At 64.4% G+C, this 230686-nt stretch carries 206 protein-coding genes, 1 tRNA gene and 1 pseudogene (1 of these 208 only partly in view); 106 read left to right on the top strand and 102 right to left on the bottom strand.

Annotated features, from left to right (window positions below; translation table 11 throughout):
* From trpA to RAM80_RS17225, 3 genes are all read left to right on the top strand, one after another.
* A protein-coding gene (gene trpA, locus RAM80_RS17235; protein ID WP_416421691.1) for a tryptophan synthase subunit alpha crosses the window boundary here: on the top strand, positions 1-38 show its 3' end. 775 nt of this gene lie to the left of the window's left edge; only the last 38 of its 813 coding nucleotides appear in the window; its start codon lies beyond the left edge, outside the window; it ends in the stop codon at positions 36-38.
* A 125-nt stretch (positions 39-163) separates the two neighbouring features.
* Positions 164-604 carry a hypothetical protein gene (locus tag RAM80_RS17230; RefSeq protein WP_416421690.1) on the top strand — a complete coding sequence of 147 codons (441 nt, stop codon included), beginning with the start codon at positions 164-166 and terminating at the stop codon, positions 602-604.
* Positions 605-637: 33 nt separating this feature from the next.
* The gene (locus RAM80_RS17225) at positions 638-1090 is read left to right on the top strand and encodes an anti-virulence regulator CigR family protein (RefSeq protein WP_416421689.1); all 453 of its coding nucleotides are present in this window, start codon (positions 638-640) and stop codon (positions 1088-1090) included.
* Between the two features lie 115 nt (positions 1091-1205).
* Here the strand turns inward: RAM80_RS17225 and RAM80_RS17220 are convergent, their stop codons facing one another.
* Together RAM80_RS17220 and RAM80_RS17215 are read right to left on the bottom strand one after the other, a co-directional pair.
* The gene (locus tag RAM80_RS17220; RefSeq protein WP_416421688.1) at positions 1206-1538 is read right to left on the bottom strand and encodes a DOPA 4,5-dioxygenase family protein; all 333 of its coding nucleotides are present in this window, start codon (positions 1536-1538) and stop codon (positions 1206-1208) included.
* Positions 1539-1572: 34 nt separating this feature from the next.
* Entirely contained in the window at positions 1573-2487 is a 915-nt protein-coding gene (locus tag RAM80_RS17215; RefSeq protein WP_416421687.1) for a choline sulfate utilization transcriptional regulator, read from the bottom strand.
* 115 nt (positions 2488-2602) lie between these two features.
* Between RAM80_RS17215 and betC the strand changes: the two genes are divergently transcribed.
* The 3 genes from betC (at position 2603) to RAM80_RS17200 (ending at position 6726) form a co-directional block, all read left to right on the top strand.
* Positions 2603-4123, top strand: a complete 1521-nt coding sequence (betC, locus tag RAM80_RS17210; RefSeq protein ID WP_416421686.1) for a choline-sulfatase — start codon at positions 2603-2605, stop codon at positions 4121-4123.
* Between the two features lie 17 nt (positions 4124-4140).
* A complete protein-coding gene (choX, locus tag RAM80_RS17205) occupies positions 4141-5061 on the top strand; it encodes a choline ABC transporter substrate-binding protein (RefSeq protein WP_416421685.1) in 921 nt (306 codons plus the stop codon).
* Between the two features lie 96 nt (positions 5062-5157).
* On the top strand, positions 5158-6726 hold the full coding sequence (locus RAM80_RS17200) for a SulP family inorganic anion transporter (protein WP_416421684.1): 1569 nt from the start codon (positions 5158-5160) through the stop codon (positions 6724-6726).
* Here RAM80_RS17200 and aroE read toward each other — a convergent pair.
* Together aroE and hemF are read right to left on the bottom strand one after the other, a co-directional pair.
* Positions 6723-7547 (bottom strand): shikimate dehydrogenase, encoded by an 825-nt coding sequence (gene aroE, locus RAM80_RS17195; protein WP_416421683.1) that lies wholly within the window; start codon positions 7545-7547, stop codon positions 6723-6725. The genes RAM80_RS17200 and aroE overlap by 4 nt on opposite strands.
* 54 nt (positions 7548-7601) lie before the next feature.
* On the bottom strand, positions 7602-8516 hold the full coding sequence (hemF, locus tag RAM80_RS17190; protein WP_416421682.1) for an oxygen-dependent coproporphyrinogen oxidase: 915 nt from the start codon (positions 8514-8516) through the stop codon (positions 7602-7604).
* Positions 8517-8682: 166 nt separating this feature from the next.
* Between hemF and RAM80_RS17185 the strand changes: the two genes are divergently transcribed.
* Positions 8683-9657, top strand: a complete 975-nt coding sequence (locus RAM80_RS17185; RefSeq protein ID WP_416421681.1) for an NADPH:quinone reductase — start codon at positions 8683-8685, stop codon at positions 9655-9657.
* A gap of 104 nt (positions 9658-9761) precedes the next feature.
* Here the strand turns inward: RAM80_RS17185 and RAM80_RS17180 are convergent, their stop codons facing one another.
* The 3 genes from RAM80_RS17180 to RAM80_RS17170 form a co-directional block, all read right to left on the bottom strand.
* Complete coding sequence (locus RAM80_RS17180; RefSeq protein ID WP_416421680.1) at positions 9762-10316, bottom strand: L-threonylcarbamoyladenylate synthase; 555 nt, start codon at positions 10314-10316, stop codon at positions 9762-9764.
* 36 nt (positions 10317-10352) lie between these two features.
* Positions 10353-11447: a DNA-processing protein DprA gene (gene dprA, locus RAM80_RS17175; protein WP_416421679.1), complete on the bottom strand. Its 1095-nt coding sequence runs from the start codon at positions 11445-11447 to the stop codon at positions 10353-10355.
* 90 nt (positions 11448-11537) lie between these two features.
* Positions 11538-12563 (bottom strand): LysM peptidoglycan-binding domain-containing protein, encoded by a 1026-nt coding sequence (locus tag RAM80_RS17170; RefSeq protein WP_416421678.1) that lies wholly within the window; start codon positions 12561-12563, stop codon positions 11538-11540.
* A gap of 150 nt (positions 12564-12713) precedes the next feature.
* Between RAM80_RS17170 and def the strand changes: the two genes are divergently transcribed.
* The 5 genes from def to RAM80_RS17145 are packed head-to-tail and all read left to right on the top strand — an operon-like array spanning position 12714 to position 17240.
* Positions 12714-13220: a peptide deformylase gene (gene def, locus RAM80_RS17165; protein WP_416421677.1), complete on the top strand. Its 507-nt coding sequence runs from the start codon at positions 12714-12716 to the stop codon at positions 13218-13220.
* 58 nt (positions 13221-13278) lie between these two features.
* Positions 13279-14217, top strand: a complete 939-nt coding sequence (fmt, locus tag RAM80_RS17160; protein WP_416421676.1) for a methionyl-tRNA formyltransferase — start codon at positions 13279-13281, stop codon at positions 14215-14217.
* Positions 14214-15527, top strand: a complete 1314-nt coding sequence (gene rsmB, locus RAM80_RS17155; protein ID WP_416421675.1) for a 16S rRNA (cytosine(967)-C(5))-methyltransferase RsmB — start codon at positions 14214-14216, stop codon at positions 15525-15527. Before fmt ends, rsmB begins: the two co-directional genes overlap by 4 nt.
* A gap of 12 nt (positions 15528-15539) precedes the next feature.
* Positions 15540-16913, top strand: a complete 1374-nt coding sequence (gene trkA, locus RAM80_RS17150) for a Trk system potassium transporter TrkA (RefSeq protein ID WP_416421674.1) — start codon at positions 15540-15542, stop codon at positions 16911-16913.
* Between the two features lie 33 nt (positions 16914-16946).
* Entirely contained in the window at positions 16947-17240 is a 294-nt protein-coding gene (locus RAM80_RS17145; protein ID WP_416427508.1) for a tetratricopeptide repeat protein, read from the top strand.
* A gap of 153 nt (positions 17241-17393) precedes the next feature.
* On the opposite strand, the gene RAM80_RS17140 is transcribed toward RAM80_RS17145, so the two are convergent.
* Positions 17394-18281 (bottom strand): lysophospholipid acyltransferase, encoded by an 888-nt coding sequence (locus RAM80_RS17140; protein WP_416421673.1) that lies wholly within the window; start codon positions 18279-18281, stop codon positions 17394-17396.
* A gap of 38 nt (positions 18282-18319) precedes the next feature.
* Positions 18320-18871 (bottom strand): DNA-3-methyladenine glycosylase I, encoded by a 552-nt coding sequence (locus RAM80_RS17135; protein ID WP_416421672.1) that lies wholly within the window; start codon positions 18869-18871, stop codon positions 18320-18322.
* A gap of 82 nt (positions 18872-18953) precedes the next feature.
* Between RAM80_RS17135 and glyQ the strand changes: the two genes are divergently transcribed.
* The 4 genes from glyQ to RAM80_RS17115 all read left to right on the top strand — a co-directional run bounded on the left by glyQ (position 18954) and on the right by RAM80_RS17115 (position 23375).
* Positions 18954-19901, top strand: a complete 948-nt coding sequence (glyQ, locus tag RAM80_RS17130) for a glycine--tRNA ligase subunit alpha (protein ID WP_008367129.1) — start codon at positions 18954-18956, stop codon at positions 19899-19901.
* Positions 19898-21952 carry a glycine--tRNA ligase subunit beta gene (gene glyS, locus RAM80_RS17125; protein WP_416421671.1) on the top strand — a complete coding sequence of 685 codons (2055 nt, stop codon included), beginning with the start codon at positions 19898-19900 and terminating at the stop codon, positions 21950-21952. Before glyQ ends, glyS begins: the two co-directional genes overlap by 4 nt.
* 3 nt (positions 21953-21955) lie before the next feature.
* A complete protein-coding gene (gmhB, locus tag RAM80_RS17120; protein ID WP_416421670.1) occupies positions 21956-22489 on the top strand; it encodes a D-glycero-beta-D-manno-heptose 1,7-bisphosphate 7-phosphatase in 534 nt (177 codons plus the stop codon).
* Positions 22490-22601: 112 nt separating this feature from the next.
* Positions 22602-23375: a lysophospholipid acyltransferase family protein gene (locus tag RAM80_RS17115; protein WP_416421669.1), complete on the top strand. Its 774-nt coding sequence runs from the start codon at positions 22602-22604 to the stop codon at positions 23373-23375.
* Positions 23376-23541: 166 nt separating this feature from the next.
* Here the strand turns inward: RAM80_RS17115 and RAM80_RS17110 are convergent, their stop codons facing one another.
* Both RAM80_RS17110 and RAM80_RS17105 read right to left on the bottom strand, forming a co-directional pair.
* Entirely contained in the window at positions 23542-25164 is a 1623-nt protein-coding gene (locus tag RAM80_RS17110) for an MFS transporter (protein WP_416421668.1), read from the bottom strand.
* A gap of 96 nt (positions 25165-25260) precedes the next feature.
* A complete protein-coding gene (locus tag RAM80_RS17105; RefSeq protein ID WP_416421667.1) occupies positions 25261-26910 on the bottom strand; it encodes a GMC family oxidoreductase in 1650 nt (549 codons plus the stop codon).
* A 117-nt stretch (positions 26911-27027) separates the two neighbouring features.
* Here RAM80_RS17105 and RAM80_RS17100 point away from each other — a divergent pair, with 117 nt between their 5' ends.
* On the top strand, positions 27028-27918 hold the full coding sequence (locus tag RAM80_RS17100) for a LysR family transcriptional regulator (RefSeq protein WP_416421666.1): 891 nt from the start codon (positions 27028-27030) through the stop codon (positions 27916-27918).
* Between the two features lie 4 nt (positions 27919-27922).
* Here RAM80_RS17100 and RAM80_RS17095 read toward each other — a convergent pair whose 3' ends face one another.
* Positions 27923-28522 (bottom strand): LysE family translocator, encoded by a 600-nt coding sequence (locus tag RAM80_RS17095; protein WP_416421665.1) that lies wholly within the window; start codon positions 28520-28522, stop codon positions 27923-27925.
* Between the two features lie 2 nt (positions 28523-28524).
* Positions 28525-29415 carry a TauD/TfdA family dioxygenase gene (locus tag RAM80_RS17090; protein WP_416421664.1) on the bottom strand — a complete coding sequence of 297 codons (891 nt, stop codon included), beginning with the start codon at positions 29413-29415 and terminating at the stop codon, positions 28525-28527.
* Between the two features lie 163 nt (positions 29416-29578).
* Here RAM80_RS17090 and RAM80_RS17085 point away from each other — a divergent pair, with 163 nt between their 5' ends.
* Positions 29579-30499: a LysR substrate-binding domain-containing protein gene (locus RAM80_RS17085; protein WP_416421663.1), complete on the top strand. Its 921-nt coding sequence runs from the start codon at positions 29579-29581 to the stop codon at positions 30497-30499.
* A gap of 148 nt (positions 30500-30647) precedes the next feature.
* On the opposite strand, the gene gyrB is transcribed toward RAM80_RS17085, so the two are convergent.
* Genes gyrB through dnaA form a run of 4 tightly spaced genes read right to left on the bottom strand, consistent with a single transcriptional unit; the run spans position 30648 to position 36850 of the window.
* Positions 30648-33065: a DNA topoisomerase (ATP-hydrolyzing) subunit B gene (gyrB, locus tag RAM80_RS17080; protein WP_416421662.1), complete on the bottom strand. Its 2418-nt coding sequence runs from the start codon at positions 33063-33065 to the stop codon at positions 30648-30650.
* Between the two features lie 4 nt (positions 33066-33069).
* Entirely contained in the window at positions 33070-34173 is a 1104-nt protein-coding gene (recF, locus tag RAM80_RS17075; RefSeq protein WP_416421661.1) for a DNA replication/repair protein RecF, read from the bottom strand.
* Positions 34174-34191: 18 nt separating this feature from the next.
* A complete protein-coding gene (gene dnaN, locus RAM80_RS17070) occupies positions 34192-35295 on the bottom strand; it encodes a DNA polymerase III subunit beta (RefSeq protein ID WP_416421660.1) in 1104 nt (367 codons plus the stop codon).
* Between the two features lie 40 nt (positions 35296-35335).
* Complete coding sequence (gene dnaA, locus RAM80_RS17065; protein ID WP_416421659.1) at positions 35336-36850, bottom strand: chromosomal replication initiator protein DnaA; 1515 nt, start codon at positions 36848-36850, stop codon at positions 35336-35338.
* Positions 36851-37413: 563 nt separating this feature from the next.
* Between dnaA and rpmH the strand changes: the two genes are divergently transcribed.
* From rpmH to mnmE, 5 genes are all read left to right on the top strand, one after another.
* Complete coding sequence (rpmH, locus tag RAM80_RS17060; RefSeq protein WP_003213577.1) at positions 37414-37548, top strand: 50S ribosomal protein L34; 135 nt, start codon at positions 37414-37416, stop codon at positions 37546-37548.
* 16 nt (positions 37549-37564) lie between these two features.
* Positions 37565-37966: a ribonuclease P protein component gene (gene rnpA, locus RAM80_RS17055; RefSeq protein WP_416421658.1), complete on the top strand. Its 402-nt coding sequence runs from the start codon at positions 37565-37567 to the stop codon at positions 37964-37966.
* On the top strand, positions 37959-38204 hold the full coding sequence (gene yidD / locus RAM80_RS17050) for a membrane protein insertion efficiency factor YidD (protein WP_416421657.1): 246 nt from the start codon (positions 37959-37961) through the stop codon (positions 38202-38204). Before rnpA ends, yidD begins: the two co-directional genes overlap by 8 nt.
* Positions 38205-38206: 2 nt before the next feature.
* Positions 38207-39892 (top strand): membrane protein insertase YidC, encoded by a 1686-nt coding sequence (gene yidC, locus RAM80_RS17045; protein ID WP_416421656.1) that lies wholly within the window; start codon positions 38207-38209, stop codon positions 39890-39892.
* 81 nt (positions 39893-39973) lie between these two features.
* Positions 39974-41344 (top strand): tRNA uridine-5-carboxymethylaminomethyl(34) synthesis GTPase MnmE, encoded by a 1371-nt coding sequence (mnmE, locus tag RAM80_RS17040; RefSeq protein WP_416421655.1) that lies wholly within the window; start codon positions 39974-39976, stop codon positions 41342-41344.
* A 3-nt stretch (positions 41345-41347) separates the two neighbouring features.
* Here the strand turns inward: mnmE and RAM80_RS17035 are convergent, their stop codons facing one another.
* Positions 41348-42808 (bottom strand): ATP-binding protein, encoded by a 1461-nt coding sequence (locus RAM80_RS17035; protein WP_416421654.1) that lies wholly within the window; start codon positions 42806-42808, stop codon positions 41348-41350.
* Positions 42805-43533, bottom strand: coding sequence for a response regulator transcription factor (locus RAM80_RS17030; RefSeq protein ID WP_416421653.1), 729 nt, complete (start codon positions 43531-43533; stop codon positions 42805-42807). The genes RAM80_RS17035 and RAM80_RS17030 overlap by 4 nt, the downstream gene beginning before the upstream one ends.
* A gap of 146 nt (positions 43534-43679) precedes the next feature.
* Here RAM80_RS17030 and RAM80_RS17025 point away from each other — a divergent pair, with 146 nt between their 5' ends.
* The 18 genes from RAM80_RS17025 (at position 43680) to glmU (ending at position 59603) form a co-directional block, all read left to right on the top strand.
* Positions 43680-44303 carry a cytochrome b/b6 domain-containing protein gene (locus RAM80_RS17025; RefSeq protein ID WP_416421652.1) on the top strand — a complete coding sequence of 208 codons (624 nt, stop codon included), beginning with the start codon at positions 43680-43682 and terminating at the stop codon, positions 44301-44303.
* Entirely contained in the window at positions 44300-45061 is a 762-nt protein-coding gene (locus RAM80_RS17020) for a molybdopterin-dependent oxidoreductase (protein ID WP_416421651.1), read from the top strand. The genes RAM80_RS17025 and RAM80_RS17020 overlap by 4 nt, the downstream gene beginning before the upstream one ends.
* A gap of 63 nt (positions 45062-45124) precedes the next feature.
* Positions 45125-45400 (top strand): pentapeptide MXKDX repeat protein, encoded by a 276-nt coding sequence (locus RAM80_RS17015; RefSeq protein ID WP_416421650.1) that lies wholly within the window; start codon positions 45125-45127, stop codon positions 45398-45400.
* Positions 45401-45462: 62 nt separating this feature from the next.
* Positions 45463-46143, top strand: a complete 681-nt coding sequence (gene msrA, locus RAM80_RS17010; RefSeq protein ID WP_416421649.1) for a peptide-methionine (S)-S-oxide reductase MsrA — start codon at positions 45463-45465, stop codon at positions 46141-46143.
* A gap of 484 nt (positions 46144-46627) precedes the next feature.
* Positions 46628-48520 carry a tRNA uridine-5-carboxymethylaminomethyl(34) synthesis enzyme MnmG gene (gene mnmG / locus RAM80_RS17005; protein WP_416421648.1) on the top strand — a complete coding sequence of 631 codons (1893 nt, stop codon included), beginning with the start codon at positions 46628-46630 and terminating at the stop codon, positions 48518-48520.
* A 5-nt stretch (positions 48521-48525) separates the two neighbouring features.
* Positions 48526-49164, top strand: coding sequence for a 16S rRNA (guanine(527)-N(7))-methyltransferase RsmG (gene rsmG, locus RAM80_RS17000; protein ID WP_416427507.1), 639 nt, complete (start codon positions 48526-48528; stop codon positions 49162-49164).
* A gap of 18 nt (positions 49165-49182) precedes the next feature.
* Entirely contained in the window at positions 49183-49971 is a 789-nt protein-coding gene (locus tag RAM80_RS16995; RefSeq protein ID WP_416421647.1) for a ParA family protein, read from the top strand.
* 9 nt (positions 49972-49980) lie between these two features.
* Positions 49981-50853 (top strand): ParB/RepB/Spo0J family partition protein, encoded by an 873-nt coding sequence (locus RAM80_RS16990; RefSeq protein ID WP_416421646.1) that lies wholly within the window; start codon positions 49981-49983, stop codon positions 50851-50853.
* Positions 50854-51000: 147 nt separating this feature from the next.
* A complete protein-coding gene (locus RAM80_RS16985) occupies positions 51001-51408 on the top strand; it encodes a F0F1 ATP synthase subunit I (protein WP_027980923.1) in 408 nt (135 codons plus the stop codon).
* Positions 51409-51424: 16 nt separating this feature from the next.
* The gene (gene atpB / locus RAM80_RS16980) at positions 51425-52294 is read left to right on the top strand and encodes a F0F1 ATP synthase subunit A (RefSeq protein ID WP_027980922.1); all 870 of its coding nucleotides are present in this window, start codon (positions 51425-51427) and stop codon (positions 52292-52294) included.
* 146 nt (positions 52295-52440) lie between these two features.
* Positions 52441-52698, top strand: a complete 258-nt coding sequence (atpE, locus tag RAM80_RS16975) for a F0F1 ATP synthase subunit C (RefSeq protein WP_002555987.1) — start codon at positions 52441-52443, stop codon at positions 52696-52698.
* 54 nt (positions 52699-52752) lie between these two features.
* The gene (locus tag RAM80_RS16970) at positions 52753-53223 is read left to right on the top strand and encodes a F0F1 ATP synthase subunit B (RefSeq protein ID WP_008367083.1); all 471 of its coding nucleotides are present in this window, start codon (positions 52753-52755) and stop codon (positions 53221-53223) included.
* 12 nt (positions 53224-53235) lie between these two features.
* Entirely contained in the window at positions 53236-53772 is a 537-nt protein-coding gene (locus RAM80_RS16965) for a F0F1 ATP synthase subunit delta (protein ID WP_416421645.1), read from the top strand.
* A 21-nt stretch (positions 53773-53793) separates the two neighbouring features.
* Positions 53794-55338 (top strand): F0F1 ATP synthase subunit alpha, encoded by a 1545-nt coding sequence (atpA, locus tag RAM80_RS16960; RefSeq protein WP_416421644.1) that lies wholly within the window; start codon positions 53794-53796, stop codon positions 55336-55338.
* A 50-nt stretch (positions 55339-55388) separates the two neighbouring features.
* Positions 55389-56249: a F0F1 ATP synthase subunit gamma gene (atpG, locus tag RAM80_RS16955; protein ID WP_416421643.1), complete on the top strand. Its 861-nt coding sequence runs from the start codon at positions 55389-55391 to the stop codon at positions 56247-56249.
* 27 nt (positions 56250-56276) lie between these two features.
* Positions 56277-57653: a F0F1 ATP synthase subunit beta gene (gene atpD, locus RAM80_RS16950; RefSeq protein ID WP_027980916.1), complete on the top strand. Its 1377-nt coding sequence runs from the start codon at positions 56277-56279 to the stop codon at positions 57651-57653.
* Positions 57654-57697: 44 nt separating this feature from the next.
* Positions 57698-58123 carry a F0F1 ATP synthase subunit epsilon gene (locus tag RAM80_RS16945; RefSeq protein ID WP_416421642.1) on the top strand — a complete coding sequence of 142 codons (426 nt, stop codon included), beginning with the start codon at positions 57698-57700 and terminating at the stop codon, positions 58121-58123.
* Between the two features lie 112 nt (positions 58124-58235).
* A complete protein-coding gene (glmU, locus tag RAM80_RS16940; protein ID WP_416421641.1) occupies positions 58236-59603 on the top strand; it encodes a bifunctional UDP-N-acetylglucosamine diphosphorylase/glucosamine-1-phosphate N-acetyltransferase GlmU in 1368 nt (455 codons plus the stop codon).
* A 134-nt stretch (positions 59604-59737) separates the two neighbouring features.
* Here glmU and RAM80_RS16935 read toward each other — a convergent pair whose 3' ends face one another.
* From RAM80_RS16935 to RAM80_RS16925, 3 genes are read right to left on the bottom strand one after another with little or no spacing between them, the layout of a single operon-like run.
* Entirely contained in the window at positions 59738-60124 is a 387-nt protein-coding gene (locus RAM80_RS16935) for a hypothetical protein (RefSeq protein WP_416427506.1), read from the bottom strand.
* Between the two features lie 2 nt (positions 60125-60126).
* The gene (locus RAM80_RS16930) at positions 60127-61533 is read right to left on the bottom strand and encodes a PAAR domain-containing protein (protein ID WP_416421640.1); all 1407 of its coding nucleotides are present in this window, start codon (positions 61531-61533) and stop codon (positions 60127-60129) included.
* 37 nt (positions 61534-61570) lie between these two features.
* Positions 61571-62035 (bottom strand): hypothetical protein, encoded by a 465-nt coding sequence (locus RAM80_RS16925; protein WP_416421639.1) that lies wholly within the window; start codon positions 62033-62035, stop codon positions 61571-61573.
* A 304-nt stretch (positions 62036-62339) separates the two neighbouring features.
* On the opposite strand from RAM80_RS16925, the gene RAM80_RS16920 reads away from it, so the two are divergent.
* The 3 genes from RAM80_RS16920 (at position 62340) to cfaB (ending at position 66371) form a co-directional block, all read left to right on the top strand.
* Entirely contained in the window at positions 62340-63107 is a 768-nt protein-coding gene (locus RAM80_RS16920) for a DeoR/GlpR family DNA-binding transcription regulator (protein WP_416421638.1), read from the top strand.
* Positions 63108-63118: 11 nt separating this feature from the next.
* A complete protein-coding gene (gene glmS, locus RAM80_RS16915) occupies positions 63119-64954 on the top strand; it encodes a glutamine--fructose-6-phosphate transaminase (isomerizing) (RefSeq protein ID WP_416421637.1) in 1836 nt (611 codons plus the stop codon).
* 232 nt (positions 64955-65186) lie between these two features.
* Positions 65187-66371, top strand: coding sequence for a C17 cyclopropane fatty acid synthase CfaB (cfaB, locus tag RAM80_RS16910; protein ID WP_416421636.1), 1185 nt, complete (start codon positions 65187-65189; stop codon positions 66369-66371).
* Between the two features lie 16 nt (positions 66372-66387).
* Here cfaB and cls read toward each other — a convergent pair whose 3' ends face one another.
* Entirely contained in the window at positions 66388-67827 is a 1440-nt protein-coding gene (gene cls, locus RAM80_RS16905; protein ID WP_416421635.1) for a cardiolipin synthase, read from the bottom strand.
* A 146-nt stretch (positions 67828-67973) separates the two neighbouring features.
* On the opposite strand from cls, the gene RAM80_RS16900 reads away from it, so the two are divergent.
* The 3 genes from RAM80_RS16900 (at position 67974) to zigA (ending at position 71308) form a co-directional block, all read left to right on the top strand.
* Complete coding sequence (locus RAM80_RS16900; protein ID WP_416421634.1) at positions 67974-68501, top strand: DUF3617 domain-containing protein; 528 nt, start codon at positions 67974-67976, stop codon at positions 68499-68501.
* 255 nt (positions 68502-68756) lie between these two features.
* Positions 68757-70001 (top strand): N-acetylmuramoyl-L-alanine amidase, encoded by a 1245-nt coding sequence (locus RAM80_RS16895; protein ID WP_416421633.1) that lies wholly within the window; start codon positions 68757-68759, stop codon positions 69999-70001.
* A 101-nt stretch (positions 70002-70102) separates the two neighbouring features.
* Entirely contained in the window at positions 70103-71308 is a 1206-nt protein-coding gene (gene zigA, locus RAM80_RS16890; RefSeq protein WP_416421632.1) for a zinc metallochaperone GTPase ZigA, read from the top strand.
* Here zigA and RAM80_RS16885 read toward each other — a convergent pair whose 3' ends face one another.
* Positions 71309-71662 carry an NADH:ubiquinone oxidoreductase gene (locus RAM80_RS16885; protein ID WP_416421631.1) on the bottom strand — a complete coding sequence of 118 codons (354 nt, stop codon included), beginning with the start codon at positions 71660-71662 and terminating at the stop codon, positions 71309-71311.
* A 28-nt stretch (positions 71663-71690) separates the two neighbouring features.
* Here RAM80_RS16885 and RAM80_RS16880 point away from each other — a divergent pair, with 28 nt between their 5' ends.
* The gene (locus RAM80_RS16880; protein WP_416427505.1) at positions 71691-72641 is read left to right on the top strand and encodes a CobW family GTP-binding protein; all 951 of its coding nucleotides are present in this window, start codon (positions 71691-71693) and stop codon (positions 72639-72641) included.
* Between the two features lie 36 nt (positions 72642-72677).
* Here the strand turns inward: RAM80_RS16880 and RAM80_RS16875 are convergent, their stop codons facing one another.
* Positions 72678-73067 (bottom strand): DUF3301 domain-containing protein, encoded by a 390-nt coding sequence (locus RAM80_RS16875; protein ID WP_416421630.1) that lies wholly within the window; start codon positions 73065-73067, stop codon positions 72678-72680.
* 117 nt (positions 73068-73184) lie between these two features.
* Here RAM80_RS16875 and pdxY point away from each other — a divergent pair, with 117 nt between their 5' ends.
* Complete coding sequence (gene pdxY / locus RAM80_RS16870) at positions 73185-74057, top strand: pyridoxal kinase PdxY (protein ID WP_416421629.1); 873 nt, start codon at positions 73185-73187, stop codon at positions 74055-74057.
* On the opposite strand, the gene RAM80_RS16865 is transcribed toward pdxY, so the two are convergent.
* Complete coding sequence (locus tag RAM80_RS16865) at positions 74054-74539, bottom strand: acyl-CoA thioesterase (protein WP_416421628.1); 486 nt, start codon at positions 74537-74539, stop codon at positions 74054-74056. The genes pdxY and RAM80_RS16865 overlap by 4 nt on opposite strands.
* Before the next feature lie 239 nt (positions 74540-74778).
* On the opposite strand from RAM80_RS16865, the gene RAM80_RS16860 reads away from it, so the two are divergent.
* Positions 74779-76536 (top strand): cation:proton antiporter, encoded by a 1758-nt coding sequence (locus RAM80_RS16860; RefSeq protein ID WP_416421627.1) that lies wholly within the window; start codon positions 74779-74781, stop codon positions 76534-76536.
* Positions 76537-76638: 102 nt separating this feature from the next.
* On the opposite strand, the gene RAM80_RS16855 is transcribed toward RAM80_RS16860, so the two are convergent.
* The 3 genes from RAM80_RS16855 to uvrD all read right to left on the bottom strand — a co-directional run bounded on the left by RAM80_RS16855 (position 76639) and on the right by uvrD (position 80371).
* Positions 76639-77046, bottom strand: coding sequence for an SMI1/KNR4 family protein (locus tag RAM80_RS16855; protein WP_416421626.1), 408 nt, complete (start codon positions 77044-77046; stop codon positions 76639-76641).
* A 119-nt stretch (positions 77047-77165) separates the two neighbouring features.
* Positions 77166-78014, bottom strand: coding sequence for a Tim44 domain-containing protein (locus RAM80_RS16850; protein WP_416421625.1), 849 nt, complete (start codon positions 78012-78014; stop codon positions 77166-77168).
* Positions 78015-78187: 173 nt separating this feature from the next.
* The gene (gene uvrD, locus RAM80_RS16845; protein ID WP_416421624.1) at positions 78188-80371 is read right to left on the bottom strand and encodes a DNA helicase II; all 2184 of its coding nucleotides are present in this window, start codon (positions 80369-80371) and stop codon (positions 78188-78190) included.
* Positions 80372-80532: 161 nt separating this feature from the next.
* On the opposite strand from uvrD, the gene RAM80_RS16840 reads away from it, so the two are divergent.
* The 3 genes from RAM80_RS16840 to RAM80_RS16830 all read left to right on the top strand — a co-directional run bounded on the left by RAM80_RS16840 (position 80533) and on the right by RAM80_RS16830 (position 84844).
* Positions 80533-83430: an EAL domain-containing protein gene (locus tag RAM80_RS16840; protein ID WP_416421623.1), complete on the top strand. Its 2898-nt coding sequence runs from the start codon at positions 80533-80535 to the stop codon at positions 83428-83430.
* A gap of 88 nt (positions 83431-83518) precedes the next feature.
* Entirely contained in the window at positions 83519-84385 is an 867-nt protein-coding gene (gene hexR / locus RAM80_RS16835) for a transcriptional regulator HexR (protein ID WP_416421622.1), read from the top strand.
* A gap of 240 nt (positions 84386-84625) precedes the next feature.
* The gene (locus RAM80_RS16830) at positions 84626-84844 is read left to right on the top strand and encodes a PA3496 family putative envelope integrity protein (RefSeq protein WP_416421621.1); all 219 of its coding nucleotides are present in this window, start codon (positions 84626-84628) and stop codon (positions 84842-84844) included.
* Here RAM80_RS16830 and RAM80_RS16825 read toward each other — a convergent pair.
* Complete coding sequence (locus RAM80_RS16825) at positions 84786-85748, bottom strand: LysR family transcriptional regulator (RefSeq protein ID WP_027980886.1); 963 nt, start codon at positions 85746-85748, stop codon at positions 84786-84788. The genes RAM80_RS16830 and RAM80_RS16825 overlap by 59 nt on opposite strands.
* 186 nt (positions 85749-85934) lie before the next feature.
* On the opposite strand from RAM80_RS16825, the gene RAM80_RS16820 reads away from it, so the two are divergent.
* Both RAM80_RS16820 and oadA read left to right on the top strand, forming a co-directional pair.
* On the top strand, positions 85935-87350 hold the full coding sequence (locus RAM80_RS16820; protein ID WP_416421620.1) for an acetyl-CoA carboxylase biotin carboxylase subunit: 1416 nt from the start codon (positions 85935-85937) through the stop codon (positions 87348-87350).
* Between the two features lie 11 nt (positions 87351-87361).
* Positions 87362-89170 (top strand): sodium-extruding oxaloacetate decarboxylase subunit alpha, encoded by a 1809-nt coding sequence (gene oadA / locus RAM80_RS16815; RefSeq protein WP_416421619.1) that lies wholly within the window; start codon positions 87362-87364, stop codon positions 89168-89170.
* Between the two features lie 155 nt (positions 89171-89325).
* Here oadA and RAM80_RS16810 read toward each other — a convergent pair whose 3' ends face one another.
* The 4 genes from RAM80_RS16810 to RAM80_RS16795 all read right to left on the bottom strand — a co-directional run bounded on the left by RAM80_RS16810 (position 89326) and on the right by RAM80_RS16795 (position 94133).
* Positions 89326-92280, bottom strand: coding sequence for an autotransporter outer membrane beta-barrel domain-containing protein (locus RAM80_RS16810; protein ID WP_416421618.1), 2955 nt, complete (start codon positions 92278-92280; stop codon positions 89326-89328).
* An 86-nt stretch (positions 92281-92366) separates the two neighbouring features.
* Complete coding sequence (locus tag RAM80_RS16805) at positions 92367-93041, bottom strand: GNAT family N-acetyltransferase (RefSeq protein ID WP_416421617.1); 675 nt, start codon at positions 93039-93041, stop codon at positions 92367-92369.
* A gap of 9 nt (positions 93042-93050) precedes the next feature.
* Positions 93051-93497 carry a GNAT family N-acetyltransferase gene (locus tag RAM80_RS16800; protein ID WP_416421616.1) on the bottom strand — a complete coding sequence of 149 codons (447 nt, stop codon included), beginning with the start codon at positions 93495-93497 and terminating at the stop codon, positions 93051-93053.
* A gap of 9 nt (positions 93498-93506) precedes the next feature.
* A complete protein-coding gene (locus RAM80_RS16795; protein WP_416421615.1) occupies positions 93507-94133 on the bottom strand; it encodes an FMN-binding negative transcriptional regulator in 627 nt (208 codons plus the stop codon).
* A 98-nt stretch (positions 94134-94231) separates the two neighbouring features.
* On the opposite strand from RAM80_RS16795, the gene RAM80_RS16790 reads away from it, so the two are divergent.
* On the top strand, positions 94232-95767 hold the full coding sequence (locus RAM80_RS16790) for a PLP-dependent aminotransferase family protein (protein WP_416427504.1): 1536 nt from the start codon (positions 94232-94234) through the stop codon (positions 95765-95767).
* Between the two features lie 97 nt (positions 95768-95864).
* Here RAM80_RS16790 and RAM80_RS16785 read toward each other — a convergent pair whose 3' ends face one another.
* The 6 genes from RAM80_RS16785 to RAM80_RS16760 all read right to left on the bottom strand — a co-directional run bounded on the left by RAM80_RS16785 (position 95865) and on the right by RAM80_RS16760 (position 102393).
* Positions 95865-96956: a polyamine ABC transporter substrate-binding protein gene (locus RAM80_RS16785; protein WP_416421614.1), complete on the bottom strand. Its 1092-nt coding sequence runs from the start codon at positions 96954-96956 to the stop codon at positions 95865-95867.
* Positions 96949-97998: a histone deacetylase family protein gene (locus tag RAM80_RS16780; protein WP_416421613.1), complete on the bottom strand. Its 1050-nt coding sequence runs from the start codon at positions 97996-97998 to the stop codon at positions 96949-96951. Before RAM80_RS16780 ends, RAM80_RS16785 begins: the two co-directional genes overlap by 8 nt.
* 144 nt (positions 97999-98142) lie before the next feature.
* Positions 98143-99135 (bottom strand): AraC family transcriptional regulator, encoded by a 993-nt coding sequence (locus tag RAM80_RS16775; RefSeq protein ID WP_416421612.1) that lies wholly within the window; start codon positions 99133-99135, stop codon positions 98143-98145.
* A 60-nt stretch (positions 99136-99195) separates the two neighbouring features.
* A complete protein-coding gene (locus RAM80_RS16770; protein WP_416421611.1) occupies positions 99196-100200 on the bottom strand; it encodes an asparaginase in 1005 nt (334 codons plus the stop codon).
* A gap of 12 nt (positions 100201-100212) precedes the next feature.
* Positions 100213-100935 carry an aspartate/glutamate racemase family protein gene (locus RAM80_RS16765; RefSeq protein WP_416421610.1) on the bottom strand — a complete coding sequence of 241 codons (723 nt, stop codon included), beginning with the start codon at positions 100933-100935 and terminating at the stop codon, positions 100213-100215.
* Positions 100936-100950: 15 nt separating this feature from the next.
* Positions 100951-102393 (bottom strand): alanine/glycine:cation symporter family protein, encoded by a 1443-nt coding sequence (locus tag RAM80_RS16760; protein WP_416421609.1) that lies wholly within the window; start codon positions 102391-102393, stop codon positions 100951-100953.
* Positions 102394-102580: 187 nt separating this feature from the next.
* On the opposite strand from RAM80_RS16760, the gene RAM80_RS16755 reads away from it, so the two are divergent.
* A complete protein-coding gene (locus RAM80_RS16755; protein ID WP_416421608.1) occupies positions 102581-103393 on the top strand; it encodes a helix-turn-helix domain-containing protein in 813 nt (270 codons plus the stop codon).
* Between the two features lie 884 nt (positions 103394-104277).
* Here the strand turns inward: RAM80_RS16755 and RAM80_RS16750 are convergent.
* The 18 genes from RAM80_RS16750 to RAM80_RS16665 form a co-directional block, all read right to left on the bottom strand.
* A complete protein-coding gene (locus RAM80_RS16750; protein WP_416421607.1) occupies positions 104278-105507 on the bottom strand; it encodes a hypothetical protein in 1230 nt (409 codons plus the stop codon).
* A gap of 369 nt (positions 105508-105876) precedes the next feature.
* Positions 105877-106836 carry a PDR/VanB family oxidoreductase gene (locus RAM80_RS16745; RefSeq protein WP_416421606.1) on the bottom strand — a complete coding sequence of 320 codons (960 nt, stop codon included), beginning with the start codon at positions 106834-106836 and terminating at the stop codon, positions 105877-105879.
* A gap of 3 nt (positions 106837-106839) precedes the next feature.
* A complete protein-coding gene (locus RAM80_RS16740) occupies positions 106840-107277 on the bottom strand; it encodes a RidA family protein (protein ID WP_416421605.1) in 438 nt (145 codons plus the stop codon).
* On the bottom strand, positions 107274-108308 hold the full coding sequence (locus tag RAM80_RS16735; RefSeq protein ID WP_416421604.1) for a Rieske 2Fe-2S domain-containing protein: 1035 nt from the start codon (positions 108306-108308) through the stop codon (positions 107274-107276). The genes RAM80_RS16740 and RAM80_RS16735 overlap by 4 nt, the downstream gene beginning before the upstream one ends.
* Before the next feature lie 20 nt (positions 108309-108328).
* Complete coding sequence (locus tag RAM80_RS16730; protein ID WP_416421603.1) at positions 108329-108556, bottom strand: recombinase-like helix-turn-helix domain-containing protein; 228 nt, start codon at positions 108554-108556, stop codon at positions 108329-108331.
* Position 108557: 1 nt separating this feature from the next.
* A complete protein-coding gene (locus RAM80_RS16725; protein WP_416421602.1) occupies positions 108558-108875 on the bottom strand; it encodes a hypothetical protein in 318 nt (105 codons plus the stop codon).
* The gene (locus tag RAM80_RS16720; RefSeq protein ID WP_416421601.1) at positions 108872-109849 is read right to left on the bottom strand and encodes a VOC family protein; all 978 of its coding nucleotides are present in this window, start codon (positions 109847-109849) and stop codon (positions 108872-108874) included. The genes RAM80_RS16725 and RAM80_RS16720 overlap by 4 nt, the downstream gene beginning before the upstream one ends.
* A gap of 11 nt (positions 109850-109860) precedes the next feature.
* The gene (locus RAM80_RS16715) at positions 109861-111342 is read right to left on the bottom strand and encodes an aldehyde dehydrogenase (RefSeq protein ID WP_416421600.1); all 1482 of its coding nucleotides are present in this window, start codon (positions 111340-111342) and stop codon (positions 109861-109863) included.
* Positions 111343-111351: 9 nt separating this feature from the next.
* The gene (locus tag RAM80_RS16710; protein WP_416421599.1) at positions 111352-112155 is read right to left on the bottom strand and encodes an aspartate dehydrogenase; all 804 of its coding nucleotides are present in this window, start codon (positions 112153-112155) and stop codon (positions 111352-111354) included.
* 10 nt (positions 112156-112165) lie between these two features.
* A complete protein-coding gene (locus RAM80_RS16705) occupies positions 112166-113848 on the bottom strand; it encodes a thiamine pyrophosphate-binding protein (protein ID WP_416421598.1) in 1683 nt (560 codons plus the stop codon).
* Complete coding sequence (locus RAM80_RS16700) at positions 113841-114638, bottom strand: SDR family oxidoreductase (RefSeq protein ID WP_416421597.1); 798 nt, start codon at positions 114636-114638, stop codon at positions 113841-113843. Before RAM80_RS16700 ends, RAM80_RS16705 begins: the two co-directional genes overlap by 8 nt.
* 1 nt (position 114639) lies before the next feature.
* Complete coding sequence (locus RAM80_RS16695) at positions 114640-115464, bottom strand: IclR family transcriptional regulator (protein ID WP_416421596.1); 825 nt, start codon at positions 115462-115464, stop codon at positions 114640-114642.
* The gene (locus RAM80_RS16690) at positions 115461-116336 is read right to left on the bottom strand and encodes an alpha/beta fold hydrolase (RefSeq protein ID WP_416421595.1); all 876 of its coding nucleotides are present in this window, start codon (positions 116334-116336) and stop codon (positions 115461-115463) included. The genes RAM80_RS16695 and RAM80_RS16690 overlap by 4 nt, the downstream gene beginning before the upstream one ends.
* Before the next feature lie 4 nt (positions 116337-116340).
* Positions 116341-116880, bottom strand: a complete 540-nt coding sequence (locus RAM80_RS16685) for a cupin domain-containing protein (protein WP_416421594.1) — start codon at positions 116878-116880, stop codon at positions 116341-116343.
* Between the two features lie 13 nt (positions 116881-116893).
* Complete coding sequence (locus RAM80_RS16680) at positions 116894-117658, bottom strand: SDR family oxidoreductase (RefSeq protein ID WP_416421593.1); 765 nt, start codon at positions 117656-117658, stop codon at positions 116894-116896.
* Positions 117658-118434 (bottom strand): ABC transporter permease, encoded by a 777-nt coding sequence (locus RAM80_RS16675; RefSeq protein ID WP_416421592.1) that lies wholly within the window; start codon positions 118432-118434, stop codon positions 117658-117660. The genes RAM80_RS16680 and RAM80_RS16675 overlap by 1 nt, the downstream gene beginning before the upstream one ends.
* Before the next feature lie 27 nt (positions 118435-118461).
* On the bottom strand, positions 118462-119448 hold the full coding sequence (locus RAM80_RS16670; RefSeq protein WP_416421591.1) for an ABC transporter substrate-binding protein: 987 nt from the start codon (positions 119446-119448) through the stop codon (positions 118462-118464).
* A 38-nt stretch (positions 119449-119486) separates the two neighbouring features.
* Positions 119487-120323 carry an ABC transporter ATP-binding protein gene (locus RAM80_RS16665; RefSeq protein WP_416427503.1) on the bottom strand — a complete coding sequence of 279 codons (837 nt, stop codon included), beginning with the start codon at positions 120321-120323 and terminating at the stop codon, positions 119487-119489.
* Between the two features lie 437 nt (positions 120324-120760).
* Between RAM80_RS16665 and RAM80_RS16660 the strand changes: the two genes are divergently transcribed.
* Entirely contained in the window at positions 120761-121315 is a 555-nt protein-coding gene (locus RAM80_RS16660; RefSeq protein WP_416421590.1) for a hypothetical protein, read from the top strand.
* A gap of 344 nt (positions 121316-121659) precedes the next feature.
* Here RAM80_RS16660 and tagQ read toward each other — a convergent pair whose 3' ends face one another.
* The 12 genes from tagQ to tagH all read right to left on the bottom strand — a co-directional run bounded on the left by tagQ (position 121660) and on the right by tagH (position 138534).
* Complete coding sequence (gene tagQ / locus RAM80_RS16655) at positions 121660-122586, bottom strand: type VI secretion system-associated lipoprotein TagQ (protein WP_416421589.1); 927 nt, start codon at positions 122584-122586, stop codon at positions 121660-121662.
* A gap of 87 nt (positions 122587-122673) precedes the next feature.
* Positions 122674-124347, bottom strand: coding sequence for a formylglycine-generating enzyme family protein (locus RAM80_RS16650; RefSeq protein WP_416427502.1), 1674 nt, complete (start codon positions 124345-124347; stop codon positions 122674-122676).
* 22 nt (positions 124348-124369) lie between these two features.
* On the bottom strand, positions 124370-125551 hold the full coding sequence (locus tag RAM80_RS16645; RefSeq protein WP_416421588.1) for an FtsX-like permease family protein: 1182 nt from the start codon (positions 125549-125551) through the stop codon (positions 124370-124372).
* The gene (locus RAM80_RS16640; RefSeq protein ID WP_416427501.1) at positions 125551-126252 is read right to left on the bottom strand and encodes an ABC transporter ATP-binding protein; all 702 of its coding nucleotides are present in this window, start codon (positions 126250-126252) and stop codon (positions 125551-125553) included. The genes RAM80_RS16645 and RAM80_RS16640 overlap by 1 nt, the downstream gene beginning before the upstream one ends.
* 2 nt (positions 126253-126254) lie before the next feature.
* Positions 126255-129188: a serine/threonine-protein kinase gene (locus RAM80_RS16635; protein ID WP_416421587.1), complete on the bottom strand. Its 2934-nt coding sequence runs from the start codon at positions 129186-129188 to the stop codon at positions 126255-126257.
* A gap of 13 nt (positions 129189-129201) precedes the next feature.
* On the bottom strand, positions 129202-129930 hold the full coding sequence (locus RAM80_RS16630; protein ID WP_416421586.1) for a PP2C family protein-serine/threonine phosphatase: 729 nt from the start codon (positions 129928-129930) through the stop codon (positions 129202-129204).
* On the bottom strand, positions 129931-130584 hold the full coding sequence (gene tagF, locus RAM80_RS16625; protein ID WP_416421585.1) for a type VI secretion system-associated protein TagF: 654 nt from the start codon (positions 130582-130584) through the stop codon (positions 129931-129933).
* Positions 130581-134084: a type VI secretion system membrane subunit TssM gene (gene tssM / locus RAM80_RS16620; protein ID WP_416421584.1), complete on the bottom strand. Its 3504-nt coding sequence runs from the start codon at positions 134082-134084 to the stop codon at positions 130581-130583. Before tssM ends, tagF begins: the two co-directional genes overlap by 4 nt.
* On the bottom strand, positions 134081-135361 hold the full coding sequence (locus RAM80_RS16615) for a DotU family type VI secretion system protein (RefSeq protein ID WP_416421583.1): 1281 nt from the start codon (positions 135359-135361) through the stop codon (positions 134081-134083). Before RAM80_RS16615 ends, tssM begins: the two co-directional genes overlap by 4 nt.
* 6 nt (positions 135362-135367) lie before the next feature.
* Complete coding sequence (gene tssK / locus RAM80_RS16610) at positions 135368-136702, bottom strand: type VI secretion system baseplate subunit TssK (RefSeq protein WP_416421582.1); 1335 nt, start codon at positions 136700-136702, stop codon at positions 135368-135370.
* Positions 136703-136717: 15 nt separating this feature from the next.
* Positions 136718-137203 carry a type VI secretion system lipoprotein TssJ gene (tssJ, locus tag RAM80_RS16605; protein WP_416421581.1) on the bottom strand — a complete coding sequence of 162 codons (486 nt, stop codon included), beginning with the start codon at positions 137201-137203 and terminating at the stop codon, positions 136718-136720.
* A 47-nt stretch (positions 137204-137250) separates the two neighbouring features.
* Positions 137251-138534 carry a type VI secretion system-associated FHA domain protein TagH gene (gene tagH / locus RAM80_RS16600; protein ID WP_416427500.1) on the bottom strand — a complete coding sequence of 428 codons (1284 nt, stop codon included), beginning with the start codon at positions 138532-138534 and terminating at the stop codon, positions 137251-137253.
* Positions 138535-138867: 333 nt separating this feature from the next.
* Here tagH and tssA point away from each other — a divergent pair, with 333 nt between their 5' ends.
* From tssA to RAM80_RS16525, 15 genes and pseudogenes are all read left to right on the top strand, one after another.
* A complete protein-coding gene (gene tssA / locus RAM80_RS16595) occupies positions 138868-139875 on the top strand; it encodes a type VI secretion system protein TssA (protein ID WP_416421580.1) in 1008 nt (335 codons plus the stop codon).
* 88 nt (positions 139876-139963) lie between these two features.
* Entirely contained in the window at positions 139964-140479 is a 516-nt protein-coding gene (gene tssB / locus RAM80_RS16590) for a type VI secretion system contractile sheath small subunit (protein ID WP_416421579.1), read from the top strand.
* Between the two features lie 14 nt (positions 140480-140493).
* Positions 140494-141987, top strand: a complete 1494-nt coding sequence (gene tssC, locus RAM80_RS16585) for a type VI secretion system contractile sheath large subunit (RefSeq protein ID WP_416421578.1) — start codon at positions 140494-140496, stop codon at positions 141985-141987.
* Between the two features lie 68 nt (positions 141988-142055).
* The gene (locus RAM80_RS16580) at positions 142056-142544 is read left to right on the top strand and encodes an Hcp family type VI secretion system effector (protein ID WP_416421577.1); all 489 of its coding nucleotides are present in this window, start codon (positions 142056-142058) and stop codon (positions 142542-142544) included.
* Between the two features lie 68 nt (positions 142545-142612).
* Complete coding sequence (tssE, locus tag RAM80_RS16575) at positions 142613-143134, top strand: type VI secretion system baseplate subunit TssE (protein ID WP_416421576.1); 522 nt, start codon at positions 142613-142615, stop codon at positions 143132-143134.
* Entirely contained in the window at positions 143131-144990 is a 1860-nt protein-coding gene (gene tssF / locus RAM80_RS16570) for a type VI secretion system baseplate subunit TssF (RefSeq protein WP_416421575.1), read from the top strand. The genes tssE and tssF overlap by 4 nt, the downstream gene beginning before the upstream one ends.
* A complete protein-coding gene (gene tssG, locus RAM80_RS16565; protein WP_416421574.1) occupies positions 144954-145994 on the top strand; it encodes a type VI secretion system baseplate subunit TssG in 1041 nt (346 codons plus the stop codon). The genes tssF and tssG overlap by 37 nt, the downstream gene beginning before the upstream one ends.
* A complete protein-coding gene (tssH, locus tag RAM80_RS16560; protein WP_416421573.1) occupies positions 145987-148665 on the top strand; it encodes a type VI secretion system ATPase TssH in 2679 nt (892 codons plus the stop codon). Before tssG ends, tssH begins: the two co-directional genes overlap by 8 nt.
* A gap of 2 nt (positions 148666-148667) precedes the next feature.
* Positions 148668-150614 (top strand): type VI secretion system Vgr family protein, encoded by a 1947-nt coding sequence (locus RAM80_RS16555; protein WP_416421572.1) that lies wholly within the window; start codon positions 148668-148670, stop codon positions 150612-150614.
* Complete coding sequence (locus RAM80_RS16550) at positions 150611-151045, top strand: DcrB-related protein (protein WP_416421571.1); 435 nt, start codon at positions 150611-150613, stop codon at positions 151043-151045. The genes RAM80_RS16555 and RAM80_RS16550 overlap by 4 nt, the downstream gene beginning before the upstream one ends.
* Before the next feature lie 12 nt (positions 151046-151057).
* Complete coding sequence (locus RAM80_RS16545) at positions 151058-155443, top strand: RHS repeat-associated core domain-containing protein (protein ID WP_416421570.1); 4386 nt, start codon at positions 151058-151060, stop codon at positions 155441-155443.
* A 2-nt stretch (positions 155444-155445) separates the two neighbouring features.
* Positions 155446-156045 carry a hypothetical protein gene (locus RAM80_RS16540; RefSeq protein WP_416421569.1) on the top strand — a complete coding sequence of 200 codons (600 nt, stop codon included), beginning with the start codon at positions 155446-155448 and terminating at the stop codon, positions 156043-156045.
* A 113-nt stretch (positions 156046-156158) separates the two neighbouring features.
* Positions 156159-156519 (top strand): annotated as a pseudogene (locus tag RAM80_RS16535) (RHS repeat-associated core domain-containing protein); the annotation flags it as partial.
* Between the two features lie 97 nt (positions 156520-156616).
* Positions 156617-156817: a hypothetical protein gene (locus RAM80_RS16530; protein ID WP_416421568.1), complete on the top strand. Its 201-nt coding sequence runs from the start codon at positions 156617-156619 to the stop codon at positions 156815-156817.
* Positions 156814-157434 (top strand): hypothetical protein, encoded by a 621-nt coding sequence (locus tag RAM80_RS16525; protein WP_416421567.1) that lies wholly within the window; start codon positions 156814-156816, stop codon positions 157432-157434. Before RAM80_RS16530 ends, RAM80_RS16525 begins: the two co-directional genes overlap by 4 nt.
* Positions 157435-157599: 165 nt before the next feature.
* On the opposite strand, the gene RAM80_RS16520 is transcribed toward RAM80_RS16525, so the two are convergent.
* Positions 157600-157676, bottom strand: a tRNA-Arg gene (locus RAM80_RS16520).
* Positions 157677-158027: 351 nt separating this feature from the next.
* On the opposite strand from RAM80_RS16520, the gene gabD reads away from it, so the two are divergent.
* The 3 genes from gabD to RAM80_RS16505 all read left to right on the top strand — a co-directional run bounded on the left by gabD (position 158028) and on the right by RAM80_RS16505 (position 162257).
* Positions 158028-159470: an NADP-dependent succinate-semialdehyde dehydrogenase gene (gene gabD, locus RAM80_RS16515; protein ID WP_416421566.1), complete on the top strand. Its 1443-nt coding sequence runs from the start codon at positions 158028-158030 to the stop codon at positions 159468-159470.
* A gap of 182 nt (positions 159471-159652) precedes the next feature.
* Positions 159653-160933 (top strand): 4-aminobutyrate--2-oxoglutarate transaminase, encoded by a 1281-nt coding sequence (gene gabT, locus RAM80_RS16510; protein ID WP_416421565.1) that lies wholly within the window; start codon positions 159653-159655, stop codon positions 160931-160933.
* Positions 160934-161048: 115 nt separating this feature from the next.
* The gene (locus tag RAM80_RS16505; RefSeq protein ID WP_416421564.1) at positions 161049-162257 is read left to right on the top strand and encodes an HDOD domain-containing protein; all 1209 of its coding nucleotides are present in this window, start codon (positions 161049-161051) and stop codon (positions 162255-162257) included.
* Positions 162258-162350: 93 nt separating this feature from the next.
* Here the strand turns inward: RAM80_RS16505 and RAM80_RS16500 are convergent, their stop codons facing one another.
* Positions 162351-163340 carry a GGDEF domain-containing protein gene (locus RAM80_RS16500; protein ID WP_416427499.1) on the bottom strand — a complete coding sequence of 330 codons (990 nt, stop codon included), beginning with the start codon at positions 163338-163340 and terminating at the stop codon, positions 162351-162353.
* Positions 163341-163488: 148 nt separating this feature from the next.
* On the bottom strand, positions 163489-164673 hold the full coding sequence (gene desA / locus RAM80_RS16495; RefSeq protein WP_416421563.1) for a delta-9 fatty acid desaturase DesA: 1185 nt from the start codon (positions 164671-164673) through the stop codon (positions 163489-163491).
* Positions 164674-164822: 149 nt separating this feature from the next.
* Here desA and dibA point away from each other — a divergent pair, with 149 nt between their 5' ends.
* From dibA to RAM80_RS16465, 6 genes are all read left to right on the top strand, one after another.
* On the top strand, positions 164823-166715 hold the full coding sequence (dibA, locus tag RAM80_RS16490; RefSeq protein WP_416421562.1) for a phosphodiesterase DibA: 1893 nt from the start codon (positions 164823-164825) through the stop codon (positions 166713-166715).
* A 203-nt stretch (positions 166716-166918) separates the two neighbouring features.
* The gene (gene oscA, locus RAM80_RS16485) at positions 166919-167101 is read left to right on the top strand and encodes a sulfur starvation response protein OscA (protein WP_007941032.1); all 183 of its coding nucleotides are present in this window, start codon (positions 166919-166921) and stop codon (positions 167099-167101) included.
* A gap of 57 nt (positions 167102-167158) precedes the next feature.
* Positions 167159-168172, top strand: coding sequence for a sulfate ABC transporter substrate-binding protein (locus tag RAM80_RS16480; RefSeq protein ID WP_416421561.1), 1014 nt, complete (start codon positions 167159-167161; stop codon positions 168170-168172).
* Between the two features lie 160 nt (positions 168173-168332).
* Complete coding sequence (gene cysT, locus RAM80_RS16475; protein ID WP_416421560.1) at positions 168333-169151, top strand: sulfate ABC transporter permease subunit CysT; 819 nt, start codon at positions 168333-168335, stop codon at positions 169149-169151.
* Positions 169152-169165: 14 nt separating this feature from the next.
* Positions 169166-170035 (top strand): sulfate ABC transporter permease subunit CysW, encoded by an 870-nt coding sequence (cysW, locus tag RAM80_RS16470; protein WP_416421559.1) that lies wholly within the window; start codon positions 169166-169168, stop codon positions 170033-170035.
* Between the two features lie 3 nt (positions 170036-170038).
* Positions 170039-171028, top strand: a complete 990-nt coding sequence (locus RAM80_RS16465) for a sulfate/molybdate ABC transporter ATP-binding protein (RefSeq protein ID WP_416421558.1) — start codon at positions 170039-170041, stop codon at positions 171026-171028.
* A 60-nt stretch (positions 171029-171088) separates the two neighbouring features.
* Here RAM80_RS16465 and RAM80_RS16460 read toward each other — a convergent pair whose 3' ends face one another.
* Positions 171089-171613: a DUF962 domain-containing protein gene (locus RAM80_RS16460; protein WP_416421557.1), complete on the bottom strand. Its 525-nt coding sequence runs from the start codon at positions 171611-171613 to the stop codon at positions 171089-171091.
* Positions 171614-171704: 91 nt separating this feature from the next.
* Here RAM80_RS16460 and RAM80_RS16455 point away from each other — a divergent pair, with 91 nt between their 5' ends.
* Positions 171705-172394: a Crp/Fnr family transcriptional regulator gene (locus RAM80_RS16455; protein ID WP_416421556.1), complete on the top strand. Its 690-nt coding sequence runs from the start codon at positions 171705-171707 to the stop codon at positions 172392-172394.
* Between the two features lie 88 nt (positions 172395-172482).
* Here RAM80_RS16455 and uraH read toward each other — a convergent pair whose 3' ends face one another.
* The gene (uraH, locus tag RAM80_RS16450; protein WP_081719224.1) at positions 172483-172878 is read right to left on the bottom strand and encodes a hydroxyisourate hydrolase; all 396 of its coding nucleotides are present in this window, start codon (positions 172876-172878) and stop codon (positions 172483-172485) included.
* Between the two features lie 11 nt (positions 172879-172889).
* Complete coding sequence (locus RAM80_RS16445) at positions 172890-173357, bottom strand: GlcG/HbpS family heme-binding protein (RefSeq protein ID WP_416421555.1); 468 nt, start codon at positions 173355-173357, stop codon at positions 172890-172892.
* A gap of 135 nt (positions 173358-173492) precedes the next feature.
* Between RAM80_RS16445 and RAM80_RS16440 the strand changes: the two genes are divergently transcribed.
* Positions 173493-174167, top strand: coding sequence for a heavy metal response regulator transcription factor (locus RAM80_RS16440; RefSeq protein ID WP_416421554.1), 675 nt, complete (start codon positions 173493-173495; stop codon positions 174165-174167).
* Positions 174160-175584, top strand: a complete 1425-nt coding sequence (locus RAM80_RS16435; protein WP_416421553.1) for a heavy metal sensor histidine kinase — start codon at positions 174160-174162, stop codon at positions 175582-175584. The genes RAM80_RS16440 and RAM80_RS16435 overlap by 8 nt, the downstream gene beginning before the upstream one ends.
* Here RAM80_RS16435 and RAM80_RS16430 read toward each other — a convergent pair.
* A complete protein-coding gene (locus RAM80_RS16430) occupies positions 175532-176536 on the bottom strand; it encodes an AraC family transcriptional regulator (protein WP_416421552.1) in 1005 nt (334 codons plus the stop codon). The genes RAM80_RS16435 and RAM80_RS16430 overlap by 53 nt on opposite strands.
* Before the next feature lie 100 nt (positions 176537-176636).
* On the opposite strand from RAM80_RS16430, the gene RAM80_RS16425 reads away from it, so the two are divergent.
* The gene (locus RAM80_RS16425) at positions 176637-177710 is read left to right on the top strand and encodes a fatty acid desaturase (RefSeq protein WP_416421551.1); all 1074 of its coding nucleotides are present in this window, start codon (positions 176637-176639) and stop codon (positions 177708-177710) included.
* A 90-nt stretch (positions 177711-177800) separates the two neighbouring features.
* On the opposite strand, the gene RAM80_RS16420 is transcribed toward RAM80_RS16425, so the two are convergent.
* The 4 genes from RAM80_RS16420 to RAM80_RS16405 all read right to left on the bottom strand — a co-directional run bounded on the left by RAM80_RS16420 (position 177801) and on the right by RAM80_RS16405 (position 182948).
* Entirely contained in the window at positions 177801-179411 is a 1611-nt protein-coding gene (locus RAM80_RS16420; RefSeq protein ID WP_416421550.1) for an arylsulfatase, read from the bottom strand.
* Positions 179412-179427: 16 nt separating this feature from the next.
* Positions 179428-180243, bottom strand: a complete 816-nt coding sequence (locus RAM80_RS16415) for an ABC transporter ATP-binding protein (protein WP_416427498.1) — start codon at positions 180241-180243, stop codon at positions 179428-179430.
* Between the two features lie 5 nt (positions 180244-180248).
* Positions 180249-181847, bottom strand: coding sequence for an ABC transporter permease (locus RAM80_RS16410; protein WP_416421549.1), 1599 nt, complete (start codon positions 181845-181847; stop codon positions 180249-180251).
* A gap of 180 nt (positions 181848-182027) precedes the next feature.
* Entirely contained in the window at positions 182028-182948 is a 921-nt protein-coding gene (locus tag RAM80_RS16405; RefSeq protein WP_416421548.1) for a LysR family transcriptional regulator, read from the bottom strand.
* A 149-nt stretch (positions 182949-183097) separates the two neighbouring features.
* Between RAM80_RS16405 and RAM80_RS16400 the strand changes: the two genes are divergently transcribed.
* Positions 183098-184003 (top strand): TauD/TfdA dioxygenase family protein, encoded by a 906-nt coding sequence (locus RAM80_RS16400; protein ID WP_416421547.1) that lies wholly within the window; start codon positions 183098-183100, stop codon positions 184001-184003.
* A gap of 77 nt (positions 184004-184080) precedes the next feature.
* On the opposite strand, the gene RAM80_RS16395 is transcribed toward RAM80_RS16400, so the two are convergent.
* From RAM80_RS16395 to RAM80_RS16385, 3 genes are all read right to left on the bottom strand, one after another.
* On the bottom strand, positions 184081-185685 hold the full coding sequence (locus RAM80_RS16395; RefSeq protein ID WP_416421546.1) for an alkaline phosphatase family protein: 1605 nt from the start codon (positions 185683-185685) through the stop codon (positions 184081-184083).
* A gap of 16 nt (positions 185686-185701) precedes the next feature.
* On the bottom strand, positions 185702-186751 hold the full coding sequence (locus RAM80_RS16390; RefSeq protein ID WP_416421545.1) for an ABC transporter substrate-binding protein: 1050 nt from the start codon (positions 186749-186751) through the stop codon (positions 185702-185704).
* A 194-nt stretch (positions 186752-186945) separates the two neighbouring features.
* On the bottom strand, positions 186946-187896 hold the full coding sequence (locus tag RAM80_RS16385) for a LysR family transcriptional regulator (RefSeq protein WP_416421544.1): 951 nt from the start codon (positions 187894-187896) through the stop codon (positions 186946-186948).
* 178 nt (positions 187897-188074) lie between these two features.
* Between RAM80_RS16385 and RAM80_RS16380 the strand changes: the two genes are divergently transcribed.
* The 11 genes from RAM80_RS16380 to RAM80_RS16330 all read left to right on the top strand — a co-directional run bounded on the left by RAM80_RS16380 (position 188075) and on the right by RAM80_RS16330 (position 202306).
* Entirely contained in the window at positions 188075-190426 is a 2352-nt protein-coding gene (locus tag RAM80_RS16380) for a TonB-dependent receptor (RefSeq protein ID WP_416421543.1), read from the top strand.
* A gap of 17 nt (positions 190427-190443) precedes the next feature.
* Positions 190444-191778 carry an aryl-sulfate sulfotransferase gene (locus tag RAM80_RS16375; protein WP_416421542.1) on the top strand — a complete coding sequence of 445 codons (1335 nt, stop codon included), beginning with the start codon at positions 190444-190446 and terminating at the stop codon, positions 191776-191778.
* Positions 191779-192005: 227 nt separating this feature from the next.
* The gene (locus RAM80_RS16370) at positions 192006-192821 is read left to right on the top strand and encodes an energy transducer TonB (RefSeq protein WP_416421541.1); all 816 of its coding nucleotides are present in this window, start codon (positions 192006-192008) and stop codon (positions 192819-192821) included.
* Positions 192822-192848: 27 nt separating this feature from the next.
* Positions 192849-193574, top strand: a complete 726-nt coding sequence (locus tag RAM80_RS16365; protein WP_416421540.1) for a MotA/TolQ/ExbB proton channel family protein — start codon at positions 192849-192851, stop codon at positions 193572-193574.
* 1 nt (position 193575) lies between these two features.
* On the top strand, positions 193576-193977 hold the full coding sequence (locus RAM80_RS16360; RefSeq protein ID WP_416421539.1) for an ExbD/TolR family protein: 402 nt from the start codon (positions 193576-193578) through the stop codon (positions 193975-193977).
* A gap of 206 nt (positions 193978-194183) precedes the next feature.
* Complete coding sequence (locus RAM80_RS16355) at positions 194184-194765, top strand: alpha/beta hydrolase (protein WP_416421538.1); 582 nt, start codon at positions 194184-194186, stop codon at positions 194763-194765.
* A gap of 54 nt (positions 194766-194819) precedes the next feature.
* Complete coding sequence (locus RAM80_RS16350) at positions 194820-195770, top strand: sigma 54-interacting transcriptional regulator (protein ID WP_416421537.1); 951 nt, start codon at positions 194820-194822, stop codon at positions 195768-195770.
* 158 nt (positions 195771-195928) lie between these two features.
* The gene (locus RAM80_RS16345) at positions 195929-196711 is read left to right on the top strand and encodes a MetQ/NlpA family ABC transporter substrate-binding protein (RefSeq protein ID WP_416421536.1); all 783 of its coding nucleotides are present in this window, start codon (positions 195929-195931) and stop codon (positions 196709-196711) included.
* A 389-nt stretch (positions 196712-197100) separates the two neighbouring features.
* Positions 197101-198192 carry an efflux RND transporter periplasmic adaptor subunit gene (locus RAM80_RS16340; RefSeq protein WP_416421535.1) on the top strand — a complete coding sequence of 364 codons (1092 nt, stop codon included), beginning with the start codon at positions 197101-197103 and terminating at the stop codon, positions 198190-198192.
* Positions 198189-199259 (top strand): efflux RND transporter periplasmic adaptor subunit, encoded by a 1071-nt coding sequence (locus RAM80_RS16335; RefSeq protein WP_416421534.1) that lies wholly within the window; start codon positions 198189-198191, stop codon positions 199257-199259. Before RAM80_RS16340 ends, RAM80_RS16335 begins: the two co-directional genes overlap by 4 nt.
* Entirely contained in the window at positions 199256-202306 is a 3051-nt protein-coding gene (locus RAM80_RS16330) for an efflux RND transporter permease subunit (protein WP_416421533.1), read from the top strand. The genes RAM80_RS16335 and RAM80_RS16330 overlap by 4 nt, the downstream gene beginning before the upstream one ends.
* Positions 202307-202695: 389 nt before the next feature.
* Here RAM80_RS16330 and RAM80_RS16325 read toward each other — a convergent pair whose 3' ends face one another.
* The 10 genes from RAM80_RS16325 to RAM80_RS16280 all read right to left on the bottom strand — a co-directional run bounded on the left by RAM80_RS16325 (position 202696) and on the right by RAM80_RS16280 (position 211738).
* Positions 202696-203328 carry a class I SAM-dependent methyltransferase gene (locus RAM80_RS16325; RefSeq protein WP_416421532.1) on the bottom strand — a complete coding sequence of 211 codons (633 nt, stop codon included), beginning with the start codon at positions 203326-203328 and terminating at the stop codon, positions 202696-202698.
* A 39-nt stretch (positions 203329-203367) separates the two neighbouring features.
* Positions 203368-204012 carry a methionine ABC transporter permease gene (locus tag RAM80_RS16320; protein WP_416421531.1) on the bottom strand — a complete coding sequence of 215 codons (645 nt, stop codon included), beginning with the start codon at positions 204010-204012 and terminating at the stop codon, positions 203368-203370.
* Positions 204002-205120, bottom strand: a complete 1119-nt coding sequence (locus RAM80_RS16315) for a methionine ABC transporter ATP-binding protein (RefSeq protein WP_416421530.1) — start codon at positions 205118-205120, stop codon at positions 204002-204004. The genes RAM80_RS16320 and RAM80_RS16315 overlap by 11 nt, the downstream gene beginning before the upstream one ends.
* 2 nt (positions 205121-205122) lie before the next feature.
* On the bottom strand, positions 205123-205914 hold the full coding sequence (locus RAM80_RS16310; protein WP_416421529.1) for a MetQ/NlpA family ABC transporter substrate-binding protein: 792 nt from the start codon (positions 205912-205914) through the stop codon (positions 205123-205125).
* 105 nt (positions 205915-206019) lie between these two features.
* The gene (locus RAM80_RS16305) at positions 206020-207381 is read right to left on the bottom strand and encodes an LLM class flavin-dependent oxidoreductase (RefSeq protein WP_416421528.1); all 1362 of its coding nucleotides are present in this window, start codon (positions 207379-207381) and stop codon (positions 206020-206022) included.
* Between the two features lie 102 nt (positions 207382-207483).
* A complete protein-coding gene (locus RAM80_RS16300; protein ID WP_416421527.1) occupies positions 207484-208191 on the bottom strand; it encodes a hypothetical protein in 708 nt (235 codons plus the stop codon).
* 216 nt (positions 208192-208407) lie between these two features.
* On the bottom strand, positions 208408-209151 hold the full coding sequence (gene tcyN, locus RAM80_RS16295) for an L-cystine ABC transporter ATP-binding protein TcyN (protein WP_416427497.1): 744 nt from the start codon (positions 209149-209151) through the stop codon (positions 208408-208410).
* 4 nt (positions 209152-209155) lie between these two features.
* Entirely contained in the window at positions 209156-209824 is a 669-nt protein-coding gene (tcyL, locus tag RAM80_RS16290; protein WP_416421526.1) for a cystine ABC transporter permease, read from the bottom strand.
* Complete coding sequence (gene tcyJ, locus RAM80_RS16285; protein ID WP_416421525.1) at positions 209821-210618, bottom strand: cystine ABC transporter substrate-binding protein; 798 nt, start codon at positions 210616-210618, stop codon at positions 209821-209823. Before tcyJ ends, tcyL begins: the two co-directional genes overlap by 4 nt.
* 121 nt (positions 210619-210739) lie before the next feature.
* A complete protein-coding gene (locus tag RAM80_RS16280) occupies positions 210740-211738 on the bottom strand; it encodes a D-cysteine desulfhydrase (RefSeq protein ID WP_416421524.1) in 999 nt (332 codons plus the stop codon).
* Positions 211739-211983: 245 nt separating this feature from the next.
* Between RAM80_RS16280 and epsC the strand changes: the two genes are divergently transcribed.
* Both epsC and betT read left to right on the top strand, forming a co-directional pair.
* The gene (gene epsC, locus RAM80_RS16275) at positions 211984-212919 is read left to right on the top strand and encodes a serine O-acetyltransferase EpsC (RefSeq protein ID WP_416421523.1); all 936 of its coding nucleotides are present in this window, start codon (positions 211984-211986) and stop codon (positions 212917-212919) included.
* Positions 212920-213175: 256 nt separating this feature from the next.
* Complete coding sequence (gene betT, locus RAM80_RS16270; RefSeq protein WP_416427495.1) at positions 213176-215140, top strand: choline transporter BetT; 1965 nt, start codon at positions 213176-213178, stop codon at positions 215138-215140.
* 85 nt (positions 215141-215225) lie between these two features.
* Here betT and RAM80_RS16265 read toward each other — a convergent pair whose 3' ends face one another.
* Positions 215226-215954 (bottom strand): SDR family oxidoreductase, encoded by a 729-nt coding sequence (locus RAM80_RS16265; RefSeq protein ID WP_416421522.1) that lies wholly within the window; start codon positions 215952-215954, stop codon positions 215226-215228.
* A gap of 115 nt (positions 215955-216069) precedes the next feature.
* Here RAM80_RS16265 and RAM80_RS16260 point away from each other — a divergent pair, with 115 nt between their 5' ends.
* Entirely contained in the window at positions 216070-216963 is an 894-nt protein-coding gene (locus tag RAM80_RS16260; protein WP_416421521.1) for a LysR family transcriptional regulator, read from the top strand.
* Positions 216964-217038: 75 nt separating this feature from the next.
* Here the strand turns inward: RAM80_RS16260 and RAM80_RS16255 are convergent, their stop codons facing one another.
* Positions 217039-218064 (bottom strand): LacI family DNA-binding transcriptional regulator, encoded by a 1026-nt coding sequence (locus RAM80_RS16255; protein ID WP_416421520.1) that lies wholly within the window; start codon positions 218062-218064, stop codon positions 217039-217041.
* Between the two features lie 216 nt (positions 218065-218280).
* Here RAM80_RS16255 and RAM80_RS16250 point away from each other — a divergent pair, with 216 nt between their 5' ends.
* The 4 genes from RAM80_RS16250 (at position 218281) to RAM80_RS16235 (ending at position 224007) form a co-directional block, all read left to right on the top strand.
* Positions 218281-220527, top strand: coding sequence for a TonB-dependent receptor (locus RAM80_RS16250; protein ID WP_416421519.1), 2247 nt, complete (start codon positions 218281-218283; stop codon positions 220525-220527).
* A 2-nt stretch (positions 220528-220529) separates the two neighbouring features.
* Positions 220530-221858, top strand: coding sequence for an LLM class flavin-dependent oxidoreductase (locus RAM80_RS16245; protein ID WP_416421518.1), 1329 nt, complete (start codon positions 220530-220532; stop codon positions 221856-221858).
* A gap of 133 nt (positions 221859-221991) precedes the next feature.
* Positions 221992-223029 carry an L-glyceraldehyde 3-phosphate reductase gene (gene mgrA, locus RAM80_RS16240; protein ID WP_416421517.1) on the top strand — a complete coding sequence of 346 codons (1038 nt, stop codon included), beginning with the start codon at positions 221992-221994 and terminating at the stop codon, positions 223027-223029.
* Between the two features lie 51 nt (positions 223030-223080).
* Complete coding sequence (locus RAM80_RS16235; protein ID WP_416421516.1) at positions 223081-224007, top strand: sulfonate ABC transporter substrate-binding protein; 927 nt, start codon at positions 223081-223083, stop codon at positions 224005-224007.
* Positions 224008-224013: 6 nt separating this feature from the next.
* Here RAM80_RS16235 and RAM80_RS16230 read toward each other — a convergent pair whose 3' ends face one another.
* Both RAM80_RS16230 and RAM80_RS16225 read right to left on the bottom strand, forming a co-directional pair.
* A complete protein-coding gene (locus RAM80_RS16230) occupies positions 224014-225216 on the bottom strand; it encodes a helix-turn-helix domain-containing protein (RefSeq protein WP_416421515.1) in 1203 nt (400 codons plus the stop codon).
* A 2-nt stretch (positions 225217-225218) separates the two neighbouring features.
* Positions 225219-225815 (bottom strand): hypothetical protein, encoded by a 597-nt coding sequence (locus RAM80_RS16225; RefSeq protein ID WP_416421514.1) that lies wholly within the window; start codon positions 225813-225815, stop codon positions 225219-225221.
* A gap of 641 nt (positions 225816-226456) precedes the next feature.
* Between RAM80_RS16225 and RAM80_RS16220 the strand changes: the two genes are divergently transcribed.
* Positions 226457-226699: a hypothetical protein gene (locus RAM80_RS16220; protein WP_416421513.1), complete on the top strand. Its 243-nt coding sequence runs from the start codon at positions 226457-226459 to the stop codon at positions 226697-226699.
* Positions 226700-226983: 284 nt separating this feature from the next.
* Here the strand turns inward: RAM80_RS16220 and tauD are convergent, their stop codons facing one another.
* The 4 genes from tauD to tauA form a co-directional block, all read right to left on the bottom strand.
* Positions 226984-227817 carry a taurine dioxygenase gene (gene tauD / locus RAM80_RS16215; protein ID WP_416421512.1) on the bottom strand — a complete coding sequence of 278 codons (834 nt, stop codon included), beginning with the start codon at positions 227815-227817 and terminating at the stop codon, positions 226984-226986.
* Positions 227818-227851: 34 nt separating this feature from the next.
* Positions 227852-228685, bottom strand: a complete 834-nt coding sequence (gene tauC, locus RAM80_RS16210; RefSeq protein WP_416421511.1) for a taurine ABC transporter permease TauC — start codon at positions 228683-228685, stop codon at positions 227852-227854.
* Positions 228682-229473: a taurine ABC transporter ATP-binding subunit gene (tauB, locus tag RAM80_RS16205; RefSeq protein ID WP_416421510.1), complete on the bottom strand. Its 792-nt coding sequence runs from the start codon at positions 229471-229473 to the stop codon at positions 228682-228684. The genes tauC and tauB overlap by 4 nt, the downstream gene beginning before the upstream one ends.
* 124 nt (positions 229474-229597) lie before the next feature.
* Positions 229598-230572 carry a taurine ABC transporter substrate-binding protein gene (gene tauA, locus RAM80_RS16200; protein WP_416421509.1) on the bottom strand — a complete coding sequence of 325 codons (975 nt, stop codon included), beginning with the start codon at positions 230570-230572 and terminating at the stop codon, positions 229598-229600.
* Positions 230573-230686 lie beyond the last annotated feature (114 nt).

Here is a 230686-nt window from a genome sequence, read left to right as displayed (position 1 = left end):
AATTGGCCCAGGGCGTGCGTAAGGCCCGTGTCAGCTGAAGGTAAATAATTTGTTACAAAGGAATTAGTTGCTGATTTTCCGGACTAATTTCACAGACCAGAGGGAACCTGATCCGTAAGATCTGGTTCCCTTTTTTGTTGTTTGAGCAGTGAGGATTCGCTCGATGAAACTCTCCAAACCATTGATTGCCAGCCTGGGGCTCGTGCTTGTCGGCATGACATCCCTGGCCCATGCCGACCAATGGGGCCCGGGTGGCCCGGATGACCGTGGCCACTACGATCATCGCGATGACCACCGCGACGACCATCGTGACGACCACCGCTTCGACCATGGCGGCCCGCCCCGTGATTTCGGCCCCATCCGCCAGCACGCCTTCGAACACCGTGGCTACTTCGGCCGTGCCGAGCGCCTGCCGCCAGGCGTGTTCGTCGTCCAGGGCCGCCCGTTGGCGCCCGGCTACGGTCGCCCGCTGGGCCCGCGTGAACTGGAACAACTGCCGTACTACCCAGGCTACCAATGGATCGCCTACGGCCCGGATATCGTGCTGATCCAGGATGGCACCGGTGTGGTTTACCAGGTGCTGCAAGGCGTCCTGGCCTACTAATTCATTTTTGACACACCACCGCGAGGAACGCGTATGAAACTGCCAAAATCCCTGATCGCAGGCATGGGCGTGCTGCTGGTTGGCGTCACCCCATTGCTGCAAGCTGCCCCAGGCCCGGACGACCAGCGCCAGGGCGGTGAACAGCACCAGCAACAAGGTGGCCCGCGCGGCGACGAGCATGGCGCGCCGCAACAGCAGCAACACGCTGGCGGCGGCAACCGCCCACCACAGGACTTCGGCCCTGTGCGCCAGACCATCCAGCAGCACCGCGACAGCTTCGGCCACGGTAGCCCACTGCCACCGAACGTCCACGTGGTCAAAGGCCGCCCGCTGCCCCACGGCTACGGCAAGCGCCTGGACAGCCGCGCGCTGTCGCAGCTGCCACGCTACCCCGGCTACGAATGGCGCCGCCTGGGCAACGACGTGGTGCTGATCTCGGTAGGTACCGGCGTGGTCTACGAGATCCTCGATGGTGTGTTGAACTGAAATAACACCCCCCCGTAGCAGCTGCCGAAGGCTGCGTCCTGAACACCCCGGTACACCAGACATACCGAGGCGCCAGGGACGCGGCCTGATGGCCGCTGCTACGGGATTGGGTGCATCACCCGCCGAAAATCGACAACTTCAACGGCCGCACCGCCCCCATCCAGATCGCATGATCACGGTGGTCAGCCAACTCATCCCCGCTCAGCGGGTGCATGAACACCACCAGCCCCTTGCGGTTCATCGCCAGCCACGGCAACACCTGCGCCACCACCTGCGGCCCGAACGCCAACTGGCAGCTCCAGTCCGGGTGCGGCCCCACCGGCTTCTCATGCACACGCCCCATCACCACGGGAAACAACCGCGCGGCTTCTTCGCACAGGGCGCGCGCCTGGTCGAGGGTGGAGGCGTCGAAATAGATGTGGGCGTGGTAGCCCTGGATTGGTTGCACAGTCTTTCTCCCGCTTGTGGATAACCGAAGATTATCAGTTAGTGCCTTGAGCCTGCTCAGCCATCAACCACTCCACAAACCGCCCCACCATCTCCCCCCGCCGTTTCCGTTGCGGCACCACCACGTAATACCCCAGCGCCGAACTGGCCGTTGCAGCGATGGGCCGGCACAGCAGGCCCTGCTCGATCAACGCGTCCACCAGGTGGCGCCAGCCGATGGCCACGCCCTGGCCGGCGATGGCGGCCTGGATCAGCAGGGTGTAGTTGTCGAAGCGCAGTTGGCCCGGGGCTGGGGCGCTGGGGATGTGCAGGTGGCGGAACAGGGTGGTCCAGTTGAACCAGTGGGTGGTGCTTTCGCCGCGCAGGTGCAGCAGCGGCAGGTCGAGCAGGGCTTGGGCGGGCAGGGGGGTGGTTTGCTTTTCAAGCAGGCGCGGGCTGCACACGGGGAAGACTTCTTCGGCGAACAGCCAGTGGCTGTCGCCCTGTTTGAAGCGGCCGTCGCCGAACAGCACGGCGACGTCGATGTCGCTGCGCAGCATGGCGTGGCTGCGTTCGCTGGTCACCAGGCTGACATCGACATGGGGGTGGGCCTGGTGGAAGCGGTGCAGGCGTGGCATCAGCCAGTAGGCAGCGAAGGCGAAGTCGGTGGCCACCTGCAGCACCTCGTGCTGGGGCTGGGCGGTGAGGGCGGCCAGGGCTTTGTCGATCTGGCCGAAGCCGGCCTGCACCGCATCGAATAGGCTGCGGCCAGCGTCGGTGAGTTCGATGCCGCGGTAGATGCGGTCGAACAGGCGCGTGGCCAGTTGTTCTTCCAGGCGCTTGATCTGCTGGCTGACGGCGGGCTGGGTGGTGCCCAGTTCGGCCGCGGCGGCGGTGAAGCTGCGCTGGCGGGCGGCGCATTCGAAGGCGCGCAGCAGGTCGAGGGACAGGTCGGCGAGGCTATCAAACATTAGCTGGGCTTATCCTAGGCATTGCCTGACGTGGGCTTTACCGCATGGCAGCACGGTCGCATGCTCGGTTGGAAGCACTTTCGCATAATTCAACACTATGGAATGCCGCCTACCCATGAAGCGCAAGAACATTCTCTTCATCATGGCCGATCAGATGGCCGCGCCGCTGTTGCCCTTCTATGCCCAGAACTCGCCGATCAAGCTGCCCCACCTGAGCCGCCTGGCCGCCAGCGGCGTGGTGTTCGACGCCGCCTACTGCAACAGCCCGCTGTGCGCGCCGTCGCGCTTCACCCTGGTGAGCGGCCAGTTGCCCAGCAAGATCGGCGCCTACGACAACGCCGCCGATTTCCCCGCCGACGTGCCCACCTATGCCCACTACCTGCGGCGCCTGGGCTACCGCACCGCGTTATCGGGGAAGATGCATTTCTGCGGTCCGGACCAGCTGCATGGCTATGAAGAGCGCCTGACCAGCGACATCTACCCCGCCGACTACGGCTGGGCAGTGAACTGGGATGAACCCGACGTGCGCCCCAGCTGGTACCACAACATGTCCTCGGTGCTGCAGGCCGGGCCATGCGTGCGCACCAACCAGCTGGATTTCGATGAAGAGGTGGTGTTCAAGGCCCAGCAATATCTGTTCGACCACGTGCGCGAGGACGGCAGCCAGCCGTTCTGCCTGACCGTGTCCATGACCCACCCCCACGACCCCTACACCATTCCCAAGCGCTTCTGGGACCTGTACCGCGACGAGGACATCCCGCTGCCGGCCAATGTGCCTGGGCAGCATGAGTTGGACCCGCACTCCCAGCGCCTGCTCAAGGTGTACGACCTGTGGGACAAGCCGCTGCCTGTGGACAAGATTCGCGACGCCCGCCGCGCCTATTTCGGCGCCTGCAGCTACATCGACAGCAACGTCGGCAAGCTGCTGCAGACGCTGGAGGAAACCGGCCTGGCGGAGGACACCATCATCGTCTTCTCCGGCGACCACGGCGACATGCTCGGCGAGCGCGGGCTCTGGTACAAGATGCACTGGTTCGAGATGTCGGCGCGGGTGCCGCTGCTGGTCTGTGCACCGGGGCAGTTCCAGGCCGGGCGGGTGAGCGCGGCAGTCTCCACCGCCGACTTGCTGCCGACCCTGGTGGAACTGGCCGGCGGTGAAGTCGACCCGCGCTTGCCGCTGGACGGCCGCTCGCTGGTGGGCCACCTGCAAGGGCAGGGCGGCCACGACGAGGTGTTCGGCGAGTACATGGCCGAAGGCACGGTGGGCCCGCTGATGATGATTCGCCGCGGCGAGCACAAATTTATCTACAGCGAGGACGACCCTTGCCTACTCTTCGACGTGCGCCATGATCCGCACGAACGCGAGGACCTGAGCCAATCGCCGCAACACGCGACGCTGTTCGCCGCGCTGCTGGCCGAGGCGCGCGCCAAATGGGACGTGGCGGCCATACGCCAACAGGTGCTGGCCAGCCAGCGCCGGCGCCGCCTGGTGGCCCAGGCCCTGAGCCTGGGCACGCTGAAGAGCTGGGATCACCAGCCGTGGGTGGACGCCAGCCAGCAGTACATGCGCAACCACATCGACCTCGATGACCTGGAGCGCAAGGCGCGTTATCCACAACCCTGCCAAGATCAATAATCGATGAGGGGAAGCCGATGAAGTTATCCACAGTGGTGGTATCCGCGTTGCTGGCCGTGGCCAGCCTGCAGGCACTGGCCGATGAGCAAAGCTGCAGCACGGTGCAGATGGCCGACCCCGGCTGGAGCGACATCGCCTCCACCAACGCCATCACCGGCCTGCTGCTGGACGGCATGGGCTACAAGGCCAAGGTCGACAGCCTGGCGGTACCCATTGCCTACGGCGGCCTGAAAGACGGCAAGGTGGATGTCTTCCTCGGCAACTGGATGCCGGCGCAACAGGGTTTCTACGACAAGTTCGTGGCCACCGGCGACGTCACCCAGTACGCCAAGAACCTGGAAGGCACCGAGTTCACCCTGGCGGTGCCGGACTACGTGTGGGACGCCGGCGTGCACAGCTTCGCCGACCTGAACAAATACGCCGACAAGTTCGGCGGCAAGATCTACGGCATAGGCTCCGGCGCGCCGGCGAACCTGTCGATCCAGCAGATCATCAAGAAAAACGAATTCGACCTGGGCCAATGGAAACTGGTGGAATCCAGCGAGCAGGCGATGTTGTCGGAAGTGCGCCGGGCTGTGGATAAACAGCGCTTCATTGTGTTTCTGGGCTGGACCCCGCACCCGATGAACGTCGAGATCAAGATGCACTACCTGAGCGGCGGCGAGGCGTACTTCGGCGCCAGCGGCAGCGTCTACACCCTGACCCGCAAGAGTTATGCACAGGCGTGCCCGAACGTCGCCAAGTTGCTGGGCAATCTGACCTTTACCCAGGACATGGAGAACAGCATCATGGCCGACGTAGTGAAGACCAAGGCCAGCTACCCGGACGCGGCGAAGAAGTGGATCAAGGCCAACCCCACGGTGCTGGACAAGTGGCTGGACGGCGTGAAGACCGTGGACGGGCAGGACGCGCTGCCCGCCGTGAAAGCCAAGCTTTAACCCTGTGGGAGCTGGCTTGCCAGCGAGTTTCTTGCCCCCTGAAAAGCTCGCTGGCAAGCCAGCTCCCACGGGAAAGACCAGCAAACAGAGAGCCTCATGCGCGGTACCCGACTGGAAAAAATCCTGCCCTTCCTGGCCTGGCTCCCACGCCAGACCCGCGCCAGCGTCAGCCGTGACCTGGTGGTGGGCCTGAGCGGCGCGATCCTGGCGTTGCCGCAGTCCATCGCCTACGCGCTGATCGCCGGCCTGCCGCCGGAATACGGCCTGTACGCAGCCATCATCCCGGTGCTGATCGCCTGCCTGTGGGGCTCGTCGTGGCACCTGATCTGCGGGCCCACGGCGGCCATTTCCATCGTGCTGTACGCCAGCGTCAGCCCACTGGCGGTGCCGGCCACCCAGGACTACGTGACGCTGATCCTGCTGCTGACCTTCCTCGCCGGCATTTTCCAGTGGCTGCTGGGCATGCTGCGCTTCGGCGCGCTGGTGAATTTTGTCTCCCATTCGGTGGTGCTGGGCTTCACCCTCGGCGCCGCCATTGTCATTGCCATCGGCCAGCTGCCAAGCCTGCTGGGCATGGAGCTGAGCAGCCAGGCCACGGCGCTGGCCAGCCTCGGCAACCTGTTTCAGCACTTGGCCGAAGTGGACCAGCCGTCGCTGCTGCTGGGGTTGTTCACCCTGGTGCTGGGCCTGGTGCTGAAGGCGCTGGTGCCGCGCTGGCCGACGCTGCTGATTGCCTTGGTCAGCGGCAGCCTGCTGGCCTGGCTGTGGCCAGGCATGTTCGGCCACGTGCGCCGGGTCAGCGAATTCGTCGGCCAGTTGCCGCCGTTCAGCCCGCTGCCCACGGACCCGGCGCTGGTGCTGCGGCTGCTGCCCAGCGCCGTGGCCGTGGGCATGCTGGGGCTGGTGACCAGCCTGTCGATTGCCCGCTCGATCGCCACACGTTCGCAACAGTTGCTCGACGCCAACCAGGAGGTTCGCGCCCAGGGCCTGTCGAATGTCATCGGTGCATTCTTCTCCGGATCGCTGTCGGCGGGCTCGTTCACCCGCTCCGGGCTCAGCTATGAGGCCGGCGCCTGCTCGCCGTTGGCGGGGGTGTTCTCGGCCCTGTGGGTGGCGCTGTTCGCGGTCACCGGCGCACAGCTGATCGCGCAGATTCCCATTGCCGCCATGGCCGGCAGCATCCTGCTGATCAGCTGGGGGCTGGTGGACCACCGCGGCATTCGCGCGCTGTTCCGGGTCAGCCGCTCGGAGTTCGTGGTGATGGCGCTGACGTGCCTGGCGACCCTGCTGCTGGAGCTGCAGACGGCCATCTACGCCGGGGTGCTGGCGTCGCTGTTCTTCTACCTAAAACGCACCTCACAACCGCGGGTACAGCAGTGGCGTGACGGCGACGAGGAGGTGCTGCGCGTAGGCGGTTCGATCTTCTTCGGCGCCAGCCATTACCTGCAGGTGCGGCTGCAGCGCGCGCAGGGCCAGCGCGTGGTGATCGACGCGCAGCAGATCAACTTCATCGATTATTCGGGGGTGGAGATGCTGCACCAGGAAGCACGGCGGCTGCGCGCCCAGGCCCGCAGCCTGACCCTGCGCCACGCGCGGGCGCAGGTGATCGAGGAGCTGCACAAGCTGGAAGGGGCGGCCAACTGCCCCATCCAGTTCGAAGGTTAACCGGCGGCCATTTCCTGGCGCAGGGTGGCCATCACCGTCTTCGAATCGGGGGTCACGCCCCGCCAGTAGGTGAAGGCCTCGGCGGCCTGTTCCACCAGCATGCCGAAGCCATCCAGGGCCTGGGCGGCGCCGTGCTCGGCCGCCCAGCGGCAGAACGGCGTGGGCTCCTTGCCGTACATCATGTCGTAGCACACGGTGACACCCGGCTGGATCAGGCTGCTCTTGATCGGCGGCAGGTCACCGGCAAGGCTCGCCGAGGTGGCGTTGATGATCACGTCCACCGGCTCTTCCAGCCAGTCGAAACCGCTGGCGGCCACCGGGCCCAGGCCGGCGAAGATCTGCGCCAGCAGCTCGGCCTTGTCCACGGTGCGGTTGGCGATGACCAGCGACACCGGCTGCTGTTCCAGCAGCGATTCCACCACGCCGCGCACCGCGCCACCGGCGCCCAGCAGCAAAATGCGCTTGCCCTTGAGGGTGACGCCGGCGTTGTTCAGCAGGTCGCGCACCAGGCCCACGCCGTCGGTGTTGTCGCCGCGCAGAGTGCCGTCGGGCAGGCGCGTGAGCATGTTCACCGCGCCGGCGCGCTGGGCGCGGGGGGTGAGCACGCTGCACAGGCGGAAGGCGTCTTCCTTGAACGGCAGCGTCACGTTGGCGCCCAGGCCGTCCTGGAAAAACTCCAGGGCGTTGCCGGCAAAGTCATCCAGCGGCGCCAGCCGCGCGCCGTATTCCATGGCCTGGCCGGTCTGCTCGGCAAACAGGCGGTGGATGGCGGGCGACTTGCTGTGGCCAATCGGGTTACCGAAGACGACGTAACGGTCCATGCAGGCAGTTCCTAATTCAAGGGCAGGCAAATAATAGGTTATCCACAGCGGCCGTCAGGCCTGGCCGAGCCAGTCGCGGTCGGTGAGGAAGTAGTCGGTCAGGCGCGCTTCTTCGCTGCCCGGCGCCGCCTTCCAATCGTAGCCCCAGCGCACTTGCGGCGGCAGCGACATCAGGATCGACTCGGTGCGGCCGCCCGACTGCAGGCCGAACAGGGTGCCACGGTCGTACACCAGGTTGAATTCCACGTAGCGGCCGCGGCGGAATTCCTGGAATTCACGCTGCTGCTGGGTGTAGGCCATGGCCTTGCGGCGCTGCACGATGGGCAGGTACGCCTCCAGGTAGGCATCGCCGATGGCGCGCATGAAGGCGAAGCTGGTGTCGAAGTCCCATTCGTTCAAGTCGTCGAAGAACAGGCCGCCCACGCCGCGCGGTTCGTTACGGTGCTTGATGTGGAAATAGCGGTCGCACCAAGCCTTGTAGCGCGGGTACACATCCTCGCCGAACGGCGCGCAGGCGCGCTCGGCCACGCGGTGCCAGTGAATGCAGTCGTCTTCGTTGGCGTAGTAGGGCGTCAGGTCGAAGCCGCCACCGAACCACCACACCGCTTCCTCGCCTTCCTTCTCGGCAATGAAGAAGCGCACGTTGGCGTGGGACGTAGGCACGTGGGGGTTGTGCGGGTGGATCACCAGCGACACACCCAGGGCTTCGAAGCCACGGCCTGCCAGTTCCGGGCGGTGGGCGCTGGCCGACGGCGGCAGGCCGCTGCCGAAGACGTGGGAGAAGTTGACCCCGCCTTTCTCGATCACCGTGCCGTTCTCGATCACCCGGGTGCGGCCGCCGCCACCGGCGGCGCGGTTCCACGCGTCCTCGACAAAACGGGCGCCACCGTCTTCAGTTTCAAGGGCGCTGCAGATCCGCTCTTGCAGGTCGAGCAGGTAGGCTTTTACGGCTTCGGTGCGGGTAGTCATGGCATCACCTTGTAACGGGCAAAGGCCGGGCAGCGCTGGGGATTACCGCCGCCCGAGAGCAAATTCGGCGCGTAGCATAGCACCCGCGGCCCACTTTGAGCGGTTGACGGCGCGGTTACAAAGGCGTCCGATAGGGGCTTTCCATGCCTGTTTCAGGAGATTGCAGATGGCCAAACGTATTCAGTTCAGCACTAACGGTGGTCCGGAAGTCCTCGAATTCGTCGACTTCCAGCCAGCCGAGCCGGGCCCGCAGGAAGTTCGGGTACGCAACAAGGCCATCGGCCTGAACTACATCGACACCTACTACCGCAGCGGCCTGTACCCGGCGCCGTCCTTGCCGTCGGGGCAAGGCACCGAAGGCGCGGGCGTGGTAGAGGCGGTGGGCAGCGAAGTGACCTCGGTGAAGGTCGGCGACCGCGTGGCCTACGCCGGCGGCCCGCTGGGCGCTTATAGCGAAGTGCACACCCTGCCGGCCGCCGTGCTGGTGAAGCTGCCGGAGGCCATCAGCTTCGAACAGGCCGCCGCGGTGATGCTCAAGGGCCTGACCGTGCAGTACCTGTTCCGCCAGACCTACGAACTGAAACGCGACGAAACCATTCTGTTCCACGCCGCCGCCGGCGGTGTCGGCTCCCTGGCCTGCCAGTGGGCCAAAGCCATCGGCGCCCGGCTGATCGGCACCGTCAGCTCGCCGGAAAAAGCCGCGCGGGCCAAGGCCCTGGGCGCCTGGGAAACCATCGACTACAGCCGCGAAGACGTGACCAAGCGCGTGCTTGAGCTGACCGATGGCAAGAAATGCCAGGTGGTGTATGACGGCGTCGGCAAGGACACCTGGGAAACCTCGCTGGACTGCGTGGAACCGCGCGGCTTGGTGGTCAGCTTCGGCAACGCCTCGGGCGCGGTCAGCGGCGTCAACCTGGGTGTCCTGGCGTCCAAGGGCTCGCTGTACGTGACCCGTCCCACCCTGGGCACCTACGCCACCGCCAGCACCCTGCAGGCCATGGCCGACGAGCTGTTCGGGATGATCACCAGCGGCAAGCTGGACGTGGAGATCAGCCAGCGTTACCCACTGGCCGAAGCGGCGAAGGCGCAGACCGAACTGTCGGCGCGGCGCACAATGGGTTCGACCATTCTGCTGCCGTAACCCCACACGCACCGTAGCAGCGGCCGCAGGCCGCGTCCCAGGCACCGCGTTGGTGCCTGACGCGGCCTGCGGCCGCTGCTACGACGGGGTGTTTACGGCCAGCGTTACGGGCGAATCACGTCGCCAGTCACCAGGTCGCGGATCACGCTGGGGTTCTTGCGCCCGCCCAGTTCACCGTTCAGCACCAGGTCCACCTGGCCACGGAAATACTGCTCAATGCGCAGGCGGTTCATGGCTGGCGGCCGCCCGGTCGGGTTGGCGGAGGTCGACACGATCGGCCCCACCAGCGAACACAGCTCACGCACCAGCGGGTGGTCGCTGACACGAATCGCCACGCTGTTGTGCTTGCCGGTGATCCACTCGGGCAGCAGGCCCTGGTGCGGCACCAGCCAGGTGTTGGGGCCCGGCCAGGTGCTGGCCATGCGGTCCAGCCAGATCTCGGGGAAATCCTCGAAGAGGAAATCGAACTGACGGATGTTGTCCGCCACCAGAATCAGGCCCTTATCCACAGGCCGTGACTTGATCGCCAGCAACCGATAGACCGCTTCCGCGTCCCACGGGTTACAGCCCAGACCCCAAACCGCTTCGGTTGGATAGGCAATCACCGCGCCTGCCTTCACTTCACGCGCGGCTTGTTGCACACGCCAACTGCTCACCATCACTGTTACTCCGCTTGAATGCTGTGAGCAGTGTACTTAGCTGGAGCGCGCAAACCAACGCCCGGCCTCGTTGACCACGCGCCCCTCAAGCTCCAGCTCGGTGAGTGCCTCCAGCAGCTTGGGCAGCGGCCAGTCGCTGGAACGCATAAGCGCCTCGCTGCTTTGCGGCGCTGCGTGCAGCAGCGCCAGCAGCGGGTGGTCCACCATTGGCGCCGGCAGTGTCACCCGCTGCCAGCCGCGCAGCGGCTCGAGAATGTGTTCCACGGTCTCCACCAGTTGCGCGCCATCGCGAATCAACTGGTGGCAGCCCTTGGCGCCCGGGTGGTGGATGGAGCCGGGGATGGCGTACACCTCGCGGCCCTGTTCGTTGGCCAGGCGCGCGGTAATCAGCGAGCCACTGGCCAGGCTGGCCTCCACCACCAGCACGCCCAGGGACAGGCCGCTGATGATGCGGTTGCGCCGCGGGAAGTTGGCGGGGATGGGCTCGGCGTCCAGTGGGAACTCGGAAACCACCGCGCTGCCCTCGGCAGCCATCCGCGCCGCGAGTGCCTTGTGCCGCTGTGGATAAAGTTTTTCGATACCTGTGCCCAACACGCCGATTGTCTGGCCGCCGACGTCCAGGGCGGCCAGGTGAGCGGCACCGTCCACGCCGGCGGCGAGGCCACTGGTGATGACGAAACCGGCCTTGGCCAGGCTGCGCGAGAAGGCCGCGGCGGTGTCCAGGCCAGGGCGCGATGCACGCCGGCTACCGACGATGGCCAGCTGCGGTTTTTCCAGGATGGTGGGGTCGCCGGCAACGAACAGCAGCGGCGGTGCGCCGCTGGTTTCGGCCAGCAGGGCAGGGTAGCCAGGGTCGTCAAACATCAGCAAATGCTGGCCCGGACGCTCTAGCCAGGCCATTGCGGCCTTGCCGCCGGCTTTTACCGCAGGGCTGTCGCGGGCCTCGCAGGCGGCCGCGGTCATGCCCATCGCGCGCCAGGCCGATAGCGGCGCCCGCAGCGCCTCGGCTGCCGAACCGAAGGCTTCGAACAACTGGTGGAAGCGTTTTGGCCCGGTGTCGGTCAAGCGATGGAGGCGCAACCGCGCCTCCAGCTCATCCATGGGAAGTGCATCGTTGGCAAAGAGCGGCATCTGATCATCCTTGATTCAGGCCCCTGTACAGCGGCAGGCAAAAGCTGTGGATAACTCTGTTGGTAACTGTTTGACAACTTTCCCGACGGGCTAGGGATTTTTCACCTTGTCCATCACTGCCAGGGAGCGATTGGCGTTGAGCACTAAACCATAGCTGAGCTTTTCATAAGTGCGGAACACCATCAGCAGGCCGGCCCGCTCGTCGGGTATTTTCACCTGCTCGCCGGTCACCCGGTCGCGTACGGTTTCACCGGTCTTGTAGATGGCCAGGACGTTGCCCTCCTTGAGCCCGTCGCGGTTGCCACGGTCCAGGGTGACCACGTCGTACTTGCCGATCTGTGTAACACCCCGTGGCACATCCACGATGGTGCCGCTGATCTGCCGGCTCGGCGCGCTGGGCAGGAAGGTGGAGTTCACCGGCCGCTCCTCGCTGACGAACAGGCGGTCGCCCAGGCGCACTTCCTCGCTGGAGCGCTGCAGGTTGATGGTGGCGATGTCGCCCTCGGTAGCTACTACTTCGCCGCCGCCCATGTTGTCGGCGTTCACGCCCAGCTGCTCGTGGGTGACCGGGTCGGTGTAGACCTTGCCCTTGCGAAAAATACCGTAGGAGGCATGGGCCGGGTCGAAGCTGCCGCGCGCATAGATACGGTCGCCCATGCCGCTGACCACCCGCTCGCCCTGGCCAGCGACGATGTAGGGCGCGCTGTCGAACGCCTCGCTGCTGTCGAGGATGCGGTTGCTGAGCAGGAAGGCGTTGATCGACTGCAGCGGGATGCTCGGGATGGCCTCGGCCACCGGCGTGCTGCGGATGTGCGGCGACAGCTTGATGGTGCCGCGCGACGCACCGCGCTCCAGCATCAGCTGCGGCTGGCCGTTGACGTAGCTCAGCACCAGCGAGTCGCCGGGGTAGATCAGGTCAGGGTTGGCGATTTGCGGGTTGGCGTGCCAGATCTGCGGCCACTGCCACGGCTGGCGCAGGAATTTGGCGGAAATGTCCCAAAGTGTGTCGCCCTGAACCACAGTGTAGCGCTGTGGATAACCGTCCTTGAGCTGCACATCGGCGTTGGCCAGGCCGGCGCACGCCATGAGCAGCAGGGCGAGTAGTGATTTCCTCATGCCGTGAATCCCTTTATTATGTACGTTCACGTGAAACGCAGCCCACGCGGCCCTTCTCTCCCTGGGAGAACGTTTGACAGGCAGACCGCCCCCAAGCACCTTGCGCGGCTGCTACCTTTGACTTTACCTCACAGTGCAGCAAATACGCATATGGCTATTTTAAACATCCTCGAATTTCCAGACTCGCGTCTGCGTACCATCGCCAAGCCCGTGGCCGTGGTGGATGACGAAGTTCGCCAGTTGGTCGATGACATGTTTGAAACCATGTACGAAGCGCCTGGCATCGGGCTGGCGGCCACCCAGGTCAACGTGCACAAGCGCGTGGTGGTCATGGACCTGAGCGAAGATCGCAGCGCCCCCATGGTGTTCATCAACCCCGAGTTCGAGTCCCTGACCGACGAAATGGGCCAATACCAGGAAGGCTGCCTGTCGGTGCCCGGCTTCTACGAAAACGTAGACCGCCCGCAGCGCGTCAAGATCAAGGCCCTGGACCGTGACGGCAAGGCCTACGAGCTGATCGCCGAAGGCCTGCTGGCCGTGTGCATCCAGCACGAGTGCGACCACCTCAACGGCAAGCTCTTCGTCGATTACCTGTCTACGCTCAAGCGTGACCGGATCAAGAAGAAGCTGGAAAAAGCCCACCGCCAGCAAGCTTGACCCCTCACATTCCAAAGGCTTGCCACGGCAAGCCTTTTTCTTTTCCAGCGAGTAATCCATGAGCATGCGCATCGTTTTCGCGGGCACGCCCGAATTTGCCGCCGAACACCTCAAGGCCCTGCTGGCCAGCCCTTATGAAGTGGTCGCCGTGTACACCCAACCGGACCGCCCGGCCGGCCGCGGCCAGAAACTGATGCCCAGCCCGGTGAAACAGCTGGCGCTGGAGCACGGTATCCTCGTGCTGCAACCGCCCACCCTGCGCAACGAAGACGCCCAGGCCGAACTGGCCGCGCTCAAGCCCGACCTGATGGTGGTGGTGGCCTACGGCCTGATCCTGCCCCAGGTAGTCCTGGATATCCCACGCCTGGGCTGCATCAACAGCCACGCCTCGCTGCTGCCACGCTGGCGCGGTGCCGCGCCGATCCAGCGTGCGGTGCAGGCCGGCGACGCCGCAAGTGGCGTGACCGTGATGCGCATGGAAGCGGGCCTGGATACCGGGCCGATGCTGCTCAAGGTCAGCACCCCGATCAGCGCCGACGACACTGGCGGCAGCCTGCACGACCGCCTGGCGCAGATGGGCCCACCGGCCGTGATCGAAGCCATCGCCGGCCTGGCCGCCGGCACGCTGCAAGGCGAGGTGCAGGACGACGCCCTGGCCACCTACGCCCACAAACTGAACAAGGACGAGGCCCGCATCGACTGGAGCCAACCGGCCGAAGTGCTGGAGCGCCTGGTGCGCGCCTTCTTCCCGTGGCCCATCTGCCACAGCACCCTGAACGGCGAAGCCGTGAAAGTGCTGGCCGCCACTACCTGCGAAGGACAGGGCGCGCCCGGCACTATCCTGGGGGCCAGCAAGGACGGCCTGGTGGTGGCCTGCGGCGACCAGGCCCTGTGCCTGACCCGCCTGCAGTTCCCCGGCGGCAAGCCGCTGAACTTCAGTGACCTGTTCAACAGCCGCCGCGAGAAATTCGCCGTCGGCGCGGTGCTGGGCCAATGAACCCGCGTCTCGCCGCCGCCCGCGCCCTGGCCGCTGTCCTCAGCGGCAAGGCCTCGCTGAACAGCTCGCTGCCGCTACAACTGGACAAGGTGGAAGCCCGCGACCGCGGCTTCACCCAGGACCTGGCGTTCGGCACCGCACGCTGGCAGCCGCGGCTGTCGGCCCTGGCCGAGAAACTCCTGCAAAAGCCGTTCAAGGCCGCCGACGCTGACGTCGAGGCGCTGATGCTGGTGGGCCTGTACCAGCTGTTCTACAGCCGCGTGCCGGCCCACGCCGCCATCGGCGAAACCGTGGGCTGCGCCGACAAGCTCAAGAAGCCGTGGGCCAAGGCCCTGCTCAACGCCGTGCTGCGCCGCGCCCAGCGCGAGGGCAACGACCTGCTGGCCGAGATGGAACGTGACCCGGTGGTACGCACCGCGCACCCACGCTGGCTGCAGAAGTCGCTGAAGGCCTTCTGGCCCGAGCAATGGGAAGCCATCTGCGCCGCCAACAACGCTCACCCGCCGATGATTCTGCGGGTGAACCGCCGCCACCACAGCCGCGACGCCTACTTGAAGCTGCTCGAGCAGGCCGAAGTCAGCGCCAGCGCCTGCCAGTTCAGCCGCGACGGCATCGTGCTGGAGCAGGCCTGCGACGTGCGCGACCTGCCCGGCTTCGCCGACGGCTGGATCAGCGTGCAGGACGAGGCCGCGCAACTGGCCGCCGACCTGCTCGACCTGGCCCCCGGCCAGCGCGTGCTCGACGCCTGCTGCGCACCCGGTGGCAAGACCTGCCACCTGCTGGAAGCCGAACCTGCGCTCAAGGGCGTGGTGGCCATCGACCTGGAAGCCAAGCGCCTGGTGCGTGTGCGCGAAAACCTCGACCGCCTGGGCCTCGACGCCCAGCTGATCGCCTGCGATGCCCGCGATACGGCCCAGTGGTGGGACAAGCAGAGCTTCAACCGCATCCTGCTCGACGCCCCGTGCTCGGCCACCGGCGTGATCCGCCGCCACCCGGACATCAAGCTCACCCGCCAGCCCGACGACATCCAGGCCCTGGCCACGCTGCAAGGCGAGCTGTTGGACGCGCTGTGGCCAACGCTGGAAGTGGGCGGCGTGCTGCTGTACGCCACCTGCTCGACGCTGCCCACGGAAAACACCGAGGTCATCGAGGCCTTCCTGGCCCGTACCCCTGGCGCCCGCGAGCTGGACCTGGCCACCACGGCCGGCATCAAGCAGCCCCACGGCCGCCAGCTGCTGGCCCAGGAAGGCGGCCACGACGGTTTCTACTATGCCAAGCTGATCAAGATCGCCGCCCAGCGCGCGAGCTGACAGGAGTAGCGGATGAAAATCATCATCCTGGGTGCCGGCCAGGTCGGCGGCACCCTGGCCGAGCACCTGGCGGGCGAGGCCAACGACATCACCGTGGTAGACACCGACGGCGAGCGCCTGCGCAGCCTGGGCGACCGCCTGGACATCCGTACCGTGCAGGGCCACGCCTCGTTCCCCACGGTGCTGCTGAAAGCCGGCGCCGAAGACGCCGACATGCTGGTGGCGGTAACCAACAGCGACGAGACCAACATGGTCGCCTGCCAGGTCGCCCACACGCTGTATCACACCCCCACCAAGATCGCCCGGGTGCGCGCAGCGGCCTACCTGACCCGCGACGCGCTGTTCGCCAACGAAGCCATCCCGGTGGACGTGCTGATCAGCCCGGAACAGGTAGTCACCCACTACATCAAGCGCCTGATCGAGATTCCCGGCGCCCTGCAGGTCATCGACTTCGCCGACGGCAAGGCGCAACTGGTGGCGGTGAAAGCCTTCCACGGCGGCCCGCTGGTGGGCCAGCAGCTGCGGCAGATTCGCCAGCACATGCCCAACGTCGAGACCCGCGTGGCGGCGATCTTCCGCCGTGACCGGGCGATCCTGCCGCGCGGCGACACCGTGGTGGAGGCCGACGACGAGGTGTTCTTCATCGCCGCCCGCGAGGACATTCGCGCGGTGATGGGCGAGCTGCGCGGCGTGGACGAGAGCAACAAGCGCGTGGTGATCGCCGGCGGCGGGCAGATCGGCGAGCGGCTGGCCGAGGCCATCGAAAGCCGCTACCAGGTAAAGATCATCGAAATGAACCCGGCGCGCTGCCGGCACCTGTCCGACACCCTCAACAGCACGGTCATCCTGCAGGGCAGTGCCTCGGACCGCGACCTGATGGTGGAGGAAAACATCGCCCAGGCCGACATTTTCCTGGCCCTGACCAACGACGACGAGGCCAACATCATGTCGTCGCTGCTGGCCAAGCGCCTGGGCGCGCGCAAGGTGATGACCCTGATCAACAACCCGGCCTACGTGGACCTGGTGCAAGGCGGCGAAATCGACATCGCCATCAGCCCGCAACTGGCCACCATCGGCACGCTGCTGGCCCACGTGCGCCGCGGCGACATTGTCAGCGTGCACTCCCTGCGCCGCGGCGCCGCCGAGGCCATCGAAGCGGTGGCCCATGGCGACGCCAAGTCGAGCAAGGTGGTGGGCCGGGCCATCGAGAACATCGCGCTGCCGTCCGGCACCACCATCGGCGCCATCATCCGCGACGAGCAGGTGATCATCGCCCGCGGCACCACGGTGATCGAGGCGGGTGACCATGTGATCCTGTTCGTTGTGGATAAAAAGTACATTCGTGACGTGGAGAAGCTGTTCCACGTGGGCTTGAGTTTCTTCTAGAAGGATTGTCGCGTGCTCGAATCACTGGAGAAGATGCTGGCCAAGGGTGTGGATAACTCCCTGCTGCGCTTTGGCCTGGGCAAGGGTTACCTGGACCTGGGCGAACATGCCAAGGCGGCGGAGCACCTGGCCCGCTGCGTGGCGCAGGACCCCAAGTATTCGGCGGCGTGGAAGCTGCTGGGCAAGGCGCTGCAGGGGCAGGGCGACGTGGCCGGCGCGCGGGCGGCGTGGCAGCAGGGGATTACGGCGGCGCAGGCCCATGGCGACAAGCAGGCCGAGAAGGAAATGACGGTGTTCCTGAAAAAGCTCGATCGCATGGCGCCTTAGCAACAACCTGCCTGCTCCAGCTGAAGCCACGGTCTCTGTAGCCGCTGCCGCCAGGCTGCGCTGGCGCCCGAGTACGCTGAAGATCTTCAGTGTGGTTCAGGGCCAGCGCAGCCTTCGGCAGCGGCTACAGGGAATCCGCGTCGCCACTGATCGTCAGTACCAGCGCGCCTCGCCGGCAGGGCGCTTCTTGAAGCGCTTCATGCTCCACATGTACTGGCTCGGATACGCCCGCACATAACGCGCAATCACCTGGCTCATGGCCGCCACCGAAGTCTCGGTGTCAGTGCTGTACATGGCCTCCGGCGCTGCTTCCAGGATCACCTTGAAGCCCGAGCCATCGGGCAGGCGCAGCGCGTGCAGGAACACCCCCACGGCCTTGCCGCCGGCGAGCATGTTGGGCACGAACTTGCTGGTCAGCGCCTGGGTGCCCAGGAACGGCACGAACACACCCGCCGATTCCGCCGGCTCCGGGTCGGCCGGAATACCCACCTGGCCACCCTTGCGCACTTCCTTGATGACGCTGAGGATGCCTTCCTTGGTGGACGCCGCCACTCGGTTGCCCAACTGCACGCGCTGCTTCTGCAGCAGTTCGTCCACTGCCTTGAGCTTGGGCGGCCGGTAGAAGATGATCGGCTTGCACTGCATGCAGTAGAAGTGGTTCAGCACTTCCCAATTGCCCAGGTGGCTGGTGATGCCGACCACGCCCTTGCCCGAGGCCAGGGCCTGCTCGAGGATTTCCAGCCCCTGCACTTCACGCACCAGCTTCAGCGACTTCTCGGCCGGCCAGATCCAGGCGCAGGCGCTCTCGGTCAGGCTCTTGCCGATGTCCATCATGCTCTGGCCCACCAGGCGCTCGCGCGCGGCGGAGTCCAGCTCGGGGAAACACTTGGCCAAGTTGATGCGCACGATTTCCCGCGACCGGTTCGGCAGCTTCCAGGTCAGCCAGCCAATGGCCGAGCCCACGGCCTCGACCGCGCGCCACGGCAACATCGCAAACAACCGCAGGGCCCCGACCATCAGGGCGCCTTTGAACTTATCCACAGCCCACTCCTTTCTTCAGCAAGGCGCCATTGTAACCGTCAGCGGCACAAAGCGGCGTAGCGATCACAATCCTGGGTGTGGTCCATGACCATGCCCGAGGCCTGCATGAAGGCGTAGCAGATGGTCGGCCCGACGAAGGTGAAACCGGCTTTCTTCAGCGCCTTGCTCATGGCTTCGGCTTCCGGCGTCTGCGTGGGAATGTGGCTGCGGTCGGGGAAATGGTTGATGCGCGGCTTGCCGCCGACGAACGACCACAGCAGCGCCACCGGGTCTTCAAGTTTCAGCCAGGCCTGGGCGTTCTGCCGCGCGGCCTTGATTTTCAGGCGGTTGCGGATGATGCCGGGGTCGAGCATGCGTGCCTCGACTTCCTCGTCGGTCATGCGTGCCAGCCGCTGCGGGTCGAAGCCGAACATCACCTGGCGGTAGTGCTCGCGCTTCTTCAGCACGGTGATCCACGACAGGCCGGCCTGGCAGCCTTCCAGCAGCAGCAATTCGAACAGACGACCGGGGTCACGCAGCTCAACCCCCCATTCTTCGTCGTGATAAGCCTGGTAGATCGGCTCATCCGAGCACCAAAAGCAGCGTGGCATAAGGCTCCATGGGTAGAGGTCAGGGCGAATCGGGGTATACTCCCGCTCTTTATATTCGCAGCCCTAGAAACAGGTGAATTTCGTGAGCCAGCCTACGCCAGCCGTGCGTACCTTCCAAGACTTGATCCTCGCGCTCCAGCAATACTGGGCCGAGCAAGGTTGTGTGGTGCTTCAGCCCTACGATATGGAAGTAGGCGCCGGCACTTTCCATACCGCCACGTTCCTGCGCGCCGTCGGCCCGGAAACCTGGAACGCTGCCTACGTGCAGCCAAGCCGTCGTCCTGGTGACGGCCGCTACGGTGAAAACCCCAACCGCCTGCAGCACTACTACCAGTTCCAGGTGGTCCTGAAGCCTAACCCGGAGAACTTCCAGGAGCTGTACCTGGGCTCGCTGAAGCACATCGGCCTGGACCCGCTGGTCCACGATATCCGCTTCGTCGAAGACAACTGGGAATCGCCGACCCTGGGCGCCTGGGGCCTGGGCTGGGAAATCTGGCTGAACGGCATGGAAGTCACCCAGTTCACCTACTTCCAGCAGGTAGGCGGCATCGAGTGCTACCCGGTCACCGGCGAAATCACCTACGGCCTGGAACGCCTGGCCATGTACCTGCAGGGCGTGGACTCGGTCTATGACCTGGTGTGGACCGACGGCCCGTTCGGCAAGGTCACCTATGGCGACGTGTTCCACCAGAACGAAGTGGAGCAGTCGACCTACAACTTCGAGCACGCCAACGTCGAGAAGCTGTTCGAACTGTTCGACTTCTACGAAAGCGAGGCCAACCGCCTGATCGAGCTGGAGCTGCCGCTGCCGACCTACGAAATGGTCCTGAAAGCGTCGCACACCTTCAACCTGCTCGATGCCCGCCGCGCGATCTCGGTCACCGCCCGCCAGCAGTACATCCTGCGCGTGCGCACCCTGGCCCGCGCCGTGGCGCAAAGCTACCTGCAAGCCCGCGCCAAGCTGGGCTTCCCCATGGCGTCCCCTGATCTGCGTGATGAAGTGTTGGCTAAGCTGGAGGCTGCACAATGAGTGCTCAAGATTTCCTGGTTGAACTGGGCACCGAAGAGCTGCCGCCAAAAGCCCTGAACACCCTGGGCGATGCGTTCCTGGGCGGTATCGAGAAAGGCCTGCAGGCCGCCGGCCTGAACTTCACCGCCAAGAAGGTCTACGCCGCGCCGCGTCGCCTGGCCGTGCTGATCAGCGGCCTGGACACCCAGCAGCCCGACCGCAGCATCAACCTCGACGGCCCGCCACGCCAGGCCGCCTTCGACGCCGAAGGCAACCCTACCCAGGCGGCCCTGGGCTTCGCCAAGAAGTGCGGCGTAGACCTGGCCGAAATCGACCAGAGCGGCCCGAAGCTGCGTTTCAGCCAGCGCATCGTCGGCAAGCCGACTGCCTCGCTGCTGCCGACCATCGTCGAAGACTCGCTCAACGACCTGCCGATTCCCAAGCGCATGCGCTGGGGTGCCCGCAAGGTCGAGTTCGTGCGCCCGACCCAGTGGCTGGTGATGCTGCTGGGCGACCAGGTGGTGGATTGCACCATCCTGGCCCAGAAAGCCGGCCGTGAATCGCGTGGCCACCGCTTCCACCACCCGGAAAACGTGCGCATCAGCGCCCCGGCCAACTACGCCGAAGACCTGCGCAAGGCCTACGTGCTGGCCGACGCCGGCGAGCGTCGTGAACTGATCAGCAAGCGCACCGCCGAGCTGGCCATGCAGCAGGAAGGCACCGCCATCGTGCCTCCGGCCCTGCTGGACGAAGTGACCGCCCTGGTCGAATGGCCAGTGCCGCTGGTGTGCTCGTTCGAGGAGCGTTTCCTGGAAGTGCCCCAGGAAGCCCTGATCACCACCATGCAGGACAACCAGAAGTACTTCTGCCTGCTGGACGTGGACGGCAAGCTGCTGCCGCGCTTCATCACCGTGGCCAACGTCGAGAGCAAGGACCCGAGCCAGATCGTGCTGGGCAACGAGAAAGTCGTGCGCCCACGCCTGACCGACGCCGAGTTCTTCTTCAAGCAGGACAAGAAGCAGCCGCTGGAAAGCTTCAACGAGCGCCTGCAGAACGTGGTGTTCCAGGCCCAGCTGGGCAGCGTCTACGACAAGGCTGTGCGCGTTTCCAAGCTCGCCGCCTTCATCGCCCCGCTGATCGGCGGCGACGCCCAGCGCGCCGCCCGTGCCGGCCTGCTGTCCAAGTGCGACCTGGCCACCGAGATGGTCGGCGAGTTCCCCGAAATGCAAGGCGTGGCCGGTTACTACTACGCCCTGAACGACGGTGAGCCCGACGACGTCGCCCTGGCCCTGAACGAGCAGTACATGCCGCGTGGCGCTGGCGCCGAGCTGCCAAGCACCCTCACCGGTGCCGCCGTGGCCATCGCCGACAAGCTGGACACCCTGGTCGGCATCTTCGGCATCGGCATGCTGCCTACCGGCAGCAAGGACCCGTACGCCCTGCGCCGTGCCGCCCTGGGCGTGCTGCGTATCCTGATCGAGAAGCAGCTGGACCTGGACCTGGACAAGGCCGTGGCCTTCGCCGTGTCTGCGTTCGGTGCCAACGTCAAGGCCGCCGGCCTGGCTGGCCAGGTGCTGGAATTCATCTTCGACCGCCTGCGTGCGCGTTACGAGGACGAAGGCACCGACGTCGCCACCTACCTGTCGGTACGTGCCCTGAACCCGGGTTCGGCACTGGACTTCGACCAGCGCGTGCAGGCCGTGCAGGCCTTCCGCAAGCTGCCGGAAGCCGCTGCCCTGGCCGCGGTGAACAAGCGCGTGTCGAACCTGCTGGGCAAGGCCGAAGGCTCGATCGCCACTACCGTGGAGCCCAAATACTTCGACAACGCCCACGAGTTCTCGCTGTACTCGGCCATCCAGCAGGCCGACCAGGCCGTGCAACCGATGGCAGCTGCCCGCCAGTACAACGAAGCGCTCACCCGCCTGGCCGCCCTGCGCGAACCGGTGGATGCGTTCTTCGAAGCCGTGATGGTCAACGCCGAAGACGCCAAGGTACGCGCCAACCGCTACGCCTTGCTGTCGCGCCTGCGTGGGCTGTTCCTGGGCGTTGCCGACATTTCGCTGCTGGGGTAAGCCTTGAAGCTGGTGATACTGGACCGCGACGGAGTCATCAATGAAGACTCCGACGCCTACATCAAGTCGGTGCAGGAATGGATGCCCATCCCCGGGTCCATCGACGCCATCGCGCAGTTGAGCAAGGCCGGCTGGACGGTTGCCGTGGCAACCAACCAGTCGGGCATTGCCCGCGGTTACTACGACCTGGCCACCCTCGACGCCATGCATGCGCGCCTGCGCACGCTGGTGGCGGAGCAGGGTGGCGAAGTCGGGCTGATCGTCTATTGTCCCCATGGTCCGGACGAGGGTTGCGCCTGCCGCAAACCGCGCCCGGGCATGCTGCAGGCCATTGCCGCGCACTACCAGGCCGACCTGGCCGGTGTGTGGTTCGTGGGTGACAGCAAGGGTGACCTGGAGGCTGCGTTGGCCGTCGACTCTCAACCTGTTCTGGTGAAAACCGGAAAAGGCTGCAAGACCCTGGACAAGGGCTTGCCCGAGGGGACGCTGATTTTCGATGATCTGGCTGCTGTAGCCAGAGCACTTATCCACACCTAGGGCGCCGTTGAATCCCTGAACACTGCCGCACCACCGGATGGCGCGGCAGGCTTGGGTCGATTCGAAGGCGCGCTTCTAACAGGCGGGTTCGCCCGCAACGGTACAAGCCGCTATGTCGATACTGCAGGCGATCCGCATTTTCGTCTTCTACTTGCTGTTGGGCACCAGCTCGCTGCTGTGGTGCACCCTGAGCTTCTTCGTTGCTCCCTTTCTCAAGTTTCCGGCCCGCTACCGTTTCATCAACGTGTACTGGTGCCGCTGCGCGCTGTTCCTGACCCGCACTATCCTCAACATCCAGGTGAAGGTCACCGGTGCCGAGCACGTGCCGGCGCAACGCTGCGTGATCGTCTCCAACCACCAGAGCACATGGGAAACCTTTTTCCTCTCTGCCTATTTCCAGCCCTTGAGCCAGGTGCTCAAGCGCGAACTGCTGTACGTGCCGTTCTTCGGCTGGGCGATGGCCATGCTGCGGCCTATCGCCATTGACCGCGACAACCCCAAGGCGGCCCTCAAGGTCGTTGCCAGCAAGGGCGACGAGCTGCTGAAGGACAACGTCTGGGTGCTGATTTTCCCCGAGGGCACCCGCGTGCCGTTCGGCCAGATCGGCAAGTTCTCGCGCAGCGGCTCGGCCCTGGCGGTGAACGCCGAGCTGCCGGTACTGCCCATTGCCCACAACGCCGGCAAGTTCTGGCCCAAGGAAGGCTGGGGCAAGCGCGCCGGCACCATCGAGGTGGTGATTGGCGAGCCGATGTACGCCAACGGCACCGGACCGCGGGCCATTGCCGAGCTGAACGATCGTGTGGCGGCGTGGAACGAAGCCACCCAGCGGGCGCTGGGTTCGCTGCCGGAAAACCCGGAAGTCAAAGACACGCCGGCCGTCGGCTGATCTGTGGATAACTTGTGTACAGTATTTTGATATTCTTCCAAAATCGTTCGTAAGTGATTAATTTAAAAGCTTATTTCGACACGCGATGGCGCAATGCAAAACGTGCATAAGTTTTTCGAGGCATAAAAAAACCGGCGTTGATCGCCGGTTTTTTCATGCCTGTGGTTTACACCTTGTCCAGGTCCACGCCGCGGGTTTCCTTGAGGCAGAAAATCCCCACTATCAGGCTCACTCCCGTCACCAGCACCGGGTACCAGAGCCCGTAGAAGATATCCCCGGTGTACACCACCAGCGCGAACGACACCGTGGGCAGGAACCCGCCGAACCAGCCGTTGCCGATGTGGTAGGGCAGCGACAGCGACGTGTAGCGGATGCGCGTGGGGAACAGTTCGACCATCACCGCCGCCAGCGGCCCGTAGGTCATGGTGGCGATCAGGATCATGGCCACGATCAACAGCACCACCATGGGCTGGTTCACCAGGCTGGGGTCGGCCTTCGCCGGGTAGCCGGCGGCCGTCACGGCGGCGCGCATGGCGGCTTCGTCGTAGCCGTCGATGCGCTTGTCACCGATGGTCACCACCACCGGGCTCGCCGCATCGGCCGGCGCGGACGAGTAGGGCAGGCCCTGCTTCACCAGGAACGTCTTGACCTTGTCGCAGGGGCTGTCGAAGCGTGCCTTGCCCACCGGGTCGAACTGGAAGGTGCAGCCCTTGGGGTCGGCCATCACGGTGATCGGCGCCTGGCGGCTGGCCTGGTCGATCTGCGGGTTGGCGTAGTGGCTCAGGGCCTTGAACAGCGGGAAGTACAGCACGGTGGCCAGCAACAGGCCGGTCATCAGGATCGGCTTGCGGCCGATGCGGTCGGACAGCCAGCCGCAGATCACGAAGAACGGCGCGCCAATGATCACGCTGATGATCAGCAGGGTGTTGGCCTGGTTGGGGTCCATCTTCAGCATCTGGGTCATGAAGAACAGCACGTAGAACTGCGCGCAGTAGAAGGTCACCGCCTGCCCGGCATTGATGCTGAACAGGGCCGTGAAGACGATCTTGAGGTTCTGCCAGGAGCCGAACGACTCCTTGATGGGCGATGTGCTGGCCTTGCCTTCGGCCTTCATGCGGGCGAAGGTTGGCGACTCATGCAGGCTCATGCGGATCCAGGTGGAGACGCCCAGCAGGATGATCGACAGCAGGAACGGCAGGCGCCAGCCCCAGGTCTCGAAAGCGTCGCCAGTCAGGTAGCGGCAACCCAGCACCACCAGCAGGGACAGCAACAGCCCCAGGGTGGCCGTGGACTGAATCCAGCCGGTGTGCAGGCCGCGTTTGTCTTTTGGGGCATGTTCAGCCACGTAGGTGGCAGCGCCACCGTATTCACCCCCCAGTGCCAGCCCCTGGAGCATGCGCAGGCACACGAGGATGACGGGCGCGGCGATGCCGATGCTGGCGTAGGTGGGCAACAGCCCGACGGCGAAGGTGGACAGCCCCATCAGCACGATGGTCATGAGGAAGGTGTACTTGCGCCCGATCATGTCCCCCAGCCGGCCAAACACCAGCGCACCGAACGGGCGCACCAGGAAACCTGCGGCGAAGGCCATCAAGGCGAAGATGAAGGCGGTGGTCTCATTGACCCCGGCGAAGAACTGCTTGCTGATGACCGCCGCCAGGGCGCCGTAGAGAAAAAAGTCGTACCACTCGAACACCGTCCCCAGGGACGACGCAAAGATGATCTTGCGATCTTCGCTGGCTGTAGTCGGCACGACCCCCGCGCCCTGACCCTGTATGTAGTCCGCCATAGTCTTGGTCCTTCCCGCCCTGAGGGCACAGTGATTATTGTTGTTGTCCACTGTCGATGGCCGCGGACTGCGGCAGCCATCGCCGTTCCCGGCCTGTCAGGCGACAGGCTGGGCAATTTGCCTGGTTCTATCCTCCGCACGCGGGGTGCCTTGCAGAATCATCTGCGCGGCCTTTTCCGCGATCATCAAGGTGGGAGTGCAGGTGTTGCCTGACACTATCTCGGGCATGATCGAGGCATCCACCACGCGCAGGCCTTCGATACCGTGCACGCGCAGGGTGGCATCCACCACGTCCTGGGGGCCGTTGCCCATGCGGCAGGTGCCCACCGGATGAAATATAGTCGTACCGATGGCACTTGCCGCCTGTTGCAGCTGTTCTTCGCTTTCCAGTTGCGGCCCCGGCAGGTATTCGGCGGGGCTGAAGATGCGCAGGGCAGGGGCGTCGACGATGCGCCGGGTAAGCCGGATGGCCTGGGCGGCGACGCGCAGGTCTTCCGGGTGGCTGAGGTAGTTGGGGTCGATGATGGGCGCATCGTCCGGGCTGGCCGAGCTGATATCCACGCGCCCGCGGCTCTTGGGCCGCAGGTTGCACACCGAGGCGGTAAACGCCGGGAAGCTGTGCAAGGGCTCGCCGAAGCGGTCCAGGGACAGCGGCTGCACGTGGTATTCGAGGTTGGCGCTGGGCTGCTGCGGGTCGGACTTGATGAACGCGCCCAGCTGGCTGGGCGCCATGGCCAGCGGCCCGCTGCGGTCATACAGGTAGCGCACGCCCATGCCGAACTTGCCCCACAGGCTGTTGGCCACCTGGTTGAGAGTACGGGTGTTGCTGACCTTGTAGATCAGCCGCAGCTGCAGATGGTCCTGCAGGTTGCCGCCCACGCCGGGCAGCTCGTGCTGCACCGTTATCCCCAGGCGCTCGAGCAGCGGGCGGGGGCCGATGCCGGAACGCTGGAGGATGCCCGGCGAGCCAATCGCCCCTGCACACAGCAGTATCTCCTTGCGGGCTGTGTATAACTGCGCCAAGCCTGCATGGCGGGCATGCACTGCGGTGGCCCGGCCGTTATCCACAGCAAGGCGGTCCACCTGCACGCCGGTGAGCACCGTCAGGTTGGCGCGCTTGAGCGCGGGCCGCAGGAAGGCCTTGGCAGAGTTCCAGCGAATGCCCGAGCGCTGGTTGACCTGAAAATATCCACAGCCCTGGTTATCCCCGGTGTTGAAGTCATCCACGCTCTCCACGCCGCACTGGGCAGCCGCGCTGCGGAAGGCGTCGAGAATCGGCCAGCGGTAGCGCTGCAGCTCGACGCGCCATTCGCCCTTGCCGCCATGGGCAGCGGAATCGCCGGCATAGTGCTGTTCGCTCTGGCGGAACAGCGGCAGCACGTCCTGCCAGCCCCAGCCGGCGTTGCCCTGGGCCGCCCAGCCGTCGTAGTCGCTGGCCTGGCCACGCATGTAGATCATGCCGTTGATGGACGAGCAGCCGCCCAGCACCTTGCCCCGTGGATAACTCAGGGCGCGGCCATCGAGGCCGGGCTGCGGCTGGGTCTTGAAGCACCAGTCGGTGCGCGGGTTGCCGATGCAGAACAGGTAGCCGACGGGGATGTGAATCCAGGGGTAATTGTCGCGCCCGCCGGCTTCCAGCAGCAGGACGGACACAGCGGGGTCGGCAGAAAGCCGATTGGCCAGCAGGCAACCTGCGGGGCCGGCGCCGACTATCACGTAGTCGTAGGCGCTTGGGGCTGATGGCATGGGGAACCTCGCACCGATTTTTATTCTTGTCTTCCCCCATGGTATTGATTAGCTTCGAGATGAAAACGCGAAATTTCACCCACCGGCTGTGCGTTTTTGAGCAACGGATGAATGCCCATGTTCGATTGGAACGACCTGCGGTTTTTTCTCGAATTGCACCGCAGCGGCCGCCTGCTGACCGCCGCCAAGCGCCTGAACACTACCCACAGCACGGTGGCACGGCACATCGAGGCCATCGAGCAGAGCCTGGGCAACGCGCTGTTCGTGCAGCACGCCCAGGGCTATGAGCTGACCCCCGCCGGCCAGGCGCTGCTCAAGCACGCCGAGGCCATGGAAAACGTCGCGCTGCTGGCCCAGGAAGAGATGACCCAGCCGATGATGCCGCTGGGCAAGATCCGCTTGGGGGTGACCGAAGGCATCGGCATCATGTTCCTTACCCCGCGCCTGGGCGGCCTGTTCGAGCGCTACCCGGGGCTGGAAGTGGAACTGGTGGCGGTGCCGCGCTTCGTCAGCATCCTCAACCGCGAAGCGGAGATCAGCATTCACCTGGACCGGCCCTCGGCCGACCTGTTGATAACCCGCAAGCTCACCGATTACCGCCTGGCGTTGTACGCCAGCCCCGCCTACCTGCAGCGGGCCCCCGTGCTGGTGAACCGCGAAGACCTCGCCGGCCATGACTGGATCGGCTATGTGGACGACCTGCTGTTCAGCCAGGAACTGCTGTTCCTCAACAGCTTCTGCCGCGCGCCCCACGTGGTGTTCCGCAGCACCAGTGTGATTGCCCAACAGCAGGCGGCGAGGGCGGGCCTGGGCGTGGCGGTGCTGCCCATGTACATGGCCGAGGAGGACCCGGCGCTGGTGCGGGTGGTACCAACGGAGACCATCCAGCGCAGCTACTGGATGAGCACCCGCCGCGAGCTGCACAAGTCAGTGCGGCTGCGGGTGGTGTGGGACTACCTGCTGCAGCTGTGCGCGGCCGAGCAGGCACAGCTGCTCAACCGCGGGTGAACGCTTACTGGAAAACCCGGTAGACGCCCAGCGAGAACGACAGCAGGCCCAACCCCAACAGGACGATGCCCGGCGCGCAATCGAGCAGGCGGCGCACCCGGCGGTAGCGGTCCAGGCGCCGTGACAGCAGGCTGTAGGCAATCAGGATCGAGACGTCGATGGCCGCCCAGATCAGGATCAGCGCTGCCGCCTGCACGGTGAAGGGCTCGTGGGGCGAAATGAAACCCGGCAGGAAGGCCAGGAAGAACAGGATGTCCTTGGGGTTGGACAGGCCCACGCCCATGGTCTTCCAGAAGCCGTAGCCCTTGCTGGAGCATTGCACCGACTCCGACGAGCTGCTGACCAGCGCATTGCCACCCAACCACGCCAGGTACACGCCGCCCAGGATCTGCCCCCAGTTCAGCACCGCGGCGTTGATGTGCAGGGTGGTGTAGATCGCCACCAGCGCGCACACCAGCAGCACCTGCGCCGACACCACGCCGCCGGCGATGGTCCACGCCGGCCAGGCGCGTCGCGCATCGGCGATGACCATGGCGACAATGGGGCCGGGCGAGGCAATCAACAGCAGCACGGCCAGGGCAAAGGAGAGGTAGGTGGTGCTCATAGTCAGATTACCAGGTCGAAGACACGCTGGTTGGTGCCCAGCATCTCGGTGTAGTGATGTTGCCCGGTGATAGCGAAGGTGCGCTGTATCCAGCGGTCGCTGCCGTCGAGCAGGGCGGTGAAGGGGCTGCGCGCGTGGGCGGTCTTGCGGTTGTCGATAATCAGCAGGTCGCCGGTGGCCAGCTTGACCGGCTGCTTCACTTCCCAGGCAATGTTGTGCAGGTGCTGCAGCTGGGCCTGGGCCTGCTCGCTGCGCGCCACCATGAACTGCGGGTCGAAGCGGAAGTAGGGGGCGTTGGGGTCACCGTAGAAAATCGTCTGGTGCTTGCCGATGTCGATGCGGCAGTTCTTCTCGGTGGCGCTGTAGTCGGACAGGAAGTTGTAGGGCTCGTCCAGAAAGAAGGCGGTCTCTGCATGGCTGAGGTGCGCCAGCATGTTGTCGATGGACGTGACATAGGTAATCGCCTCGCCCAGCGGGTCCTGGCGCAGGCACAACAGCAGCAGGTAATCGGGCTGCACCGGATGGAAGGCGTTCTCGGTGTGCAGGTCCAGCTCGGTGTCGTAGCTGTCGGAGCTGGCAGCCTTGGAATGCGCCTGGTGAGGAAAGAAGTTGTTGATGATGGCGCCCTTGGATTCCTGCGGGTAACCAATCGCCTGGCCCAGCAGTGATGTGGCTTGCAGCAGGCACTGTTCGCTGGCATCGTCGGGCTTGGCCAACGCATCGCGGCTGGTTGGGGTGGCCGGAATCTGGCCGATGGGCAGGTCTTGCAGGTGCAGGTAACCGGCCTGGTTGCCGAAAACCCTGAAGTTGAGGATTTGCGCGATCTGTTCCTGACTCAATCCCCCACTGGTTATGCTCGCGGCCAGCAGCTCATCAATGTTGGTATTTGGCATGACTTCGTTCTCTTGATCCATTGGCAGTCCAGGTCACCTCCTTTCTCCTGAAGTGGGTGGGGCATCCCTTGGAGCCGATCAGAGTAGGGGGGCGGCCATGGCCTTGAAAAACGGATAAAGTGTCCGGGTTGCATGAGCAAAAATCATGGTTAAGGAAAGTGTCATGACTTCGCGGCTACCCCCGCTGTATGCCCTGCGAGCCTTTGAAGTCGCGGCGCGCTATGGATCGTTCACCGTTGCGGCACAAAACCTGTGCATTACCCAGAGTGCGGTGAGCCGCCACGTGAAAACCCTCGAGGACCACCTGGGCGCCCCGCTGTTCGAACGCAAGGGCCCCAAGCTGGCGCTGACCGACACCGGCCGGCTGCTGGCCCACGAACTGGAGCGCAGCTTCAACGCCATCGAGAACGCCTGCGCCACCGCCCGCCGCCCCAAGGGCACCTTGCGGGTGAAGGCCCCCTCCACCCTCACCATGCGCTGGCTGATGAGCACGCTGGAAAGCTTCCAGGCCGACAACGTGGCCGACCGGGTGCAGCTCACCAGCGCCTGGATGGACCTGGACACCGTGGACTTCCGCAACGAGCCGTTCGACTGCGCCGTGCTGCTGAGCAACGGCGACTTCCCCAAGGACTGGAACTTCATCAAGCTGTTCGATGAGTGGCTGGTGCCGGTGTGTGCGCCGTCGGTGTACCGCAAGGGCCCCTGGAACATCGAGCACCTGGGCATGGCCGAACTCATCCACCCCTCGCGCGACTGCCGCGACTGGCGCCGCTGGCTGGAACGGCAGGGGCAGGGCGATGCCGTGGACTGGAACGAAGGCAAGCGCTTCGACACCCTGGAACTGGGCATGACCGCGGCGGCGGGCGGGCACGGCGTATCGATCGGCGACCTGGCGCTGGTGGGGCCACAGTTGAAAGATGGTTCGCTGGTGCTGCCCATCCCCACTGCGGTGAAGACGGGGGACAGCTATTACCTGATCTGGTCGCAGCGTAATCCGGAGCATTACCTGCTGGAGCGGGTGCGGGATTATTTGTTGGCGAACGTGCCGGCGATCAACACTTCGAACATCCTCATGCTCGACTGATCCCACTCTGTAGCCGCTGCCGCAGGCTGCGCTGGCCATAGTGCACGCTGGAGATCTTCAGTGAGGCAGAGGGCCAGCGCAGCCTGCGGCAGCGGCTACAGGCAATAAAAAACCCGGCACGATGGCCGGGTTTTTTATTGCACCAGAATCAGAAGTCCAGGTTCGAGACCGCCAAGGCGTTGTTCTCGATGAACTCGCGACGCGGCTCAACCGCATCGCCCATCAGGGTGTTGAAGATCTGATCGGCAGCGATCGCGTCTTCGATGGTCACCTTGAGCATGCGGCGCACGGTTGGGTCCATGGTGGTTTCCCACAGCTGGTCCGGGTTCATCTCACCCAGCCCTTTGTAGCGCTGGATGGTGTGGCGCTTGGTGCTCTCGGTCATCAACCACTCGAGGGCTTCCTTGAACTCCACCACCGGCTTCTTGCGTTCGCCACGCTGCACGTAGGCACCTTCGTCAAGCAGGGTCGCCAGTTGCGCGCCCAGTGCGGTGACGGTGCGGTAGTCGTTGCTGCCGAAGAAGTCGCGGTTGAAGGTGATGTAGCTCGCCAGGCCGTGGGAGGTGATTTCCACTTCCGGCAGCCACACGTTGCGTTCACGGTCTTCGCGCAGGCTGGCCTTGTAGACCAGGCCCGACTTCTCGCTGGTGCGCAGGCGCGCGTCGAACTTGGCCAGCCAGGCTTGCATGCCGGCGTGGTCCGACAGGTCTTCCAGCGACACCGCCGGCAGGTACACGAAGTGCTCGGTGAGCTCTTGCGGGTACAGGCGCGACAGGCGCTTGAGGGTCTTCATCACCATGCGGAAATCGTTGACCAGGCGCTCCAGTGCCGCGCCCGAGATACCCGGTGCCGAGTCGTTCAGGTGCAGGCTGGCGTCTTCCAGGGCCGACTGGGTCATGTACTCTTCCATGGCCTCGTCGTCCTTGATGTACTGCTCCTGCTTGCCCTTCTTGACCTTGTACAGCGGCGGCTGGGCGATGTAGATGTAGCCACGCTCGATCAGCTCGGGCAGCTGGCGGAAGAAGAACGTCAACAGCAGCGTACGGATGTGCGAACCATCGACGTCAGCATCGGTCATGATGATGATGTTGTGATAACGCAGCTTGTCGATGTTGTACTCTTCGCGGCCGATGCCACAGCCCAGCGCGGTGATCAGGGTGCCCACTTCCTGGGACGAGATCATCTTGTCGAAGCGAGCTTTCTCGACGTTGAGGATCTTGCCCTTCAGCGGCAGGATCGCCTGGGTACGACGGTTGCGACCTTGCTTGGCCGAGCCACCTGCGGAGTCACCCTCCACCAGGTACAGTTCGGAGAGGGCAGGGTCCTTCTCCTGGCAGTCAGCCAGCTTGCCTGGCAGGCCGGCGATGTCCAGCGCGCCTTTGCGGCGGGTCATCTCGCGGGCCTTGCGCGCAGCTTCACGGGCACGGGCAGCGTCGATCATCTTGCCGACGACGGCCTTGGCCTCGTTGGGGTTTTCCAGCAGGAAGTCGGAGAAGTACTTGCCCATCTCCTGCTCGACCGCGGTCTTCACTTCGGAAGAAACCAGCTTGTCCTTGGTCTGCGAGCTGAACTTCGGATCAGGCACCTTCACCGAGATGATCGCGGTCAAACCTTCACGGGCGTCGTCGCCGGTGGTGGCTACCTTGTTCTTCTTGGCCAGGCCTTCCTGTTCGATGTAGTTGTTCAGGTTACGCGTCAGCGCCGAACGGAAGCCCACCAGGTGGGTGCCGCCGTCGCGCTGGGGAATGTTGTTGGTGAAGCACAACAGGTTCTCGTTGAAGCTGTCGTTCCACTGCAGGGCGATTTCCACGCCCACGCCGTCTTCGCGCTGTACGTTGAAGTGGAACACCTGGTTGACCGGGGTCTTGTTGGTGTTCAGGTATTCAACGAACGCACGCAGGCCGCCTTCGTACTTGAAGGTCTCGTCCTTGCCCGAACGTTCGTCCTTCAGGTAGATGCCCACGCCCGAGTTCAGGAACGACAGTTCGCGAATACGCTTGGCCAGGATGTCCCAGCTGAAGTGGATGTTCTTGAAGGTTTCAGCCGAAGGCTTGAAGTGGATCTGGGTACCGGTGGTTTCGCTGTCGCCCACGATCTTCATCGGTGCCTGTGGCACGCCATGCACGTAAGTCTGTTCCCAGATCTTGCCGCTACGGCGCACGGTCAGCACCAGCGTCTCGGACAGGGCGTTCACCACGGACACACCTACACCGTGCAGGCCGCCGGAAACCTTGTACGAGTTGTCGTCGAACTTACCGCCGGCGTGCAGCACGGTCATGATGACCTCGGCTGCCGATACGCCTTCTTCTTTGTGCACATCAACCGGGATGCCGCGACCGTTGTCACGGACGGTGATGGATTCGTCAGGATGGATAATGACGGTGATGTCGTCGCAGTGGCCGGCCAAGGCTTCGTCGATGGAGTTGTCGACGACCTCGAACACCATGTGGTGCAGACCGCTACCATCATCGGTGTCGCCAATGTACATACCGGGACGTTTGCGTACGGCATCCAGCCCTTTCAGCACTTTAATGCTGGAGGAATCGTACGTTTGATTTTCGCTCATGCCTTCACTCCCGATGGTCGTGGGTCTGGGTGATACGGCCCTGTTCCACGTGGAACAAAGCGACTGGCGTTTCCGTCTGCCAGCCTTCCCTCAATAATTCGTGGTCTACACAGGTGATGAACACCTGGCAGCGTAATTCTTCAAGCAAGCGGCAAAGCGCGCGGCGGTGTTGCTCGTCGAGTTCTGACGGCAAGTCGTCCACAAGATAAATACATTGACCGCGGCGTGCCTGGCTGACGAGATGCCCCTGGGCAATACGCAACGCGCACACCACCAGCTTCTGCTGGCCACGGGAAAGGATATCCGCAGCGTTGTGGGCGCCCAGTCGCAAGCGCAAATCAGCGCGTTGCGGTCCAGCCTGGGTGTGGCCCATCTGTTGGTCACGAAGCAGGGAAGTACCGAGCACCTCGGAGAGGTCCCGCTCCTTGTCCCAGCCGCGGTAGTAACTGAGGGTCAAACCTTCCAGCTCGACGAGCTCACTGAGGGTCTGCTCAAACACCGGCTTCAACGCCTTGATATAGGCCCGGCGGTATTCATCAATTTCAGCACTGGCCAGGCATAACTCCCGGTCCCATGCAGCTTGCGAAGCAGCGTCCAGTGTACCATGCCGCAGCCATGAGTTTCTTTGCTTCAGGGCCTTCTGAAGTCTTTGCCAGGTGGCCATGAAGCGCGGTTCCACGTGGAACACACCCCAGTCCAGGAACTGTCGGCGTATTTTTGGAGCCCCTTCCAACAGGCGAAAACTGTCCGGGTTGATCAGCTGCAACGGCAGTATTTCCGCCAACTGCGCCGCACTACGGGCGTTCTGCCCGTCGATCCGGATAGTGAAATCGCCTGCCCGCTCCCGCGAGACACCCAGCGCGGCGTGGCCGCCTTCGTTCAATTCGACCTGGCCGAACACCGTGCAAGCGCCTTGCTCGTACTGGATGACGGGCAACAGCCGGGTGCTGCGGAACGAACGCGCCAGCCCCAACAGGTGGATGGCCTCCAGCACGCTGGTCTTGCCACTACCATTGGTGCCGTACAGGATGTTGATGCGGGGGGAGGGGGAGAAGGTCACCGGGTGCAGGTTGCGCACCGCGGTGACAGAGACACGACTGAGGGACATTAGAGTCTGCTGGGCAAGTTACAGGCGCATCGGCATGACGACGTACGCGGAGTCATCGTTGTCCGATTCCTGTACCAGCGCACTGCTGTTGGAGTCGGACAGGATCAGACGCACTTGCTCAGTGGTCATCACGCCCAGCACGTCCAGCAGGTAGCTGACGTTGAAGCCGATTTCCAGCGAACCACCGTTGTAGTCCACGCCCACTTCTTCTTCCGCTTCTTCCTGCTCAGGGTTGTTGGCCTGGATCTTCAGCTGGCCGGCGGCCAGTTGCAGACGGATGCCACGGTACTTCTCGTTGGACAGGATCGCGGTACGGCTGAACGCTTCACGCAGGGCCTGACGGTCGCCCAGCACCAGCTTGTCACCGCCTTTTGGCAGCACGCGCTCGTAGTCGGGGAACTTGCCATCGACCAGCTTGGAGGTGAAGGTGAACTCGCCGGTGGTAGCACGGATGTGGTGCTGGCCCAGGACGATGCTGACGGTGCCATCCGGCTCGGTCAGCAGGCGCGCCAGCTCAAGGATACCCTTGCGCGGCACGATGACCTGGTGGCGGCCGTCATGGGCGATGTCGGCTTTCATCGAGCACATGGCCAGGCGGTGGCCGTCGGTGGCCACGGCGCGCATCAGGCCATTGGACACTTCCAGCAGCATGCCGTTGAGGTAGTAGCGCACGTCCTGCTGGGCCATGGCGAAGCTGGTGCGCTCGATCAGGCGGCGCAGGCGGCTTTGTTCCAGGCTGCAGGTCAGCGAGCCCGGACCTTCTTCAACAGTCGGGAAGTCGTTGGCCGGCAGGGTCGACAGGGTGAAACGGCTGCGACCGGCCTTGACCACCAGCTTCTGCTCGTCGACCTTGATGTCGATGAGCGCGTCGTTGGGCAAGCTCTTGCAGATGTCCATCAGCTTGCGCGCAGGCACGGTGATTTCGCCCTGCTCGGCAGGCTCTTCCAGTTGCACGCGGCCAACCAGTTCGACTTCAAGGTCGGTACCGGTGAGCGACAGCTGCTGGCCTTCGACCACCAGCAGTACGTTGGACAATACCGGCAAGGTCTGGCGGCGCTCGACGACGCCCGCGACCAGTTGCAGGGGTTTCAACAGGGCTTCGCGTTGAATGGTGAAATGCATGGTCTAGTCCCTTGCCTTTAATAAGCTGCGCTGACGTTCATCAAGTAGTCAGCGTCCGCAGCAGGTTCTTGTAGTCCTCGCGGATATCCGCGTCGGATTCCTTGAGTTCGTTGATCTTGCGGCAGGCGTGCAACACGGTGGTGTGGTCGCGGCCGCCAAACACATCGCCGATTTCCGGCAGGCTGTGGTTGGTCAGTTCCTTGGACAGGGCCATGGCTACCTGACGCGGGCGGGCCACCGAACGCGAGCGGCGCTTGGACAGCAGATCGGAAATCTTGATCTTGTAGTACTCGGCCACGGTGCGCTGGATGTTATCCACACTCACCAACTTGTCCTGCAGCGCCAGCAAGTCCTTGAGCGATTCGCGAATCAGCTCGATGGTGATGTCACGCCCCATGAAGTGCGAGTGGGCGATGACGCGCTTGAGCGCACCTTCCAGCTCACGCACGTTGGAACGGATGCGCTGGGCAATGAAGAACGCCGCGTCGTGCGGCAGCTCGACTTTGGCCTGGTCTGCCTTCTTCATCAGAATGGCGACACGCGTTTCCAGTTCCGGCGGCTCGACGGCCACCGTCAGGCCCCAGCCGAAGCGGGACTTGAGACGCTCTTCCAGGCCTTCGATTTCCTTCGGGTAGCGGTCGCTGGTGAGGATCACCTGCTGGCCGCCTTCAAGAAGGGCGTTGAAGGTGTGGAAGAACTCTTCCTGGGAACGCTCCTTGCGGGCAAAGAACTGAATGTCATCGATGAGCAGCGCGTCCACCGACCGGTAGAAGCGCTTGAACTCGTTGATCGCGTTCAGCTGCAGGGCCTTGACCATGTCGGCGACGAAACGCTCGGAGTGCAGGTACACAACCTTGGCATTGGGGTTCTTCTTGAGCAGGTGGTTACCCACGGCGTGCATCAAGTGAGTCTTACCCAAACCTACGCCCCCATAAAGGAAGAGCGGGTTGTAGCCATGCTTGGGGTTGTCGGCAACCTGCCAGGCGGCCGCACGGGCCAGCTGGTTGGATTTACCTTCGACGAAGTTCTCGAACGTGAACGTGCGGTTCAGGTAGCTGGTGTGCTTGAGCGCACCTTCTACCTGGACGTTGCGCTGTTCCGCGCGCACGGGTGCCTGCTGCGAAGCGGCGCCGGCCATGGAGTCGAAGCTGTCACGCGAAGGCTCTTCGCTGACGCTGGCCACGGCGGCGGGCGCAACTGCAGGTTCCTGAACCGGAGCGGCGACGGGCGCGGGTTGCTGCTGCGCCGCCTGCGAGGCGGCCACGGCGGCGGCCAACGGTGCGTTGGGGGCGGCACGAGGCGCCGAGCTGCGACGGCTGCCTATTAATAAGGAGAGCGCCGGCGCGATTCCGCTGCCGTGCTCGCCCAGGAGTTCAAGCAGGCGTCCCAGGTACTTTTCATTGACCCAGTCCAGCACAAAGCGATTGGGCGCATACACACGCAACTCGTCGCCTTCGGCTTCGACCTGTAGCGGACGGATCCAGGTGTTGAATTGCTGGGCAGGCAGTTCATCGCGCAGAAGCTCCACGCACTGCTGCCAAAGTTCCACTGACACGGATATCCCCTGAGTTGAAAGCCGGAGAGGCAAAAAACGATCCCCATTGTACCGGCGCCGAGCACACTTATCCACATGTAGGTGGGGTGTACATAGAGGCAAATCAGCACGTGCACGAAGAAAAATAGTTTTGCCGGGCTGTGAATAAACTCTGTGGATAACCACCACTGAGCTTTCTGCACAAGTGGGGGTCGAAAACTGTGCATAACTCGCCTGTGTATAAGTACGCCTTTCATGCACAGCTTTTCCGAGGTCACAGCACAGCCGCAGCACCGCTTCTCGACAGGGTTACCATTCCCTGTATGCTACGTAAACAAAGGCGTGCAGGGTGTTATCCACAGAAAGGTGCGTGCCTAAGTTCTATAAGCTCTTCAAAAAAGCTTTAAATACGCTCCTTCTTATTTTTATGTTTACCGCGGGTTTTGCCAGTCAGACCGACGGTCATGCCTATGTAAAGGAAAAGCTGGTTGGAAATTGACCTGAGGCCTTGCTTTCACTAGAATCGCCGGTCTCTTAAAACGGGGACCATTCCGGCCCGTTGTGGACGAACCAGGTAACACGCCATGAAACGTACTTTCCAACCCAGCACCATCAAACGCGCCCGCACCCACGGCTTCCGTGCTCGCATGGCCACCAAAAACGGCCGTGCCGTTCTGTCGCGTCGCCGTGCCAAAGGCCGTGCGCGTCTGGCAGTTTGATCACTCGGCACTGGGGGTGAGTCAGGACTACAGTCGGGAAAAGCGTCTTCTGACAGCCCGACACTTCAAAGCGGTCTTTGACTCCCCAACCGGCAAGGTTCCAGGGAAAAACCTGCTGCTCCTTGCGCGCGAAAACGAGCTCGATCACCCTCGTCTGGGGTTAGTGATCGGGAAAAAGAGCGTCAAGCTCTCCGTTCAGCGCAACCGACTCAAACGCTTGATGCGCGACTCGTTCCGCCTGCACCAGGACCTCCTGGTTGGCTGGGATATCGTCATCGTCGCGCGGAAAGGTTTGGGTGACGTCGAAAACCCGGAACTGCACCAGCATTTTGGCAAGCTCTGGAAGCGACTAGCCCGCAGTCGGCCCGCCCCAGCAGTGAAGACCGAAACTGAAGGGGTAGACAGTCAAGATGCGTAAACTGGCCATCGTTCCGATCCAGTTTTACCGCTATGCCATCAGCCCTTTGATGGGCAATCACTGTCGTTTCTACCCCAGTTGTTCCTGCTACGCGCTGGAAGCCATCGAAATCCATGGACTCCTACGCGGCAGCTGGCTGACCCTACGTCGTCTGGGTCGTTGCCACCCCTGGCACGCCGGTGGTCTTGACCCGGTTCCGCCAGCCCCATCTCCCCGTAATTCTTCGATAGCCGAGTAATCATGGATATTAAACGCACGATCCTGATCGCCGCCCTGGCAGTCGTGTCCTACTCCATGGTCCTGAAATGGAACCAGGACTATGGTCAGGCTGCCTTGCCGACTCAGAATGTTGCTACCAGCACTGGCGCATCGGATTTGCCCGAAGCCCCGTTGGCTAACAATGCTCAAGCGAGTGCCGACGTACCCAGCGCCCCTTCTGCCAACGCGCCCGCGCCAACCCTGGCCCCGGATGCTGGCAGCAAGAACCTGATCCGCATCAAGACCGATGTCCTGGATCTGGCTATCGATCCAAACGGGGGCGACATCGCCCAGTTGACCTTGCCGGAATACCCGCGCCGCCAGGACCATCCTGACGTGCCGTTCCAGCTGTTCGACAACGGCGGCGAGCGCACCTACCTGGCCCAGAGCGGCCTGGTCGGCACCGACGGCCCGGACTCGCGTTCCACCGGTCGCCCGCTGTACAGCACCGAACAGAAGAGCTACCAACTGGCTGACGGCCAGAACGAGCTGGTCGTGGACCTGAAGTTCTCGTCCAATGGCGTCAACTACATCAAGCGCTTCACCCTGGACCGCGGCGAGTACGACCTTAAGGTCAGCTACCTGATCGACAACCAGGGCACCACGCCGTGGTCGGGCAACCTGTTCGCACAGCTCAAGCGTGACAACAGCGCCGACCCATCGTCGAGCACCGCCACCGGCACCGCGACCTACCTGGGCGCCGCCCTGGGTACTCCGGCCGAGCCCTACAAGAAGATATCGATGAAAGATATCGACAAGGGCAACCTGAAGGAAACCGTTCAGGGTGGTTGGGTAGCCTGGCTGCAGCACTACTTCGTCACGGCGTGGATTCCGAACCATTCGGACAACAACGCCATGTCGACCCGCAAGGACAGCGCTGGCAACTACATCATCGGCTTCACTGGCCCGACCCTGACCGCCGCACCTGGCGCCAAGGTGGAAACCAGCGCCGTGCTGTATGCCGGTCCGAAGATCCAGGACAAGCTGAAAGAGCTGGCGCCTGGCCTGGAACTGACCGTCGACTACGGCATCCTGTGGTTCATTGCCCAGCCGATCTTCTGGCTGCTGAAACATATCCACATGCTGCTGGGTAACTGGGGCTTCTCGATCATCGTCCTGACCCTGATGATCAAGCTGCTGTTCTTCCCGCTGTCGGCTGCCAGCTACAAGTCGATGGCGCGCATGCGTGCCGTGGCCCCGCGCCTGGCCCAGCTGAAGGAACAGTTCGGCGATGACCGTCAGAAACTGTCCCAGGCCATGATGGAGCTGTACAAGAAAGAGAAGATCAACCCGCTGGGTGGCTGCCTGCCGATCGTGGTGCAGATGCCGGTCTTCCTGTCGCTGTACTGGGTACTGCTGGAAAGCGTCGAGATGCGCCAGGCGCCATGGCTGCTGTGGATCACCGACCTGTCGATCAAGGACCCGTTCTTCATCCTGCCGATCATCATGGGCGCGACCATGTTCATCCAGCAGCGCCTGAACCCGACGCCGCCGGATCCGATGCAGGCCAAGGTGATGAAGCTGATGCCGATCGTCTTCACCTTCTTCTTCCTGTGGTTCCCTGCAGGTCTGGTGATGTACTGGGTGACCAACAACACCCTGTCGATCCTGCAACAGTGGTACATCACTCGTGGTATCGAGGCGAAAAGCAAGAAAGCTGCCGCCTGAACAGGTTGATCATCTAACCTGTGGATAAACGCCCCATTCGTGGGGCGTTTTGCTATCTGTCGATTTATTGAGGCCTGCCCCATGAACACTCCCCGTGAAACCATTGCCGCCATCGCCACCGCCCAGGGCCGCGGCGGCGTGGGTATCGTGCGCATTTCCGGGCCACTGGCCAGCGCCGCGGCGCAAGCCATCGCCGGCCGCCAGCTGACCCCGCGCCACGCCCACTACGGGCCCATGCGCACCGCCGACGGCGAGGTCATCGATGAAGGCCTGGCGCTGTACTTCCCGGGCCCGAACTCGTTTACCGGCGAAGACGTGCTGGAATTGCAGGGCCACGGCGGCCCGGTGGTGCTGGACATGCTGCTGCAGCGCTGCCTGGAGCTGGGGTGCCGCCTGGCGCGGCCGGGGGAGTTCAGTGAGCGCGCGTTCCTCAACGACAAGCTCGACCTGGCCCAGGCCGAAGCAATCGCCGACCTGATCGAGGCCAGCTCTGCCCAGGCCGCGCGCAACGCCGTGCGGTCCCTGCAGGGTGCGTTCTCCCGCCGTGTGGACAATCTCACCGAGAAACTCATCGCCCTGCGTATCTACGTGGAGGCGGCCATCGACTTCCCGGAGGAGGAAATCGACTTCCTCGCTGATGGCCATGTGCTGAGCATGCTCGACGACGTACGCGACAACTTGTCCACAGTGATGCGCGAAGCCGGGCAGGGCGCGTTGCTGCGGGACGGCATGACGGTGGTCATCGCTGGCCGCCCGAACGCTGGCAAGTCCAGCCTGCTGAACCTGCTGGCAGGCCGCGAAGCCGCCATCGTCACCGACATCGCCGGCACCACCCGGGATATCCTGCGCGAACATATCCACATCGACGGCATGCCGTTGCACGTGGTCGACACCGCGGGCCTGCGTGACACCGATGACCAGGTGGAAAAGATTGGCGTGGAACGGGCGCTCAAGGCCATCGGCGAGGCAGACCGGGTGCTGCTGGTGGTGGACGCTAGTGCGCCAGAGGCCAATGACCCGTTCGCCCTCTGGCCGGAATTTCTCGAAACCCGCCCGGACATGGCCAAGGTCACGCTGATCCGCAACAAGGCTGACCTCACCGGTGAGGCTGTGGATATGCAGCAAAGCGCCGATGGCCACGTGACCATCAGCCTCAGCGCCAAGGACGAAGGCCAGGGCCTGGACCTGCTGCGCGAGCACCTGAAGGCGTGCATGGGGTATGAACAGACCGCCGAAAGCAGCTTCAGCGCCCGCCGCCGGCACCTGGACGCCCTGCGCCATGCCAGTCAGGCCCTGGAGCACGGCCGTAGCCAGCTGACCCTGGCGGGCGCCGGTGAACTGCTGGCCGAGGATTTGCGCCAGGCCCAGCATTCCCTGGGTGAGATCACCGGTGCCTTCAGCTCAGACGACCTGCTGGGCCGGATCTTCTCGAGTTTTTGTATCGGGAAGTAACCGTCACTGCGCTGTGGATAACTGAAAGCTCATCACCGTGCCACTGGGCGTGCCCGCGCCCAGTTGGATATCACTGCCATGCAGCTGCAGCATGCGCTTGACGATAATCAGCCCCAGCCCGCCGCTTTCCGGCGAGCTGCGCGACATGGCCGAGGCGCGGGTGAACAACCCCGCACGCAATTCAGGGGCGATGCCCTTGCCCGTGTCGATGATCGCCACCTGGACTTCCGTCGCCTCGCCCAACAGGCGCACGATGATCCGTGTGCCCGGCGGGTTGTGACGGATGGCATTGTCCAGCAGGTTGGTCAGCACTCGTTCGATCATCCCCAGGTCGGCATTCACTGCCGGCAACGCCTGGGGCATGTCGACCTCCAGGTGTTGCTGGCGCGCCTCGGCCGCCAGTTCGAACTTTTGCAACACATCCTGTACCAGGTCGGGCAGGGCAAAGGTCTCCGCCTGTGGATGAACCAGCCCTGACTCCAGCCGCGCCAGCTCGAACAACTCTTGCGCCAGCCGTCCCACCTTGCGGCTTTGCCCCAGTGCCACGTCCAGGTAATGACGGCGCTCCTCGGCGCTGAGGCTCTCATCTTTGATTCGCAATGTTTCCAGATACCCATGCAGCGAGGTCAGGGGCGTGCGCAGATCATGAGAAATGTTGGCCACCAGGTCGCGGCGCTGCTGGTCCTGGCGGGTCAATTCCTGCCATTGCTCGGCGATGCGCTGGCCCATCTGGGCAAACGCTGCACTGAGCACGCCAATCTCATCACCTTTATCCACAGGCTGGGCGGTGAGAGCCGCGGCCTTGTGGCCGTTGGCGTCGAACTCACGCACAGTCTGCGTCAGCGCTTTCAACGGCCGCGTGATGAGCCGGAACGCCACCAGGCCCATGATCAGGCTCAGCACTACCATGAAACACATTGTCCACAGGGCCACGCGCAACGTTGAGTCCCGGGCAAGGGCTGCAGCCAGGGCATCGTGCGCTTCGCCCTGCAGCACCACGTACACATACCCACCGTCGCGGCCACCCACCTGCACCGGCGCGGCGCTGAATACTTTATCCACAGCCAGGTTGCGCGGGTCCTGGCCCAGCACGGGCAGCGCCGCCCCCTCCAGAAACTTATGCACAGGGCCAAGATCCACGGTCTTGCGCTTGAGGTTATCGTCCGGGGCGCCGTTGCCGACGATCCTGCCGTCCCTGGACAGCAGGTACAGCTCGACCGAGGGGTTCACCGCCATCAGCTTGTCGAACAGCTCATGCACTGCCTCCGGGCGCCAGCCGCTGGCATCCATGAGCTGCGCGGTGCCGGCGATGTGCGCCGCCAAGCCGCTGGACAGGCGCTGCACCACTTCCTGTTCGTGGCGGGTGCTGGCGCTGATCTGCAGCCAGATGGCCACGCCGCTGCACGCCAGCAGCAGTGCAGCGAATACCAGCGACAGGCGCTGGCTGAGGGACAGGAACTTCACGAAGTGGCCTCCGCAGCCGCCGGCGTAGCGGCGAACTTGTAGCCGCGCCCCCACACCGTGAGGATGCGCCGCGGGGCTGCCGGGTCTTCCTCGATCTTGGTGCGAAGGCGGTTGATGTGGGTATTCACGGTGTGTTCATAGCCATCATGTTGATAACCCCACACCTCGTTGAGCAGGTCCATGCGCGAAAACACCTGGTCGGGGTGGCGAGCGAAGAAATACAGCAGGTCGAACTCCCGTGGCGTCAGGCCCAGGGCCTTGCCGTCGAGGCTGATCTCCCGGGCTACCGGGTCGATGCTCAAGCCATGAGTTATCAACAGGCCTGATTCCAGCCGTGCATTGCGCGCCATGGCATCGGTGCGGCGCAGCAGGGCACGCACCCGCGCCACCAGTTCGAGCATCGAGAACGGCTTGGCCAGGTAGTCGTCGGCGCCCAACTCAAGGCCAAGGATGCGGTGCATCTCGCTGGACCGCGCGCTGGTGATGATGATCGGCGTGTAGCGCGCCATGGCCCGGGCGCGCTTGCAGATCTCCAGGCCGTCGATGCCCGGCAGCATCAGGTCGAGCACCAGGGCATCCCACTGGCCCTCCTCGAGCATGCGCACCCCCAGGTTGCCGTCGGCGGCGTGTTCCACCACGTAGCCTTCGTCGCGCAGGTGCAGGCGCAGCAAATCGGCGATGTGGGCGTCGTCCTCGACGATGAGCACGCGTTTTGGCCGTTCCATATGCAGTTATCCCCAGGCAGCTGATAGCTCATTGTGGCGAAAAAACCGCGCCGCAGTTATCACATTTAATTTAACTCTATGTGAGGACTTGGCGACCGGGCGCCACCAACAATGGCCCCCATCACCCATGCTACCTGGAGCCCACCATGGCCCGCACAGCAACCCTGCAGCGTTATTCCAGCCACCCCGGCTGGCTGCGCTTGACCCATTGGTTGAACGCGCTGGCGGTGCTGGTCATGGTCACCAGTGGCTGGCGCATCTTCAACGCCTCGCCGTTCTTCGACTTCAGTTTCCCGGCTGCCCTGACCCTGGGTGGTTGGCTGGGCGGGGCACTGCAATGGCATTTCGCGGGCATGTGGCTGCTGTTTCTCAATGGCGTGTTGTACCTGATGCTCAACATCGCCACCGGTCGTTTGTTCACGCGTTTTTTTCCGCTGTCGCCCCGTGGCGTACTCCAGGATTTATCCACAGCGCTGCGCGGCAAGCTCGCCCACGATGACCTCAGCCATTACAACCAGGTGCAACGGCTGGCCTATCTGTTCGCGATTGTCGATGTCGCCCTGTTGATAATGTCCGGACTCGTTCTGTGGAAGTCCGTGCAGTTCGGCCTGCTACGCGAGTTGCTGGGTGGCTACGAAGCCGCGCGCCGCGTGCATTTCATCGCCATGGCCCTGCTGATGGCCTTCGTGGCGGTGCACCTGGTGATGGTAGCCGTGGTGCCGCGCACCCTGCTGCTGATGATTACCGGCAAAGGGGGCAAGGCATCATGACTGTGGATAAATCCATCCTCGATGAAGCCCGCAAGCTGCTGGCGCCGCGTATCCATGACCTCAGCCGGCGCAAATTCCTGGTGCGCAGCCTGACCCTGGGCGGGGTGGCCATGCTCAGCGGCTGCAATATCAGCGACGACAAGCACGTGGAAAGTGCATTGGCGGGTATGTCGCGCTTCAACGACCGGGTCCAGGGCTGGCTGTTCGACCCCAAGGCGCTGGCGCCGGTGTACGACGAGACAATGATCACCCGGCCATTCCCGTTCAACGCGTTCTACGGCGAGGACGAAGCCCCCAGCGTGGAAGCGGCGAGCTACCGCCTGGAGGTCACCGGCCTTGTGGCGGACAAGCGCAGCTGGCGCCTTGAAGAGCTGCGCGCCATGGCCCAGGTCGACCAGATCACCCGGCATATCTGCGTGGAAGGCTGGAGCGCCATCGGCCGCTGGGGCGGCGTGCGCTTCAGCGACTTCCTGCAACGGGTAGGCGCCGACACCAGCGCCCGCTTCGTCGGCTTCAAATGCGCCGACGACTATTACACCAGCATCGACATGGCCACCGCCCTGCACCCGCAGACGCTGCTGGCGCTGACCTACGACGGCCAGACCCTGCCGCGCCAGTACGGCTTCCCGATGAAGCTGCGCATGCCCACCAAGCTTGGCTACAAGAACCCCAAGCATATCCAGGCGATCTTCGTCACCAACACCTACCCCGGCGGCTACTGGGAGGACCAGGGCTACAACTGGTTCGGCGGCAGCTGACGGCTCGTTATCCACAGCACGGCATCCGCGGTGCTTTCAACCCACGCGACAAGGAGCACTACCATGAAAAAAATATCCACAGTCGTACTGACCATGTGCCTGGCACTGGGCACTGCTGGCGCCTACGCGGCAGACACCATGAGCAGCGGTTCCATGAGCAACGACAGCATGTCCAGCGGCTCGATGTCCAAGGACGCCATGAGCAAGGACAGCATGAAGAAAGACACCACCATGAAGAAGGATGCCATGACCAAGGACAGCATGAAAAAGGATGCAATGAAGAAAGACAGCATGTCCAAGGACGGGATGAGCAAGGATTCCATGAGCAAGGATCAGTGAGCTGACGGGGCGCCGGTGCGGTTATCCACACCCCGGCTGGCGCCCCTTCATTGGAGACTGCGATGAAAGCGATTTTCCGTAGCGTGCTGGCCGCCGCCATCTTGTCCACAGCCGCCTGTGCCCAGGCGGCGGAGTCGGCCGTGGTGATCGACCCACCCAAGATCGATGAGAGCACAAAAACTGTCCACAGCGAGACCGCGGTATTCGCCGGCGGCTGCTTCTGGGGCGTGCAGGGCGTATTCGAACATGTGAAAGGGGTGAGCCAGGCGGTGTCCGGCTATGCCGGGGGGCTGGCGCGTACCGCCCACTATGAAGAGGTGGGCTCGGGCGAGACTGGCCACGCCGAGTCGGTAAAGGTGACCTATGACCCCACGCAGATCACCTACGGGCAACTGCTGCAGATCTACTTCTCGGTAGCCCACGACCCAACCCAGCTCAACCGCCAGGGCCCGGACAGCGGCACTCAGTACCGTTCCACCATCTTTGTCGCCGATGCCGAGCAACGTCAGGTGGCCCAGGCCTACATCGCCCAGCTGGATGCGGCCCACGCCTTTGGCAAACCGCTGGCCACCACGGTGGAAAACCTCAATGGCTTCTTTCCGGCCGAGGCCTACCACCAGGACTACCTGGTGCAGAACCCCGGCAGCTTCTACATCATGGTCAACGACCAGCCAAAGATTGCCAACCTGGCCAAGCTGTTCGCCAATCGCTACCGCGAGGACCCGGTGCTGGTCAGCCGCTAGCCCGGTTATCCACCTGTGGATGAAATACCAGCCGCCTTCGGGCGGCTTTTTTGTGCCTGGCGGTCACACAAATCTATCAACAACCCCGAAATAAGCCCTGTGGAAAACCCCGCTTCAGCTCTGGTGATAAGCAGGCCTCAAAGCTGGTGACAACGCCCCCTGTGGGTAAGTGGTGTTTTCATCCACAGGTTTAAGGCGCTTATCCAAGGGCCTCATGGCCACATGACCACAGGGTTCAATTTCTCTGTACAGTACGCCGTTAAAGGGCTGTAGAACTTTATCCACAGATAGGGCGGTGCATAAGAATAAACATAAAAACAAAGCTTTAATAAATTTCTTTCTCTTTTTTTATTTTTAGATCCCGATCCTGCCGCTCATCCCCAGCTGGTTAAATTTTGTGCAAAAGGTTCCTATAGAGGGGGGTAAGTCCCTATACTGGTGAGCTATCCCAATTACCCATCAATGAACAGGCACGAGGTGCGTGGTGGATTTCCCTTCCCGTTTTGAAGTGATCGTCATCGGCGGCGGCCATGCCGGAACCGAGGCTGCGCTTGCGTCAGCACGCATGGGCGCAAAAACCCTGCTGTTGACACATAACGTGGAAACCCTCGGGCAAATGAGCTGCAACCCCGCGATTGGCGGCATCGGCAAGAGCCATCTGGTCAAAGAGATCGATGCGCTCGGCGGCGCCATGGCGCTGGCCACCGATAAGGGCGGCATTCAGTTCCGCGTGTTGAACAACCGCAAGGGCCCGGCCGTGCGTGCCACCCGGGCGCAGGCCGACCGCATCCTGTACAAGGCAGCGGTACGCGAAATCCTGGAAAACCAGCCCAACCTGTGGATATTCCAGCAGTCGTGCGACGACCTGATCGTCGAGCAGGACCAGGTGCGTGGCGTGGTCACCCAGATGGGCCTGCGTTTCTTTGCCGACTCCGTGGTGTTGACCGCCGGTACCTTCCTGGCCGGCCTTATCCACATCGGCCTGGAAAATTACTCGGGCGGCCGCGCAGGGGATCCACCCTCCACCGCGCTGGCGCGTCGGCTGCGTGAATTCCCGCTGCGCGTGGGCCGCCTGAAAACCGGTACGCCGCCGCGCATCGATGGCCGTTCGGTAGATTTCTCGGTAATGACCGAGCAACCTGGCGACACGCCGATTCCGGTCATGTCGTTCATGGGCTGCAAGGAACTGCACCCACGCCAGGTCAGCTGCTGGATCACCCACACCAACGCCCGTACCCACGAGATCATCGCCGCCAACCTCGACCGCTCGCCCATGTATTCGGGCGTGATCGAAGGCGTCGGCCCGCGTTACTGCCCGTCCATCGAAGACAAGATCCATCGGTTTGCCGACAAGGAAAGCCATCAGGTGTTCATCGAGCCGGAAGGCCTGACCACCCATGAGCTGTATCCGAACGGCATCTCGACCTCGCTGCCTTTCGACGTGCAACTGCAGATCGTGCGTTCGATCCGCGGCATGGAAAATGCCCACATCGTTCGCCCTGGCTACGCCATCGAATACGATTACTTCGACCCGCGCGACCTGAAGTACAGCCTGGAGACCAAGGTCATCGCCGGCCTGTTCTTCGCTGGCCAGATCAACGGCACCACCGGTTACGAAGAAGCCGGTGCGCAAGGCCTGCTGGCCGGTACCAACGCCGCGCTGCGTGCCCAGGGCCGTGAAGCCTGGTGCCCGCGCCGTGATGAGGCGTACATCGGCGTGCTGGTCGACGACCTGATTACCCTGGGTACCCAGGAGCCGTACCGCATGTTCACCTCGCGCGCCGAATACCGGCTGATCCTGCGCGAAGACAACGCCGACCTGCGCCTGACCGAGAAAGGTCGCGAACTGGGCCTGGTCGACGACGCCCGCTGGGCGGCCTTCTGCGCCAAGCGCGAAGCCATCGAGCTGGAAGAACAGCGGCTGAAAAGCACCTGGGTACGCCCAGGCACCGAGCGCGGTGATGCCATTGCCGAGAAGTTCGGCACGCCACTGGGCCACGAATACAACCTGATGAGCCTGCTGACTCGCCCGGAAATCGACTACAACGGCCTGATCGAGGTGACCGGCGAAGGTGCCGTTGACCCGACCGTGGCCGAACAGGTCGAGATCAAGGCCAAGTACGCCGGCTACATCGACCGTCAGCAGGACGAGATCGCCCGCCTGCGCGCCAGCGAAAACACCAAGCTGCCTGTGGATATCGACTACGCTGCGATTTCCGGCCTGTCCAAGGAGATCCAGGGCAAGCTGGGGATAACTCGGCCCGAGACCCTGGGCCAGGCTTCGCGCATCCCGGGCGTGACCCCGGCGGCGATTTCCCTGTTGATGATTCATTTGAAAAAACGCGGCGCTGGCCGTGAGTTGGAGCAAAGCGCTTGAGTTCTATGGTCACCCCACACCACTCGCAGGAATTGGCCCAAGGGGCACGGGAACTGGGCGTCGAACTGAGCCAGGCCCAGCACGATCAGCTGCTGGCCTACCTGGCCCTGTTGATCAAGTGGAACAAGGCCTACAACCTGACCGCCGTGCGCAACCCCGACGAGATGGTGTCGCGCCACCTGCTGGACAGCCTCAGCGTGATCGCCCACATCGGTGAAGGCGAGCGCTGGCTGGACGTGGGCAGCGGCGGCGGCATGCCTGGCGTGCCGCTGGCCATCCTGTTCCCGGAGAAGAAAATCACCTGCCTGGACAGCAACGGCAAGAAGACCCGCTTCATCACCCAGGTCAAGCTGGAGCTGAAGCTGGACAACCTGCAGGTTATCCACAGCCGGGTCGAAGCGTTCCAGCCCGAGCTGCCGTTCAACGGAATTATTTCGCGGGCTTTCAGCAGCCTGGAAGACTTCAGCAACTGGACACGCCACCTGGGCGACACGAATACGCGCTGGTTGGCAATGAAAGGGCTGCATCCTGCCGATGAGCTGGTAGCATTACCGGCAGATTTTCACCTCGAAAGCGCACAGGCCTTGACCGTACCGGGTTGCCAAGGCCAACGTCATCTGCTGATACTGCGCCGCACGGCATGATTGGGAACACACGCAAGAATGGCTAAGGTATTCGCGATAGCGAACCAGAAAGGTGGTGTGGGCAAGACCACCACCTGCATCAACCTCGCAGCATCGCTGGTCGCGACCAAGCGCCGCGTGCTGCTGATCGACCTCGATCCACAGGGCAACGCCACCATGGGTAGCGGTGTGGATAAGCACGGCCTGGAAAACTCGGTCTACGACCTGTTGATCGGCGAGTGCGACCTGAACCAGGCCATGCACTTCTCCGAACACGGCGGCTACCAGTTGCTGCCGGCCAACCGCGACCTGACCGCGGCCGAAGTGGTGCTGCTGGAAATGCAGATGAAGGAGAGCCGCCTGCGTACTGCGCTGGCGCCTATCCGCGAAAGCTACGACTACATCCTGATCGACTGCCCGCCGTCGCTGTCCATGCTCACCCTCAACGCCCTGGTGGCGTCCGATGGCGTGATCATCCCCATGCAGTGCGAGTACTTCGCCCTGGAAGGCTTGAGCGACCTTGTGGATAACATCAAGCGCATCGCCGAGCTGCTGAACCCGGAACTGAAGATCGAAGGCCTGCTGCGGACCATGTACGACCCGCGCCTGAGCCTGATCAACGATGTGTCCGCGCAGCTCAAGGAGCACTTCGGCGACCAGCTGTACGACACGGTGATCCCGCGCAATGTACGCCTGGCAGAGGCGCCGAGCTTCGGCATGCCGGCACTGGCCTACGACAAGCAATCGCGTGGCGCGCTGGCCTACCTGGCCCTGGCGGGCGAGATGGTTCGTCGCCAGCGCCGCCAAACTCGCGCTGAAAAAGCCTAAGGAATCCACATGGCCGTGAAGAAACGTGGTCTCGGACGTGGACTGGATGCCCTGCTTAGCGGGCCTACCGTCAGCGCGCTGGAAGAACAGGCCGTCAAGGTCGACCAGAGAGAATTGCAGCACCTGCCCCTGGACGTGATCCAGCGCGGCAAATACCAGCCACGCCGCGACATGGACCCGCAGGCGCTGGAAGAACTTGCCCACTCGATCAAGAGCCAGGGCGTGATGCAGCCGATCGTGGTGCGTCCGATCGGCAACAACCGTTTCGAGATCATCGCCGGTGAACGCCGCTGGCGTGCGAGCCAGCAAGCCGGCATGGACACCATCCCGGCCATGGTCCGCGACGTGCCTGATGAAGCGGCCATCGCCATGGCGCTGATCGAGAATATCCAGCGCGAAGACCTCAACCCGGTGGAAGAAGCCATCGCGTTGCAGCGCCTGCAGCAGGAATTCCAGCTGACCCAGCAACAGGTCGCCGATGCGGTGGGCAAGTCGCGGGTCACCGTGGCCAACCTGCTGCGCCTGATCACGCTGCCGGAAGTCATCAAGACCATGCTCGCCCATGGCGACCTGGAGATGGGCCACGCTCGTGCTCTGCTCGGTCTGCCGGACGAACAGCAGGTCGAGGGGGCGCGACATGTTGTCGCACGTGGCCTCACCGTGCGCCAAACCGAGGCACTGGTTCGCCAATGGCTCAGCGGCAAGCCTGAGCCGGTCGAATCGAGCAAACCTGATCCGGACATAACCCGCCTTGAGCAGCGCCTGGCAGAGCGTCTGGGCTCTGATGTGCAGATACGCCACGGGCAGAAGGGCAAGGGCCAGCTGGTCATCCGTTACAACTCCCTGGATGAGCTTCAGGGCGTGCTCGCCCACATTCGCTGAAACAATCCTTCTGTAGCGCGCAGTCGGAAATCACTACCGAGCAGTTGAATAGGGGCTGAACCGCCCCTATACTCTGCGCGCATTTTGTCGGCACAAATTATGCCAAGTCACTGATTTTGGCGAGCCGACTCACGAGGAGCAATTGTGATGGAAACCCGCACGCCAAACCGCCTGCCCTTCCATCGCTTGGCGGTATTTCCGGTATTGCTGGCTCAATGTGTCGTGTTTCTGTTGGCAGCCTTGGCGTTGTGGCAGTGGCGCGGGGCAGTCACTGGATATTCAGGCCTCCTCGGGGGACTGATTGCCTGGTTGCCGAATTTGTATTTTGCTCACAAGGCGTTCCGGTTTACCGGAGCCCGAGCCGCGCAAGCCATCGTCCGGTCGTTCTACGCTGGCGAGGCAGGCAAATTGATTTTGACGGCAGTGCTGTTCGCGCTGACGTTTGCAGGAGTGAAGCCATTGGCGCCGTTGGCAGTATTCGGTGTCTTCGTGCTGACCCAACTGGTCAGCTGGTTCGCACCCCTGCTGATGAAAACAAGACTTTCGAGACCTTAGGGCGTTTGAGGCAACCATGGCAGCAGAAACCGCTTCGGGCTATATCCAGCACCACTTGCAGAACTTGACCTTCGGTCAACTACCAGACGGCGGCTGGGGCTTTGCCCACTCCGCAGCACAAGCCAAGGAAATGGGCTTTTGGGCATTCCACGTCGACACCCTCGGCTGGTCTGTGGCCCTGGGCCTGATTTTCGTCCTGATTTTCCGCATGGCGGCGAAAAAGGCGACTTCCGGCCAGCCTGGCGCGCTGCAGAACTTCGTCGAAGTGCTGGTAGAGTTCGTCGACGGCAGCGTCAAGGACAGCTTCCACGGCCGTAGCGCCGTGATCGCTCCCCTGGCACTGACCATTTTCGCCTGGGTGTTCCTGATGAACGCCATCGACCTGATCCCGGTCGACTGGATTCCTCATCTGGCCGCCGCTATCTCTGGCGATCACGAGATTCCGTTCCGCGCAGTGTCCACCACTGACCCGAACGCCACCCTGGGCATGGCCCTGTCGGTGTTCGCGCTGATCATTTTCTACAGCATCAAGATCAAGGGCATCGGTGGCTTCCTGGGCGAACTGACCCTGCACCCGTTCAGCAGCAAGAACATGCTGGTTCAAATCATCCTGATCCCGGTCAACTTCCTGCTTGAATTCGTGACCCTGATCGCCAAGCCAATCTCTCTGGCCCTGCGACTGTTCGGCAACATGTATGCCGGCGAGCTGGTGTTCATCCTGATCGCAGTGATGTTCGGCAGCGGTCTGCTGTGGCTGAGCGGTCTGGGCGTTGTACTGCAGTGGGCGTGGGCTGTGTTCCACATCCTGATCATCACCCTGCAGGCCTTTATCTTCATGATGCTGACCATCGTCTACCTGTCGATGGCGCACGAAGAGAACCATTAAGACCCGCCTGGCGTGTCTGATGACCCTTCCACCCCGGTGGAAGGGTGCCCTTGGGGGGAGTCTGCCGGGGCTGCTGCAAAAACGATTTGTTTTACCGCTTTAATCTAAAAAACCTAACCAATACGACGTAAAAGTCGGGAGGAAAGATGGAAACTGTAGTTGGTCTAACCGCTATCGCTGTTGCTCTGCTGATCGGCCTGGGCGCTCTGGGTACTGCTATCGGCTTCGGCCTGCTGGGCGGCAAATTCCTGGAAGGCGCAGCTCGCCAGCCAGAAATGGTTCCAATGCTGCAAGTTAAAATGTTCATCGTTGCCGGTCTGCTCGACGCCGTAACCATGATCGGTGTTGGTATCGCTCTGTTCTTCACCTTCGCGAACCCCTTCGTTGGTCAACTCGCTGGCTAATCTCTCGAACCTTCGAGCTGATTGGTGTGAACAAAGAACGAGCGAGGTGTTGGCGTGAACATTAATGCAACCCTGATTGGCCAGTCCGTTGCGTTCTTCATTTTTGTACTGTTTTGCATGAAGTTCGTGTGGCCTCCGGTCATCGCGGCTTTGCAAGAACGTCAGAAGAAGATCGCGGATGGACTGGACGCTGCACAACGAGCAGCTCGCGACCTGGAGCTGGCCCAAGACAAAGCGGGTCAGCAACTGCGCGATGCTAAAGCTCAGGCAGCCGAAATCATTGAGCAAGCCAAGAAACGCGGCGCTCAGATCGTCGACGAGGCCCGTGAACAGGCCCGTGTCGAAGCTGATCGCGTGAAGGCTCAGGCTCAGGCCGAGATCGAGCAGGAACTGAACGGTGTCAAAGACGCGCTGCGTGCCCAAGTGGGTGCTCTGGCCGTAGGCGGTGCCGAGAAGATCCTGGGCGCCACAATCGATCAAAACGCGCACGCGGAGCTGGTTAACAAACTGGCTGCAGAAATCTAAGCGAGGGCGATCATGGCAGAACTGACCACGTTGGCCCGACCTTACGCTAAGGCAGCCTTCGAGCATGCCCAGGCCCACCAGCAACTGGCCAATTGGTCAGCCATGCTCGGCCTGGCTGCTGCGGTGTCGGAAGACGACACCATGCAGCGCCTGCTCAAGGCCCCGCGACTGACGAGCGCACAAAAGGCCGCCACTTTCATTGAAGTGTGCGGTGAAAAGTTTGATAGCCAGGCACAGAATTTCATTCATGTTGTCGCGGAAAACGACCGTCTCCTGCTGTTGCCGGAGATCGCCGCTCAGTTCGACCTGTACAAGGCCGAGCTCGAGAAATCCGTGGACGTGGAAGTAACCAGTGCTTTTGCATTGAACGACGAACAGCAAGACAAACTCGCCAAGGTTCTCAGTGCACGGCTCGGCCGAGAAGTGCGACTGCACGCCGCGCAAGATGCCTCCCTCATCGGGGGTGTTGTCATTCGCGCTGGCGACCTGGTAATCGATGGTTCAGTGCGTGGCAAACTCGCGCAGCTGGCCGAAGCATTGAAATCTTGAGTTTGAAGGGGCAGCAGAGCAATGCAGCAACTCAATCCTTCCGAAATAAGTGAAATTATCAAGGGCCGCATCGAAAAGCTCGATGTGACCTCCCAAGCCCGTAACGAAGGCACTGTCGTCAGCGTATCTGACGGTATCGTGCGGATTCACGGTCTGGCCGACGTCATGTACGGCGAGATGATCGAGTTTCCGGGCGGCGTCTTCGGCATGGCCCTCAACCTGGAGCAGGACTCCGTAGGTGCCGTTATCCTCGGTGCTTACCAGTCCCTGGCCGAAGGCATGAGCGCCAAGTGCACTGGCCGCGTCCTGCAGGTTCCGGTTGGTAAGGAACTGCTGGGTCGCGTCGTCGACGCACTGGGTAACCCTGTTGACGGCAAAGGTCCACTGGGCAACACCGAGACCGACGCGGTCGAGAAAGTTGCACCGGGCGTGATCTGGCGTAAGTCGGTAGACCAGCCTGTACAGACTGGCTACAAGTCGGTTGACGCCATGATCCCTGTCGGCCGTGGCCAGCGTGAGCTGATCATCGGTGACCGCCAGATCGGCAAGACCGCCATGGCGATCGACGCGATCATCAACCAGAAAAACAGCGGCATCTTCTGCGTGTACGTGGCAATCGGTCAGAAACAATCGACCATCGCCAACATCGTGCGCAAGCTGGAAGAGAACGGCGCCCTGGCCAACACCATCGTTGTTGCCGCCAGCGCTTCGGAATCCGCCGCACTGCAATACCTGGCGCCGTACTCCGGCTGCACCATGGGTGAATTCTTCCGCGACCGCGGTGAAGACGCGCTGATCGTCTATGACGATCTGTCGAAGCAAGCAGTGGCCTACCGCCAGATTTCCCTGCTGCTGCGCCGTCCACCAGGCCGTGAAGCCTACCCAGGTGACGTGTTCTATCTCCACTCCCGTCTGCTGGAGCGTGCATCGCGCGTTTCGGAAGAGTACGTAGAGAAGTTCACCAACGGTGCAGTGACTGGCAAGACCGGTTCCCTGACCGCACTGCCGATCATCGAAACCCAGGCTGGCGACGTTTCCGCGTTCGTTCCGACCAACGTGATTTCCATCACCGACGGTCAGATCTTCCTGGAATCGGCCATGTTCAACTCGGGCATCCGCCCTGCAGTGAACGCCGGTGTTTCGGTATCCCGTGTGGGTGGTGCCGCTCAGACCAAGATCATCAAGAAGCTGTCCGGTGGCATCCGTACCGCTCTGGCTCAGTACCGTGAACTGGCTGCATTCGCCCAGTTCGCTTCTGACCTGGACGAAGCCACCCGCAAGCAACTGGAGCACGGTCAGCGCGTTACCGAGCTGATGAAGCAGAAGCAATACGCTCCTATGTCCATCGCGGACATGGCGCTGTCGCTGTACGCCGCTGAGCGTGGTTTCCTGACTGACGTCGAAATCGCCAAGATCGGTAGCTTCGAGCAGGCCCTGATTGCTTACTTCAACCGCGATCACGCCGATTTGATGGCGAAGATCAACGTGAAGGGTGACTTCAATGACGAAATCGACGCTGGCATCAAAGCCGGTATCGAGAAGTTCAAGGCCACCCAAACCTGGTAAGCCGCAGCGGGAGCCGCGAGGCTCCCGCTTGCTAACCTGATAGGTGTTACATGGCAGGCGCAAAAGAGATTCGCAGTAAGATTGCGAGCATCAAAAGCACGCAAAAAATTACCAGCGCCATGGAAAAAGTGGCGGTCAGCAAAATGCGCAAGGCTCAAATGCGCATGGCAGCCAGCCGTCCTTACGCGGAGCATATCCGCCAGGTGATTGGTCATCTGGCCAACGCCAACCCGGAATACCGCCACCCCTTCATGATCGAACGCGAAGTAAAGCGCGTAGGTTATGTGGTAGTGAGCAGTGACCGTGGTCTGTGCGGCGGCTTGAATACCAACCTGTTCAAGGCCCTGGTCAAGGACATGGCGGTAAACCGCGAGCGCGGCGTCGAGATCGATCTGTGCGTGGTTGGCAGCAAGGGTGCGGCATTCTTCCGCAGCTTTGGCGGTAACGTCGTTGCAGCGATCAGCCACCTGGGCGAAGAGCCATCGATCAATGATCTGATCGGCAGCGTCAAGGTGATGCTGGATGCCTACCTGGATGGCCGTATTGATCGCCTGTCCGTGGTGTCCAACAAGTTCGTGAATACCATGACGCAAAAGCCAACGGTCGAGCAATTGATTCCGTTGGTCGCAACCCCGGATCAAGAGCTCAAGCACCACTGGGACTACCTCTACGAACCCGACGCCAAGGAGCTGCTGGACGGCTTGATGGTTCGCTACGTGGAGTCGCAGGTCTACCAGGCGGTGGTTGAGAACAACGCGGCTGAACAAGCTGCGCGGATGATCGCGATGAAGAACGCCACCGACAACGCCGGCGACCTGATCAGCGAATTGCAGCTGGTCTACAACAAGGCGCGTCAGGCTGCGATCACCCAAGAGATCTCGGAAATCGTCGGCGGCGCTGCCGCGGTTTAACGGTTCAAATATTCAGAGGATCCTGCTATGAGTAGCGGACGTATCGTTCAAATCATCGGCGCCGTCATCGACGTGGAATTTCCACGTGACAGCGTACCGAGCATCTACAGCGCGCTGAATGTTCAAGGCGCGCCAACCACTCTGGAAGTTCAGCAGCAGCTGGGCGACGGCGTGGTTCGTACTATTGCAATGGGTTCGACCGAAGGCCTGAAACGCGGCCTGGACGTTGTCGACACCAAGGCGCCTATCTCGGTACCCGTCGGTAAAGCGACCCTGGGCCGTATCATGGACGTCCTGGGCAACCCAATCGACGAAGCCGGCCCGATCGGTGAAGAAGAGCGCCGTGGTATCCACCAGCCGGCTCCTTCCTTCGCTGAACAAGCAGGCGGCAACGACCTGCTGGAAACCGGCATCAAGGTTATCGACCTGGTCTGCCCGTTCGCCAAAGGCGGTAAAGTTGGTCTGTTCGGTGGTGCCGGTGTAGGCAAGACCGTAAACATGATGGAACTGATCCGTAACATCGCGATGGAACACAGCGGTTACTCCGTGTTCGCCGGTGTGGGTGAGCGTACTCGTGAAGGTAACGACTTCTATCACGAGATGAAGGACTCCAACGTTCTGGACAAGGTTGCCCTGGTCTACGGTCAAATGAACGAGCCACCAGGCAACCGTCTGCGCGTAGCGCTGACCGGCCTGACCATGGCCGAGAAATTCCGTGACGAAGGTAACGACGTTCTGCTGTTCGTCGACAACATCTACCGTTACACCCTGGCCGGTACCGAAGTTTCGGCACTGCTGGGTCGTATGCCATCGGCCGTAGGTTACCAGCCGACCCTGGCTGAAGAGATGGGCACTCTGCAAGAGCGCATCACTTCGACCAAGTCCGGTTCGATCACCTCGGTACAAGCCGTATACGTACCTGCGGACGACCTGACTGACCCGTCGCCAGCCACCACGTTCGCCCACTTGGACGCCACCGTCGTACTGTCCCGTGACATCGCCTCCCTGGGTATCTACCCAGCGGTCGATCCACTGGACTCGACTTCGCGCCAGCTGGACCCACTGGTCATCGGCCAGGAACACTACGACACCGCTCGTGGCGTTCAGTACGTGCTGCAGCGCTACAAAGAGCTGAAAGACATCATCGCGATCCTGGGTATGGACGAGCTGTCGGAATCCGACAAGCAACTCGTTACCCGCGCTCGTAAGATTCAGCGCTTCCTGTCGCAGCCGTTCTTCGTGGCTGAAGTCTTCACTGGTGCATCGGGCAAATACGTTTCCCTGAAAGACACCATTGCTGGCTTCAAAGGCATCCTCAACGGTGACTACGACCACCTGCCAGAACAAGCGTTCTACATGGTCGGCGGCATCGAAGAAGCGATCGAGAAAGCCAAGAAACTGTAATCCTGGCGCCCGGCAACGGGCGCTAATCAGGTTGAGGCAAGCAGATGGCTATGACAGTCCATTGCGATATCGTCAGCGCGGAAGGGGAAATCTTCTCCGGTCTGGTCGAGATGGTGATTGCACACGGTGAACTGGGTGACCTGGGCGTTGCCCTGGGCCACGCACCGTTGCTCACCAATCTGAAGCCAGGTCCGATCCGCTTGATCAAGCAGGGTGGAGACGAGGAGGTGTATTACATCTCCGGTGGTTTCCTCGAGGTTCAGCCGAACATGGTGAAGGTCCTGGCCGACACCGTGCAGCGCGCTGCCGACCTGGATGAAGCCTCTGCTCAGGAAGCCGTCAAGGCTGCCCAGAAGGCCCTGAACGAGCAAGGCGCGGACTTCGACTACGGCGCTGCTGCTGCACGCCTGGCCGAGGCCACTGCGCAGCTGCGTACCGTTCAGCAGATCCGCAAGAAGTTCGGCAAATAAGCCGCAACTTTTGAGCGATTGAGAAAAAGGGTAGCCTCGGCTACCCTTTTTCTTTTTCCGCTTTTCATCTCCCGGTCGCGTTCGCCGACCAGCCCGGATTGGTAGCCACTCAATGTCTCTCGATATCGTCATTCTCGCCGCAGGCCAGGGCACCCGCATGCGTTCGGCCATCCCCAAGGTCTTGCATCCGGTGGCGGGCAACTCCATGCTCGGCCATGTTATCCACAGCGCCCGGCAGCTTGCGCCCCAGGGTATCCATGTGGTCATTGGCCATGGCGCGGAGCTGGTGCGCGAACGCCTGGCGGCCCCGGACCTGAATTTCGTGCTGCAGTCACAGCAACTGGGCACCGGCCACGCCGTGGCCCAGGCCGTGCCGGCCATCACCGCTGAAACCGTCTTGATCCTCTACGGCGATGTGCCGCTGATAGAAGTCGAGACCCTGCAACGCCTGCTGGCGCTGGTCACCCCGGACCAGCTGGGCCTCCTGACCGTGAACCTGGACGACCCCACCGGCTACGGCCGCATCGTGCGTGACGGCGCCGGCAAGGTCAGCGCCATCGTCGAACACAAGGACGCCAGCGAAGCACAGCGTGCTATCAAGGAAGGCAACACCGGCATCCTCGCGGTGCCGGGCAAGCGCCTGGCCGAGTGGCTGGGGCGGCTGTCCAACAACAACGCCCAGGGCGAGTACTACCTCACCGACGTGATTGCCATGGCCGTGGGCGATGGCCTTGTGGTGGCCACCGAGCAACCGCTGGATGCCATGGAAGTGCAGGGCGCCAATGACCGTCGCCAGCTGTCGGAGCTCGAGCGCCACTACCAGCTGCGCGAAGGCCGCCGCCTGATGGCCCAGGGCGTGACCCTGCGCGACCCAGCGCGTTTCGACGTGCGCGGTGAAGTCACCGTGGGCCGCGACGTGCTGATCGACGTCAACGTCATTCTCGAAGGCAAGGTGGTCATCGAGGACGACGTGGTCATCGGCCCGAACTGCTACATCAAGGACAGCACCTTGCGCAAAGGCGTGACCCTCAAGGCCAACACCCACCTGGACGGTGCCGTGATGGGCGAGGGCAGCGACGCCGGCCCGTTCGCGCGCCTGCGCCCGGGTACCGTGATGGACCAGGGCGCCCATGTGGGTAACTTCGTCGAACTGAAGAACGCCCACATGGGCGAGGGCGCCAAGGCCGGCCACCTGGCCTACTTGGGCGATGCCGACATTGGCGCACGCAGCAACATCGGTGCGGGCGTGATCACCTGCAACTACGACGGTGCCAACAAGTGGCGCACGGTCATTGGCGAGGATGCGTTCATCGGCACCAACAACTCGTTGGTGGCGCCTGTGGATATCAAGGCGGGTGCTACCACTGCGGCGGGCTCGACCATTACCCAGGATGTGGAGGAAGCTCAACTCGCGGTAGGGCGTGCGCGCCAGCGCAATATTGATGGCTGGAAGCGGCCGGTGAAGATCAAGAAGTCTTGAGTTATCCACAGCCGGGCTGATGGTAGAGGGGGTGAGGCTTGGAAGGCAGGTACCGTGATTCGGGATTTATACGGTGCGTGCAATCCAAGCTTCGACCAGTTTTTAAGCTGTAGCCTGCGGTCATGAGTCCAAATTCACTTGGTGAACTGCATTAGTACAAATACAAATACCATCCAAAGGCTGGCACTAATTATTATTCCGGCTTTTATTTTCAGCAAGTGCTTTAAATGTTCAGGGAAAGCTTCAAGGTCAGCCGGGTTCACCTCTCCTAACTGGAGAGATACTTTCGGCCAAATTATCATCTGCGTGATTTTCGCAATGACCAACACGGCACCGTACCAGCCTTGATTCAAGAGTACCGCGCCCCAAGTTTTAATATAACGACTGTTTTTCAACGCTTCCAGCATATGGTTGAGATGATACCTCCTCAGATATAGGCTGTAGACGATACTCAAAAGCGCAAGAAGGAGTGGGCTGATGAGCAGGCAGGCCGCCAGCCAAGATGTCCAAAACTCTTCCATGGTCACCGGGAAATGCGTTCATATATAACCTCCCCAGTTCCTTCTCCTAGCATACCGCCACTGGTTGCTCCCGCCCATGCGCCAACGCCTATTATTGTAGCGGCACACATTACTCCCCCTATCCCGGTAGATATACCAAGTGCTATGCAGATCCGAGCGCTTGCAAGCTTGGCCACCTCTCCTGCGAAGAGACCTCCTACAGCTGATCCACCAAACTTCCCTCCTTCAGTAAATTTAATTTTCCTACAACCCGCTCCTGAGTCGCCATTGCACACCTGCTGTATCGCTAGCAGGGAAGATATTCCGCCAATACCTATGGCTACAAAGCCTCCTGTATTCATATATTTAGCCGCACGGCTAACCTTATCCACATGACTCGCATACCCCGGTATCTGCCCCGGCGCCCCAGCCTTGTTCCAGTGATGCACCAGGCTGCGGCTGGAAATACCCAGCGCCGTCTTCAATTTTGGGTGATCCCCCAAACTTGTCTGGCCCCGCAAGCGGGTGGAATTCAGCAGGTGCGAATCCAGCTTGGCAAGCAGCTGCTGGCGCTCTGACAGGAACTGCGGTGATTTAAGGTTGCCGTGCCGCCGGTAACTTTCCTGGTGCAAGCGCTCGATGGCCTGGAGCGTGCCCCGCAGGTTACCCAAGTGCTTTTCCATGATCACCGCGCTCACGCCCAGCCAGGTGGATGTCTCGCCAATGAAGCTGGCGATTTCCGCGCCGTGCTTGAACAGGAAGTTGGCCTCTTCGGATGTGAGGGGCTCCAGGGCTGAGTTGACCTGGTTCGCAGCCTGCATCAACTGCGCTTCCTGATAGCTGCAGGTGGTGTTGTTGGGGTCGCTGAGCACCATCATCGAGCCGGCTTTTACCTCGGCAACGTAGGGGTTGAGTGCGCGGAATTTGCTCATCACTGCCGCGTTGCGGATGGGGAAGAGGTCGGCCTCCAGGGCTTCGCGGGTTGTGCTCTGCGGCACAACATAAAAACCCGGCTCTTGAGGTTCCAGCTGGCTGACGGCATTCAGGGGCCGGTAAGCTGGGGACGGGATGGAGGAGGGTGTGCCTGTGCGTTCGGCAATGCTGGAGGAAGCAGCTTGAGCCGGTTCATTGGACGCCATGGCACGCGTGCTCTCGTTTCGATAGCTTGCCGTGAACACCGAGGGAATCACCTTCGCCCTGCAGGGGCAATCACTGAAACTGTCCAGCGTGCCCGCCACCAGCTTGCCATGGCTATCGATGAAGGACACGCCACCGACAATCCGGTAGATACCGCCGTTCGCGCCGCAAGACACCCGGTCACCTTCACGGGCATGCAGCAGGCCAAACATGTTCACCCGGTCGTCGCCGTCCAGCACCTCACCACCGCAGCTGGTCTTGTCACCGCGACCAATGAAATATCCGTCACTCATTGTGGTACCCCCTGTTCCTTTGCCGTTGCCTCATGAATCAGCGTTTGACTGCTTGCAGGAAACCCTCAGGCAGAGGCACCCCCTCACGGACGATGATCAGGAATGCGGCTTGGGGGGTGTTGATAATTTCGTCGCCGTTGTCGAGCTGGCTGCCCACCAGCGCAAAATGGCTGTTGCCCTCGCCCGAGGCCGTGATGATCTGCGCGGTACTGCCGTCGCTGTACACGACGCAATCACCTTGCTGCGCAACGGCTACCTGTACGCCTTTTTCCAGCGCGATTTTCATGGCACCGGTGGCTCGTTGAATCACCCCACCCTCACGGCTCTGGCTGCCTTCGGTCGCGACGCGGTAAATGGCAGCGGGCGGATGGGCCAGGGCGTAGGCCCGCTGTTCATCGACAACCGCCATGGCCTCTTCATTGAAACCCGCTAATTGCTCTTCGGTAAAAGGGCTTCTATCGAGGGTGCGAAGGTATTCTGGCGAAGCTTCGTTGGTGTACATAGTCGGCGACGCTGCAGGCATTGGGTGATCCTTTTCGACGATGGTTGGGAAGCCGTGGTTGGTAGGCTGCCTACGGTAAGCCCGTGGTCATCGCCCGTAAGTAGGACGTTTCCCAAGTTCGCCCCACGGCGAGGAAATCTTTGCGTCGATCTGTGTCATGGCGCCAACAGCCTTCGGTGCGCAAGTGTGGATAACTCAAGATGAACCACCTACCGTCAGCCTGAACCACTGTTCACTTGACGAAAACCGGCCGATAGGTTTTGATTGCTTCCGTTATCTTTCGAATCGAAACTTAAAAGCCACCATGTCGAAACGCAACACGCCCCAGCGCCGCCACAACATTCTTGCCTTGCTCAATGAACAGGGCGAGGTGAGCGTCGACGCCTTGGCCCGTCGCTTCGAAACTTCCGAAGTCACCATTCGCAAGGACCTGGCCGCCCTGGAAACCAATGGGCTGCTGCTGCGCCGCTATGGCGGGGCGGTGCCGGTGCCGCAGGAAATGATGACCGAGAGCGCCCAAAGCGTTTCTATCCACAAGCAGGCCATCGCCCGTGCGGCTGTGGACAAGATTCGCGAGCATGCGCGCATCATCATCGACAGCGGCAGCACCACCGCCGCCATGATCCCCGAGCTTGGCCACCAGCCCGGCCTGGTGGTGATGACCAACTCATTGCACGTGGCCAACGCCCTCAGCGAACTGGAGCACGAGCCGGTGCTGTTGATGACCGGCGGCACCTGGGACCCGCACTCGGAATCCTTCCAGGGCCAGGTCGCCGAGCAGGTGCTGCGTTCCTACGATTTCGACCAGCTGTTCATCGGCGCCGACGGCATTGACCTGGAACGTGGCACCACCACCTTCAATGAACTGCTCGGCTTGAGCCGGGTGATGGCGGACGTGGCGCGTGAAGTGATCGTGATGGTGGAGTCCGATAAGGTCGGCCGCAAGATCCCCAACCTGGAGCTGCCGTGGAGCAGCGTCCATACCCTTATTACCGATGATCGCCTGCCCGTTGCGGCACGCGAACAGATTCAGGCCCGCGGTATCAACCTCATCTGCGCCGCCGCAAGCTAGGAGAACAACCCATGTGTGGAATCGTTGGCGCCATCGCCGAGCGTAATATCACCGCCATCCTGCTCGAAGGCCTGAAGCGCCTGGAGTACCGTGGCTACGACAGTGCCGGCGTGGCGCTGTACACCAACACCGGTTCGCTGCAGCGCCGCCGCCGCGTGGGCAAGGTCGCCGAGCTTGAAGCCGCGCTGGCCGCCGACCCGCTGGCCGGCCAGTTGGGCATTGCCCACACCCGTTGGGCCACCCACGGCGCGCCCAGTGAGCGCAACGCCCACCCGCATTTCTCCAGCGACGACGTGGCGGTGGTGCACAACGGCATCATCGAAAACCACGAGGCGCTGCGCGACCGCCTCAAAGGCATGGGCTATGTGTTCAGCTCGGACACCGACACCGAGGTGATCGCGCACCTGCTGCACCACTACCTCAAGACCCTGCCGGACCTGACCGATGCCCTCAAGGCCACGGTGAAGGAACTGCACGGTGCCTATGGCCTGGCCGCCATCAGCCTGAAACAGCCTGACCGCCTGGTAGCTGCGCGCAGCGGCAGCCCGCTGGTCATCGGCCTGGGCCTGGGGGAAAACTTCCTGGCGTCCGACCAACTGGCCCTGCGCCAGGTCACCGACCGCTTCATGTACCTGGAAGAGGGCGATATCGCCGAGATCACTCGCGAAGCCGTGCGCATCTGGAACGCCGATGGCCAGCCAGTGCAGCGCGACACCGTGCAGTACCACGAAGGCGCCGAAGCCGCCGACAAGGGCGAGTTCCGTCACTTCATGCTCAAGGAAATTCACGAGCAGCCTAAAGTGGTGCAACGCACCCTGGAAGGCCGCCTGGGCCAGGAGCAGGTGTTGGTGCAAGCGTTCGGCCCGCAAGCTGCCGAGTTGTTTGCCAAGGTGCGCAACGTGCAGATCGTCGCCTGTGGCACCAGCTACCACGCCGGCATGGTTGCACGTTACTGGATCGAAGGCCTGGCCGGCATTCCCTGCCAGGTGGAAGTGGCCAGCGAGTTCCGCTACCGCCGCGTGGTGGTGCAGCCTGACACCCTGTTCGTGTCCATCTCCCAGTCCGGTGAAACGGCTGACACCCTGGCCGCGCTGCGCAACGCCAAGGAGCTGGGTTTCCTCGGCAGCCTGGCCATTTGCAACGTCGGCATCAGCTCGCTGGTGCGCGAGTCGGACCTGACCCTGCTGACCCAGGCCGGCCCGGAAATCGGTGTGGCTTCCACCAAGGCGTTCACCACCCAGCTGGTGGCGCTGATGCTGCTGACCCTGTCCCTGGGCCAGGTGCGTGGCACCCTGGAAGCCGGCGTCGAAGCCGAGCTGGTAGAAGAATTGCGCCGCCTGCCAACCCGCCTGGGTGAAGCCCTGGCCATGGACAGCACGGTGGAGAAGGTTGCCCAGCTGTTCGCCGAGAAACACCATACGCTGTTCCTGGGGCGTGGCGCACAGTTCCCGGTAGCGATGGAAGGCGCGCTCAAGCTCAAGGAAATCTCCTACATCCACGCCGAAGCCTACCCGGCAGGCGAGCTGAAGCACGGCCCGCTGGCGCTGGTGGACAAGGACATGCCGATCGTCACAGTGGCGCCGAACAACGAACTGCTGGAGAAGCTCAAGTCCAACCTGCAGGAAGTGCGCGCCCGCGGCGGTGAGCTGATCGTCTTCGCCGACGCCCAGGCCGAGTTCCGCGACGGGCCTGGCAATCACGTGATCGCCATGCCGCACATCCTCGATGCGCTGGCGCCGATTCTCTACACCATTCCGCTGCAGCTGCTGTCGTACTACGTAGCCGTGCTGAAAGGCACCGACGTCGACCAGCCACGCAACCTGGCGAAATCGGTCACCGTGGAATAACTGCATTCCCCGTAGCAGCGGCCGCCAGGCCGCGTCCCCAGGCCACGCGAATTGTGGTGCCAGGGACGCGGTCTGGGGGCCGTTGCTACAGGTGGCGCGAAACAAAGTGTAACGTAAGAAAACCTACCAAAATCCGCAGCATGGTCTAAGACCATAGTAGTGAACCCCATGACAGCGCCAAATTCTGGACTACCCTAATTTCAGAGAAGTCTGACTTAGGGGGGTTAAACACATGCTCGCGCAATTACCACCGGCCTTACAGAATCTTCAGCTCCCGCTGCGCCTGAGACTCTGGGATGGTCATGAGTTCAACCTGGGCCCCGCGCCCAGTGTCACTATCGTGGTGAAAGACCCACAGCTGGTGACTCAGTTCACTCACCCGAGCCTTGATCTCCTGGGGACTGCCTTCGTCGAGGGCAAGCTGGAAATGGAAGGTTCGATCGGTGAGGTAATCCGGGTATGTGACGAGCTTAGCCAAGCCCTGGTGGATGACGATGACGGCGACCAGCCGATTCGCACCGTCCACGACAAGGACACCGACGCCGCTGCCATCTCCTACCACTACGACCTGTCCAACGAGTTCTACCAGCTGTGGCTGGACGAGGACATGGCCTATTCCTGTGCTTATTTCCAGACCGGTACCGAGACCCTGGAGCAGGCCCAGCACGCCAAGTTCGAGCACCTGTGCCGCAAGCTGCGCCTGCAGGCCGGCGACTATCTGCTGGACGTGGGCTGCGGCTGGGGCGGCCTGGCACGCTATGCCGCACGCGAGTACGGCGCCAAGGTATTCGGCATTACCCTGAGCAAGGAACAGCTGAAGCTGGCGCGCGAGCGGGTCAAGGCCGAGGGCCTCGACCACCTGGTGGAGCTGCAGCTGCTGGACTATCGCGACCTGCCGCAGGACGGCCGCTTCGACAAGGTGGTCAGCGTGGGCATGTTCGAGCACGTCGGCCATGCCAACCTGCAGGTCTACTGCGAGCGTCTGTTCGGTGCCGTGCGCGAAGGCGGCCTGGTGATGAACCACGGCATCACTGCCAAGCACACCGATGGCCGGCCGGTCGGGCGTGGGGCAGGGGAGTTCATCGAGCGCTACGTGTTCCCCCATGGCGAGCTGCCGCACATGGCCATGATGTCGGCGCGCATCAGCGAGGCTGGCTTCGAGGTGGTGGACGTGGAGAGCCTGCGCTTGCACTACGCCAAGACGCTGGACTTCTGGAGCAAGCGCCTGGAGGCCAATCTCGACAAGGCGGCCGCCATGGTGCCAGAACAGGCACTGCGCATCTGGCGCCTGTACCTGGCCGGCTGCTCTTATGCGTTTGCCCGTGGCTGGATCAACATTCACCAGATCCTCTCGGTGAAAGCCTATTCCGATGGTACCCATGGCCTGCCATGGACCCGTGAGGATCTGTACCGCTGACCCCTGGGCGTGCGCATCACAGGATGGGTGAAATCAACCTGGCGATGCGCATGCCCAGCTTCTGCAGTTGGTGCGTATGGCGGCTGTCTTCCACGGTGATCTCTCGTGACAGGGCAAAGTCCGCCTCAAGCATCTCCGCCACCTGGCCTGCGAACGCGCTGTCCACCGTCAGCAGCATGATTTCGAAATTCAGCCGGAACGAGCGGTTGTCCATGTTGGCACTGCCGATGGCGCTGATCTCGTTGTCCACCAGCACCACCTTCTGGTGCAGGAAGCCTGGCCCGTAGCGGAACATGCGCACACCGGCGCGCACTGCCTCGAAGGCGAACAGGCTGGAGGCGGCGTACACCACCTTATGGTCCGGGCGCGACGGCAGCAGGATGCGCACGTCCACCCCGCGCAGCACCGCCAGGCGCAGGGCGGCGAACACCGCCTCGTCGGGAATGTAGTAGGGGCTGGTGATCCACACCCGCTCGGTCGCGGCATGGATGGCTTCGACGAAGAACAGCGAGCAGGTTTCCTGTGGGTCCGCGGGGCCGCTGGCCAGCACCTGGCACAGCACGCCGCCGTCTTCATAGGTGTCGGGCAGGATCAAAGGTGGCAGTTTGCGCGAGGCCCAGAACCAGTCTTCGGCGAAGGACTCCTGCAGGCAAGCCACCACCGGGCCGGTGATACGGATGTGGGTATCGCGCCACGGCGACAGCTTGGGGTTGCCGCCCAGGTACTCGTCCCCGACGTTATGGCCACCGATGAACCCCACCACGCCATCCACCACGACAATCTTGCGGTGGTTGCGGAAGTTCACCTGGAAGCGATTGAGCCAGCCACTGCGGGTGGCGAACGCACGGATCTTCACGCCGCCCTTGCGCAGGACGTCGCTGTATTCGTGGGGCAGGGCGTGGCTGCCGACGCTGTCGTACAGCACATACACTTTCACACCCTGAGCGGCTTTCTCCAGCAACAGCGCCTGTAGCTCGCGGCCGATCTGGTCGTCGTGGATGATGAAGAATTGCACCAGCACCACTTCACGCGCCTCGCGAATGGCGGCGAAGATGGCCTCGAAGGTGGCCTTGCCGTTGACCAGCAGGCTGACCTGGTTGTTGGCCAGGCACGGCATGCGTCCGAGCTTGGGCATGGCCCGCAGCGATGCGTAGGAACTGGAGTTGCGCGCGGTCAGTGCTTCCTCCACCCAGGGCCGCCAGTCCAAGTCGGCAATGGCCTTGTGCATTTCCCGGTTGGCCTGGCGGCGCGCTTCAATATAGGCGTCGAAGGTGCTGCGGCCAAACACCAGGTAGGGGATCAGGGTCAGATAGGGCACGAAGACCAGTGACAGTGCCCACGCGATCGAGCCCTGCGCGGTGCGGACGGTGAACACCGCATGAATGGCGGCGATGACGCCGAGCAGGTGGACCAGGCCAAACAGGTAGCCAAAAAACCAGGGGCTGTGATAATCCATGCGCAGCGATGCTCCCGAATGCGTTGTGCTTAACAGACCACGTTCAGCCCGGGTTGTCTCGAAATAATTCAGCATGCAACGCAATCGGCAAACCCGCATCCAAGTATCATCAGCCAGCCAAGAGTGGCCCACCCCAGGAGTTATCCATGAAGATTCGTTTGCCGGCCGTGGCTTTGGCCCTGTGTCTGTCGGCGCCCCTCGTGCAGGCGCAAATGCTTCAACCAGGCTTGTGGGAGCTGACCACCAGCAACATGCAGGTGGACGGCAGCGCCTTGCCTGACCTCAACGTGATGCTGGGGCAGATGCAGATGCTGGCGCCGGAACAGAAAGCCATGGTCGAGCAGGCCATGGCCAAGCAGGGCATCAGCGTGGGCGGCAAGGGCATTCGCAGCTGCCTGACCCAAGCACAGGTGCAGTCCGACAACATCCCGCTGCAGGACCCGCAGTCGGGCTGCACCCAGCAGATCACCGCCCGCCATGGCAACGTCTGGGACTTCCGCTTCAACTGCCCCAAGGCCCAGGGCAGTGGCCAGGCCACCTTCCTCAGCCAGCGTGAGTTCCTGACCAAGGTCAGCGGCACGTTCAACGCCACCGGCACCCAGCAGAAAGGCAGCATGGAAACCCGCGCCGTATGGCTGGGCAACGACTGCGGCACCGTCCACCCCCGCCCCTGACCCGTAGCAGCTGCCGAAGGCTGCGTCCGCGCCAGGGCTGCCAACCGAGGCGCCTGGGACGCGGCCTGGCGGCCGCTGCTACAGCGTTCCACGTGGAACACTCAGATGTAGAAAATTTCATAATCTGCAATGCAAGCCCGGTTTAGAGTCGCCACCATGCGGACCCTGTGCCTGCGCTATTTCATCTTGGGCGACATTCCGCGTGTTATATTATAACGATGCGAAAATTGTAACTTCCTTTGATGAAGATCCGCCATGCATAGACGCCAACTGCTCACCTTCATCCTGGCCAGCACGACGCTGGCACTGCCACTTGGCGCCTCCGCGGCGCTGGTGCGCGACGCACGCTTGTGGCGCAGCAACGACAAGCTGCGCGTAGTGTTCGACTTGAGCGGTCCGGTGCAATTCAAGACCTTTACCTTGCAGGCCCCCGACCGCCTCATCGTCGACGTGGCCGGCGCCCAGCTCAGCGGCGATCTGGGCCACTTGAACCTGGCTGGCACCAGCGTGCGGGCCATTCGTTCCGGGCCGTTCGGCCACGGCGACACCCGCATCGTCTTTGACCTCAACGCGCCCATGCAGGCTAACGCGTTCCTGTTGGGCCCGCAGGCGGGCCAGGGCCACCGGCTGGTGCTGGACCTGATTCAGGGCAACCATGTTGCCGCGCCGGCGGTGCTGGCCAGCGCACCGGCACCCGAGCCTGAGCCGGTCGAGGCGCCGAAGGCAGTGGCCAGCCGTGGCCCGCACCCCAAGCGTGACATCGTGGTGGTGGTCGACCCTGGCCACGGTGGCAAGGACCCAGGTGCCATTGGCGGCAAGGGCGAGCGCGAGAAAGACGTGGTGCTGTCCATCGCCCAGTTGCTGGCGCGCCGCCTCAAGCGCGAGAACGGCTACACCGTGCACCTGGTGCGCAACGACGACTTCTATGTGCCGCTGCGCAAACGCGTCGACTTCGCGCGCCAGCGCAACGCCGACATGTTCATCTCGGTGCACGCCGATGCGGCGCCGCGCCTGACCGCGTCGGGTGCCTCGGTATTCGCCCTGTCCGAAAACGGTGCCACCTCGGCCACCGCACGCATGATGGCCGACCGCGAGAACGGCGCGGACCTGATCGGCGCCGCCAGCCTGCTCAACCTCAAGGACAAGGACCCGATGCTGGCCAACGTGATCATCGACATGTCGATGAACGCCACCATCGCCGCCAGCCTGCAACTGGGCCACACGGTGCTGGGCAGCCTGGCCGACATCACCACCCTGCACCAAAACCGCGTGGAGCAGGCCGGCTTCGCGGTGCTGAAGTCACCGGACGTGCCGTCCATCCTGGTGGAGACCGGCTTCATCTCCAACGCCAGCGACGCCCAGCGCCTGGTGACCGCGCGCCACCAGCAGGCTGTAGCCGACCGGCTGTTCGCCGGCATCAACACCTACTTCCAGAAAAACCCACCCAGCGACTCCTTCATTGCCTGGAAACAGGAGCAGAACGCCCAGCGCGTCGTCTGAAGAGACAATCGGTATTGGCTATCCTGCAATGTTATACTATAACATTGCAGGATAGCCTGGCAGTTCATTCCACAAGACCAGGCGCCTTGAGGAATCTAACCATGCCCCATCGTCTTCCCGTCACCGTGCTGTCAGGCTTCCTGGGCGCGGGCAAGAGCACCCTGCTCAACCACGTGCTGCGCAACCGCGACAACCTGCGCGTGGCCGTCATCGTCAACGACATGAGCGAGATCAACATCGACGGCACCGAGGTGCAGCGTGATGTGAGCCTCAACCGCGCCGAAGAAAAGCTGGTGGAAATGAGCAACGGCTGCATCTGCTGCACCCTGCGCGAAGACCTGCTGGAAGAAGTGGCGCGCCTGGCCGACGAGGGCCGTTTCGATTACCTGCTGATTGAGTCCACCGGCATCTCCGAACCAATGCCGGTGGCCGAGACCTTTACCTTTCGGGATGAACAGGGCCGCAGCCTGGCCGACCTGGCGCGCCTGGACACCATGGTCACGGTCGTGGACGGGGTGAATTTCCTGCGCGACTACGAGGCCGCCGAAAGCCTGGCCAGCCGCGGCGAGACCCTGGGCGAGGAAGACGAGCGGGCCATCACCGACCTGTTGATCGAGCAGGTGGAGTTCGCCGACGTCATCCTCATCAGCAAGATCGACCTGATCAGCAGCGCCGACCGTGATGAGTTGACGGCCATCCTCAAGCGTCTCAATGCCCAGGCGCAGATCCTGCCCATGGTGATGGGCCAGGTGCCGCTGGAGCGGATCCTCGACACCGGGCTGTTCGACTTCGAGCGCGCCAGCCAGGCGCCGGGCTGGCTGAAAGAGCTGCGCGGCGAGCACGTGCCGGAGAGTGATGAATATGGCATCAGCTCGGGGGCCTACCGCGCGCGCCGGCCGTTCCACCCGCAGCGCTTCCACGACTGGCTCAACAGCCCGTGGCAGAACGGCAAGCTGCTGCGCTCCAAGGGCTTCTTCTGGCTGGCCAGCAAACCCCAGGAGGCTGGCAGCTGGTCCCAGGCCGGCGGCCTGGTGCGCCATGGCTTCGCCGGGCGCTGGTGGCGTTTCGTGCCCAAGGCCCACTGGCCCCAGGACGTCGAGAGCACCGCATCGATCATGGCCCATTGGCAGGCTGACAGCGGCGACTGCCGCCAGGAGTTGGTGTTCATTGGCCAGGGCGTGGACTTCGCCCGCCTGAACGCCGAGCTGGACCAGTGCCTGCTCAGCGAAGCGGAAATGGCCCTGGGCGCTGGCGCCTGGGAACAGCTGCCCGACCCCTTCGGCCCCTGGCACGAAGACGCGGCCTGATCAGGGCTTGAGCCAGGTGCCCTGGCTCTTCTGCTCGCAGAACGGTTCCAGGTAGGCGGCGTCGCTGGCCACGCCGTAATAGTGGATATCCTGGCGATAGGGCATATTGTCCACATGGGCGTCGCTGCACACGCCAAACGCACCTGCCGGGCACTGGTCGACGAACTGCACCTCGACCTTTTGCCCTGGCAGGTTCGGCTCGCAGAAACCATCGTGAAACATCTTTTCCGGTATGTTGCGGTTCTGCTGGCATACCTTCACGTCGAGCCGTTCGGCATGGCTGTGCACCACGCAGGCCTGGGCCCAGACCTGACTGCTGGCAAGGCTTAGCGCCAGCACACCCCAAAGACGCATCCACTACCTCCATTCAAGAAAACCAATGATGCTTGAGAACATACCTACTCACGTCATCGCCGGGCCCCTGGGTGCCGGCAAGACCAGCCTGATACGCCAGCTGATGGCACAGCGCCCTGCAGGGGAGCGCTGGGCGGTGTTGATCAACGAGTTCGGCGAGGTCGGCCTGGACGCCGCGTTGTTGAGCACCGCGGACGATGGTATCGCACTGGGCGAGGTGGCGGGAGGCTGCCTGTGCTGCGTCAATGGCGCGCCGTTCCAGGTGGGCCTTGCCCGGCTGCTGCGCAAGGCCAAGCCTCACCGGCTGTTCATCGAACCCTCGGGCCTGGGCCATCCGCTGCAACTGCTGGCGCAGCTGCGCGAGGCGCCATGGCGCGGGGTGCTGGCCGTGCAACCACCGATCATGGTGTTGGACGGCCAGGCGCTGGCCTGTGGACAACTTCTTCCGGAGGCCCAGCAGCAGGCGCTGGGCAGCATGGGGCTGGTGGTTGTGAATAAGTCAGCTGCGCTGGCTGTGGAAAAAATAATGTGGATAAAATCGCAACTTATTGATATTCCAATATATTTTACAGAGGCTGGATACCTGCCCATTAGCGAATTGAGAACAGTCGAGGCGCTTCCAGGGGCTGTGGATAAACTGCCGAAAGCGGCTGTGGAGCCGGTTTTTCTGTGGATAGACCCGCAGGTTCCCATCAGGGCTGTGCATAACGGCGAAGGGGGCTGGAGCATGGGCTGGCGCTGGCATCCGGACCGGGTGTTCGATGCGCGGAAGCTGGATATGTGGTTATCCACAATGGCCTGGCGGCGGGCGAAAGGAGTTGTGCACAGCGACCGTGGGTGGCTGTCATTCAACGCTGTGGATAAAAATGTGCCGGAATGGCGCGCCAGCGAGTGGCGCAAGGATTCGCGCGTGGAGTTGATCTTCGATCATGCGCAGGATGAACAGGCCTTGGAGCAAGGCCTGAAGGAATGCCTGTAGCAGCGGTCGCAAGGCCGCGTCACAGCTACCGGCAGCTCAAGGCCGCCAGCGCTTGTGCTCCTGCCGCCACTGGTCCATCTCGATGACCTCGGCGGTGGGCTGGGTCTTGATCTCGAACGGGTAGGGCGCCAGTTCGATCTGCACCGCGTGCCCGCCGAATTGGGTGATGGTGCCGGGGTGACGCTGCTCGCCGGTCACGGTGAATTCAAAGTTATACACACGGGCAAAACGGCGACGGCCGTTGGCATCGCGCACGAAGCCGAAGCGCTTGAAGGCCACGTTCTCGTCGAGCAATTCCAGGTCCAGCTTGGCGCAATGCTGTTTGACCCGTTCCAGTGCCCGCTCGCGCAGGCCATGGTTATGCCACAGCCAGGCCGCGCCTGCGCCCAGCACCATCAGCACAAACAGATTTCCGAGGGTAAACATCGAGGAATGCTCCAACTAGGTGTGCCCAGCTTAACTGCGACGTCGGTCTGTCGTACAGACGGTATTTGGCGCCATACTGCGCCCCTCGAAAATCAGATACCGCTGCGGGATATTTGCATGAAACGTACTCCACACCTGCTCGCCATCCAGTCGCACGTGGTGTTTGGCCATGCCGGTAACGGCGCCGCGGTGTTCCCCATGCAACGCGTGGGGGTCAACGTATGGCCACTGAACACCGTGCAGTTCTCCAATCACACTCAGTATGGCCAGTGGGCCGGAGAAGTGTTGGCGCCAGCGCAAATTCCGGCACTGGTGGAAGGGATTGCGACGATTGGTGAGCTGGGCAACTGTGATGCCGTGCTCAGCGGCTACCTGGGCAGCGCTGCCCAGGGCCGGGCGATCCTGGAAGTGGTGCGCAAGGTCAAGGCAGCCAACCCCAACGCCTTGTACCTGTGTGACCCGGTCATGGGCCACCCGGAGAAGGGCTGCATCGTGCCTGCCGAGGTCAGCGAGTTCCTGCTCGACGAAGCGGTGGCCGTGGCTGACCTGGTGTGCCCTAACCAGCTTGAGCTGAATACCTTCTGTGGCCGCCTGGCGCAGTCGCTGGAAGATTGCGTGAGCATGGCCCGCTCGCTGTTGGAACGCGGCCCCAAGGCCGTGGTGGTCAAGCACTTGGCCTACCCCGGCAAGGCCGCCGAAGAGTTCGAGATGCTGCTGGTCACTGCCGAAGGCAGCTGGCACCTGCGCCGGCCACTGCTGGCCTTCCCGCGCCAGCCGGTAGGGGTGGGTGACCTGACGTCGGGGTTGTTCCTGGCGCGCCTGCTGCTGGGCGACAGCAAGGTGGCGGCGTTCGAGTTCGCCGCTGCGGCCGTGCATGAGGTGTTGCTGGAAACCCAGGCCTGCGCCAGCTACGAACTCGAGCTGGTGCGGGCCCAGGACCGCATCGTGCACCCACGGCTGCGCTTCGAGGCGCAGCGTTTGGCGTATTAAAGCCCGTCGTCCTTGATGTCCTGGTAGCGCTTTTCCAGTTCCTGGCGGATCTGGCGGCGCTGCTGGGCCTGCACGAAGCGACGTTTCTCTTCGCTGGTCTGCGGCTCCAGGCGCGGCACCTGGGCAGGCTTGCGCTGGTCGTCGACGGCCACCATGGTGAAGAAGCAGCTGTTGGTGTGCCGAACGGAACGTTCACGGATGTTCTCGGTGACCACCTTGATGCCCACCTCCATGGAGGTGTTGCCGGTGTAGTTCACCGACGCCAGGAACGTCACCAGCTCGCCGACGTGAATCGGCTCGCGGAAGATCACCTGGTCCACCGACAGGGTCACCACGTAGCGGCCGGCATAGCGGCTGGCGCAGGCGTAGGCGACTTCGTCGAGGTACTTGAGCAAGGTGCCGCCGTGCACATTGCCTGAAAAGTTGGCCATGTCCGGGGTCATCAGAACAGTCATCGACAACTGGGCGTTTCCGGGTTCCATAGTGCGCTCACGGTAATGTTGCTGTAGTTAAGGGGCGCCACCTATGTTGGTGCTTACCCGCTGGGGCAAAAAATCCCACTCTTCCGGGACGTTGGTCGCCGGCTGGACGTCACAGCCCGCGTGGCCTGGAGGCTGCCAGGCGAACGGATCTGTTTCCACTTGTTGCACCGGCATTTCCGCAGGTTTCGCGATGTTAACCTCAGACTTGAGATGTTACACCGTGAAAAGGAGCCGGGCGCATGCATGCCATCAGTTTCATCCAGGATCTGGCCGTGATCATGCTGATTGCCGGCGTGGTCACGGTAATTTTCCACCGGCTGCGCCAACCGGTAGTGCTGGGCTACATCGTCGCCGGCTTCGTCATCGGCCCCCACACCCCGCCGTTCGGGTTAATCCACGACGAAGACACCATCAAGACCCTGGCCGAGTTGGGGGTCATCTTCCTGATGTTTTGCCTGGGCCTGGAGTTCAGCCTGCGCAAGTTGTTCAAGGTCGGAGCCACCGCGTTCATCGCCGCCTTTTTGGAAATCGTGCTGATGATCTGGATCGGCTACGAGATTGGCCGCTGGTTTGGTTGGAGCGCCATGGACTCGCTGTTCCTGGGTGCCATCCTGGCGATTTCGTCCACCACCATCATCGTCAAGGCGCTCAACGACCTGAAGATGAAGAACCAGCGCTTCGCGCAGCTGATCTTCGGCGTGCTCATCGTCGAGGATATCCTGGGCATCGGCATCATCGCGCTGCTGTCGGGCATAGCGGTCAGCGGTTCGGTCAGCTCCGGCGAAGTGTTCTCCACGGTCGGCAAGCTGTCGCTGTTCATGATCGTGGCGCTGGTGGTGGGCATCCTGCTGGTGCCCCGGCTGCTGGCCTACGTGGCGAAGTTCGAGAGCAACGAGATGCTGCTGGTGACGGTCCTGGGGCTGTGCTTCGGCTTCTGCCTGCTGGTGGTGAAGCTGGAATACAGCATGGTGCTGGGCGCCTTCCTGATCGGTGCGATCATGGCCGAGTCCCGGCAGCTGGTGAAGATCGAGCGTCTGATAGAGCCGATCCGCGACATGTTCAGCGCTATCTTCTTCGTCGCCATCGGCCTGATGATCGACCCCGCCATCCTGGTGCAGTACGCCTGGCCGATCGCTGTCATCACCATCGCCGTGGTGCTGGGCAAGATGATTTCCTGCGGCCTGGGCGCCTTCATCGCCGGCAACGACGGCCGCACCTCGTTGCGGGTAGGCATGGGGCTGTCGCAGATTGGTGAGTTCTCTTTCATCATCGCCGCCCTGGGCATGACCCTGCAGGTGACCAGCGATTTCCTCTACCCGGTGGCGGTGGCCGTCTCGGCGCTGACCACGTTATCCACGCCTTACCTGATCCGTGCCGCCGACCCGCTGTCGGAGAAACTCGCCGGCTGGGTGCCAGTGCGCATGGCGCGGGTGTTCGGCCTCTATGGCGAATGGCTGCGCAGCATCCAGCCCCAGGGGCAGGGCGCGCTGCTGGCGACGTTGATACGGCGCATCCTGCTGCAAGTGGGGGTGAACCTGGCGCTGGTGATGGGTATTTTCTTCAGCGCGGCCTATTTCGCCGAGCCTATCTCCGTGCACCTGCAGGCGTGGGTAAGCGAGGCGCGCTGGCACAACGCGTTGATCTGGGGCGCGGCGCTGCTGCTGTCCCTGGCGTTCCTGATTGCGGCGTACCGCAAGCTCAAGGCGCTGTCGATGTTGCTGGCGGAGATGGGAGTGAAGCCGGAGATGGCGGGCAGGCACACCGAGCGGGTGCGGCGGGTGATCGCCGAGGTGATCCCGCTGGTATCGCTGCTGGTGATTTTCCTGCTGCTGGCGGCGTTGTCGGCCAGCATCCTGCCCACCAGCGAGCTGCTGGTGGTGGTGGGCCTGGTGGCTGCGGCGGTGGCGGCGGTGCTATGGCGCTGGTTCATACGCGTGCACACGCGCATGCAGGTGGCGTTGCTGGATACCCTGGGCAACAACGCCGACGGCCACTAGCGCTGTAGCTGCTGCCGCCAGGCTGCGCTGGGCTCCGAGTACACTGGATATCTACAGTGGGGCACCGGGCCAGCGCAGCCTTCGGCAGCGGCTACAAGGGGATCAGCTTTCCAGCCAGACGTCCCGCGCCCAGTGCCATACCGACTCCCAGCTTTCCTCGGTGACCAGCTCTTCTTCGCCGGACCACAGCACCACGGTGCCGTCTTCCTCGACGCAGTAGTAGTCATCACCGTCCTGGCAGATAGGGATCAGGTCGCGCGGCACGCCGGCGTCCCAGGCGTTGGCCGCCACTTCCGGCAGGTAAGTGTGGGACTGCGGGTCGGTGACGGTCACGGGCTCGAGGCTGCCGTAGACGACGTCGCTGACGGTCAACAGGAATTCCTTGAAGACGAACGGGATGTTGATGAACAGCTGCTCTTCAACCTCGACCAGTTGGTCCTCATCGGGCAACTCGAGTGGAACGGGTACCGGTTCATTGGCTTCCCGGAGTTGTTCGATCACTTCTTCCACGATGTATTTCCTCTCAACGAATTGCGCGGTGCGGTTTATACATTAGCTGGATATTTTCGCAATGTTAAAAATGAAAAACCCCGGCCTGGGCCGGGGTTCGGGCGTGCAATACCGGTGGATCAGCCGTTCTGGCGAATCCCGGCAATCAGCCAAGGCTGGTTGTCGCCCTGCGGACGTTCCATGTTCCAGCTTTCGCTGAACACTTCGCCCTGGTCAAAGCGCGAGGTCTTGGACACGCCGCTGAAGGTCAGGGTGGCGATGGTCTTGTCGGCGCGGTCGTCCACGCCATCGAGCTGCACCTGCAGGTTGTCGATGATGGTGGACTGGAAGCCGTCGCCCAGGCTGGCGCGTTCCTGACGCAGGAACTGCAGCATCTGCGGGGTGACGAACTCGGCGATCTTGTCCATCTCGTTGGCGTCCCAGTGCTGCTGCAGCGCTTCGAAGTGGCTGCGGGCGGCGTTCAGGAAGCTCTGCTCGTTGAACCAGGCCGGGGCGTGGATGACCGGGCGAACCGGCTGGCCACCCGAGCTGCCGAAGATCGGCTGGGCAGGCTGCTCGAAGGCTTCACGCTGGAACGGTGCGCCAGCCGGAGCCAGGTGCTCCTGCTGCTTGCGCCGACGGGCGGCGATGAAGCGGAAGATCACGAAGGCGATAACCGCCATGATCAGGATGTCGAAGATCTGCATGCCCTGGAAGCCGCCACCCATGAACATGGAGGCCAGCAGGCCACCGGCGGCGATGCCGGCCAGTGGGCCCAGCCATTTCGAAGCGCCACCGGCGGCAGGGGCTGCACGCCCGGCCATGCCGGCGGCGCCAGCACCGGCAGCGCCGGAGGAAGAAGGGGTGACCGACTGGTGCGTCGGCGCATTGCCGAACGACTTGCCGCCGCCAAAGCGCTTGGCGTGAGCGTCGATACTCATCGTCAGGCCGATGCACAGCGCCAGGGCGATGCTCAGAAAACGTTGCATAAGGGAATTCCCGTTGTGGATTGCACTGAGGCCATGTTGCACAGATGGGCAGGCCATGGCCAGTGACATAGTGTTTCGAGCTTTTACAGGGGGAAATGGAAGCCTGTGGGAGCTGGCTTGCCAGCGAGCTGTTTGGCCTCAACAACTCGCTGGCAAGCCAGCTCCCACAAAAATCACAGCGCTTCGAGCTTGGCGTAGCCGAGCATCAGCCACTTGCTGCCTTCGGCAAAGTTGACCTGCACCCGGGCCTGGGCGCCGGAGCCCTCGAAGTTGAGGATCACCCCTTCGCCGAACACCGAGTGTGCCACGCGCTGGCCCAGCGTGAATTCGGTCTGCGGAATGCTGGCGCCGCCGAACAGGCTGCTGGAGTTCTGCTTCTGGCCCGAGCCGAACGGGCGGCTGACGCTGTTGGACAGCCGCACTTCCTGGATCAGCCCGCCGGGAATTTCGCGCACGAAACGCGAGACCTTATTGTAGGTCTCGCTGCCGTACAGGCGGCGGGTCTCGGCGTAGGTCATCACCAGCTGCTGCATGGCGCGGGTGATGCCCACGTAGGCCAGGCGGCGTTCCTCTTCAAGGCGGCCGGGCTCTTCCAGGCTCATCTTGTGCGGGAACAGGCCTTCTTCCATGCCCACCAGGAACACGTGGGGGAACTCCAGGCCCTTGGCGCTGTGCAGGGTCATCAACTGCACGCTGTCTTCATGCTCGTCGGCCTGGGTGTCGCCGGCTTCCAGCGACGCGTGGCCAAGGAACGCCGCCAGGGGCGTCAGTTCTTCGTCCTCCGGGGCGGTCTCGAAGTTGCGCGCGGCGCTGACCAGTTCCTCAAGGTTTTCTACCCGTGCCTGGCCCTTTTCACCTTTTTCTTCCTGGTGATAGATGATCAGCCCCGACTGCTCGATGACGGTCTGGGTCATCAAGTGCAGGGGCATCTCCATGACCTTGGCGGCCAGATTCTCGATCAGCTCCATGAACGCGCCCAGGGCATTGCCGGCGCGGCCGGTCAGGCCCTTGTTGGCCACCAGCTGGCGCATGGATTCCCACATGGAAATCTCGGCATGACGGGCGTGGTCGCGGATCGCCTCGACGGTCTTCTCGCCGATGCCGCGCGGCGGCACGTTGATGATGCGTTCCAGCGCGGCGTCGTTGCCGCGGCCTTCCAGCACGCGCAGGTAGGCCATGGCGTTCTTGATCTCGGCACGCTCGAAGAAGCGCTGGCCGCCATAGATGCGGTACGGGATGCGTTCGCGCAGCAGGGCCTCTTCCAGCACCCGCGACTGGGCGTTGGAGCGGTACAGGATGGCGATGTCGCTGCGCGACATGCCGGTCTTGATCGCTGCTTCGATGGTTTCCACCACGTAGCGCGCTTCGTCGTGTTCGTTGAAGGCTGCGTACAGGCTCAGCGGTTCGCCGTCGCCGCCGTCGGTCCACAGCTCCTTGCCCAGGCGCCCGGTGTTGTTGGCGATCAGGGCGTTGGCAGCCTTGAGGATGCCGGCGGTGGAGCGGTAGTTCTGCTCCAGGCGGATGGTTTCCACATCGGGGAAGTCCGCGGAGTACTGGTGAATGTTCTCGATTTTCGCGCCACGCCAGCCATAGATGGACTGGTCGTCATCGCCCACCACCATCAGGCTGTCGCCGCCCTGCGCCAGCAGGCGCAGCCAGGCGTACTGCACGGCGTTGGTGTCCTGGAACTCGTCCACCAGCAGGTGGCGGAAGCGGCGCTGGTAATGCTGCAGCAGGCCGGGGTGGTCGCGCCACAGGTCCAGGGCGCGCAGCAGCAGCTCGGAGAAGTCGATCACGCCGGCACGGGCGCAGGCCGCTTCGTAAGCCTCGTAGATCGACTTCATGGTGCCCAGGAACAGGTCGCCGCTGGCCTGGATGTGTTGCGGGCGCAGTCCCTCGTCCTTCTGGCCGTTGATGAACCATTGCGCCTGGCGGGCAGGCCAACGCTGTTCGTCCAGGCCCAGCTCGCGGATCACCCGCTTGACCAGCCGCTGCTGGTCGTCGCTGTCGAGGATCTGGAAGTTCTGGTTCAGGTTCGCTTCCTGCCAGTGGGCCCGCAGCAGGCGGTGGGCCAGGCCGTGGAAGGTGCCTACCCACATGCCGGCCGGGTTGATGCCCATCAGCTGCTCGATGCGCTGGCGCATCTCGGCTGCGGCCTTGTTGGTGAAGGTCACCGACAGGATGGAGTGCGGGGACGCCTGTTCGACCTGGATCAACCAGGCGATACGGTGCACCAGCACTCGGGTTTTACCGGAACCAGCACCGGCCAGGACCAACTGACGGCCAACCGGGGCCGCTACGGCCTGCCGTTGGGCATCGTTGAGGGAATTCAGCAGAAGGGAGAGGTCATCGCGCATCCGGCCATTTTAGGGTGCTGGACAAGATTGGAGCAAACCCGGCGTTCGAGCGGTCGATAAATAACCTCTTTCATCTGTTTGCGCGGGGGCTGTGGCGGGGCGGCGGGCTTGTGTATGCTCGCTGCACGTTCAGGCTCCGCACATTAATAAGAATATTGCCTATGACACTCGCTTCAGGTCCTGCTTCCACGGAGGGGCAACGGGATATACGCCGCAAATACGCCGCGCAACTGGCGGTCGAGCGCACGCGCCTGCTGTACCAGGGCTCCTTGCTGCCCACCTTGCTGATGCTCGCCAACGGCCTGGTCTGCGCCTGGCTGCTGTGGGAGCCCCAGCACTATGTGCTGGTGAGCGTGTGGCTGGTGTGGCTGACCGCGCTGGTGGCCATGCGGGTCATCCAGGTGGCCGCCTTCGATTCGGCCATTCCCGACCGGCAGTCGCAGCCAGTGTGGCTGCGCATGTTCCTGTTCGGCTCGTTCGTCAGTGGCCTGACCCTGGCTGGCGCCGCCATCCTGCTGGTGCCCACCGACAGCTTCGTCCAGCAAGCCTGGGTGTTCGGGCTGCTGGGGGCGGCCACGCTGTCGGCCAGTGTGGCGTATGCCGTCAGCCTGCCGGCCTTCCTCAGCTTCGCCTTGCCCTGCCTGTTGCCGCCCATCGGCTGCCTGTTCCTGATTGGCAGCGGCGCGCAGCACGGTTGGGGCTGGCTGGGCCTGATCCTGCTGGGGGCGCTGGTGGTGGTGGCCTGGCAGGTCAACCGCCTGATCGAGCGCGGGCTGATTCGCCGCTTCCAGAACCAGGACCTGATCGAAAACCTGCAGCACGCCCAGGCCGCCAGCGCGCGGCTGAACCAGGAACTGGCCCGCGAGGTGGACCAGCGCCGGCGTGCCGAAGGCGAGCTGCGCGAAGCCCAGGCCGGGCTGGAAACCCGGGTGGCCCAGCGCAGCCACGAGCTGGACCTGGCCAACCAGGCGCTGAGCAAGAGCGAGGCGCGCCTGGCGCTGGCGCTGGAAGCCAGCGAGCTGGGCCTGTGGGACTGGGACCTGCAGTCCGACGAAGTGCACCATACCCACGTGCAGCAGCTGTTCGGCCTGGACCCGGAGTACGTCACCGCCATGCTCCGCCACCTCAAGCCGCGCCTGCACCCGGAGGATGTGCCAAACCTCAAGCGCACCCTGGTGGAACACATGAAGGGCCGCACCGAGGATTACCGCATTGAATACCGCGTGCGTCACAGCGACGGCCGCTGGCGTTGGATCGAAGACCGCGGGCGTGCGGTGGAGCGCGGGGAAACCGGCAAGGTCCTGCGCATGCTCGGCACCCGCCGTGACATCAGCGCCAGCAAGGCCCATGAAGACCAGCAGCGGTTGTCGGCGATGGTGTTCGAGGCGGCCAGCGAAGGCATCATCATTCTCGACAGCGACTATGCCGTGCTGTCGGTGAACGAGGCCTTTATCAAGGTCACCGGTTACTCGCGCGAAGAAGTGCTGGGGCGCAATGTGGTCGAGCTGCCGTGCAGCCGTGACGCGCGCCGGCATCATCGGCAGATCGACGAAGCCCTGCACCAGGCCGGCCAGTGGCAAGGCGAGCTGGTGGAAGCGCGCAAGAACGGCGAGCTGTACCCGCAGTGGCTGCAACTGAGCGTGGTGCGCGACCATCGCGGTAATATCAGCAATGTCATCGCCTTCTGCGCCGACCTGTCCGCCCGGCGCGAGTCCGAGGAGCGCATGCGCTTCCTCACCCATTACGACGAGCTGACCGGCCTTGCCAACCGCGCGCTGTTCCGCGAGCGCCTGCAGGAAGCCAACCAGCGCGTGCGCCAGGGCGGCCGCAGCCTGGCGCTGCTGCACATCAACCTGGACCGCTTCAAGCTGCTCAACGAGACCATGGGCCATGAGGCCGCTGACCAGTTGCTCAAGCAGATGGCGCGGCGCATCAGCAGTGCCCTGCCCGAGGCCGACACCATCGCGCGGCTGTCTGGCGACGAGTTCGCTGTGTTGTTCGACGCCTACGCCAACCTGTCCAGCCTGGCCCGGGTGACCAGCCGGCTGCTGGCCAAGTTGCGCGTGCCGCAGATGATCGAGAACCAGGAATTGGTCGTCAGCGCTTCCATCGGCATCAGCCTGCTGCCCGACAACGCGCGCGACGTCTCGGCGCTGGTGGGCCAGGCGATCATGGCCATGCAACACGCCAAGCACCTGGGCGGCAACAACTTCCAGTTCTACACCGAGAGCCTGCAGGCCAGCACCCTGGAGCGCCTGCAGCTGGAACAGCAACTGCGCAAGGCCATCGACGAGCAGCAGCTGGAGGTCTACTACCAGCCCAAGCTGTGCCTGGCCACCGGCCGCCTCAATGGCGCCGAAGCCTTGGTGCGCTGGCGCCACCCGGCCATGGGCATGATCCCGCCCGGGGACTTCATCGGCCTGGCCGAGGAGACCGGCCTGATCGTGCCCATCGGCGAATGGGTGCTGCGCCAGGCCTGCTGGCAGGCCTGCGAATGGCAGCGCCAGGGCCTGGCGCCCATTCGCGTGTCAGTGAACCTCTCCGTGCACCAGTTGCGCCAGGGCAAGCTGGTCAGCCTGGTGCGCCAGGTGCTCAGCGACACCGGGCTGGCACCGCAATTCCTCGAGTTGGAGCTGACCGAAAGCCAATTGCTGGACAGCGTCGAGCACATCATTGCCACCTTCCACCAGCTGCAGGCCCTGGGGATAAAACTAGCCATCGACGACTTCGGAACCGGCTACTCTTCCCTTAGCTACCTCAAGCGCTTCCCGGTGGATTACGTGAAGATCGACCAGGCGTTCATTCGCGGGTTGGCCGAAGGTAGTGAAGATGCGGCCATCACCCGCGCCATCATTGCCATGGCCCACAGCCTGCAACTGAAAGTGGTGGCTGAAGGTGTTGAAACGCACGAGCAACTTTCGTTTTTGAACGCTCATGGATGTGACGAAATCCAGGGTTACCTGATCAGCAAACCGGTGGAAGCCCAGGCTTTTGGCGGGTTGCTGGAGCAAGACCCGGATTATCGCGGGCAGCTTGGCCAGGTTCATTCGCGAACTTGACTATCGTTTAGCTGGGCGTGTCGCAGGTCATGTAGTATAACTACAAGAAAGCTACATCGGTCTTCCGATCCTGAACGAGTCTCCTCCATTGAACCTGTTGCAACACATCGCCCAGTCTCGCCACCTGTTACGCAAGTCGGAGCTCAAAGTCGCCGACCACGTGCTGCTCGACCCCGCGGCCGTGATGCACAGCTCCATGGCGGACCTTGCCCACAACGTTGGCATCAGCGAGCCGACCATCGTGCGCTTCTGCCGCGCGATCGGCTGCTCGGGCTTCCAGGACCTCAAGCTCAAGCTGGCGCAGAGCCTGGCCGCCGGCGCCAGTTTCGGCCAGTTCGCCATTCATGAAGACGACTCGGTAGCCGACTACAGCCTGAAGATCTTCGACACCACCCTGCACACCCTGATGGAGGTGCGCGAGCACCTCGACCCGCAGGCGCTGCAGCGCGCGGTGACCGCCATGGCCCAGGCCCAGCGCGTCGAGTTCTACGGCTTTGGCGCGTCCGGCGCAGTGGCGGCCGATGCCCAGCACAAGTTTTTCCGCCTGCTGCTGACCGCGGCGGCCTATTCCGACCCGCACATGCAGGCCATGTCGGCCGTGACCCTGAAGCCCGGTGACGTGGCCATCTGCATCTCGCAGTCGGGGCGCTCCAAGGACCTGCTGATTACTGCCAACCTGGTGCGCGAAAGCGGCGCCACGCTGATCACCCTGTGCCCCAGCCAGACGCCGTTGGCCGAGTTGTCCACGGTGAACCTGGCCATCGACGTGCACGAAGACACTGAGATCTACACCCCGCTGACCTCGCGCATCGCCCACCTGGTGGTGATCGACGTGCTGGCCATGGGCGTGGCCATGGCGCGCGGCCCGAGCCTGGTCAACCACCTCAAGAGCGTGAAGCGCAGCTTGCGCAGCCTGCGGCTGTCGCCCAAGTCGGTCAAAGCCCTCGACGACTGAAATATCCCGTATCCGCAGCTGTCTTGTGGGAGCTGGCTTGCCAGCGAGCTTTTATGGCCCCAACAGCTCGCTGGCAAGCCAGCTCCCACAGGATGTAGACCGGCTATTGCGCGGCGCCTTTGACGCGGCCTGGGGCCGCTGCTACGGGTGCGATTTAACCGAACCGTCATCCCCGCGCCCACAAATCGTAACCGCCCAAGCCCAGTCTGAAGTCCCCGCACTCGAACTGGGAGAGACGCAATGGCTCGTTACTTCGATGGCTCGCAGGACCAAGGCACCAACAAGACCAAGCGCCAGCAGGAAGACCAGCGCCGCATGGAATTCCGCCGCGCAATCGAAAGCTACTCCGAGCAGCGCCGCCTGCTGCAGGAAATCTCTGATTTTCCCGATCTTGAATCTATCAATTACTGGCAGGCAACGTCGGCAAACGTCCAGAAAAACGTTCAGCCAGGGCGGTGATCTGCGCCCGTTCCATGCGGATGAACGCCTGAAAGGCCAGTGCCACCGGCGATAGCCGCTTGGCCTTGGCCTGCACGATGCACCAACTGCGATAAAGCGGCAGTTCTTCGACCGGTAGTTCCTTGAGCACCCCCGTGGCCAACTCCATGTTCAACGCATGGCGGGTCAACAGGGCCAGGCCAAGCCCGGCGATGACGCTTTCGCGCTGGGCGTCGGCGTTGGCCACCTCGATGGTCTGGGTGAAGTGCACGCGCTTCTCCTTGAAATACTCCTCGCAGGCCTTGCGCGTGCCCGAGCCCTGCTCGCGCATCAGCAGCGTGTGCGGCTCCAGGTCCTGCAGGCGCAGGCGTTCCAGCTTGCACAGCGGGTGATCCGGCGGCGCCACGGCGACGATGGGGTTGTTGAGGAACGGCATGAATTCCAGCCCCATGTCCTGGGGCACCATCGACATGATGATCAGGTCGTCGCGGTTATCCGACAGGCGACGGATGGCCTGTGCACGGTTGCACACGGTCAGGCTAAGGTTGACCTCAGGGTGTTGGCGCTTGAACGCGGCGAACAGGTGCGGCACGAAGTACTTGGCGCTGGATTCCACCGCCAGTTTCAGCTGGCCTTGCAGCGAGCCCTGCATGTCCGACAGCTGCATGTCGAAGCTTTCCAGGCGCCCGAAGATGTCGCGGCTGGCGCGCTGCAGCGCTTCGGCTGCCTCGGTCAAATAGAGTTTTTTGCCCACATATTCGAACAATGGCTGGCCAACCAGCTCTTCCAGCTGACGAATTTGCAGGCTGACCGCGGGCTGGGTCAGCGACATTTCCTCTGCAGCGCGGCTGTAAGACCGTAGGTCGCAGACTTCGTTGAAGATCTGAAGTTGCCGTAATGTCATACGCATCAATGACTTACGCATGATGTAGTCCTCGTTGCCGCGCCATGGTCGCCTGACTATAAGGCTTCCTTTATGGCTGACCTAACAAATATTGATTTTTGTTAATTGTTACACGGCGCTACTGTGAAGGTGCGACTGGCCGAGCGGGCCGGGTCATGCGCCGACCGGTTTTGCCGGTCTGTTAGTCAACGGTCGAGGAACATCCAAGTGATAAAAAAGATCCTGATCGCCAACCGTGGTGAAATTGCCGTACGAATCGTGCGTGCCTGCGCCGAGATGGGCATTCGCTCCGTCGCGATCTATTCCGACGCCGATCGCCACGCCCTGCACGTGAAACGTGCCGACGAGGCCCACAGCATTGGCGCCGAGCCGCTGGCCGGTTACCTGAACCCGCGCAAGCTGGTGAACCTGGCGGTGGAAACCGGCTGCGATGCCCTGCACCCCGGTTACGGTTTCCTCTCGGAAAACGCCGAGCTGGCCGACATCTGCGCCGAACGCGGCGTCAAATTCATCGGCCCTTCGGCCGAAGTCATCCGCCGCATGGGTGACAAGACCGAAGCCCGCCGCAGCATGATCAAGGCCGGCGTGCCGGTCACCCCGGGCACCGAGGGCAACGTCGCCGACATCGAGGAAGCCCTGGCCGAAGGCGACCGCATCGGTTACCCGGTGATGCTCAAGGCCACTTCCGGTGGCGGCGGCCGTGGTATCCGCCGCTGCAACAGCCGCGAAGAGCTGGAGCAGAACTTCCCCCGCGTGATTTCCGAAGCCACCAAGGCCTTCGGCTCGGCGGAAGTGTTCCTGGAAAAATGCATCGTCAATCCCAAGCACATCGAGGCGCAGATCCTGGGTGACAGCTTCGGCAACGTGGTGCACCTGTTCGAGCGCGACTGCTCGATCCAGCGCCGCAACCAGAAGCTTATCGAGATCGCCCCCAGCCCGCAGCTCACCCCCGAGCAGCGCGCCTACATCGGCGACCTGGCCGTGCGCGCCGCCAAGGCCGTGGGCTACGAGAACGCCGGCACCGTGGAGTTCCTGCTCGCCGAGGGCGAGGTGTACTTCATGGAAATGAACACCCGGGTGCAGGTGGAACACACCATCACCGAGGAAATCACCGGCATCGACATCGTCCGCGAGCAGATTCGCGTGGCCTCCGGCCTGCCGTTGTCGGTGAAACAGGAAGACATTCACCACCGTGGCTTCGCGTTGCAGTTCCGCATCAACGCCGAGGACCCGAAGAACAACTTCCTGCCCAGCTTCGGCAAGATCACCCGCTACTACGCCCCCGGCGGCCCGGGCGTGCGCACCGACACGGCGATCTACACCGGCTACACCATCCCGCCGTTCTACGACTCGATGTGCCTGAAACTGGTGGTGTGGGCCCTGACCTGGGAAGAAGCCATGGACCGCGGCCTGCGGGCACTGGACGACATGCGTGTGCAGGGGGTGAAGACCACCGCCGCGTACTACCAGGAAATCCTTCGCAACCCCGAATTCCGTAGCGGCCAGTTCAACACCAGCTTCGTCGAAGCCCACCCTGAACTGACCAACTACTCGATCAAGCGCAAACCCGAAGAGCTGGCCCTGGCCATCGCCGCCGCCATCGCCGCCCACGCAGGCCTGTGAGGAACCCCATAATGTCCAAGAAAATCTTCGTTACCGACACAATCCTGCGCGACGCCCACCAGTCCCTGCTGGCGACCCGCATGCGCACTGAAGACATGCTGCCCATCTGCGACAAGCTCGACAAGGTCGGCTACTGGTCGCTGGAAGTCTGGGGCGGCGCCACCTTCGATGCCTGCGTGCGCTTCCTCAAGGAAGACCCGTGGGAGCGCCTGCGCAAGCTGCGCGCCGCCTTGCCCAACACCCGCCTGCAAATGCTCCTGCGCGGCCAGAACCTGCTGGGCTACCGCCACTACAGCGACGACGTGGTGCGGGCGTTCGTGGCCAAGGCCGCGGTCAACGGCATCGACGTGTTCCGCATCTTCGACGCCATGAACGACGTGCGTAACCTGCGCGTGGCCATCGAGGCCGTGAAGGCTGCGGGCAAGCACGCCCAGGGCACTATCGCCTACACCACCAGCCCGGTGCACACCATCGACGCGTTCGTGGCCCAGGCCAAGAAGATGGAAGCCATGGGCTGCGACTCCATCGCCATCAAGGACATGGCCGGCCTGCTGACCCCATACGCCACCGGCGAACTGGTGCGCGCGCTGAAGGCCGAGCAGTCGCTGCCGGTGTTCATCCACTCCCACGACACCGCCGGCCTGGCTGCCATGTGCCAGCTGAAAGCAGTGGAAAACGGCGCCGACCATATCGACACCGCCATCTCCAGCTTCGCCTGGGGCACCAGCCACCCTGGCACCGAGTCCATGGTTGCGGCGCTGAAAGGCAGCGAGTTCGACACCGGCCTGAGCCTGGAACTGCTGCAGGAAATCGGCCTGTACTTCTACGCCGTGCGTAAGAAATATCACCAGTTTGAAAGCGAATTCACCGCCGTCGATACCCGGGTGCAGGTCAACCAGGTGCCGGGCGGGATGATTTCCAACCTGGCCAACCAGCTCAAGGAGCAGGGCGCCCTCAACCGCATGAACGAAGTGCTGGCCGAGATCCCGCGCGTTCGCGAAGACCTGGGCTTCCCGCCGCTGGTGACCCCGACCTCGCAAATCGTTGGCACCCAGGCGTTCTTCAACGTGCTGGCCGGCGAGCGCTACAAGACCATCACCAACGAGGTGAAGCTGTACCTGCAGGGCGGCTACGGCCAGGCCCCTGGCCAGGTCAACGAGCAGCTGCGCCGCCAGGCCATCGGCAGCGAAGAAGTGATCGACGTGCGCCCGGCCGACCTGCTCAAGCCCGAGATGGTGCGCCTGCGCGGCGAAATCGGCACCCTGGCGACCTCTGAAGAAGACGTGCTCACTTACGCCATGTTCCCGGACATTGGCCGCAAGTTCCTCGAGGAACGCGCTGCCGGCAAGCTCACTCCTGAAGTGTTGCTGCCGATTCCAGAGCCGGGCAAGGCGCCTTCGGCGAGTGGCGAAGGCGTGCCTACCGAGTTCGTCATCGACGTGCACGGCGAAACCTACCGGGTGGACATCACCGGCGTGGGCGTGAAGGCCGAAGGCAAGCGCCACTTCTACCTGTCCATCGACGGCATGCCGGAAGAAGTGGTGTTCGAACCGCTCAACGAATTCGTCGGCGGCGGCATTGGCAAGCGCAAGCAGGCCAGCGAGCCGGGCCACGTCAGCACCACCATGCCGGGCAACATCGTCGATGTGCTGGTCAAGGAAGGCGACACCGTCAAGGCCGGCCAGGCGTTGCTGATCACTGAAGCGATGAAGATGGAGACCGAAGTGCAGGCGCCTATCGCCGGCAAGGTGACCGCCATCCACATCGCCAAGGGCGACCGGGTGAACCCGGGCGAGATTCTGATCGAGATCGTGGGTTGATCAACGTTTAACCTCTGGGAGGCCTCGGCCTCCCTTTTTTATTCTGCTGCACGCAACCCTGTAGCCGCTGCCGCAGGCTGCGCTGGCCCTATGCCTCGCTGGAGATACGCAGCGTACGCCAGGACCAGCGCAGCCTGACGGCAGCGCCTACAGGTTCAGAATTTCAGTTGCCATTGGCCTATGACGGCGTGATTGCGGCTGTTGCTGCCATATTCCCCGCTGTATGCCACGCCCAACGTCTGCCGCGCGGTAATGCCCACGTCCAGCCCGGCCTCGGCCAGCAGGCTGTCGCGGTCCAGCGCCGTGCCCTGCACGCTGAAGCCGGTGCCGCCGGACAGGAAGGCCTGGCGCGTCTCGCTGTCCACATCCCCATAGGTATGGCGCCAGCCCAGGCTGGCCCGCGGGGTAATGCTCATGCCGTTGGCCAGGGTACCCAGGTGCGCCACGCGTACGCCGAAGGTGCTGCTGACGTTGTCCTGGGTCTGGGCGCTGACATCCAGCGCCGCGGCGCCGCCTTTCTCCTGATAGGCGTCGCGGTGGTAGCGCTGGTAGCCCAGGGTGGCGAAGGGTTCGGCACTCAGGCGGCCGCTGCCCAGGCTGTAGCCCAATTCGGCGAAGGCCTGCTGGCTGTCGGCGTTGTAGTCGCCCTTGGGGCTGTCGGTAAAGCCATCGAACGCCACGCTGCGGCGGCTGCGGCCATCGTGGTGGCTGTAGGCGGCGCCCAGGCGCAGCGCCAGCGGCCCGTCCTGGCGCAGGGCGTAGGCACCCAGGTGCCAGCTGTCCACCGAACCCTCGACGCCGCTGGTGTCCAGGTCAGTCTTCGAGTAGCCGCCCAGCACACCCAGGCGCCAGGCCGGGGTGGCAGCCCAGTCGGCGCCGATCACGCTGCCCTTGGTGCGCTGGGTGAGGGCGCTGGCGCCGTCCTTGCCGTCCAGCTTGCCGTAGCTGCCCAACCCTTGCAGCCACAGGCGGCCCTGGGCGTTGGGGTCGTTGAGGTTGCGGGCGCTGTCCGGTACGCCGTTGGCGGCCAGGGCCGGCGTGTCCTGGTCGTTCTGGCCCACCAGCAGGCCGGCGGTGCCGCCCATCTGCTGCATGGCCGCGAGCATGGTGCTGCCCACCTGGGCGCTGCCGCTCAGGGTGGCTGCGGCCAGGCTGGCGTTGCTGCCGCCCGCCAGTTGCTCGATGGCGGCGGAGGCCGTACGGGTAGAGGTGTTGAGCAGTGCGTTGTACAGCGTGCTGTTCTGGTCCAGCCCACCCAGGCTGCGTGCGGCGCTGGCGCCGTTGCCCGTGGTGGCGTAATCGCTGAAGGCGATGTCATTGCGGTTGTAGTCCAGCCCGACCTGGGTGGCGGTATAGCTCAGGGTTGGGGTCAGGAACGCGTAGTCACTGGTGACCTTGGCGAAGGTGCCTTCGATGGTGCCGGCCTCAAGCACCGTGTAGTGGCTTTTCCAGGGGTAGTCGCCAGTGCTGGGCACCACTTCAAGCGTGGCGCCGGTGAGCGTGGCGGTGCCGCCCACCTGTACGGGGGCGCTGCTGCCGTCGGCGTTCACACCATAGGCCAGGGTAGCGCCGCTGCCGAAGGCCAGGTTGCCGGTGACATTGGCGGTGCCCAAGGCGGTGCTGGTCAGCAGGGTGCCGTTCACCAGCAGGTTGCCGACGCTGCCGCCGCCGGCATAGGTGCCGCCGTTGTCCACGGTCAGGGTGCCGGCGATGCTGCCCTGGTTGATCAGCGTGGCGCCTGTGGATATCTCGCCGCCGTCGCTGAAATCGCCGGTGCCGGTCAGGGTCCAGGTGCCCTGGTTCACCTGCAGCCATTCGAAATTGCGGCTGGCGCCGAAGCTGCCGCCGCTGGCATCGTCCATCACCAGCCGGTCGTAGCCGCTGCCACCGTCCACCAGGCCCTCGAAGCGGCTGCCGCTGAGCAGGGTGAGGGTGTCATTGCCGCCGCCAAGGTCCAGGGCCAGGCCGTTGCTGCCGCTGATCAGGCCGGCGTTGGTGACCTTGTCGTCGAATTCGCCCACCAACTGGATGCCGAAGCCGTCCAGGCCCTGGATGGTGCCCTGGTTGATCAGGGTCAGGGCCCCCACGCCGGATCCACCGCTGCCGTCATCCACCAGAATGCCGTTATTGGCGCCGCTGATCAGCGCGCCGCTGGCGTTGTAGATATAGCCGCCACCCATGGCAATGCCCTCGCTGCCGTTAGCGAAGCCATTCTTATCCACACCCCCGGCCCCCGTGCCCTGGATGGTGCCGTGGTTTTCCACATGGCCAATGCCATCGATATCCACACCGTCGCCATCGCCGTTGGCTTTCAGGCCCGCGTACGCACCGGTGATGGTGCCAAAGTTATACACAGTGCCGTCGCCGTCCGAGCCGAAGCCTGAACCATTACGGCCCGTGAGTTCGCCGTGGTTGTAGAGCGTGGCCCCCAGGTCAGTGGTAATGCCATGTCGGCCACCGCTGATAGTGCCGTAGTTATACACAGTCACGCCGGTGGCCGAATCGACGTCCACACCATCGTATTTCTGCGCATCAGTGAGCGAATCGCCTGTGGATATCTCTCCGTAGTTGATGATCGTCGCATTGCCGCCGGTCTTCATGCCGTCGCTGGCGTCACCGCGAATCAGGCCGCCTTCGCGGTTGATGATGGTCGTGGTGGTACCGGCGCTGCGCAGGCTGTCCAGGTCTATCCCCTGGCCGGTGCTGGAGCGGATAGTGCCGCTGTTATCGATCAATACGCTGCCTGTGGGAAAGTTGCTGTTGATGCGCAGTGCGTCGTCGTAGCCCTGGATCAAGCCGCCGGCGCGGTTGATGAAGCTGTAGATGCGCCCCGCAGTCTCGCTGCCGCTGCTGTCGATGGCGCGGCCACCTGTGGATATGATACTGCCGGCGTTATCCACAACCACGCCAGCGCCCGTGGTGGGATCCTTGAGGCTCAGCGCCTTGCCGCTGGTGGTGATGCTGCCGGTACTGGTCACGGTCAGGGTCTTTTCCCCGGTCAGCGTCTGCGAATCAGTGGTGGGCGTGCTGATGACCGTGGCGTTGGCTTGAGTTATCCCCAGGCTGAGGATGGACAGGGCGCAGGCTAGGCGGGACGGGGACGGAAGCATGACGGACGGCCTTTTTGTAATTGGGAGGCCGTCCTATATAGCGATGTGTGTTTACAGCTATATTTAACCGTACAAATTGAAATAATTTAACGGCGGGCCGTTCGCAGTTCGCTCAAGCTTTTGAGCTGGCCATTGGCACCCTGGTTGGCATCCGCCAGCCAGGCATCGAACGCCGCATGCACCGCCGGCCACTGGCCGTCGGTAATCGAATACCAGGCGGTGTCGCGGTTGCAGCCCTTGACGATCATGTGCTGCCAGAACACCCCTTCGAAGGTGAAGCCCAGGCGCTCGGCGGCCTGCTTGGAGCGGGCATTGGCATTGTTGCACTTCCACTCCAGGCGGCGGTTGCCGAGGGCGAACGCCAGCTTTGCCAGCAGGTACACGGCCTCGGTGCTTTTCGGTGTGCGCTGCATGGGGGCGCCGAAGGCCACGTGGCCGATCTCGATACGGCCATGCTCCGGCACGATGGACATCAGGCTGAGGATGCCCTCGGCCTTGCCGGTGGTGCTGTCGATAACCGTGTAGAACAACGGATCGCTGCTGGCCGCCTGGCCCTTGAGCCAGGCATCGAACAGCCCGCGCTCGGTGAAGGGGCCGTAGGGCAGGTAGTCCCAGAGTTTCGGGTCGGGGCCCTGCAGCGCAGCCCACAGCTGGTCGCCGTGGTGGCCGACGTCGAGTTTTTCCAGGCGCACGAAGCGACCTTGCAAGGTGGAGCCACTGGGTTCGACGGCGGGTTGCCAGTCGACAACGGGGTTGGACATGGTCAATTCCTACAGTGCTTTGCGAAATTGTATGAAGCCGGGGCGTTCGGCGATGCGTTCGTACAGCTGGATGGCGGTGGCGTTGGTCTCGTGGGTCAGCCAGTGGACCTTGACGCAGCCTGCGGCGGCCGCGGTGCCGTACACATGCTCGATCAGCTTGCGCCCAACGCCCAGCCCGCGCGCGTGTTCACTGACGAACAGGTCCTGCAGATAGCAGGAGTTCTCGATCGACCAGTTGGAACGATGGTAGATGAAGTTGACCATGCCGATGGCGCGCCCGTCCTTCCACGCCAGCGCGGCGTTGGTGGTTTCGGTGGGGTCCAGCAGACGTTGCCAGGTGCTGTCGGTGACCTGCTGCGCCAGCTCGGTTGCATAGAAACGCAGGTAGCCTTGCCACAGGGGCAACCAGTGTTCCTTGTCAGCTACGGTGACCGGGCGAATTTCAACGGATGACATGGTGGCTCCTTATTCACTCATGAGCTGGGCAACGGCGTTGTCCAGGGGATCGATGCTGGCCGCGAGGCCCTGGCGCACGCCGGCGATGTCCTCGGCGCTGCGGTTCTGGCTGAGCTTGCGCTTGCCTTCCAGGCGGCTGATGGGCAGCTCGAAGCCGACGATGGCCTTGAGCATGCTTTGCAAGTAGTCGGCGGGGGCGTCATTCACGGCCCAGGGCTTGGCCTGGCCCGCCTCGTGGCGGTCAGTGAGCTGGCTGACCAGCGCCCTTAGGCGCTCGGCGTCGCTGAACACCTCGGCCGTGCCAGTGGCATGCACCGCCAGGAAATTCCAGGTCGGTACCGCTTTGCCGTGCTCGGCCTTGCTGGGGTAGAAGTTCGGGCTGACATAGGCGTCGGCACCGCTGAATATCACCAGCGCTTCGCTGCCATTGGCCAGGTCCTGCCATTGCGGGTTGGCCCGGGCCAGGTGGCCGCGCAGGGTGCCGAAAGGGCCGGCGGCACGGTCCAGCAGCAACGGCACGTGGCTGGCCTGCAGGCCGCTGTCGCCGTGGGTGACAACAATCGCCAGGCGGCAGTCTTGCATCTGCTGCTGCAGACGTTCGATGTCCTGGTCGTGGAAAGCGGCGGGTAGATACATGGCTCGAAAATCCTCGGCGTGTGTGCCTATCCTAGGCAGTGGATTGGACCTTTGTAAGATCCATTACCTGTCATTTTCATAGGACCATTAGCGTGCCAATCACCTCGCCAGCGTTGCCCTTCGACCCGGCCGGCATCCATCTGGACGCGGCCCGTGGCCTCAGCCGCGGGCTGTACCAGGCCCTGCGCGAACGGGTGCTGGATGGCCGCCTGGCCAGCGGCACGCGCATGCCTGCTACCCGCGACCTGGCCAACGCCCTGGGGGTGTCGCGCAACACCGTGGTGCGTGCCTACGACCAGTTGTACGCCGAAGGCTACCTGGAGGGCAGGGTAGGGGACGGCACCTACGTGGCGGTGTTGGAGCATCCGCCAGAAAAACTATCCACAAAACTGTCCACAGGGTTATACCGGGGTATATCCACAGGGTTATCCACAAATTCGCCTGAAAATACTGGCTTTTCATCCAGTAAAGTTATCCACAGTGAGGCCTTAAAGCTGTTGGATGAACACCACTTGTCGCCCCTGCGCAGCGGGCCGCCACGGGCGTTTCGGGTAGGCGTACCAGCGTTCGACCTGTTCCCGTTTGCCACGTGGGCCAAGCTTTACGCGGCTTTCTGGCGTGCACCCGACCCCGAGTTGCTGGGCTACGGTGATCCGGCCGGTGACCTCACGCTGCGCGGGCTGATAGCCGCCTACCTGCGCAGTTCTCGCGGCCTGAACTGCGGCGCTGAACAAATTCTGATCACCACCGGTGCGCAGGAGGCCATAGCACTTTGTGCACAGTTGCTGGTGGACGCTGGCGACACCGTTGCCATCGAAAATCCAGGCTACCGGGCCGCCGGGCATGCCTTCGCCAATGCCGGTGCCAGGCTGGCCGGCGTGGCGGTGGATCAGGAGGGCCTGGTGTGCTCGGCACTGGATGGCATCGAGGGTTGCCGCATGGCCTATGTCACCCCCGCGCACCAATATCCCACGGGAGTAACCCTCAGCCTGGCGCGGCGCCTGGCCCTGCTGGAGTGGGCCGAACGCACCCAGGGCTGGATCGTCGAGGACGACTACGACGGCGAGTACCGCTACAGCGGCGCCCCCCTGGCGCCCTTGGCAGCGCTGGACCGCAGTGGCCGCGTGCTCTACGTGGGCACCTTTGGCAAAGTCGCCTTCCCGGCGCTGCGCTTGGGTTACCTGGTGGTGCCGCCAGCGCTGGTGAATGCGTTCTCGCGCAAGCGCGGGGTAACGCTGCGGCACTCGGAAATCGGCACCCAGCGGGTCATGGCCCGCTTCATCGCCGACGGCCACTTCCAGCGCCACATCCGCCGCATGCGCCGTGCCGCGCTGGCGCGCAGGGACGCATTGCTGAACAACTGGCCTGTGGATATCCCCGGAATCGGCCCGCTGCCGAGCGTCTCCGCTGGCCTGCACCTGACCATTCCGGTGGATACGCTGGCGCGGGAGCAGGAGTTGGTGGCGCAAGCGGAAGCGGTGGGGGTGGAGGTGAACGCCCTGAGCCATTACTGGCTGGAAGATTCGAACGGGCCGGTGGATAACCGGGCGGGGCTGGTGCTGGGGTTTGCGGCGGTGGATGAGGCGGCCACCGTGACCGCCCTATCCCGTTTACGCCAAGCCTGGGCCCCGTAGCAGCGGCCCTGGGCCGCGTCCCAGGCGCCGCGGTATTGGCAGTTATTGCGCGTCAAGGCCGGACGCCGCCTGCGGCAGCTGCTACGGGGGGGTGGGGTCAGGTACCCGACTTGATCTTGGTCCATGCCCGTGTGCGCGCCCGTTCCGCGTCGTGGGGCAATGGCTTCAGCGTATACAGCTTGGCCATCATCTCGTCAGTGGGGTACAGGTTCGGGTTGGTGCGGATCGCTTCCGAGACCTTGGCAGTAGCGTCCTTGTTGGGGTTGGGGTAGCCGACGAAGTCGCTGATCGGCGCGATCACCTGGGGTTGCAGCAGGTAGTTGATGAATTTATGCGCATCCTCGGGGTTGGCCGCGCCCTTGGGGATGGCCAGCATGTCGAACCAGATCGGCGCGCCTTCCTTGGGCAGGCGCATGTCCACCACCACACCATTCTTGGCATCGCGGGCGCGGTTGGCGGCCTGGGAGAAGCTGCCCGAGTAGCCCACGGCCACGCAGATGTCGCCGTTGGCGATGTCAGCCATGTACTTGGATGAATGGAAATAGGTGATGTACGGGCGGATCTTCATCATCAGCGCCTCGGCCTTCTTGTAGTCGGCCGGGTTGCTGGAGTTGGGGTCCAGGCCCAAGTGCTGCAAGGCCAGCGGCAGAATCTCCGAGGGCGAGTCGAGCATGGCTACGCCGCACTGCTTGAGCTTCTTGATGTTGTCCTCGTTGAACAGCAGGTCCCAGCTGTCCACCGGGGCGTTGTCGCCCAGCACCTGCTTGACCTTGGCAGGGTTGAAGCCGATCAGGATGGTGCCGTACATATACGGCACGGCGTACTTGTTGCCCGGGTCATTGAGCTCCAGCAGCTTCATCAGCTTGGGGTCCAGGTGCTCGAAGTTGGTCAGCTTGCTGCGGTCCAGCGGCTGGAACACCCCGGCCTCGATCTGCTTGGCGAGGAACACGTTGGACGGCACCACCACGTCGTAGCCGGAATTGCCGGTCAGCAGCTTGGCTTCCAGGGCCTCGTTGGTGTCGAAGATGTCGTACACCAGCTTGACGTTGTCGTCCTTCTGGAAGTCCACCAGCGTCTGCGGGGTGATGTAGTCGAACCAGTTGTACACCTTCAGGGTGCGTGGCTCGTCGGCGTGGGCTGCACCACAGGCCAGGGCCAGGGCGCACAGGGCTTGCTTGAACTTATGCATGTTGGCGTTCCTTGAGGGCGCGTTCGAAACCTTCCAGCACGTTCACGGCGTTGATGCCGATCTCTTCCACGGCATAGCCGCCTTCCATCACGAACAGCGTCGGCTTGCCCAGGGCGGCGATGCGCTTGCCCATGTTCAGGTAGTCGGGGCTGTCCAGTTTGAACTGCGAAATAGGGTCATCCTTGAAGGTGTCCACGCCCAGGGACACGATGATCACGTCCGGCGCGTAGTCGTCGATGCGCTGGCAGGAGGCATCCAGGGCCGCGCCCCATACGTCCCAGGCGCTGCCAGCGGGCAACGGGTAGTTGACGTTGAACCCTTCGCCGGCGCCTTCGCCCACTTCATCGGCATAACCCAGGAAGAACGGGAATTCGAACTCCGGGTGGCCGTGGATCGAGGCGAAGAACACGTCGCTGCGCGGGTAGAAAATGGCCTGGGTGCCGTTGCCGTGGTGGTAGTCGACGTCGAGGATCGCCACGCGCTGGTGGCCCTGGTCGAGGAAGGCCTGGGCGGCGATGGCGGCGTTGTTCAGGTAGCAGTAGCCGCCCATCACGTCGCTGGCAGCGTGGTGCCCCGGTGGCCGGCACAGGGCGAAGGCGCTGTAGGCGCCGGCCTGCATGGCGGCCTGGGCGGTCAGGGCGACCTGGGCGGCGCTGTAGGCGGCTTGCCAGGTGCCGGCGGTGATCGGCGCGCCGCCGTCGAAGGAGTAGTAGCCCAGCTCGCCCAGCAGGGTGGTGGGCTTGATGGCGCGCAGGGTACGGGCCGGCCAGGTGAACGGCATGATGTCGTCCTCGCGGCCCATCTCGGTCCAGCGCTGCCAGGCACCCTGGAAGAAGTCCAGGTAGCCCTTGTCGTGAATGCGCTCGATGGGTGCGCGGCCAAAGTCCTTGGGTGCCTGCACCGGGCCCAGCTCACGGTCCTTGACCCGCTGCAGCACATGGTCGGCGCGCGAGGGCATCTCGAAGCAGGGCATCAGTTGCCCGTCGATCAGCTCGCAGCGGCCGTGGTGCAGGTGGTGGTCGTCCGAATAAATCGTCAGCATTTTCTTGTTCTCCGGTGGCTGAATCAGGGCTCCATTCTTGATGTGCCAACGGTGAATCGGGAACGTCGGGAACGGCCAAAAGGGGATCGATATGGCCAAGCGTGCTGACCGGATTTCGCCCCCGTTTGACGCCCGGCGCACCAATCAGGCGCGGAAATGGCTCGGCGCCACGCCGCTCCAGCGTACGAATGCATGGCGGAAACTGGCGGTTTCGCTGAAGCCCAGGGTCTCGGCAATGCGGTAGATGGGGACCTGCTTGTCGGCCAGCAGGTGCTTGGCGCGCTCGAAGCGCAGTTGGTCGAGTAGGTCCTGGTAGCTGCTGCCCACGTCGCTGAGGTGGCGGCGCAGGGTGCGCGCCGAGCAGTTCATCTGCCGCGCCAGGCCGTCCAGGCCAGGTGCATCGGCCAGCTGCGCTTCAAGCAGTTGGCGAATGCGCCCCAGCCAGGCCTGGCGCCCGGTGAACTCCAGGTTCTGCACGCGGCAGCGCTCGGCCATGGCGCGGTGGGTGACCGGGTCGGCCAGGGGCAGTGGCTGGTCCAGCCAGGCCTTGTCGAAGGCAAAGGCATGGTCGCAGGCCTCGAAATGCATCGGGCAATCGAAGGTCTCGGCATAGCCGTGGTGGTAGCGGGGGGCGGGATGGGCAAAGCGCGCGGCCAGCAAGGGCAGGGGGTGGCCCAGCAGGTCGTCGCAGATCACCTTCAAGGACGTCATGCACAGCTCGGCGTTGAATACCGCCAGGGCGGGGCTGTCGGTGTAATGGCTGGCGCTGAACCAGATGCGCTCGCCATCGCCCTTGAGTTGCAGGTGGAAAAGTGTTCCCAGCAGTGCCGGATATTGCAGCGCCAGACGCAGGGCGTCACCGAAAGTGGCACTGGACAGCAGGGCGTAGCCGAGCATGCCGTAGGCGGAAACGTGCATGCGCCGGCCCAGTTCCAGGCCGATTTCCTCGCGCAGGGCCACGGCATTGGCGCACACCTGCATTTCCTGGCTGGTGGTGATGCGTGGGTCGGCGCGGCTCAGGTCGGCGGGGCTGATGCCGCTGCCTGCCAGCAGCGCTTCGCTGCTCAGGCCTTCGGATTTGAAGGTGTTGAGCACCAGCGAGACGGCGTTGAGGGTGGTGAGGTGGGAATGGAGCATGCTCGATATCCGACGGGAACCTGGCGGATACCGAGCAAGGAGCGTGCCTCTCGTTACCGGCTAGGCTAACTCACCACACAAATCCAGCTCCACCAGGCGGCGCACCTCGGCCACCGGCAGGCCAGCGCCGAGCAACGCATGCAGCTTGCCGAACGCCGCTTCGCGGGTCATGCCGCCACCGGCCAGCACGCCGGCGGTACGCAGGCCGCTGCCGGCCTCGTAGACGTCGAACTCCACGCCGCCTTCGTGGCACTGGGTCACGGCCACGATGACCACGCCGTTGGCCTGGGCGGCCTGCAGCGCGGCAATGAAGCCGGGGTTATCGCACGGGCCGGTGCCGCTGCCGTAGCACTCCAGCACCACGCCCTGCACGCCGCTGGCCAGCACCGCGTTCAGCGGCTCAGCGCCGAAGCCGGGGAACAGCGGCAGCACCGCTACCTTGGCCAGGGCTTTGGGCTGGTGGTAGCCCAGGGCTGCTGGCAGTTGCCCGGCCGCGGCCACGCCACCACGGCGCTTGAGGGCGGCGAAGGGGTTGCGGCCGAAGCTGCGGATTTTCGCGCAGCGGGTCGGCGCCAGCAGCTCGCCGTGGAAATACAGCTGCACGCCGGCTGGCAGGCCCTGCCCCAGGGCCAGCAGGGCGCCGTTGATGTTTTCCCAGGCGTCGCTGTCCGGCACACCGGCGGGCAGCATGGAACCGGTGAACAGCACGGGCGCCGGCAGGCCCAGCAGCTGGAAGCTCATGGCCGCCGCGCTGTAGGCCAGGGTGTCGGTGCCATGCAGCACCAGCACCGCGTCGCAGCCATCCGCTTCCACGGCCTGGACCACGGCTTCACGCAGGCGCTGCCAGTAGTCGGGGGTCATGTTGGCGCTGTCGATCAGCGGCAGCAGCTCGCGGAAGCGCCAGGCCGGGATGGCCAGCTCGGGGTGGCCGGCCAGTTGCTCGCGCAGGCGCTGTTCGAAGCCCGAGGCAGGCGCCAGGCCGTTGGCCGTGGCCTGCATGCCGATGGTGCCACCGGTGTAGAGCACCATCACTTGACGGGCGGGTACTGCATGGGGCGAATTCATGTGCCCGTTCTCCTAGCGAATGAGGCTGTGGTCGAGCATGGCTTCGGCCACCAGCTGGGTGACATCGACCAGTTGCTTGTCGGTGTCGATATCGGCGATCAGGGGCAGCTCGGTGCACGCCAGCAACACCGTGTCCGACTCAATGCTGTCCAGCAGCCGGACGAAACGCGGTCGCAGCTCGGGGTGCTTGGGCCCCAGCGCCTTGATGTCGTAGATCAGTTGATGCAAGGCCTGGGCCTGCACCGGTTCGAACGCCACGTGCTGGCGCAGCGAGCGGTACGGCGACCACTCGCCCAACTCGGTCACCGGGCGCGCGCCCAGCAGGCACACGCGGGTCAGGCCGCGGCTGCGCAGGTAGTGTTCGAGCACGTCGCAGAACGAGACGAACACACTACGCAGGTTCAGCTCGCGAATGCGCTCGGCAAATAGGTTCAAGGTGTTACAGGCAATGGCGAAGGCAGCGACGGTGCCGTCCAGGGCCAGGACGTCCTGGCGCAGGGCGTTCCACACTTGCTGTTCGGTCTTCTGCAATTCCATGGACAACCCCAGTTCGGGGTCGGAGATGATCGACACCGCGGGGGCATCGAGGTCGCCGCGAAACGCCTGGCCCAGGCGGCGACGGTTTTCTTCCAGCAGCTTGGCCCACATGTCCATCCCGGCTTCTGGCCCAGAGCCGGTGATGATCCCGAGCCTGGGCCGGGCGACATAGTCGCCCGGGGCCAGGTGGGTGGGCATGAATGCCCCGGCCATTTAGCGTTGTGCCTGGGCCAGGTTCACAGCCTTGTCGGCTTCGGTGCCGGCAGTCACGGCTGGCCACGACTTGGCGTCGATGTCCAGGTCCGGGAACTGGCTGGCGTCGAACACCGGGGTGTTGATGCCGGCCTTGCGCTGGGCATCGTAGTCTGCCAGCAGGCGCAAGCCGATGTTGAACAGCATGGCCAGGGCGATCAGGTTGACGAACGCCAGCATGGTCATGGTGATGTCGGCGAAGGCGAACACGGTGCTCAGGTCTTCGACCGCGCCCCACACGATCAGCGCCAGTACCAGGGCACGGTAGCCGATCAGCGCCTTGCGGTTTTCACCGACCAGGAAGCGCAGGCTGTTCTCGCCCAGGTAGTAGTTGTAGAGGATCGAGGTGAACACGAACAGCGCCAGTGCCACGCTGATGAACATGCGGCCCCAGTCACCGACCACGGCGGCCAGCGAGTTCTGGGTCAGGGCAATGCCGTCACCTTCGAAGCCCGGGGTGTAGAAGCCCGACAGCAGGATCAGCAAGGCGGTGCAGGTGCAGATCACGAAGGTGTCCAGGAACACGCTGAACGCCTGGACCACGCCCTGGGCAACCGGGTGCTCGACCTGGGCCACGGCGGCCACGTTCGGGGCGCTGCCCAGGCCGGCTTCGTTGGCGAACACGCCGCGCTTCACACCCATCACAATGGCGCTACCCACCAGGCCACCGAAGGCCTGGTCAAGGCCGAAGGCGCTCTTGACGATGGTTTCCAGCATGGCTGGCACGTGCTCGAACTGCAGGCCGATCACGTACAGGGTCACGCCGATGTACACCAGGGTCTTCACCGGTACCAGCAGGTCAGCCACCTTGGCGATACGCTTGATGCCGCCCACGAACACCAGGCCCAGCAGCACGGCCAGGGCGATGCCGGTCTTGTGCACGTCGAGGCCGAAGGCGTTGTTCAGCGAGTGGGTCACGGCGTGCGATTGCAGGCCGTTGAAGGCGAAGCCGAAGGTCACCAGCAGCAGGATAGCCATCAGCATGCCCAGCTTGCGCTTGCCCAGGCCGTGCTGGATGTAATACGAAGGACCGCCGCGGAACTGGCCCTCGGAGTCGCAACGTTTGTACAGCTGACCCAGGGTGCACTCGAAGAAGCTGCTGGACATGCCCACCAGCGCGGTGACCCACATCCAGAACACGGCGCCAGGGCCACCCAGGGTCACGGCAATGCCGACGCCGGCGATGTTGCCCGCGCCCACGCGGCCAGCCAGGCTGAGCATCAGCGCCTGGAACGAACTCAGCTGGTCCGAGCTGCTCTTGAGGCTGTCACGGAACACCGCGAACATGTGGAAGAAGTGTCGAAGCTGGACGAAACGCGAGCGGATCGTGAAATAGCTGCCGAGGCCGACAATAAGCACGATCAGTACTTTGCCCGAGAGGAAGTCGTTGATGACTTCAAGCATGGAGTAATCCTCGCTGTTTTTTTTTTGATGGCGAATTTGACTGGTCCGGGTGCAACACGCCGCACCCAGTTACCGGGGCGCAAATGGTTGGCGATTGACCCGTGCGGAGCAATTTCGCGGGTTGATGGAAAATGACGCTACTTGATGCTACCTTCGCGCTCCTTGGCGCCATATCGACGAGCTGCACATGCGTGAATATCTCCCGGCGAACCTGCAGTTGCTGTGTCGGCACTATCCGTCCATTGCCGAGGTGTGCCGGCGGCTGGACATCAACCGTGCGCAGTTCAACAAGTACCTGAGTGGCCAGAGCCTGCCGACGCCCTACAACCTCAAGCGCATCTGCGACTTTTTCGGGGTCGAGGAATACGAGATCGGCCTGCCGGCCGAGCAATTCACGCGTCTGATCGGCGTGCGTCACCGCCACACCGTGGAACAGCCGGAAATGACCGGGCCGCAACGGGCCCTGGAGCATCTGCGCCAGCGTTCATCCCCGGACCTGGCGGCCCACCTGGGCTATTACTACGAGTACTACCACTCGATGTCGGTTCCGGGGCACATCCTGTGCTCGCTGGTACACGTGCACGAAGAGGGCGGGCACTATACCTATGAGCGCAGCGAACGTCTGCAAACGCCGGGTATCAAGGGTGAAGAATACGAGCGCTACCGCTACCTGGGGGTGGCCTATAGCCTGCAAAACCGGCTGTTCTTCGTCGATTACGAATCGCTGACCTCGAATGAAATCTGCCAGACGGTGCTCATCCCCAGCTACAAGGCGCGCATCAAGCGCCTCAATGGCCTGAAGATCGGCGTGTCTTCCGCCGACCACCGCGCCCCGGCCTGCACCCGGGTGGTGTGGGAATTCCTGGGCAAGGACATCAACCGCGTCGACGCCTACCGCCGCGTGCGCTTGTACAAGCCCGACGACCCCGAAATCGACACCGACCTGCGCGAACGCCTGGCGCAGACGCAGGTGGTGGATGGGTTGTTCCAGATCGGGTGAGCATGCCCCCGTAGCAGCTGCCGAAGGCTGCGTCCGGCGGCAGTCCTGTGTTGCCCCGGGACGCGGCCTGGGGCCGCTGCTACAGCGGGGTTGTGCGCAGGGTTTCACGTAGCCGCTGCCGCCAGGCTGCGCTGGCCCCTGAGTGCACTGGAGATCTCCAGCGAGGGTGAAGGCCTGCGCAGCCTGCGGCAGCGGCTACAGAGACACGTAGCAGCTGCCGAAGGCTGCGTCCGGCGGCAGTCCTGTGTTGCCCCGGGACGCGGCCTGGGGCCGCTGCTACAGCGGGGTTGTGCGCAGGGTTTCGCGTAGCCGCTGCCGCCAGGCTGCGCTGGCCCCTGAGTGCAGTGGAGATCTCCAGCGAGGGTGAAGGCCTGCGCAGCCTGCGGCAGCGGCTACAGAGACACGTAGCAGCTGCCGAAGGCTGCGTCCGGCGGCAGTCCTGTGTTGCCCCGGGACGCGGCCTGGGGCCGCTGCTACAGCGGGGTTGTGCGCAGGGTTTCACGTAGCCGCTGCCGCCAGGCTGCGCTGGCCCCTGAGTGCACTGGAGATCTCCAGCGAGGGTGAAGGCCTGCGCAGCCTGCGGCAGCGGCTACAGAGACACGTAGCAGCTGCCGAAGGCTGCGTCCGGCGGCAGTCCTGTGTTGCCCCGGGACGCGGCCTGGGGCCGCTGCTACAGCGGGCTTCCGCGCAGGGTTTCGCGTAGCCGCTGCCGCCAGGCTGCGCTGGCCTCTGAGTGCACTGGAGATCTTCAGCGAGGTGAAGGCCTGCGCAGCCTGCGGCAGCGGCTACAGAGACACGTAGCAGCTGCCGAAGGCTGCGTCCGGCGTGCCCCGGGACGCGGCCTGGGGCCGCTGCTACAGAGGGCTTCCGCGGGCTGCTCTACATTAAAAGTAATACCCAATGTTCACGTTGGTCCGGTAATACCACTGGTTACTCCCGCTCGATGACGTGCTGGTCCACCCCGTGCCGTTTTCTGCCCCTCCGAACGGGTTGGCGTTCTTCGCCCAGGTGAAGTCCACCCACGCCATGATCGGCATGGCGATGAACTGCGCGCCCACGGTGAACATCTGCGAGTCGTCCCAGCCGCTCTTGTCTTTCATCATGCGGCTGTAGTCGTTGTACAGCTTGATCTTCTTCAACTGCCCCAGGCTTGGCGTATAGATGTCATAACCAACGTTGAGCGAGGCGAGGGTGGCCTTGGCCGCGATCAGGTAAGCGGGCGTCAGGCCGTTGCCGCCCATCAGCACCGAGTCGTTGCTGACGCCTGTTGGGTTCTTCGGATCGTATTCGTAGCGGATGCCCTGGCCTGTCACGGTCCACGGCCCGGTGTTGAAGATGGCGTGTACACCGGCGGCCCAGTAGCTGCCGTTGTCATCGGTGGTGGCGTTGTACAGCTGCGAGGCGGCCAACGAGGCGCCGATCTCGCTGCTCCAGTCGCTGCCACTGAACGTACGCGCCACCCGCGCGTTGACCTGGTTGCGCTTCTCGTTGTCCTGGCGCGACTGGGTGATGGCCACGGCGTTGTCCTTGAGGTCGGCATAGCGGCCGATCTCCGGCGAATAACGGATATCGGACGGCAACATGCGCGGGAAGTAACCCAGTTGCAGGTCCCAGTCCTTGTCCTTGTAGCTGTACTTCAGGCCGGTGCCGGCGCTTACCCCGTAACCCATGAAAAAGGGAATGTGGTAGCTCCAGCCGAACTGTGGATAAGGTTCCAGGCCGAACGGCTTGAACGGCGCGCCCAGTTGCAGGCTGGAGTTGCTGGTGAATTTGTAGCCAACGAAACCGTGGTCCACCGAGTGCTTGCCATCGTCCTGGAACCAATAGCCCACATCGCCATACGCCTGTTTATAAGTGGCTTTCACGTCGAGGCGGAAGGTGTCGAACAGGAAGCGCCCGTTGTTCTCGGTAGTCTTCCAGTGCTCGTCGCGGTAGTTGGTGCGCAGCGCGCCGCCGATGTCCAGGCTGCTGTCGCCATCGTCACTGCGCCAGGCGATATGCGGGAACGGTTTTTTAACGTCACTGGGTACGTCGGGTGCAGCCGGGCCGGGTTCGGCGGCCAATGCGGCACAACTGCTGATAATCAAACCCAGGCCAATCACAGACTTTTTCATTGCTATCCCCAACCCTGCAAAGTTGCTGCGGTTAAAAACAATGGGCAACAGTTTTCCGTGGCTCGAATAGGCGAGCGCGGTGTTGAATCATTGAGTGGCAGGGTCCACTGTTTTAAGGGTGGAACGTTGTATTATGTGTGAACCCACGATGGATTTAGCAGGAAATGTGCCAGTGGTTTAATTACTGTTGGGGCTAAATAAAACCAAATAATTCAATGCTTTATATATAAAACAAGTTGTTTTGTGCCGCCCTTGAAACACTGCGGTATCCCGGTAACAGCGGTGTGCTTCCTTAGTGCACGGCCACCTCAATATGGGGCGCTGAGCAACGTTCATAAAAAAGCCGGCGTATTTGCCGGCTTCAGGAAGTTATATGTCCAATACCAATCGTCGGCTCTTGCAGCCCGACACGCATACCATCATCGACTTGTTGGCTGCGCGTTCCGACTTGGTCAATACACCATCTCGGTGATCAACATCACCTTCCACAACTTTGGTTTCACAGGAACCACACACGCCCTCGCGGCAGCTGTAATCAATGTCACAGCCCGCTTCCAGCAATACATCCAACAAGTTCAACCCAGGCTCCACATTCAATGTCTTGCCCGACTTGCTCAGTTCCACGCTGTAGCTGCTTTGCGCTTCCTCGCTGGCTGCGACTTCTACCGCCGCGAAGCGTTCGATGTGCGCATGTGGATAACCCAGGCTTTCGCAGGTGCGTTCAAACGCATCCAGCATCGGCGTCGGCCCGCAGCAGTAGAAGTGCGTGTCCGCCGGCTGGCCCGCCAGGTAGTGGGCCAGGTCCGGTGGCACGCCTTTCTCGTCGTTGAAGTGGTAGACCACCTTGGCGTCCAGGCCGCCCAGCGACTCGACCAGCGCCGCCTCCTGGCGTGAGCGTGCGCAGTAGATCAGCTGCGCCGACTTACCCAAAGCCAGCAGCTGGCGGAACATGCAGTAGATCGGCGTGATGCCGATGCCGCCGGCCACCAGCACGCTGTGTTTCGCGTTCAGGTCCAGGGCGAAGTTGTTGCGCGGCTGCGAGATCTTCAGCTGCATGCCCACGCGCAATTGCGCGTGCACGTATTCCGAGCCGCCGCGGCTTTTGCGGTCGCGAAGGATACCAACCACGTAGCGGCCCTGGTCGCTGGGCGAGTTGAGCAGGGAATAGCTGCGGACCAAGCCGTTGGGCAGGTGCAGATCAATGTGCGAACCGGCATCGAATGGCGCGAAAACCGTGTCGCCCCACGGGCGCAGTTCGACGCTGATGATGCCTTCGGCTTCGTAGCGCAGGGTGTGCACCAGCGCCGTGATGGTGTTGGAATTGGACATGCTTCAGCTCTCCTGCGCCGTGCGTAGGTCAACATCGAGCCGGGCACCGGCTTCGATTTCCACCACCAGTTCGGGGGACACCAGGGCGCTGGTCTCGACCAGGGTGGAGGTAGGAAAATGGGCGAAGCCTTTGAAGAAATCCCGACGCGCGCGGCCGACTTCATCCTTGTCGGCAATGGCGGTGACATACACCGTCAGCCGGTAGATGTTGCCGATGTGGCCGCCGGCGGCTTCCACCAGCGCCAGCACCTTGTTCAGCACCAGCAGGGTCTGGTCGTAGACGCCCAGGGGTTCGCCAGCCTGGGCCGCCGTGCGGGTGGCGGGGTGCCCGGTCATGCCGGACATCACCACCTCGTTGCCGATCAGCAGGGCGTTGGACCAGGTGGCGCTGGCCAGTTCGGTCAGGCTCGCCGCGCGGATACGCTGAACGGCGGCGTTCATGGCAGTTGCTTCGCTTCGATCAGTTCAAGCTGGGCCTTGGCCTGGCTCTTCAGGTAACGGCGCAGGCGCACCACGCCCAGGTCATGCTGGTAGAGGTTTTCGCGCTGGTTGGCGTCCGGCTCCATGAATTCCAGCAGCACGCGGTCCTGTTCCAGCACGGCCCAGTGGCGCGCTTCCAGGCGGTTCTTGTACAGGAAACGCCAGGTGTCACGCTGCCAGCCGGTCAGCGGACGGGCGCGCCAGTGGAACACCGCAGCCAGCGAGCGGCTGCTGGGGGTGTAGCTGCCAACGATGGTGAAGTTACCGCCCGGGCCGCCGGTTTTCGGGTACGGAATCTCCAGCCGCAGCCAATGGCAGCCATTGTCGAGGAACTCGGTCCAGTCGAAATTGACGCCGCGCTGGCCTTCCTTTTCGAAGAAGAAACCCTGGTCAGTGTCGCGGGTGACGAATTTGGCGGTGGCTTCGCCCTCGCTCATGGAGTGGGACATCTTGTGCAGGTAGGTGCCGTGCATTGGGTCCATGACGTTGTCTAGCACGTAGCGGTAGTCGCCTTTCCACTCGGTGTAGCACAGGAAGCTGCTCCACTCGGGCGAGGTCAGCTGCTCGGGCAGCACCAGTTCGGGCGGGGTGTCCAGGTGCGGGTCAGTGGCGTTGAACAGGAAGATCGCGCCCGCGGCCTCGCGGGTGTGAAACATGCGGGTAGGGCGGGCGCCTTCCAGTTTGCAGCCGGGGCTGCCGGGCACTTTGGTGACGGTGCCGTCGCAGCGCACTTCCACGCCGTGGTACGGGCACTGCAGCCGGTCACCCAGCACTGGCCCCTGGGACAGCGGCGCGCCACGGTGCGGGCAGTGGTCTTCCAGGGCGTGGACTTTGCCGTCGTTATCGCGCCACAGGGCAATCTTGTAGCCCAGGCGGCGCACCGACAGCGGCCTTTCGCCCAGCAGTTCGGAGGGCAATACCGGGAACCACAGGTCTTTCAGGCCGTTGGCCAGCAGGTTCTCAACAGGGTCAGCGGTCACGTGCATATTCATGTTCTTCTACCTCGGGCGTCTTACGCGCCCAGCCGGGCCATCAGGGTCTTGTACGCATCTTCGGTCCACTCGCCGGTGGTCAGCGGGCAGGGCGGGCCGGCGTGGTTCAAGTGCGTCAGCAGCGCAGGCAGGTCGGCGATGCCGCTGCCGTAGGCACGCTCGATGGAGTCGCCCAGCAGGTCTTCGAACTGGGTGTTGGGGCGTTTGCGCGCCTGATGGGGCTGCACGTAGGGTTCGGTGCTGCTCATGTCATTGGCCTCCGTTGCGTACCCGTTCGCGGATCATTTCGCGCACGGGTACAAAGTCGTAAGTGGCGTAGCATTCAGTGCGGAACACGCCCCAGGCGGCGCGCTCCAGCTCGACGTTGACCTTGCCCAGCAGGCTGGGCGGCAGGCGCAGGGTGACGATCTGGCCCAGGCCCATGGCCACGGTCCAGGAAACCACCTCGACACCTTCAGGCGGGAAGCTTTCCCACCAGTCCATTTTTTTCATGTGCGCCTGGATGTTTTCCAGGTTCTTCGATTGATCGTGCTTGAGCAGCACGGTCAGCAGCAGGCTCTCGCTCATCGCTGGCCACCTTCCTTGGGCTTGTCGGTGAGGAACTTGCCCTGCGGCGCCTCGACGTGTTGCTGGCGCCGGGTGTTGCCGTCGATGCCGCCGGCAATCGCCCATTCGGCGAACACCGTTGGGCCCGGTTCGAACTCCCGTGGCTGCCATTCGCCGGTCAGTTGGTCTTCGTCGGCGTAGTACTCGATCAGCGCGCCGGCCGGGTTCTTGAAGTACCAGAAGAACGCCGACGACACCGGGTGGCGGCCCGGGCCGATCTCGGTGGCCCAGCCGCTGCGCGAGATGTGCATGCCGCCGCCGAACACTTCGTGCACGTCGCGCACGGTGAAGGCCACGTGGTTCAAGCCGGCGCGCGGGGCGGGCAGCTGCAGCATGAACAGGTCGTGGTGGCCGCCTTCTTCGGCGGTGCGCAGGAAGGCGCCGCGGTTGGGGTAGCGGTCCGAGGCCTGGAAGCCGAAGCGCTCGTGGTAGAAGGTTTCGCAGGCGTTCACGTCAGTGACGAAGAACACCACGTGACCCACTTCGATCGGCGTGGCGCGCTCGTAGATCGGCGCCGGTTTGTTGATACGGCCCTTGGTCTGCCAGGTGTTGTGGCCGCTGCATTCGATGTCCAGCTCACGCTTGCGGGTGACCTGCAGGCGAATCGCCAGGCCGTTGGGGTCGGTGCAGCCAATGCGGCCGTTGCCTTCCACGAAGCCTGGGTCATTGGCGATACGCTCGCTGTACAGCGCCAGGTCGGCTTCGTTCGCCACGCCCCACACCACTTCGCGCACGGTGGAACCGGCTTCGATGGCTGGCGGCAGGCCGGGCTTGTCGATGGCAGCCAGTACCACGCGGCAGCCGTTGAGGGTTTCGAAGATCACCTCGTCAGTTTGCTCGCTGACCTTGTTCAGGCCCCAGTCGCTGAAAAAGCGCGCGCAGGTGGCCAGGTCCTCGACGCCGTAGGTGACTTCATCAATACCTAAAACGCTCATCACGCTACCTCTCAGTGGCCGTTGGCCCAGGCCAATGGTTGTTCGTTCATGCCCCAGTAGAGGCTCTTCTGTTCCATGTACTGCAAAATCCCCAGGCGGCCTTTTTCACGGCCCAGGCCGCTGTCGCGCCAGCCGCCGAAGGGCGTGGAAATGGAGAACTGCTTGTAGGTGTTGATCCACACCGTGCCCGCCTGGATCTTGCGGCCCAGGGCCCAGGCGCGTTTGTAGTCGCGGGTCCAGATACCGGCCGCCAGGGCGTACAGGCTGTCGTTGGCCTGCTCGACCAGTTCGGCTTCGTCGTCGAAGGGCATGGCCACCAGCACCGGCCCGAAGATTTCTTCCTGGCAGGTCTGCTGGCTGTTGGTCAGGCCCTCAAGGATGGTGGGCGGGAAGAAGTAGCCGTTGTCATAGATACCGCCGGTGGGGCGCTGGCCGCCCATGCGCAGGCTGCCGCCTTCGGCGAGGCCCAGGGCCACGTAGCGTTCCACCGACTCGCGGTGGCTGGCGCTGATCAGCGGGCCCATCTGCGTGCTTTCGTCCGCCGGGTCGCCCAGGCGCAGCTTGGCTGCGCCAGCCACCAGGCGTTCCATGAACGGCTCGTACAGCGAGCGCGCCACGAACAGCCGCGAACCGGCGATGCAGGCTTCGCCCGACGAACTGAAAATGCCGTACAGCACCCCGGCCACGGCGTGGTCCAGGTCGGCGTCGTCCAGCACGACGGTCGGCGACTTGCCGCCCAGTTCCAGTGACACCGGCATCATCTTGTCGGCGGCAATGTGGGCGATGTGCTTGCCGGTTCTGGTGCCGCCGGTGAACGACACGCGCTTGATCAGCGGGTGCTGGGTGAGGGCGTCACCCAGCAGCGAACCCTTGCCGGGCAGCACGCTGACCAGCCCTTTGGGCAGGCCGGCGTCTTCGCAGATCCGCGCCAGTTGCAGGGCCAGCAGCGGGGTGATTTCCGCTGGCTTGATGACTACCGCATTACCCGCTGCCAAGGCTGGCGCGACTTTCTGCGCCTCGCTGGCGATGGGCGAGTTCCACGGTGTGATGGCGGCAACGACGCCCATGGGCTCATAGACGCTCATGGTGACGAAGTCGCCGCGCGACGGCGTGATGGTTTCTTCCAGGGTTTCGCAGGCCGCTGCGAAGAACTGGAACGTGCCGGCGGCGCTGGCCACCAGCGCGCGGGTTTCACCGATGGGCTTGCCGTTGTCCTGGCGTTGCAGCTGCGCCAGTTCTTCGCTGCGCTCGCGAATAAGCGCGGCGATGCGGTACAGCACGCTGGCGCGCTCATGGGGTTTGCGCTGCGCCCAGCCGCTGTGCAGGAACGCTTCATGGGCGCCGCGCACGGCGTCTTCAACATCGTCCAGGCTGGCGGCGTTGAGCCAGGCCACCGGCTCGCCGGTGGCGGGGTAGCGGGTGGCGTAGCGTTCGCCACGGCCCAGGCGCCACTGGCCGGCGATGCAGATGGGTAAGGTCTGTTCCAAGGTCATGTTCATCCCCTAGATGGAAATCGCGTGGGCGTGGTTGCCGAGGGCGCGGACCACGCTGTACACGGTAAGGGCCGAGGTCTTCGGGTTGGCCTGCAGCGGCTTGCCGCGCAGGCTCAACTCGAAACCACCGAAGGCGCCGCGGGCTTCGAACTGGTGCACGTTCTCGTCGCTGTGCGGGTCGGCGATCAGCGTCACGTGGGTGCGGTCCAGGCCGATGCCCGCCAGCGACAGGGTGGCGGCGACGTTGGCATTCTTCGGATAAAGCTGCGCGGCTTCGCGGGCGCTACCCTGGAAAATCACCGTGGCTTCGGTGATAGCGTCCAGGTCGCAGGCCAGTTCGCCGGGCGTGTTCTTCCAGGCGCGCGCCGGCTTGCGGCCGGTGTAGTTCACCGCGTCCAGGCCGCCGACCTTGGCGGCCGACAGCGCATCGATGCCGCCGATGGCGCCGGGCAGCAGCTCGATGCGCGTCTGCCCACGCTCGGCGGCCGCTTCCAGGCGTTCCACCAGGCCCATTTCCGACAGCGCGCCCACCGACACAATCAGGCAGGCGATGCCACGCTCAAGCGCCGGCAGCACGTGTTCCTCGATGGCCCGGTGGCCGGCACACTCCACCAGCAGGTCCGGGCGCGCGTTGGCGGGCAGGGCGGTGAGCACTTGCGGCGGCTGGCTGAAACTGGCCAGGCGCTGGCGCACCAGGTCTTCGGAACCCGCCGAGGCGATGACGTGGTCAACGCACAGGGTCGGGTCCTTCTCCAGCAACTCCAGCACGCCGACGCCAATGGCGCCGCAGCCGATCATGGTGATATGCAGCATGGCGCGGTCCTCAGGCAGTGGCCTTCTGAGCCTTGGTTTCGCTGTTGGGCGGGCCGGCGAACTGGGTGGCAAAACCACCGACGGCAAGCATGTCCACTTCCAGCAGGAAGGGCCCCGGCTCCGCCAGCGCACCTTCGATCACACCGCCGAAGTTTTTCAGGTCGCTGACCAGCGCGTGGCGCAGGCCCATGGATTCGGCCAACTGCGCGTAGTCCGGTGTGTGCAGTTCCACGTAGGCGTGGCGGGCGCCGTAGATGGCGTCCTGGATGTTGCGGATCACGCCGTAGCGCTGGTCGTTCATCAGCAGGATCACCACATTGGCTTTTTCCTGCACCAGGGTCGCCAGCTCACCCAGGTTGAGAATGAAGCCGCCGTCGCCGGCCAGGGCGAACACCTTGCGCTCCGGTGCGGTTTCGGCAGCCGCCACCGCTGCGCCAATGCCCATGGCCAGGGCCTGGCCGATACCGCCGCCCAAAGCGTGCACGCCGGCGCGCGGGTGGAACAGGTTGATCAGGCGGTTGCCCCAGATGCTGTTGGACAGGGTCACGTCGCGCACCCAGGAGAAGTTGCGGCCGGTGACGGCTTGCAACTGCTCCACGAGGGCGGTGTAGGGGCCCAGGTCGCTGTTGAGCTGGGCGCGGGAGTTGCTGCGCACCGCAGATAGTTCCACGTGGAACATTGGGTCTAAATTCAGGCGACCTTCCAGTCGGTTGGCCAAACCGTCCAATGCCAGCGCCGTATCACCGCACACGAACTGGTCGCTGCTGTAGCTGCGGCCTTCGATGGCCGGGTTAGCGTCGATACGCAGGGTGGTCTGCGGCAGCTTCAGTGCGTACTTGAATGTCTCGTTGGAGCGCAGGCGCGAACCGGCCACCAGCAACACGTCGCACGATTGCATGAACTGTTCCACGGCGCGGTTTTGCGAGAACGCACCCAGGCAACGCTCGTCGTCCTCGTTCACTACGCCGCGGCCTTGGGTAGAGGTGATGACACCCACGCCCATGGCCATCAGACGCTTCACCTGCTTGCCCGCATGGCGCGCGCCACCACCGAGCCACAGCATCGGGCGCTTGGCCCCGGCCATGCGTTCGGCCAGTGCGTCTAGCGCTTCAGGTGCCGGCACCGCGACCGGGATTGGCAGCGGCGCCAGGTCAGTCGGCATGGTGATGAAGGTGGACTGGATGTCGATCGGGATCTCGACGCTGACCGGGCCGGTGGGCGCGGTGAGGGCGGTCTGCACCGCCAGCTTCAGGGTGCTGAGCGCGGTCTCCACGCTGCGCACGCGGAAGGCGGCTTTGGACACGGCCTTGAGCATGGTCAGCTGGTCGCGGGCCTCGTGGATGTAGGCGAATTCCTGGTCCAGGTACTGGGTCTCGATCTGCCCGGTGATGTGCAGCAGCGGCGTGCCGGCGGTCTGCGCTTCCACCATGGCGCCGGCGGCGTTACCCGCCGCGGTGCCGGTGGAGGTCAGGCACACGCCCAGGCCGCCGGTGGTGCGGGCGTAGGCGTCGGCCATGTTGGTGGCGCCGGCTTCGCCGCGGGCCATGACGAAGCGGATGTTGCCGCGCACGGCGAAGGCATCGAGGATCGGCATGTTGTGGATCGAGATGACCCCGAACGCGGCCTTCACGTCGCACTGTTCGAGGAACGCAGTAATGGCAGCACCTACGGTGACTTGGTTGTCGTTACGCATGGCGGGACAGGCCTCCAGAAACGTCGATATGGCTGCCTGTGGTGTAAGCCGACAAGGGCGAAGCCAGGAACAGGATCGCGCGGGCTGCCTCTACGGGCAGGCCCAGGCGGCCCAGGGGAATGTGTTTGCGTTGCGCCAGTTGCGCGGTCCATTGCGACCAGTCCAGGTGGCGCTCTTCACGGGCTTCGAAGCGGCGGCGCCACTGGCCCGACTCCACCAGGCCGATGAGGATGCCGTTGACCCGGATGCTCTTCTCGGCGAACTCGGCGGCCATGGAACGCACCAGGTTTTTCAGCCCGGCGCGGGCGGCGGAGGTGGCGACCATGTGCGGCTCGGGCTGGCTGGCCAGCAGCGAATTCACGCAGACGATGGCCGCACCTGGGCAGCGTTCAAGCTGGGGCATGAAGGCGCGCACCGGGTTGATCACCGAGAAGAACTTAAGGTTCAGCTCTTCGGTCCAGGCCGCGTCGGTGGTGTCGGCGAAGGTCGACACCCGCCCTTGGCCGGCGTTGTTGATCAGCATCTGCGCCGGGCCGAAGGCGGCTTCACTGGCGGCGGCAAACGCCTGCACGCTGGCGGCGTCGAGCACGTCGCACACCTGGGCCAGCAACTGAGCATGAGGAAAGCGTGCGCGCAGGTCGGCTTCGGCGCTGCGCAGGCGATCTTCGTTGCGGCCACAGAAAGCCACCTTGGCGCCGGCTTCCAGCAGCAGTTCGACGCAGGCCAGGCCGATGCCGGAAGAGCCACCGGTGACGATCGCGGTGCTGCCTTGAATCTGATAAAGGCTCATCTCAATCCCTCATCAGCGCAGTGACGCGGCTGCCATGGCCGGGGGTGTAGTTGAGCAGGCGCGACAGTTCGTCGGCGCTGCGGCGCACCTGGGCCAGGGTTTCCTCGAAGTTGACGTGGCCGATCTGCGTGGTCGGAATGGTCACGCCCAGCGCTGCCACCACGCAGCCACTGTGGTCACGCACGGGCGCGGCAACGGTGGAGATCGCCGATTCGAAGAAGCCCTCACCGCTGACGTAGCCACGCTGGCGGTCGGCCTGCACCAGGTTGAACAGGTCCAGCACGGTCTTGGGCGTGCACAGCGAATGCTGCTCCAGGTGTTCTTCGGGGTATAGCTCGCGCAGCTCGGCCAGGCTCAGGTCTTCCAGCAGGATGCGCCCCAGCACGGTGGCGTGGGCGGGCAGGCGGGTGCCGACATTGACCGCGCTGGAGAACACCGACGGCGGCGAGACCTTGGCCACGTAGACGATGGAGCGGCCGTCGCGCACCACCAGGTTGCTGGGGTAGTTGAGCTTGTCGCACAGGCGCGCCAGCAGCGGCTGGCCCAGCTCGGTCAGTTCCAGCGACGCCAGGTATTCAAAGCCCAGGCGCAGCACCGACATGCCCAGGCGGTATTCGTTGCCGCTGCGGTTGACGAAGCCCATGGTTTCCAACGTGGTGAGCAGGCGGAAAATGGTCGAGCGCGGCAGCTCCAGGCGGCGCGCCAATTCCGGCGCCGTGAGGGTGCGGTTCTGCCGGCTGAATTCGCACAGCAGCAACAGGCCGCGCTCCAGGCCCGGGACAATGTATTTGTCCTGGGCGTCCTTGTTCAGATCTGAGTCGTTCATTGGGCACTACCTGTCAAAGATTCCTTGAGGGCGAAGGCCAGGCGGCCTGCCACCACGGCGGGTTGTTCTATGGGGCTGGCGTGGCCGGCGTCGGCGATCAGGTTGAAGCTGGCGCCCAGGGCCTTGGCCAGGGTCAGGCAGCCTTCGGGGGCAGTGATCGCGTCGGCCTCGCCGCAGTGCACTTCGCAGGGCACTGGCAGCGGGGCGTGGCGCAGCAGGTCGTCGCCGCACAGCAGCTCGATGGCCTGGCGATAACCGTGTTGGTTCAGGCGTGACATGTTCCAGCACACCCAGGCCAGCGCCTTGGCGGTGGGGCGTGGCGAGAGCATGGCGCTGCTGCGTTGGGCAGCCATCTGCGCGATGCCCAGGGTTTCCAGGGTGCTGATGCGTTTGCTGCGGATCTGCTGGCGCTGGATTTCGCGGGCAGGGTCGCCGTAGCCGCGCGCCGGGCTCAGCAGCACCAGGCGGCTGACGCGCGTGGGGTGCAGGCGGGCAAACGCGGCGGCGGTGATGGCCCCCAGCGAATGGCCCACCAGCACGCAGCGTTCGATGTTCAGTGCAGCCAGGGTGTGCAGCAGGCGCTCGGCATAGGCTTCGGCGCGCGGCGCGGCAGGCGTCAGCGGCGTGGACTCGCCATAACCAGGGGCGTCCCAGGCGATAACCCGGGCGCCCTGGCCCAGTTGCAGCGCCACTTCCAGCCAGGAGCCAGCGCCCGAGCCGATGCCGTGCAGCAGCACCACGGCCGGGCCGTTGCCGGTTTCGCGCACAGCCTGTTGGCCGCCGGGTACGTTCAGCAGTCGCTGGGGGAAACGGCTGGCCAGCAGGCCTTGCAGCTCAGCGCTGGGGTCGAGGTTTTCAGTGGCGTGCAACATGGCGTCAACCGCGCTTGATCGAGGCCAGAGGGTGCTCTGGCGGATAGGTCGGGGTGATGGGCTTCTTGGCGCCGAGCATCACGCACATCAGTGCGTCCTCATCGCCGATGTTGATCTCTTCGCGGTACACGCCCGGCGGCACCGAGATCACGTCGCGGTCGGTAAGGATCGTTTCGTAGCGCTCGCCGTCCTTCTCGATCACCACCTTGAGCTTGCCGCGCAGCACGAAGAACACCTCTTCAACGTCGGTGTGCAGGTGCGACGGGCCTTCGTGGCCGGCAGGAATCACCATGGTGGAGAAGGTGAAGTTCTCCGAGGGAATGGTGTTCATGTCGGTGCTCACCCCGGTGCCGCCGGTGCCGATGTAGCGCATTTGCGCGCGGCGGTACTTGGGGTCGTAGTCGGCCTGGAATTTCAGCGCGTTCCAGTCGTACTTTCGCGTCTCGTAACGGGCAATGCGGGTTTGCATCCAGGCTTCCAGGCTGGCGCCTTCAGGACGTTCCCAGCTTTTCGGGGCTTGTTGTTGTGCGGCTAGATCAGTCACGGCTGTCTCCTTCTCAGGGCATGACGAACCCGCCGTTGACCGGCAGGGTTTGTCCAGTAATGAAACGGGCAAGGTCGGAAAGGGCGAAGATCACCGCGCCGCTGACGTCCTCGGGCAACTGCGCGCGCTGGATGGCGCGCTGCTCGGTGTACAGGCGGTGGCGTGCCTCGGGCACGTAGGCGGTGGCTTCCACCAACACCAGCCCGGGGGCGATGGCGTTGACGGTGATGTTGTCCTTGCCCAGCTCGCGGGCCAGGCTGCGGGTCATGGCAATGACGGCGCCCTTGCTGGCAACGTAGGCCAGCAGGTTGGTGGCGCCCCACAGCGGGGTGTCGGAGGCCAGGTTGATCACCGCGCCGTGGCCGCTCTGGCGCAAGGCCGGCAGGCAGGCCCGGGTCATCAGCCAGGTGCCGCGCACGTTGACCTTCATCACCGTGTCCCAGGTGTCGATGTCCAGCTCTTCGCAGGTCTTGCCGCCGGAGTTGGTCACCGACGCGTTGTTCACCAGGCCGTCCAGGCCACCCAGTTGTTGGGTGGCGGCGGCCACGCAGGTGTTGATGGACGCCGGGTCTGCCAGGTCCACCACCAGGCCGGTGACGTCCAGGTCCATGGCCTGCAGCTCGGCGGCCGCCTGCTGCACGCGGTCGGCAAGAATGTCGGCGATCACCACCCGCGCACCGGCGCGGGCAATGGCTTCGGCAAAGGCCAGGCCCAGGCCGCGGGCGCCACCGGTGACCAGCACGCGGCGGCCTTCAAGCAGTCGAATGGAAGGTTTCATTATTTGGTACTCAGCATGGCTTTGGGCAGGTAATGCAGCACGCGCTTCTCGGCCCATACCACCGCGCCGTAGGCCAGCACGCCGATCAGGGTGAGCATGACAATGGCGACGAACACGCCACTGGTGTTGCCCTGGCCTTCAGCGTCCACCAGCAGGAAGCCCAGGCCCTGGTTGCCGCCCACCAACTCGCCGACGGTGACGCCGATGACGGCCAACGTGGAGGCAATGCGCAGGCCGGAGAACAGCGCGGCCATGGCCGAGGGGAACTCCACCAGGCGGAAGATCTGCCAGCGGCTGGCGTTCATGGTGCGCACCAGGTTGATCATGTCCGGGTCCACGGTGCGGATCGCCGACAGCACGTTGATCATCACCGGGAAGAACACGATCAGGATGGCGATCAGGATCTTGGGGTAGATGGTGTAGCCCAGCCACATCACGAACAGCGGCGCGAAGGCCACCTTCGGCGCAATCTGCAACGCCAGGATGTACGGCGACAGCATCGCCTCGGCCGACGGCGACAGGCCCAGGGACACGCCGATCATCACGCCCAGCAGCGCGCCCAGGCCGAAGCCGACGATGATCTCGAACGCGGTGATCAGGGTGTGCTTGAGCAGGCTGCTGCTGCCCCACATGGCCAGGCTTTCCTGGGCCACGCGGCTCAGCCGGGGCAGCACGAACTCGGGCATGCCCAGCAGCCCGGGGCCGAACTGCCAGGCCAGCAAAAACACAATCAGCAGGGCGAAGCTGCCCAGCACGGAGGAATTCAGACTTCTCATCAAAGGCTACCTGTGTTTATCCCGCGGCTACTTGGCGGCCGTCGTGGTATCGATGAACTGGTTGGTGTAGAGGTCTTCGAGCTTGGGCTCCTTGGCGACGATGCCTTCGCTCACGTAGAACTGGCGCACCTTGTCCAGGCGGGCCGGGTCGACCTGGCCGAGCACGGCCTGGTGGGCGTAGACGTTGTCGACGTACAGCTTGAAGGTGCGCTCCAGCGCCGCTTCCTTGCCGGCGTAGGCGGGCACCGCCTTGGCGAAGGTGACGGCGGCCGCGTGCGGGTCCTGAATGATGTCGCGCATGCCCTCGAGGGTGGCCTGCACCACGCCGCGCACCACGTCGGGGTGGTTCTTGATGGCGTCGTCAGAGGCGAGGATGGCCTGGGCCATGCTCTCGAACACCTGGTCCTGGGGGATCATCTTCACCTTCACCCCGGCGTCCTCGGCGTCCACCACCCAGTCGGCGACACCGGCCATGGCGTCGGCCTTCTTCGCCGAGAACAGCTGCCACACGCCCGCTGGGCCGGCCGCCTGCACGTCGACGTCGTCCTTGCCCAGCCCGGCCTTGCGCAGCGAGGCGAGCAGGGCGTAGTAGGTGGTGTCGGAGTAGGACATCACCGTCAGCGTCTTGCCCTTGAGGTCGGTGATCGAGTTGACGTTGGCGTCGGCGTTGGTGGCGATCATGGTCACGCCGCCCGCGCCCAGCACCGCCACCGCACGCACCGGAATGCCGTTGGCGCGCACCACGATCGGCGTATCGCCAATGGCGCCGCCCACCAGCGCGTTGCCTGCGCCGATCTGCTTGGCCACGTCGACCCCGCCCTTGGCGGCGATGAAGGTGACGTTCAGATCCTTGCTGCTGTAGTAGCCCTTTTCCTTGGCAATCACCCAGGGGGCGAAGGCTGGCAAGGTCGGTGGCGCCGGCAGCAGGTAGGTAACGTCCGTCTGCGCCTGGGCCAGGGCCGCAAGGCCCAGGCCGGCGGCGAGGATCGTGGTGGTGAACAGGGACTTGAACATGCGTGCTCCTGAATCGGGTGATGGCCGTGAGGCGTTGATCAATGCAGTTCGGTGTCTTCGCCGACCTTCAGCAGCTCCATCAGCCGCCCGGCCAGCGGGCCGATCTCCGGCAGCTTGCGGCGCTCCAGCGGGTTGTTGCGGAAGGGCAGGTCCACCACGATTTCCTCGACGATGGTGCCGGGGCGGGCGCTCATCACCAGCAGGCGGTCGGACATGGCGATGGCCTCCACCAGGTCGTGGGTGATGAACAGCGCGGTCTTCTTCTCCTGGTAGAGCATCTGCGCCAGGTCCTGCTGCAGGATCATCTTGGTCTGCGCATCCAGGGCCGAGAACGGCTCATCGAGGAACAGCACCTGCGGGTCGATGGCCAGGGTGCGGGCCAGCGCCGCGCGCTGGCGCATCCCACCCGACAGCTGGAAGGGGTAGTGGTCGGCGAAGCCTTGCAGGTGGCAGCGGTTGAGCAGATCTTCGGCGATGACCTTGCGCTGCTCCTTGGCCATGCCCTGGATCTCCAGGCCCAGCTCCACGTTGCGGCGGATGCTGCGCCAAGGCATCAGCAGGTCCTTCTGCAGCATGAACGCCACCTTGCGCACTGGCCCGGTCACGGCTTCGCCACCCACGAAGACTTCGCCTTCGCTGGGGCGGTACAGGCCCGAGCCCATATTGAGGATGGTGCTCTTGCCGCAGCCGGAAGGCCCGATGATCGACACCACCTCGCCACGGCGAATCTTGAAATTCACCTGGCGGATAGCGAACGGCGCTTCAGCCTTCCCCTTGGCCGGGAAGCACTTGCCGACCTGGCGAAACTCGATCTCGGTCGGCTCCAGGTCTTCCTTGGGAGCTTGCTGATTCCATTGCGGGGTAACGGCATACATCTCTTTCACAGCCATTGGGGAAGCTCTCTGGTCTGTTTTATAGGTGATACGACGTTTAGTGCATGAACAATGCCAGCAAAATTTCCCCGCTAGTTTTTTGAAAAACCCGTTATTTATTAGATGGTTAAATGCGTGTGGTTAATTTGTGAGCGTTCCACAGGTAAAACACGGTTTTCTATATGGCACGGATCTGCACACTGGCTGTGCGCGCGGTGTGTAACTGCGAGAAAAGAGTGCTTTTTCCGGTAACGTCGGCGATAGCGGCGTTTTGATGGCTTGTTTCACTAATGAAATGCTGTGGCTATGGCCGGCTCGGATCGACAATTTTTGACTTGAAAATCTTCGATCAAGCTTACGTACTGGCCCTTAGAATCTTGTCGGGGCAGGCCGCAGTGGCCTGCTCATGACCGCCAAGGACGGCTTGATAAGGACAGGTAGTGCACGCATTCCAAGACCATCCCGCGCCTTTTACCCATGGAGGCGCGACCTATGATTTTGCTCATCTGGCCTCAACGGTCCTGAAATTGAATCTGGCCGACTGCCAACACATCGTTGCGGAGTGTCGTTTCAAGAGCCACTGCTACACGCGGAAACCTGGGCATGCTGAGTCGCTGGCTGGTCTCGTACCTATCCATGATGAAAGAGGCGAGTTAAGGGTCCTATGCCCCGTCCGGTACCATCTGAGTTTTTTGCTGGTGGGATGGATTTCCAAGTGGCGGGCGCAACCATGCGTTTTCGGTAAAAATTTCCGCCATGGGGTGGAGAACTGGATCGTTGTGGAGTGGCGTGAGCACCAAAGGATCAAGGTCGCTTTCAGCGTCGATAAACATGAATTGCTCGTGCCCGGAATCATGATGTGGATCAAGACCGTGCATCCCTATGACCGAAGTCGTCCCCCTGTAGCAGGAAGGGTCAACAGCATCCCTTTTCAGGTGCTGGTCAAGACGGTGGCCTACACAGGGCAGTTGCCGCGCGTGAAAACCAGAAAATGAGGCATACAAAAAAGCCACTCCGAGGAGTGGCTTTTCGCAGAAGAAAGTTTCGGGTGCTCTTTAAACCAGTGGTGTCTGGAGCCCCCCGTAGGGGTCGGCCAATAGAATTCCTTGCATGACTGAGCAGCAAGTCCCCGGGCACATCTATCTGCACGCAATCCTACGGGTGGACGAAAAATAGTCAAGCCGAATCGCAATAGCGCCTCGCCGAAGGAGTAACTGACAGTTTCAACGGTCAAGCGCACGTTCCACGTGGAACACTCCGGTCTAAATCCCAAATCCCAGGCAAAGAAAAGCCCCCAGCCGCTGAAGCAGCTGGGGGCCTAGGTCTAGCCTGCGTCAGCTCAAGCCTTGCAGCTGTCCGGTGCCCAGTCGCCCATGTCCGGGCTGCTGCACACCTTGGCCATCAGGCTCTGGCCGTTGGCGGCCACTTGCTTGCCTTCAGCCTGTTTGGCCTGGGCGTTCTGCAGGCTCTTCTCGGTGCTCACGGCCTGGGTAGGCACGTTGCTTGGAGCGGGCTTCTTCACTTTGACCTTGGTCTTGGCCTTGGTCGGCACTACCGAGGTGCTGTCGGCGGTGGCCACGGTGACCACGTCCTGGCGCTGCACGCCTACCTGTTGCAGGTCTTTCTCATAGGCCTGGGAGTAGGAGTCGACGTCCTGGGTGGCCTTGCCGTTGGCGGCCACGATCAACTGGTTGCTTTCACGCAGGCCCGAGACGATCTCGGCCAGGCGACGACGGCCTTCGGTGTCGCTGATGGTCTTGGCCTTGCGAGCCGAAATCAGGCGATCGAACTCGGCCTGGTAGCAGGTCTGCGAAGCCTTGGCGTAGGCGATGTTGCGGTCCAGGGACTGGGTGCTGCTGTCGACGTCGGTGGCGTAGGAGCCGATGCGCTGCTTGTCGTCGGTGATCTGCTGTTGCTTCTGGGTGTAGTAACCCACTGCGCCGCCGGCCAGTGCACCGCCGGCCACGCCGATGGCGGCGTTGCGGCCCATCTTCTCCTTGTCGCCAGCCAGGGCGCCGGTCACGCCGCCCAGCAGGCCGCCCACCACCGCGCCGGTTGCTACCGACTTGGTCATGTCCGAGTTGGTGCTGCGCAGGTGTTCTACCGGCTCGTAGCAGGTGGGGTAGTACTCGACCTTGGTGGTCTGCGCCACCTTGGAGGTTGGCGCGCTGGCGCAGCCGCCCAGTACCAGGGTGAAGCTGGTGGCGATCAGCAGTGCACTGCGGCGGGCGCTGGCGGCAGTAAAGGTGTTGAGGGTCGAACGCATGATAAGTGTCTCTTCCTTTGGTTTAGCTGTTGCGGCGGGCTGCCACCATGGCTGCCCACCCTTTGTTCGCTCGCTCGTGGGCCCGGCTTACTTCTTGCCAGCCTGGGCGAGCAGTTCCTTCAAAATCACCTCGGGGTCAGCCCGCTGTTGCTTGCGGTACTGGCCCACGTGGGTGACGAACAATGTGGCGCGTGCTACCAGGCTCTTGCCCAGTACCGGCTTGCGCCCCAGTTCTTCCTTGACTCGTTGAAACTGCGCCTGGATCACCGCGTCGGTGTAACGGGTGCCCGTGGCCAGGTTGTCGATGTAGATCGCCACGGCGCCATCCAGCGCGCTGCGGCCGTTGTCGATGGCCGAGCCGAGCAGGTCGGCGCTGGCCTGGTCCTTCATGGCCAACGCCTTTTCACGCGTGGTGCGCAGGTTGGTCAGGCGGATGTTGTAGTTATTGATGGTCTCGGCCACCAGGGCCGAGGACTGGATCAGGTTGCCGGCGGCTTCCTCGCGCTGCTTGGCGATCAGCGAGACGTTGCGCTTGAGCTCTTCGTTGACCAGCCCCAGCTCAGCCTGCAGGCGAGGGTCGACGCTGGCGGCGATGATGCTGTCCAGACGCTTGGTCGGGTCCTGGGCGTCGTCGATGGCGTCGGTCAGCGAAGCCAGCCGGCCTTCTTTTTGCCACTGGGCAAACAGCTCGCTGTAGCGCGAACGCGGCGCGGCGAGGGCGCCCAAGGCCACGCGGAAACCGGTGGTCTCGTTGCGCTGCTCGGTGCCGTCGGCGGCGAACAGCGGGTACTCGCGGCGCATGCCGGTGAACAAGGTCATCTCGCCTTCGAGGTAGTTGCCACCCTTGACCACGAAGCCGCCGTAGGTGCCCTGGCGGCGTCCGGCGCTGACCAGCTGGAAGGACTCCTGGACCATTTCGGCGGCGTTGCCGATCACATCGAACAGGCCGATGGGGTTGGGCAACTTGGTGCCAATCGGCATCAGCCGCGCGCCTTGCCCGGTGCCGCCAGCGACCTGGCTGAACACGGCATAGTCAGAAAGCGGGCCATCTTCATCGCTGCCTTCGGCGTGGCGGGGGAACAGCCGCCCCTCCAGTTCCTGGCGGCTGACCGCCTGGCCGCCACGGGCGGCATACTCCCATTCCACCTCGGTAGGCAGGCGCACGAAGCCCAGGCCGCCGTCTTCGGCGCTGGTACCGCGACCGCTCACAGGCAGCAACTCGCGGTGGTATTTCATCAGCCAGGCGCTGTACACCGCGGCAAAACGTTCCGCTTCGAAGTGCGACAGGCTGACCTTGGGCAGGCGCCCGGTCATGGCAGCATCGGCCTCGCAGGCTGGGGGCGCCTCGCCGCTGGCCAGTGATTGCGCCTGTGCCATTACCTGGGCGTACTGGCGGGCAGTGACCTCGTACTTGCCGATGAAATACAGCATCGGCTTCAGCGGGTTGCCGGGGCCTTTCCTGGGCAGTAGCGGGGTGAGGGTCTTGCGCCAGTCCGCCGCCAGGTCATTGAGGGTGAACTGGCCGTTGATGTAGTCGCGGCGGTAGCCGGAAATGAACGACTGTTTGTAGCCGGCCTCGCCCTCGCTGAACGGGTAGCCGAGGTTGATCTCGCGGTCGTCCAGCGGCCCGTTGGCCAGCACGTAGACATAACGGAACACCATTTCGCCGTCGCAGGGCAGCGGCAGGCTGACGTCATCGGGCAGCGGCTTGGGGTTGTCGAACTTGTTGTCGTCGGCCATGGCTAGCGAACTGGCCGCCATCAGCGCCGCGAAGGCCCAGTGTCTAAACATCGCGAATTCCTTGTGCGGCCTGCAGGCGGGTCACGCGCCAGCCGCCGGCGGTGGCCGCGAGCAGGCTGACCAGCACAATCGCCAGCAGGGCGACGGCCAGGTGGGCTGGCAGCAAGTGGCTGGCCAGTTGATCGAAAAGGTGGTTGAGCAGGCTGGCGCCCAGGCCGTAGAGCAGCGCGGCGAGCAGGGCGGCCAGCAAGGCGCTGTACAGCGCCTGCGCCAAGACGAAACCGAGCAACGCGCCGGTGCGCAGCCCCAGCAAACGAAGGACCGACAATGCCCGGCGCTTGCGCTCCACCGCTGCCAGGGTGCCGGCGGCGATGGCGGCAAAAGCGCCGGCGCAGGCGAGCCCGGCAATCAGCCAGAACACCGTGGAGAGCCGCTGGCTCAGTGCCTGGACCTGCTCGATGGCGCTGGCTTGTGTTGCCACGACCAACCCTTGGCGGGCGAAGAACTGGCGTAGCGGTTCGACGGCAGCCAGGTCCCGGGCGTACAGGCGGAACGCCGGGTAAACCCTGGCGTTGCCCGCCGCACTGCCGGGCCAGCCGAGGGCGGGCGCGGCGCGGCCATCGCGGTAATCCTCGGCGGCTTCCAGCAAGGCCAGGGGAGCAAAAATGGCGTCACGCTGGAAAGCGCTGATGGGCAGCACAGCTTTCACCAGCAGGGTCAGGCGGCGGACCTGCACCTGGCCTGCGTCCTGGCGGGTGATCAAGGCATCGACCGCTTGCCCGGCATGGACGCCGAGTTTTTGCGCGGTGGTCTGGCTCAGCAGGACATCGGTCAGGCCTGCGGGCGCCGCGATGCTGCCCAGCAACGGATCGCCCGCGCCGGTAGGGATCATCTCCACCGGCAGTGTCTTGCCCTGGGGATCAAGCAGGTCGGCGGTGGCGGCGATCTGCCGGGTGCGCGGCAAAGCGAACGCCACGTCGGGGCGCGCAGCCAGCGCAGCGATGTCCGCCGCGCTGAAGCGGCCACCGGCCAGCGGGATAATTTCGCGCGTGGCCGGGTCTTGTTGCAGGCGCTCGGTGAGCCTGCCGATCAGGCCGAACTTGAGGCCGAACAACAACAGCAAGGGGGCGATCACGGCCACCAGCGCCAGCACCGCGCACAGCGACAGCCGCCACTCGTCGCGGAAGTCCTGCCAGGCCAGCGTCATGATCAGGGCGGCGCGCATCAGCCGTGCTCCAGGCGTGCGGTCACGCCGCCGTCGCTGTCGCGCACCAGCGCCAGGCGCAACATGGGCAGGCCGCAGCGTTCGGCCAATTGTTCGTCGTGGGTGGCAATCAGGCGCGTGGCGCCTTGTGCACTGGCCTGGGCCAACAGCAGTTGCATCACCCGCTCGGCATTGAGCGGGTCGAGTGCCGCCGTCGGCTCATCGGCCAGCAGCAAGCGAGGGCCATGGGCCAGGGCGCGGGCGCAGCTGACCCGCTGGCGCTGGCCCACGGACAATTGCGCCGGCTTCTTGCCCAACTGCTCGGCAATGCCCAGCTGCTCGGCCAGGCGCTCGACGCTGCCGTCCTCGGGCAGCCCCAGCAGTGCCCGCGGCAGGCTGATGTTGCCGCGCACGCTGGTGAAGCCCAGCAGGCCGCCGGTCTGCAGCACATAGCCCAGGTGGCGGCTGCGCAGGTCTGCCAGGCGGTCCTGCTGGTTGGCGCGCCAGAGGCCGCGCACGTCCTGCCCGCAGAATTGGAAGCGCGCAGCGTGCTCCGGGGCCGCCACCAGGGCCAGCAGGTCGAGCAGGGTGCTCTTGCCGCACCCGCTGGGGCCCACCAGGGCGAACTGCTCACCCGCAGCCAGCTGCAGCCGCTCGATTTCCAGGCTGTAGCGCTGGGCGCCCTGGCCGCGCGTGGTACGCACCTCGTGCAGGTCGAGCATCATCATGGCAGCGTCGACAGTGGCACGCGGTACAGCGCGTCACCCGGCTCGGCGTCGCCGAAGCGCACCCAGTTGGCCAGGTCGTTGTGGAAGGTTTCGTAGAGCTGGATCTTCGATTCCAGCTCGTCGATGAAGTCCTGCTGCTCGGCCACCGACAGCGACAACCACAGGTCCTGGGTCATGGTCAGGGCTTTGCTGCGGTAGGGCAGGCCTTGCAGGTATTCGCCCAGCACGCCGCCGTCGGCCAGGTTGGCGCCGCTGCGCAGTGCCGAGGGGTCGCGGCTCATGTAGGCGCTGGCGCTGGCGATCTCCTGGAAGAAGTCCTTGGGTGAAGTCTGGGTCTTGCGCGCAGCGTCGACGATCAGCTTCAACGACTGTTGCAGGTCGTTGAGCTGCAGCTTGGTCAGCAGCACGCACACCTGGAACGCCGGCAGCGCCGGGTTGGTCAGGTCGCGGTCGGCGGTCCAGGCGCTGACCAGCTGGGGGGCGCGGTTGGCGGCGCGGTGGCCAAGGAAATCCATGTGCATGGCGTAGCCGATGGCGGCGGATTTATCGCTCAGGCTCGGTGACTTGGCCAGCAGCGGCACTGCCGGCGATTCGCTGCGCACCTGATGCACCAGTTGCGCGAACACCGAGCCGATCTCGCTGACGCGCTCGCCGAAGCGCTGCACGTCGCCACCGGGAATGGGCACGTAGAGATCGCCGATCTGCGGGTTGGCGTCGGCGGTCAGCACCCGGTACTGCTGCTCGGCGGAGGCGTGGTTGTTCTTGCCGGCATCGGTGCGCAGGTGCAGGGCAAAAATCTTGATCTGCTTGTTCAGCGCCGCCTGGCGGACTTCGGCCTCGTTCATGTGCGTGCTGCTCAGCGGGTCGGCCTTGCGCAGCGCGCCGGCGTCGCTTACCAGCAGTATCAGCCGGCCGCCGTACGGCGACCAATCCATGCCCTGCACGGCCTGCATCACCCCGGCGAAGGCGTCTTCGTTGAACGACTGGCTGGACACCGTGGTGGCTTTCACCTGCCGGGCCAGGTCCAGGAAGCGTTGCGGGTCACGGCCCTGGTCCAGGGGGATCAGGGTCTTGGCCAGATACTCCAGGCCCGGGGTCTTGCTGAGGTTGTTGCGAAAGCCCACCAGGCCGAAGCTGACGTTATCCAGCTCGCCGCGCTGGGCAATCTGGCTCTGCAGCTCGTGAACCACGGCGGTGACCTGGTCGATGTAGGGCTGCATCGACACCGAGGTGTCCACCACCAGCACCACGGCCGTGCGGAAGGCGTCGGTCTTGGCCGTGGCCGCTGGCCCGTCGTTGGTGCCCGGGTCGATGGAGGCGACGTTGAGCAGTTGTACCGGCTGGCCGTTGTCATCGAAGCTTTCCTTCGAGTCGAAGATGGGCAGCAGGTAGAACTTGTCCTGGGGGATAGCACTGGCGCCTGGCTCCAGGGCCAGCAGCAACTTGCCATCGCCCTGGCCCGCCTGGGCCTGCGTGAGGGCGCGGCGGGCGGCAGCAGGGTCGGCCAGCAGGCGTTCAACGCTGCTGGCAGCGTTGAGGAACATCACTGGCGCGCGGCCCGAACGCTCGGTGAACTTGAGCACCAGGCTCTGCTTCCAGTCGCTGACCTGGCCGGCGGCCAGCCAGCCTTCGCTGTGGCCTTCGGTGCCTGCGCCCACCCGCAGCCATTCAACGCCATCGACAGCCTTGCGCTGGTACACATAGAGCACCGAGAACGCTGGCAGCGCCTTGCCGCCCTTGGCGCCGGGCTCGGCTGCCAGGCTGGCGCCAGGCTTGCTGAGAATGCGTTGGAACAGGGTTTTCTTGCCCGCCATCAGCAGCGGTCGGTTGCCACCGTCCTGTTCGGCGGCAACGGCCGGTGGCGGGGGCGCCACCTGCGCGGCGGGCTCGGCGGCCGCCTTGGTCTTGCCGCCACCCAGCAGGGCGTAGCCACCGCCGCCGATGGCCAGCAGCACGGCCACGGCGATGGCACTCAGGGCCAGCACCGGGCGCTTGCTTTTCCCTGGCAACACGGCAGGTGGTTCGGCGGGGGCAGGGGCAGGAGCAGCCTGGGGAATGTCGATGCTCACCGGCTCCAGGCCGGCCAGCGAAGGTGCGCTGATCACCGGGCGGATGCGCGTGGCGTCGTTATCCGGCTGCCGGTCCAGTTCGTCCAGGGCGGCCAGCAGCGCATGGGCATCGGCGAAGCGCTCGGCGGGGTCCTTCGCCAGCAGGCGGCTGAGGATCGGCTGGTAACGGCCTTGGGCGATGGGCAATTCCGGCAGCGGTTGGGTCAGGTGCGCGAGCGCCGTGGACAGGGCATCGGTACCCACGTACGGCAGCTTGCCCGCCAGCATTTCATAGAGCACCACGCCCAACGCGTAGAGGTCGGCGCGGCCGTCGATCTCCTGGCCGCGCGCCTGCTCCGGGCTCATGTAGCTGGGCGTGCCCACGGCGAAACCGGCCTGGGTGAACTGGGTGCGGTCGTCCAGGGACTTGGCGATGCCGAAGTCCGAGAGCACTGCCGTGCCGTCCGCGCGGAACAGGATGTTGGCCGGTTTCACGTCGCGGTGCACCAGGCCCTGGGCGTGGGCATAGCCCAGCGCCGAGGCGATCTGGCGCAGGTACGGCAAGCCCTGCTCGGGCCCCAGGCCTTGGGCCAGGCGGTCCTTGAGAGTGCCGTTGGGCAAGTATTCCATGGCCATGTAGTACAGCTCGCCGACATTGCCGATGTCGTGGATGGTCACGGTGTTGGGGTGGGTGAGGCGTGCCAGGGTGCGGCCTTCGCGCAGGAAGCGCTCGCAGAAGGTGGCGTCGGCGGCCAGTGCCGCGGCCATGACCTTGAGCGCCACTTTGCGCTCCAGCGAACGCTGGGTCGCCAGGTACACGCTGGCCATCGCGCCTTCGCCGATTTCGCCGTGGATGTCGTAGCCAGGAATAGTGATCTGCATGGTTCAGGGTTCTTCAGCTGGCCTTGATGACGACGGCGGTGATGTTGTCGGGGGCGCCGCGGGTCAGGCCCAGGTGCACCAGGCTGCGGACCACGGCGTAGGCGTCGCTGTGGCACAGCACGTCGCGGATCTCGTGGTCTTCGGCGGTCTTGGTCAGGCCGTCGCTGCACAGCAGGTAAGTGTCGCCGGGCAGGACGTGCAGGAAGGCACTGTCCAGCTCCAGCTCATTGGCCACGCCCAGGGCGCGGGTAACGATGTTGCCGCGTGGATGCAGGCGCGCTTCGGCTTCGCTGAGCAGGCCGCTGTCCACCAGCGCCTGCACGTAGCTGTGGTCGCGGGAAATACTGCTCAACTGGCCACCGCGCAGGCGGTACAGGCGGCTGTCGCCAGCCCACAGGCACATGCCCTGGCTACCACGCATGGCCAGGGTGACGACGGTGCTGCCCATCATGCCCACGCCACGCAGCTGCGCCTGGTCGCGCACCAAGGTGTTGACCTCGGCCAGTGCCTGGCGCAGCGCGTTGCAGTACACCGGCAGCGATGGCGAGCCGGGAATGCGCCGCAGGGCGTCGATGATCAGGCTGCTGACATAGTCGCCCGCGGCGTGGCCGCCCATGCCGTCGGCCACCGCCCACAGGCCGCTGTCGGGCAGGTCCAGGCAGGCATCTTCGTTGACCTGGCGCACCATGCCCACATGGCTGTAGCTGGCGCTTTGAATGTGCTGGACGGGAAGGGCGGCCATCTACAGCGCGCCTCCCTGGCTGTGCAGGAAGCGGGTGAACACCTCGCTGGCCGGCATGCCCTGGCAGCGCAGCAGGCCTGGGGCCACGCGCTGCGAGCCGGTGCCCCACCACAGGCTGGCGCCCAGGCAGGCCCATTGCCCGAGCGTGGCCTGGCGCGCCTGCGGCGTGTCAGCGTGGCTGCGGCGCAGGCCGGCGAAGTCGTTGTCAGGCAGCGACGGGGTCAGTGCCAGGGGCGGCAGTGCGGCCAGCGCGGCTTCGAAATGCTGCGGTTCCGCGTGCGGTTCCAGGGTGTCGAGCAGGGCGTTTTCCACCTGTTCATGCCAGCCCTGCTCGCCGCCGACCACGGCGGCCAGGTCGGTATCGCCGGGCAGCGCCATGGCCACCGTCAGCGGGAAATAGCGGCCTACGCGGTCGACGCTGGGCATCAGCACACCGGTCATTGCCTGTTCGCCACACACGCCGGGCGCCAGCAGGAAGCGCCACAGCGGGCTGACCAGGTACGCGTCCAGCCAGCCTTCGCCCAGCTCGGCCTGGCTGGCGCGCAGGCCAGCGGCCAGCCACGCGTCCCAGGCGCTGATGAAAGCGGGCGGCAGGGCGCGGCTAATGAAGTCACCGCGGCTGGCCAGCTTGCCGTAGAAGCCCACTGGGTTCATAGCCGCTCCGGCAGGTTGAAGCCTGCGACCAGGCGGTTGTTGAACGGGTTGAAGGCGCTGTTGGCGCGCAGTTCATAGGAGATGCTGGCGCCGTCCACGCGCAGGCGCAGGGTGAAGCGGTCGGGCGAACCGGCGCTGCTCAGGTCCGATTGCTCCAGCAGGCGGAACCACGCCCATGGCCCGTCCAGGGTCATGCCCGAACGGCCGCTGGCGGCAGGCGGCTCGATGGCCAGGCGCACCACGCCAACGCTGTTGGGGTTCGGCCATTGCAGCGCGGTGGGGCGGCTGGGGCCGTGGTCATAGCTGAGCTGCTGGCCATCCAGGTCGAGGTTGAACTGGGTGATGCTGCTGTCCATGGCCACCGGCTTGAGCTCGAAGCGCACCACCGGCTGGGTGCCGCCGGCGCGGAAGTAGGCATCACGAATCGACGCCGCGCGCTGGAAGGTCTGCAACACGCCCGGCGTGATGCCCAGGCGCTGCGCCGCGCCCGGCTGCCAGCGCCAGGTGGCTGCGGAGGTGTCGACGTAGGGTTGCAGGTACTTGCGGAAGTAGCTGTCCATGACCCCGCCGACGCCGAAGAACTGGCCGAAGTCGTCGAGCGTGGCGTCGCGGCTGCTGGCGGTCACCAGCGGGTAGCGCCCGGCCAGGGACTGGCGGTACACGTTCACCACCTCACTGGCCCAGGCGGCGTTGAGTTGGTTGCGCACGCCACCCATCATGCTGTTGGTGGTGGCGCTGACCACCGACTTGACCAGCCCCTGTACCACCGGCGGCTCACGCTCGGCAGTCAGGCTGACCCGTGCGGCCGCAGCGCTGGCCTGGTTCTTGGCCTCGCCCAGCAGCGCGTCGCCGCTGGCGCCGACCATGGCGCTGACCTGCACGTACAGGGCGTTGAGGTCGGCCAGCAGGCCATCGATGGCGGCGGGGTCGCCATTGCCCTTGCCCACCAGGGCATTGAGTTCGGCGAAGTGCGCGGTCACCAGATCTTCCTGTGCCGCGGGCGCTTGCGGGGTCGTTGCAGGTGCCTGGCCCACCAGCGAGCCGAGCTTCTGCTTGAGCTTGTCGACGTTGTTTTCCACCGGCGTGGCCTGCGCAGCCACGGCCTTGTCCAGGTGGCCGAGGTCGGTTTCACGGGCTACGGCCTGCAGCAGCTTTTTCAGTGGCGAGGTAGGCCCCGAGATCACTCGCAGCACGTCTGCGGCCTGGGCGACGCTGGCCACCGGCACGAAGTCGATGTCAGCCAGCAGGGCGTCCCATTGGCGGATGTAGTCCTGCAGGTACAGCCGGCGCACCTCGCCGGCCAGGCCGATGGCGTCCTGCTGTTGCGCCGGGTCCAGGCCCAGCACCCATTGCTCCTCGGCCAGGGCGTTGGACTGGTTCAGGCTGCTCAGCAGGAACGCCTGCTGGTAGCCCTTGGCGGTGAAGAACCCGCTCAAGGGCTCGCCCAGGGGCTTGCCGCTCTTGCGCACCAGCACCAGGGCAGCATCGCGCCCGGCCGCATCGCTCAGGCGGAAATCACTGACCCCGGCAGGCAGTGGCTGGCGCTTGACCCGGTCATACACGCGCTGGGCTACAGGCAGCTGTTGCAGTTGGCGGCGCAGGTCGTCGATCAGCCGCGCGTCCAGGCGGGCGTCGGGCGGCTGGCGCTCGAACAGGGCTTGCAGGTGCTCATTGAGCGCCTGGCGCTGGTCGGCGGCCAGGTCGCGTGGCAGGTGCTGCTCCCAGTCCAGGCTGACCCAGGCCTTGATGAAGGCCGGATCGTAGTGGGCATGGTCGCCCAGCATCAGGTAGGCCTTGAGCCCCTCGTAGAGAAAGTCTGAAGTGCCGCCGCTGCGCAGTTGCTCTTCAACCCGGCTCACCAGGCGCGGGGCGAACACCGCGACCAGCAGCTTGCGGTAGAGGCTGCTGGCTTCGCTTTCCAGCATGTCACCCTGGTACAGGCCAAGGCCACGCGCCCAGTTGGGTGGGTCGTCGGCCAGGTGGCGCGTGGCGTTGAGCAGTGGCAGCACCGCCAGCACCTCGCGTTGTGCCGGTGTCAGCGCCTGCACGGCCTGGCCCAGCGGTGCCACGCGGGCATCGACCTGGGCGATGTAGGCCTGGTTCGCCCGGTAGCTGGCAACCCACAGGCCGCCTACCACCAGTACCAGCGCCACGCTGGCGGCCAGCGCACCACGGGCCAGCCATTTGCGCCGTCGTTCCACGGCCGGGTTGCTGCCGACCAGGCCGCGCTCGGCAAAGGCCACGTCGGTGAACAGGCGCTGGATGAAGTAGCTGCGCCCCGTGCCGGTCTGGCGCGCCAGATGCTGGCGGTCCAGGTTCATGCTCTGGGCCATGGCGCCAATCAGGCGGTCGATGGGGCTGCCTTCCTGGGTGCCGCTGGTGAAGTACACGCCGCGCAGCAGCACGCGAGCTTCGTAGGGGTTGGGACGGAACACCGCCTGCAGGAAGTCTCGCAACGTGGCCTTGAGCGCACCGAACTGCTGGGGGAAGCCATAGATCAGGTCGCGGCGCGCGGGGTCGCGTTCTTGTTGCAGGCGCTCCACAAGGCGCTGGTTGAGGCGCAGCTCCAGGCCCTGGAACTCGCTGTCCAGCTGGCTCAATGGGCCGTCGCCGCTGCTGCCGTCGTCCAGCGCGAAAGTCATGCCCCACACCTGGGCGCGCTCTTCCTTGCTCAGGTTGTCGAAGAACTCCATGAAGCCCGGCACCAGGTCGAGCTTGGTCAGGGTCAGGTAGATGGGCAGGCGCACGCCCAGCTGGCTGTACAGCTCCTGGATGCGCGTGCGAATGGCCGCGGCGTGGGCGGCGCGCTCGGCCTCGCTGGCCAGCAGCAGGTCGGACAGGCTGATGGCAATGAAGGCGCCATCCACCGGGCGCCGTGGCCGCTGGGTCTTGAGCAGGTCGAGGAAGCCCAGCCAGGCGGCCTTGTCGACCGCGGCGTGGCTGTCCTGGGTGGTATAGCGGCCAGCGGTGTCCAGCAGCACGGCCTGGTCGGTGAACCACCAGTCGCAGTTACGCGTGCCACCCACACCCTGCACGGCGCCGGCGCCCAGGTGCGCGGCCAGGGGGAAATTCAGCCCGGAGTTGAGCAGGGCGGTAGTCTTGCCCGAGCCGGGCGGGCCGATGATCACGTACCAGGGTAGCTCGTACAGGCTGCGCTTCTCGTCGCCGCCCAGGCGAGCTTTCTTCAGCAGCGCGAGGGCTTCGGCCATGCGCGCCTTCAGCGTCGCCAGTTCTTCGGCGGTGGCCACGCTGGCCGGGTCTGGCGCGGTGTCGGCGGCCAGGCTGGCAAGCACCTTGGCGGCCTGGCGCCGGGCCTGCACCAGGCGCCAGGTACGGTACGCCAGCCACGCGGCGAACAGCAGGATGATCAGCGCCCAGCGCCGGCCTTCAGGCACCAGCCACTCCAGCAGCGGGCCGACGAACCAGATCACCAGGCTCAAGGCCAGCAGGCCCAGCACCGGGATGAACCAGCGCACTACAAACGCAAGCACGGCCTTCACTCGACCCCCTCCGCAAACACAGTGATTTCTACCCGGCGGTTACGCGCGCGGCCCTCGGCGGTGGCGTTGGAGGCCAACGGCTCGGTGTCGCTGCGGCCTTCGGCGCTGAAGCGTTCGGCCTGGTCGGTGCGTGCGGCCAGCAGTTGGCGGACTTCTTCGGCACGGGCCTGGGACAGCTTCCAGTTGGACGGGAAGCGCAGGGTAGCGATGGGCCGGTTGTCGCTGTGGCCGGTGACCAGCACGCGGCCCTTGACCTTGCCGATGGCCTCGGCGATGCGCAGCATCAGCGGCTGGAAATCGTCCTTGATGCTGGCGCTGGCCGACGGGAACAGTTCGTCGCCGCGAATGGTGATGATGGAGCGGTCCACCGCATCCTCCACGGCCACCCGGCCGGCGCGCACGTCGTCGGCCAGGAAGCCGGCCAGGCGTGGCCGTTCCACCACCTTGGGCTGCTGGGCCGGGCGGTCGATGGCCTGCACCGGGATTTCGCCCAAGGCGTGGATATGCTTGAACACTGGCTCCGCGTCTGCGGCCAGCATCAGGCGCAGGCCTAGCAGCAACAACAGCAGCACGGCCACGGCAATGGCCAGGCCCACCCACGGCGGCAGGAACTGCGCCAGGCGGTCGCGGCTGGCCGGGGCGCCGCGCCAGTGCGGCGACAGCTCGCGCTCGTGCTCGCCACGGGCGCTGCGGATGGCGGCGCTGGTGCGCTCGCGCAGGGCGTCGAGCTGGCTGCGCCCGTCATGCATCACCCGGTAGCGGCCTTCGAAACCCAGGCACAGGCACAGGTACAGCAGCTCCAGCAGCGGCAGGCGCTCGCGCGGGCTTTGCAGGCAGTGGTCCAGCAGCTGGAACACCTTCTCGCCGCCCCAGGCTTCGTTGTGCACGGTGATCAGCAGGCTCTGCTTGCCCCAGTCACTGGCGCTGCCCCATGGCGTGCTCAGCACCGCCTCGTCCAGCGCCGTGCACAGCACGTAGCGCGCCAGCAGCACGTCGTTGCGCGGCACGCCTGCCGCTTGCGCGCGCTCTTCGAATTGGCGCAGGCAGGTCAGCAGCTGCGCGCGCAGGCTGGCGGGCGCCGGGTGGGCGATGGTGTTGCGCAGGCGCGTCAGCAGCGTCAGCAGCGGGCCGGCGGCCTGCTCCAGGGGGGTAAGCCCCTGGGCCTGGGCGTCGAGTATCGGTGCGCTGGGCACTTGCAGCGCCGGCGGTTCCTGGCCGCCTGCGGGCGCGCCGCGGCCACCGGGGCGCGGCATGATCATGGTGCGGTCGTCGTGCATGGCCGGTTAACCTCGAATCGCCCAGAAGGCTAGGTCCAGGCCAGGGAACTGCCCGGCGATATGGAACGCGAAGCCGCCCGACTGGCGCAGTTGCTGCCAGTGCTCGCTGCCACGATCCAGTTCGTAGTAGGTGGAACCGGCGTGGTAGGGCAGTTGGCGTGGCGCCACCGGCAACGGCAACAGGCCGATGCCTGGCAGTTGCAGGTTGACCAGATCGCGGATGTGCTCCACCGAACCCACCTTGCTCTGCTGGGCGAAACGCCCACGCAGGGTCTCGCCGGGCACGTCGGCGCGCACCACCAGGATGAAGCTGGCGTTGTCGATCAGGGTGCGGTCGGCCAGCATGGCCACGTGCACGCCGTAGGCTTTCTCGACGATCGGGATAGGCGTGGCCTTGCTGTCCATCAGCATCGACAGCGCCGCGCGCAGCGCCTGCATCACCGGCTCAAAGCTCAAGGCCAGGTTGTCGTGCTGGTACAGCGCGAATTCCTGCGGGCGCCGGGCCTCGCTGGCGAAGGTGGCGAACTCACCGGCCAGGCTCACCAGTTCACTGAACAGGCGCTCGGGGTGCAGCGGGCTCAGGCGCGCCAGGTGGGCAATCAACGGTTGGGCGCGGTTCACCAGTTGCAGCAGCATGAAGTCGGCGATTTCCGAGGCGCCACCAGCGTTGCTGGCCACCACGCGGCCGGCCAGGGCTTCGGCGCGCTGGTGCAGCAGGCCCAGCAACTCGCGGGTGAAGCCGCCCAGCACCTTGCTGGCGGCCACGTCCAGCACCGGCGGTATGTAGCGCTCGTCCAGCACCAGCGCGCGGTCGGCGCGCTTTTCCACCACGCGCACCACGCCGATGGCGGCATGGTCATCGAGGCCGTCCTGGGCGGTCAGCAGGCGCAGGGCACGAATGCCCACGGCCACCGGGGCGCGGTTCTCGAACGGCGAGTTGTCGTCACGCACCTCGCGCACCTGGCTCTGGTACCGGGCCGCCACGCTGCTCTCGCCTTCGTCGACAGTGTCGCGCACGCCGGCGCGCTTGAGTGGCAGGGCCAGGTACACGAGGCCGTCGCGCAGTTGCTCGTCGATGTCCAGCGGCGCCGGGGCCGGGTCATCGGCGGGTATGTTGAACGGGGTGCCGTCGGGCAGCAGGCCGCGGGCACTGAGGATTGCCAGCTTGCCCTGGCCCAGCAACGCCTGGTCCACCAGCAGTTCGGAAAAGCCCCAGCTGCCTGCCACGAAGGGCCGGCTGCGGGCGTCGATCAGGGTTTCCAGGTAGCGGTCGTGCTGCTGGAAATGCTGCGGGCGCAGGAACATCCCCTCCGACCACACCACTCGATTGTTCCAGGACATGGGTACTCCTTCGGATTAAGGGACGACGGCGGCGCTGCGCACCGCGTTGACGTCGAGGCTGATCTGCAACTCGCCGCCGGCGCCGGGTGCCACGGCGATCACCTCGCGCCATTGCGCCTGGTCGAGCGCGCGGTAGCCCACCACCAGGCCGAGCTGGCGGGTTGCAGGGTTGAGCTGGCGGGTCACCTTGCGGTATTCACCGGGCTGCACCAGCACCTCGTCCTGGTCCAGCAGGTCGCCACCCAGGGTGGCCTGGGCGCGGTCGGCGAGCGCGAAGTAGTCGGCACGGCTGAACACCGCGGCGTTTTTCAGCTCGTACAGGCGCACGCGGACCGGCGCGGGCGTACCGTCAGCGCCGGGGTTGAGTCCGGCGATGGCCTGCAGGTGCAGTACCAGGGGCGCGGCAGCCTCGTCCGCGATAGCGGGGGCGGGGGCCGGGTCCCTGGCACAGGCCGCCAGCAGCAAGATCGCCGCGGCAGCCAGTAAAACGCTGATCCTCATCCTGTGTCCTCAATGACAACGTCGTATCCGTGTGATCCTGGTGTTGCTCAGCGCCGACGCGAGCGGCTGCTGTGTTCCTCGTAGGCGCGGCTGAATTCGCGGCCGAACAGGTCTTGAAAATCGTCCTCGGCCTCGCCGGCAATCTGCTGGTAAAGCTCGGTGAATTGCTGCCAGTAGCGCGCCTGCCGCGAGCCCGCCAGCAGCCCCGCCAGGCCGCCGGGATTTTCCAGGCGGGCCTCCAGCGCGGCAGGTTCGAAGCGTTTGAGCAGCTGGCTGATAGCCGCCTGCACGCCGGCCATCACCGCCAGCTGGTGGGCGCGCAGGTCGTCGAAGCTGTCGGCGATAGCCTGGTCCGGCGCCATGAACGCCTGGTTGCCGTGGCGCAGCAGCAACAGCAGCGCCTCGTCGGCGTTGGGGGCGAACTTGAGCGGGTTGTTTTCCAGCGGTTGGATCAGTGTCTGCTGCATGCGGAATTCGCCCTTGAGGCTGGCCCGGGCGCGCAGCACATCGATCAGGCCTTCCACCATCAGGCGGTAGCTACGGCCCAGGCTTTCCATCTGCGCTGCGGCTTGCTGGGGGTCTATGCGCAGGTGGGCCAGGCCGGCGCCCTGCAGGAAGGCTTGCAGCAGGTCAGGAGCGGTGGCCGGCGCAACGTCGTTGTTCGGCACGGGGGCTACAGCTTCAGGCTGTGGCACGGGTGCAGGCGCCGTGCCCAGCAGGTCCCAGTCCTCGGGAATCAGCGCCGCCGCTTGCGCAGCCGCTGGTGGCGTGGGGGCCGGGGGGCGGAAGTCATGCTGCTGGGCCGGTACATGGTCCGGTTGCGTGGCCGCTGCCACCGGTGCCGGTGCAAGAAAATCGAACAGGTCGGGCAAAGTGTCGCTGGCTGCCGCATGCTCGAATTGCGGCGGCACCCGCACGGCTGCCGCAGGCTGCGCCTGGCCGCCCATCAGGGCCTCAAAGCTCAGCGGCTCGGCACCAGGGGAAATACTTCCACTGTTCCGTGGAAGTTCATGGGTGATAGTTGCCAGTATTTCGTAATCACCAATGCGAATAACTTCGCCATCACTCAGGCGTTCACTGTTTCCTCTGCGCAAACGGATGGATGAGGTTGCAAGTTCCACTCCGTTTGTACTGTTATCAGTGATGAAGTAATGGCCCTCTCTATATTGCACGCAGCAGTGGCTAGATGATATCAGTCGCTCGGGGTCCGGTAATATCCAGTCATTATCTACTGCGCGGCCAATCTTCAAGACGCCACTGTCCAGCATCACTTCCGAACATTGTCCGGGCGTGATCTTGTGATAACTGGTAATAGTTAACCGTAGTGGCATTATGGCTCCATGCTGCCGTGCGCGCTGCATCCGTGCGTTGGGAAAACGCGCATTTTTCGGCGAAAAGATCGCTTTCTTGCGCGAAAAATCCGCATTTTGTGTCAGTTTTGATTCTTCTTGGCCCTGCCAAACTGCATGACGGCTAGTAGCGAGGCGCCATAGCTTACCTTGACAACGCCTATTAACTACACCAAAAATGTCGGACTTTCTACAATGTGGTAGTGGCTCGGTGATATCGCCGAGTTCATATTGGTGCAGAACAGTTCGATTTCGATACTGGAACTTCCGTGCCATTAACCCGCACACCAGCGGGCGATAAGGAGATCAAACTTGGTGGATGTCGCGCGCCTGCTCACCCCTGTTTCCGAGGAATTCCCCTGTGGGGAAGACCTGGAGTACGACCCGCAATTCCTGCAATTGGAACGGGCCGCACTTGGGCAACCCGAGCGCATCATGGGCGACGCCGTACTTGCCGCCGAGCCGCCTCAATGGCGTGAACTGAGCCAACAAAGCGAACAACTTCTGCAGCGCAGCAAAGACCTGCGCATCTGTCATTTCCTGCTCCAGGGCGCGCTTGCCGTGGAAGGGCTGCGCGGCCTGGCCGACGTGCTCGAACTGGTGCAGCGGCTGCTGGCGGACCACTGGCTGCAACTGCACCCGCTGCTGGACGCCGACGACGACAATGACCCCACCCTGCGCCTGAATGCGCTGATGGGGCTGGCCAGCGACACCACCCTGAACCTGCTGCGCGATACCCCCCTGGTGCGCTCCCGCGCGTTCGGCAGCATCAGCCTGCGCGCCGCCGCCAATGCCAGCGGCCTCCAGCATTTCCAGGGCGAGAGCCTGGGCGCCGACCAGTTGCGCGGCGCCTTGCAGGACAGTGATGCCGAACAGCTGCAGGCCACCCGCCAGGCGCTGGATGATGCGCGCCAGGCCCTGGCTGGCATCGAGCAGCAGGTAGCGGACCAGTTGGGCGTGGCCCAGGGTGTCGACCTGGGCGCCCTCGATCGGCCGCTGAAACTGGCGCAACAGATTCTGGGTGGCACGCCGCAGCAAGCGCCAGACGCCGCTGAAGCGGACGGCCCGGCCACCAGCGCCCAGGTGCATCACCTGCCAGCGGCGCCCCGCGCCAATGCCGACATCACCACCCGCGACGACGTGCTGCAAAGCCTGCAGCGCATCCTCGACTACTACGCCCGCCATGAGCCTTCCAGCCCGGTGCCGGTGCTGTTGAACCGTGCGCGGCAGCTGGTCAGCGCGGACTTCGCGGCCATCGTGCGCAACCTGATTCCCGACGGCATGTCCCAGTTCGAAAATTTGCGCGGTCCCGACGCCGAGTAGCGTCGTCGACCTCGTCGTATCGTCAGTGGCCGGCTGCCTTGGCAGGCCATGACCTCAACACATCGCCCAGGCGACCAGGAGGAGCAACGTGGCCACTACCAGTTCCCAGAAGTTCATTGCGCGCAACCGCGCCCCGCGCGTGCAGATCGAATACGACGTCGAGCTGTACGGCGCCGAGAAAAAGGTCCAGCTGCCGTTCGTGATGGGCGTGATGGCCGACCTCGCCGGCAAGCCCGAGGAACCCCTGGCGCCGGTCGCCGAGCGCAAGTTCCTGGAAATCGACGTCGACAATTTCGACTCGCGGCTCAAGGCCATGAAGCCGCGCGTGGCGTTCCACGTGCCCAACGAGCTGACCGGCGAGGGCAACCTGAGCCTGGACATCACCTTCGAAAGCATGGACGACTTCAGCCCCGCCGCCGTGGCGCGCAAGGTCGATGCCCTGAACCAGCTGCTGGAGGCCCGCACCCAACTGGCCAACCTGCTGACCTACATGGACGGCAAGACCGGCGCCGAAGACGTGATCATGAAGGCCATCCAGGACCCGGCGCTGCTGCAGGCCCTGGCCAGTGCGCCGAAGCCCAGCGACTCCGAGCCCACCACCTGATCAGGAAGATCCCCATGTCCGAGTTGATGAAAGACAGTCAGCCGCAGCCGGCGGTGACCGAGCAGGCCAGCGAGTTCGCCAACCTGCTGCTGCAGGAATTCAAACCCAAGACCGAGCGCGCCCGCGAGGCGGTCGAGACCGCCGTGCGCACCCTGGCCGAGCAGGCCCTGGCGCAGACCAACCTGGTGTCCAACGACGCCATCAAGTCGATCGAATCGATCATCGCGGCCATCGACGCCAAGCTTACCGCCCAGGTCAACCAGGTCATCCATCACCCTGAGTTCCAGAAGCTGGAAAGTGCCTGGCGCGGCCTGCACTACCTGGTCAACAACACCGAATCCGACGAGCAACTGAAGATCCGCGTGCTCAATATCGCCAAGCCGGAGCTGCACAAGACCCTGAAGAAATTCAAGGGCACGGCCTGGGACCAGAGCCCGATCTTCAAGAAAATGTACGAGGAAGAGTACGGCCAGTTCGGCGGAGAGCCTTACGGCTGCCTGGTAGGCGACTACTACTTCGACCAGTCGCCGCCCGACGTGGAGCTGCTGGGCGAGCTGTCCAAGGTGTGCGCGGCCATGCACGCGCCGTTCATTGCCGCCGCGTCGCCGACGGTGATGGGCATGGGTTCGTGGCAGGAGCTGTCCAACCCGCGCGACCTGACCAAGATCTTCACCACGCCCGAGTACGCCGGTTGGCGCTCGCTGCGCGAGTCGGAAGATTCGCGCTACATCGGCCTGACCATGCCGCGCTTCCTGGCGCGCCTGCCGTACGGCGCCAAGACTGACCCGGTGGAAGCCTTCGCCTTCGAGGAGAACACCGACGGCGCCGACAGCAGCAAGTACACCTGGGCCAACGCCGCCTACGCCATGGCCGTGAACATCAACCGCTCGTTCAAGCACTACGGCTGGTGCTCGCGTATCCGCGGCGTGGAGTCGGGCGGTGAAGTGCAGAACCTGCCGGCGCACACGTTCCCCACCGACGACGGTGGCGTGGACATGAAGTGCCCGACCGAGATCGCCATCTCCGACCGCCGCGAGGCCGAGCTGGCGAAGAACGGCTTCATGCCACTTCTGCACAAGAAGAACACTGACTTCGCCGCATTCATCGGCGCCCAGTCGCTGCAGAAACCGGCCGAATACGACGATCCGGACGCCACCGCCAACGCCAACCTGGCCGCGCGCCTGCCGTACCTGTTCGCCACCTGCCGTTTCGCCCATTACCTGAAGTGCATCGTGCGCGACAAGATCGGCTCGTTCAAGGAAAAGGACGACATGCAGCGCTGGCTGCAGGACTGGATCCTGAACTACGTCGACGGCGACCCGGCGCACTCCACCGAGACCACCAAGGCCCAGCACCCGCTGGCCGCCGCCGAGGTGGTGGTGGAAGAAGTGGAAGGCAACCCGGGTTACTACAACTCGAAATTCTTCCTGCGCCCGCACTACCAGCTCGAAGGCCTGACCGTCTCCCTGCGCCTGGTTTCCAAGCTGCCATCGGCCAAGGGCGCCTGACCCCGATACACAGCGATGCGGCGCCGCGGGCGCCGCGTCATCGCCACTAACGCATTCCAGGAGGAATCATGGCAGTAGACATGTTCATCAAGATCGGTGACATCAAGGGCGAGTCCCAGGACTCGGCGCACAAGGACGAAATCGACGTCCAGGGCTGGAGCTGGGGCATGTCCCAGAGCGGCAGCATGCACCTGGGCAGCGGCGGCGGTGCCGGCAAGGTCAACGTCCAGGACCTGTCCATCACCAAGTTCATCGACAAGTCCAGCCCGAACCTGATGATGGCCTGCTCCAGCGGCAAGCACTACCCCGAAGCCAAGCTGGTTATTCGCAAGGCCGGCGGCGAGAGCCAGGTCGAGTACATGATCATCACCCTCAAGGAAGTGCTGATCTCGTCGCTGAGCACCGGCGGCACCAGCCACGATGACCGCCTGACCGAGAACGTCACCCTCAACTTCGCCCAGGTGCTGGTCGACTACCAGCCGCAGAAAGCCGACGGCACCAAGGACGGCGGCCCGGTCAAGTACGGCTGGAACATCCGCCAGAACGTCAAGCTCTGACCGCCCCCCGGCAGTGGCGCCTGCGCGCCGCTGCCCTTGTCTGCCCTTGCCCCTTCGGTGCCTGAACCATGGCCACGCCTTCCAATGTCCTCAACCCGCGCGAGCGCCTGCAGCCGTCGCTGCTTGACCGCCTGAGCGATGACCGGCCTGGCGTGCTCGAGGAGCCGGCCGAGCAGCGCGCGCTGTCGCTCAACCAGCTCAAGGAGTCGGTGTTGCGCGACCTCACCTGGCTGCTCAACAGCACTTGCCTGCTGGACGCCGACGCCACGCGCGACACCCCGGCGGGCTCGTCGGTGCTCAACTACGGGCTGCCGGCGCTGGCGGGCAACAGCGTCTCCAACGTCGACATCCAGGCGCTGGAGCAGGTGATCCGGCAGACCATCATCACCTTCGAGCCGCGTATCCTCGCCGCTAGTGTGCGGGTCAAGGCCTGCCTGGCGCCAAGCGAGATGGACCACAATGCGCTGAGCTTCGCCATCGAAGGCGACCTGTGGGCGCAGCCGGTGCCGTTGCGCCTGCTGCTGCAGACCGACCTGGACCTGGAATCGGGCCATGTGCGTGTGGTGCAGGCCGAACGGAGGCGCCCATGAACCCGCGCCTGCTGGAGTTCTACAACCAGGAACTGCAACACATCCGCGACGGCGCCGCCGAGTTCGCCCAGCAGTACCCGAAGATCGCCGGGCGCCTGTCGCTGAGCGGCATCGAGTGCGCCGATCCCTACGTGGAGCGCCTGCTGGAGGGCTTTGCCTACCTGACCGCGCGGGTGCAGCTCAAGCTGGACGCCGAGTACCCGACCTTCACCCACAACCTGCTGGAGATCGCGTACCCGCACTACCTGGCGCCCACGCCGTCGATGACCGTGGTGCAGTTCAACCCGGACCCCGAGGAGGGCGCCCTGGGCGCCGGGTTCACCCTCAAGCGCGGCACCGCCCTGCGGGCCACCCTGGGGCGCGACAGCCAGACCTGCTGTGAATACCGCACCGCCCATGACGTCACCTTGTGGCCCCTGGCGTTGGCCCAGGCGGAATACTTCGGCAACCCCCAGGCCGTGCTGGGGCGCCTGGCGGCCAGCGAGCCCAAGGCCCGTGCCGGCCTGCGCCTGACCCTGCGCACCAGCGCCGGGCAGCCGTTCAGCGAGCTGGCCCTGGACGCGCTGCCGCTGTACCTGCACGGCGCCGGTGAACAGCCGTCGCGGCTGCTTGAGCAGCTGCTGGGCAACGCCTGCGCGGTGTTCGTGCGCGAGCCAGGGACCGAAAGGGTCGCGCGCCTGGCGGCGGATGCGCTGCGCCCCCGTGGTTTCGATGACGCTGACGCAGCCTTGCCCGTGGTGCCCAGGGCGTTCCAGGGTTACCGCCTGCTGCAGGAATATTTCGCCCTGCCGCAGCGCTTCCTGTTCGTCGAGTTCGGCGGCCTGCAGGGCGCCGTGCGCCAATGCCAGGGCCAGGCGCTGGAACTGATCGTGCTGTTCAACAGCCACGACAAGGCCCTGGAAGGGCAGGTGGACGCCAGCCATTTCAAGCCGTTCTGCGCGCCGGCGATCAACCTGTTCCCACGGCGCCTGGACCGTATTCACCTGTCCGACCGGGTCAACGAGCACCACGTGATCGCCGACCGCACCCGGCCGATGGACTTCGAAGTGCATTCGCTGACCGAACTCAGTGGCCACGGCACCGGGCCGGACCAGCCGTTCCTGCCGTTCTACGCCGTGCGCGACCCGTCGCGCTACGGCCGCGACCAGGCCTATTACGTGGTGCGCCGCGAGCCGCGAGTGCTGTCCAGCAACCAGCGGCGGCTGGGCCCGCGTTCCAACTACGTGGGCAGCGAGACCTTTGTCAGCCTGGTGGACGCCAACCAGGCGCCCCACCGCCACGACCTGCGCCAGCTGGGCGTGGGCGCGCTGTGCACCAACCGCGACCTGCCGCTGTTCATGACCCTGGGCAGCGGCAGCACCGATTTCACCCTGTCCGACAGCGCCCCGGTGCTTTCGGTGCGCTGCCTGGCCGGGCCCAGCCGCCCGCGCGCCAGCCACGCCCACGACGGCAAGGCCTGGCGCCTGATCAGCCAGCTGTCGCTCAACTACCTGTCGCTGACCGAACAGGGGCAGGGCGCGGCGGCCTTGCGCGAACTGTTGCGCCTCTACGGCGACGACCATGACCCGGCCCTGCAATTGCAGATCGAGGGCCTGCGCGACGTCAGCGCCAGCCCCTGCACCCGGCGCCTGCCCATGCCGGGCCCGATCGTGTTCGGGCGCGGCCTGGAGATCACCCTGACGTTCGATGAAAACGCCTTCCGGGGCGCTGGCGTGTTCCTGCTGGGCGCGGTGTTCCAGCGTTTCCTGGCGCGCTATGTGTCGATCAACAGCTTCACCGAGACCGTCATCAAGACCACCGAACGCGGCGAGATCATGCGATGGAAAGCCCAGCCCGGCTGCCGGCCGACCCTGTGAGCAGCCAACCGGCCATGCAGGCGGCGCCCTGGGAGTTTGACTTCTTCCAGGCGCTGCGCCGCCTGCAATGCGAAGCGCCGCAGCTGCCACGCCTGGGCCATTCGCGGCGGCTGAGCGAGGATGCCCTGCGCCTGGGCCAGCGCGCCGACTGCACCTTCGCACCTTCGACCCTGGCCGCGCTGACACCGGCCGAGGAGGGCAGGGCCGCGCGCCTGGAGCAGTTCTTCTTCGGCCTGGGCGGCCCCAACGGGCCCATGCCGCTGCCGATGACCGAATACGTGCGCGACCGCGAGCGCAACCAGGGCGACAGCACCACCAAGCATTTCCTCGACATGTTCCACCACCGCTTGCTGAGCCTGTTCTACCGCGCCTGGGCCGAAGCCCGGCCCACGGTGAGCCACGACCGCCCCGACGACGACTACTGGTCGGCGCGCCTGGCGGCCCTGTGCGGCCGTGGCATGGACAGCCTGCTGGGCCAGGGCCCGATCAGCGACAGCGCCACCTTCCACTACAGCGGCCACCTGGCCGCGCAGACTCGCTACCCGGATGGCCTGCGCGCGATCCTCGGCGAATATTTCGGCGTACCGGTGGCCGTCGAGGAGTACGTGGGCCAGTGGCTGCAGCTGCCCGACCGCAACCGCCTGGGCGTGGAACATTGCCGCCTGGGCGAAGACCTGTGCCTGGGCAGCCATGCCTGGGACCGCCAGCATAAATTCCGCCTGCGCCTGGGGCCCTTGTCGCTGGAGCGCTACATGGCCCTGCTGCCGGGCGGCGCGCTGTTCATCGAGCTGGCCGCCTGGGTGCGCGAATACCAGGGCGACGAGCTGGACTGGGACTTGAACCTGGTGCTGGAGCAGGCCCAGGTACCCCCTGTCACCCTGGGTGGCGACAGCCGCCTGGGCTTCAACACCTGGCTTGGCAGCCCCGGCGCGGATGCCGCCGACCTGCTGCTGTCACGGCATTACGCCGACCCTCACATTGCAAAGGACTTGACCCATGGGTGAAATCAGCCGCGCCGCGCTGTTCGGCAAGCTCAACAGCGTGGCCTACAAGGCCATCGAAGCCGCCACGGTATTCTGCAAGTTGCGCGGCAACCCCTATGTGGAGCTGGCGCACTGGTTCCATCAGTTGCTGCAACTGCAGGACAGCGACCTGCACCGCATCATCCGCCAGTTCAACCTCGACCCGGCGCGGGTCGCCAAGGGCCTGACCGAGGCGCTGGACCGGCTGCCGCGTGGCTCCACCTCGATCACCGACCTGTCCTCGCAGGTGGAGGAGAGCGTGGAACGCGGCTGGGTCTACGGCAGCCTGATGTTCGGCGCAAGCCAGGTGCGCAGCGGCTACCTGCTGATCGGCATCCTCAAGACCCCCAGCCTGCGCCATGCACTGCTGAATCTGAGCCCCGAGTTCGACAAGCTGAAGGCAGAGGCACTGACTGAGCGCTTCGACGAATACGTGGGCGACTCGCCGGAAAACGCCTTGGCCGCCACCGACGGTTTCGACGCCGGCGCGGTGCCGGGCGAGGCCAGCGGTGCGCTCGCGCCCAGCGCCCTGGGCAAGCAGGAGGCGCTCAAGCGCTTCACCGTCGACCTTACCGACCAGGCCCGCAGCGGCAAGCTGGACCCTATCGTCGGTCGCGACGACGAGATCCGCCAGCTGGTGGACATTCTCATGCGCCGCCGCCAGAACAACCCGATCCTCACCGGCGAAGCGGGGGTGGGCAAGACCGCAGTGGTGGAAGGCTTTGCCCTGCGCATCGTCGCCGGCGACGTACCACCGGCGCTAAAAGACGTGGAGCTGCGCAGCCTCGACGTCGGCCTGCTGCAGGCCGGCGCCAGCATGAAAGGCGAGTTCGAGCAGCGCCTGCGCCAGGTCATCGAGGACGTGCAGGCGTCGCCCAAGCCGATCATCCTGTTCATCGACGAAGCCCACACCCTGGTAGGCGCCGGTGGCGCGGCCGGTACCGGCGATGCGGCCAACCTGCTCAAGCCGGCCCTGGCCCGCGGCACCCTGCGCACCGTGGCCGCCACTACCTGGGCGGAGTACAAGAAGCACATCGAGAAAGACCCGGCCCTGACCCGTCGTTTCCAGGTGGTGCAGGTGCCCGAGCCGTCGGAAGCCAAGGCGCTGCTGATGATGCGCGGGGTGGCCTCGACCATGGAGCGCCACCATCAGGTGCAGGTGCTCGACGAGGCGCTGGAAGCGGCGGTCAAACTGTCCCACCGCTACATTCCGGCGCGCCAGTTGCCGGACAAGTCCGTGAGCCTGCTGGACACTGCCTGCGCCCGCGTGGCCATCAGCCTCCACGCGGTGCCGGCCGAGGTCGATGACAGCCGCCGGCGCATCGAGGCGCTGGAAACCGAGCTGGGCATCATCGCCCGCGAACATGCCATCGGCGTCGATGTGTCGAGCCGCCAGGGCGGCGTCGAGGACGCGCTGGGCACCGAGCGTGCGCGGCTGGCCGAGCTGGAAGGGCGTTGGAGCGACGAAAAGGCGCTGGTCGAAGAGTTGCTGATGCTGCGCGCCAGCCTGCGCGAAAGCCTGGGCAGCGTGGACGCGGAGGAAAGCGGCGCCCAGGACCACGCCCAGCGCGCGCAGCTGCGCGACGTGCAGAAGCGCCTGGCCGACTTGCAAGGTGAGGCGCCGCTGATCCTGCCCACCGTCGACTACCAGGCCGTGGCTGCGGTGGTCGCCGACTGGACCGGCATTCCGGTGGGGCGCATGGCGCGCAACGAAATCGAGACCGTGCTCAAGCTCGACCAGCTCATGGCCAAGCGCATCATTGGCCAGGACCACGCCCTGAAGATGATCGCCAAGCGCATCCAGACCTCCCGCGCCGGCCTCGACAACCCCAGCAAGCCCATCGGCGTGTTCATGCTGGCTGGCACCTCGGGCGTGGGCAAGACCGAGACCGCCCTGGCCCTGGCCGAGGCGCTGTATGGCGGCGAGCAGAACATCATCACCATCAACATGAGCGAATTCCAGGAAGCCCACACCGTGTCCACCCTCAAGGGCGCGCCGCCCGGCTACGTGGGCTACGGCGAAGGCGGCGTGCTGACCGAAGCGGTGCGGCGCAAGCCCTACAGCGTGGTGCTGCTGGACGAGGTGGAAAAAGCCCACCCCGACGTGCACGAAATCTTCTTCCAGGTGTTCGACAAGGGCGTGATGGAGGACGGCGAAGGCCGGCTCATCGACTTCAAGAACACCCTGATCCTGCTGACCACCAACGCCGGCACCGAGATGATTGCCAGGTTGTGCCAGGCGGGCCTCACTGCGCCCGATCCAGAGGCGATCGCCAAGGCGCTGCGCCAGCCGTTGCTGGACATTTTCCCGCCGGCGCTGCTGGGACGGTTGGTGACCATTCCCTACTACCCGCTCAACGACGACATGCTCAAGGCCATCACCCGCCTGCAGCTGGAGCGAATCAAGCGGCGGGTCGAGGGCAGCCACAAGGTGACCTTCGACTACGACGACGCCGTGGTGGCGCTGATCGTCTCGCGCTGCACCGAGCATGAGAGCGGCGGGCGCATGATCGACGCCATCCTCACCAACAGCCTGCTGCCGGACATGAGCCGCGAGTTCCTGACCCGGATGCTCGAAGGGCAACCCCTGGCCGGCGTGCGCATCAGCGTGCGCGACCAGGCCCTGCACTACGACTTCGGCAGCGCCCACTGACCATGTTCTTCAGCCAAAGCACGCGCCTGGTCCAGGTGTTCAGCCCGCTTGCCGACGACACCCTGCTGCTCAAGGACATGGGCGGCGTGGAAGAGCTGGGGCGGCTGTACGCCTACGACGTGCAGCTGACTTCCCGGGACGCGGACATTGACCTCAACCTGCTGCTGGGCAAGCCCATGGCCCTGGGCCTGCAGCTGGACGACGGCGGCACCCGCTACTTCCATGGCGTGGTGGCGCGCTGCAGCCAGAACAATGGCCGCGGCCAGTTCGCCAGCTATCAGGTGACCCTGCGGCCGTGGTTGTGGCTGCTGACCCGGACCTCGGACTGCCGCATTTTCCAGCACATGAGCGTGCCGCAGATCGTCAAGCAGGTGTTCCGCGACCTGGGCTTTTCCGACTTCGAGGACCTGCTCAGCCGCAGCTACCGCGAGTGGGAATACTGCGTGCAGTACCGGGAGAACAGCTTCGACTTCGTCAGCCGGCTGCTGGAGAAGGAAGGCATCTACTACTATTTTCGCCACGAAAAGGAGCGCCACGTGCTGGTGCTCGCTGATGCCTATGGCGCCCACGCAAGTGCGGCGGGCTATGGCGTGGTGCCGTTCTACCCGCCCGATGGCCAGCAGCGCGACCGCGACCATCTCTACGACTGGCGCCTGGCCCAAGAGGTGCAGTCGGGCTCGGTGGAGCTCAACGACTACGATTTTCAGCGCCCCAGTGCACGCATCGACGTGCGCGCCGAGGTGCCGCGGCCCCATGACTACGCCGACTACCCGCTGTACGACTACCCCGGCGCCTACGTGCAGAGCCAGGATGGCGAGCATTATTCGCGCACCCGGGTCGAGGCCCTGCAAAGCCTGCACGAGCGCGTGGAGCTGACCGGCAACGCCCGTGGGTTGGGCGCCGGCCTGTTGTTCAGCCTGAGCAACTTCGCCCGCCAGGACCAGAACCGCGAATACCTGATCGTCGCCAGCCGCTACTTCATCACCCAGGAAGACCTGGAAAGCGGGCAGGGCGCCGGCCAGTTGCAGTTCGAAAGCCACCTGAGCTGCATCGACGCCCAGCAGAGCTTTCGCCCGCTGGCGCTGACCCACCGGCCTATCGTGCGTGGCCCGCAGACCGCCGTGGTGGTGGGCCCGGCCAACGAGGAAATCTGGACCGACCAATATGGCCGGGTGAAGGTGCACTTCCACTGGGACCGCCACGACCAATCCAACGAAAACAGTTCGTGCTGGATTCGCGTGTCCCAGGCCTGGGCCGGCAAGAACTGGGGCTCCATGCAGATTCCGCGCATCGGCCAGGAGGTTATCGTCAGCTTCCTGGAAGGCGACCCCGACCGGCCGATCATCACCGGCCGCGTCTACAACGCCGAACAGCCGGTGCCCTACGACCTGCCCGCCAACGCCACCCAAAGCGGTACCAAGAGCCGCTCCAGCAAGGGCGGCACGCCGGCCAACTTCAATGAAATCCGCATGGAGGACAAGAAGGGCGCCGAGCAGCTGTTCATCCATGCCGAGCGCAACCAGGACATCGAGGTGGAGCATGACGAAACCCACTGGGTGGGCCACAACCGCACCAGCACCGTCGACCTCAATGAACGGGTGACCATCGGCGCCAACCGGGTGCGGGCGGTGAAGCAGGACGACGTGCTGATGGTGGGCGCCAGCAAGCGTGACAGCGTCAGCGTCAGCTACCTGCTGGAAGTGGGCGAGAACCTGCGGCTGGTGTGCGGCGACAGCGTGCTCGAACTCAACGCCAGCGGGCAGATCAACCTTACCGGCAAGGCCATCAACTTTTTCGCCAGCAAGGACGCGCAGTTCAACACCGGCGGCAACCTCAACCTCAATATCGGCGGCGATGCCGGTGCCACCCCTGAAGGCCAAGGGGTCAAGGGCAGCATCGACAGCGCAGTGGCCGCCATGTTTCCCAAGCCCCAAGGCAGTGCCTCATGACTTACCGTACCGAGCAATTGCAATTCCAGCTGCCTGACGCCGACGTGCAGGATGCGTCCATCAACATCCTCAAGTTTCCCGCCCTGGGCACTTCGCTGATCATCAGCCGCAGCCTGCTGGCCGATGGCGAAACCCTGCAAAGCAACTTCGAGGGCCAGCTCAAGCGCATGGAACAGCAGATCCAGGACCTGCGCTTCCAGCCACCCGCCGCGGTGCAGGTGGGCCGGGCGCATGACGTGCCGGCGTTCGAGCTGCGCAGCCAGTTCAGCAAGGGCGCCGAGAAGGTCTTCCAGTACCAGCTGGCGCTGGTGGTGCCCGGCACCCGCCAGATGCTTGCGCTCAGCTATGTGAAGCCGCAGCCGCTGGGCGAGGCCGAGGCCGCGCACTGGCAGGCGATCAAGCAGACGCTTGCCCTGCAGCCTCCCGCCTGAGTTCGCCCGAGCATGTCTGACGCCCTGTGGGCCGCCCGCCAGGGCGATGCGCTGATGCACTCGTCGATGATGGCCGACATCCTCGGTGGCGTGCTGGAGGTGGCTGCCTATGGCGTCATTGGCGCCGTGGCCACGGCGGCCGTGGTCGCCGCCACGGGCATCACCGTCGCCACCGGCGGCCTGGGCGCGTGCGTGTTCGGCGCGGTCATGGGTGCGGCGGTCGGCATGGGCATGAGCGCCACCGGCCTGGACAAGGGCCTCACGAACCTGTGCGACGGCATCGCCAACGCGCTGTTTCCGCCAGTGGTGGAAGCCAACATCCTCACCGGTTCCGGCAACGTCTTCATCAACGGCAAGCCGGCTGCCCGCGCCGCCGGCAAGCTGGGCAGCGCTGCCGAGGCCGCCGGCACCGACCTCAGCCAGGCCGAGCCCGAACCGGAGCCGGAGGAAGGCAGCTTCCTGGACATGGCCAAGGGCTTCTTCTCGCAGCTGTGGCAGCCCACGGTGGCCATGGCATCGCCCCTGGCGGTGCCGTGCCCGGACGACATGATTGCCTGCATGAAGCACCCGCCGGGAGCGCCGCAGTTTCTCGCCGAGGGCTCCAGCAAGGTCAGCATCAACGGCCAGCCGGCGGTGCGCAGCGGTGATCGCAGTACCTGCGAGGCCACGGTGGTGGGCGCCGGGCTGATCTCTTCCAACGTGCGCATCGGCGGCGGCTCGGTGGTGGTACGCGACATTCGCAGCGGCAAGACCCCGGGCGTGGGGTTGGCCATCAGCGTGCTGCTGGCCCTGCGTGGCGGCAAGGGCAAGTTCTTCAGCCGCCTGCCGTGCATGGCCTTGGGCATGGTGCGCGGCTTCATGGTCGACCAGGCCATCGGCGCGGCCGCCAACGCCATCATCGGCTCGCCGCATCCGGTGCATGCGGCCACGGGTGCCAAGGTGCTCAATGGCGATGACGACACTGACTTCGTCCTGCCGGGAATCATCCCGCTGGAGTGGCGGCGCTTCTACAGCAGCGCCGACCTGCGCCAGGACGGGCTGTTCGGCGCGGGCTGGAGCCTGGCCTTCGAGGTGCAGGTCGAGGTGCTGGCGCACCCCGATGGCGGCGATCAGCTGGTGTACACCGACGAGCAGGGCCGGCGCATCGAGATGGGCGCCATACCCCTGGGTGGCGCGGTGTTCAGTGCCGGGGAGGGCTTGAGCTTGCGGCGCCACGCCAGCGGCCAGTTGCTGATCGAGAGCGTGGATGGGCTGTACCGGCTGTTCGAGCCGGTGGCCGGCAGCAGGCTGCGGCTGGCGCAACTGGGTGACCGCAACGACAACCGCCTCTACCTCAGCTACGACGACCGGGGGCGGTTGGCGCGCCTGCATGACGGCCTGGAAGTGGTGCAGGCCGAGCTGCTGTACGACCCGGTCTGGCCCCGCCGCGTGGCGGCCGTCGATCGCGTTTACCCTGACCAGAGCCGCGAGCGCTTGGCCCAGTACCGCTATGACCAGGCCGGGGACCTGGCGGCCGTCAGCGATGCCGAGGGCCGTACCGTCCGCCAGTTTGCCTACGACGCTGGCCGGCGCATGGTCGAACACCAATTGCCCGCCGGCCTGCGCTGCTTCTATGAGTGGGCGCCCTTCGCCGACGGCGATTGGCGGGTAGTGCGCAGCTGGACTGACGATGGCGAGCACTACCAGTTCGACTACGACCTGGGCCAGGGCCTGACCCGCATCACCGACAGCCTGGGCCGCAGCAGCACACGGCAGTGGAACCCGCAGTTCCAGATCATCCGTGCCACCGACACCCTCGGCCACACCTGGCACTTCAACTGGAACGACGAACGCCAGCTGCTGGGCGCCGTGGACCCCAAGGGCGGCGAGTGGGCGTTTGCCTACGACGACTCCGGCAACCTGGCCTCATCCACCGATGCCCTGGGGCAGACCCAAAGCACGGTCTGGCTGGAGCACTGGTCGCTGCCGCTGGCCGAGACCGACGCGGCCGGCAACAGCTGGCGCTACCGCTACGACCCGCGCGGCAACCTCAGCGCCGAGACCGACCCGCTGGGCCACGTGACGCGCTACCGCCATGACCGCCGCGGCCAGGTGGTGGAAATTGTCGATGCCACCGGCAAATCAAAGCGGCTGCGCTGGAACGACGCGGGCCAGATTACCCAACACATCGATTGCTCCAGCTACCCCACGGAGTTTTCCTACGACAAGCGTGGCAACCTGCAGGCGGTCACCGACGCCCTTGGCGAGAGTTCGCTGTACCACCACGACGCCATGGGGCGCCTGGTGCGCAGCGAGTTGCCCGACGGCCGCAGTGAACAGTTCCTGCGCGACGCCAGCGGCCAGCTGCTGGCCTACACCGACCCGGCCGGGCACACCACCCGCTACCAGCGCGACCGCCGTGGCCAGGTGCGCCAGCGGCTGGACCCGCTCAACCGCCAGGTGCAATTCAGCTACGACCCATATGGCCGCCTGCAGGCGCTGACCAACGAGAACGGCGAGAGCTACCGCTTCACCTGGGACGCCGGCGACCGCCTCATCGAGCAGCAGGATCTCGATGGCAGCGCCCGACGCTACGGCTACGACGCCCTGAACAGCGTCATTGCCGTGCAATATCGCCCGGCGCCTACCGAGTGGGGCGACGCCACGCCGCTGCTGCATTGGCTGCAGCGTGATGCCATCGGCCAGCTGCGCGCCAAGCTCACCGACGATGGCCGCACCACCTACCGCTATGATCCCGTCGGCCAACTGACCGAAGTCGGCTTCAGCGGGCGGGACGGCAGCGAACAGGCATTGAGCTTCGGCTACGACGCCTTGGGCCATCTGCTGCAGGACACCAGCAGCGCGGGCGTCCTGCAGCACCATTACGATGAACTCGGCAACCTCATCCAGACCCAGCTGCCCGACGGCCGCTGGCTCAACCGCCTGCATTACGGCAGCGGCCACCTGCACCAGCTCAACCTCGACGGCCGGGTGATCAGCGACTTCGAACGCGACCGCCTGCACCGCGAGGTGCTGCGCACCCAGGGCCAGCTCAACACCCGCAGCGACTACGACCGCGCGGGCCGCCTGCGCAGCCGCCTGCGCCGCCCCAACAGCCAACCGGCCGTGTTGCCCGCTCCGGCACAGCAACGCTTCGACTACGACCCCAGCGACAACCTGGTCGGCCGCTTCAACCAGCAGGACGACGAGCGCCGCCGGGACCTGCTGCACTACGACGCCACCGGCCGAATCATCGCCGCCCAGCAAGGCATGCGCCTGGAAACCTTCGCCTACGACGCCGCCGCCAACCTGCTGGACGGCCCGGCAGCCGGCGCGGGGCTGGTGGTGCACAACAAACTGCTTACCTACCAGGACAAGCGCTACCGCTACGACGGCTTCGGCCGACTGCTCGAGAAGCGCAAGGGCAGCCACCTGATACAGCGGTTCACCTACGACGCCGAACACCGCATCACCGCCATCCACACCCAGGACGGCCACCGCCAGACCGTGCTGCACATGACCTACGACCCTTTGGGACGGCGCATCGCCAAGCGCGAGCACGACGCCAACGGTTTCCCGCTGGGCGAAACACGATTCGACTGGGACGGCCTGCGCCTGCTGCAAGAACACCGCCACGGCCACAGCAGCCTCTACGTCTACGCCAGCGAAGGCAGCTACGAGCCGCTGGCGCGGGTGGACGGCAGCGGAGCCGAGGCCAGGATCCGCTACTACCACAACGACCTCAACGGCCTGCCCGAGCAGCTCACCGAAACCGACGGCCACACCGTGTGGCGCGCGCAGTACCAGGTGTGGGGCAACACCGTCGAAGAGGTGCGCGAGCCGTACTACATTGAAGAGCAGAACCTGCGGTTCCAGGGCCAGTACCTGGACCGGGAGACGGGGCTGCACTACAACACGTTCCGGTTTTATGATCCGGATGTGGGACGGTTTGTTTCGCCGGATCCGATTGGGTTGGCGGGGGGGACTAATCTTTATCAGTACGCCCCCAATCCAATTGAGTGGTTGGACCCGCTCGGGCTTAGTTGCAACACGGATGCGAGGAAATTAGCTTCCAACCTCGGTGCGAAACCAATGGGCGGCGGGCAGTACGATGCCCATCATATTGTCATGTCTAACTCGAAAGACCATCGTATGGTGGTATTGAGAGCCCAAATGGAAGACCTTAAAATAGACATCAATGATAAGAGGAACGGCATATGGCTTCCTAACACCCATGCTGACCGTGCACCTGGAAGCATTGAGACCCTACATAAGGGGCAAGGCGTGCATGGTATTTCTTATAAGCAGCATGTGTTTGATACGTTGTCGACTGCAACTACAAAAAAAGATTTTTTGAGTGCGCTTGGTACGCTGAAATCGGAGCTGAGCGCAGGTAAAATTTTTCCACTAAGGAGGTAGGCATGAACACGCCAGTGTTGGGGGCTGAGGTCAAGCGCATGCTGGGAAGGATGGAGGATGAACAGTTCGTCGCGCGTATAGTTTCAGACTTTGAGTCTTTGCCATTTGATGAAGAATTCTGGTCAAAAGGACCAAGCTACGTTTTGCTTCCATTTGGGTTGGAACTGACTGGTTACCCGCCTGCCAAAAGACTGGCGAAGCGCCCAAAAGGCGACCGGAATTTGCACCATTATAAGGTTTCAAATGGTGATGTTGTCGGTGTGGTTTCTCTAAATGAAAGCGGAGATGTTGTTGATCAAGAAGTTTTTTTTCAGCAAGCGGAGAGGCGCATTTCTGTTCGATTTGACAACGATAATCTCCCGGTCAGTTCGACCGAATTACATATGGTGGAGGGCGCGGTAAAATCCGCTATGCGGGTGGATATAGATGGTGATTATTGGGCGTACAATTATTTTTATGAGGGGGGTAAGGTGGTTAAGTTGCAGGCAAATGCATCTAATAGTCCTCCGGATGTCGAAATATATGTAGAGTACAAGGGTGAAAATACATCAGGTCTTTATTTTTTGAAAGACAGTCGTAAAGTCTATTTGTACGAAGGATAGATTGGTTTGTTTTGATCAAGTCGCGATTTTGTCTCTCAAAAAAGTTATTCAGCCACTATCGAGATTGATCACGCAGTGCTGAATTAGCTGTTTGCAGCGCTGCCCAAAGCTTCGGGTACGAGCAGCAGGCCCACGTCGATGGCAGCAGGCCAGAGGCCAGGATCCGCTACTACCACAACGACCTGCCCGAGCAGCTCACCGAAGCCGACGGCCACATCGTCTGGCGCGCGCATTACCAAGTGTGGGGCAACACCGTCGAAGAGGTGCGCGAGCCGTACTACATTGAAGAGCAGAACCTGCGGTTCCAGGGGCAGTACCTGGACCGGGAGACGGGGCTGCACTACAACACGTTCCGGTTTTATGATCCGGATGTGGGACGGTTTGTTTCGCCGGATCCGATTGGGTTGGCGGGGGGCGTTCATGCATATCAATATGCGGTGAATCCTCTAGGTTGGGCTGATCCTTCGGGGTGGTGTTCGACTAAGCTAGGGAAAAATATGGGCGCAAAATCCGGTGATGGGATGGCGCATCCAACGGTATTTTCCTCCCAGGGAAGCAAGCAGTAAAACACGTGGATCTGCCAGGTCATTGGTCTAATCATAATGAATACACTGGGGCGGTAAGATCAAAGCTTTCTGTGCTGAATAAAATGGCGCCAAACTTAAGTGATACGCAGCTTGTGCTCGGGATAGGGAAAATTCAAAGCTGGGCGCGGGGCGGGCTTGAGAACGGTTTGTTCAAGGTCAATCCATCAAATGGTGCGCTATTGTGAGTAATGTTATGCCTAATTTTTATGTGATGAAAAGTGCTGAGTCCGACAATCAGGAGCTTTCCAGGTACTATGAGGTCGACTGGCTTCCCGAGCTGCCTTTGTTTGACTATAACGTCGAGACCCCGAATAGGCAGATGTTTAGTGGTGTATATGATGTGGTAGTAAAGAAAAAAGAACTCGATGTTGATGTGGCCTTGGATAACTACTTGGTTGCTTCGCCGTTTTTGAGTCTTTGTGATAATTTTGCAGTTGATTATATATCCGTTGGGGTTGATGTTGTCCTCCTTGAAGGCAAGCCTGTCGATAAAGAGTTCAGTTTGTTTTTTCTGAAGGCTAGGGTCTCTATACTCGATGATAAGCAATCGATTTATACGCTGGTCGACGAAAGCCTTTTGTTACCAGTGGCTGAACGGCTGAGTACAGATCCAGTATACGAAAAAATTGAATCATTCGTTGTTAAGGATGGCGTCAGTGAGGATTTGTTTTTTTGCTCGGAAATTAAAGAGACGGTCTGCTCCGAAAAATTTAAGCTTGAGTTTCAAAAGCAGGGCCTTAAAGGTATAAAGTTCATTGCAATCGATGCGGAGTTTTTGTATTCCCCGTGGGACGAGTTTTGAGCGGGCTGAAGAAATGGCTGCGGCCATCGTTGATGGCGTGAACGCTCGTCGCACCGAGTTGGGCTGGTAACCTGCCTGCAGCAACCACGGGCCACGCCCCCACAGCCTCATCCCCCAAAACGAAAAAAGCCCCAAGGCGCAAACCTTGGGGCTTTTTCATCTATATGGCGCACTTGGCGGGATTCGAACCCACGACCCCTGCCTTCGGAGGGCAGTACTCTATCCAGCTGAGCTACAAGTGCAAGCGGGCGCCATGATACCCATCTCGGGGGTGGGCGTCTATTGCGCTGACGTGTGGATGATTTCGCACAGGGGCGGGTCCAAGGGCTGCGCCAGTCGGAAATGAGTGCCGTTGGGGGGAATTTTGTTCTTTTTTCCGAACAGCCTATTGTCCTTTACCCCCATTGCTCCTAGGATTCGTTTGAGATTTCAAACGCTCCCCCAGTCCGGTGCTGCGCTCGCACGGGTAACATCCTGTGCGCATTTGGTGTTTTGCCCGGCATATGATTTCCTGACGGCAGTTCCACCAGGAACGCCTTTCGAACAATCAACAATTTGCCCCGTGTGCGCACGGTGCTGTTAAGGAAGCCGACATGCAGCTCAAAGACGCTCAGTTGTTCCGCCAGAAAGCCTACCTCGATGGTGTATGGGCAGACGCGGACAACGGCCAGACCATCAAGGTCAACAACCCGGCCACGGGAGAGATCCTGGGTACCGTGCCAAAGATGGGCGCCGCTGAAACCCGCCGCGCCATCGAAGCCGCCGACAAGGCGCTGCCGGCCTGGCGTGCACTGACCGCCAAGGAACGCTCGAACAAGCTGCGCCGCTGGTTCGAACTGATGATCGAGAACCAGGACGACCTGGCTCGCCTGATGACCCTGGAACAAGGCAAGCCGCTGGCCGAAGCCAAGGGCGAAATCGCCTACGCCGCCTCGTTCATCGAGTGGTTCGCCGAAGAAGCCAAGCGCGTCTACGGCGACACCATCCCTGGCCACCAGCCAGACAAGCGCCTGATCGTCATCAAGCAGCCAATCGGCGTTACCGCGGCCATCACCCCGTGGAACTTCCCGGCCGCCATGATCACCCGTAAAGCCGGCCCGGCCCTGGCCGCTGGCTGCACCATGGTGCTCAAGCCTGCCTCGCAGACCCCGTTCTCGGCCCTGGCCCTGGCCGAACTGGCCGAGCGCGCCGGCATCCCTAAAGGCGTGTTCAGCGTAGTCACCGGCAGCGCCGGCGACATCGGCAGCGAGCTGACCGGCAACCCGATCGTGCGCAAGCTTTCGTTCACCGGCTCGACCGAAATCGGTCGCCAGCTGATGTCCGAATGCGCCAAGGACATCAAGAAGGTCTCCCTGGAGCTGGGCGGCAACGCGCCGTTCATCGTGTTCGACGACGCTGACCTGGATAAGGCCGTCGAAGGCGCGATCATCTCCAAGTACCGCAACAACGGCCAGACCTGCGTCTGCGCCAACCGCATCTACGTGCAGGACGGTGTCTACGACGCGTTCGCCGAGAAGCTGAAAGTGGCCGTGAACAAACTGAAGATCGGCAACGGTCTGGAAGAGGGCACCACCACTGGCCCGCTGATCGATGACAAGGCCGTGGCCAAGGTCAAGGAACACATCGCCGACGCCCTGAGCAAAGGCGCTACCGTGCTGACCGGCGGCAACGCCATGGAAGGCAACTTCTTCGAGCCGACCGTGCTGGTCAACGTGCCGAAGAACGCTGCCGTGGCCAAGGAAGAAACCTTCGGCCCGCTGGCGCCGCTGTTCCGCTTCAAAGATGAAGCCGAAGTGATCGCCATGTCCAACGACACCGAGTTCGGCCTGGCGTCGTACTTCTACGCCCGTGACATGAGCCGCGTGTTCCGCGTTGCCGAGGCCCTGGAATACGGCATGGTGGGTATCAACACCGGCCTGATCTCCAACGAAGTGGCGCCGTTCGGCGGCATCAAGGCGTCGGGCCTGGGCCGTGAAGGCTCCAAGTACGGCATCGAAGACTACCTGGAAATCAAATACCTCTGCATTTCGGTCTGATCCGCAGCGGTAACCAGCCGCCGGGGCGCGAGAGCGACGTCCCGGCGGTTTTCATGCAGCACCCGCAACACCCTTTTCGTGGCCGGGAGGCCGTGACAGTCGATCATCGTATGCTGTCGCCGTTGACCCCCGCTGCTTGATCCTTGAACCACGCCGCCCGATGAGCGGTGAATGAGGAAAACATGAGCAAGACAAACGAATCCTTGATGCAACGCCGCCAGGCAGCCGTTCCACGTGGCGTTGGTCAGATCCACCCGATCTTTGCCGACTCGGCGAAGAACGCTACCGTCACCGACGTTGAAGGTCGTGAGTTCATCGACTTCGCCGGCGGTATTGCCGTGCTGAACACCGGTCACGTACACCCGAAAATCATTGCTGCCGTTGAAGCTCAACTGCACAAGCTGACCCACACCTGCTTCCAGGTACTGGCCTACGAGCCTTACGTGGAAGTGTGCGAGAAGATCAACGCTCGCGTACCGGGCGACTTCGCCAAGAAAACCCTGCTGGTGACCACCGGTTCCGAAGCGGTAGAGAACGCCGTCAAGATCGCCCGTGCCGCCACTGGCCGCGCTGGCGTGATCGCCTTCACCGGCGCCTACCACGGCCGCACCATGATGACCCTGGGCCTGACCGGTAAAGTCGTGCCTTACTCGGCCGGCATGGGCCTGATGCCAGGCGGCGTGTTCCGCGCCCTGTACCCGAACGAACTGCACGGCGTGAGCATCGACGACTCGATCGCCAGCATCGAGCGCGTGTTCAAGAACGATGCCGAGCCGCGTGACATCGCTGCCATCATCCTGGAGCCCGTGCAGGGCGAAGGCGGTTTCTACGTCGCGCCGAAAGAGTTCATGGTGCGCCTGCGCGCCCTGTGCGACCAGCACGGCATCCTGCTGATCGCCGACGAAGTACAGACCGGCGCTGGCCGTACCGGCACCTTCTTCGCCATGGAACAGATGGGCGTTGCGCCTGACCTGACCACCTTCGCCAAGTCCATCGCTGGCGGCTTCCCGCTGGCCGGCGTGTGCGGCAAGGCCGAGTACATGGACGCCATCGCCCCAGGCGGCCTGGGCGGCACCTACGCCGGTAGCCCGATCGCTTGCGCCGCGGCCCTGGCCGTGATGGAAGTGTTCGAGGAAGAGAACCTGCTGGACCGCTGCAAGGCCGTGGGCGAGCGCCTGGTGACCGGCCTGAAGGCCATCCAGGCCAAGCACCCGATCATCGGTGACGTGCGTGCCCTGGGCGCCATGATTGCCGTTGAAGTGTTCGAAGGCGCCGACAACCACAAGCCGAACGCCGCAGCCGTGGCCGCGGTGGTTGCCAAGGCTCGCGACAAGGGCCTGATCCTGCTGTCGTGCGGCACCTACGGCAACGTCCTGCGCATCCTGGTTCCGCTGACCTCGCCAGACGAGCAGCTGGACAAGGGCCTGGCCATCATCGAAGAGTGCTTCGCCGAATTGGCGTAAAAGTGTGACGCGATGAACAAAAAAACCCGCCTCGGCGGGTTTTTTTTTGCGTTGAACGAAGGCATCCCGCGTAATGTCTGGATAACCTGTAGGCAAGGCCTTCGGAGTAATAGCCATGAGTGCGCAGGATAGCCCGGCAATACCGCGGGTATTGATCGCCGAAGCAGACCCCTGGACCCGGGACCTGCTGACGCAAATGTTGTTGAGCGTGCGCTGTGACGCGCAGCTGGATGTGTGTACCGACGGCCAGGATGCCCTGCAGTTGCTGCAGCGCCGGCCTGACCTGGTGATTGCCGCGCGCGAGTTGCCCGGCGTCGATGGCCTGGACCTGCTGCGCAACGTGCGGCAGAAAAGCCAGCGCAAGAACCTGCCGTTCATTCTCATCAGCGACCGCAGCGACGTGGCCAGCGTGCGCGAGGCCGTGCCCCTGGCACCGACGGCCTACCTGACCAAGCCCTTGAACATGGACTCGCTCAAGGAGCGCCTGCACGGCCTGTTGTTGGCGGTGGGCCAGGAGGTGGTGTGCGAGATTCCGGCGCTGGCCCCGGGCATGCGCCTGGAGCCGTTCCTGGAAGAGCGCCGGCAGCACTCCGACGGCGGCCCGCTGATGGCCGACGTGCAGGTGGCCATCAAGCGCGCGCTCAACCCCCAGGGCCTCAACCTGCGGCAGCTGGAAGAGGAGGTGCGCACCGACCCGCAGATCACTGCGGTGCTGATCGCCGCCGCCAACAGCGCCGCTCACCACAGCGACGCGCCGGTGCAGACGCTGCTGCAGGCGCTGCAGAAGCTGGGCGCCACGCAAAGCATGAACCTGATCCTGGGCCTGGCGCTCAAGCGCAGCGCGCGCCTTTCAGACCCCGAGCTGTCGCAGCATGCCGAGCGGTTCTGGAGCCATTCGCTGCACGCGGCGGAGTACGCCCGCACCCTGGCGCGCAACCTCGACGTGGACCAGGAGCGCTGCTACTGCGCCGGCTTGCTGCATTGCCTGGGCGACCTGGCGCTGCTGCGCGCGCTGCAGGAGTGGCGGCTGGCTGGCGGCGTGCTGGAGGAGGGGCAGGTGGACAAGGCCCTGAAGGAGTTTGGCGCGGCCTACGGCTCGGCGCTGCGTACGCGCTGGCGCCTGCCGATCGAGCTGCGGGAGTTGATCGCCGCTATCTACCACCTGGGTGGTGGCGTGTACGGGCGCGATACGCTGGCCATGAACCTGGCGGGGCAACTGGCACGCCTGGGCCCGGAAGAAAGCCTGGAGCCCATCGCCAACGGCAAGACCGCGCGCCTGCTGAAAATGAGCCTGCCGGAACTAACGCGCCTACGCCGCAACTGACCTACCAAAATATCCCTGTCGGAGCTGGCTTGCCAGCGAGCTGTTGAATCCCCTAACAGCTCGCTGGCAAGCCAGCTCCCACAGGGTGGTGTATCAACCCACCACGATCTGGTTCTTGCCCTGGCGCTTGGCCTGGTACATGGCCGCGTCTGCCCGGGCAAACAGGTTGTCCAACAGCTCGTCGTCCTCGTTGCGGCCGGTCAGGCCCTGGCTCACGGTAACCCCGTACACCTGGCCGTCATGGTTGAAGCTCAGGCGCTGGATCTCCCGTTGCAGGCGCTCGGCGATCTGCTGCGCCACTTCGGGCGAACAGCCGGGGAACACCGCGGCGAACTCTTCGCCGCCAATGCGCCCGAACAGGTCACCCCGGCGCAGCACGGCGCGGCCGGTCTCGGCGATGCGTTGCAGTACCACGTCGCCTTCCTGGTGGCCGTAGGTGTCGTTGATAATCTTGAAGTCATCGATGTCCAGCAGCAGGAACGAGATGTTCGACTCCTGCAGGCGCGCGGTCTCGAATTCGCGGTGGGCGCACTCGAAGAAATGCCGGCGGTTGCTGCTCTGGGTGAGCACATCGGTGGTGGCCAGACGCTGCAGTTCGCCTTCCAGGTGCTTCTTTTCGGTGATGTCCTCGGCGATGCCGACCACGATCACCCGCTGCTCCGGGTCGTTCTGCTGGCTGACGAAGCACTTGTCGCTGAGCCAGCGAATCTGCCCGTCGGCGCCGATGATGCGGTACTCGCGGTCTTCTACCGCGCCCTTCTCCAGCACCTCGGCGAGGCTGCGCTCGGCGTAGTCGAGGTCGTCGGGGTAGATGCTGTCGCGCCACTCGTTGTAGTCCGCCAGCAGCAGGCCGGCCGAGCGGCCGAAGATGCGCTCGTAGGCGGGGCTGACGTAGATCATGCGCTGGGCTTCCCAGTCGAAGGCCCACAACACCGCGTTGACGCTGACCAGCAACGAGCTGAACAGCTGCTCGCGTTCGCTCAGCCGGGCCACCTCGCCCTGGGCGTGCATCAGCGCCAGCAGCGTCTCGGCCGCGGCTGGCATCTGGGGGAACGTCGGCGACTGTGGTTGTTTGTTGGCCATCATCACGAAATCTCGAATGTCACGGGGGCCGGGCCCTGGCATGCGCACACGTCAGGTCCCGCCGCGTAGGCGATCATTCGTAGGATTAATATTTTGTAATGAAGTTCCAAGCGGCACGCCCCTTGCCGGGGCGCGCCGATGGACGGTGTCAGGCGTGGGCGGGGCGCAGCGAGTAGGTCTTGAGCTGGGTGGCGAAATCACGCAGCGACTGGATACCGCTGGCCTCGGCCTCGTGCACCCAGTCCTTGATGGCGGCCAGCATGTCGTGGCCGTTGGAACTGGTGCGGGCCCAGATCTGTTGCAGCGCCAGGCGCTTCTCGTAGATCACCTTCAGCGCGTGGCTGTGTTCCAGCATGCTCTGGATGTGTGCCTGGTGGCGGTCGTCCAGCAGGCTGGTCTCGCGCGACAGCAGGCGCTTGGCGCGGCGGAACTGGTGGCGCACCGAGGCATCCACGCGCGACAGCTCCTGGGTCACCAGCGGCGCGATTACCAGCTTGCGGTACTGGGCCATGATCTGGAAGCGGTTGTTGAGGATGGCCATGGCGGTGTCCATGTCCAGGTGGCCCTTGCCCTCGACGCGGTGGGCGATGGGCGCCACGCGCTGCACCTTGGCCAGGCGCATGAACGACAGGATGCGGATCCACATCCAGCCCATGTCGAACTCCCACTTGCGCACCGACAGCTTCGCCGAATTGGGGTAGGTGTGATGGTTGTTGTGCAGCTCTTCGCCGCCAATGATGATGCCCCACGGCACCAGGTTGGTGGCGGCGTCACGGCATTCGAAGTTGCGGTAGCCCACCGCGTGGCCCAGGCCGTTGACCACGCCGGCGGCCCAGAACGGAATCCACATCATCTGGATGGCCCACACGGTCAGGCCGATGACGCCGAAGCAGGCCAGGTCGATGGCGAGCATCAGGAACACGCCCAGCAGCCGGTAGCGCGAGTACAGGTTGCGCTCGATCCAGTCCTCGGGGCAGTTCTTGCCGTAGATGCGCAGGGTCTCGGCGTTCTGCGCCTCGGCGCGGTACAGCTCGGCGCCGCGGCCCAGCACCGTGCCCAGGCCCTTGATCACCGGGCTGTGGGGGTCATCGACGGTTTCGCACTTGGCGTGATGCTTGCGGTGGATGGCGGTCCACTCGCGGGTGTTCTGCGCCGTGGTCAGCCACAGCCAGAAACGGAAGAAATGCTTGAGCCCGGCGTTCAGTTCCAGCGAACGGTGGGAGGAATAACGGTGAAGGTAGATGGTGACACTGACAATCGTCACATGGGTCATCAACAGGGTGACCGCCACCAATTGCCAGGCTGACAGGTCAAGAAAACCGTTGTACCACATAGGCTGCAGGGCCCTCGTCAAAGAAAAAATTAGAAGCACGTCGCATTATCGGCATGTAAGCAGATAAAACCAGCTCGGGTTTTAGATAAGAGTGGCTGAATGTTTCTGCTTTATAATCCCAATCTTTTCGTATGGGCTTCGCCATTTTTATGCCTGGTACTTCTCGCGGGGCCCTGCGGGCCGCCTTGCTCTACCTGCTGGCCTCGGTCATCTGGCTGGTGCTGACTGATCAAATATTGAGCAGCCTTTTCGATGATTCGGCGCGCCAGCTGCATTGGCAGCTGATCAACGGCTATGTCTGGGTGCTGGCCACCGCCGCCATGATCTTCCTGGCCCGCGCCAGGCTGCTGCGCTGGTTCGGCCTGGGCGACGCCGGGCGTATCCAGCGCGAGCGCCTGCGCATGGCCGCGGCGGTGTTCGACAGCACCCTGGAAGGGGTGCTGGTGACCAGCCGGCTGGGCAGCATCGTGCACGTCAACCGCGCGTTCATGGACATCACCGGCTACCGCGAGGACGAAGTGCTGGGCCATAACCCCAGCAAGTTCAAGTCCGGCCGCCATGGCATCGACTTCTACCGGCAGATTTTCCACAGCCTGGAGCAGACCGGCAGCTGGAGCGGCGAGATCTGGAACCGGCGCAAGAGCGGCGAAATCTACCCGCAGTGGCAGACCATCCGCGCCATTGCCAACGACGCCGGCCACGTCAGCCACTACGTGGCGGTGTTCTCCGACATCAGCGCGCTGAAGCATTCCGAACGCGAGCGCGCGCACCTCATCCAGCACGACCCGCTGACCGAGCTGCCCAACCGCCTGCTGTTCCACGACCGCGCCGAGCAGACCCTGGCCGCCGCCCAGGCCAACAAGCGTGGCTGCGCGCTGTTGCTGCTGGACCTGGACCACTTCCAGAGCATCAACGACAGCCTCGGCCACGCCACCGGCGACCACCTGATCAAGGCCGTGGTCGAGCGCCTGCAGGGCCTGCTGGGCAGCGGCATGACCCTGGCGCGCATGGGCGGCGACGAGTTCGCCGTGCTCCTGGAAGACTCGCCCCAGGCTGCCCACGCGGCCCTGCTGGCGCAGTCGATCATCGACGGCCTCAAGCAGCCGTTCCTGCTCGACGGCCACACCCTGTTCATCAGCGCCAGCATCGGCATCAGCCTGTTCCCCAATGATGCCCTGGGCCCCGAGCAACTGCTGCGCAACGCCGACTCGGCGCTGTTCAAGGCCAAGGGTAACGGCCGGGGCGGCTATGCGCTGTACACCGAGGAACTGACGGCCCACGCCCAGCAGCGCGTGGAAATGACCGCCGAACTGCGCCGCGCGCTGGCCCAGGAAGAACTGCGCGTGCATTACCAGCCGGTGCACGACCTGGCCAGCGGCCAGCTGGTGGGTGTCGAAGCCTTGGTGCGCTGGCTGCACCCCGAGCGTGGGCTGATTCCGCCAGGCGAATTCATCCCCATCGCCGAGCGCAGCGGCCTGATTGCCGAAATCGATGCCTGGGTAATGACCAACGCCTGCCGGCAGATGTGCCAGTGGCAGGCCGAGGGGCATTCGCTGGACTTCATCGCGGTGAATGTCTCCAGCCGCCTGTTCGGCCGCCAGGACCTGTACCAGCAGGTGGCACGCATCCTTGCCGAAACCGGCCTGGACCCGGCGCGGCTGGAGCTGGAGGTGACCGAAAGCGCGGTGATGGAAGACCCCGAGTCGGCGCTGGAGCAGATGCACCGCCTGCGCGAGCTGGGCCTGCGCCTGTCCATCGACGACTTCGGCACCGGCTACTCGTCGCTGCTGCGCCTCAAGCGCTTGCCGGTGCAGAAACTGAAGATCGACCAGGGCTTCGTCGCCGGCCTGCCCCTGGACGAGGACGATGGCGCCATCGTCCGGGTCATCATCGCCCTGGCGCGCAGCATGGGCATGCAGGTGCACGCCGAGGGCATCGAACAGCCGGAACAGGCGCAGTTCCTGCTGGAGCAGCAGTGCGAGCTGGGGCAGGGGTATTGGTTTGGGCGGCCGGTGCCGGCCGCGGATGTGCGTTGGGCCTGACGCGGCCTTCGGCCGCTGCTACGCGATTTGCGCAACGTCCGTAACGTCCACGGTTTGATTTGGCGGCCCCCGTAGCAGCGGCCGCAGGCCGCGTCCAGCGGTTTGAAATTTGGTTATATGGGCATTCTTAAATAGTATTTTTAAGTATAACCCTGCCTATCTACTATGGCGCTCAAGGCAACTCTCACCCAAGGAGCATGATCATGAGCGCATCTCTGCGTAGCGTCGACGGTCAGGACGAAGCAACCATTCTGCGCGAAATCCAGAGCGCGCTGCGTGACCTGCGCTTCGGCGCCGTGGAAATCACCGTGCACAACGCCCAAGTGGTGCAAATAGAGCGGAAGGAAAAATTCCGCCTGCAGAATCCGGGCAACAAGCCCAGCTGAATGATCCTGCCATAACAACGCCAACATAATAATCAAGAGTCATCCAGGAGCTTCACCATGTCTATCCGTCATTACGCGCTGGCGGCGCTCGCCAGTGCGCTGTTCGCAGGCTCTGCGGTCGCCAAGGACTACGAGCTGCTCAACGTTTCCTACGACCCGACGCGCGAGCTGTACCAGGATTACAACGCCGAGTTCGTGAACTTCTGGAAGCAAGCCCACCCCGACGACAAGGTCGACATCAAGCAGTCCCATGGCGGCTCCGGCAAGCAAGGCCGCGCCGTGATCGACGGCCTGCGCGCCGACGTGGTGACCCTGGCCCTGGCCGGCGACATCGACGAAATCGCCAAGCTGGGCAAGACCCTCCCGGAAAACTGGCAGACCAAGCTGCCGGACGCCAGTACCCCGTACACCTCGACCATCGTGTTCCTGGTGCGCAAGGGCAACCCCAAGGGCATCCATGACTGGAACGACCTGATCAAGGACGGCGTCTCGGTGATTACCCCGAACCCGAAAACCTCCGGCGGTGCGCGCTGGAACTTCCTGGCTGCCTGGGCCTACGGCCTGAAGGCCAACGGTGGTGACGAAGCCAAGGCCAAGCAATACGTGCAGACCCTGTTCAAGCACGTGCCCGTGCTGGACACCGGCGCCCGCGGCTCGACCATCACCTTCGTCAACAACGGCCAGGGCGACGTGCTGCTGGCCTGGGAAAACGAAGCCTACCTGGCGCTGAAGGAGGACGGCGGCAAGGACAAGTTCGACATCGTCGTGCCGTCCGTGTCGATCCTCGCCGAGCCGCCGGTGGCCGTGGTCGAGAAAAACGCCGAGAAGAAAGGCAACGAAGCCATCGCCAAGGCGTACCTGGAGCACCTGTACAGCAAGCAAGGCCAGGAGATCGCGGCGAAGAACTTCTACCGCCCGCGTGACAAGGACGTGGCTGCCCAGTATTCCAAGCAGTTCCAGGAAGTGAAGAGCCTGGCCACCATCGACAAGGACTTCGGCGGCTGGAAAACCGCACAGCCCAAGTTCTTCAACGACGGCGGCGTGTTCGACCAGATTTACCAGGCGCAGTAATCCAAAGGCCTCCTGGTGGGGCCTTTCCCCGTTGTGATGGACCATTGTGGGAGCTGGCTTGCCAGCGAGCTTTTGAGGCCAAAAAGCTCGCTGGCAAGCCAGCTCCCACACCTGCATCCGCCACCATGGGGTTTTTACCAATCCAGTACCAAGGACACTTATGTCGCGTCGTATCTCCCCCGTCATACCCGGCTTCGGGCTGACGCTGGGCTACACCTTGGTGTACCTCAGCCTGATTGTGCTGATTCCCCTGGCGGTGATGTTCGTCCATGCCGCCCAGCTCACCTTCGACCAGTTCTGGGCCATCGTCAGCTCGCCGCGCACGCTGGCGGCACTCAAGCTGAGCTTCGGCACCGCCCTGTGCGCGGCCATCGTCAACGGCATCATCGGCACGCTGCTGGCCTGGGTGCTGGTGCGCTACAGCTTCCCCGGGCGGAAGATCATCGATGCCATGATCGACCTGCCGTTCGCGCTGCCCACCGCCGTGGCCGGCATCGCCCTGACGGCGCTGTACACCCCCAACGGCCTGGTCGGCCAGTTCGCCGAGAGCCTGGGCTTCAAGATCGCCTACACCCCGCTGGGCATCACCCTGGCGCTGACCTTCGTGACCCTGCCGTTCGTGGTGCGCACGGTGCAGCCGGTGCTGGCCGACATTCCCCGTGAAGTCGAGGAAGCCGCCGCCTGCCTGGGCGCCAAGCCGCTGCAGGTGTTCCGCTACATCCTCGCGCCGGCGCTGCTGCCGGCCTGGCTCACCGGCTTCGCCCTGGCGTTCGCCCGCGGCGTGGGCGAGTACGGTTCGGTGATCTTCATCGCCGGCAACATGCCCATGAAGACCGAGATCCTGCCGCTGCTGATCATGGTCAAGCTGGACCAGTACGATTACACCGGCGCCACCGCCATCGGCGTGATGATGCTGGTGGTTTCCTTCATCCTGTTGCTGCTGATCAACCTGCTGCAGCGGCGCATCGAAACCCCTTGAAGGAGGCGCTGAAAATGTCTGCATCTTCCATTGCTGCTACCAGCGCCAACGCCGCCCGCCGGGGCAGCGCACTGTCGCGCACGGTGCTGATCGGCCTGGGCTGGCTGGTGTTCGCGGTGTTCCTGCTGTTGCCGCTGTTCATCGTCGTGTCCCAGGGCCTGAGCAAGGGCGTGGGCGAGTTCTTCACCGCCATCCTTGAGCCCGACGCGCTGTCGGCGCTGAAGCTGACGGTGATCGCCGTGGTGATCTCGGTGCCGCTCAACGTGGTGTTCGGCGTCAGCGCCGCCTGGTGCGTGAGCAAATACTCGTTCCGTGGCAAGGCCATCCTGGTGACGCTGATCGACCTGCCGTTCTCGGTGTCGCCGGTGATCGCCGGCCTGGTCTACGTGCTGATGTTCGGCGCCCAGGGCCTGTTTGGCCCGTGGTTGGCCGACCATGACATCCAGATCGTCTTCGCCCTGCCGGGCATCGTGTTGGCGACCATCTTCGTCACCGTGCCGTTCGTCGCCCGTGAGCTGATCCCGCTGATGCAGGAGCAGGGCACCCAGGAAGAGGAGGCCGCGCGCCTGCTGGGCGCCAACGGCTGGCAGATGTTCTGGCATGTCACCGTGCCGAACATCAAGTGGGGGCTGATCTACGGCGTGGTGCTGTGCACCGCGCGGGCCATGGGCGAGTTCGGTGCGGTGTCGGTGGTGTCCGGGCACATCCGCGGCGTCACCAACACCTTGCCGCTGCACGTCGAGATCCTCTACAACGAATACAACCACGTCGCCGCCTTCGCGGTCGCGAGCCTTCTGCTGGTCATGGCGCTCTTCATCCTGCTGCTCAAGCAGTGGAGCGAGAACCGTATTAACCGCCTGCGCCACAGCGCAGCGGAGGAATAATTCATGTCGATCGAAGTTCGTAATGTCAGCAAGCGCTTCAACGCCTTCCAGGCCCTGAACTCCATCAATCTGGACATCCAGAGTGGCGAGTTGGTGGCCCTGCTGGGCCCGTCGGGCTGCGGCAAGACCACCTTGCTGCGGATCATCGCCGGCCTGGAAACGCCGGACGATGGCAGCATCGTCTTCCATGGCGAGGACGTGTCGGGCACCGACGTGCGCAACCGCAACGTCGGTTTCGTGTTCCAGCACTACGCGCTGTTCCGCCACATGACCGTGTTCGACAACGTTGCCTTCGGCCTGCGCATGAAGCCCAAGGGCGAGCGCCCCAACGAGACGCGCATCGCCGAGAAGGTCCACGAGTTGCTGAACATGGTGCAGCTGGACTGGCTGGCCGACCGCTATCCCGAGCAGTTGTCCGGCGGCCAGCGCCAGCGTATCGCCCTGGCCCGCGCCCTGGCGGTGGAGCCCAAGGTGCTGCTGCTGGACGAGCCGTTCGGCGCCCTCGACGCCAAGGTGCGCAAGGAGCTGCGCCGCTGGCTGGCGCGCCTGCATGAAGATATCAACCTGACCTCGGTGTTCGTCACCCACGACCAGGAAGAAGCCATGGAAGTGGCCGACCGCATCGTGGTGATGAACAAGGGCGTGATCGAGCAGATCGGCTCGCCGGGCCAGGTGTACGAAAACCCGGCCAGCGACTTCGTCTACCACTTCCTCGGTGATTCCAACCGCCTGCACCTGGGCGAGGACAACCACGTGCTGTTCCGCCCGCACGAGGTGTCGCTGTCACGCTCCGAGGTGGAAGGCCACCACGCCGCCGAAGTGCGCGACATACGCCCGCTGGGCGCCACCACCCGGGTGACCCTCAAGGTGGAAGGCCAGCCAGACCTGATCGAGGCCGAAGTGGTGAAGGACCACGACAGCCTGACCGGCCTGGCCAAGGGCGAGACACTGTTCTTCAAGCCCAAGGTCTGGCAGAAGGTTGCAGCCATCTAGACGCGCAACCCGTAGCCGCTGCCGCCAGGCTGCGCTGGCCTTCACCTACACTGGAGATCTTCAGTGCAGCACAGGGCCAGCGCAGCCTTCGGCAACGGCTACGGTGGTTTCGATCTGCAGTTGGAGGTCGGTACGCAGCCCCAGCAGGAACCCGGCCTCCGCCACTACAAACAACGGCCCCACGATCAACCCCGCCACGTCATCCACGAACGCCGGCTTGCGCCCCTCCCAGTAGTGGCCGACAAACTGAATCGCCCAGCCCACCACGAACAGCCCCAGCCCCGCACTCAGCCACACCAGGGTGGCCTGTACCGCCAGCGCTTGCCCGGCCCACAGGCATAGCCCCAGCAGCAGCGTCATCAGCGCGCCGAAGCGCTTGTCCAGGCGCAGGTAGAACCACGCCGAGGCCAGCGCCACGAACAGCGCCGGGCTCACCCACAGGCCGGCCAGCCAGGCGCCGGGCCGCGACAGCAGCACCGTCACGGCGACGACAATCATGGGGATGCCGATGAAATGGCTGGCGATATTGCGCGGGTCGCGGTGGTAGGCCGCGTATTGGCTCAGGTGCTGCACGAGGTTTTTCATTGTTGTGCCCTCAGGGTGGGTGATGATTGATCATGCCCGTTCGCTGGCCCATGCTCTGTCGGCTAGCCGACAAACCTGTACGAGAGGCTTCATGAACGACGTCACCGCCTGGCGCCCACGCCTGCTGACCGGGCACTGGTTCGCGCATTTGCCACCCACGCTTCAGGATAGTGTGCTGGCGGCCGCGCGGGTGCGCCGCCTGCCGGCAGGCGGCTGCCTGTTCCAGCGCGGCGATGCGCCTTGTGGCCTGTATGCGGTAGTGGAGGGCGCCATGCGCATCGGCGCGGTGAACGCCCAGGGCAAGGAGGCCCTGCTGGCGCTGGTGGAGGCGCCGCAGTGGTTCGGCGAGATCGCCCTGTTCGACGGCCAGCCGCGTACCCACGATGCCTATGCCGACGAGCCCTGCACCCTGGTGTGGGTGCCCCAGGCCGCGCTGCTGGCGCTGTTGGCGGCCACGCCCGAATACTGGCGGGAATTTGCCTTGCTGATGAGCCAGAAGCTGCGCCTGGCCTTCGTCATGCTCGAACAGCAGAGCCTGCTGGCCGCCGCCCCGCGCCTGGCACACCGGCTGCTGCTGATCGCCCAGGGCTACGGCGAAGTGGACGGCGCCCGGCGGGTGATTCGCCTGGGGCAGGAACAGCTGGCGATGATGCTGTCGCTGTCGCGGCAGACCACCAACCAGATCCTCAAGGACCTGGAACACCAGGGCGTGCTCAGGCTCGCCTACGGCGAAATCGAAATCCTCAACCTCAATGCCCTCAAGCACGCCGCAACCCTGTAGCAGCTGCCGAAGGCGGTGTCGGGCCCACGCGGACCATCAGCTACACCGCGGTGCCTGTGACGCGGCCTGGCGGCCGCTGCTACGGAGGTCAGGAACCGCGGTAGGTGCTGAAGCCGTACGGGCTCAGCAGCAGCGGAATGTGGTAATGCTGATCCGTCTGCTTCACCTGGAAGATCACCGGTATCTCCGGGAAGAACGTTTCATGCCCCACGCGCTTGTAGTAATCGCCGGTCTTGAACACCACCCGGTATTCACCCTGCACGAAGGTGTGGTCCGCCGGGAACAGCTCGGCAATGCGCCCCTGTTCGTTGGTGGTGCCGTGGGCCAGCATCTGCCAGTCCTTGCCCACGTGCTGCTCCAGGGTCACTTCCACGCCCGGCGACGGCACGCCGTTCTCCAGGTTCAACACGTGCACGCTCAGCGGGTTGGCCGCCATGGCCAGGCTCGACAGGGTGCTCAGGCCCAGGGCCAGCATCAGTTTCATCGGTAGCTCCTTCAAGGGTGAATGGCCAGGCCCAGGGCGCTGGCGGCAGTGGTTGCGCATTGTTCGTCCTGCTCGGCGCCGCCGGCCCCGGCCACGCCCAGGGCGCCCACCAGTTCGCGGCCTTCGAACAGCGGGATGCCGCCGCCCAGCAGCAACAGCTCGCCCAGGGTGTTGAGGTTGGCGGCCTCGGGGTTGTTGCGGGCGCGCTCGGCGAACAGGCGGGTAGGGGTCTTGGTCGACAGCGCGGTGTAGGCCTTGCGCCGCGCCGCATCGGCGTTGTGCGGGCCGACGCCGTCGGCGCGCTGGGCCAGGATCGGGTTGCCACCGCGGTCCAGCACGGCGATGGCGGCGTGGCAGGGCGCGGCGTCCACCAGCCGGCGGGCGTTGGCCAGGTCCAGCTCGGGGTGTTGCGGCAGGGCGGCCTGGGCCTGCAGGGAGGCCAGGGTGGCCAGGCTGAACAGCAAGGGTTTGAGCGGCATGGGACGGCTCCGTAATCAGGTGCCGGCAGGCTACTGGGCGCATGCCCACAGAACCCCGTCAGCCTGATTACAACTTTGTAATGGGCAAGCGCCGCCAACCGGCCTAGCCTATGGCCAGCGCAAACGAGGTGTACGATGCATTTGCTGGTGGTGGAAGACGAAGCCAAGACCGCACGGTTCCTGGCCAAGGGCCTGGGTGAGTCCGGGTTCAGCGTGGACGTGGCGCTCAATGGCCTGGACGGGCGGCATTTCATCGAGGAACAGGCCTACGACCTGATCATCCTCGACGTCATGCTGCCCGGGCTCAATGGCTGGCAGCTGCTCAAGCGGATTCGCCAGCGCGGCGACACCCCGGTGCTGTTCCTCACCGCCAAGGACGCCATCGAGGACCGGGTGCGCGGCCTGGAGCTGGGTGCCGATGACTACCTGGTGAAGCCGTTCGCCTTCGTCGAACTGCTGGCGCGGGTGCGCACCCTGCTGCGCCGCGGGCCCACGCGCGAGGTCGAGTACTACCGCATCGCCGACCTGGAGCTGGACGTGCTGCGCCGCCGGGTCAGCCGCGCGGGCCAGCGCATTGCCCTGACCAACAAGGAATTCGCCCTGCTGCAGCTGCTGGCCAGCCGCCGCGGCGAGGTGCTGTCGCGCACGCTGATCGCCTCGCAGGTGTGGAACCTCAACTTCGACAGCGACACCAACATGGTCGAAGTGGCCGTGCGCCGCCTGCGGGCGAAAATCGACGATCCCTACATGCCCAAGCTGATTCACACCGTGCGTGGCGTCGGCTACCAGCTGGACGGCCCCGATGAGTGAGCCGGCCCGCGGCCCGTCGCTGGCCTGGCGCCTGGCCCTGGCGTTCGCGGCGGTGTGCGCGCTGGTGTTGGGCGTGGCTGGGGTGTTCCTGTACCGCAGCCTGGAAGCGGAACTGATCTACCGCGACGACCAGGCCTTGCTGGGCCGCCTGGAGCAGGTGCGCGCCTTGCTCCAGGACAGCGACAGCCTCGACGCCCTGCAACAGCGCCCCCGGCTCTACCAGAACATGCTCGGCAACCAGGAAAGCCTGTTGCTGGTGAACCGCGCCGATGGCTCCCCGGTCATCGCCATCAACCCGCGCGGGCAGCAGGTGCCCCAGGTGGCGCCTATCCCCGAGCAACGCAGCCCGCAGCCTGCCGATATTCACGACTGGCGTGCGCCTGGCGCTACGCCCTTGCTGCTGTTGGCCGGCCAGGCCCAGGGGCCGCGGGGCGAAGCGCTGACCGTGGTGGTGGGCAAGCAGTTGGCCGAGCGCGAAGCGATGCTGGCCAGCTACCGCCTGCGGGTGTACCTGGCGGCTGGGGCCGGCGCGTTGCTGGCGTTCGCCGTGGGCCTGTTGCTGTTGCGCCGGGCCTTGCGGCCGTTGCGGCAGATGGCCCGCACCGTGGCGCAGATCGACCTGCGCAGCCTCGACCGGCGCCTGCAATGGCGCACCATCCCCAAGGAACTGCATGAGCCGGTGCAGGCCCTCAACGGCATGCTCGCGCGCCTGGACGACAGCTTCGGGCGCCTGTCGCAGTTCTCCGCGGACCTGGCCCACGAGATTCGCACGCCCCTGCACAACCTGCTGGGCAGCAACGGCCTGGCCCTCAGCCAGCCGCGCAGCAGCGATGAGTACCAGGAGCTGCTGGCCTCCAACGTGGAGGAATTCGAGCGCCTCAATCGCATGGTCGAGAACCTGTTGTTCCTCGCCCGCGCCGACCATGGCCAGCGCTTGCTCAACCTCCAGGCCGTGGACCTGCATGAGCTGGGCGAAGACCTGTGCGCGTACTTCGAGGCGCTGGCCGACGACCGCCAGCTACGCCTGGACAACCAGCTGCATGGCTGCCTGGACGCCGACCTGCAGCTGCTGCAGCGGGCCCTGGGCAACCTGCTGGCCAACGCCGTGCGCCACGCCACGCCTGGCAGCACGGTGGTCCTGGCGCGGGTCGGTGCGCAACTGACCGTCAGCAACCAGGGTGAGCCCATCGCCCCGCAGCACCTGGGCCGGCTGTTCGACCGCTTCTATCGGGTAGATGCCTCACGGGCCGAACCGGGGGACTCCGGCGGCCTGGGCCTGGCCATCGTGCAGTCGATCATGCAGCTGCATGGCGGCCAGGTGACGGTCAGCAGCGACGCGCAGGCCACGGTGTTCAGCCTGGCGTTCACACCATCCGATCGCGGAACTGCCCCGGCGACAGCCCCGTCCAGCGCTTGAAGGCGCGGTTGAAGCTGCTGGCATCGGCGAAGCCCAGGCGGAAACCAATCTCGGTAAGCGTGACTTCAGCGTCGCGCAGGTAGGCCAGCGCCAGGTTCTGCCGGCACTGGTCCAGCAGCGCGTCGTAGCGGCAGCCTTCGTCGGCCAGGTGGCGCTGCAGGCTGCGCAGGCTCAGGTGCATGGACTCGGCGATCTGGTCGGCCGAGGGCACGCCGTTGGGCAGGTGGTGCTCGATGGCGTTGCGCACCCGGCGTTCCCAGGTCAGCGGGTGCAGCAGCTCCAGGGTGCGGTTGAGCACCGCTTCGTTGTGTTCGGCCAGCTCGGGGTTGGCGTCGTCCAGGTGGCATTCGAAGTCCACGCAGGCGAATTCCAGCCAGTTGTGCGGCGCGTTGAAGTGCACCGGGGCGCGGAACACCGTGTGCCAGGGCGTCGGGTCGGCCGGCGGCGGCCGCGTCAGCCACACCCCCAGCGGCGCGTAGTCGCGGCCCAGGCGGTTGCGGCAGGTGCGCACGTAGATGGCGGCGAAGGCGTCCATGGCCTCGGGCGCCGGGGGCGGGCTGCCCTCGGGCACCTCAAGGCGGAACACGTAGCGGCCGTTTTCCCGGCTCAGGTGCGGCACCACGGCGTCGCTGACCACCTGGTGGTAGCGCACGATGCGCTCGAACACCTCGCGCAGGTTCTCGCTGGCCACCAGCGCATAGCCCAGGGCATGGAAGGTGGTGGGGCTGACGTAGCGCGACACGCGCAGGCCGATGGCCGGGTCGCCGCTGGCCTGCACCGCCAGTTGCCACAGGCGCGTGGTGGCCGACAGCGGGTAGCGGGCCTTGGGGTCGTCCATGTGCTGCAGGTCGAGGCCGGCCTTCTCGCACAGCGTGGCGCTGTCGAGGCCCAGTGCGTCCAGTTGCTTGCGCAAGGCGCGGGTCCAGCTGGCAAGCGTGGTCGGTTCAGTCATGACGAATGGCGCCTGGGGTCAACAGGTTGGCGTCCATGGCTAGCGTTCCTTGGCTGATTCTGAGTCAGAGTCGTTCCATCCATAACAAGAGGATGGAAGCATGGACCGCACTTGTGCAAGCCCCGACAGACTGAATGCACAGCAACGCAGCGCCCATATTCGCCAGGTGGTGATGGCCAAGGGTGACGAATTGCGCCGCCGCTACCCGATACTCAAGCACCAGGACGCCATCGGCGCCAGCATCCTGGCCTTCTCCCTGGCTGGCATGATCGGCAGTGCGGCGCTCTACATCGAGGGTTACACGGCCTGGTGGGCGTGCCTGCTGCTGAACGCCTTCTTCGCTTCGCTGACCCACGAGCTGGAACATGACCTGATCCACAGCATGTATTTCCGCAAGCAGCGGGTGCCGCACAATTTGATGCTGGCGCTGGTGTGGCTGGCGCGGCCGAGCACCATCAACCCGTGGATCCGCCGCCACCTGCACCTCAACCACCACAAGGTGTCGGGCACCGAGACCGACATGGAAGAGCGCGCCATAACCAACGGCGAGCCCTGGGGCATCGTCCGCCTGCTGATGGTGGGCGACAACGTGATGTCGTCGCTGATCCGCATGCTGCGGGCCAAGACCTGGGCGCACAAGTGGAGCATCCTCAAGCGCACCCTGCGGGTCTATGCGCCGCTGGCGCTGCTGAACTGGGGCACCTGGTACGTGTTCCTCGGCTTCCATGCCGCCAACGGCGTGGCCTGGCTGCTGGGCGCGCCCATTGATTGGTCGGCCAGCACGCTGGCGGCCATGCAGGTAGTAAACGTGGCGGTGGTGGTGATCGTCGGCCCCAACGTGCTGCGCACCTTCTGCCTGCACTTCATCAGCTCGAACATGCATTACTACGGCGACGTGGAGCTGGGCAATGTGATGCAGCAGACCCAGGTGCTCAACGCCTGGTGGCTGTGGCCGCTGCACGCCTTCTGCTTCAACTTCGGCAGCACCCACGGCATCCACCACTTCGTGGTGAAGGAACCCTTCTACATTCGGCAGATGACGGCGGGCGTGGCGCACAAGGTGATGGCGGAGATGGGCGTGCGCTTCAATGATTTCGGCACGTTCACGCGGGCGAACCGCTATACGCCGGTGGCGAATGAAGCCACCGCCCCGGTAGCCCAAGCCAACCCGTAGCAGCGGCCGCAGGCCGCGTCCACAAGCGCCGCGTTGCATCGGGAGGTGCGCGGTGCCTGCGGACGCCGCCTGGCGGCAGCTGCTACGGGGTTAGTCGGGCTGGAAGGGGGATTTGCTGAGGATTACCCCGGTTTCTTCCACGTATTTCTGCCACTCGCCGATCAACGCTGCCAACTTCTGCGGGTGGCTGGCTGCCAGGTCGTGTACCTCGCCGCGGTCGCGGCTCAGGTCGTACAGCTGCCAGGTGGCCGGGCCCACGGGTCCGGGGATCCACACCGCTTTCCAGTCGCCCTGGCGAATGGCGCGCTGGCCGAACAGCTCCCAGCCGGTCACGGTCTTGTCGTCGTGCACGCTGGCGGTCTCGCCCGACAGGTAGCCCAGCCACGAACGCCCGCGCACCGGTGCCACCTCCTTGCCGCGCCAGCGCGTGCCCGGGTGGCGCACGCCGGCCAGGTCGAGAATGGTGGGGGTCACGTCCATCACCGTGCCGAAGCCATGGCCGATCTGCTGCTGCCGTGCCAGCGGCGGGTAGTGGATCAGCGCCGGCACGCGAATGCCGCCCTCGGTGGTGAATGCCTTGAACAGCCGCGACGGCGCGGTGGCCGCCTGGGCCCAGCCGGGGCCGTACCAGACGTAGGAGTTGGCGCGGCCGATGTTCTCAAGGCTGTTGTCGTAGTGGGCGTCCAGGTAGCTGAGCAGCTCGGGGCCGAACTTGGGGAAGGCTTCGAGCAGCGCGCCCTCGGCACCGTTGTCGGACATGAACAGGATGAAGGTGTTGTCCAGCTGGCCCTGCTGGCGCAGGTACTCCACCACCCGGCCAATGTTCCAGTCCATGCGTTCGACCATGGCGGCGTACACCTCCATGGCCCGCGCCGAAGCCTGGCGCTGCTGCTCATCGAGCTGCGCCCATTCGGCGTTCAACGCCAGCAGCGGGTGCGCCTCGCTGGCCTCGTCAATCAGGCCCAGCTCGCGCAGCCTGGCCAGGCGCTCCTGGCGCAGAGCGTGGGGCCCGGCGTCGTAGCGGCCCTTGTACTTGGCGACGATATCGGCCGGCGCCTGCAACGGCCAGTGCGGCGCGGAGAAGGGCAGGTAGGCAAAGAACGGCCGGCTCTGGTCGCGCTCCTTCAGGTATTGCAGCAGCTTGTCGCCGAAGGCGTCCGAGGAATAGAAATCCTTGGGCAACTCATCCAGGAAAGTGTCGTCCTCGATGTACAGCGCCGGCGTGGAGCGCAGCAGGCCCGGGGTGCTGTCGTCGTAGGTGGGCTCGAAGCCGTAGTGGTTGGCCGCGCCCGGCAGCAGCGAGAACGAGCGCTCGAAGCCACGCGCATGGGGCGCCAGCTCGGCCGTCAGGCCCAGGTGCCACTTGCCGCTCATCAGGGTCTGGTAGCCGGCCTCGCGCAGCAGCTCCGGCAGGGCCACCACGCGGTCGTTCAGGTAACCCTCGTAGCCCGGCTTGCCGATCAGCTCGGGCGTCAGCGCCTCGGCCATGGTGCCGATGCCGGCGATGTGGTGGTCAGTGCCGGTCAGCAGCATGGAGCGGGTGGGCGAGCAGGTGGGCGCGGTATGGAAGTCGGTCAGCCGCAGGCCGGCCAACGCCAGCTGGTCCAGATGCGGGGTGGCGATCTCGCTGCCAAAGGCGCCGATGTCGGAAAAGCCGAGGTCGTCGGCCAGGATCACGAGGAAATTGGGACGTTGGGGCATCGTGCGGTTCCTTTGCTCAGCAGGCGATGAAAGCCGGCGGCAGATCGCGGATCTGCACCGGGTTGGGTGCGACGTAGTGGTCGTCGCTGGTCAGTTCGTGCAGCAGCTCTTCGCGCAGCTGGTGGAATTCGAAGCTGCTGCGCTGGCGCGGGTGCGGCAGGTCGATTTCGACCACGCGCTTGATGCGGCCCGGGCGCGGTTCCATCACCACAACGCGGTCGGCGAGGAAAATCGCTTCCTCGACATCGTGGGTGACCAGCACCGTGGTGATGCGCGCGCGCTCGCGAATGGCCAGCAGCTCGTCCTGCATCTGCTGGCGGGTCAGGGCATCGAGGGCGCCGAACGGCTCGTCCAGCAGCAGGATCCGTGGGCTGGCCACCAGGCCGCGGGCGATGGCCACGCGCTGGGCCATGCCGCCCGAGAGCTGGTGAGGGTAGGCGCGGGTGAAGTCCTTGAGGCCCACCAGGTTGACGAAGTCCTGCACGCGGCGCTGGCGCTGCTCGTTGCTCAGGGCCTCGTTGACCAGGCCCAGGCCGATGTTTTCTTCCACGGTGAGCCAGGGGAACAGCCGGTGTTCCTGGAAGACGATGCCGCGCTCGCTGCCGATGCCGGTCACGGGCTTGCCGTCGACCTGGATCTCGCCGCGAAAATCGGTGTCCAGGCCGATCAGCAGGCGCAGCAGGGTGGACTTGCCGCAGCCGCTGGAACCGACGATGGCGACGAACTCACCCTCGGCGATCTGCAGGTTGAACTCGCGGATGGCTTCCAGGGTGCCGCCGTCCACGTCGAACTGTTTGCCGACGTGGTTGAAGCTGACGATGGGGTGGGTCAGTGCGTTCATGCGTGTCTCCAGCGCGTGGCGCGCGCTTCGATGCGTTGCCCGAGGGCGTTGAGCAGGGCGCCGGTGATGCCGACCAAAAGCATGCCGCTCATGATCAGGTCCATGCGCATCAGCTGTTGGGCGCCGAGCATCAGGCTGGCGATGCCGCCGTTGGACGGCATGAAGTATTCGGCGCCGATGGTGCCCAGCCAGGCGTAGATCAGGCTCAGGCGCAGGCCGGCGAAGATGCCCGGCGCGGCACCCGGCAGGACCAGCCGGCGCAGGCGTTGCCACAGGCTCAGGCGCAGCACCTGGGCGGCCTCGGCCAGCTGTGGCGACAGGCTGGCGACGCTGCGGTGGGAGGCGATGAACAGCGGGAAGAACGCCGCCAGGGCCACGAACACCCATTTGGCTGGTTCGCCCAGGCCGAACCAGGCGGTGATCAGCGGTACCCAGGCGAAGATGGCGATCTGGCGCAGGGCGCCCAGGCTGGGGCCCAGCACCCGCTCGGCAGGTTTTGACAGGCCCAGCAGCAGCCCCAGGGCAAAACCCAACCCGCCGCCCAGCAGCAGGCCGGCCAGGGTGCGGCCCAGGCTGAGGCCCATGGCGGTCAGCAGCGAGCCGTCGGCCAGGCCCGCCCAGGTGGTGTGCAGCACCGCCAGCGGCGCGGCCAGAATGTTGGCGTCCACCCAGGCCAGCTGGCTCGCCAGCTGCCACAGCACCAGCAGCGCGGCGGGCAGCAGCCACGGCACCAGGCGGTCCAGGCCCTGGCTGTGGGTGGTACGCGGCAGCGCCGCGGTGGCCGCATGGGGCCAGTGCACCAGCTTGCGGTCGGCCAGGGCAATGCCCTTGTCCATGACCACGCCAATGACGCCGATCACCACCACGCAGACGAAGACGATATCGAGCATGAACAGCTGCCGCGCCCACACCATCAGGTAGCCGATGCCTTCGCTGGAGGCCAGCAGTTCCACCGCCAGCAGCGACGACCAGCCGGCGCCCAAGGCCAGGCGCACGCCGGCCATGAACGAGGGTAGGGCGGCCGGCAGCACCAGCCGGCGGACCAGCAGGCGCGGCGGCAGGCGCAGCACGGCGGCGGCTTCGCGCAGCCGCGGTTGCGCGTCGCGCACGCCCACCAGGGTATGCAGGGTCACCGGCACGACGATGGCCTTGATCAGCACCACCAGCTTGAGCAGTTCGCCGATGCCGAAGAACACCATGAACAGCGGAATCCAGGCCAGGGTCGGGATCTGCGCCAGGGCGGTGAAGGTCGGCAGCACCAGGCGCTCGGCACGGCGGCTGGCGCCCATCCAGGCACCCAGCAGCGCACCGCCGAGGATGCCGGCCAGCAGGCCCCAGCACAGCCGTTGCAGGCTGATCCACAGGTTGGCCGGCAGGTCGTTGCCGGCCAGGTCCAGCGCGCTCTGCCACACCAGCGCCGGTGCGGGCAGGATCTGCTCGCTCATCCAGTGGTTGCGCGCGGCCAGCCACCACAACACGAACAGGGCGGCGGGCAGCAGCAGGGGTTGCAGGCGCTGGCCCAGGCCAGGGCCGGTGCGCCGGCGGGCGGTGGGGGGCGTTGCCAGGGGCACACTGAGAAGCGATTCGCGGGCCATGTCAGACCTCCGTTGTCGGCTACTGCGTAGGGCTATTTTCTTATTCTTATCTGATATATAAAAAACTTTTAACGATAGATATGGAGATAAGAGGTGCCATTTAAGGCCCAAGCGCGCAAGGCATCCAATGCATTCGGGGAATATTTCCCATGCGCCAGATGCATGGGCTGTGGGCTACCTTCAACCCGCCTTGGCGGCAGGTTGCGCATCGATTGCCATGATGGTGTCGATCATCGCCCGCGCCGCCGGTGACAGGCGGAAGCCCATGCGGCTGACGATGCCGCAGCGCGCGCTCAGGCTTTCCAGGTTCTGCGGCAGGTTGCGCCAGTGCAGCCGCACCAGCTCGCCCTCCAGGTTGTCCTCGTCAAAACCCTCCTCCGAGCACAGGCCGATGGCGTCGGAGTTGAGCACGATCTTCATCAGCGTCGGCATGTGCTCGGTCTGGATATGCGGGCTGAAGTCGGTCTTGCCGCTCAGGTTCGCCAGCAGCTTGCGCACCCCCGGCGGGATCAGCGTGGCGGCCAGCGGGTAGTCGAACATGTCGTTGGTGGACAGGCTCTCCTTGTTCACCAGCGGGTGCCCGCGCCGGCAGAAGAACGCGCCACGCTTGGGCGTCAGTGGCTGGGTCTGGAAGTTGGGGTCGGCCTCGAAGTGACGGATGTCGGCGATGAAGAACTCGATTTCCTCGCGGCTCAGGGCACGGCTCAGCTTCTCCCAGTTGTTCACCTCGAAGCAGGTGCGCACCTTGGGGTGGGCGCGCACGAACGCCGATATCGCGTCCGGCACCAGGCGCACGGCAGGCGCCGGGCCGCAGCCGAAGCGCAGTTCGCCGGCGTCGAGCTTGGTCATCTGCGTCACTTCGCTGGCCAGCAGCGCGGCGCCCTGCACCAGGCTCAGGGCGTGCTGCAGCACCACCTGGCCTTCCGGGGTGGGGCGCAGGTCCTTGTTGCCGCGGTCCACCAGCACGCAGCCGAACTCCTGCTCCAGGCCCTGGATGCTGCGGCTGAATGCCGGCTGGGTGATGCCCATGGCATCGGCGGCGCGGACAAAACTGCGGTGTTCGGTGAGGGCGATGAAGTACCGCAGCTGGCGCAGATCCATATGCATTCCCGGCATTTGAAAAATAGGTCGAAGGTATTGGTACAGCGGGTGGGTTGAGGTTTTAAATGCAAGCTCTTATTCCGTCAACGAAGCATTGGTGATTCATCTAGAACTAATGCTTATATGCATAGAGAGAAGAGGGTCCAACCATGAGCACTGCCACACTCGCCACGAACCCCACCACCGTTGCGCTGGATATCCACCCGGTTGCCGGCCGCATCGGCGCCGAGATCCGCGGCATCCAGCTGGGCGCCGACCTTGACGCCGCCACCGTCGAGGCCATCCAGGCCGCGCTGGTGAAGCACAAGGTGATCTTCTTCCGTGGCCAGGCCCACCTCGACGACCAGAGCCAGGAGGCCTTCGCTCATTTGCTCGGCGAGCCCATCGCCCACCCCACCGTGCCGGTGCGTGACGGCACCCGTTACCTGATGCAACTGAGCGGCGCCGACGGCCAGCGCGCCAACTCCTGGCACACCGACGTGACCTTCGTCGATGCCTATCCCAAGGCCTCCATCCTGCGCTCGGTGATTGCCCCGGCAGCCGGTGGCGACACCGTGTGGGCCAACACCGCCGCGGCCTACAACGACCTGCCGGCGCCCCTGCAGGAATTGGCTGACAAGCTCTGGGCGGTGCACAGCAACGAATACGACTACGCCGCGGCCAAGCCCGACGTGTCGGCGGAAAAGCTCGAGCACTACCGCAAGGTGTTCACCTCCACGGTGTACGAGACCGAGCACCCGGTGGTGCGCGTGCACCCCATCAGCGGCGAGAAAACCCTGCTGCTGGGGCACTTCGTGAAGCGCATCAAGGGCTACAACTCGAGCGATTCGGCGCACCTGTTCGGCCTGCTGCAAAGCCATGTGGTGCGCCTGGAAAATACCGTGCGCTGGCGTTGGAGCACCGGCGACGTGGCCATTTGGGACAACCGCGCCACCCAGCACTACGCGGTGGATGACTACGGCACCCAGGAGCGCATCGTGCGCCGCGTGACCCTGCAGGGCGAAGTGCCGGTGGGCGTGGCGGGGCAGCGCAGCGTGACCACCCGCGGGGCCTAAAGGCGACGCAGCCTTCGGCAGCTGCTACGGGATCTGCGTAGCAGCGGCCGCCAGGCCGCGTCGAGGACCGGCGCGGTCTACCAAACGCCGATAGGCACCAGCTTCTCCTCCTCAGGCTCGCCATAACGGAAGCGCTGCCCACGCACATCAATCTCGCGATTGCTGATGGTGGTGCGGCGCTTCAAGCCGCGCAGCCAGTCAAACAGATACCCCTGATGCTGCTCCCGCACCGCGGCCAACGCCGGGTCGGTGCCCAGGTCATGCAGTTCCTGCGGGTCATTCAGCAGGTCGAACAGCTGCGGCCGGTGGCCGTCGTAGGCCAGGTACTTGTAGCGTTCGCTGCGCACCATGTACATGCGGCAGCGGTCGATGGCCTGGCCCAGCCGCTCGCGGGCCGGGGCCTGGAAGGCGTAGTCGTATTCGGCCACGGCGAAGTCGCGCCAGGCCGGTTGCTGGCCGTGCAGCAGCGGGATCAGCGAGCGGCCCTCCAGGCGGTGGTCGGCCGGTGGCAGGCCCAGGGCGTCAAGGAAGGTGGGCAGGGCGTCGATGGTCTCGGCCAGGCGCGGGTCCACGGTGCCACGGGTGGCATCGGCGGCGGCACGCGGGTCGCGCACAATCAGCGGCACGCCCACGGCCGGCTCCAGCAGGAATTCCTTTTCGCCCAGGTAGTGGTCGCCCAGGTAGTCGCCATGGTCGCTGGTGAAGACGATCAGGGTGTCATCCCAGCGGCCGTTGGTTTGCAGGAAGTCGAACAGCCGGCCTAGCTGGTCGTCCACCTGCTTGATCAGGCCCATGTAGGTGGGGATCACGTTGAGGCGCACTTCCTCGCGGGAGAAATTGCGGCTTTCCTCGTGCTGGCGGAAGGCGTTGTACACCGGGTGGTCGTTCTCCTGGCCAGGCTGTGGCAGCACGGCGGGCACTACCTGGTCCCTGCCATACAACGCGTGGTACGGCGCAGGCGCAATGTAGGGCCAGTGCGGCTTGATGTAGGACAGGTGCAGGCACCAGGGCTGCTCGGCCTGCTCGCTGATGAAGTCGATGGCGCGGTCGGTGGTGTACACCGTTTCCGAGTGCTGCTCGGGCACGCGGGCGGGCAGGTGGGCGTTGCGCATTTTCCAGCCGCTGAGAATCTCGCCGTTGGCGCCCTCGGCGGCGTTGGCCCAGTCGTGCCAGGGGTTGCGGCCAGCGTAGCCGAGCTTGCGCAGGTAATGGGTGTAGGGCGCGCCCTCGCGCTTGCCGTCGAAGATCGGGTCGTCGGGGAACAGGCCGTCGTGGCGCACATAGGGTTCGAAGCCCACCTCGTTCAACTGCTCGGCCTGGGCGCTGTCCGGGGCCATGTCCAGGCGCTGTTGGGCGTCGGTGTTGGGCGTGGCGTGGGTCTTGCCCACCAGGGCGGTACGGATACCGGCCGGGCGCAGGTAATCGCCGATGGTGAATTCGTCCAGCGGCAGCGGCACGCCGTTCCAGGCCACCTGGTGGCTGCTGACGTAGCGGCCGGTGTAGGCCGACATGCGCGACGGCCCGCAGATGGTGCCCTGGGTGTAGGCGCGGCTGAAACGCACGCCGGCGGCGGCCAGGCGGTCGATGTTGGGGGTGTGCAGGTGCGGGTGGCCGTAGCACGACAGGTAGTCGCGGCGCAGTTGGTCGCACATGATGTACAGCACGTTCTTGATCGCGGTCATGGTCGGTACCTGGGTATCAGAGGGCTTTGCCGGTGGCGTCGAAGGCGGGCCACAAGGCGTCGAGATTTTGCTGCTGCACGGCGGCGTCGACGAAACGCGGCTCTACCCAGTCGGTGGCGGTGAACGGGCGGCGGATCAGGCCCAGGGCCTTGGCCTGGTCGACGCTGTCCTGCAGGCTGGCGCGCAGGAAGGCGTCGATGCGTGGCGAGTCGCGGAACTTCAGGTCGTCGCCGGCGCTTTCCTGTTCGAACAGCTGCGCCGGGATGGCGCTCTGCTCAGCCATCAGCTGGTTGTAGGGCGCCTGGTTCTGCGGCTCGGTGAGGTAGGCAGCGTTTTTAACCAGCACGTTGATCAGACGCTGGGTCAGGTCGGGGGGCTGGTCGATGAACGCCTGGGTGGCGACAAGGCCGGCCTGGGTGGTGGCCAGGCGCGGCAGCTGCTTGGTGCTGAGCGGGAACTGCACGCCTTGCTGGCCCAGGGCGAGAATGCCCATGCCCGACCAGGTGGCGTCGATCTGGCCGCTGGCCAAGGCCGCGCGGGCGGCGCTCCAGTCCAGGCTGATGATCTGCAGGTCATGTTCCTTCAGGCCCTGGGCGGCGAGGGCGCGGGCGAACGACAGCTGGTCGGCGGTGCCGCGGTACACGGCCACGCGCTTGCCCTTGAGGTCGGCGAGGCTGCGGATGTCGCTGCCGGCGCGGGTGGCCAGGTACATGTTGTTGCCGCGGGCGCCCAGCAGCAGGCGGGTCTGCAGGCCGCTGGAACGGCCGATGATGGCGGCCAGGTCGCCGAGCCAGGCGAAGTCCAGCTGCTGGTTGGCCAGGGCTTCGTTGACCGCGGGGCCGGCGCCCTTGAAGAAGTGCCACTCCACCTTCACGCCATCGGCGGCGAATTCGTTTTCCAGCTGCTTCTGGATATGCGCCAGGCCCACGGGGCCGGCAATGAACGGCGCGCTGCCGGCGCCCTGGTCAGGCGTGCCGATGCGGATGGTGACGGGGTCGGCCGCCTGGGCGTGGCCCAGCAGGCCGGCCAGGACGATGCCGAGCAGTGGTTTGAAAAACTTTTTCATGGGCCTTCCTGATTGCGCAAGTCACTGAAATAGCGACTATTTCGCGATCGGGAAGGGCCAGTCGGCAAGCGCATTCAATGAATACTTTGTATGCATTGCCTGCATACGATTCGCCTTTGATCCTGTGGGAGCTGGCTTGCCAGCGAGTTGTTGGGGCCAAAAAGCTCGCTGGCAAGCCAGCTCCCACGAAGCACCTACACCGCCAGGTTCTGGATGTCGTAGGTGGTGCCGCCCTCATCGCGCTCATCCACCAGCTTGATCTCCTCGATCATCGCCTCGGCCAGCGGCGACAGCCGGTAGCCCGCGCGGCTGACGATGCCGTAGCGGGTGAACAGCTCCTCGCGCTGCTCATCCAGCCCCTCGATTCGCAGCCGCACCAGTTCGCCGCCGGCGCCACGCATGACATCGCTGTAGCTGCCGCTGATGCCGATGGCGTCCGAGCGCAGCACCACGCTGAGCAGCGCATAGCTGCTTTCGCATTCTACGTTGGGGGCAAAGTCCGGGCGGCCGCTGAGGTCGGCCAGCACCTTGCGCAGGTTCGGCGGGCGCAGGGTGGCGGCCAGCGGGTAGCTGAGCAGTTGCTCGGCCGTGACCCATTCCTGTTGCGCCAGCGGGTGCCCGGCGCGGCAGCAGAAATGCCATTTGCGTGGGCGCAGGCGGTGGGTGTGGTAGTCCGGGTCGGCCTCGAACTGGCGGGTGTCGGCGACGAAGAATTCGAACTCCTCGCTGAGCAGGCGCTTGCTCAGGCTGTGCCAGTCATCCACGTGGAAATGCACCCGCGCCCTGGGGTAGCGGCCAATGAAGCTGCCGACCGCCGCCGGCACCAGCCAGGAGGCCGGTGCCGGGCCGCAGCCGAAGCGCAGCTCGCCGGCCTCCAGGCCATTGAACTGGCTGATCTCGTTGCTCAGCTGGCGCGCGCCGCTGACCAGCCGCCGGGCGTGCTCGAGCACTACCTGGCCCTGCTTGGTGGGCGGCAGATCCTTGCGCCCGCGGTCCACCAGCTGGCAGCCCACGGCGTGTTCCAGGGCCTGGATGCTCCGGCTGAACGCCGATTGCGACAGGTTCACGGCCACGGCGGCGGCGACGAAGCTGCGGTGTTCGGCGAGCGCGATCAGGTGGCGAAGTTGGCGCAGGTCTATATGCATTTTTCACATTAAAAGTATCGGGCAAATGCATTTGCTATGCATCCGGTGCACTCCTTATAAAGGCAATCACTTATGCAGTAAATCTCTAGAAAAACATATGCAAATAACTGAAGGGAATATGCGGAGCGCTCGGCACATCGAATGCCGGCCCCCCGTTCCCTCACCAAGGAGCCGTGCCATGAGTCGTCAGTCACCCCCTGCAGCGCCCACTTCAGCCAGGCGTCTCAAGCGCTTGCCGCTGGCCATGCTGTTGGCCGGCAGCGCCGGTTTTTCCCTGGCCCACGCGGCTGACGACCCCACCCAGGCCAGCGCCGCAGCGGATGATGGCACCCACCTCAAGACCGTGACCGTGACCGCCCGGCGCCGCGAGGAAAGCGCCCAGGACGTGCCCACGCCGATCAGCACCGTGGACGGCAGCACCCTGGAAGCCCAGCACGTGTACCGCATCCAGGACCTGCAGCAGCTGGTGCCCAGCGTCAACGTGGCGTTCATGCACGCGCGCCAGTCCAGCGTGTCGATCCGCGGCCTGGGCAACAACCCCGCCAGCGACGGCCTGGAAGGCAGCGTGGGCCTGTACATCGACAACGTCTACCTGGGCCGCCCGGGCATGGCCGTGTTCGACCTGATGGACATCGACCAGCTGGCGGTGCTGCGCGGCCCGCAGGGCACCCTGTTCGGCAAGAACACCACGGCGGGGGTGATCAACATCACCACCCGCGCGCCCAGCTTCACCCCCGAGCGCACCATTGAAAGCTCGGTGGGCCAGCACGGTTACGTGCAGACCAAGGGCACTATCTCCGGGCCCATCACCGATGAGCTGGCCGGGCGCCTGTCGGTGTACCGCAGCGACAGCGGCGGCACCATCACCAACGAAGACAACGGCCACAAGCTGGGCGGCGGCGAGCGCGACGGCCTGCGCGGGCAGCTGCTGTTCAAGCCCAACGAAGACTTCAGCCTGCGCGCCATCGTCGACTACAACGAGGAAGACTCCAGTTCCGGCACCCGCACGCTGTTCAACACCGGGCCGACCGTCAACGGCTCCAACCTCTACGAAACCCGCGCGGCGGCGGCGGGCGCCACGCTGGTTGAGCCGGGGTCACGCAAGGTCAACCTGGATGGCAGCCAGCACGTGACCGTGCACCAGGGCGGTGGCTCGGTGGAGGCCAACTGGAAGCTGCCGAGCGACTTCACCCTGACGTCGATCAGTTCCTATCGCTTCTGGAACTTCACCCCGCGCAACGACGACGGGCTCAACGTGCCTGCCGCCTACAACGCCGGTGTGTCGGTGGAAGACAAGCAGTGGTCCCAGGAATTTCGCCTGGCATCGCCCACCGGCGGGGCATTCGACTACGTGCTGGGTGGCTACTACTTCGGCTCGAAGACCGACAACAAGTCGTTCTCCTACTACGGGCCCAAGGCCGATATCTGGAACGGAACCGCGACGGGCGCGCTGGCCAACGTCACCAGCATTGGCCGCGGCCACATCGACACCGACAGCTTCGCGCTGTTCGCCCAGGGCACCTGGCACCTCACGCCCAAGCTGGACCTGACCGCCGGCGTGCGCGGCACCTATGAAGAGAAGAGCGCTTGGGTGGAGCGCGACGCCCCGGTAGGCGGCGCCGCCGTGACCGGCGCTGCCCTGACCGCGCGCAACGGCCGCGCCGGCGCCTACAACTCCGGCGACCTGAGCCTGTACAGCGCCAGCCCCTCGGGCATGGTCAACCTCAGCTACCACTTCACCGATGACCTGATGGGCTACGCGACCCTGACCCACGGCGAGAAGTCCGGCGGCGTCAACCTGGCCGTGGGCAGCGCGCCCACCGCTGGCGCCGACTCGCTGCTGATTGGCGCCGAACGCGCCAACGACGCCGAGTTGGGGCTCAAGAGCACCCTGTGGGACCGCCGCCTGCTGCTCAACGCCAACCTGTTCTGGACCACGGTCAACGGCTACCAGGCCAACGCCTACGACTCGGCCAACCGCGTCTCCTACCTGACCAACGCCGGCACCGTGCGCTCCCGCGGCCTGGAGCTGGATGGCACGGTGCTGCCGCTCAAGGGCCTGACCCTTAACTTCAACGGCGCCTACAACGACGTGCGCTACATGTCCTACAAGGACGCCCCGTGCCCGCCGGAAGTCAGCGAGCAGGCCGGTGCGCCAGCCTCGTGCAGCCTGTCCGGGCACCAGGTGGTGGGCGCCTCGAAGTACACGTTCAACACTAACGGCGAATACAAGTGGAACTGGGACAACGGCCTGGAAGAGTACGTCACCGGCAGCTATTCGTACCGCTCCCACGCCGTGGGTACCCTGGAAGATTCCGCCTACGCGCAGATCCCCGGCTACAGCCTGGTCAACCTCAGCACCGGTTTTCGCGGCAACCTCGGCCAGGGCCAGTGGGACGTCTCGCTGTGGCTGAAGAACGCCTTCGACAAGACCTATTACACCACCCTGTGGGCCGAGGGTAACGGCGGCTACAGCGGCATCCTTGGCGACCCGCGCACCCTGGGCGTGACCGCCCGCTACGACTTCTGACAACAAAGGACGTGATCATGAAAGCCTTCAAGACAGCGTTGCTGGCCAGTGCGGTGTTCGCCAGCGTGGCCCAGGCCGCACCCAGCGTGTACCCCACCGGGGTGACCCGCTACGACCCGGCCAAGGCCTACAACCAGTACGTGATTTTCGCTGGTGCCGACAAGCAGACCCACCTGATCGACATGGACGGCAACGAGGTGAAAAGCTGGCCGCACAACGGCTTCCCGTCGGCCATCATCGACCCCAGGCTGGTAGGCGGCGAGCGCGGCCACGTGCTGCTGCAACTCAGCGACAAGGCGCCGGGCCCGTTGGGGGCGGCTGGCAACGGCCTGGCCAACCAGAGCGTCGGCGAGCTGGACTGGAGCGGCAAGGTGGTGTGGCAGTGGGGCGACAAGGCCCCCGGTGGCGCCGCCCAGCAGCACCATGACCAGCGCCGCCTGGGCAACGGCAACACCCTGGTGCTGGCCAACAAGGTGCACAAGGTGGCCGGCTTCAAGGTGCCGCAGCTGATCGACGACGTGGTGTACGAGGTAGATCCGCAAGGCCAGGTGAAATGGCAGTGGCTGGCCAGCGACCACCTCACCGAGTTTGGCTTCACCCCGGCGCAGTTGAAGCTGGTGCGCGCCACCGACAACCCCGACTACCTGCACATCAACAACCTCAGCGTGGTAGGGCCCAACAAGTGGTTCGACGCCGGCGACAAGCGCTTCGCCCCCGACAACCTGCTGCTGGACTCACGCAACTCCAACTTCATCGCCATCATCGACAAAGCCAGCGGCAAGGTGGTGTGGCACCTGGGCCCGAACCTGCCGGCCCTCAACCCCAAGACCGCCCAGCAGGTGCCGCGGCCGCTGGACCAGTTCGTTGGCCAGCATGACGTGCACATCATCCCGGCCGGGCTGCCAGGCGCCGGCAACCTGCTGGTGTTCGACAACCAGGGCACCGCCGGCTACCCCTCGGCGCCCCTGGGCCTGACCCCGGGCTCGCGCGTGCTGGAGATCGACCCCATCAAGCAGCAGGTGGTGTGGCAGTACACCGCCGCCAGCTCGAAACAGCCTTCGTGGGCCTTCTACAGCTCGTTCATCAGCAGCGCCCGGCGCCTGCCCAACGGCAACACGCTGATCGACGAAGGTATGAACGGGCGCTTCTTCCAGGTCACCGACAAGGGCGAGATCGTCTGGGAGTACGTGAGCCCCTACCAGGGCAAGGCACCGGGTAGCGACGCCATCAGCAATTGGGTGTACCGCGCCCTGCCGGTGGCCTACGACTGGGTGCCCGAAGGCACGCCCCACGCCGAAACCGCCGTGCTGGCCCCCGACGCGGCGCTGAAAAACGCCAGCGCCAGCCGCTGAAAGCCATGCCTTGGCGGAATATTTTCAATGCCCCCAAGGCATCGGCTTCCGAGCGCTCTGCTACAGGCCTTGCAGGGCAAGGGCCGGAGCAAAACCAGGGTTCTGCATATTCCATATAGGTCTATGTATAACTTTAAAGATTACTTTCAGAGCTAAGCGTGGGGCGTCGATGATTCGCCTCGCGAGGCCTCCCTCGCACTATCGCTGAAGACCGCAGGAGTACAACAATGGGCAATGTCCAGACCGCAGCCAGTGCACCCCAGGCGCTACGGCGCCAGGCACCGGGCGGCGAGTTGGTCGACCTGGGCCGCGCGCACCGTGCGCCGCTGGCCCAGTCGCGTCTGCACACGACCCCCAAGGGTGTACTGAGCCGGCGTGAAGGGATTGCGCTGGGCGTGTTTGCGCTGGTGCTGCATGGCGCGGTGATGTACTGGCTGAGCCAGGAACCGCTGGCCGCGCTGCCGATCAAGCCGCCAGAAATCCCGCCAATGACCATCGAGTTTTCCCAACCGGCACCGCCGGTGGTTGAAACGCCCCCACCGCCGCCGCCACCGCCCGTGGCGCAGCCGGTAGAGCCGCCGCCACCGGTCGAGGACGAGCTGGCCACCAAGCCGCCGCCCAAGCCCAAACCCAAGCCCAAGCAGGTCGCCAAGCCGCTGCCCAAGCCCGTGCCGAAGCCGGTGGAACAACCGCCAGCGCCGCCACAGCCGGTTGCCGCGCCGACGCCACCGGCACCGCCTGCACCCCCCGCACCGAAACCGGTAACCCCGGCCTCGGCGAACGCCGGTTACCTGCACAACCCGGCGCCCGAATACCCGGCCCTGGCCATGCGCCGCAACTGGGAAGGCACCGTGCTGTTGCGGGTGCATGTGCTGGCCACCGGCAAGCCCGGCGAGATTCAGATCCAGAAAAGCAGTGGTCGCGACCAGCTCGATGACGCCGCGCTTGCCGCCGTCAAACGCTGGAGTTTCGTACCGGCCAAGCAGGGCGATGTCGCCCAGGACGGCTGGGTCAGCGTGCCCATCGACTTCAAGATCCGCTAATTCGCGCTAACACAAGGAATACACATCATGAGTACTTTGGCTTCCCCATTTGCCTCCATCGAAGGCGCGGTAATCTGGCTGTTGATCGTCTTCTCCGTCGCCACCTGGGGCCTGTTCCTGGCCAAGGGCGCGCAGTTCGGCCGCCTGAAGAACCAGGACCGCAAGTTCCACAAGCAATTCTGGGCGGCGTCGAGCCTGGATTCGGCTGCCGAACTGACCGTGACCCAGCCGGGCGCCGCCGCCCGCGTCGCCCAGGCCGGCTACGCCGCCATCCAGGTCGGTGAGCCCGGTCATGCCGCGGACCTGAGCCAGGCCATCAACCACCAGGACCGCCTGGAGCGCGCCCTGCGCCAACAGATCGTGCGTGAGCGCCGTTCCCTGGAAACCGGCCTGGCGGTGCTGGCGAGTATCGGTTCCACCTCGCCCTTCATCGGCCTGTTCGGCACCGTGTGGGGCATCATGTCCGCCCTGAAAGGCATCAGCGCCGCCGGTTCCGCCAGCCTGGAAACCGTGGCCGGCCCCATCGGCTCGGCCCTGGTGGCCACCGGCGTGGGTATCGCCGTCGCCGTGCCGGCGGTGCTGGTCTACAACTACTTCCTGCGCCGCCTGAAGCTGACCGTGGCCGACCTCGACGATTTCGCCCACGACTTCTACAGCCTGGCCCAGAAGAGCCAATTCCGCGTGCTGCTGCACCCGGCCCTGACCAAGACCGTCCAGGGCGGTGCTGGCCAGAAAGTGAAGGAGGCGTCCTGATATGGCCTTCTCTACCCAGGACAGTGATGAGGTACTGAGCGAGATCAACGTCACGCCGCTGGTGGACGTGATGCTGGTGCTGCTGGTGGTGTTCATCGTTACCGCGCCGCTGCTCACCAACTCGATCCCGATCAACCTGCCCAAGACCGACTCGGTGGCGCCGGTTGAGCAGAAAGACCCGCTGGTGGTGAGCATCGACGGTGGCGGCAAGTTCTTCATCAACAAGGACGAAGTGCAGCCCGACCTGCTGGAGTCGAACCTGGAGGCGGCCAAGGCCAAGAACCCGGACCTGCGCGTGCAGCTGCAGGCCGACGACGGCGTGGGCTACGGCAAGGTGGCGGGGGCCATGGCGTCGATTGAAAAGGCGGGCATCACCAAGCTGTCGGTGATTACCAAGCGGTGATGTTCTGCAGTGGTTTCTTGGGTCGCTCCTCAGGCAGGGGGCGGCCCTTTTTTTTGCGCCCCCGTAGCAGCGGCCATCGGCCGCGTCCCCAATCACCCCACAGTTATATCGTTATAAGTTATTAACAAATAGCTTCTTATTCCTTAACGAATATATGACCCGCCCCTATACTGACCTCAACGCAAACGATGCAGGAGGCGTATGCCATGCGCAACGAGTCGATCCGCTACCTGATTGTGCCGGGCTGGCAAGGTTCCCCCCAGGACCACTGGCAAAGCCACTGGTGCAACAGCCTGCCCAACAGCGCGCGGGTAGAGCAGGCCGACTGGTTGGCGCCGCAACGCCAGGACTGGGTGGCCGCCCTTGAGCAGGCCATCAGCGCCAGCACCGATCCGGTGATCCTGATTGCCCACAGCCTGGGCTGCATCACCGTGGCCCACTGGGCCGCGCAGGCACCGCGGGCGCTGTTGCGCCGGGTGCAGGGCGCCTTGCTGGTGGCGCCGGCCGATGTCGAGCGCCCGGCGTGCTCGCCGGCGCTGCGCAACTTCGCCCCCGTGCCCACCCACTTGCTGCCGTTCCCCAGCCAGGTGGTCAGCTCCGACAACGACCCGGCCGTAAGCGTGCCGCGCGCCATGCAGATGGCCCGCGACTGGGGCGCCGAGGCTGGCATCCTGGCGGGCGCTGGGCACATCAATGTCAAGTCCGGCCACCAGCGCTGGGAGCAGGGTTTCGCCTACCTGTACCGCCTGCAAACCCGCCTGCAGGCCCACGCACTGCGCAGCGCCTGACCGCCATTTATTCGAAAAACGCCCGGGCCCATGCGCCCGGGCGGGAGTATTGCCATGAGTCATCCTGAACATTTCGGCCAGCCGCTGCTGACCTTCCCCGAAGCCGACAAGAGCCCCCTGAGCATCCGCGCCAAGGCGCTGGTGTTCGTCGACCCGCGCTCGCGGCAGCTGCGCCAGGAGCTGGAAAGCCTGGCGCCGCGCAGCCTGCCGGTGCTGATTCATGGCGAGACGGGCACCGGCAAGGAGCTGCTGGCCCGGCACATTCACCGCGCCAGCGACCGCGCCGGGCTGTTCGTGTCGGTGAACTGCGGCGCCATCAGCCCCACCTACGCCGACGCCGAACTGTTCGGCTACAGCGCTGGGGCTTATAGCGGCTCGGCCAGCAGCCGGGCAGGGTGGTTCGGATCGGCCAACGGCGGCACCCTGTACCTGGACGAGATCGGCGACCTGCCGCTGCCTATCCAACTGAAGCTGCTGGCAGCGCTGGAAAACCACGAGGTCACCCGTGTCGGTGCCCAGCAGCCAAGCCCGGTGGACGTGCGCCTGGTGGCCGCCACCAGCATCGACCTGGCCCAGGCCGTGGCCGCCGGCAAGTTCAACGAGCGGCTGTTCCATTACCTGGGCGAAGGCCGCCTGGTGCTGCCGGCCCTGCGTGAACGCCCGGGGGACATCCTGTCGCTGGCCGAATATTTCGTCGGCATCTACAGCGCGCGCCTCAACCTGCCGGTGCCGTTGATCAGCGAAAGCGCCCAGCTGCTGCTTGAGCGCCACAGCTGGCCGGGCAACACCCGCGAGCTGGAAAACATCATTCATTTCGCCCTGCTGGTCAGCAGCGGCGACGAGATCCTGCCCGAGCACCTGAACCTGCCGCTGGTGGTCGAACCACTGGCCGATATCGAGCGGCAGATTGCCGCACTGCTCGGCGAGGGCTCTGGCTCGGCCCTTCGGGGCCTGAAAGCGTTGCTGGAGCGCAGCGCCTTGCGTGTTACGCAACAAATTGGCTGAGCCATGCGTGGGGCGCCGACATGGCCAATTGCCTGGAAATGACGAAAAAGGCATAAGCAGTGAAATAAAAGATATTGTCTTGGTATAAAAAATATCGGTATTGTCCGCCCCAAGCCGGCCAAATACGCAGCTGGCACCTTATTGATCAAGGACATTGCATGAAAAAGGCTCTGCTGTTCACTGCCCTGGCCGCCGCCCTGACCATGGGTGTTGCCAACGCCAACGAGAAGCTGGTGGTCGCTGCTACCCCGGTCCCGCACGCTGAAATCCTAGAGCTGGTGAAACCGGTCCTGGCTAAAGAAGGCGTGGACCTGGAAATCAAGGTCTTCACCGACTACGTACAGCCCAACGTGCAGGTTGACCAGAAGCGCCTGGACGCCAACTACTTCCAGACCCTGCCGTACCTGAAGAACTTCAACGACGGCAAGGGCACCCACCTGGTGACCGTGGTCGGCGTGCACGTGGAACCCTTCGGCGGCTACTCGAAGAAGATCAAGTCGCTGTCCGAGCTGAAAGACGGCGCTACCGTTGCCATTCCGAACGAAGGCAGCAACAGCGGCCGCGCACTGATCCTGCTGCAGAAAGCCGGCCTGATCACCCTGAAAGATCCGAAGAACGCCCTGGCCACCCCGAAAGACATCGCCGAGAACCCCAAGCACCTGAAGTTCAAGGAACTGGAATCGGCCATGCTGCCACGCGCCCTGGACCAGGTTGACCTGGACATGATCAACACCAACTACGCGCTGGACGCCGGCCTGAACCCGGCCAAGGACGCCCTGGTGATCGAAGGCGCCGACTCGCCGTACGTGAACTACCTGGTTGCCCGCCCGGACAACAAGGACAGCGACGCCATCAAGAAACTGGCCGCTGCCCTGACCAGCCCGGAAGTGAAGGAATTCATCGCCAAGAAATACAACGGCGCGGTACTGCCGGCGTTCTGATCGCCAGCTGAGCTGCACTGCAAAAACGCCGACGGCTTACACAGCGTCGGCGTTTTTTATTGCCTGCGCCGTCACGCGGCGCCTGGGACGCGGCCTGCGGCCGCTGCTACGGGGATTATTGCGCGGCGCAGGGCCGCCAGCAGTTTGATCACGTCCTGGGGGTCGAGCTTTTTCACGGTGTTGTTATTCATTATTGGACTTCCTTGGCACGGGCAGAAAGTTTTCGAGTACGCCCGTGCGAAAAAGATCCCACCCGGGGTGAAAAATCCTCGAACAAGTTTTCAGCGGATGACCGCACGTACATGGCAGTTGTCCGCACGATGAACACTGAGCTACCCTCACGGCTCATAATGAATCTGAGCTAAAACAGCGCACGCAAAGGAGCCTGCATGGCTGCTCTTCGGTTGGGTTGGGTGTTGGGTGCTTGCCTTGCGGCAACCCTGGCCGGTTGTGGGCAGGGCAAGCCGGAGGAACCGCAGCGGCCCAGGGTGAAGGTGCAGACGGTGCAGAGCACCGACTTTGCCGCGCCCGTCAGTCTGACCGGCGACATCCAGGCGCGGGTGCAGACCCAGCTGTCGTTCCGCGTGGGCGGCAAGATCATCAAGCGCATGGTCGACGTCGGCGACCGCGTCAGCGCCCGCCAGGTGCTGGCCCAGCTCGACCCCAAGGACCTGCAGACCAACGTCGACTCGGCCAAGGCCGCGGTGTTCGCCGAGCAGGCGCGGGTCACCCAGACCCAGGCCGCCTTCGTGCGCCAGCAGAAACTGCTGCCCAAGGGCTACACCAGCCAGAGCGAATACGACTCCGCCCAGGCCGCGCTGCGCAGCAGCCAGAGCGCCCTGGCCGCCGCCAACGCGCAGCTGGCCAGCGCCCGCGAGCAGTTGAGCTACACCGACCTGATCGCCGAGGCGCCCGGCATCATCACCGCCCGCCAGGCCGAAGTCGGGCAGGTGGTGCAGGCTACCGTGCCGATCTTCAGCCTGGCCCGCGACGGCGAGCGCGACGCGGTGTTCAACGTCTATGAGTCGCTGTTCGTGCAGCCTGCCGGCGACCAGCAGGTGCCGGTCAGCCTGGTCGAAGACCCGAAGGTGAAGACCACCGGCAAGGTGCGCGAGGTGACGCCCGCGGTGTCGGCACAAACCGGCACCCTGCAGGTGAAAGTGGCGCTGGCCGGCCTGCCGCCGGGCATGAACCTGGGTTCGGTGGTCAGCGGCACCCTCAGCGGCCCGGCCAAACCCAGCATCGAGCTGCCCTGGTCGGCCCTGACCAAGGACGGCAGCGACCCGGCCGTGTGGCGGGTGGACGCGCAGAACAAGGTCAGCCTGAAGAAAGTCACCGTCGCCCGCTACCTCACCGGCAAGGTGGTGGTGGGCGACGGCCTGCAGGATGGCGACAAGATAGTGGTGGCCGGGGTGCAACTGCTGCACCCGGACATGCAGGTCGAAATCGCTGCCCAGGCCACTGTCGAGGAAAAGCCATGACCCGCGCATTGACCTCGCTGTGCCTGGGCCTGGCGCTGCTGGGCTGCTCGAAGAATGAACCGCCGCCCGAGCCGGTGCGCCCGGTGCTGTCGGTGCAGATCACGCCGCAGAACATGGAGCAGCTGGGGCGCTTCGCCGGCACCATCCAGGCGCGCTACGAAAGCACCCTGGGCTTCCGGGTGTCCGGGCGCATCGCCCGGCGCGCTGTGGACGTCGGTAGCGAAGTGAAGGCCGGCGACCTGCTGGCCACCCTCGACCCCACCGACCTGCAGAACCAGGTGCGTTCCACCCAGGGCGACCTGGCGCGGGTGCAGGCGCAGTGGATCAACGCCCAGGCCGACGCACGCCGCCAGCAGGAGCTGTTCGACCGTGGCGTGGGCGCCCAGGCGCAACTGGACGTGGCGCAGACCAACCTGAAAACCACCAAGGCGTCGCTGGACCAGGCCCAGGCCTCGGTCAGCCAGGCCAAGGACCAGCTCAACTACAGCGAACTGCGCACGGACCACGACGCCGTGGTCACCCACTGGAACGTCGAGGCTGGCCAGGTGGTCAGCGCCGGCCAGGAAGTGGTGACGTTGGCGAGGCCCGATATCAAGGAAGCGGTGATCGACCTGCCGTCGTCCCTGGCCGAACAGCTACCGCCCGGCGTGACCTTTACCGTCGCCGACCAGCTGGAGCCGAGCATCAGCACCACCGCCACCCTGCGCGAACTGGAACCCCAGGCCGACAGCGCCACGCGCACCCGCCGCGCGCGCCTGACCCTGGCCGACACGCCGCCGGCGTTCCGCCTGGGCACGGCCATTGGCGTGACCCTGAGCACCGCCATCGAACCCAAGGTGGAGCTGCCGCTCAGCGCTATCCAGGAGGCCGAGGGCCAGTCGCGCATCTGGGTCATCGACCTGCAGAACCACACCGTGGCGCCGCGGGCGGTGCACGTCATCAGCCGTGACCAGGACTCGGTCATTGTCAGCGCCGGGGTACAAGCCGGCGAGCGCGTGGTCAGCGCCGGCGTCAACAGTCTCAAACCGGGGCAGAAGGTCAAAGTGGACGAGGGCAGCAAGCAATGAAAGGAAGCTTCAACCTGTCCGACTGGGCGCTGAAACACCAGTCCTTCGTCTGGTACCTGATGTTCGTGGCGCTGCTGATGGGGGTGTTTTCCTACCTCAACCTGGGCCGTGAGGAAGACCCCAGTTTCACCATCAAGACCATGGTCATCCAGACCCGCTGGCCGGGCGCCACCCAGGACGAAACCCTGTTGCAGGTCACCGACCGCATCGAGAAGAAGCTCGAGGAGCTGGACTCCCTCGACTACGTGAAAAGCTACACCCGCCCCGGCGAATCCACCGTCTTCGTATACCTGCGCGACACCACCAGCGGCAAGGCCATCCCGCAGATCTGGTACCAGGTACGCAAGAAGATCGACGACATTCGCAGCAGTTTCCCCCAAGGCATCCAGGGGCCGGCGTTCAATGACGAGTTCGGCGACGTGTACGGCTCGATCTATGCCTTCACCGCCGACGGCCTGAGCATGCGCCAGCTGCGCGACTACGTGGAGCAGGCTCGCGCCGAGATCCGCCAGGTGCCGGGGCTGGGCAAGATCGAAATGATCGGCGCCCAGGACGAGGTGCTGTACCTGAACTTCTCCACCCGCAAGCTGGCGGCCCTGGGCATCGACCAGCGCCAGGTGGTGCAGGCGTTGCAGGCGCAGAACGCGGTGACACCGGCCGGGGTGATCGAGGCCGGGCCCGAGCGCATTTCCGTGCGCACCAGCGGCCAGTTCGCTTCCGAAAAGGACCTGGCGGCGGTCAACCTGCGGCTCAACGACCGCTTCTACCGCCTGGCCGACGTCGCCGACATCCAGCGCGGCTACAGCGACCCGCCCACGCCGATGTTCCGCTTCAACGGCCAGCCAGCCATCGGCCTGGCCATCGCCATGCGCGACGGCGGCAACATCCAGTCGTTCGGCAAGGCCCTGCACCAGCGCATCACCGAGATCACCGCCGATATGCCGGTGGGCGTGGGCATCCACAACGTCTCCGATCAGGCCCAGGTGGTGGAAGAGGCCGTGGGCGGCTTCACCAGCGCCCTGTTCGAGGCGGTGATCATCGTGCTGGTGGTGAGCTTCATCAGCCTGGGCGTGCGCGCCGGGCTGGTGGTGGCCTGCTCGATCCCGCTGGTGCTGGCCATGGTCTTCGTGTTCATGGAATACAGCGGCATCACCATGCAGCGTATCTCCCTGGGCGCGTTGATCATCGCCCTGGGCCTGCTGGTGGACGACGCCATGATTACCGTGGAAATGATGGTCACGCGCCTGGAAATGGGCGAGACCAAGGAGCAGGCGGCGACGTTCGCCTACACCTCCACGGCCTTCCCCATGCTCACCGGCACCCTGGTGACGGTGGCGGGCTTCGTGCCCATCGGCCTCAACGCCAGCTCGGCGGGGGAGTACACCTTCACCCTGTTCGCGGTCATCGCCGTGGCCATGCTGGTGTCCTGGGTGGTGGCGGTGCTGTTCGCGCCGGTGCTGGGCGTGCACATCCTCAGCACCAACGTGAAGCCGCACTCCAGCGAGCCGGGGCGCATTGGCCGGGTGTTCAACAGCGGCCTGCTGTGGGCCATGCGCCACCGCTGGCTGACCATCCTGATTACCGTGGGGCTGTTCCTGTTGTCGGTGTTCTGCATGCGCTTCGTGCAGAACCAGTTCTTCCCCTCGTCCGACCGGCCCGAGGTGTTGGTGGAGCTGAACCTGCCGCAGAACTCGTCGATCAACGAGACCCGCAAGGCGGTGGACAAGCTGGAGGCCAGCCTCAAGGACGACCCGGACATCGCCCGCTGGAGCACCTACATCGGCCAGGGCGCGATTCGTTTCTACCTGCCCCTGGACCAGCAATTGGAGAACCCGTACTACGCCCAGCTGGTGATCGTCAGCAAGGGCCTGGACGAGCGGGCGGCGCTGATGGACCGCCTGCGCAAGCGCCTGCGCGACGACTTCGTGGGCATTGGCAGCTACGTGCAGACCCTGGAAATGGGCCCGCCGGTAGGCCGGCCAATCCAGTACCGGGTCAGCGGCAAGGACATCGACCAGGTGCGCAAGCACGCCATCGACCTGGCCACGCTGCTGGACCAGAACCCGCACATCGGCCAGATCATTTATGACTGGAACGAACCGGGCAAGGTCCTGCGCATCGACATCAACCAGGACAAGGCACGGCAGCTGGGGCTGTCCTCGGAAGACGTGGCCAAGCTGATGAACACCATCGTCAGCGGCACCGCAGTGACCCAGGTCAACGACGACATCTACCTGATCAACGTGGTGGGGCGTGCCGAGAACGCCGAGCGTGGCTCGCCGGAAACCCTGCAGAACCTGCAGATCGTCACGCCCAACGGCGTGTCGATTCCGCTGCTGGCGTTCGCCACCGTGCGCTATGAACTGGAACAACCGCTGGTGTGGCGCCGCGACCGCCACCCTACCATCACCATCAAGGCCTCGGTGCGCGACCAGATCCAGCCCACCGACCTGGTCACCCAGCTCAAGCCCACCATCGACCAGTTCGCCAGCAGCCTGCCGGTGGGCTACAAAGTGGCCACCGGCGGTACCGTCGAAGAAAGCGGCAAGGCCCAGGGCCCCATTGCCCGCGTCGTGCCGCTGATGCTGTTCCTGATGGCGACCTTCCTGATGATCCAGCTGCACAGCGTGCAGAAGATGTTCCTGGTGGCCAGCGTCGCGCCCCTGGGGTTGATCGGCGTGGTGGTGGCGCTGGTGCCCACCGGCACGCCCATGGGCTTCGTGGCCATCCTCGGCATTCTGGCGCTGATCGGCATCATCATCCGCAACTCGGTGATCCTGGTGACCCAGATCGACATCTTCGAGAAGGACGGCTACACCCCGTGGGACGCCGTGGTGCAAGCCACCCAGCACCGCCGCCGGCCCATCCTGCTGACCGCCGCCGCCGCCAGCCTGGGCATGATCCCCATCGCCCGCGAAGTGTTCTGGGGCCCCATGGCCTACGCCATGATCGGCGGCATCATCAGCGCGACGCTGCTGACGCTGCTGTTCCTGCCGGCGCTTTATGTGGCTTGGTACAAGGTCAGGGAGCCGGAGAAGACGGCGTGATGTACCCGCAGCCTTCGACAGCGGCTATGGAGTAGACATAATTTGATACCTAGTCAGCCCAGTGTTGTTGTTGCGGTGGAGATGGCCTCCGATCAACATTGCGGCTGGTTACGAGACAGCAGAAAATTTATCGGCGGTGCTGCGCAGGCCTGTTTCAGCAGGACCATATGAAGGGAAATCGCAGATGCAAGGTTGTTTTGCTTCGGTGCAAAAGACTTATTTGCTAGGCCGTCCTTCCTCGTAGCCAGCCACGTACGATGTAGCCGCTGCCGTCAGGCTGCGCTGGCCGGCATTGCAAACTCTGATTCTTGGGTGTAGTCAGGGGCCAGCGCAGCCTTCGGCAGCGGCTACGGGACTTCGGCATTTGCCTGCACCTGTAGCAGCTGCCGTCAGGCGGCGTCCTTGCGCCACACGCTGGCCAGCCAGGGTTGCTGCTCACGCGGCAACCCTGTGGGGCGGTAATAGTGTTCAAGCTCCACGAAACCGGCCTCGGCCAGCACTCGCCGCCAATTCTCCAGATCGTGGTAGGCGCCATAGCGTGGGCCTTTCCAGCCTTCCTGGTTGTTGCCGCGGGGGTTGGAGCTGAACAGCACGCCGCCCGGCTTCAGCGTGGCGTGCAGTTGGCTTAGCACCCGTGGCAGTTCCTGGCTGGGGATGTGGAACAGCACGGCGTTGGCGAACACGCCGTCGAAGCGTTCGGCGGGCAGTTCCAGATCGAGGAAGTTCTGCTGCCACACCTCGCAGCCGCTGTCGGCACGGGCCATTTCGGCGAAACGCTCGCTGCCGTCCAGGCCGGTGGCGATATGGCCCAGGCGGGTGAAGGTGCGCAGGTCGCGGCCCGGGCCGCAGCCGAAATCGAGGATCTGCGCCGGCGCCGGCACCTGCAGGTGGCGCAGCAGGGCGTCGATGTTCTGGCTGACGTCGTGGTCGCGGGTGCCTTCGCGGAAGCTCTCGGCGGTCTGGTTGTAGTTGCCCAGGGTGGTCTGGGTGATCTGTTGCAGAGCCTGGGGGTCGAGTTTCATCGCGGTCGCCAACAAAAAGGTGATGACCACGATGATACCTCAGCGCTTGTTCAAGACCTTCGCCAGCCGATCACCGCCAAACTGGATGAACGCCACCAGCACTACCAGCAGCACGATCACCGTGAGCATGATCTGCGAGTCGAAGCGCTGGTAGCCGTAGCGGTAGGCAATGTCGCCCAGGCCGCCAGCACCGATGGCGCCGGCCATGGCCGAGGAGTTGATCATGGTCACCAGGGTAATGGTGAAGCCGCCGACGATGCCCGGCCGCGCCTCGGGCAGCAGCACGTGCCAGATGATGTGCCAGCGCCGGCAGCCCATGGCCTGGGCCGCTTCGATCAGGCCATGGTCGACCTCGCGCAGGCTGACTTCGGCGATGCGTGCGAAGAACGGCGTAGCAGCGATGGTCAGCGGCACCACGGCGGCCCACACGCCGTAGGTGGTGCCGACGATCAGGCGGGTGAAGGGAATCAGCGCCACCATCAGGATCAGGAACGGCACCGAGCGGAACAGGTTGACGAAGGCGCCCAGCACGCGGTTCACGGCGGGCGCTTCATAAATGCCGCCCTTGCTGCTGGTGACCAGCACCACCGCCAGCGGAATGCCCAGCACCAGGGCGATGAACGAAGACACGCCGACCATCAGCAGCGTGTCGAGAATCCCTTGCAGCAGCCGTTCAGCCCACATAGCCCAGCACCTCCACGCGGTCGGCCCACAAGGCCGCGCGCTCGATCAGTTGTTCACGGGCCAGCGGCGAGTGCGCCACGGCAATCACCAGCTGCCCCAGGGCGCGACCCTGGATGCGTTCTACGCCGCCTTGCAGCAGGCTGACGCGGCCGCCCAGGCTGTGGAACAGCGCCGACAGGTCGGGCTCTTCGCCGTCGCTGCCGTTCAGGCGCAGGCCCAGCACCAGTGCCGCGGCGGCAGAGCCGGGTTGTTCCCGGATGCGCGCCTGCAGTTCGGCGGGTAGCCCGTGTTGCAGCGGCGCCAACAGGGTCTTGCTGACGGCATGCTGCGGGTCGCCGAACACCTGCCACACTGGGCCTTGCTCCACCACCTGGCCTTGCTCCAGCACCACCACGCGGTCGCAGATGTCGCGGATCACCGCCATCTCATGGGTGATCAGGATGATCGTCAGGCCCAGGCGCTGGTTGATGTCGCGCAGCAGCGCCAGGATCGATTCGGTGGTCTCCGGGTCCAGCGCCGAGGTAGCCTCGTCGCACAGCAGGATGGCCGGGTCATGCACCAGCGCGCGGGCGATGCCCACCCGCTGCTTCTGCCCGCCCGACAGCTGCGCCGGATACACGTGGTGCTTGTCGGCCAGGCCCACCAGGTCCAGCAGTTCGGTGACCTTGCGGTGACGCTCGGCCTGGCTCATGCCGGCTACTTTCAGCGGCAGTTCGACGTTCTGCCACACGGTCTTGGCCGACATCAGGTTGAAGTGCTGGAAGATCATGCCAATGCGCCGACGCAGCTGCACCAGGCGGTCTTCGTCGAATTCCCCTATATCCACCTGGTCGATCAGCACGCGACCGACGCTGGGTTGCTCCAGGCGGTTGATGGTGCGGATCAGCGACGACTTGCCGGCGCCGCTGCGGCCGATGATGCCGAAGATTTCGCCACGCTGGATGTTCAGGTCAATGCTTTGCAGGGCCTGCACCGGACCGTGCTGGCCTTGGTAGGTCTTGCCCAGGCCGATGAAGCGCACATGGGCGTTGGCCAGCTCCGGGTGCAGCTGGGTGCGCTCGGCGCTGGCCGGCGGGTGGGTTGCAGTCAGGCGCTGGGCGCTGCTCATGGTCAGCCTCCCCAGCCGGTCTGGTACAGCTTGCCGTAGGTCTTGTCCAAGGCCGCGCGGACCACCGGCGAGTGCTGGTAGATATCGACGAACTTGGCCAGGCGCGGGTCGGCCTTTTCCTTGGGCTGGATCACGAACTGGATCACGTATTCAGGGTGGTCGACGCCGTCGAACAGCAGCGCCGACTCGGCGTCGAAGGTCTTGGCCAGGCGGATGTAGGCCGGGTAGCCCTGCACCAGGTCAGCGTCATCGTAGGCGCGCACCAGCTGCACGGCTTCCACCTGCAGGATCTTCAGGTGCTTGGGGTTGGCGGTGATGTCGTCCTCGGTGGCCTTGTAGCCCACGCCGTCCTTGAGGCTGATGAGCTTGGCCTTGGCCAGCAGCTGCAGGCCGCGGCCGCTGTTGATCGGGTCGTTGGCGATGGCCACGGTGGCGCCGTCGGGCAGCTGGTCAAGGCTCTTGTACTTCTTCGAGTACAGGCCGACGTTGTTGATGATGCCGGGAGCGTAGGGCACTAGGTCGAAGCCGGCAGCGGCCTTGGCGTTTTCCAGGAACGGGATGTGCTGGAAGTAGTTCACGTCGATATCGCCGGCCGCCAGGCTGACGTTGGGCGCGATCCAGTCGGTGAACTCCACCAGTTGCACCTTCAGGCCTTGCTTGTCGGCCTCGGCCACGGCGGCCTCCAGCGGGATGGCGAAGGCGGCGGTGGTGCCGATTTTCAGCGGCGCGTCGGCAGCATGGGCAAGCCCCGTGGCCAGGCCGAGCGCGAGCAGCAGGGTGGTGAGTTTTTTCATGTCAGTTCTTCCGGAATTCATCTGGATTCTGTGGGAGCTGGCTTGCCAGCGAGCTTTTGGCGGCCTCAAAAGCTCGCTGGCAAGCCAGCTCCCACAGGTACGTAGTCAGGCAGCAGGGTGTTTGAATTCGCTGGCGATGTGGTTGTGGGGCAGGCGCGGGCCGTGCTCGAAGAGTTTTTCGCGCAGGGTGCCGTCGCCGTACGCGGTCTTGTAGCGCCCGCGTTGCTGCAGTTCCGGCACCACCAGGTCGATGAAGTCCACGTAGCTTTCCGGGGTGACCGTGCGCGCCAGGTTGAACCCGTCCAGGCCGGTCTCGTCGATCCAGGCAATCAGCTGGTCCGCCACCTGCTGGGGTGAACCGACCAGGGTGATGTAGCGGCCGCCCAGGGCGTGCTGGTCCAGCAGCTTGCGGCGGGTCCAGTCGTTGTTCTGCAGGTTCTTGGTGGCCGACTGGATGGCGTTGCTTTTCACGTACTGGATCGGCTCGTCGAGTGCGTACTGGGCGAAATCGATACCGGTGGAGCTGGCGAAATGCGCCACGCCGGCCTCGGCGCTGGCGTATTGCAGGTATTCGGCGTGCTTGGCGTGGGCGGCTTCCTCGGTGGCAGCGACAATCACTGTCAGGCCCATGAACACCTTGATGTCCTCGGCGCGGCGGCCGGCCGCAGCGGCGCTGGCGCGTACCTTGTCCACCTGGGCGCGGGTAGCCGCCTTGGTCTGGCCGCTGATGAACACACACTCGGCGTGGCGGCCGGCGAACAGCAGGCCGCGGTCCGAGGCGCCGGCCTGGAACAGCACCGGCGTGCGCTGTGGCGATGGCTCGCACAGGTGGTAGCCGTCAACCTGGTAGAACTCGCCCTGGTGCCGCACCTTGTGCACCTTGCTTGGCTCGGCGTAAACCCGGCGTGCCGGGTCGTTGACCACGGCGTCGTCCTCCCAGCTGCCTTCCCACAGCTTGTACAGCACCTGCAGGTATTCGTCGGCCTGGTCGTAGCGGCGGTCGTGCTCGGCCTGCTCGCTGAGGCCCATGGCCTTGGCGGCGCTGTCCAGGTAGCCGGTGACGATGTTCCAGCCCACGCGGCCACGGCTCAGGTGGTCGAGCGTGGACATGCGCCGGGCGAACAGGTAGGGCGGCTCGTAGGTGAGGTTGGCGGTCAGGCCGAAGCCCAGGTGCCGGGTGACGGCGGCCATGGCCGACACCAGCAGCAGCGGGTCGTTGACCGGCAGCTGGATGGCCTCGCGCAGCGGCACCTCGACGCTGTGTTGGTACACGTCATACACGCCGACGATGTCGGCGATGAACAGCCCGTCGAACAGGCCGCGTTCCAGCGTCTTCGCCAGCTCGGTCCAGTATTCGATTGTCTTGTACTGGCTGGAGGTGTCGCGCGGGTGTGTCCACAGGCCGTGGTTGATGTGCCCTATGCAGTTCATGTTGAAGGCGTTGAGCAGGATCTTTTTACCGGTCACCAGATAGTCCTCGGCGGAATAGCGCCGCGTTGTCGCGGCGGAAAATGCGCAGGTCCGGTGGTCCGGTTCATATACCCTAATCGTGTATAAAGTTTAAATATACTAACCTTTAGGAATATCAATAGAAGTGGCGTCGCGGTACACCCGCACTTGCCGGGCAGGGGCCCAGCCAGACGGGTTGCCGACCCGGTCGAGGATGCAATAGGTGGCTTCCAGGTGGTCGTCCTGGCCGGCTTCGCGGATGACCTTCTTGGGGATGCGGCCGCTCACCGGCAGCCCCACCTGGCTTGGCAGCAGGGGCGGCAGGTCCAGGCGCAGGTCGCCCCAGCGCAGGGTCAGGCAATCCAGCGCAGCCATGTGCTGCCAGGGCTCGACACTGAACGGCACGCCGCGCTTGAGGGTGTTCAGGCAGACTGCCTCGGGCAGTTCCAGCGGGGCGAGGAACTGGTTTTCCTCGGCGCCGTGCAACGGGTTGCCCGGGCACTGCAGTTTCACGCTGAAGGCCAGCGCCGGTGAGCGTTGCGCCTGATACCCCACGCGCAGCACCCGGTAATACAGGTGCGCCTCGCCGTTCAGGGCGAAGCTGGCCGGGATCGGCAGTTGCATGGTGCGGCCGGGCTCGCCGGGCTGCACGACGTGGGCGGTGACGAAGCAGCTGTTCCAGAACAGCTCCAGCAGGTCGCCCTGGTCCATGTGTTCCCAGGGTTCGATGGCGGCGCACAGGTGGCGGCTGGCATGCAGGCCGAGGCCGTGGTTGGCCAGCAGCGGCAGGGCAGGGGGCAAGAGTTCAGATCCGTTGAACAGGCGCATGGCGATTCTCCTTGAAGGCCGGCGTCCTTCATAGGTGCTCGCTAGGGTGGGGTCAAGATGGGGGGATTGCCGTTGGTTGCGTTCAGACGGTTCCTACAGGCAGTACCCCAAACGCGTAGCCGCTGCCGTAGGCTGCGCTGGCCCTCGCGTTCACCGGAGATCTTCAGTGAGGCAAAGGGCCAGCGCAGCCTGCGGCAGCGGCTACGGGGGTAGCGTTTACCCGGCCAGGAACTTGCTCAGGAACTGCTTGGTGCGTTCTTCGCGAGGGTTGGCGAACAACGCTTTCGCCTCGCCCTGTTCCACGATCACGCCCTTGTCGAAGAACACCACACGGTTGGCCACGTCACGGGCGAATGCCATTTCGTGGGTGACGATGATCATCGTGCGCTTTTCTTCGGCCAGGCTGCGAATGGTCGCCAGCACTTCGCCCACCAGCTCCGGGTCCAGCGCCGAGGTGGGTTCGTCGAACAGAATCACCTCCGGCTCCATGGCCAGTGCGCGGGCGATGGCCACCCGTTGCTGCTGGCCACCGGACAGCCGGCGCGGGTAGGCGTCTTCCTTGCCGGCCAGGCCAACCTTGGCCAACAGCTTGCGGCCCAGGGCCTCGGCCTGGGCGCGCGGGGTCTTCTTGACCACCACCGGGCCTTCAATCACGTTTTCCAGCGCGGTGCGGTGCGGGAACAGGTTGAAGTTCTGGAACACGAAGCCCACCTGCTGGCGCAGGCGCCGAATCAGCCCTTGCTGCTGGGCGATGCGGCTGCCGTCGATCTCGATGTCACCCATACGGATCCGTCCGCTGTCCGGGGTTTCCAGCAGGTTCAGGCAGCGCAGGAAGGTTGTCTTGCCCGAGCCGCTGGGGCCGATGATGGCCACCACCTCACCGGCATCCACCTGCAGGTCGATGCCCTTGAGCACGGCGTTGCCGTTGAAATGCTTGGTCAGTTTTTCCACCACGATCATGGCGTCAGGCCTCCTGGTCATGGCGGTTCACCCGCGCTTCGAGACGGTTCTGCAGCGCCGACAGTGCGCTGGCCAGTACCCAGTAGATCAGCGCGGCGGCCAGGTACATGGTGAACACTTCGAACGTACGCGCGGTGATCAGTTGCGCCTGGCGGAACAACTCGGGCACCTGGATGGTCGCGGCCAACGCCGTGTCCTTCACCAGCGAGATGAAGCTGTTGCCCAGCGGCGGCAGGGCGGTGCGCGCGGCTTGCGGCAGGATCGCCCGGCGCAGGGTCTGGCCACGGGTCATGCCGATGCTGGCAGCCGCTTCCCACTGGCCCCGGTCCACGGAACTGATGGCCGCGCGCAGGATTTCACAGACGTAGGCCGCCATGTTCAGCGAGAAGCCGATCATGGCGGCCGGCAGCGGGTCCAGCTCGATGCCAACCTGCGGCAGGCCGTAATAGATCACGAACAGTTGCACCAGCAGCGGCGTGCCGCGGAAGAACGACACGTACACCCGCGAAACGCCGCGCGCCAGCATGAAGCGCGACAAGCGCATCAGCGCCAGGCCGAAGCCCAGCAGCAAACCGAAAAACATGCCCCCAAGGCTCAGGAGCACCGTGAATTCGGCGCCCTTGAGCAGGAAAGGCGCTGAATCCAGCGCCAGTTTCAGACTTTCTTCAATCATTTGGTCACGTCAGCGTTGAAGTACTTCTGCGACAGCTTGGCCAGGGTGCCGTCCGCGCGCAGTTTGTCGATGGCCTTGTTGATGGCGGCCAGCAGCTCAGGCTCGCCCTTGCGCAGGGTCACGCCGGCTTCCTGGCGGGAGAACGCCGGGCCGGAGACGGCCAGGGTGTCGTTGGTCTTGCTGATCAGCTCGAAGGCGGCCAGGCGGTCGACCAGGATGGCGTCGATACGGCCAACGCGCAGGTCCTGGTACTTGGTGGGGTCATCGTCGTAGGTCTTGATGATCGCGCCCGGCACGTTGTCCTTCAGCCATTGCTCGTAGTTGGTGCCCAGGCCCACGCCGACCTTCTTGCCGTTCAGGTCGTTGGCCGAGGCGATCTTGCCGGCGTCTTTCTTCTGGGTCAGGGCCTGGATGCCGGACACGGTGTAGGGCTCGGAGAAGTCGTACTTCTTCTTGCGCTCTTCGGAGATGGTCACCTGGTTGATGGCCACGTCCAGGCGCTTGGATTCCAGCGCTGCAAGAATGCCGTCCCACTTGGTCGGCTGCAGCTTGGCGGTCACGCCCAGCTCCTTGGCCAGGGCCTGGGCGAACTCCACTTCGAAGCCGGTGAGCTTGCCGTTTTCGTCGACATAGCTGAACGGTGGGTAGGTGCCTTCCAGGCCGACGCTGATGCTGCCCTTGTCCTGGATGGATTTCAGCTCGTCACCGGCCACGGCCTGGCCGATCAAAGCGGAACCCATGACCAGGCCCATGCTGGCAATGAGGAGATTGCGACGCAACGAAGAGAAAGTCATGTGATGCCCCATATGTTGTTGTGAGGGAAGGCACGCATCCTTGCGTTGGTGGCTGATTATCGCCGCCTGTCGTTATGGCTGAAAATAATAAAAAATTCAGCTTTCTTCTGTTCCAGCTATATCAGTTCGACCAGATGCCGGGGTAGGCGAACAGCGCCGGGGCGCCGCCGGTGTGCAGGAAAATCACCGGGCCGGCGTCCAGGCGCTGGCGGCCGATGCCGTCCAGCAGGCCGGCCATGGCCTTGCCGGTGTACACCGGGTCCAGCAGCAGGCCTTCCTGGTTGGCGACCAGCTTGATGGCCGACAACGTGCCGGCGTTAGGTTCACCATAGCGCGGGCCGAAGAATTCATCCCACAGGGTGACCTTGAAGTTGTCCGGCAGCGGCACGCCCAGCAGCTCGGCAGTGCGTTCGGCCAGGCCCTGCACCTTGGGGCGCTGGGCTTCGTCGGTGCGCGACACGGTGACGCCGATTACCGGCAGTTGCGGCAGCGACTCGCCCAGGCCCAGGGCCAGGCCGCTGTGGGTGCCGGCGCTGCCCGAGGCCAGCACCACGGCGGCAAAGTCCAGGCCGGTGGCCTTGATCTGCTCGGCCAGTTCCAGGCCGGCGCGCACGTAGCCCAGGGCGCCCAGGGCGTTGGAGCCGCCGATCGGCACCAGATACGGCTTGCGGCCGCTGTCGGCCAGGCGGCGGGCCAGGGCTTGCAGCTGCTCGTCGGCGTTGTCGAGGTTTTCCACCAGCTCGACCTTGGCATCGAACAGGTCCAGCAGCAGGCGGTTGCCGTTGCCCAGGTAGTTGCTGTCGTCGGTGGCGATGGGGTTTTCCAGCAGCGCCACGCAGCCCAGGCCCAGCTTGGCGGCGATGGCCGCGGTCTGGCGCACGTGGTTGGACTGGATGGCGCCGGCGGTGATCAGGGTGTCGCAGCCTTGGGCCAGGGCGTCGGCGGCCAGGTATTCAAGCTTGCGCAGCTTGTTGCCGCCCATGGCCAGCGGGGTCAGGTCGTCACGTTTCACGTAGATATCGCGGCCGACCCACTGTGACAGTCGCTCGAGTTTTTCCAGTGCAGTGGGGGCACCCAGGAGGTCGAGGCGTGGGAAGCGGGCAAGCGATTGCGTGATCATGGGGAATCCGGTGTTGGGGGAAACAGGACTATAGGCAGGCACAGATTGGGGGGCAACCCCACATCCCTGTGGGAGCTGGCTTGCCAGCGAGCTTTTTAGCGGGCCCGAACAGCTCGCTGGCAAGCCAGCTCCCATAAAGCTTATGTTCATAACCTCACCGCCCATCAGAATCCGTTCTTTTTGCGGTGCGACAATCTACCGTACAGTGGGCGCCGAACAGGCGGCCATATCAGGAGTACCCCATCGTGAGCGACAAACCCCAAGCGGCGAACGGCCATTGGCAGTTGCAGTCCATCGTCGGCCAGTTGCGCGGTGCGCGTGAGCAGTGGCGCCGTGAAAACGGGCGCAGCAGTGGCGAGCAGGGGGGCCGGCAGCTGCCGTCGCGCGAAGCGGTGCGCTGCATTCTTGAACAGCTGTGCGGCGCGCTGTTCCCCATGCGCCTGGGGCCGGTGGACCTGCGCGAGGAAAGCGAGGACTTCTACGTCGGCCACACCCTGGACGCCGCGCTCAACGCGCTGCTGGCCCAGGCCCGGCTGGAGCTGCGCTATGCCGCGCGCCACCAGCAACAGCAGGAAGACGTGGACGCCCATGCGCTGCAGCTGATCCAGGGCTTCGCCGCGGCGCTGCCCGGGCTGCGCATCTTGCTGGACACCGACGTGCTGGCCGCCTACCACGGCGACCCGGCGGCGCGCAGCGTGGACGAGGTGCTGCTGTGCTACCCCGGCATCCTCGCCATCATCCACCACCGCCTGGCGCACCACCTGTACCGCGCTGGCCTGCCGTTGCTGGCGCGCATCAGCTCGGAGCTGGCGCACTCGGCTACCGGCATCGATATTCACCCCGGCGCGCAGATCGGCCCCAGCTTCTTCATCGACCATGGCACCGGCGTAGTAATCGGCGAGACGGCGATCATCGGCGAGCGCGTGCGCATCTACCAGGCCGTGACCCTGGGCGCCAAGCGCTTCCCGGCGGACGAGTCGGGGCAGCTGCAGAAAGGCCACCCGCGCCACCCGATCGTCGAGGACGACGTGGTGATCTATGCCGGGGCCACCATCCTGGGGCGCATCACCATCGGCAAGGGCTCGACCATTGGCGGCAACGTCTGGCTGACCCGCAACGTGGCGCCGGGCAGCAACCTGACGCAGGCGAATCTGCAGCACGATGACGGGACGCAGAAGTAACCGTGGGAGCTGGCTTGCCAGCGAGCTGTTTAGGCCCGCAAAGCTCGCTGGCAAGCCAGCTCCCACAGGGCCCGGTTTGGAGGGCGGGGCGGTTGTGTGGTTAAATTGAACGGTTGTTCAATTTAAAAGATGTTCGCGATTCGCGTTCTACAGGAGGTCATCCCTTGCTGAAAACGCTCTATTCAGCTGCTTTCCCGCCTTTCGAGGTGCACTGCCAATGAGTGCCTCGTCTTCTCCCGCCAGCGGCAACGTCCGCATGAACCCCCCGGTGTTCTACTTCGCCGCCAGCTTCATCCTGCTGTTCGGCATCGTCGTCATCGCCTTCCCGCAACAAGCCGGGGCCTGGCTCACCGCCGCGCAAACCTGGGCCGCCAACACCGTTGGCTGGTATTACATGCTGGCCATGACCCTGTATCTGGTCTTCGTGGTGGTCACCGCCTTGTCTGGCTACGGCAAGATCAAGCTCGGTGCCGACCACGACGAGCCCGAGTTCAGTTACCTGTCATGGGCCGGCATGCTGTTCGCCGCAGGCATCAGCATCACCCTGTTTTTCTTCTGCGTCTCCGAACCCCTGACCCACATGCTCACCCCGCCGCAAGGCGAGGGCGGCACCCAGGCGGCCGCGCGCCAGGCCATGCAGCTGCTGTTCCTGCACTGGGGCCTGCACGGCTGGGGCGTGTTCGCGTTCGTGGGCATGGCCCTGGCGTACTTCGCCTACCGGCATAACCTGCCGCTGGCGCTGCGCTCGGCGCTGTACCCGCTGATCGGCAAGCGCATCAACGGGCCCATCGGCTACGCAGTGGACGGCTTCGGCATCATTGCCACGGTGTTCGGCCTGGGCGCCGACATGGGCTTTGGCGTGCTGCACCTCAATTCCGGCCTGGATATTCTGTTCGGCGTGCCGCACACCCAGTGGGTGCAGGTGATCCTGATCACGCTGATGATGGGCGCGGCGATCATCGTTGCCGTCTCCGGCGTGGACAAGGGCGTGCGGGTGATGTCCGACATCAACATGCTGCTGGCCGTCGCGCTGTTGCTGTTCGTGCTGTTCGCCGGGCCCACCCAGCACCTGCTGACCACGCTGATCCAGAACGTCGGCGACTACCTGGGCGCGCTGCCGTCGAAGAGTTTCGACGTGTACGCCTACGACAAGCCCAGCGACTGGCTGGGCAACTGGACGGTGTTCTACTGGGCCTGGTGGATCGCGTGGGCGCCGTTCGTGGGGCTGTTCATCGCGCGCATTTCCCGTGGCCGCACCATTCGCGAATTCGTCTTCGGCGTGCTGCTGATTCCGCTTGGCTTCACCCTGGCGTGGATGTCGATCTTCGGCAACAGCGCCATCGACATGGTGCTCAACCACGGCATGACGGCCCTCGGCCAGTCGGCCCTGGCAGACCCGGCCAAGACCCTGTACCTGCTGCTGGAAACCTACCCCTGGAGCCGCACGGTGATTGCCGTGACGGTGTTCATCAGCTTCGTGTTCTTCGTCACCTCGGCGGACTCGGGCACTGTGGTGCTGTCGACCTTGTCGGCCCGTGGCGGCAACGCCGATGAAGATGGGCCCAAGTGGCTGCGCGTGTTCTGGGGCGTGATGACTGCGGTCATCACCAGCGGGCTGTTGTTCGCCGGCAGCATCGACTCGCTGAAGTCGGCGGTGGTGCTGACCTCGCTGCCGTTCTCGCTGATTCTGCTGGCGATGATGTGGGGCCTGCACAAGGCGTTCTACCTGGAGTCCCAGCGCAAGATCGCGCAGATGTACTCCCTGGCGCCGGTGGCCACCAACGCCCGCCGCGGCCGTGGCGGCTGGCGCCAGCGCCTGAGCCAGGCCGTGCACTTCCCCTCGCGCGACGAGGTGTACCGCTTCATGGACACCCTGGTGCGCCCGGCCATCGAGGAAGTCTCGGCGGTGTTCACCGAGAAAGGCCTGAAGGTGGTGACCCAGGAAGACCTCAGCCACGACCAGGTCAGCCTGGAAATCGGCCACGGCGAGGAGCGCCCGTTCATCTACCAAGTGCAGATGCGCGGCTACTTCACGCCGTCGTTCGCCCGTGGCGGCATGGGCACCAAGGAGCTGAAGAACCGTCGTTACTACCGCGCCGAGGTCCACTTGGCCGAGGGTAGCCAGGACTACGACCTGGTGGGCTACACCCGTGAGCAGGTCATCAACGACATCCTCGACCAGTACGAGCGGCATATGCAGTTCCTGCACATGGTCCGCTAACCCCCGTAGCAGCGGCCGCAGGCCGCGTCACAGCCTATGCGGTTGTGTGCATGACGCAGCCTTCGGCAGCTGCTACGAGGGTGAGTTAGACAATGCCGCCGTTGGCGCGCAGGGTCTGGCCGTTGACCCAGCCGCTGTCGGGCCCTGCCAGGAACGCCACCACGCCGGCGATATCCTCCGGCTGCCCCAGGCGCTCCAGCGGCGGCAGCTTGGCGAAGTGCTGGATCTGCTCTTCGCTTTTCCCCGTCAGGAACAACTCGGTGGCCACCGGCCCCGGCGCCACGGCGTTGACGGTGATTCGGCGCCCGCGCAGCTCTTTTGCAAAGACATGGGTCATGGCTTCCACCGCCGCCTTGCTGGCGTTGTAGATGGCGTAGCCAGGCAGTTTCAGGCCCAGCGCCGAACTTGAGAAGTTGATCACCCGCCCGCCGTCGTTCAGGTGCGTGGCGGCTTCGCGCAGGGCGTTGAAGGTGCCGCGGGTGTTGATGGCGAAGATCTGCTCGTACAGCTCGTCCGAGGTCTCGGCGATCGGGGTGGGTTTCATGATGCCGGCGTTGTTCACCAGCACGTCGACCTTGCCCAGTTGCTGCTCGGTGGTGTCGAACAGCTGGCGCATGTCACTGCTGCTGGCCACGTCGGCCTTCACCGCAATGGCGCGGCCGCCGGCTGCCTTGATCTGGCTGACCAGGGCTTCGGCCTCGGCGGCGCTGCTGGCGTAGTTGACGGCCACGGCAAAGCCGTCCTGGGCCAGGCGTTGGGCGATCACGGCGCCGATGCCGCGGGAGGCGCCGGTGACGATGGCTGTTTTGCTCATGGGGGATGTCCTGTGTCGGGTAGGGGTGGAGCAGAGATTCACATGTTTACCCAGCCCGATAAATGCGCCAGAGTTGCCTTGACTGTTCAACTTTCGCCAACAATCAGGGGGCTGTATGGACCAGGTTCGCGCCATGAAAATCTTCGTGCGTATCTTCGAGCGCAGCAGCTTCACCCTGGCGGCCGAAGACCTGAACCTGCCCCGCGCCACACTCACCCACAGCCTCAACCAGTTCGAAGCCTGGCTGGGCACGCGGCTGCTGGAACGCAGCACCCGGCGCGTGCGCCCCACGCTGGACGGCGAGGCCTACTACGCCCGTTGTGTGCGCCTGCTGGCAGAGCTGGAAGAGGCCGAACTGGCGTTCCGCCAGGTGGCGCCCAAGGGCCGGTTGCGGGTGGACCTGCACGGCTCGCTGGCCAGCTATTTCGTGGTGCCGGCGCTGCCCGAGTTCATCGCCCGCTACCCGGATATCGAGCTGTCGTTCAGCGAGGCGGACCGTTTCGTCGACCTGATCGAGGAGGGCGTGGACTGCGTGGTGCGCGCCGGCAACCTGGGCGATTCGTCGCTGATCGGCCGGCGGGTGGCGAACCTGCCGCAGGTGACCTGCGCCAGCCCCGCCTACCTGCGCACGCACGGCGAGCCGCAGGTGCTGGCGGATTTGCAGCAGCACAAGGCGGTGAACTACGTGTCGCGCACCTCGAACAAGCCGTTCCCATTCGAATTCGTGGTCGATGGCGAGGTGGTGGAAGTGCAGGTGCCGGGGGCCATCTCGGTGTTCGGCACGCAGATCTACGCGGCAGCGGCGATTGCCGGGCTGGGGCTGTTCCAGGTGCCGCGCTACCGGGTGGCGCTGCCGATTGAGCAAGGCTTGCTACGCGAGGTGCTGCCGCAGTTCCCGCCGCCGCCCATGCCGGTATCGGTGCTGTACCCGCAGAACCGCCACATGGCGCCGCGGGTGCGGGTGTTCGTGGATTGGGTGGCGGAGGTCTTTCGAGGAAAAACCTGGTAGGAGCCGACCTTGGTCGCGATGGCGTCCTCAAGGGCCCCATCGCGACCAAGGTCGGCTCCTACGGGTTTGAATTCATCAGGCGCTCTCGCGTTCGATCAGGCGGCACTCCAGCAGGTTGAGGCGTTCGACTTCCACCTCGCCCAAACTCTCCAACACCCGCGTCGCCGCCAGCACGCCAATCTCCAGCGCTGGAGGCTTGATGGTGGTCAGGCTGGGCATCAGCATCTCGGCGAACGGGTAATCGCCAAACCCCACCACCGCGCAATCCTCGGGGATCTTCACCCCTGCGCGCTGCCCCGCCAGCATGCCGCCGGCCGCCAGGTTGTCATTGGCAAAGATAATCGCCTGGGGCGGCTGCGCGCCGGCCATCAACGCCTGCATGGCCTGCTTGCCCGCTTCGAACGGCGCCAGGCCTTCCTGTGGGGCGAACACCTGCGGTGCCAGGCCCAACTCGGCCATGGTGGCGGTGTAGCCGTCGCGCCGCTCCAGGGCGCTGAAGTCGCCGGCCGCGCTGTTCTGCACGAAGGCGATGCGCTGGTAGCCCTTGCCATGCAGGTAACGGGTGGCCGTGACCCCCACCTGGAAGTGCGAGAAACCGATCTGGATGGGGCTGCGCTCGGGCCGGTAGTCCCAGGTCTCGATCAGGGGGATGTCGGCCTCGGCGATCATCTTCTCGGTGGCTTCGCTGTGGAAATGGCTGGTCAGCACCAGCGCCGCCGGTGACCAGCCGAGGAACGCGCGCACGGCGCTTTCCTCCTGCTCTACCGAGAAGTAACTGGAGGCCAGCAGCAGCTGGTAGCCGTGGCGGCTGAGGGTATCGCTGAAGCCCTGGATGGTGTTGGCGAAGATCGGCCCGGAGATGTTGGGAATCACCATGCCGACAATGCGCCCGCGCGCCGAGGCCAGGCCGCCGGCCACCAGGTTGGGCACGTAGCCCAGCTCATCCACCGCCGCCTTGATGCGCTCGCGGCGCTCGGGCGACACCTGCTCGGGCTGGTTGAAATAGCGCGACACGGTAATCGCCGACACCCCGGCATGGCGCGCCACGGTGTTCAGCGTGACCCGACCGGCGCCACGGCGCTTGCGCTTGTCATCGCTCACTTCAACCTCCTGATAAAACCTAAACGCATATAAAAGTAATTTTTCAGTATTGGACGGTCTATGCCCGGATTGCCGATACTTTCGATGTTAGCGCTAACAAAGTGCTTTGTCTGCTACTCGCTCGAGCGAATGCCCACGACACCTTTTCTGCGAAACGACAGACGCAGTGGCCGCAGAGCCACGGCCAGGGCATAACCTTCGAGCAGGGCATCCGACATGCAAAACCGATTTGGGGATCGTTTCAAAACCACCGCGCTGGTACAGGCCTTCGGCTGGACCCTGGCCGCCTGCGCGGCCATGCCGCTGGGCGCGGTGCAGGCAGCGGATGCCACCACCACCACCGCCACCGACAGCAGCGCGGAACCGGTGCTGAAATCGGTGACCGTCACCGCCACCCGCCGCGAAGAGTCGCTGCAGAAGGTGCCCGTGGCCGTCACCGTAGTGGATGGTGAGCAACTGGGGCGCGAGAACCGCACCAACATCGAAAGCATCGTGCAGCAGATCCCCACGGTGAACTTCCGCACCGGCGCGTCGAACAAGGACACCTCGCTGTTCATTCGCGGCGTGGGCACCATCTCCACCTCGCCGGGCGTGGAGCCCACCGTGGCCACCGTGGTCGACGGCGTGGTGTACGGCCGCCCGGGCATGGCCACCCTCGACCTGCTGGACCTGGACCGCATCGAAGTGCTGCGCGGCCCGCAGGGCACGCTGTTCGGCAAGAACGCCTCGGCCGGCGTGCTTAACATCGTCACCAAGGCGCCCACCGACGAGACCCACGGCTACGTGGAACAGTCCTACTACCAGGGCAACGAAAGCCGCACCCGCTTCGGTATCGGCGGCACGCTGATCCCCGGCGTGCTGAAGGGCAACGTCACCGCGTTGGTCAGCGACTACGACGGCAACGTGCACAACAAGACCAACGGCCAGGAACTCAACGGCTACAACCGCAAGGGCGCGCGCGGCAAGCTGGAGTTCACCCCCAACGAAGACTTCAAGCTGACCCTGTCCGCCGACTACATGAACGCCACCAGCGACGCCCCCAACGGCGTGGTCGCCGCCAGCACCCTGGCGTCGTTCGGCAGCGCGCTGTCGCCGGTCACCGCCAGCTCGCACAACCGCGACATCGTCAGCGACTACCGCACCCACGTCGATGACATCAACAAGGGCCTCTCCGCGCAGGCGGACTGGAACCTGGGCGACTACACCCTGACGTCGATCACCGCCTGGCGCGGCTGGAACAACGACCAGTGGCAGGACGCCGACCGCCTGGCCACCATCAGCGCCGCCTACCCGGGCATCCAGGACAAAGGCACGCTGGACTACGACCAGTACAGCCAGGAGCTGCGCCTGGCCTCGCCCAAGGGCGAGTTCATGGAATACGTGGCCGGCCTGTACTACATGCACGCCCGCGACAAGGAAACCTACGGCCGCACGCTCATCACGCCGACCGCCACCACCAGCGGCCTGGCCAACTACGGCACCACCAGCGACAGCTACGCGGTGTTCGGCGAGAACACCTTCAACTTCACCCCCACCTTCCGCGGCATCGCCGGCCTGCGCTGGACCCACGACGAGCTCAAGTACGACCACGAGCGCACCTCCACCTCGGCCGTGGCGGTGAACGGCATCAACCCGGCCACCAGCAGCTCGGGCGACACCAACGCCGAAGGCTGGTCGGGCCGCCTGGGCCTGCAGTACGACCTCAGCGACAGCGTCACCAGCTACCTGACCTACTCGCGCGGCTACAAGGGCCCGGCCTACAACGTGTTCTTCAACATGCAGCCGCGTGACACCGACGCGCTCAAGCCGGAAACCTCGAACACCTGGGAACTGGGCGTGAAGGCCACCAGCTGGAACAACCGCCTGACCACCAACCTTGCGGTGTTCCACAGCCAGTACAACAACTACCAGGCCAACTTCTACGACACCGTGGCCAACCAGGTGGTGACCCGCCTGATCAACGCCGGCACGGTCAGCACCGAAGGCGTGGAGGGCGACTGGGCCTTGCAGGCTACCCGCAACCTGAAACTGTCGGGTGCGTTCGCCTACACCCACGCCCGCATCGACCAGTTCAGCTGCCCGGCCGGCGCCGCCGCCTCGTGCAACGTCAACGGCAAGACCCTACCGTTCAGCCCGGACTGGAAAACCTACGTGCGCGCCGACTACGACATCCCGCTGGACAACGGCATGGACATCGAGCTGGGCACCGACTTCAACTGGCAGAGCAAAGTGCAGTACGACATCAGCCAGAACCCGCTGACCGAGCAGGGCGCCTACGGCATCTGGAACGCCAGCGTCGCCCTGGCCGACTACGGCAGCGGCTGGCGCGTATCGCTGGAAGGCAAGAACCTGGCGAACAAGTCCTACTCGCCACTGCTGGCCAGCGGCACCGGCTACATCTACCGCGCGGTACCGCGTGACGACCAACGTTACTTCGGCATTCAAGTACGCAAGGACTTCTGAACATGAGCCAGGCACCACGACAACTGAAATTGGGCGCGTTCCTGATGGCAACCGGTCACCACGTGGCCGCCTGGCGGCACCCAGAAGTGCCGGCCAACGCCGGGCTGGATTTCAAGCACTACAAGCACCTGGCCCAGGTGGCCGAGCGCGCGCGCTTCGACACGCTGTTCGTGGCCGACAGCGTGGCGGCGGCCACCGGCGACATCGCCAGCCGCATGGCGCGCTCCGACCACTTCGAGCCGCTGACCCTGCTGTCGGCGCTCAGCGCCGTCACCGAGCACATCGGCCTGATCAGCACCGTCACCACCAGCTACAACGAGCCCTACCACGTGGCGCGCAAGTTCGCCTCGCTGGACCACCTGTCCGGCGGCCGCGCCGGCTGGAACCTGGTGACCTCGGACGCCGCTGCCGAAGCGCTGAACTTTGGCCGTGACGAACACATCGGCCACGCCGAGCGCTACAGCCGCGCCCGCGAGTTCTACCAAGTGGTCACCGGCCTGTGGGACAGCTGGGGCGACGACGCTTTCCGCCGCGACAAGGCCAGCGGCCAATACTACGACCCCGCCAAGTTGCACGTGCTCAACCACAGCGGCGAACACTTCAAGGTCAAGGGCCCGCTCAACGTCGCCCGCTCGCCCCAGGGCCGGCCGGTGATCGTGCAGGCCGGCTCTTCGGAAACCGGCCGCGAGCTGGCGGCGCAAACCGCTGAAGTGGTCTTTACTGCCCAGACTTCGCTGGCCAATGCCCAGGCGTTCTACGCCGATTTGAAAGGCCGGCTGGCGAAGTTCGGGCGCAGCGCCGATTCGTTGAAAATCATGCCCGGCGTGTTCGTGGTGGTAGGGGAGACCGAAGCCCTGGCGCAGGAAAAATTCGAGGCGTTCCAGGCTTTGGTCGAACCCGAGGTCGGCGTGGCGCTGTTAGGGCGTATGCTCGGTAACTTCGACCTGTCCGGCTACCCGCTGGACGGCCCGCTGCCCGAGCTGCCGCTGACCGACAGCGGCCAGCAAAGCCGGCAGAAACTGCTGACCGAACTGGCTGGGCGCGAGCAGTTGAGCCTGGCCGAACTGGGCCGCAAGATCGCCGGTGGACGTGGGCATTACAGCCTGATCGGAACCCCGGTGCAGATTGCCGATCAGTTGCAGGCATGGTTCGAACAAGGCGCGGCCGACGGCTTCAACGTGCTGGTGCCGCATTTGCCCGGCGGCCTGGAAGATTTCGCCGACCACGTGGTGCCCGAGCTGCAACGCCGCGGGTTGTTCAGAACCGAGTACGAAGGCACCACGCTGCGCGAGAACCTGGGGCTGGAAAGGCCGGCCAATCAGTTTCTGTGAACCGTAACCCCGTAGCCGCTGCCGTCAGGCTGCGCTGGCCCTGGGCCTCGCTGGAGATTTCCAGTGCACTCGAGGGCCAGCGCAGCCTGGCGGCAGCGGCTACAGGTTGCCAAATTCAATAAGAGAGGAACCGATGACCTACATCGCTGCGCAAGACCGCTACGAGTCCATCCCTTACCGCCGCGTAGGCCGCAGCGGCCTGGTGCTGCCGGCGCTGTCCCTGGGCCTGTGGCACAACTTCGGCGACAGCACGCCCATCGACACCCAGCGCGCGCTGCTGCGCACCGCCTTCGACCTGGGCATCAACCACTTCGACCTGGCCAACAACTACGGCCCGCCCTACGGCAGCGCCGAGATCAACTTCGGCCGCCTGCTGCGCGAAGACTTCAAGCAGTACCGCGACGAGCTGATCATCTCCAGCAAGGCCGGTTGGGACATGTGGCCAGGCCCGTACGGCCAGGGCGGCGGCTCGCGCAAATACATCCTCGCCAGCCTCGACCAGAGCCTGCAGCGCCTGGGCGTGGACTACGTGGACATTTTCTACTCGCACCGCTTCGACCCCGACACCCCGCTGGAAGAAACCGCCGGCGCACTGGCCACCGCCGTGCAGCAGGGCAAGGCGCTGTACATCGGCATCTCGTCGTACTCGGGGGTGAAAACCCGCGAAATCGCCAAGCTGCTGCAAGAGTGGAAAGTGCCGCTGCTGATTCACCAGCCGGCCTACAACCTGCTCAACCGCTGGGTGGAAAAGGACCTGCTGGACGTCACCGACGAGCTGGGCAGCGGCGTCATCGCGTTCACCCCGCTGGCCCAGGGCCTGCTGACCGACAAGTACCTCAACGGCGTGCCCAAGGATGCCCGCGTGAACAAGCCGGGCGGTGGCTCGCTGCTGCAGTCGCACCTGTCGGAAAGCAACCTGGCGCACATCCGCTCGCTGAACGAAATCGCCCAGCAGCGCGGCCAGAGCCTGGCGCAAATGGCGCTGGCCTGGACCCTGCGCGACCCGCGCGTGACCTCGGCGCTGATCGGCGCCAGCCGTCCCGAGCAGATCATCGAGAACGTCGGCGCCCTGAAGAACCTCGCCTTCAGCCGTGAAGAGCTGGAAGCCATCGACCGCTTCGCCGTCGAAGGCGGCATCAACCTGTGGGAAAAGCCGTCCCTGGCTGAGTAACCCCTCCCAGCCGGGGGCCACGGCCCCCGGCCCTGCATTGCGAGAACGCCCATGAAACCACTAGCACGCCTGGCGGCCGGCCTGTCCCTGCTTGCCCTGACTTTCAACGCCCTGGCCGACCCGGCCGCGCTGCGCATCGGCTACCAGAAGGGCTCCATCGCCCTGGTGCTGGCCAAGGAGCACGGCCTGCTGGAGAAGCAATTCCCGCAGACCAAGGTGCAGTGGATCGAATTCCCCGCCGGCCCGCAGATGCTCGAAGCGCTCAACGTCGGCGCGCTGGACGTGGGCTCCACCGGCGACATCCCACCGCTGTTCGCCCAGGCTGCGGGTGCCGATCTTGTGTACATCGGCGCCGAACCGGCCAAGCCGGCCGCCGAGGTTATCCTGGTGAAGAACGACAGCCCGCTGCACAGCGTGGCCGAACTCAAGGGCAAGAAAGTCGCGTTCCAGAAGGGCTCCAGCTCGCACAACCTGATCCTGCGCGCGCTGAACCAGGCCGGCCTGAGCTACAAGGACATCCAGCCCATCTACCTCAGCCCCGCCGACGCCCGCGCCGCTTTCGAGCAAGGCAGCGTCGACGCCTGGGTGATCTGGGACCCGTACTCGTCGCTGGCGCTGAGCGAAGGCCACACCCGCAAACTCGCCGACGGCACCGGCCTGGGCCTCTCCGGCCCGTTGTACACCGCCCGCCGCCCGTACGCCGAACAGAACGGCCCGTTCATCCACAACCTGCTGGCCGAACTCAGCCAGGCCGAAGCGCTGACGCGCAGCCAGCGTGAAGACAGCATCAACGTGCTGGCGGCCAACATGAGCCTGCCCAAGCCGGTGGTGGCGCAGTACATCGACAACCGCCCGCCATCGCCGATTGCGCCGGTTGACGCGAAGGTGATGGCGGCGCAGCAGGTGACGGCGGATCTGTTTTGGCAGAACCATTTGTTGCCGAAGCGGTTGGATGTGAGCCAGCAAGCCTGGAAATGATGCTGGTCAGTTTTTGGCAGGGAAGCCGAGCACCTGTGCCGGCTTCTTGAAGGACGGATTCGAGATAGGCTGGCGTTTGAGTCGCAACTTCAGGATTCGAGCTGCATCAGGGAGTTCAAAGTATCCCTGCTCAAGGCTGCACAGCGATTCCAGCGTGTCAGTGGGCAAGCCAAGCACCTGTCGAAGTTGGGAGCGAGAGAGCACCTTGCTTTCAACCATCATCTTGATGCTTTGAGACAGCAACGACGGCAACTCATGCTGAAAGGTGTCATCCAGAGGTTCGCCCTTCACCCAGCCTCTCGCTGAACGTGCTTTCCAGAGGCGCGTAGCGGTGGTTTCGTTGATGATGTCCAAGTCTTGGCACCGCTTCACCATGGCTGCCACCGAGACCTTCCAGCGGGGTTTGAGTGCAAGCAGGGTATCCAGTGTGGGCCAACGCACTTCACGGCAGAAACTTTCTGCAGGCAGTAGGAAGGCGCTGGCGAAACGATGGGCTTGTGTCTCCAGCAACGCGTATTTTTCAATGTACTGTGTTTGCGTCACGTGCCGGTGAAGCACGATATGCCCCAGCTCGTGGGCGGCATCAAAGCGATTGCGAATCCCATTAGCCTTGTCCGCGATTATGAGGGCGTAAGGCCGATCATCTGCCAGGCACCAATTTGATACGCCATCCATCTTCAGAAAGCCCAGATGGCTTCTAGCACAGACGATGCCGGCGCGCTCCATGATGTCGATTACATGCGGGATCGGGCCATTACCCAGGCCCCACGCCTGACGACATGCGCTGGCGACCTGCTCGATCTCGGCGTCGGAAATCAGTTCGCAGTTTTGTTCGGAGAGGCAGGGAACGTTGACGTCGGGGAATTCTAGGCTTTCCTGCAGTTCGAAGGAGATTTCCTGAAGCCACGACAGCCGGATCGCAGCTATTTCCCTCGCGGTTTCCGTGGCCGTGACATTTGAACGGAAGAAGAATGGACTGGAGGCGTCGCTGTGCACAGGCGACTCCACTAGCCAGTTCTGGCTTACGCCGAAAACCTCGCACAAACGGTGAAATGCATCTGCTTCAGGAGCCTGAAGGCCATTTTCCCATTTGGAGATATTTCCAGAGGCGCGGCCAACCAATTCAGCCAGCCCTGATTGAGTCAGGCCAAATGCCAGGCGCAACTGCTTGAGGCGTCCTGATTGAAAGCCTGCGACTCCCGTCCTCATCATTACCTCTTCGCTTGGGTTTCGGTGCCCGTGTTTTCTGCGCGGCGCATATTATCTCGCAATTTCACCAGCGCAATGGGTTTAAGACCAGCGTGCTCATCTTCAGCATAGCCATCCATCAGTTCATCCAACGCACAGCTCATGTGAAACCCTTTGCCGTTGAAATACGGTACCGCCAATGCAATAGCCAGCGGCTCTGCCTGGTTAGCGCAGCTGGGAGGGGGAGCATGTGCGATGACCAAGGCATTGATCAGGTGATCATCGACTGGTTGCGTTACCTCATTGATCCAGTCTATCTGGGTGCAAGCCAGGGTTTCGTTCAACAGCTTGAGGTCTGATCGGTATTTGGCTTCACGCACTTCCTTCTGCCAAGGCAGCACCACGGCGGTCAGACGGACTTTACCTATAGCAAGAAGCACGAAAAAACTTCCCTTGGGCGATGTCTCCCGGATTACAGGGGACCAGCGAACTAGTCCGCCCATGGCCTCTTGAACATACATGTAGCGCAGGTAACCCCGCAAATGCTCGGGTGGGACGTTGCGCAGCTGTTGACTGTCAGACATGGCTTTCTGGAAGGCCTGGGGGATGAGGATGCTCAACTCCTCAAAAAAATCCTGGTGATCTCCGCTCGGATGAAGCGCTGAAGGTCGTGCTTGGTCACCATGGAGATGCCTTTCTTATCATTCGGTAAGCGGATATTTAGCTCACTTTTCTTCGTTTTGAAAGGCGCTTTCTCTCCGTTTGTCCGTATTTAAGCCGGTAGCGAAAAGGAGAGATTTCCTACGTGTTTGCAGGAGATTTCGGGATGTTCAGGCTCGGGAAATCGTTTTATATTGGAAATGATTGCCTCAAGACCTGTTGGCATAAGCCTCCCCTTGAGGACACATGAATTAAAGAAGCCGCCTCTATCAGGCGGTTTTTTTATGCATGGCACCTTGGCGGTGATTTGGGATTGTTCCTACACGGTTATCGGAAGTGGCCGGGTAGTTGTGCCCCGGGCAACGCCCTATAGTCCTCTGCGTCGCTGACCATCAGCGGCCGGGCGTGCAAGCCTGTCCAGAAACGTCGTCCCCGTAACCGCACAGCAGGCAGTAGAATGCCTGCTGTGTTCGTCATGGCGGCTATGTGTGGGAGATCTTCGGGTCTGCCGGCTCTGGACCGGTCTTGCACACCTGCGCATAGCTGCCACCCATTCGCGTGCAAGCGAGGGTGGCTGTCTCAACTGTCCAGAGTACTTGCCATGACTTATCAAGACGCCTCACCCCCCATCTTCCTCATCAACCCCGACTGCCCCGACCTCGACCTCTTCGAATTCGCCACCCGCCGCTTCCAGACGGTGCGCAACCTGATGGAGTCCTTGTCGTGCATGAATTCCTGCTCCATCGAGGGCAAGGACCTGAATGTGGCGGCGGAGGTGAGTTATCACCTGTTACAGGAGGGGTGTGAGGTGCTGGAGGCCATGCACAAAAAGCTGGCCCTGTAGCAGCGGCCGCCAGGCCGCGTCACGGGCGCCGCGTTGTTGCAGGCACGCCGCCGGACGCAGCCTTCGGCAGCTGCTACGGGTTGGTGGATGGCGCAATTTTTGTAGCAGCGGCCGCCAGGCCGCGTCATGGGCGCCGCGTTATTGCAGGCGTGGCGCTGGACGCAGCCTTCGGCAGCTGCTACGGGGCGGCGTCGTCTGCATCGCGGCCAAGGCCGGCTCCTACCGCGGACGGCGTAGGAGCCGACTTTAGTCGCGATGCAGGCGACGCGGTCCCGCAGAGCACATCAGAACGGCGCATCCCCCAGGATGGTCGCGCGCTGCATTACGCGGCGGGCCGGGCGGTAGTCGTCCACGGCGTAGTGCTGGGTGCTGCGGTTGTCCCAGAAGGCCACGTCGTTTTCCTGCCAGCGCCAGCGCACGAAGAATTCGGGGCGGGTGGCGTGGGCGAACAGCAGCTTCAAAATCGCATCGCTTTCCGCCGGCTCCAGTTCGTTGATGCGGGTGGTGAAGCCGTCGCTGACGAACAGCGATTTGCGCCCGCTGACCGGGTGGGTGCGGATCACCGGGTGGCTGATGGGCGGGTTCTTGCGCCGGGTTTCTTCCCAGCGCGCCAGGTCTTCGGGGGTGCTGCCGAAGCGCTCCAGCGGGAACGACTTGGTGAAGTCGTGGGTGGCGGTGAGGCCGTCCAACAGGCGTTTCAGCGGTGCCGACAGCGCTTCATAGGCGGCGATGCCGCTGGCCCACAGGGTGTCGCCGCCGTAGGGCGGGATCAGCTTGGCGCTGAGCACCGCGCCCATGGCCGGGGTGGGCAGGAAGGTTACGTCGGTGTGCCAGATGGCGTTGTCGCGTACGTCGGTCACGGCGGTGTCGAGGATCAGCACTTCTGGCTGTTCGGGCACGTTCGGGTAGATGGGGTGAATGTGCAGGTCGCCGAACTGGGCGGCGAAGCGCGCCTGCTGCTGCGGGGTAATGGGCTGGTCGCGGAAGAAGATCACGTGGTGCGCCAGCAGCGCCTGTTCGATGGCGTCGCGGTGCGCCGTGGTCAACGGCTGGGCGATGTCGACGCCGCTGATGACGGCGCCGATGGCAGGGCTGATGGGGGTGATGGTCAGGCTCATGGCTATCTCGTTATTCAAGGTAAGCAGCGATCGATCAATGACTTTGGCCGTGCCAGGGCACCAGCTTGCGTTGCAGGGCGCGCAGGCCCATTTCCAGGGCGAAGGCGATCACGGCGATGACCAGGATGCCCAGGATCACCACGTCGGTGACCAGGAACTGCGCGGCCGACTGCACCATGAAGCCCAGGCCGCTGGTGGCGGCGATCAGCTCGGCGGCCACCAGGGTGGACCAGCCCACACCCAGGCCGATGCGCACGCCGGTGAGAATGTCGGGCAGGGCGCTGGGCAGGATCACGTGGCGTATCAATTGCGCGCGGGTGGCGCCCAGCGACTGCGCGGCGCGCAGCTTGGCCGGGTCGACGGTGCGCACGCCGGTGGCGGTGGCAATGGCGATGGGGGCGAAGATGGCCAGGTAGATCAGCAGCACTTTCGACAGCTCGCCAATGCCACACCAGATCACGATCAGCGGTAGGTAGGCCAGCGGCGGGATAGGGCGGTAGAACTCGATCAGCGGGTCGAAGATGCCGCGGGCGATGCGGTTGGTGCCGATGGCGATGCCGATTGGAATGGCCGTCAGGATGGCGAAGCCCAGCGCCAGGCCGATGCGGCTCAGGCTGGCACCCAGGTGCTGCCACAGGGTGGCGTCCATGTAGCCCTTGGTCGCCAGCAGCCAGCCTTTTTCCAGCACGGCCACGGGCGAGGGCAGGAACAGCGGTTCGATCAGCCCGCTGGCGGTGACGGCCCACCACAGGGTCAGCAGGGTCAGCAGGGTAAGGCTGCTGATGGCGCGGGTGCTCAACGGGCGCCGCGGTTTCACCGGCTTGACCAGGGTAGCCTGGGCGGTGACGGGGGCTTGGTAGCTGCTCATGCCGGCTCCTGTTGCAGTGCGGTGCGTTGCGAGAACACGCGCGACAGCACGTGCTCGCGGGTTTCGATGAAGCGTGGGTCGGACTTGATGGCGCGGGCCGACTCGCCGGCGGCGTAGCGCTGGCCGAAGTCCAGGCTCAGGCGCTCCACCACCTGGCCGGGGTTGGGCGCCAGCAGAATCAGGTCGGTGGCCAGGAACACCGCTTCTTCGATGTCGTGGGTAATCAGGAACACCGGCTTGGCGGTGCGCTTCCACACTTGCAGCAGCAGTTCCTGCATCTGCTCGCGGGTGAAGGCGTCCAGCGCGCCGAAGGGCTCATCCATCAGCAGCACGCGCGGGTCGGCGGCCAGGGCGCGGGCCAGGCCGACACGCTGCTTCTGGCCACCGGACAGTTGCCAGATGCGCCGGCTGCCGAAGTCGGCCAGGTCCACCAGGGCGAGCAGGTCGCGGGCGCGCAGTTCACGCTTTTCACGCGGTACGCCGGCCAGCTCCAGGCCGAAGGCGACGTTGGCCAGCACGTCCTGCCAGGGCAGCAGGGCGTCGTCCTGGAACACCACGCCGCGCTCGGCGCTGGGGCCTTTCACCGGCACGCCGTCAAGGGTGATGCGCCCGGCGCTGGGTTCGACGAAGCCGGCGATCAGGTTCAGCAGCGAGGTCTTGCCGCTACCCGAAGGGCCCAGGGCCACCAGCAGTTGTTGCGGGCCCAGGGACAGGTTGATGTCGGCCAGCACCGGCGTGCTGGCGCCGGGGTACTGTGCGCTGATGCGCTCGAGTTGCAGCAGGGCCATGAGATTGATCCTATGCGTGGCGCCGCCGATGCCTTTGTGGGAGCTGGCTTGCCAGCGAGCTGTTGCGGTTTGAAGAGCTCGCTGGCAAGCCAGCTCCCACAAAGGCGTGGGGGCCGGAAAATGGTTACTGAACGAACTGCGCGCTCACGTAGGGGGCGTAGTCGGGCAGCACGGCGTCGACCTTGCCTTGTTCCTTGAGGAAGGTGGCGGTGTCGGTGATGGCCTGGGTGGTGGGGGCGCCCAGGGCGGTCACCTGGTCAGCGGCCAGCGGGTAGACGTTGCCCTGTAGCAGCAGCGGGATGTCGGCGGCCTTGGCACCCGACAGCTTCACCAGCTTGTCGACGTTGCCCTGGTTGGCCAGCCAGGCCTTGGGGTCTTTGCGGTAGTCGGCGTAGGCGTCGAGGGTAACCTTGGCGAAGGCCTTGACGATTTCCGGGTGCTTGGCGGCGAAGTCCTTGCGCACGATCCAGGCGTCGAAGGTCGGTGCGCCCAGTTTGGCCAGTTCACCCGAGGTGATCAGCACCTTGCCGCTTTCCTTGGCCACGCCCAGCGCCGGGTCCCAGACGTAGGTGGCGTCGATGTCGCCGCGCTTCCAGGCAGCGATGATGGCCGGCGGGTCGAGGTTGAGGATGGTGACTTTCGAGGGGTCGATCTTCCACTGCTTCAGCGCGGCCAGCAGGCTGTAGTGGCCCGTGGACACGAACGGCACGGCGATTTTCTTGCCCACCAGGTCCTGCGGGCTGTTGATGCCGGCGCCATTGCGGGCCACCAGGGCCTCGGCGGCGCCGATCTGGGTGGCGATCAGGAAGGTTTCCACCGGCAGTTGGCGGGTGGCGGCAGCGGCCAGCGGGCTGGAACCGACGTAGCCGATCTGCACGTCGCCGGAGGCCACGGCGGTGATCACCTGCGAGCCGCCGTCGAACTTGCGCCAGCTGATTTTCGATTGGGTGGCCTTTTCATAGGCGCCATCGGCCTGGGCGACCTTGGCCGGGTCGACGGTGGTCTGGTAGGCCACGGTGAAGTCGGCGGCCTGCGCCACGAACGCGGCGCCTGCCAGGGAGATGGCCGCCAACAGGCGAAGGGGGTTGAAGCGGGACATGGTGCAGCTCCTCATCAGGCGGCCGGATGGCTTGGGTGATGGGAAGACTAAATGATCTAAGAATCAGTAAATAAATAACTGTTTTGCATTAGCTTAGCGCTGGATTCTGTAGCC

Origin of the sequence: Pseudomonas sp. App30 (assembly GCF_047947025.1) — a bacterium.
In the GTDB taxonomy this organism is placed as follows: domain Bacteria; phylum Pseudomonadota; class Gammaproteobacteria; order Pseudomonadales; family Pseudomonadaceae; genus Aquipseudomonas.
The sequence above is the reverse complement of the archived record's forward strand: the minus strand, read 5'-3'. Positions and strand labels throughout refer to the sequence as shown.

Bases quoted from the DNA above. Each gene is read 5' to 3' on its own strand.
- RAM80_RS16325 (WP_416421532.1), bottom strand. From the start codon at position 203,328: ATGAAACTCGACCCCCAGGCTCTGCAACAGATCACCCAGACCACCCTG.
- RAM80_RS16830 (WP_416421621.1), top strand. From the start codon at position 84,626: ATGGCTCGTTACTTCGATGGCTCGCAGGACCAAGGCACCAACAAGACC.
- RAM80_RS16430 (WP_416421552.1), bottom strand. From the start codon at position 176,536: ATGACTGAACCGACCACGCTTGCCAGCTGGACCCGCGCCTTGCGCAAG.
- tssJ (WP_416421581.1), bottom strand. From the start codon at position 137,203: ATGAGGATCAGCGTTTTACTGGCTGCCGCGGCGATCTTGCTGCTGGCG.
- gabD (WP_416421566.1), top strand. From the start codon at position 158,028: ATGCAGCTCAAAGACGCTCAGTTGTTCCGCCAGAAAGCCTACCTCGAT.
- RAM80_RS16850 (WP_416421625.1), bottom strand. From the start codon at position 78,014: ATGCAACGTTTTCTGAGCATCGCCCTGGCGCTGTGCATCGGCCTGACG.
- hemF (WP_416421682.1), bottom strand. From the start codon at position 8,516: ATGACTACCCGCACCGAAGCCGTAAAAGCCTACCTGCTCGACCTGCAA.
- dnaN (WP_416421660.1), bottom strand. From the start codon at position 35,295: ATGCATTTCACCATTCAACGCGAAGCCCTGTTGAAACCCCTGCAACTG.
- RAM80_RS16695 (WP_416421596.1), bottom strand. From the start codon at position 115,464: ATGAACGACTCAGATCTGAACAAGGACGCCCAGGACAAATACATTGTC.
- tauD (WP_416421512.1), bottom strand. From the start codon at position 227,817: ATGAGCCTGACCATCACCCCCATCAGCCCTGCCATCGGCGCCGTCATC.
- RAM80_RS16425 (WP_416421551.1), top strand. From the start codon at position 176,637: ATGGACCGCACTTGTGCAAGCCCCGACAGACTGAATGCACAGCAACGC.
- RAM80_RS16390 (WP_416421545.1), bottom strand. From the start codon at position 186,751: ATGAAAAAGTTTTTCAAACCACTGCTCGGCATCGTCCTGGCCGGCCTG.
- pdxY (WP_416421629.1), top strand. From the start codon at position 73,185: ATGAAACGTACTCCACACCTGCTCGCCATCCAGTCGCACGTGGTGTTT.
- RAM80_RS16630 (WP_416421586.1), bottom strand. From the start codon at position 129,930: ATGGCCGCCCTTCCCGTCCAGCACATTCAAAGCGCCAGCTACAGCCAT.
- RAM80_RS16375 (WP_416421542.1), top strand. From the start codon at position 190,444: ATGAAAGCCTTCAAGACAGCGTTGCTGGCCAGTGCGGTGTTCGCCAGC.
- RAM80_RS17105 (WP_416421667.1), bottom strand. From the start codon at position 26,910: ATGCCATCAGCCCCAAGCGCCTACGACTACGTGATAGTCGGCGCCGGC.
- RAM80_RS16680 (WP_416421593.1), bottom strand. From the start codon at position 117,658: ATGAAACCTTCCATTCGACTGCTTGAAGGCCGCCGCGTGCTGGTCACC.
- oscA (WP_007941032.1), top strand. From the start codon at position 166,919: ATGAGCGCATCTCTGCGTAGCGTCGACGGTCAGGACGAAGCAACCATT.
- RAM80_RS16335 (WP_416421534.1), top strand. From the start codon at position 198,189: ATGACCCGCGCATTGACCTCGCTGTGCCTGGGCCTGGCGCTGCTGGGC.
- gyrB (WP_416421662.1), bottom strand. From the start codon at position 33,065: ATGAGCGAAAATCAAACGTACGATTCCTCCAGCATTAAAGTGCTGAAA.
- rpmH (WP_003213577.1), top strand. From the start codon at position 37,414: ATGAAACGTACTTTCCAACCCAGCACCATCAAACGCGCCCGCACCCAC.
- RAM80_RS16265 (WP_416421522.1), bottom strand. From the start codon at position 215,954: ATGAGCAAAACAGCCATCGTCACCGGCGCCTCCCGCGGCATCGGCGCC.
- RAM80_RS16440 (WP_416421554.1), top strand. From the start codon at position 173,493: ATGCATTTGCTGGTGGTGGAAGACGAAGCCAAGACCGCACGGTTCCTG.
- uvrD (WP_416421624.1), bottom strand. From the start codon at position 80,371: ATGCGCGATGACCTCTCCCTTCTGCTGAATTCCCTCAACGATGCCCAA.
- RAM80_RS16920 (WP_416421638.1), top strand. From the start codon at position 62,340: ATGTCGAAACGCAACACGCCCCAGCGCCGCCACAACATTCTTGCCTTG.
- RAM80_RS16400 (WP_416421547.1), top strand. From the start codon at position 183,098: ATGAGCACTGCCACACTCGCCACGAACCCCACCACCGTTGCGCTGGAT.
- atpB (WP_027980922.1), top strand. From the start codon at position 51,425: ATGGCAGCAGAAACCGCTTCGGGCTATATCCAGCACCACTTGCAGAAC.
- RAM80_RS17135 (WP_416421672.1), bottom strand. From the start codon at position 18,871: ATGCCACGCTGCTTTTGGTGCTCGGATGAGCCGATCTACCAGGCTTAT.
- RAM80_RS16550 (WP_416421571.1), top strand. From the start codon at position 150,611: ATGACTTACCGTACCGAGCAATTGCAATTCCAGCTGCCTGACGCCGAC.
- RAM80_RS16935 (WP_416427506.1), bottom strand. From the start codon at position 60,124: ATGGAAGAGTTTTGGACATCTTGGCTGGCGGCCTGCCTGCTCATCAGC.
- RAM80_RS16315 (WP_416421530.1), bottom strand. From the start codon at position 205,120: ATGAGCAGCGCCCAGCGCCTGACTGCAACCCACCCGCCGGCCAGCGCC.
- tcyL (WP_416421526.1), bottom strand. From the start codon at position 209,824: ATGATTGAAGAAAGTCTGAAACTGGCGCTGGATTCAGCGCCTTTCCTG.
- RAM80_RS16310 (WP_416421529.1), bottom strand. From the start codon at position 205,914: ATGAAAAAACTCACCACCCTGCTGCTCGCGCTCGGCCTGGCCACGGGG.
- tcyJ (WP_416421525.1), bottom strand. From the start codon at position 210,618: ATGACTTTCTCTTCGTTGCGTCGCAATCTCCTCATTGCCAGCATGGGC.
- RAM80_RS16465 (WP_416421558.1), top strand. From the start codon at position 170,039: ATGTCGATCGAAGTTCGTAATGTCAGCAAGCGCTTCAACGCCTTCCAG.
- RAM80_RS16650 (WP_416427502.1), bottom strand. From the start codon at position 124,347: ATGGCGGCCAGTTCGCTAGCCATGGCCGACGACAACAAGTTCGACAAC.
- RAM80_RS16900 (WP_416421634.1), top strand. From the start codon at position 67,974: ATGAAGATTCGTTTGCCGGCCGTGGCTTTGGCCCTGTGTCTGTCGGCG.
- betT (WP_416427495.1), top strand. From the start codon at position 213,176: ATGAACCCCCCGGTGTTCTACTTCGCCGCCAGCTTCATCCTGCTGTTC.
- cysT (WP_416421560.1), top strand. From the start codon at position 168,333: ATGTCGCGTCGTATCTCCCCCGTCATACCCGGCTTCGGGCTGACGCTG.
- RAM80_RS17170 (WP_416421678.1), bottom strand. From the start codon at position 12,563: ATGAGGAAATCACTACTCGCCCTGCTGCTCATGGCGTGCGCCGGCCTG.
- tagH (WP_416427500.1), bottom strand. From the start codon at position 138,534: ATGCCACTACGGTTAACTATTACCAGTTATCACAAGATCACGCCCGGA.
- RAM80_RS16810 (WP_416421618.1), bottom strand. From the start codon at position 92,280: ATGCTTCCGTCCCCGTCCCGCCTAGCCTGCGCCCTGTCCATCCTCAGC.
- tagF (WP_416421585.1), bottom strand. From the start codon at position 130,584: ATGAACCCAGTGGGCTTCTACGGCAAGCTGGCCAGCCGCGGTGACTTC.
- gabT (WP_416421565.1), top strand. From the start codon at position 159,653: ATGAGCAAGACAAACGAATCCTTGATGCAACGCCGCCAGGCAGCCGTT.
- tssK (WP_416421582.1), bottom strand. From the start codon at position 136,702: ATGTCCTGGAACAATCGAGTGGTGTGGTCGGAGGGGATGTTCCTGCGC.
- recF (WP_416421661.1), bottom strand. From the start codon at position 34,173: ATGTCCCTCAGTCGTGTCTCTGTCACCGCGGTGCGCAACCTGCACCCG.
- atpG (WP_416421643.1), top strand. From the start codon at position 55,389: ATGGCAGGCGCAAAAGAGATTCGCAGTAAGATTGCGAGCATCAAAAGC.
- RAM80_RS16795 (WP_416421615.1), bottom strand. From the start codon at position 94,133: ATGTATCTACCCGCCGCTTTCCACGACCAGGACATCGAACGTCTGCAG.
- RAM80_RS16760 (WP_416421609.1), bottom strand. From the start codon at position 102,393: ATGCTTGAAGTCATCAACGACTTCCTCTCGGGCAAAGTACTGATCGTG.
- RAM80_RS16875 (WP_416421630.1), bottom strand. From the start codon at position 73,067: ATGTTTACCCTCGGAAATCTGTTTGTGCTGATGGTGCTGGGCGCAGGC.
- cls (WP_416421635.1), bottom strand. From the start codon at position 67,827: ATGGATTATCACAGCCCCTGGTTTTTTGGCTACCTGTTTGGCCTGGTC.
- RAM80_RS17025 (WP_416421652.1), top strand. From the start codon at position 43,680: ATGGCCCGCACAGCAACCCTGCAGCGTTATTCCAGCCACCCCGGCTGG.
- RAM80_RS16775 (WP_416421612.1), bottom strand. From the start codon at position 99,135: ATGCTCCATTCCCACCTCACCACCCTCAACGCCGTCTCGCTGGTGCTC.
- RAM80_RS16555 (WP_416421572.1), top strand. From the start codon at position 148,668: ATGTTCTTCAGCCAAAGCACGCGCCTGGTCCAGGTGTTCAGCCCGCTT.
- RAM80_RS16280 (WP_416421524.1), bottom strand. From the start codon at position 211,738: ATGATCACGCAATCGCTTGCCCGCTTCCCACGCCTCGACCTCCTGGGT.
- RAM80_RS16740 (WP_416421605.1), bottom strand. From the start codon at position 107,277: ATGAACGCCGCCGTTCAGCGTATCCGCGCGGCGAGCCTGACCGAACTG.
- RAM80_RS16665 (WP_416427503.1), bottom strand. From the start codon at position 120,323: ATGTATGCCGTTACCCCGCAATGGAATCAGCAAGCTCCCAAGGAAGAC.
- cfaB (WP_416421636.1), top strand. From the start codon at position 65,187: ATGCTCGCGCAATTACCACCGGCCTTACAGAATCTTCAGCTCCCGCTG.
- RAM80_RS16770 (WP_416421611.1), bottom strand. From the start codon at position 100,200: ATGAATTCGCCCCATGCAGTACCCGCCCGTCAAGTGATGGTGCTCTAC.
- RAM80_RS17185 (WP_416421681.1), top strand. From the start codon at position 8,683: ATGGCCAAACGTATTCAGTTCAGCACTAACGGTGGTCCGGAAGTCCTC.
- tssH (WP_416421573.1), top strand. From the start codon at position 145,987: ATGGGTGAAATCAGCCGCGCCGCGCTGTTCGGCAAGCTCAACAGCGTG.
- def (WP_416421677.1), top strand. From the start codon at position 12,714: ATGGCTATTTTAAACATCCTCGAATTTCCAGACTCGCGTCTGCGTACC.
- RAM80_RS16350 (WP_416421537.1), top strand. From the start codon at position 194,820: ATGAGTCATCCTGAACATTTCGGCCAGCCGCTGCTGACCTTCCCCGAA.
- tauA (WP_416421509.1), bottom strand. From the start codon at position 230,572: ATGTCCCGCTTCAACCCCCTTCGCCTGTTGGCGGCCATCTCCCTGGCA.
- RAM80_RS16710 (WP_416421599.1), bottom strand. From the start codon at position 112,155: ATGCTGCATATCACCATGATCGGCTGCGGCGCCATTGGCGTCGGCGTG.
- RAM80_RS16885 (WP_416421631.1), bottom strand. From the start codon at position 71,662: ATGCGTCTTTGGGGTGTGCTGGCGCTAAGCCTTGCCAGCAGTCAGGTC.
- RAM80_RS16990 (WP_416421646.1), top strand. From the start codon at position 49,981: ATGGCCGTGAAGAAACGTGGTCTCGGACGTGGACTGGATGCCCTGCTT.
- RAM80_RS17090 (WP_416421664.1), bottom strand. From the start codon at position 29,415: ATGCCAAATACCAACATTGATGAGCTGCTGGCCGCGAGCATAACCAGT.
- RAM80_RS16395 (WP_416421546.1), bottom strand. From the start codon at position 185,685: ATGACCGCGATCAAGAACGTGCTGTACATCATGTGCGACCAACTGCGC.
- RAM80_RS17215 (WP_416421687.1), bottom strand. From the start codon at position 2,487: ATGTTTGATAGCCTCGCCGACCTGTCCCTCGACCTGCTGCGCGCCTTC.
- RAM80_RS16300 (WP_416421527.1), bottom strand. From the start codon at position 208,191: ATGCGCCTGTTCAACGGATCTGAACTCTTGCCCCCTGCCCTGCCGCTG.
- cysW (WP_416421559.1), top strand. From the start codon at position 169,166: ATGTCTGCATCTTCCATTGCTGCTACCAGCGCCAACGCCGCCCGCCGG.
- glyS (WP_416421671.1), top strand. From the start codon at position 19,898: ATGAGTGCTCAAGATTTCCTGGTTGAACTGGGCACCGAAGAGCTGCCG.
- RAM80_RS17115 (WP_416421669.1), top strand. From the start codon at position 22,602: ATGTCGATACTGCAGGCGATCCGCATTTTCGTCTTCTACTTGCTGTTG.
- RAM80_RS16460 (WP_416421557.1), bottom strand. From the start codon at position 171,613: ATGAAAAACCTCGTGCAGCACCTGAGCCAATACGCGGCCTACCACCGC.
- RAM80_RS16945 (WP_416421642.1), top strand. From the start codon at position 57,698: ATGGCTATGACAGTCCATTGCGATATCGTCAGCGCGGAAGGGGAAATC.
- RAM80_RS16700 (WP_416421597.1), bottom strand. From the start codon at position 114,638: ATGAGCCTTTATCAGATTCAAGGCAGCACCGCGATCGTCACCGGTGGC.
- RAM80_RS16705 (WP_416421598.1), bottom strand. From the start codon at position 113,848: ATGCGTAACGACAACCAAGTCACCGTAGGTGCTGCCATTACTGCGTTC.
- tssF (WP_416421575.1), top strand. From the start codon at position 143,131: ATGAACCCGCGCCTGCTGGAGTTCTACAACCAGGAACTGCAACACATC.
- glmU (WP_416421641.1), top strand. From the start codon at position 58,236: ATGTCTCTCGATATCGTCATTCTCGCCGCAGGCCAGGGCACCCGCATG.
- RAM80_RS16230 (WP_416421515.1), bottom strand. From the start codon at position 225,216: ATGAGGACGGGAGTCGCAGGCTTTCAATCAGGACGCCTCAAGCAGTTG.
- RAM80_RS16675 (WP_416421592.1), bottom strand. From the start codon at position 118,434: ATGAGAAGTCTGAATTCCTCCGTGCTGGGCAGCTTCGCCCTGCTGATT.
- dibA (WP_416421562.1), top strand. From the start codon at position 164,823: ATGCCTGGTACTTCTCGCGGGGCCCTGCGGGCCGCCTTGCTCTACCTG.
- zigA (WP_416421632.1), top strand. From the start codon at position 70,103: ATGCCCCATCGTCTTCCCGTCACCGTGCTGTCAGGCTTCCTGGGCGCG.
- RAM80_RS16635 (WP_416421587.1), bottom strand. From the start codon at position 129,188: ATGCAGATCACTATTCCTGGCTACGACATCCACGGCGAAATCGGCGAA.
- yidD (WP_416421657.1), top strand. From the start codon at position 37,959: ATGCGTAAACTGGCCATCGTTCCGATCCAGTTTTACCGCTATGCCATC.
- RAM80_RS16780 (WP_416421613.1), bottom strand. From the start codon at position 97,998: ATGCTGACGATTTATTCGGACGACCACCACCTGCACCACGGCCGCTGC.
- RAM80_RS16735 (WP_416421604.1), bottom strand. From the start codon at position 108,308: ATGAATATGCACGTGACCGCTGACCCTGTTGAGAACCTGCTGGCCAAC.
- RAM80_RS16725 (WP_416421602.1), bottom strand. From the start codon at position 108,875: ATGAGCGAGAGCCTGCTGCTGACCGTGCTGCTCAAGCACGATCAATCG.
- RAM80_RS17100 (WP_416421666.1), top strand. From the start codon at position 27,028: ATGTTCGATTGGAACGACCTGCGGTTTTTTCTCGAATTGCACCGCAGC.
- RAM80_RS16800 (WP_416421616.1), bottom strand. From the start codon at position 93,497: ATGTCATCCGTTGAAATTCGCCCGGTCACCGTAGCTGACAAGGAACAC.
- RAM80_RS16715 (WP_416421600.1), bottom strand. From the start codon at position 111,342: ATGACCTTGGAACAGACCTTACCCATCTGCATCGCCGGCCAGTGGCGC.
- RAM80_RS16360 (WP_416421539.1), top strand. From the start codon at position 193,576: ATGGCCTTCTCTACCCAGGACAGTGATGAGGTACTGAGCGAGATCAAC.
- RAM80_RS16435 (WP_416421553.1), top strand. From the start codon at position 174,160: ATGAGTGAGCCGGCCCGCGGCCCGTCGCTGGCCTGGCGCCTGGCCCTG.
- rsmB (WP_416421675.1), top strand. From the start codon at position 14,214: ATGAACCCGCGTCTCGCCGCCGCCCGCGCCCTGGCCGCTGTCCTCAGC.
- desA (WP_416421563.1), bottom strand. From the start codon at position 164,673: ATGTGGTACAACGGTTTTCTTGACCTGTCAGCCTGGCAATTGGTGGCG.
- yidC (WP_416421656.1), top strand. From the start codon at position 38,207: ATGGATATTAAACGCACGATCCTGATCGCCGCCCTGGCAGTCGTGTCC.
- RAM80_RS16420 (WP_416421550.1), bottom strand. From the start codon at position 179,411: ATGCCCCAACGTCCCAATTTCCTCGTGATCCTGGCCGACGACCTCGGC.
- RAM80_RS16320 (WP_416421531.1), bottom strand. From the start codon at position 204,012: ATGTGGGCTGAACGGCTGCTGCAAGGGATTCTCGACACGCTGCTGATG.
- RAM80_RS16245 (WP_416421518.1), top strand. From the start codon at position 220,530: ATGAGCCAGGCACCACGACAACTGAAATTGGGCGCGTTCCTGATGGCA.
- RAM80_RS16220 (WP_416421513.1), top strand. From the start codon at position 226,457: ATGACTTATCAAGACGCCTCACCCCCCATCTTCCTCATCAACCCCGAC.
- rsmG (WP_416427507.1), top strand. From the start codon at position 48,526: ATGGTCACCCCACACCACTCGCAGGAATTGGCCCAAGGGGCACGGGAA.
- RAM80_RS17180 (WP_416421680.1), bottom strand. From the start codon at position 10,316: ATGGTGAGCAGTTGGCGTGTGCAACAAGCCGCGCGTGAAGTGAAGGCA.
- glmS (WP_416421637.1), top strand. From the start codon at position 63,119: ATGTGTGGAATCGTTGGCGCCATCGCCGAGCGTAATATCACCGCCATC.
- atpA (WP_416421644.1), top strand. From the start codon at position 53,794: ATGCAGCAACTCAATCCTTCCGAAATAAGTGAAATTATCAAGGGCCGC.
- RAM80_RS16765 (WP_416421610.1), bottom strand. From the start codon at position 100,935: ATGCCCACCCACCTGGCCCCGGGCGACTATGTCGCCCGGCCCAGGCTC.
- RAM80_RS16480 (WP_416421561.1), top strand. From the start codon at position 167,159: ATGTCTATCCGTCATTACGCGCTGGCGGCGCTCGCCAGTGCGCTGTTC.
- RAM80_RS16365 (WP_416421540.1), top strand. From the start codon at position 192,849: ATGAGTACTTTGGCTTCCCCATTTGCCTCCATCGAAGGCGCGGTAATC.
- RAM80_RS16250 (WP_416421519.1), top strand. From the start codon at position 218,281: ATGCAAAACCGATTTGGGGATCGTTTCAAAACCACCGCGCTGGTACAG.
- RAM80_RS16745 (WP_416421606.1), bottom strand. From the start codon at position 106,836: ATGTCCAATTCCAACACCATCACGGCGCTGGTGCACACCCTGCGCTAC.
- tauB (WP_416421510.1), bottom strand. From the start codon at position 229,473: ATGGCCCTGCTGCAACTCGAGCGCATCAGCGCACAGTACCCCGGCGCC.
- RAM80_RS16690 (WP_416421595.1), bottom strand. From the start codon at position 116,336: ATGTTGCACGCCACTGAAAACCTCGACCCCAGCGCTGAGCTGCAAGGC.
- tauC (WP_416421511.1), bottom strand. From the start codon at position 228,685: ATGAGCAGCTACCAAGCCCCCGTCACCGCCCAGGCTACCCTGGTCAAG.
- mgrA (WP_416421517.1), top strand. From the start codon at position 221,992: ATGACCTACATCGCTGCGCAAGACCGCTACGAGTCCATCCCTTACCGC.
- tagQ (WP_416421589.1), bottom strand. From the start codon at position 122,586: ATGCGTTCGACCCTCAACACCTTTACTGCCGCCAGCGCCCGCCGCAGT.
- atpD (WP_027980916.1), top strand. From the start codon at position 56,277: ATGAGTAGCGGACGTATCGTTCAAATCATCGGCGCCGTCATCGACGTG.
- RAM80_RS16370 (WP_416421541.1), top strand. From the start codon at position 192,006: ATGGGCAATGTCCAGACCGCAGCCAGTGCACCCCAGGCGCTACGGCGC.
- tssG (WP_416421574.1), top strand. From the start codon at position 144,954: ATGGAAAGCCCAGCCCGGCTGCCGGCCGACCCTGTGAGCAGCCAACCG.
- aroE (WP_416421683.1), bottom strand. From the start codon at position 7,547: ATGGACCGTTACGTCGTCTTCGGTAACCCGATTGGCCACAGCAAGTCG.
- RAM80_RS16860 (WP_416421627.1), top strand. From the start codon at position 74,779: ATGCATGCCATCAGTTTCATCCAGGATCTGGCCGTGATCATGCTGATT.
- RAM80_RS16455 (WP_416421556.1), top strand. From the start codon at position 171,705: ATGAACGACGTCACCGCCTGGCGCCCACGCCTGCTGACCGGGCACTGG.
- RAM80_RS16355 (WP_416421538.1), top strand. From the start codon at position 194,184: ATGCGCAACGAGTCGATCCGCTACCTGATTGTGCCGGGCTGGCAAGGT.
- RAM80_RS16235 (WP_416421516.1), top strand. From the start codon at position 223,081: ATGAAACCACTAGCACGCCTGGCGGCCGGCCTGTCCCTGCTTGCCCTG.
- RAM80_RS16445 (WP_416421555.1), bottom strand. From the start codon at position 173,357: ATGCCGCTCAAACCCTTGCTGTTCAGCCTGGCCACCCTGGCCTCCCTG.
- oadA (WP_416421619.1), top strand. From the start codon at position 87,362: ATGTCCAAGAAAATCTTCGTTACCGACACAATCCTGCGCGACGCCCAC.
- RAM80_RS16840 (WP_416421623.1), top strand. From the start codon at position 80,533: ATGACACTCGCTTCAGGTCCTGCTTCCACGGAGGGGCAACGGGATATA.
- choX (WP_416421685.1), top strand. From the start codon at position 4,141: ATGAAGTTATCCACAGTGGTGGTATCCGCGTTGCTGGCCGTGGCCAGC.
- tssC (WP_416421578.1), top strand. From the start codon at position 140,494: ATGTCCGAGTTGATGAAAGACAGTCAGCCGCAGCCGGCGGTGACCGAG.
- RAM80_RS17030 (WP_416421653.1), bottom strand. From the start codon at position 43,533: ATGGAACGGCCAAAACGCGTGCTCATCGTCGAGGACGACGCCCACATC.
- RAM80_RS16825 (WP_027980886.1), bottom strand. From the start codon at position 85,748: ATGCGTAAGTCATTGATGCGTATGACATTACGGCAACTTCAGATCTTC.
- RAM80_RS16750 (WP_416421607.1), bottom strand. From the start codon at position 105,507: ATGAAAAAGTCTGTGATTGGCCTGGGTTTGATTATCAGCAGTTGTGCC.
- RAM80_RS17095 (WP_416421665.1), bottom strand. From the start codon at position 28,522: ATGAGCACCACCTACCTCTCCTTTGCCCTGGCCGTGCTGCTGTTGATT.
- RAM80_RS16645 (WP_416421588.1), bottom strand. From the start codon at position 125,551: ATGCGCGCCGCCCTGATCATGACGCTGGCCTGGCAGGACTTCCGCGAC.
- RAM80_RS17085 (WP_416421663.1), top strand. From the start codon at position 29,579: ATGACTTCGCGGCTACCCCCGCTGTATGCCCTGCGAGCCTTTGAAGTC.
- RAM80_RS17015 (WP_416421650.1), top strand. From the start codon at position 45,125: ATGAAAAAAATATCCACAGTCGTACTGACCATGTGCCTGGCACTGGGC.
- RAM80_RS16260 (WP_416421521.1), top strand. From the start codon at position 216,070: ATGGACCAGGTTCGCGCCATGAAAATCTTCGTGCGTATCTTCGAGCGC.
- RAM80_RS16500 (WP_416427499.1), bottom strand. From the start codon at position 163,340: ATGGCCAACAAACAACCACAGTCGCCGACGTTCCCCCAGATGCCAGCC.
- RAM80_RS16580 (WP_416421577.1), top strand. From the start codon at position 142,056: ATGGCAGTAGACATGTTCATCAAGATCGGTGACATCAAGGGCGAGTCC.
- RAM80_RS16755 (WP_416421608.1), top strand. From the start codon at position 102,581: ATGCGTGAATATCTCCCGGCGAACCTGCAGTTGCTGTGTCGGCACTAT.
- RAM80_RS17230 (WP_416421690.1), top strand. From the start codon at position 164: ATGAAACTCTCCAAACCATTGATTGCCAGCCTGGGGCTCGTGCTTGTC.
- RAM80_RS16340 (WP_416421535.1), top strand. From the start codon at position 197,101: ATGGCTGCTCTTCGGTTGGGTTGGGTGTTGGGTGCTTGCCTTGCGGCA.
- RAM80_RS16995 (WP_416421647.1), top strand. From the start codon at position 49,183: ATGGCTAAGGTATTCGCGATAGCGAACCAGAAAGGTGGTGTGGGCAAG.
- RAM80_RS16615 (WP_416421583.1), bottom strand. From the start codon at position 135,361: ATGCACGACGACCGCACCATGATCATGCCGCGCCCCGGTGGCCGCGGC.
- RAM80_RS16330 (WP_416421533.1), top strand. From the start codon at position 199,256: ATGAAAGGAAGCTTCAACCTGTCCGACTGGGCGCTGAAACACCAGTCC.
- RAM80_RS16965 (WP_416421645.1), top strand. From the start codon at position 53,236: ATGGCAGAACTGACCACGTTGGCCCGACCTTACGCTAAGGCAGCCTTC.
- RAM80_RS16640 (WP_416427501.1), bottom strand. From the start codon at position 126,252: ATGCTCGACCTGCACGAGGTGCGTACCACGCGCGGCCAGGGCGCCCAG.
- RAM80_RS17200 (WP_416421684.1), top strand. From the start codon at position 5,158: ATGCGCGGTACCCGACTGGAAAAAATCCTGCCCTTCCTGGCCTGGCTC.
- RAM80_RS16345 (WP_416421536.1), top strand. From the start codon at position 195,929: ATGAAAAAGGCTCTGCTGTTCACTGCCCTGGCCGCCGCCCTGACCATG.
- RAM80_RS16405 (WP_416421548.1), bottom strand. From the start codon at position 182,948: ATGGATCTGCGCCAGCTGCGGTACTTCATCGCCCTCACCGAACACCGC.
- tcyN (WP_416427497.1), bottom strand. From the start codon at position 209,151: ATGATCGTGGTGGAAAAACTGACCAAGCATTTCAACGGCAACGCCGTG.
- msrA (WP_416421649.1), top strand. From the start codon at position 45,463: ATGAAAGCGATTTTCCGTAGCGTGCTGGCCGCCGCCATCTTGTCCACA.
- trkA (WP_416421674.1), top strand. From the start codon at position 15,540: ATGAAAATCATCATCCTGGGTGCCGGCCAGGTCGGCGGCACCCTGGCC.
- RAM80_RS16785 (WP_416421614.1), bottom strand. From the start codon at position 96,956: ATGCATAAGTTCAAGCAAGCCCTGTGCGCCCTGGCCCTGGCCTGTGGT.
- uraH (WP_081719224.1), bottom strand. From the start codon at position 172,878: ATGAAACTGATGCTGGCCCTGGGCCTGAGCACCCTGTCGAGCCTGGCC.
- RAM80_RS16385 (WP_416421544.1), bottom strand. From the start codon at position 187,896: ATGCATATAGACCTGCGCCAACTTCGCCACCTGATCGCGCTCGCCGAA.
- RAM80_RS16925 (WP_416421639.1), bottom strand. From the start codon at position 62,035: ATGTACACCAACGAAGCTTCGCCAGAATACCTTCGCACCCTCGATAGA.
- mnmE (WP_416421655.1), top strand. From the start codon at position 39,974: ATGAACACTCCCCGTGAAACCATTGCCGCCATCGCCACCGCCCAGGGC.
- RAM80_RS16805 (WP_416421617.1), bottom strand. From the start codon at position 93,041: ATGTCCAACCCCGTTGTCGACTGGCAACCCGCCGTCGAACCCAGTGGC.
- RAM80_RS16880 (WP_416427505.1), top strand. From the start codon at position 71,691: ATGCTTGAGAACATACCTACTCACGTCATCGCCGGGCCCCTGGGTGCC.
- RAM80_RS16720 (WP_416421601.1), bottom strand. From the start codon at position 109,849: ATGAGCGTTTTAGGTATTGATGAAGTCACCTACGGCGTCGAGGACCTG.
- RAM80_RS16730 (WP_416421603.1), bottom strand. From the start codon at position 108,556: ATGAGCAGCACCGAACCCTACGTGCAGCCCCATCAGGCGCGCAAACGC.
- tssE (WP_416421576.1), top strand. From the start codon at position 142,613: ATGGCCACGCCTTCCAATGTCCTCAACCCGCGCGAGCGCCTGCAGCCG.
- RAM80_RS16410 (WP_416421549.1), bottom strand. From the start codon at position 181,847: ATGGCCCGCGAATCGCTTCTCAGTGTGCCCCTGGCAACGCCCCCCACC.
- RAM80_RS17145 (WP_416427508.1), top strand. From the start codon at position 16,947: ATGCTGGCCAAGGGTGTGGATAACTCCCTGCTGCGCTTTGGCCTGGGC.
- dprA (WP_416421679.1), bottom strand. From the start codon at position 11,447: ATGCCGCTCTTTGCCAACGATGCACTTCCCATGGATGAGCTGGAGGCG.
- RAM80_RS16380 (WP_416421543.1), top strand. From the start codon at position 188,075: ATGAGTCGTCAGTCACCCCCTGCAGCGCCCACTTCAGCCAGGCGTCTC.
- betC (WP_416421686.1), top strand. From the start codon at position 2,603: ATGAAGCGCAAGAACATTCTCTTCATCATGGCCGATCAGATGGCCGCG.
- RAM80_RS16985 (WP_027980923.1), top strand. From the start codon at position 51,001: ATGGAAACCCGCACGCCAAACCGCCTGCCCTTCCATCGCTTGGCGGTA.
- RAM80_RS17110 (WP_416421668.1), bottom strand. From the start codon at position 25,164: ATGGCGGACTACATACAGGGTCAGGGCGCGGGGGTCGTGCCGACTACA.
- atpE (WP_002555987.1), top strand. From the start codon at position 52,441: ATGGAAACTGTAGTTGGTCTAACCGCTATCGCTGTTGCTCTGCTGATC.
- RAM80_RS17225 (WP_416421689.1), top strand. From the start codon at position 638: ATGAAACTGCCAAAATCCCTGATCGCAGGCATGGGCGTGCTGCTGGTT.
- RAM80_RS16865 (WP_416421628.1), bottom strand. From the start codon at position 74,539: ATGGAACCCGGAAACGCCCAGTTGTCGATGACTGTTCTGATGACCCCG.
- fmt (WP_416421676.1), top strand. From the start codon at position 13,279: ATGAGCATGCGCATCGTTTTCGCGGGCACGCCCGAATTTGCCGCCGAA.
- RAM80_RS16545 (WP_416421570.1), top strand. From the start codon at position 151,058: ATGTCTGACGCCCTGTGGGCCGCCCGCCAGGGCGATGCGCTGATGCAC.
- RAM80_RS16895 (WP_416421633.1), top strand. From the start codon at position 68,757: ATGCATAGACGCCAACTGCTCACCTTCATCCTGGCCAGCACGACGCTG.
- RAM80_RS16930 (WP_416421640.1), bottom strand. From the start codon at position 61,533: ATGAGTGACGGATATTTCATTGGTCGCGGTGACAAGACCAGCTGCGGT.
- RAM80_RS16670 (WP_416421591.1), bottom strand. From the start codon at position 119,448: ATGTTCAAGTCCCTGTTCACCACCACGATCCTCGCCGCCGGCCTGGGC.
- RAM80_RS16505 (WP_416421564.1), top strand. From the start codon at position 161,049: ATGAGTGCGCAGGATAGCCCGGCAATACCGCGGGTATTGATCGCCGAA.
- RAM80_RS16540 (WP_416421569.1), top strand. From the start codon at position 155,446: ATGAACACGCCAGTGTTGGGGGCTGAGGTCAAGCGCATGCTGGGAAGG.
- RAM80_RS17020 (WP_416421651.1), top strand. From the start codon at position 44,300: ATGACTGTGGATAAATCCATCCTCGATGAAGCCCGCAAGCTGCTGGCG.